Annotated in this window: 227 protein-coding genes and 1 tRNA gene (2 of these 228 only partly in view); 94 read left to right on the top strand and 134 right to left on the bottom strand. The window is 47.4% G+C overall.

All coding sequences use genetic code 11. From position 1 onward, the window contains the following. The 8 genes from DES40_RS01645 to DES40_RS01610 form a co-directional block, all read left to right on the top strand. Positions 1-82, top strand: the 3' portion of a protein-coding gene (locus tag DES40_RS01645) for a 23S rRNA (pseudouridine(1915)-N(3))-methyltransferase RlmH (RefSeq protein ID WP_121098834.1). 395 nt of this gene lie to the left of the window's left edge; the window shows 82 of its 477 coding nt (coding positions 396-477); its start codon lies beyond the left edge, outside the window; it ends in the stop codon at positions 80-82. Between the two features lie 73 nt (positions 83-155). Further along, positions 156-1,301 carry a murein hydrolase activator EnvC family protein gene (locus DES40_RS01640; RefSeq protein ID WP_147405825.1) on the top strand — a complete coding sequence of 382 codons (1,146 nt, stop codon included), beginning with the start codon at positions 156-158 and terminating at the stop codon, positions 1,299-1,301. A gap of 197 nt (positions 1,302-1,498) precedes the next feature. Continuing rightward, positions 1,499-2,809, top strand: coding sequence for a S41 family peptidase (locus DES40_RS01635; RefSeq protein ID WP_121098832.1), 1,311 nt, complete (start codon positions 1,499-1,501; stop codon positions 2,807-2,809). Positions 2,810-2,890: 81 nt separating this feature from the next. Continuing rightward, positions 2,891-4,195 (top strand): S41 family peptidase, encoded by a 1,305-nt coding sequence (locus tag DES40_RS01630; protein WP_170144835.1) that lies wholly within the window; start codon positions 2,891-2,893, stop codon positions 4,193-4,195. A 102-nt stretch (positions 4,196-4,297) separates the two neighbouring features. Next, positions 4,298-5,521 carry a divergent polysaccharide deacetylase family protein gene (locus tag DES40_RS01625; protein WP_121098830.1) on the top strand — a complete coding sequence of 408 codons (1,224 nt, stop codon included), beginning with the start codon at positions 4,298-4,300 and terminating at the stop codon, positions 5,519-5,521. A gap of 16 nt (positions 5,522-5,537) precedes the next feature. Beyond that, the gene (locus DES40_RS01620) at positions 5,538-6,044 is read left to right on the top strand and encodes an RNA pyrophosphohydrolase (RefSeq protein ID WP_121098829.1); all 507 of its coding nucleotides are present in this window, start codon (positions 5,538-5,540) and stop codon (positions 6,042-6,044) included. A 3-nt stretch (positions 6,045-6,047) separates the two neighbouring features. Then, the gene (locus tag DES40_RS01615; protein ID WP_121098828.1) at positions 6,048-7,391 is read left to right on the top strand and encodes a TCR/Tet family MFS transporter; all 1,344 of its coding nucleotides are present in this window, start codon (positions 6,048-6,050) and stop codon (positions 7,389-7,391) included. A gap of 108 nt (positions 7,392-7,499) precedes the next feature. Then, positions 7,500-8,033 (top strand): NUDIX domain-containing protein, encoded by a 534-nt coding sequence (locus DES40_RS01610; protein WP_121098827.1) that lies wholly within the window; start codon positions 7,500-7,502, stop codon positions 8,031-8,033. Here the strand turns inward: DES40_RS01610 and DES40_RS01605 are convergent. The 9 genes from DES40_RS01605 to DES40_RS01565 form a co-directional block, all read right to left on the bottom strand. Next, a complete protein-coding gene (locus DES40_RS01605) occupies positions 8,010-9,329 on the bottom strand; it encodes a hypothetical protein (protein WP_121098826.1) in 1,320 nt (439 codons plus the stop codon). The genes DES40_RS01610 and DES40_RS01605 overlap by 24 nt on opposite strands. A 160-nt stretch (positions 9,330-9,489) precedes the next feature. Beyond that, positions 9,490-10,317 carry a metallophosphoesterase gene (locus DES40_RS01600; RefSeq protein WP_121098825.1) on the bottom strand — a complete coding sequence of 276 codons (828 nt, stop codon included), beginning with the start codon at positions 10,315-10,317 and terminating at the stop codon, positions 9,490-9,492. A 39-nt stretch (positions 10,318-10,356) separates the two neighbouring features. Beyond that, positions 10,357-10,749, bottom strand: a complete 393-nt coding sequence (locus DES40_RS01595; RefSeq protein WP_121098824.1) for an ATP synthase F1 subunit epsilon — start codon at positions 10,747-10,749, stop codon at positions 10,357-10,359. A gap of 43 nt (positions 10,750-10,792) precedes the next feature. Continuing rightward, entirely contained in the window at positions 10,793-12,331 is a 1,539-nt protein-coding gene (gene atpD / locus DES40_RS01590; RefSeq protein ID WP_121098823.1) for a F0F1 ATP synthase subunit beta, read from the bottom strand. Between the two features lie 21 nt (positions 12,332-12,352). After that, a complete protein-coding gene (locus DES40_RS01585) occupies positions 12,353-13,273 on the bottom strand; it encodes a F0F1 ATP synthase subunit gamma (protein ID WP_121098822.1) in 921 nt (306 codons plus the stop codon). Between the two features lie 20 nt (positions 13,274-13,293). Then, complete coding sequence (gene atpA, locus DES40_RS01580; protein ID WP_121098821.1) at positions 13,294-14,826, bottom strand: F0F1 ATP synthase subunit alpha; 1,533 nt, start codon at positions 14,824-14,826, stop codon at positions 13,294-13,296. A gap of 10 nt (positions 14,827-14,836) precedes the next feature. Next, entirely contained in the window at positions 14,837-15,394 is a 558-nt protein-coding gene (locus DES40_RS01575; protein ID WP_121098820.1) for a F0F1 ATP synthase subunit delta, read from the bottom strand. Between the two features lie 237 nt (positions 15,395-15,631). Next, positions 15,632-18,598, bottom strand: coding sequence for a TonB-dependent receptor domain-containing protein (locus tag DES40_RS01570; protein ID WP_233345344.1), 2,967 nt, complete (start codon positions 18,596-18,598; stop codon positions 15,632-15,634). 311 nt (positions 18,599-18,909) lie between these two features. Further along, the gene (locus DES40_RS01565) at positions 18,910-21,063 is read right to left on the bottom strand and encodes a primosomal protein N' (protein ID WP_121098818.1); all 2,154 of its coding nucleotides are present in this window, start codon (positions 21,061-21,063) and stop codon (positions 18,910-18,912) included. Between the two features lie 74 nt (positions 21,064-21,137). Here DES40_RS01565 and fsa point away from each other — a divergent pair, with 74 nt between their 5' ends. From fsa to DES40_RS01550, 3 genes are all read left to right on the top strand, one after another. After that, complete coding sequence (fsa, locus tag DES40_RS01560; protein WP_121098817.1) at positions 21,138-21,791, top strand: fructose-6-phosphate aldolase; 654 nt, start codon at positions 21,138-21,140, stop codon at positions 21,789-21,791. 185 nt (positions 21,792-21,976) lie between these two features. Next, on the top strand, positions 21,977-22,951 hold the full coding sequence (locus tag DES40_RS01555) for a glycosyltransferase family 2 protein (protein ID WP_170144833.1): 975 nt from the start codon (positions 21,977-21,979) through the stop codon (positions 22,949-22,951). A 172-nt stretch (positions 22,952-23,123) separates the two neighbouring features. Beyond that, positions 23,124-24,974, top strand: a complete 1,851-nt coding sequence (locus DES40_RS01550) for a DUF885 domain-containing protein (protein ID WP_121098815.1) — start codon at positions 23,124-23,126, stop codon at positions 24,972-24,974. A gap of 7 nt (positions 24,975-24,981) precedes the next feature. On the opposite strand, the gene DES40_RS01545 is transcribed toward DES40_RS01550, so the two are convergent. Genes DES40_RS01545 through DES40_RS01525 form a run of 5 tightly spaced genes read right to left on the bottom strand, consistent with a single transcriptional unit; the run spans position 24,982 to position 31,765 of the window. After that, positions 24,982-25,695: a PepSY domain-containing protein gene (locus DES40_RS01545; protein ID WP_121098814.1), complete on the bottom strand. Its 714-nt coding sequence runs from the start codon at positions 25,693-25,695 to the stop codon at positions 24,982-24,984. Positions 25,696-25,737: 42 nt separating this feature from the next. Beyond that, positions 25,738-28,389, bottom strand: coding sequence for a pyruvate, phosphate dikinase (gene ppdK, locus DES40_RS01540; protein WP_121098813.1), 2,652 nt, complete (start codon positions 28,387-28,389; stop codon positions 25,738-25,740). A 56-nt stretch (positions 28,390-28,445) separates the two neighbouring features. Next, positions 28,446-30,569, bottom strand: coding sequence for a glycine--tRNA ligase subunit beta (gene glyS, locus DES40_RS01535; protein ID WP_121098812.1), 2,124 nt, complete (start codon positions 30,567-30,569; stop codon positions 28,446-28,448). Between the two features lie 2 nt (positions 30,570-30,571). Further along, positions 30,572-31,504, bottom strand: coding sequence for a glycine--tRNA ligase subunit alpha (locus DES40_RS01530; RefSeq protein ID WP_121100330.1), 933 nt, complete (start codon positions 31,502-31,504; stop codon positions 30,572-30,574). Positions 31,505-31,543: 39 nt separating this feature from the next. Further along, the gene (locus DES40_RS01525) at positions 31,544-31,765 is read right to left on the bottom strand and encodes a putative signal transducing protein (RefSeq protein WP_121098811.1); all 222 of its coding nucleotides are present in this window, start codon (positions 31,763-31,765) and stop codon (positions 31,544-31,546) included. 106 nt (positions 31,766-31,871) lie between these two features. Between DES40_RS01525 and DES40_RS01520 the strand changes: the two genes are divergently transcribed. Continuing rightward, complete coding sequence (locus DES40_RS01520; protein WP_233345343.1) at positions 31,872-32,888, top strand: polyprenyl synthetase family protein; 1,017 nt, start codon at positions 31,872-31,874, stop codon at positions 32,886-32,888. On the opposite strand, the gene DES40_RS01515 is transcribed toward DES40_RS01520, so the two are convergent. From DES40_RS01515 to DES40_RS01500, 4 genes are all read right to left on the bottom strand, one after another. Next, entirely contained in the window at positions 32,885-33,994 is a 1,110-nt protein-coding gene (locus tag DES40_RS01515; protein WP_121098810.1) for a glycosyltransferase family 4 protein, read from the bottom strand. The two genes, DES40_RS01520 and DES40_RS01515, sit on opposite strands and share 4 nt — an antisense overlap. Before the next feature lie 5 nt (positions 33,995-33,999). Next, positions 34,000-34,854, bottom strand: coding sequence for a 4-(cytidine 5'-diphospho)-2-C-methyl-D-erythritol kinase (locus tag DES40_RS01510; protein WP_121098809.1), 855 nt, complete (start codon positions 34,852-34,854; stop codon positions 34,000-34,002). A gap of 21 nt (positions 34,855-34,875) precedes the next feature. Next, positions 34,876-36,612: a tetratricopeptide repeat protein gene (locus tag DES40_RS01505; protein ID WP_121098808.1), complete on the bottom strand. Its 1,737-nt coding sequence runs from the start codon at positions 36,610-36,612 to the stop codon at positions 34,876-34,878. Positions 36,613-36,694: 82 nt separating this feature from the next. Further along, positions 36,695-38,350 carry an electron transfer flavoprotein-ubiquinone oxidoreductase gene (locus DES40_RS01500; protein ID WP_121098807.1) on the bottom strand — a complete coding sequence of 552 codons (1,656 nt, stop codon included), beginning with the start codon at positions 38,348-38,350 and terminating at the stop codon, positions 36,695-36,697. Between the two features lie 224 nt (positions 38,351-38,574). On the opposite strand from DES40_RS01500, the gene rimK reads away from it, so the two are divergent. From rimK to bla, 3 genes are read left to right on the top strand one after another with little or no spacing between them, the layout of a single operon-like run. Further along, positions 38,575-39,975 carry a 30S ribosomal protein S6--L-glutamate ligase gene (rimK, locus tag DES40_RS01495; RefSeq protein WP_121098806.1) on the top strand — a complete coding sequence of 467 codons (1,401 nt, stop codon included), beginning with the start codon at positions 38,575-38,577 and terminating at the stop codon, positions 39,973-39,975. A gap of 28 nt (positions 39,976-40,003) precedes the next feature. Continuing rightward, on the top strand, positions 40,004-40,768 hold the full coding sequence (locus tag DES40_RS01490; RefSeq protein ID WP_121098805.1) for a uracil-DNA glycosylase: 765 nt from the start codon (positions 40,004-40,006) through the stop codon (positions 40,766-40,768). A 30-nt stretch (positions 40,769-40,798) separates the two neighbouring features. Next, on the top strand, positions 40,799-41,617 hold the full coding sequence (gene bla / locus DES40_RS01485; protein WP_121098804.1) for a subclass B1 metallo-beta-lactamase: 819 nt from the start codon (positions 40,799-40,801) through the stop codon (positions 41,615-41,617). On the opposite strand, the gene DES40_RS01480 is transcribed toward bla, so the two are convergent. From DES40_RS01480 to DES40_RS01470, 3 genes are read right to left on the bottom strand one after another with little or no spacing between them, the layout of a single operon-like run. Then, complete coding sequence (locus DES40_RS01480; protein WP_121098803.1) at positions 41,595-42,185, bottom strand: TIGR04282 family arsenosugar biosynthesis glycosyltransferase; 591 nt, start codon at positions 42,183-42,185, stop codon at positions 41,595-41,597. The genes bla and DES40_RS01480 overlap by 23 nt on opposite strands. Then, positions 42,178-42,858: a glycosyltransferase gene (locus DES40_RS01475; RefSeq protein WP_121098802.1), complete on the bottom strand. Its 681-nt coding sequence runs from the start codon at positions 42,856-42,858 to the stop codon at positions 42,178-42,180. Before DES40_RS01475 ends, DES40_RS01480 begins: the two co-directional genes overlap by 8 nt. Before the next feature lie 27 nt (positions 42,859-42,885). Continuing rightward, entirely contained in the window at positions 42,886-43,989 is a 1,104-nt protein-coding gene (locus tag DES40_RS01470) for a site-specific DNA-methyltransferase (RefSeq protein ID WP_121100326.1), read from the bottom strand. A 326-nt stretch (positions 43,990-44,315) separates the two neighbouring features. Here DES40_RS01470 and bioB point away from each other — a divergent pair, with 326 nt between their 5' ends. After that, entirely contained in the window at positions 44,316-45,347 is a 1,032-nt protein-coding gene (gene bioB / locus DES40_RS01465) for a biotin synthase BioB (protein ID WP_121098801.1), read from the top strand. Positions 45,348-45,358: 11 nt separating this feature from the next. Here the strand turns inward: bioB and DES40_RS01460 are convergent, their stop codons facing one another. The 5 genes from DES40_RS01460 to DES40_RS01440 form a co-directional block, all read right to left on the bottom strand. After that, positions 45,359-45,997 (bottom strand): TetR/AcrR family transcriptional regulator, encoded by a 639-nt coding sequence (locus DES40_RS01460; protein ID WP_121098800.1) that lies wholly within the window; start codon positions 45,995-45,997, stop codon positions 45,359-45,361. Positions 45,998-46,005: 8 nt separating this feature from the next. After that, positions 46,006-46,488, bottom strand: coding sequence for a phasin family protein (locus tag DES40_RS01455; RefSeq protein WP_121098799.1), 483 nt, complete (start codon positions 46,486-46,488; stop codon positions 46,006-46,008). A 31-nt stretch (positions 46,489-46,519) separates the two neighbouring features. Then, entirely contained in the window at positions 46,520-47,467 is a 948-nt protein-coding gene (locus DES40_RS01450; RefSeq protein WP_121098798.1) for an alpha/beta fold hydrolase, read from the bottom strand. Positions 47,468-47,657: 190 nt separating this feature from the next. After that, on the bottom strand, positions 47,658-49,337 hold the full coding sequence (locus tag DES40_RS01445; protein WP_121098797.1) for an alpha/beta fold hydrolase: 1,680 nt from the start codon (positions 49,335-49,337) through the stop codon (positions 47,658-47,660). Positions 49,338-49,509: 172 nt separating this feature from the next. After that, a complete protein-coding gene (locus DES40_RS01440) occupies positions 49,510-50,007 on the bottom strand; it encodes a hypothetical protein (protein WP_121098796.1) in 498 nt (165 codons plus the stop codon). A gap of 422 nt (positions 50,008-50,429) precedes the next feature. Here DES40_RS01440 and DES40_RS01435 point away from each other — a divergent pair, with 422 nt between their 5' ends. Together DES40_RS01435 and DES40_RS01430 are read left to right on the top strand one after the other, a co-directional pair. Continuing rightward, the gene (locus DES40_RS01435) at positions 50,430-51,389 is read left to right on the top strand and encodes a S1C family serine protease (protein ID WP_147405821.1); all 960 of its coding nucleotides are present in this window, start codon (positions 50,430-50,432) and stop codon (positions 51,387-51,389) included. A gap of 94 nt (positions 51,390-51,483) precedes the next feature. Then, positions 51,484-51,954, top strand: a complete 471-nt coding sequence (locus DES40_RS01430; RefSeq protein WP_121098794.1) for a hypothetical protein — start codon at positions 51,484-51,486, stop codon at positions 51,952-51,954. A 33-nt stretch (positions 51,955-51,987) separates the two neighbouring features. Here the strand turns inward: DES40_RS01430 and rnhB are convergent, their stop codons facing one another. Continuing rightward, positions 51,988-52,608: a ribonuclease HII gene (gene rnhB, locus DES40_RS01425; RefSeq protein WP_121098793.1), complete on the bottom strand. Its 621-nt coding sequence runs from the start codon at positions 52,606-52,608 to the stop codon at positions 51,988-51,990. 126 nt (positions 52,609-52,734) lie between these two features. On the opposite strand from rnhB, the gene DES40_RS01420 reads away from it, so the two are divergent. Continuing rightward, positions 52,735-53,181 carry a hypothetical protein gene (locus DES40_RS01420; RefSeq protein WP_121098792.1) on the top strand — a complete coding sequence of 149 codons (447 nt, stop codon included), beginning with the start codon at positions 52,735-52,737 and terminating at the stop codon, positions 53,179-53,181. Positions 53,182-53,281: 100 nt separating this feature from the next. On the opposite strand, the gene mutY is transcribed toward DES40_RS01420, so the two are convergent. Beyond that, positions 53,282-54,370, bottom strand: coding sequence for an A/G-specific adenine glycosylase (gene mutY, locus DES40_RS01415; protein WP_170144832.1), 1,089 nt, complete (start codon positions 54,368-54,370; stop codon positions 53,282-53,284). A 51-nt stretch (positions 54,371-54,421) separates the two neighbouring features. On the opposite strand from mutY, the gene DES40_RS01410 reads away from it, so the two are divergent. From DES40_RS01410 to DES40_RS01355, 12 genes are all read left to right on the top strand, one after another. Then, positions 54,422-54,952 (top strand): DUF721 domain-containing protein, encoded by a 531-nt coding sequence (locus tag DES40_RS01410; RefSeq protein ID WP_121098791.1) that lies wholly within the window; start codon positions 54,422-54,424, stop codon positions 54,950-54,952. A gap of 31 nt (positions 54,953-54,983) precedes the next feature. Next, on the top strand, positions 54,984-55,775 hold the full coding sequence (locus tag DES40_RS01405) for a thioredoxin domain-containing protein (protein WP_121098790.1): 792 nt from the start codon (positions 54,984-54,986) through the stop codon (positions 55,773-55,775). A gap of 199 nt (positions 55,776-55,974) precedes the next feature. After that, positions 55,975-56,736: a DsbA family protein gene (locus DES40_RS01400; protein ID WP_121098789.1), complete on the top strand. Its 762-nt coding sequence runs from the start codon at positions 55,975-55,977 to the stop codon at positions 56,734-56,736. A 5-nt stretch (positions 56,737-56,741) separates the two neighbouring features. Continuing rightward, positions 56,742-60,194, top strand: a complete 3,453-nt coding sequence (gene smc, locus DES40_RS01395) for a chromosome segregation protein SMC (RefSeq protein ID WP_233345342.1) — start codon at positions 56,742-56,744, stop codon at positions 60,192-60,194. Between the two features lie 159 nt (positions 60,195-60,353). Continuing rightward, a complete protein-coding gene (locus DES40_RS01390) occupies positions 60,354-61,067 on the top strand; it encodes a plasmid mobilization protein (protein ID WP_121098788.1) in 714 nt (237 codons plus the stop codon). A 304-nt stretch (positions 61,068-61,371) separates the two neighbouring features. Next, complete coding sequence (locus DES40_RS01385) at positions 61,372-61,755, top strand: AtpZ/AtpI family protein (protein ID WP_121098787.1); 384 nt, start codon at positions 61,372-61,374, stop codon at positions 61,753-61,755. A gap of 25 nt (positions 61,756-61,780) precedes the next feature. Beyond that, positions 61,781-62,530, top strand: a complete 750-nt coding sequence (locus tag DES40_RS01380; RefSeq protein ID WP_170144831.1) for a F0F1 ATP synthase subunit A — start codon at positions 61,781-61,783, stop codon at positions 62,528-62,530. A gap of 32 nt (positions 62,531-62,562) precedes the next feature. Beyond that, the gene (locus tag DES40_RS01375; protein WP_121098785.1) at positions 62,563-62,790 is read left to right on the top strand and encodes a F0F1 ATP synthase subunit C; all 228 of its coding nucleotides are present in this window, start codon (positions 62,563-62,565) and stop codon (positions 62,788-62,790) included. A 77-nt stretch (positions 62,791-62,867) separates the two neighbouring features. Further along, positions 62,868-63,392: a F0F1 ATP synthase subunit B family protein gene (locus DES40_RS01370; protein WP_121098784.1), complete on the top strand. Its 525-nt coding sequence runs from the start codon at positions 62,868-62,870 to the stop codon at positions 63,390-63,392. A 15-nt stretch (positions 63,393-63,407) separates the two neighbouring features. Beyond that, entirely contained in the window at positions 63,408-63,923 is a 516-nt protein-coding gene (locus tag DES40_RS01365; protein ID WP_121098783.1) for a F0F1 ATP synthase subunit B family protein, read from the top strand. Positions 63,924-64,182: 259 nt separating this feature from the next. After that, complete coding sequence (locus DES40_RS01360) at positions 64,183-64,902, top strand: hypothetical protein (protein WP_147405820.1); 720 nt, start codon at positions 64,183-64,185, stop codon at positions 64,900-64,902. A gap of 62 nt (positions 64,903-64,964) precedes the next feature. Next, on the top strand, positions 64,965-66,233 hold the full coding sequence (locus tag DES40_RS01355; protein WP_233345340.1) for a M24 family metallopeptidase: 1,269 nt from the start codon (positions 64,965-64,967) through the stop codon (positions 66,231-66,233). Here the strand turns inward: DES40_RS01355 and DES40_RS01350 are convergent. Together DES40_RS01350 and DES40_RS01345 are read right to left on the bottom strand one after the other, a co-directional pair. Continuing rightward, positions 66,230-67,432: a potassium/proton antiporter gene (locus DES40_RS01350; protein WP_121098781.1), complete on the bottom strand. Its 1,203-nt coding sequence runs from the start codon at positions 67,430-67,432 to the stop codon at positions 66,230-66,232. The two genes, DES40_RS01355 and DES40_RS01350, sit on opposite strands and share 4 nt — an antisense overlap. A 106-nt stretch (positions 67,433-67,538) precedes the next feature. Next, entirely contained in the window at positions 67,539-68,081 is a 543-nt protein-coding gene (locus tag DES40_RS01345; protein ID WP_121098780.1) for a DUF4287 domain-containing protein, read from the bottom strand. A 61-nt stretch (positions 68,082-68,142) separates the two neighbouring features. On the opposite strand from DES40_RS01345, the gene DES40_RS01340 reads away from it, so the two are divergent. Together DES40_RS01340 and DES40_RS01335 are read left to right on the top strand one after the other, a co-directional pair. Continuing rightward, entirely contained in the window at positions 68,143-68,292 is a 150-nt protein-coding gene (locus DES40_RS01340) for a DUF2256 domain-containing protein (protein WP_121098779.1), read from the top strand. Between the two features lie 71 nt (positions 68,293-68,363). Beyond that, positions 68,364-69,104, top strand: a complete 741-nt coding sequence (locus tag DES40_RS01335) for an SDR family NAD(P)-dependent oxidoreductase (protein WP_233345338.1) — start codon at positions 68,364-68,366, stop codon at positions 69,102-69,104. Here the strand turns inward: DES40_RS01335 and DES40_RS01330 are convergent. Further along, a complete protein-coding gene (locus tag DES40_RS01330; protein ID WP_121098778.1) occupies positions 69,069-69,695 on the bottom strand; it encodes a P-loop NTPase family protein in 627 nt (208 codons plus the stop codon). The genes DES40_RS01335 and DES40_RS01330 overlap by 36 nt on opposite strands. A 14-nt stretch (positions 69,696-69,709) precedes the next feature. After that, positions 69,710-70,765, bottom strand: coding sequence for a carbohydrate kinase family protein (locus DES40_RS01325; RefSeq protein ID WP_121098777.1), 1,056 nt, complete (start codon positions 70,763-70,765; stop codon positions 69,710-69,712). 154 nt (positions 70,766-70,919) lie between these two features. On the opposite strand from DES40_RS01325, the gene purM reads away from it, so the two are divergent. The 3 genes from purM to DES40_RS01310 all read left to right on the top strand — a co-directional run bounded on the left by purM (position 70,920) and on the right by DES40_RS01310 (position 74,152). Then, entirely contained in the window at positions 70,920-71,948 is a 1,029-nt protein-coding gene (gene purM, locus DES40_RS01320; RefSeq protein WP_121098776.1) for a phosphoribosylformylglycinamidine cyclo-ligase, read from the top strand. Next, complete coding sequence (gene purN / locus DES40_RS01315; RefSeq protein WP_233345336.1) at positions 71,945-72,547, top strand: phosphoribosylglycinamide formyltransferase; 603 nt, start codon at positions 71,945-71,947, stop codon at positions 72,545-72,547. The genes purM and purN overlap by 4 nt, the downstream gene beginning before the upstream one ends. A 156-nt stretch (positions 72,548-72,703) precedes the next feature. Beyond that, positions 72,704-74,152, top strand: coding sequence for a vWA domain-containing protein (locus DES40_RS01310; protein WP_121098775.1), 1,449 nt, complete (start codon positions 72,704-72,706; stop codon positions 74,150-74,152). Between the two features lie 75 nt (positions 74,153-74,227). Here DES40_RS01310 and ndk read toward each other — a convergent pair whose 3' ends face one another. Further along, positions 74,228-74,650 carry a nucleoside-diphosphate kinase gene (gene ndk / locus DES40_RS01305; RefSeq protein WP_121098774.1) on the bottom strand — a complete coding sequence of 141 codons (423 nt, stop codon included), beginning with the start codon at positions 74,648-74,650 and terminating at the stop codon, positions 74,228-74,230. Between the two features lie 107 nt (positions 74,651-74,757). On the opposite strand from ndk, the gene DES40_RS01300 reads away from it, so the two are divergent. After that, the gene (locus DES40_RS01300; protein WP_121098773.1) at positions 74,758-76,650 is read left to right on the top strand and encodes an ABC-F family ATP-binding cassette domain-containing protein; all 1,893 of its coding nucleotides are present in this window, start codon (positions 74,758-74,760) and stop codon (positions 76,648-76,650) included. A 106-nt stretch (positions 76,651-76,756) separates the two neighbouring features. Further along, positions 76,757-77,620 carry a hypothetical protein gene (locus DES40_RS01295; protein ID WP_121098772.1) on the top strand — a complete coding sequence of 288 codons (864 nt, stop codon included), beginning with the start codon at positions 76,757-76,759 and terminating at the stop codon, positions 77,618-77,620. Between the two features lie 37 nt (positions 77,621-77,657). Here the strand turns inward: DES40_RS01295 and DES40_RS01290 are convergent, their stop codons facing one another. Beyond that, the gene (locus DES40_RS01290; RefSeq protein WP_121098771.1) at positions 77,658-78,170 is read right to left on the bottom strand and encodes a hypothetical protein; all 513 of its coding nucleotides are present in this window, start codon (positions 78,168-78,170) and stop codon (positions 77,658-77,660) included. A 104-nt stretch (positions 78,171-78,274) separates the two neighbouring features. Between DES40_RS01290 and trmD the strand changes: the two genes are divergently transcribed. From trmD to DES40_RS01260, 6 genes are all read left to right on the top strand, one after another. Next, positions 78,275-79,012 (top strand): tRNA (guanosine(37)-N1)-methyltransferase TrmD, encoded by a 738-nt coding sequence (gene trmD, locus DES40_RS01285; RefSeq protein WP_121098770.1) that lies wholly within the window; start codon positions 78,275-78,277, stop codon positions 79,010-79,012. Beyond that, positions 78,999-79,394, top strand: a complete 396-nt coding sequence (gene rplS / locus DES40_RS01280; protein ID WP_121098769.1) for a 50S ribosomal protein L19 — start codon at positions 78,999-79,001, stop codon at positions 79,392-79,394. Before trmD ends, rplS begins: the two co-directional genes overlap by 14 nt. Positions 79,395-79,507: 113 nt before the next feature. Beyond that, positions 79,508-80,527 (top strand): serine hydrolase domain-containing protein, encoded by a 1,020-nt coding sequence (locus DES40_RS01275; RefSeq protein WP_121098768.1) that lies wholly within the window; start codon positions 79,508-79,510, stop codon positions 80,525-80,527. Positions 80,528-80,603: 76 nt separating this feature from the next. Next, complete coding sequence (locus DES40_RS01270; RefSeq protein ID WP_233345334.1) at positions 80,604-81,278, top strand: DUF2959 family protein; 675 nt, start codon at positions 80,604-80,606, stop codon at positions 81,276-81,278. A gap of 72 nt (positions 81,279-81,350) precedes the next feature. Next, on the top strand, positions 81,351-81,749 hold the full coding sequence (locus tag DES40_RS01265) for a hypothetical protein (RefSeq protein WP_121098766.1): 399 nt from the start codon (positions 81,351-81,353) through the stop codon (positions 81,747-81,749). A gap of 85 nt (positions 81,750-81,834) precedes the next feature. Beyond that, complete coding sequence (locus DES40_RS01260; protein WP_121098765.1) at positions 81,835-82,923, top strand: transporter family protein; 1,089 nt, start codon at positions 81,835-81,837, stop codon at positions 82,921-82,923. 75 nt (positions 82,924-82,998) lie between these two features. On the opposite strand, the gene DES40_RS01255 is transcribed toward DES40_RS01260, so the two are convergent. The 7 genes from DES40_RS01255 to ruvA all read right to left on the bottom strand — a co-directional run bounded on the left by DES40_RS01255 (position 82,999) and on the right by ruvA (position 87,750). Next, on the bottom strand, positions 82,999-83,565 hold the full coding sequence (locus DES40_RS01255) for a type 1 glutamine amidotransferase domain-containing protein (protein ID WP_121098764.1): 567 nt from the start codon (positions 83,563-83,565) through the stop codon (positions 82,999-83,001). A gap of 217 nt (positions 83,566-83,782) precedes the next feature. Beyond that, positions 83,783-84,124: a DUF3088 family protein gene (locus tag DES40_RS01250; protein WP_170144830.1), complete on the bottom strand. Its 342-nt coding sequence runs from the start codon at positions 84,122-84,124 to the stop codon at positions 83,783-83,785. 32 nt (positions 84,125-84,156) lie between these two features. Then, positions 84,157-85,041: a hypothetical protein gene (locus tag DES40_RS01245; RefSeq protein WP_121098762.1), complete on the bottom strand. Its 885-nt coding sequence runs from the start codon at positions 85,039-85,041 to the stop codon at positions 84,157-84,159. Positions 85,042-85,123: 82 nt separating this feature from the next. Then, the gene (locus DES40_RS01240) at positions 85,124-85,642 is read right to left on the bottom strand and encodes a hypothetical protein (protein ID WP_121098761.1); all 519 of its coding nucleotides are present in this window, start codon (positions 85,640-85,642) and stop codon (positions 85,124-85,126) included. 2 nt (positions 85,643-85,644) lie between these two features. Then, entirely contained in the window at positions 85,645-86,091 is a 447-nt protein-coding gene (locus tag DES40_RS01235; RefSeq protein WP_170144829.1) for a YbgC/FadM family acyl-CoA thioesterase, read from the bottom strand. Next, positions 86,081-87,124, bottom strand: a complete 1,044-nt coding sequence (gene ruvB / locus DES40_RS01230; RefSeq protein ID WP_121098760.1) for a Holliday junction branch migration DNA helicase RuvB — start codon at positions 87,122-87,124, stop codon at positions 86,081-86,083. Before ruvB ends, DES40_RS01235 begins: the two co-directional genes overlap by 11 nt. Beyond that, entirely contained in the window at positions 87,121-87,750 is a 630-nt protein-coding gene (ruvA, locus tag DES40_RS01225) for a Holliday junction branch migration protein RuvA (protein WP_267896618.1), read from the bottom strand. The genes ruvB and ruvA overlap by 4 nt, the downstream gene beginning before the upstream one ends. A 212-nt stretch (positions 87,751-87,962) precedes the next feature. Here ruvA and DES40_RS01220 point away from each other — a divergent pair, with 212 nt between their 5' ends. Continuing rightward, entirely contained in the window at positions 87,963-90,242 is a 2,280-nt protein-coding gene (locus tag DES40_RS01220) for a hypothetical protein (RefSeq protein WP_121098758.1), read from the top strand. A gap of 35 nt (positions 90,243-90,277) precedes the next feature. Here the strand turns inward: DES40_RS01220 and ruvC are convergent, their stop codons facing one another. Continuing rightward, positions 90,278-90,763: a crossover junction endodeoxyribonuclease RuvC gene (ruvC, locus tag DES40_RS01215; RefSeq protein WP_121098757.1), complete on the bottom strand. Its 486-nt coding sequence runs from the start codon at positions 90,761-90,763 to the stop codon at positions 90,278-90,280. Between the two features lie 293 nt (positions 90,764-91,056). On the opposite strand from ruvC, the gene DES40_RS01210 reads away from it, so the two are divergent. The 8 genes from DES40_RS01210 to DES40_RS01175 all read left to right on the top strand — a co-directional run bounded on the left by DES40_RS01210 (position 91,057) and on the right by DES40_RS01175 (position 99,600). Beyond that, positions 91,057-91,689, top strand: coding sequence for a hypothetical protein (locus tag DES40_RS01210; protein WP_121098756.1), 633 nt, complete (start codon positions 91,057-91,059; stop codon positions 91,687-91,689). Between the two features lie 227 nt (positions 91,690-91,916). Continuing rightward, positions 91,917-94,721 carry a TonB-dependent receptor gene (locus tag DES40_RS01205; RefSeq protein WP_121098755.1) on the top strand — a complete coding sequence of 935 codons (2,805 nt, stop codon included), beginning with the start codon at positions 91,917-91,919 and terminating at the stop codon, positions 94,719-94,721. Between the two features lie 16 nt (positions 94,722-94,737). Continuing rightward, positions 94,738-95,793: a phytase gene (locus tag DES40_RS01200; RefSeq protein WP_170144828.1), complete on the top strand. Its 1,056-nt coding sequence runs from the start codon at positions 94,738-94,740 to the stop codon at positions 95,791-95,793. Between the two features lie 818 nt (positions 95,794-96,611). After that, complete coding sequence (rpsF, locus tag DES40_RS01195; protein WP_121098753.1) at positions 96,612-96,965, top strand: 30S ribosomal protein S6; 354 nt, start codon at positions 96,612-96,614, stop codon at positions 96,963-96,965. Positions 96,966-96,968: 3 nt separating this feature from the next. Further along, the gene (gene rpsR, locus DES40_RS01190) at positions 96,969-97,229 is read left to right on the top strand and encodes a 30S ribosomal protein S18 (protein WP_121098752.1); all 261 of its coding nucleotides are present in this window, start codon (positions 96,969-96,971) and stop codon (positions 97,227-97,229) included. Between the two features lie 11 nt (positions 97,230-97,240). Then, the gene (rplI, locus tag DES40_RS01185) at positions 97,241-97,873 is read left to right on the top strand and encodes a 50S ribosomal protein L9 (RefSeq protein ID WP_121098751.1); all 633 of its coding nucleotides are present in this window, start codon (positions 97,241-97,243) and stop codon (positions 97,871-97,873) included. Positions 97,874-98,071: 198 nt separating this feature from the next. Further along, positions 98,072-98,698: a hypothetical protein gene (locus DES40_RS01180; protein WP_121098750.1), complete on the top strand. Its 627-nt coding sequence runs from the start codon at positions 98,072-98,074 to the stop codon at positions 98,696-98,698. A gap of 176 nt (positions 98,699-98,874) precedes the next feature. After that, entirely contained in the window at positions 98,875-99,600 is a 726-nt protein-coding gene (locus tag DES40_RS01175; RefSeq protein WP_121098749.1) for a T6SS effector amidase Tae4 family protein, read from the top strand. Between the two features lie 16 nt (positions 99,601-99,616). Here DES40_RS01175 and DES40_RS01170 read toward each other — a convergent pair whose 3' ends face one another. Both DES40_RS01170 and DES40_RS01165 read right to left on the bottom strand, forming a co-directional pair. Then, positions 99,617-100,198 (bottom strand): DUF1287 domain-containing protein, encoded by a 582-nt coding sequence (locus DES40_RS01170; protein ID WP_121098748.1) that lies wholly within the window; start codon positions 100,196-100,198, stop codon positions 99,617-99,619. Positions 100,199-100,322: 124 nt separating this feature from the next. Beyond that, positions 100,323-100,568, bottom strand: coding sequence for a ParB N-terminal domain-containing protein (locus tag DES40_RS01165; RefSeq protein ID WP_121098747.1), 246 nt, complete (start codon positions 100,566-100,568; stop codon positions 100,323-100,325). Positions 100,569-100,654: 86 nt separating this feature from the next. On the opposite strand from DES40_RS01165, the gene DES40_RS01160 reads away from it, so the two are divergent. Continuing rightward, the gene (locus DES40_RS01160) at positions 100,655-101,338 is read left to right on the top strand and encodes a fumarylacetoacetate hydrolase family protein (protein ID WP_121098746.1); all 684 of its coding nucleotides are present in this window, start codon (positions 100,655-100,657) and stop codon (positions 101,336-101,338) included. A 13-nt stretch (positions 101,339-101,351) separates the two neighbouring features. Here DES40_RS01160 and DES40_RS01155 read toward each other — a convergent pair whose 3' ends face one another. Beyond that, complete coding sequence (locus DES40_RS01155; RefSeq protein WP_147405818.1) at positions 101,352-101,849, bottom strand: CC0125/CC1285 family lipoprotein; 498 nt, start codon at positions 101,847-101,849, stop codon at positions 101,352-101,354. A gap of 155 nt (positions 101,850-102,004) precedes the next feature. On the opposite strand from DES40_RS01155, the gene DES40_RS01150 reads away from it, so the two are divergent. Next, positions 102,005-102,406, top strand: coding sequence for a hypothetical protein (locus DES40_RS01150; protein ID WP_121098744.1), 402 nt, complete (start codon positions 102,005-102,007; stop codon positions 102,404-102,406). 170 nt (positions 102,407-102,576) lie between these two features. Here the strand turns inward: DES40_RS01150 and typA are convergent, their stop codons facing one another. Further along, positions 102,577-104,436 (bottom strand): translational GTPase TypA, encoded by a 1,860-nt coding sequence (gene typA, locus DES40_RS01145; RefSeq protein ID WP_121098743.1) that lies wholly within the window; start codon positions 104,434-104,436, stop codon positions 102,577-102,579. A gap of 494 nt (positions 104,437-104,930) precedes the next feature. On the opposite strand from typA, the gene pepN reads away from it, so the two are divergent. The 3 genes from pepN (at position 104,931) to DES40_RS01125 (ending at position 111,802) form a co-directional block, all read left to right on the top strand. After that, positions 104,931-107,558 (top strand): aminopeptidase N, encoded by a 2,628-nt coding sequence (gene pepN, locus DES40_RS01140; RefSeq protein WP_121098742.1) that lies wholly within the window; start codon positions 104,931-104,933, stop codon positions 107,556-107,558. Positions 107,559-107,680: 122 nt separating this feature from the next. Beyond that, complete coding sequence (locus DES40_RS01135) at positions 107,681-108,442, top strand: EAL domain-containing protein (RefSeq protein WP_121098741.1); 762 nt, start codon at positions 107,681-107,683, stop codon at positions 108,440-108,442. Positions 108,443-108,562: 120 nt separating this feature from the next. Beyond that, complete coding sequence (locus DES40_RS01125; protein WP_170144827.1) at positions 108,563-111,802, top strand: PAS domain-containing sensor histidine kinase; 3,240 nt, start codon at positions 108,563-108,565, stop codon at positions 111,800-111,802. Between the two features lie 105 nt (positions 111,803-111,907). On the opposite strand, the gene DES40_RS01120 is transcribed toward DES40_RS01125, so the two are convergent. From DES40_RS01120 to DES40_RS00925, 41 genes are all read right to left on the bottom strand, one after another. Beyond that, complete coding sequence (locus DES40_RS01120; protein ID WP_121098738.1) at positions 111,908-113,461, bottom strand: sensor histidine kinase; 1,554 nt, start codon at positions 113,459-113,461, stop codon at positions 111,908-111,910. Positions 113,462-113,512: 51 nt separating this feature from the next. Then, positions 113,513-114,184, bottom strand: a complete 672-nt coding sequence (locus DES40_RS01115) for a response regulator transcription factor (RefSeq protein ID WP_121100312.1) — start codon at positions 114,182-114,184, stop codon at positions 113,513-113,515. A 62-nt stretch (positions 114,185-114,246) separates the two neighbouring features. Then, positions 114,247-115,794: a trypsin-like peptidase domain-containing protein gene (locus DES40_RS01110; RefSeq protein ID WP_147405812.1), complete on the bottom strand. Its 1,548-nt coding sequence runs from the start codon at positions 115,792-115,794 to the stop codon at positions 114,247-114,249. A gap of 108 nt (positions 115,795-115,902) precedes the next feature. Continuing rightward, positions 115,903-116,541 (bottom strand): DUF938 domain-containing protein, encoded by a 639-nt coding sequence (locus DES40_RS01105; RefSeq protein ID WP_121098736.1) that lies wholly within the window; start codon positions 116,539-116,541, stop codon positions 115,903-115,905. Between the two features lie 33 nt (positions 116,542-116,574). Continuing rightward, positions 116,575-118,008, bottom strand: coding sequence for a sensor histidine kinase (locus tag DES40_RS01100; RefSeq protein WP_147405810.1), 1,434 nt, complete (start codon positions 118,006-118,008; stop codon positions 116,575-116,577). A 14-nt stretch (positions 118,009-118,022) separates the two neighbouring features. Beyond that, a complete protein-coding gene (locus tag DES40_RS01095; protein WP_121098734.1) occupies positions 118,023-118,706 on the bottom strand; it encodes a response regulator transcription factor in 684 nt (227 codons plus the stop codon). Between the two features lie 81 nt (positions 118,707-118,787). Continuing rightward, complete coding sequence (locus tag DES40_RS01090; protein ID WP_121098733.1) at positions 118,788-119,132, bottom strand: PepSY domain-containing protein; 345 nt, start codon at positions 119,130-119,132, stop codon at positions 118,788-118,790. Positions 119,133-119,194: 62 nt separating this feature from the next. Continuing rightward, the gene (locus DES40_RS01085; RefSeq protein ID WP_121098732.1) at positions 119,195-120,115 is read right to left on the bottom strand and encodes a DnaJ C-terminal domain-containing protein; all 921 of its coding nucleotides are present in this window, start codon (positions 120,113-120,115) and stop codon (positions 119,195-119,197) included. A 57-nt stretch (positions 120,116-120,172) separates the two neighbouring features. Beyond that, entirely contained in the window at positions 120,173-123,835 is a 3,663-nt protein-coding gene (locus DES40_RS01080; RefSeq protein ID WP_121098731.1) for a baseplate multidomain protein megatron, read from the bottom strand. After that, entirely contained in the window at positions 123,832-124,278 is a 447-nt protein-coding gene (locus DES40_RS01075) for an NlpC/P60 family protein (protein ID WP_121098730.1), read from the bottom strand. Before DES40_RS01075 ends, DES40_RS01080 begins: the two co-directional genes overlap by 4 nt. Continuing rightward, entirely contained in the window at positions 124,275-124,934 is a 660-nt protein-coding gene (locus DES40_RS01070) for a DUF2163 domain-containing protein (RefSeq protein WP_121098729.1), read from the bottom strand. The genes DES40_RS01075 and DES40_RS01070 overlap by 4 nt, the downstream gene beginning before the upstream one ends. Further along, positions 124,927-125,556 (bottom strand): DUF2460 domain-containing protein, encoded by a 630-nt coding sequence (locus tag DES40_RS01065; protein WP_121098728.1) that lies wholly within the window; start codon positions 125,554-125,556, stop codon positions 124,927-124,929. Before DES40_RS01065 ends, DES40_RS01070 begins: the two co-directional genes overlap by 8 nt. Before the next feature lie 19 nt (positions 125,557-125,575). Further along, entirely contained in the window at positions 125,576-125,986 is a 411-nt protein-coding gene (locus tag DES40_RS01060; protein ID WP_170144825.1) for a phage tail tape measure C-terminal domain-containing protein, read from the bottom strand. Further along, positions 125,979-126,164 carry a phage tail assembly chaperone gene (locus DES40_RS01055; protein ID WP_121098726.1) on the bottom strand — a complete coding sequence of 62 codons (186 nt, stop codon included), beginning with the start codon at positions 126,162-126,164 and terminating at the stop codon, positions 125,979-125,981. The genes DES40_RS01060 and DES40_RS01055 overlap by 8 nt, the downstream gene beginning before the upstream one ends. Beyond that, entirely contained in the window at positions 126,161-126,454 is a 294-nt protein-coding gene (locus DES40_RS01050) for a hypothetical protein (protein ID WP_121098725.1), read from the bottom strand. The genes DES40_RS01055 and DES40_RS01050 overlap by 4 nt, the downstream gene beginning before the upstream one ends. Continuing rightward, positions 126,451-126,861 (bottom strand): phage major tail protein, TP901-1 family, encoded by a 411-nt coding sequence (locus tag DES40_RS01045; RefSeq protein ID WP_121098724.1) that lies wholly within the window; start codon positions 126,859-126,861, stop codon positions 126,451-126,453. The genes DES40_RS01050 and DES40_RS01045 overlap by 4 nt, the downstream gene beginning before the upstream one ends. A 17-nt stretch (positions 126,862-126,878) precedes the next feature. After that, positions 126,879-127,289 (bottom strand): DUF3168 domain-containing protein, encoded by a 411-nt coding sequence (locus DES40_RS01040; protein ID WP_121098723.1) that lies wholly within the window; start codon positions 127,287-127,289, stop codon positions 126,879-126,881. Next, positions 127,286-127,603, bottom strand: a complete 318-nt coding sequence (locus DES40_RS01035; RefSeq protein WP_121098722.1) for a phage head closure protein — start codon at positions 127,601-127,603, stop codon at positions 127,286-127,288. Before DES40_RS01035 ends, DES40_RS01040 begins: the two co-directional genes overlap by 4 nt. Then, on the bottom strand, positions 127,600-128,163 hold the full coding sequence (locus DES40_RS01030) for a head-tail connector protein (RefSeq protein WP_121098721.1): 564 nt from the start codon (positions 128,161-128,163) through the stop codon (positions 127,600-127,602). Before DES40_RS01030 ends, DES40_RS01035 begins: the two co-directional genes overlap by 4 nt. Positions 128,164-128,247: 84 nt before the next feature. Further along, a complete protein-coding gene (locus DES40_RS01025) occupies positions 128,248-129,450 on the bottom strand; it encodes a phage major capsid protein (protein WP_121098720.1) in 1,203 nt (400 codons plus the stop codon). Next, the gene (locus DES40_RS01020; protein ID WP_121098719.1) at positions 129,443-129,925 is read right to left on the bottom strand and encodes an HK97 family phage prohead protease; all 483 of its coding nucleotides are present in this window, start codon (positions 129,923-129,925) and stop codon (positions 129,443-129,445) included. The genes DES40_RS01025 and DES40_RS01020 overlap by 8 nt, the downstream gene beginning before the upstream one ends. After that, complete coding sequence (locus DES40_RS01015) at positions 129,922-130,191, bottom strand: hypothetical protein (protein ID WP_121098718.1); 270 nt, start codon at positions 130,189-130,191, stop codon at positions 129,922-129,924. Before DES40_RS01015 ends, DES40_RS01020 begins: the two co-directional genes overlap by 4 nt. Beyond that, entirely contained in the window at positions 130,191-131,363 is a 1,173-nt protein-coding gene (locus DES40_RS01010; protein WP_121098717.1) for a phage portal protein, read from the bottom strand. The genes DES40_RS01015 and DES40_RS01010 overlap by 1 nt, the downstream gene beginning before the upstream one ends. Before the next feature lie 162 nt (positions 131,364-131,525). After that, entirely contained in the window at positions 131,526-131,963 is a 438-nt protein-coding gene (locus tag DES40_RS01005) for a hypothetical protein (protein ID WP_121098716.1), read from the bottom strand. 106 nt (positions 131,964-132,069) lie between these two features. Further along, positions 132,070-133,356: a DNA-packaging protein gene (locus DES40_RS01000; RefSeq protein ID WP_233345330.1), complete on the bottom strand. Its 1,287-nt coding sequence runs from the start codon at positions 133,354-133,356 to the stop codon at positions 132,070-132,072. Beyond that, positions 133,292-133,672 (bottom strand): hypothetical protein, encoded by a 381-nt coding sequence (locus DES40_RS13325; protein ID WP_233345328.1) that lies wholly within the window; start codon positions 133,670-133,672, stop codon positions 133,292-133,294. The genes DES40_RS01000 and DES40_RS13325 overlap by 65 nt, the downstream gene beginning before the upstream one ends. Positions 133,673-133,681: 9 nt before the next feature. Further along, on the bottom strand, positions 133,682-134,461 hold the full coding sequence (locus tag DES40_RS00995) for a DUF6456 domain-containing protein (protein WP_121098714.1): 780 nt from the start codon (positions 134,459-134,461) through the stop codon (positions 133,682-133,684). Beyond that, positions 134,462-134,887, bottom strand: coding sequence for a helix-turn-helix domain-containing protein (locus DES40_RS00990; protein WP_233345326.1), 426 nt, complete (start codon positions 134,885-134,887; stop codon positions 134,462-134,464). Between the two features lie 105 nt (positions 134,888-134,992). Continuing rightward, a complete protein-coding gene (locus tag DES40_RS00985) occupies positions 134,993-135,496 on the bottom strand; it encodes a PAS domain-containing protein (protein ID WP_170144824.1) in 504 nt (167 codons plus the stop codon). A 296-nt stretch (positions 135,497-135,792) separates the two neighbouring features. Beyond that, entirely contained in the window at positions 135,793-136,203 is a 411-nt protein-coding gene (locus DES40_RS00980) for a MucR family transcriptional regulator (RefSeq protein WP_121100308.1), read from the bottom strand. A gap of 27 nt (positions 136,204-136,230) precedes the next feature. Continuing rightward, a complete protein-coding gene (locus tag DES40_RS00975; RefSeq protein ID WP_121098712.1) occupies positions 136,231-137,982 on the bottom strand; it encodes a Na(+)/H(+) antiporter subunit D in 1,752 nt (583 codons plus the stop codon). Beyond that, positions 137,982-138,341: a hypothetical protein gene (locus DES40_RS00970; RefSeq protein WP_121098711.1), complete on the bottom strand. Its 360-nt coding sequence runs from the start codon at positions 138,339-138,341 to the stop codon at positions 137,982-137,984. Before DES40_RS00970 ends, DES40_RS00975 begins: the two co-directional genes overlap by 1 nt. After that, complete coding sequence (locus DES40_RS00965) at positions 138,338-139,825, bottom strand: proton-conducting transporter transmembrane domain-containing protein (RefSeq protein ID WP_121098710.1); 1,488 nt, start codon at positions 139,823-139,825, stop codon at positions 138,338-138,340. Before DES40_RS00965 ends, DES40_RS00970 begins: the two co-directional genes overlap by 4 nt. A 3-nt stretch (positions 139,826-139,828) precedes the next feature. Further along, positions 139,829-141,367 carry a monovalent cation/H+ antiporter subunit D family protein gene (locus DES40_RS00960; RefSeq protein ID WP_170144823.1) on the bottom strand — a complete coding sequence of 513 codons (1,539 nt, stop codon included), beginning with the start codon at positions 141,365-141,367 and terminating at the stop codon, positions 139,829-139,831. Next, positions 141,367-141,864: a cation:proton antiporter subunit C gene (locus tag DES40_RS00955; RefSeq protein ID WP_121098709.1), complete on the bottom strand. Its 498-nt coding sequence runs from the start codon at positions 141,862-141,864 to the stop codon at positions 141,367-141,369. Before DES40_RS00955 ends, DES40_RS00960 begins: the two co-directional genes overlap by 1 nt. After that, positions 141,864-142,349, bottom strand: a complete 486-nt coding sequence (locus DES40_RS00950; RefSeq protein WP_121098708.1) for a Na(+)/H(+) antiporter subunit B — start codon at positions 142,347-142,349, stop codon at positions 141,864-141,866. Before DES40_RS00950 ends, DES40_RS00955 begins: the two co-directional genes overlap by 1 nt. Next, a complete protein-coding gene (locus DES40_RS13320; protein WP_233345324.1) occupies positions 142,349-143,320 on the bottom strand; it encodes a DUF4040 domain-containing protein in 972 nt (323 codons plus the stop codon). Before DES40_RS13320 ends, DES40_RS00950 begins: the two co-directional genes overlap by 1 nt. Beyond that, complete coding sequence (mnhG, locus tag DES40_RS00940; protein WP_233345323.1) at positions 143,321-143,737, bottom strand: monovalent cation/H(+) antiporter subunit G; 417 nt, start codon at positions 143,735-143,737, stop codon at positions 143,321-143,323. It lies immediately after the preceding gene. Further along, positions 143,734-144,048 carry a monovalent cation/H+ antiporter complex subunit F gene (locus DES40_RS00935; RefSeq protein WP_121098707.1) on the bottom strand — a complete coding sequence of 105 codons (315 nt, stop codon included), beginning with the start codon at positions 144,046-144,048 and terminating at the stop codon, positions 143,734-143,736. The genes mnhG and DES40_RS00935 overlap by 4 nt, the downstream gene beginning before the upstream one ends. Next, entirely contained in the window at positions 144,045-144,569 is a 525-nt protein-coding gene (locus DES40_RS00930) for a Na+/H+ antiporter subunit E (RefSeq protein WP_170144822.1), read from the bottom strand. The genes DES40_RS00935 and DES40_RS00930 overlap by 4 nt, the downstream gene beginning before the upstream one ends. Positions 144,570-144,731: 162 nt before the next feature. Then, on the bottom strand, positions 144,732-145,991 hold the full coding sequence (locus tag DES40_RS00925; protein ID WP_121098705.1) for a DUF2336 domain-containing protein: 1,260 nt from the start codon (positions 145,989-145,991) through the stop codon (positions 144,732-144,734). A gap of 231 nt (positions 145,992-146,222) precedes the next feature. Between DES40_RS00925 and DES40_RS00920 the strand changes: the two genes are divergently transcribed. Further along, positions 146,223-148,364: a S9 family peptidase gene (locus tag DES40_RS00920; protein ID WP_121100302.1), complete on the top strand. Its 2,142-nt coding sequence runs from the start codon at positions 146,223-146,225 to the stop codon at positions 148,362-148,364. A 307-nt stretch (positions 148,365-148,671) separates the two neighbouring features. On the opposite strand, the gene DES40_RS00915 is transcribed toward DES40_RS00920, so the two are convergent. The 9 genes from DES40_RS00915 to DES40_RS00875 form a co-directional block, all read right to left on the bottom strand. After that, positions 148,672-150,156 (bottom strand): tetratricopeptide repeat protein, encoded by a 1,485-nt coding sequence (locus DES40_RS00915; protein ID WP_121098704.1) that lies wholly within the window; start codon positions 150,154-150,156, stop codon positions 148,672-148,674. A 125-nt stretch (positions 150,157-150,281) separates the two neighbouring features. Further along, positions 150,282-150,911, bottom strand: a complete 630-nt coding sequence (locus DES40_RS00910) for an energy transducer TonB (protein WP_121098703.1) — start codon at positions 150,909-150,911, stop codon at positions 150,282-150,284. Between the two features lie 17 nt (positions 150,912-150,928). Beyond that, on the bottom strand, positions 150,929-151,324 hold the full coding sequence (locus DES40_RS00905) for an ExbD/TolR family protein (protein ID WP_121098702.1): 396 nt from the start codon (positions 151,322-151,324) through the stop codon (positions 150,929-150,931). Between the two features lie 90 nt (positions 151,325-151,414). Next, the gene (locus tag DES40_RS00900; protein WP_121098701.1) at positions 151,415-151,834 is read right to left on the bottom strand and encodes an ExbD/TolR family protein; all 420 of its coding nucleotides are present in this window, start codon (positions 151,832-151,834) and stop codon (positions 151,415-151,417) included. A 24-nt stretch (positions 151,835-151,858) separates the two neighbouring features. Continuing rightward, complete coding sequence (locus tag DES40_RS00895; RefSeq protein ID WP_121098700.1) at positions 151,859-152,389, bottom strand: MotA/TolQ/ExbB proton channel family protein; 531 nt, start codon at positions 152,387-152,389, stop codon at positions 151,859-151,861. Positions 152,390-152,523: 134 nt separating this feature from the next. Then, positions 152,524-153,906 (bottom strand): MotA/TolQ/ExbB proton channel family protein, encoded by a 1,383-nt coding sequence (locus DES40_RS00890; RefSeq protein WP_233345322.1) that lies wholly within the window; start codon positions 153,904-153,906, stop codon positions 152,524-152,526. A 35-nt stretch (positions 153,907-153,941) separates the two neighbouring features. Further along, positions 153,942-154,700, bottom strand: coding sequence for a DUF3450 domain-containing protein (locus DES40_RS00885; protein ID WP_121098698.1), 759 nt, complete (start codon positions 154,698-154,700; stop codon positions 153,942-153,944). Between the two features lie 69 nt (positions 154,701-154,769). Then, entirely contained in the window at positions 154,770-155,525 is a 756-nt protein-coding gene (locus DES40_RS00880) for a DUF3450 family protein (protein WP_170144821.1), read from the bottom strand. 353 nt (positions 155,526-155,878) lie between these two features. Further along, a tRNA-Gln gene (locus tag DES40_RS00875) sits at positions 155,879-155,952 on the bottom strand. Positions 155,953-156,165: 213 nt separating this feature from the next. On the opposite strand from DES40_RS00875, the gene sppA reads away from it, so the two are divergent. Then, the gene (gene sppA / locus DES40_RS00870; protein ID WP_121098696.1) at positions 156,166-157,923 is read left to right on the top strand and encodes a signal peptide peptidase SppA; all 1,758 of its coding nucleotides are present in this window, start codon (positions 156,166-156,168) and stop codon (positions 157,921-157,923) included. Positions 157,924-158,025: 102 nt separating this feature from the next. On the opposite strand, the gene DES40_RS00865 is transcribed toward sppA, so the two are convergent. Further along, the gene (locus DES40_RS00865; RefSeq protein WP_121098695.1) at positions 158,026-159,981 is read right to left on the bottom strand and encodes an alpha/beta hydrolase family protein; all 1,956 of its coding nucleotides are present in this window, start codon (positions 159,979-159,981) and stop codon (positions 158,026-158,028) included. Positions 159,982-160,202: 221 nt separating this feature from the next. Further along, on the bottom strand, positions 160,203-163,562 hold the full coding sequence (locus DES40_RS00860) for a TonB-dependent receptor domain-containing protein (RefSeq protein ID WP_121098694.1): 3,360 nt from the start codon (positions 163,560-163,562) through the stop codon (positions 160,203-160,205). Positions 163,563-163,853: 291 nt separating this feature from the next. On the opposite strand from DES40_RS00860, the gene DES40_RS00855 reads away from it, so the two are divergent. Together DES40_RS00855 and DES40_RS00850 are read left to right on the top strand one after the other, a co-directional pair. Then, entirely contained in the window at positions 163,854-164,786 is a 933-nt protein-coding gene (locus DES40_RS00855) for a hypothetical protein (RefSeq protein WP_121098693.1), read from the top strand. Between the two features lie 3 nt (positions 164,787-164,789). Further along, complete coding sequence (locus tag DES40_RS00850) at positions 164,790-165,686, top strand: MBL fold metallo-hydrolase (protein ID WP_121098692.1); 897 nt, start codon at positions 164,790-164,792, stop codon at positions 165,684-165,686. Positions 165,687-165,713: 27 nt separating this feature from the next. Here DES40_RS00850 and DES40_RS00845 read toward each other — a convergent pair whose 3' ends face one another. The 6 genes from DES40_RS00845 to pdxH all read right to left on the bottom strand — a co-directional run bounded on the left by DES40_RS00845 (position 165,714) and on the right by pdxH (position 169,799). After that, a complete protein-coding gene (locus tag DES40_RS00845) occupies positions 165,714-166,229 on the bottom strand; it encodes a DUF421 domain-containing protein (protein WP_121098691.1) in 516 nt (171 codons plus the stop codon). A 4-nt stretch (positions 166,230-166,233) separates the two neighbouring features. Continuing rightward, on the bottom strand, positions 166,234-166,839 hold the full coding sequence (locus DES40_RS00840; RefSeq protein WP_121098690.1) for a DUF1989 domain-containing protein: 606 nt from the start codon (positions 166,837-166,839) through the stop codon (positions 166,234-166,236). Beyond that, a complete protein-coding gene (gene gntA / locus DES40_RS00835) occupies positions 166,814-167,506 on the bottom strand; it encodes a guanitoxin biosynthesis heme-dependent pre-guanitoxin N-hydroxylase GntA (protein ID WP_170144820.1) in 693 nt (230 codons plus the stop codon). Before gntA ends, DES40_RS00840 begins: the two co-directional genes overlap by 26 nt. 106 nt (positions 167,507-167,612) lie before the next feature. Continuing rightward, complete coding sequence (locus tag DES40_RS00830) at positions 167,613-168,482, bottom strand: DUF1499 domain-containing protein (protein ID WP_121098688.1); 870 nt, start codon at positions 168,480-168,482, stop codon at positions 167,613-167,615. Positions 168,483-168,523: 41 nt separating this feature from the next. Next, positions 168,524-168,967 carry a hypothetical protein gene (locus tag DES40_RS13315; RefSeq protein ID WP_233345321.1) on the bottom strand — a complete coding sequence of 148 codons (444 nt, stop codon included), beginning with the start codon at positions 168,965-168,967 and terminating at the stop codon, positions 168,524-168,526. A gap of 172 nt (positions 168,968-169,139) precedes the next feature. After that, positions 169,140-169,799 (bottom strand): pyridoxamine 5'-phosphate oxidase, encoded by a 660-nt coding sequence (gene pdxH, locus DES40_RS00820; RefSeq protein ID WP_121098686.1) that lies wholly within the window; start codon positions 169,797-169,799, stop codon positions 169,140-169,142. A 169-nt stretch (positions 169,800-169,968) separates the two neighbouring features. Between pdxH and DES40_RS00815 the strand changes: the two genes are divergently transcribed. Next, positions 169,969-170,184 (top strand): DnaJ domain-containing protein, encoded by a 216-nt coding sequence (locus DES40_RS00815; protein WP_121098685.1) that lies wholly within the window; start codon positions 169,969-169,971, stop codon positions 170,182-170,184. A gap of 59 nt (positions 170,185-170,243) precedes the next feature. Here DES40_RS00815 and DES40_RS00810 read toward each other — a convergent pair whose 3' ends face one another. Further along, on the bottom strand, positions 170,244-170,690 hold the full coding sequence (locus DES40_RS00810) for an OmpA family protein (protein ID WP_170144819.1): 447 nt from the start codon (positions 170,688-170,690) through the stop codon (positions 170,244-170,246). Positions 170,691-170,840: 150 nt separating this feature from the next. Here DES40_RS00810 and aroC point away from each other — a divergent pair, with 150 nt between their 5' ends. Next, positions 170,841-171,914, top strand: a complete 1,074-nt coding sequence (gene aroC / locus DES40_RS00805; protein WP_121098683.1) for a chorismate synthase — start codon at positions 170,841-170,843, stop codon at positions 171,912-171,914. Between the two features lie 34 nt (positions 171,915-171,948). Here the strand turns inward: aroC and nfsB are convergent, their stop codons facing one another. Next, entirely contained in the window at positions 171,949-172,641 is a 693-nt protein-coding gene (gene nfsB, locus DES40_RS00800) for an oxygen-insensitive NAD(P)H nitroreductase (RefSeq protein WP_121098682.1), read from the bottom strand. A 102-nt stretch (positions 172,642-172,743) separates the two neighbouring features. On the opposite strand from nfsB, the gene DES40_RS00795 reads away from it, so the two are divergent. Beyond that, the gene (locus tag DES40_RS00795) at positions 172,744-173,112 is read left to right on the top strand and encodes a winged helix-turn-helix transcriptional regulator (protein ID WP_121098681.1); all 369 of its coding nucleotides are present in this window, start codon (positions 172,744-172,746) and stop codon (positions 173,110-173,112) included. Between the two features lie 4 nt (positions 173,113-173,116). Here DES40_RS00795 and DES40_RS00790 read toward each other — a convergent pair whose 3' ends face one another. After that, positions 173,117-173,716, bottom strand: coding sequence for a cytochrome b (locus DES40_RS00790; RefSeq protein WP_121098680.1), 600 nt, complete (start codon positions 173,714-173,716; stop codon positions 173,117-173,119). Positions 173,717-173,905: 189 nt separating this feature from the next. Here DES40_RS00790 and DES40_RS00785 point away from each other — a divergent pair, with 189 nt between their 5' ends. The 4 genes from DES40_RS00785 (at position 173,906) to DES40_RS00770 (ending at position 178,495) form a co-directional block, all read left to right on the top strand. Then, a complete protein-coding gene (locus DES40_RS00785; protein ID WP_121098679.1) occupies positions 173,906-175,000 on the top strand; it encodes an alpha/beta hydrolase in 1,095 nt (364 codons plus the stop codon). A 157-nt stretch (positions 175,001-175,157) separates the two neighbouring features. Further along, positions 175,158-175,784 carry a glycine zipper 2TM domain-containing protein gene (locus tag DES40_RS00780; protein WP_121098678.1) on the top strand — a complete coding sequence of 209 codons (627 nt, stop codon included), beginning with the start codon at positions 175,158-175,160 and terminating at the stop codon, positions 175,782-175,784. Between the two features lie 273 nt (positions 175,785-176,057). Beyond that, positions 176,058-177,662, top strand: a complete 1,605-nt coding sequence (locus DES40_RS00775; RefSeq protein ID WP_121098677.1) for a hypothetical protein — start codon at positions 176,058-176,060, stop codon at positions 177,660-177,662. Between the two features lie 197 nt (positions 177,663-177,859). Then, positions 177,860-178,495, top strand: coding sequence for a glycine zipper 2TM domain-containing protein (locus DES40_RS00770; RefSeq protein WP_121098676.1), 636 nt, complete (start codon positions 177,860-177,862; stop codon positions 178,493-178,495). Positions 178,496-178,548: 53 nt separating this feature from the next. Here the strand turns inward: DES40_RS00770 and DES40_RS00765 are convergent, their stop codons facing one another. From DES40_RS00765 to lepB, 8 genes are all read right to left on the bottom strand, one after another. Further along, positions 178,549-178,926 (bottom strand): response regulator, encoded by a 378-nt coding sequence (locus DES40_RS00765; protein ID WP_121098675.1) that lies wholly within the window; start codon positions 178,924-178,926, stop codon positions 178,549-178,551. Between the two features lie 3 nt (positions 178,927-178,929). Beyond that, positions 178,930-180,396, bottom strand: coding sequence for a PAS domain S-box protein (locus DES40_RS00760; RefSeq protein WP_121098674.1), 1,467 nt, complete (start codon positions 180,394-180,396; stop codon positions 178,930-178,932). A 97-nt stretch (positions 180,397-180,493) separates the two neighbouring features. Next, positions 180,494-181,216 carry a TlyA family RNA methyltransferase gene (locus tag DES40_RS00755; protein WP_121098673.1) on the bottom strand — a complete coding sequence of 241 codons (723 nt, stop codon included), beginning with the start codon at positions 181,214-181,216 and terminating at the stop codon, positions 180,494-180,496. Positions 181,217-181,227: 11 nt separating this feature from the next. Beyond that, positions 181,228-183,138 (bottom strand): 1-deoxy-D-xylulose-5-phosphate synthase, encoded by a 1,911-nt coding sequence (gene dxs, locus DES40_RS00750; RefSeq protein ID WP_121098672.1) that lies wholly within the window; start codon positions 183,136-183,138, stop codon positions 181,228-181,230. A gap of 60 nt (positions 183,139-183,198) precedes the next feature. Next, the gene (locus DES40_RS00745; protein ID WP_121098671.1) at positions 183,199-184,086 is read right to left on the bottom strand and encodes a polyprenyl synthetase family protein; all 888 of its coding nucleotides are present in this window, start codon (positions 184,084-184,086) and stop codon (positions 183,199-183,201) included. Between the two features lie 14 nt (positions 184,087-184,100). Beyond that, on the bottom strand, positions 184,101-184,337 hold the full coding sequence (locus tag DES40_RS00740; RefSeq protein WP_121098670.1) for an exodeoxyribonuclease VII small subunit: 237 nt from the start codon (positions 184,335-184,337) through the stop codon (positions 184,101-184,103). Positions 184,338-184,373: 36 nt separating this feature from the next. Continuing rightward, positions 184,374-184,976: a histidine phosphatase family protein gene (locus DES40_RS00735; protein ID WP_121098669.1), complete on the bottom strand. Its 603-nt coding sequence runs from the start codon at positions 184,974-184,976 to the stop codon at positions 184,374-184,376. A gap of 23 nt (positions 184,977-184,999) precedes the next feature. Further along, positions 185,000-185,734, bottom strand: coding sequence for a signal peptidase I (lepB, locus tag DES40_RS00730; RefSeq protein ID WP_170144818.1), 735 nt, complete (start codon positions 185,732-185,734; stop codon positions 185,000-185,002). A gap of 202 nt (positions 185,735-185,936) precedes the next feature. Here lepB and DES40_RS00725 point away from each other — a divergent pair, with 202 nt between their 5' ends. The 6 genes from DES40_RS00725 to DES40_RS00700 all read left to right on the top strand — a co-directional run bounded on the left by DES40_RS00725 (position 185,937) and on the right by DES40_RS00700 (position 191,612). Next, entirely contained in the window at positions 185,937-186,560 is a 624-nt protein-coding gene (locus DES40_RS00725) for a YceI family protein (RefSeq protein WP_121098667.1), read from the top strand. Between the two features lie 20 nt (positions 186,561-186,580). After that, complete coding sequence (locus tag DES40_RS00720; RefSeq protein ID WP_121098666.1) at positions 186,581-187,210, top strand: L-threonylcarbamoyladenylate synthase; 630 nt, start codon at positions 186,581-186,583, stop codon at positions 187,208-187,210. Continuing rightward, positions 187,211-188,620, top strand: a complete 1,410-nt coding sequence (locus DES40_RS00715; RefSeq protein ID WP_233345318.1) for an FAD-binding oxidoreductase — start codon at positions 187,211-187,213, stop codon at positions 188,618-188,620. A 169-nt stretch (positions 188,621-188,789) separates the two neighbouring features. After that, the gene (gene yaaA / locus DES40_RS00710; protein WP_121098665.1) at positions 188,790-189,575 is read left to right on the top strand and encodes a peroxide stress protein YaaA; all 786 of its coding nucleotides are present in this window, start codon (positions 188,790-188,792) and stop codon (positions 189,573-189,575) included. A 3-nt stretch (positions 189,576-189,578) separates the two neighbouring features. Continuing rightward, a complete protein-coding gene (locus DES40_RS00705) occupies positions 189,579-190,595 on the top strand; it encodes a YihY/virulence factor BrkB family protein (protein WP_121098664.1) in 1,017 nt (338 codons plus the stop codon). Positions 190,596-190,619: 24 nt separating this feature from the next. Beyond that, the gene (locus DES40_RS00700; protein ID WP_121098663.1) at positions 190,620-191,612 is read left to right on the top strand and encodes a TIGR00341 family protein; all 993 of its coding nucleotides are present in this window, start codon (positions 190,620-190,622) and stop codon (positions 191,610-191,612) included. Positions 191,613-191,621: 9 nt separating this feature from the next. On the opposite strand, the gene DES40_RS00695 is transcribed toward DES40_RS00700, so the two are convergent. After that, complete coding sequence (locus tag DES40_RS00695; RefSeq protein ID WP_121098662.1) at positions 191,622-192,299, bottom strand: SOS response-associated peptidase; 678 nt, start codon at positions 192,297-192,299, stop codon at positions 191,622-191,624. 40 nt (positions 192,300-192,339) lie between these two features. On the opposite strand from DES40_RS00695, the gene DES40_RS00690 reads away from it, so the two are divergent. The 6 genes from DES40_RS00690 to DES40_RS00665 all read left to right on the top strand — a co-directional run bounded on the left by DES40_RS00690 (position 192,340) and on the right by DES40_RS00665 (position 197,167). Continuing rightward, complete coding sequence (locus tag DES40_RS00690; RefSeq protein WP_233345316.1) at positions 192,340-192,750, top strand: NUDIX hydrolase; 411 nt, start codon at positions 192,340-192,342, stop codon at positions 192,748-192,750. Between the two features lie 39 nt (positions 192,751-192,789). Beyond that, on the top strand, positions 192,790-193,257 hold the full coding sequence (locus tag DES40_RS00685; RefSeq protein WP_121098661.1) for a TIGR02301 family protein: 468 nt from the start codon (positions 192,790-192,792) through the stop codon (positions 193,255-193,257). A 27-nt stretch (positions 193,258-193,284) separates the two neighbouring features. Then, positions 193,285-193,737 carry an META domain-containing protein gene (locus tag DES40_RS00680; RefSeq protein WP_121098660.1) on the top strand — a complete coding sequence of 151 codons (453 nt, stop codon included), beginning with the start codon at positions 193,285-193,287 and terminating at the stop codon, positions 193,735-193,737. Between the two features lie 62 nt (positions 193,738-193,799). Further along, on the top strand, positions 193,800-194,840 hold the full coding sequence (gene pyrC, locus DES40_RS00675; protein ID WP_121098659.1) for a dihydroorotase: 1,041 nt from the start codon (positions 193,800-193,802) through the stop codon (positions 194,838-194,840). Between the two features lie 106 nt (positions 194,841-194,946). Next, positions 194,947-195,843 carry an acetyl-CoA carboxylase, carboxyltransferase subunit beta gene (gene accD / locus DES40_RS00670; RefSeq protein WP_121098658.1) on the top strand — a complete coding sequence of 299 codons (897 nt, stop codon included), beginning with the start codon at positions 194,947-194,949 and terminating at the stop codon, positions 195,841-195,843. A gap of 13 nt (positions 195,844-195,856) precedes the next feature. After that, positions 195,857-197,167 (top strand): bifunctional folylpolyglutamate synthase/dihydrofolate synthase, encoded by a 1,311-nt coding sequence (locus DES40_RS00665; protein ID WP_121098657.1) that lies wholly within the window; start codon positions 195,857-195,859, stop codon positions 197,165-197,167. Here the strand turns inward: DES40_RS00665 and DES40_RS00660 are convergent. From DES40_RS00660 to tsaE, 7 genes are all read right to left on the bottom strand, one after another. Continuing rightward, a complete protein-coding gene (locus DES40_RS00660) occupies positions 197,164-197,688 on the bottom strand; it encodes a redoxin domain-containing protein (RefSeq protein ID WP_121098656.1) in 525 nt (174 codons plus the stop codon). The genes DES40_RS00665 and DES40_RS00660 overlap by 4 nt on opposite strands. Positions 197,689-197,823: 135 nt before the next feature. Next, entirely contained in the window at positions 197,824-198,144 is a 321-nt protein-coding gene (gene trxA / locus DES40_RS00655) for a thioredoxin (RefSeq protein ID WP_121098655.1), read from the bottom strand. Between the two features lie 9 nt (positions 198,145-198,153). Continuing rightward, positions 198,154-201,630: a double-strand break repair helicase AddA gene (gene addA / locus DES40_RS00650; RefSeq protein WP_121098654.1), complete on the bottom strand. Its 3,477-nt coding sequence runs from the start codon at positions 201,628-201,630 to the stop codon at positions 198,154-198,156. Continuing rightward, the gene (locus DES40_RS00645) at positions 201,627-204,683 is read right to left on the bottom strand and encodes a PD-(D/E)XK nuclease family protein (RefSeq protein WP_121098653.1); all 3,057 of its coding nucleotides are present in this window, start codon (positions 204,681-204,683) and stop codon (positions 201,627-201,629) included. The genes addA and DES40_RS00645 overlap by 4 nt, the downstream gene beginning before the upstream one ends. Beyond that, positions 204,680-205,402, bottom strand: coding sequence for a nucleotidyltransferase family protein (locus DES40_RS00640; RefSeq protein ID WP_121098652.1), 723 nt, complete (start codon positions 205,400-205,402; stop codon positions 204,680-204,682). The genes DES40_RS00645 and DES40_RS00640 overlap by 4 nt, the downstream gene beginning before the upstream one ends. After that, a complete protein-coding gene (locus DES40_RS00635) occupies positions 205,399-206,481 on the bottom strand; it encodes an aminoglycoside phosphotransferase family protein (protein WP_121098651.1) in 1,083 nt (360 codons plus the stop codon). The genes DES40_RS00640 and DES40_RS00635 overlap by 4 nt, the downstream gene beginning before the upstream one ends. After that, the gene (tsaE, locus tag DES40_RS00630; protein ID WP_233345314.1) at positions 206,462-206,935 is read right to left on the bottom strand and encodes a tRNA (adenosine(37)-N6)-threonylcarbamoyltransferase complex ATPase subunit type 1 TsaE; all 474 of its coding nucleotides are present in this window, start codon (positions 206,933-206,935) and stop codon (positions 206,462-206,464) included. Before tsaE ends, DES40_RS00635 begins: the two co-directional genes overlap by 20 nt. Before the next feature lie 48 nt (positions 206,936-206,983). Here tsaE and DES40_RS00625 point away from each other — a divergent pair, with 48 nt between their 5' ends. Then, entirely contained in the window at positions 206,984-207,301 is a 318-nt protein-coding gene (locus DES40_RS00625) for a 2Fe-2S iron-sulfur cluster-binding protein (protein WP_121098650.1), read from the top strand. A gap of 22 nt (positions 207,302-207,323) precedes the next feature. Here DES40_RS00625 and DES40_RS00620 read toward each other — a convergent pair whose 3' ends face one another. The 8 genes from DES40_RS00620 to DES40_RS00585 all read right to left on the bottom strand — a co-directional run bounded on the left by DES40_RS00620 (position 207,324) and on the right by DES40_RS00585 (position 216,210). After that, positions 207,324-209,780 (bottom strand): PAS domain-containing sensor histidine kinase, encoded by a 2,457-nt coding sequence (locus tag DES40_RS00620; protein WP_121098649.1) that lies wholly within the window; start codon positions 209,778-209,780, stop codon positions 207,324-207,326. A gap of 105 nt (positions 209,781-209,885) precedes the next feature. Next, on the bottom strand, positions 209,886-211,280 hold the full coding sequence (gene glmM / locus DES40_RS00615; protein WP_121098648.1) for a phosphoglucosamine mutase: 1,395 nt from the start codon (positions 211,278-211,280) through the stop codon (positions 209,886-209,888). A 202-nt stretch (positions 211,281-211,482) separates the two neighbouring features. After that, positions 211,483-211,905, bottom strand: a complete 423-nt coding sequence (locus tag DES40_RS00610; RefSeq protein ID WP_121098647.1) for an energy transducer TonB — start codon at positions 211,903-211,905, stop codon at positions 211,483-211,485. Beyond that, entirely contained in the window at positions 211,905-212,195 is a 291-nt protein-coding gene (locus DES40_RS00605; RefSeq protein WP_121098646.1) for an HPr family phosphocarrier protein, read from the bottom strand. Before DES40_RS00605 ends, DES40_RS00610 begins: the two co-directional genes overlap by 1 nt. Positions 212,196-212,214: 19 nt before the next feature. After that, positions 212,215-212,619 (bottom strand): PTS sugar transporter subunit IIA, encoded by a 405-nt coding sequence (locus DES40_RS00600; RefSeq protein ID WP_121098645.1) that lies wholly within the window; start codon positions 212,617-212,619, stop codon positions 212,215-212,217. Positions 212,620-212,812: 193 nt separating this feature from the next. Next, a complete protein-coding gene (locus DES40_RS00595) occupies positions 212,813-214,516 on the bottom strand; it encodes a sensor histidine kinase (RefSeq protein ID WP_121098644.1) in 1,704 nt (567 codons plus the stop codon). Positions 214,517-214,639: 123 nt separating this feature from the next. After that, positions 214,640-215,416, bottom strand: coding sequence for a hypothetical protein (locus DES40_RS00590; RefSeq protein ID WP_121098643.1), 777 nt, complete (start codon positions 215,414-215,416; stop codon positions 214,640-214,642). Positions 215,417-215,505: 89 nt separating this feature from the next. Beyond that, positions 215,506-216,210, bottom strand: a complete 705-nt coding sequence (locus DES40_RS00585) for a response regulator transcription factor (RefSeq protein WP_121100294.1) — start codon at positions 216,208-216,210, stop codon at positions 215,506-215,508. 326 nt (positions 216,211-216,536) lie between these two features. Between DES40_RS00585 and DES40_RS00580 the strand changes: the two genes are divergently transcribed. After that, positions 216,537-216,932 (top strand): hypothetical protein, encoded by a 396-nt coding sequence (locus DES40_RS00580; RefSeq protein WP_121098642.1) that lies wholly within the window; start codon positions 216,537-216,539, stop codon positions 216,930-216,932. 16 nt (positions 216,933-216,948) lie between these two features. On the opposite strand, the gene rpoN is transcribed toward DES40_RS00580, so the two are convergent. Then, on the bottom strand, positions 216,949-218,433 hold the full coding sequence (rpoN, locus tag DES40_RS00575) for an RNA polymerase factor sigma-54 (protein WP_121098641.1): 1,485 nt from the start codon (positions 218,431-218,433) through the stop codon (positions 216,949-216,951). Between the two features lie 192 nt (positions 218,434-218,625). Between rpoN and DES40_RS00570 the strand changes: the two genes are divergently transcribed. The 6 genes from DES40_RS00570 (at position 218,626) to DES40_RS00545 (ending at position 222,344) form a co-directional block, all read left to right on the top strand. Next, positions 218,626-218,799 carry a DUF1328 domain-containing protein gene (locus DES40_RS00570; protein WP_121098640.1) on the top strand — a complete coding sequence of 58 codons (174 nt, stop codon included), beginning with the start codon at positions 218,626-218,628 and terminating at the stop codon, positions 218,797-218,799. A gap of 81 nt (positions 218,800-218,880) precedes the next feature. Next, entirely contained in the window at positions 218,881-219,525 is a 645-nt protein-coding gene (locus DES40_RS00565; protein ID WP_121098639.1) for a phosphoribosylanthranilate isomerase, read from the top strand. Beyond that, positions 219,518-220,744, top strand: a complete 1,227-nt coding sequence (gene trpB / locus DES40_RS00560) for a tryptophan synthase subunit beta (RefSeq protein WP_121098638.1) — start codon at positions 219,518-219,520, stop codon at positions 220,742-220,744. The genes DES40_RS00565 and trpB overlap by 8 nt, the downstream gene beginning before the upstream one ends. An 83-nt stretch (positions 220,745-220,827) precedes the next feature. Beyond that, a complete protein-coding gene (locus DES40_RS00555; RefSeq protein WP_147405807.1) occupies positions 220,828-221,226 on the top strand; it encodes a hypothetical protein in 399 nt (132 codons plus the stop codon). Between the two features lie 40 nt (positions 221,227-221,266). Further along, positions 221,267-222,067, top strand: coding sequence for a tryptophan synthase subunit alpha (gene trpA, locus DES40_RS00550; protein ID WP_121098636.1), 801 nt, complete (start codon positions 221,267-221,269; stop codon positions 222,065-222,067). Positions 222,068-222,071: 4 nt separating this feature from the next. Then, on the top strand, positions 222,072-222,344 hold the full coding sequence (locus tag DES40_RS00545; protein WP_121098635.1) for a hypothetical protein: 273 nt from the start codon (positions 222,072-222,074) through the stop codon (positions 222,342-222,344). Between the two features lie 6 nt (positions 222,345-222,350). On the opposite strand, the gene carB is transcribed toward DES40_RS00545, so the two are convergent. Beyond that, a complete protein-coding gene (carB, locus tag DES40_RS00540; RefSeq protein ID WP_121098634.1) occupies positions 222,351-225,632 on the bottom strand; it encodes a carbamoyl-phosphate synthase large subunit in 3,282 nt (1,093 codons plus the stop codon). Positions 225,633-225,878: 246 nt separating this feature from the next. Here carB and DES40_RS00535 point away from each other — a divergent pair, with 246 nt between their 5' ends. Together DES40_RS00535 and DES40_RS00530 are read left to right on the top strand one after the other, a co-directional pair. After that, a complete protein-coding gene (locus tag DES40_RS00535) occupies positions 225,879-226,733 on the top strand; it encodes a M48 family metallopeptidase (protein ID WP_121098633.1) in 855 nt (284 codons plus the stop codon). Between the two features lie 40 nt (positions 226,734-226,773). Beyond that, entirely contained in the window at positions 226,774-227,802 is a 1,029-nt protein-coding gene (locus DES40_RS00530; RefSeq protein WP_121098632.1) for an NAD-dependent epimerase/dehydratase family protein, read from the top strand. 12 nt (positions 227,803-227,814) lie between these two features. Here the strand turns inward: DES40_RS00530 and carA are convergent, their stop codons facing one another. Continuing rightward, complete coding sequence (carA, locus tag DES40_RS00525) at positions 227,815-228,969, bottom strand: glutamine-hydrolyzing carbamoyl-phosphate synthase small subunit (RefSeq protein WP_121098631.1); 1,155 nt, start codon at positions 228,967-228,969, stop codon at positions 227,815-227,817. Between the two features lie 263 nt (positions 228,970-229,232). On the opposite strand from carA, the gene DES40_RS00520 reads away from it, so the two are divergent. The 3 genes from DES40_RS00520 to DES40_RS00510 form a co-directional block, all read left to right on the top strand. After that, positions 229,233-229,724, top strand: coding sequence for a GatB/YqeY domain-containing protein (locus tag DES40_RS00520; RefSeq protein WP_233345313.1), 492 nt, complete (start codon positions 229,233-229,235; stop codon positions 229,722-229,724). An 87-nt stretch (positions 229,725-229,811) separates the two neighbouring features. After that, positions 229,812-230,114: a YggT family protein gene (locus DES40_RS00515; protein ID WP_121098629.1), complete on the top strand. Its 303-nt coding sequence runs from the start codon at positions 229,812-229,814 to the stop codon at positions 230,112-230,114. Positions 230,115-230,176: 62 nt separating this feature from the next. Next, a protein-coding gene (locus DES40_RS00510; protein ID WP_121098628.1) for a heme lyase CcmF/NrfE family subunit crosses the window boundary here: on the top strand, positions 230,177-230,686 show its 5' portion. It continues 1,416 nt past the right edge of the window; the window shows 510 of its 1,926 coding nt (coding positions 1-510); the start codon lies at positions 230,177-230,179; its stop codon lies beyond the right edge, outside the window.

The following is a 230,686-nucleotide window of genomic DNA, read 5'->3' as shown; positions in this document are numbered from 1 at the left end:
TAAATTGGTTCGTGTCATGATTGCCGAGCAAACCTATCGCGCACTGTCAATTTTGGCAGGGACGCCCTATCATAGAGATTAGGGCTCTATCTTAGAGCTAAGAGCTAGGCTAAAGCACTAAGGTGATCTTACGTCGTCTCATATATTCGTCTCTTATGGCTCTCGTTATAGCCAATTTCGCCTTGGCCCAAGATAGAGCACCGCAAGATCTGGACGCCCTTACTCAAGCCGAAAAAAATGCGCGAGCAGAAGCCGAAGCCTTGGAGAAAAAACGGGAGGCCGTCTCATCAGAAATAAACAACCTTGAGAAATCACTCCGCAACCTTTCCCGTGAAGTAAAAGTCTTTGAACGCGATTCAATTGCCTTAAATGACAAAAAACAAAAAATTGATGCGAATATTGCTAATCTGGAAAATGATATTCAGGCTGACGAAGCAGAACTCATGAAACTCTTGGCAGCGCTGCAACGACTTGAAGCCAATCCGCCGCCTGCAATTATTTTACGGCCAGACAATGCCATAGCCTCAGCGCAGGCAGCGCAGCTTATTGCTGCCCTCACGAAACAACTTGACCAACGCACTAAAATCCTCAGCGTACAGCTAGAAGCCTTGGCACAAGAAAAACTCTTGGCAGAAGAAACACAGGCCCAGATTGAGGCCAATAAAAAACAACTCGAAAATCGCCGCAATAAGACACAAAATCTTGTCAAAAATAAATCTGACCTTCGAGCCTCTATCGACACACAACGCGCAGAAAAACAGGCAACAGCCATGCGATTGGCTGAAGAGGCTGCAACGCTCAGAGAATTAGTCGAAAAGCTTGAGAACGAAGCGCTTAGAGTAAAACCTCGTATTAAACCCGGGCGGAACACAGGGGGGCGAGACACAGGCGAACGCGTTGCCTCTCTCCCTCTGCCAGACAATCTTGGGCCGTTCAATCAAGCCAAAGGTCGATTAAGCTTACCGGTCTCAGGGGCCCTATTGAAACGCTTTGGCCGTGGCGAGAAAGGCCTGACCTTTGCATCAACCTCTGAAGGGCAAGTTTTAGCACCCTATTCAGGACGCGTCGAATTCGCTGGTCCATTCAAAAATTATGATCAAGTCATTATCTTGGCCGTGGGTGACGGTTATTTTCTGCTAATGACGGGCCTAGGCAATGTGTTTGCCGAGACAGGTGAAATTGTCAAACAGGGCGCTCCGATTGGAGCGATGCCATTTGAACGCAGCGGAGCAAGCGAGTTATATCTTGAACTTCGTAAAAACGGTACAACTGTCGACCCGGCGCCTTGGCTAGCTCTATAAAAGCCCGAATTCTGACAATTATAGCTATTCACTGAAGAATTACGAATTTTTGACTTTGCACCTCACACTTCCCGACCTACAAAATACGTCAATGCTGATGCTATGAATTTAGCCTGACACTTTTTAAAATCTGGCAAATTTTAAAATAAGGCCCAAATATTGCATCATATTCGGCAAAAAGGATTAAAGGCTAAAACATGAAATATATTCTACCCGCTATTGGCTCTGTCGCTGCCATTGCACTTTTTGCTTTCTCATCGACGAACCAATCCGCTATCGCCTTTGAACCTTCATCCAATACAAATACATTTGAACAGCTTGATCTTTTTGCCGATGTTCTTGCTAGAGTCCGTACCGACTATGTTGTGGATGTAAATGATGTTGAGCTCATTGAGAACGCCTTAAACGGCATGTTACAGTCACTTGATCCTCATTCCAGCTATGTCACGCCTGAACAGTTTAAAGAATTACAAGTCACCACAAGCGGTGAATATGGCGGCTTGGGCATGGAAGTGACGATGGAAGCCGGTTTTGTAAAAGTCATTGCGCCCATTGATGAAACGCCCGCTAAGCGCGCTGGTATTAAAGCGGGTGATTACCTTACAGAAATTGACGGAAAATCCATTATGGGGCTGTCATTAACCGAAGCCGTAAAACAAATGCGCGGTAAACCGGGCGAAGACATTACCGTGACCGTTATTCGTGAGGACGAAGATCCGATGGAAATAACGATGACGAGAGAAGTCATCAAACGTATCGTCGCGAAATACGAAGTAAAAGACGGCCTTGGTTATATACGTCTGGCACAATTTAATGACAAAGCCGAAGAAGGCGTGGTCAAAGCCATTAAAGAATTAAGCAAAGAATTTGGTGGCAAAATACCAGGTCTCATATTGGACCTTCGTGGTAACCCCGGCGGTCTGTTGGATCAATCTGTGAAAGTCTCAAGTGTATTCTTGGATGGCGGAGAAGTCGTCTCTACACGAGGACGTGTGGCCTCTGATACGCAGCGTTATAATGGCGAAGCCGGTGAACTAGCCAAAGATGTACCTATTGTCGTTTTAATTGATGGGGCCTCTGCCTCTGCTTCGGAAATTGTTGCTGGCGCTCTACAGGATAGAGGCCGCGCAATTATTTTAGGAATGACGTCTTTTGGTAAAGGCTCTGTTCAATCCATTATTCCTCTTCGCGGCGGACGCGACGGAGGCTTGCGCATGACAACTCAGCGCTATTACACTCCCGCGGGGCGGTCTATTCAAGGCACAGGCATTGAGCCTGATATTGCCGTTTCCTTTGTGCCAGATGATGGCAAAAAGCGACTTCAACGCCGCGAAGCTGATTTGCCAAACGCTATCAAGAATGAAAATGAAGACACCGAGACAGAAGAGCTTGTCGTGGATTACCCGCCAGAAGATTATGACCCTGAAGGCGATTATCAGTTAGAAAAGGCTATTGAACTTCTAAAAGGTGGAAATTACGTGGCGAAATTAGCAGAATTTCAAGGATAGACCTGATAATTGATTTCTATGCCTCTATCAAAATTTCTATCTTGCTGTCTTCTTTCGTCGGTTTTTCTAACCTTTGCGCCCTTGGCCAAAGCACAAAATAGCGTCGAGACAAATAAAAAAGAACAGCCCTCGGATGCCGAGATACTAGCAAAAATGGAGTTATTTGCAGAAGTCCTTGCGCGGGTTCGTGATAATTACGTCACAGAGGTTTCAGAAAAACAACTTGTCGAACACGCCTTAAATGGGGCCTTAGCCTCACTCGATCCACATTCAAACTATAGCCCTCCAGCTGAGTTTACGGAACAAAGAGAAGCGGCCAAGCGCGAATATGGCGGACTTGGTATTGAGGTCAGCATGGAAGGCGGCCTTGTAAAGGTAAATTATGCCATTGAAGAAGGCCCAGCCTATGCAGCAGGCATTCGCTCTGGCGATTACATCACCGCTGTGGCGGGTGACTCGGTTCTGGGTAAAGATTTAAATGCTGCAGTGGAGAATATGCGCGGCCTTGCAGGCGAGCCTGTCACCGTAACTGTATTAACGGGACAAAGCGCCCCACGCGATATCATCGTAACCCGCGCTCAGGTAAGAGGCAGAGCTGTTCGCCACCGTATCGAACAAGGCTTGGGCTATGTATTCATCGAAACCTTTAACAATGACAGACTTACCGAAGATCTGGAAAAAGCCCTTAAAGAGCTTGAAGCTGAGTTAGGAGGGACAATTCCTGGCCTTATCATCGACGTTAGAGGTAATCGCGGCGGATTATTGACCCAATCAGTCAGCGTCTCGAGCCTATTCTTGGATGGCGGCGAAGTTTTATCCGCCCGTGGGCGCACTGATATTGATACGCAGCGCTATCATGCGGAAGCTGGTGAACTTTATCCAGAGATGCCGATAGTGGTTCTAGTAAATTCCGGTTCTGCTTCTGCCGCAGAAATTGTCGCGGGTGCCCTCCAAGATAGAGGACGAGCCGTCATTATCGGCCGGCGGTCTTTTGGCAAAGGTTCAGTCCAGTCTGTTATACCCCTACAAGAAAATGGCGGGGCTTTGCGTATCACCACTCAACGCTATTACACACCGTCGGGGAATTCCATACAAGGGCGAGGCATCATGCCAGACTTTCTCGTGGCCGCGCAGCCAGATAAAGGCGAACTTCGCAAACGCTTTCGCGAGGATAGCTTACCCAACTCTCTCATAAATCCAGATGATACTGATTACGAAGAGGACTATGACGCGATTCTATATCCATCAGAAGACGAAGCCGAAAGTGTCGACTTCCAACTTCGGAAAGCTATCGATGTCTTAAAAACGTCTCGCTATCAGGCCCTTCTTCAGGCCCAAAACCAATTTCCGGGTCAAAACTTGCCTAAGAGTGCATTTTTGCAATAATTTTGGAGTGAAGTGCGTTTCAAAAGTGAGGCTACTCTCCCCCTCCAGGAGAAAATGAGAAGGCTAGTAGACCTGAGACGCGAAACATTTTAACGCAGAGTTATGGGGTCTAACTCACATATATCAGTCACACGGCGACAGCGATTCACATTGCCAAAAAAACGCTGGCATGTTCTAGGCGCTATTCTTGTTCTAGCCTTTTTCACAGGCGCCATCGCCCGAGTAGCTTTATCACCAGCTATCCATGATGACCCCAATATCAGCGGGGAATTACCCCTAAGCGCGATACCACAACCCCTGCCCTCCACCCACTTAAATGCAGATAACGATGCCCTACCAGACCTTTTGGCCGGAGACGTTTTACAGGGGGAAAACCCGACAATCATAGCAGAGGTACAGCCAAAAACAGATGCTTTGGGCAATCCTGTCACCGTGACGTCGCCATCTTCTCAATCAGATAAAAAATCGGCTGAGAGTACGCCAGCCGCACCGCCAAAACCCAAAATGATTTTGATTGATGGAAAAACGCTCAATGGAGGCAGCACCAACTTATACACTGAACTGGTAAAAAATGGCCCCCTTGGCCCCCTCCCTGTTCGCGCACAAAATGGCAAAACCGCTTATAATACCTATCGAAAGGCAACCGAACTTCAGTCTGGCAAGCAGGCTGTCTCTTTGATTATTGGTGGGTTAGGCATAAATCGTCCTCTCACACAGCAAGCCATAGATATTCTACCTGCCGAGGTTACGCTATCCTTCGCCGCACAAAGTGAGGGTTTACAAGATTGGATAAATATAGCTCGTGCAGACGGGCATGAGGTTTTACTAGAAATCCCAATGGAGTCAGCTGACATAAACGCGTCAGAAGCTGGCGTCAGCCGTACCTTGAAAGCAGGGCAAGACCCTGTGAACCATCAGCATCTTGATTGGCTCCTCAGCCGTGCACAAGGATATTACGGCGTTACAAATTATAATGGCGATAAGTTTTTGTTACGGGCTGACGCGACTGTTTCAATTTTTGATCGTTTCGCCAAGTCTGGCCTCGCCTTTATCACAGATGGCGCCGTTAAAACGCCGACCCTAGACAGTATCGCCCGCTCGGTTGGTCTTCCTTTCAAGCAAGGCTTTGGCCTCATCGACCCTGAACCTCAGACAGCTTTGATAGATATTGAACTCTCGCGATTAGCCGCCGAGGCAAGCCAGGGTAACGCCCCAATTGGAGTCGGGTTTGCCTATCCAGAAACGCTCCAATCCGTCAATAGCTGGATAGCCACCCTACCTGCTCAGTCTTTGCAATTAGTGCCAGCCTCCACTCGCCTACAATAAGTTTGAATTGATACACATGAAAAGAGACCCGAAACTTTATCGCCCCAATGTCGGCGTTGCGATATTCAATGAAGCTGGCCAAATTTGGCTTGGCAAACGATTTGGCGAGGAAGGCCCTTATGCTTGGCAATGCCCACAAGGCGGAATTGATGCAGGCGAAAAACCGTCAAAAGCCGCACGTCGTGAGTTATTTGAGGAAACTGGCTTACAAGGTGATTGCCTCGAAAAATTAGGTAAAATTGAGCCTTGGCTCTATTATGATTTCACGCCTGAAGCTTTAAAATCCAAGCGTAAAAAATGGAATTTTATTGGCCAGAGGCAAAAGTGGTTCGCATTTCGATATTATGGAGATGGGTCTGATGTAGATTTAACGGCGCATGGCGAGCAAGAGTTCTCAGAATGGAAATGGGCCAATCTACAGTCTATCCCAGAAACTGTCGTGCCGTTTAAACGCGCTGTCTATGAAACTTTGGTCACCGAATTTGCGGCATTTGCAAAGCCCGTAAACGCGCCTAAGAGCTAAGTGATGATAAGCCTAAAAACGAAAACAAAGCAGAGTAAAAATGCTATGGTTTTCGTGCTGATTACCGTGATGATCAACTCGATTGGCTTTGGGATTCTTATTCCCGTTCTGCCAGATTTGTTAAAGACGCTGACGGACTTGCCAAATAATCAAGCCGCGCTTTATGGCATGTGGCTAACCTTTGTCTTTGCTCTATTCCAGTTCATATGCATGCCCATTATTGGCGGCTTGTCTGACCGATATGGTCGACGCCCTATTATGCTGCTCTCACTTTTTGGACTAGGCATTGATTATTTTATTATGGGGCTCGCCCCCACGGTGGCATTTTTATTTATAGGCCGCATAATCGCTGGCGCTATGGGCGCCACTTTCAGCACTGCAAATGCCTATATCGCCGATATAAGCCCGCCTGAGACACGGGCACAAAATTTTGGCTTAGTGGGAGCCTCTTTCGGTGTAGGCTTTATGCTGGGCCCTGTAATCGGCGGATTAATAGGGGAAAGTTTTGGCCCGCGCGCCCCATTTATAGCCGCTGGCGTGCTCTCACTTATGAATGTGGCTTATGGCTATATCTTTTTGCCCGAAACACTGCCAGCCGATAAACGGCGCGACTTTAGCTGGAAGCGTTCAAATCCATTTGGCTCTTTAAAGTCTCTGGGGCAAATTAAAGGCGTTAAAGGCCTTATCTTTATTCTCTTTCTATTGGCTATGGCCCATACAGTATATCCAACGACCTACGCATTCTCGACTATTGAAGGGCTGGGATGGAACAAGGCAGATGTTGGATTCTCTCTGGGCGTCTTTGGTATCGCCAGCATGGTTGTCCAAGGCGGCTTAATCCGCATCATTATTCCAAAAGTTGGCTTGTTTTGGGCCGGCGTGATTGGCATCATATCCGCCATTATCGCCTATACGATGATGGGAAGTGCTGATAGTGGATGGGTCATATATGCTGCAGGCCCCTTTGCCGCCCTAGCCGGTCTCTATGGTCCGGCTTTGACCAATATGATGAGCTCTCGCGTTTCCGCCTCGGAACAAGGAGAGCTTCAGGGCGCTATAGGGGCTGCCCAAGGCCTAGCCTTGATGATTGGGCCTTTCGCTATGTCAGGTATGTTTTGGTATTTTGGCGATACCGAGAATAAGCTTCCCTACGGTCTTGTAGGTTTTCCTGATAACCTCATCCATATGGCGCAACACGCCTTTGCACACGGCCCTGCGCCTTATGTGCCCGGCGCTCCATTCCTTACCGCAGCTGCTTTGTCTTTATTGGGTTTTGGGTTGTTTGTCTTGGTCACAACGAAAGCCGACCGACAGGCGCGCTATTACGATGTCGATGAAGCAAAATAAAAATAGTTCCTTTAGATACTCTCGGTATACATACTTCAACTAATGTAAACTGATAACAAGCTGAAAGACGACTTGGCTAAAACCTAAGCCTAGAATATGAGCTGATTTATGCTGAAAGCAATTAAGACGATAAAAGTCACTCCTGTATACGAAAATGATTTCGTCTCAGTCTATGATAATGATGTTCTTTTTCCATCTGGGAAAAAAGGCTCCTATTTTCGTACTCAGTGGAAAGCGCCTTATGGTGTAGCTATCCTACCCATTTATATGGGACAAGCACTTCTTATTAATACCTATAGATATGCAGAGTTAAGCCATTCACTTGAAGTCCCACAGGGTTTTGGAACAGAAGGCAGCACGCCCGTTGAAGATGCAAGGCGAGAACTAAGTGAAGAGATAGGCGCTAAGGGTGAAGACTTCTTGCCTATAGGTAAAACAGGAAAAGCATTCGAGACCTATCTATTTCAAACTACATTACCTGAAAAATTTTCCCCTGCCTTTAATAATGTTGAAGACACAGAGAGCATATCCGGAGTTAAATTATTTTCCTTAAATACTTTAAAAAATACAAGTTTTGAAGACTTAGGAATATTTGATGCGGTAACACAAATTTGCCTGTTAAAATTTATCAATCACGTGTGAAATTGTTTCTTGTTTGAAACTATTTGTATCATGTATAATTAACTCTGTATTCAAAGCAGAACTTTGATTACTTTGTTTAAGGTATCGTTCTATTTTATTTAATTCAGAACGATGAGATCCGATTACTTTCATGTTTTGTTCATCTGCAGTGCCAAACTTACGTTTCTCATAAACATCAAATAAAGCGCTAGTAATCGTACCTGCGAATGGCATAAAGAGTGCTAATCCCAGTATATCCAAAGCCACACCTATTGCTTTTTTATCCCTCGCATATTGTCGTTTCACATGTTGAATATTTGGGACTGTTGTGGAAGTTTTAAGCCCTTGAAATCGTTCGATAATTTTTCGTTCAATAGCAATGTTGGCTTCAAAAAACGCGTGCTGAAGCGATTCATGGTCATGAGCAGAGTTAATACCTTTGCCAGAGAGAGCGACATAATTTTTTATAAACTTGCTCGACTTTAGCGAGAAAATATCATCGATATCTAAACGGCAAAGACCTTCTACAAAATGCGAGTGATCCAACTCAGGTTCTATGATTATGGGATCCTCCATATCGACCATTTCATAGGATGAACCACGGAAAATTTGGAAAGATTTTTTATGATTAGGTAGATATATAGGATTTAAATTTAAAATACTCGGTAAATTCGATATATAAGGTGCAATGTAACTATCATGTAGCCCTTTTTTCAAAATCCGCATATCATACTTTGACTGTAGTCTGGGTTGCAATAAACTTAAAAACTCTTCCTGAAGAAAAAAGCGGTCCAGATTTCTAACGGATTCTCGTTCACGAATAATTTCACGGGCAGTAAGGCGGTCGCGGTCGTCCAACATACTACAAAAGTGCTCATATATAATTCGTTTTGCGTTGTTCGCATAATTATTACCAATTTCTGAAATAGACCATATTTTCTTAGGTGCATGTTTTTCTAAGAACTCAAGATCTTCTACACGCCTATCGCCCATGGTGTTATCAGGCCGAATTTTTCCAGTTTTGTGAAATTCAGTATCCAATGACATAAGGTCAGAGATGGGGCCATTACCTTTTTCTTTTGTCCGCATCGCCACGGAAAAGACACCACTCTTTATTAATTCTGAAACGCAAGCATCATCTCTAACTAAGTGACGGAAATTCCTACATGTAATAACTTGGCTATCTGACATGACTATCCGATCATTTAGAATAGCATTTAATATCAGATGCGCTTTAAACGATTTCCTCTGTTTAGGATCAATAGCTTCAGGCTGGCTATCATCAGCCCATAATGTAAATATCTCAGATTCTTTCATGACTTACCCATCCCAAGACTATCCAATATTGCTATTTCGTGGGAGTAATTTAGTCCAGTCAGCAAACTATAATGACGCCCTCGTGGAAATGGTAATTATATTAGGTAATGAATTCTGTCTGGCAACTGGATAATTCAAGCCCTAAATGATGAGGTAAGCATTATTGCAAGTTAATTATCACGATTTCTGGCGGTGCACGGAACCGTGCTGACAAGATGGAAGTGCCTATTCCGGCCGTTATGAAAACAGGTGTCTCATTCACTAGCTTCACCCCATAAGCCAAGGGCTTTCCGGCCTCTGTGGCTGTGACGCGGCGGCCTATAAGCGGCAAATTTATCTGCCCGCCATGAGTATGCCCCGCTAGAGCCAATGCCGTATCACTACGCAAATATCGGAAGGCATCTGGAGAATGTGTCAGAACGAGCGGGACTGCGTTTTCCATGCAACCATTAAAAGCTTCTGGCGAAGGTTGGGCCGTGTCGAAATCAGATAACCCAACTATACAGAGCGCGCCTAAGTTATAGGCTTGGTTTTCAAGCACATTAATGTTGAGTTGATTCAAATACTGTGCTGTCCATTCGGCATCATACCATCTGTCATGATTACCAATGACAGAATAAACGCCATATTTAGAGGTAAGGTTTTCAAGCTCTAAAAGACCTTTCTCGATCTCCGAATTAAATGCTGAAGTATGATGACGTCGCTCTGTATGACCGTTTATATAGTCCCCTCCTAGCATGATTATATCGGGTGACTGCGCGTTCACGCTCTCTACAATATGGTTGACCTTCTCAGAGAATATCGGAGCCCCGCCAATATGAATATCAGACACGAAGGCTATCTTTAGAGGCGTGCCCTTATAAGAAGCACTCTCGATGTCTACTGTTCGGAGAACAAGACGACGCGGTTCAATGTAAAACCCATAAATTAGACAAGCCGTAGCTAACAAAACCAATGAGCATATGACATAAAAAAACCGAGCTTTCATTGGCTCGGTTTAAAAGAAAAATCTAACAAATCAAAACTCTTAAAGTGTCCCCACCAAGGCATTTAGACCATCAAGGTTTTGCTGTGCGGCCAAAGCGGCATCGCCTTGCAAAGTAGAAAGAGAGGCTTTTGCCGCCTCGATGTCTGCTGACAAACTTTCGGCTGTTACATCAGATAAAGGCGCTGCGCGTTCAGCCAATACAGTTAAACCTTCTGGCGTAACATCAGCGAAACCACCTTGGACAAAAAACTGAGTTTCTTTGCCATCAGCAATCACAGTAATTGCGCCTGTCCGTATAGCCGCCATTAAGGGAGAGTGATTAGGTAATATCCCTAGATCCCCTTCGGAACCAGGTAGATTAACCTGATCAACATCACCCGAAAACAACTCGCGCTCAGGTGATACTAATGAAAATGTAAGTTTATCAGCCATAACTGCCTCTATTTTTCTCCCTTATTACTAAGGGAGAAAGAAACTATGCCGCGTCCGCTGCCATTTTGGCAGCTTTTTCGATAACGTCTTCAATACCGCCAACCATATAGAAGGCTTGCTCTGGGAGGTGATCATATTCACCTTCAACCAAACCTTTAAATGAACGAACAGTCTCTTCGAGTGGCACCTGAATACCAGGCGACCCTGTAAAGATTTCAGCTACGTCGAATGGCTGTGACAAGAATTTTTCAACTTTACGCGCACGCGCAACTGTCAGTTTATCTTCTTCTGAAAGTTCATCCATGCCCAAAATCGCGATGATGTCTTGCAAAGACTTATAACGCTGAAGGATTTCTTGAACTTGACGCGCAACGCCGTAATGCTCTTCACCAACTGTACGTGGTTCTAGGATACGTGACGTTGAATCAAGTGGATCCACCGCAGGGTAAATACCTTTTTCAGAAATCGCACGGTTCAAAACAGTCGTCGCATCCAAGTGAGCAAATGATGTGGCCGGCGCAGGGTCGGTCAAGTCATCGGCTGGCACGTAAATCGCTTGAACAGAGGTAATAGAACCTTTGTTTGTTGAAGTAATACGTTCCTGCATTTGACCCATTTCAGTGGCCAAAGTTGGCTGATAACCCACAGCAGAAGGAATTCGGCCAAGAAGGGCTGACACTTCTGAACCCGCTTGCGTAAAGCGGAAGATATTGTCCACGAAGAATAGAACGTCTTTACCTTCCTCATCGCGGAAATATTCAGCCTGAGATAGACCTGTCAAAGCAACACGTGCACGCGCTCCGGGAGGCTCATTCATTTGGCCATAAACGAGAGTCGCACGGCTTTCGCCATCAAGGTTAATCACGTTAGATTCAATCATCTCGTGGTAAAGGTCATTACCCTCACGTGTCCGCTCACCAACACCGGCGAAAACAGAGTAACCACCGAAAAGCTTAGCGATGTTGTTGATGAGCTCCATAATCAAAACGGTTTTACCTACACCGGCACCACCGAAGAGACCAATTTTACCACCTTTAGAGTAAGGGCAGAGCAAATCGATAACTTTAATACCTGTTGCAAGGACTTCTGTTTCTGTCGCTTGATCAACGAAAGCTGGCGCTTCTTTATGGATAGGCGCAGACACTTTAGTCTTGAGTGGGCCACGTTCATCAATCGGGTCACCGATAACGTTCATGATACGGCCAAGAGTCTCAGGACCAACTGGAACTGTAATAGGCGCGCCCAAATCTTTGACAGCTTGTCCACGTACCAGACCTTCAGTCGCGTCCATCGCGATTGTCCGTACTGTGTTTTGTCCCAAATGTTGCGCAACCTCTAGAACAAGGCGGTTACCTTGGTTATCAGTTTCAAGAGCGTTCAAGATTGATGGCAAAGGACCATCGAATTGAACGTCAACAACCGCACCAATAACCTGGCTGATTTTACCGCCAGATAACGCTTTAGCGACGACTTTTTTCGTCGTTGCGCGTCGTGTAGCAGGTTTCTTCGCCGCTGTTTTAGCGGGAGTTTTACGCGCGGCGGGTTTCTTCGCCGCTGTTTTTGTCGTTGCTGCTTTCGCCATGAGTTTTTTCCTCTAGCTCTTTTAAAGCGCTTCTGCGCCTGAAATAATTTCAATCAGTTCAGATGTAATCTGGGCCTGACGTGTTCTGTTAAATGTCAATGTCAACTTATCAATCATATCGCCCGCATTGCGTGTGGCGTTGTCCATAGCTGTCATCTTAGAGCCCATTTCGCCCGCTTGGTTTTCCAAGAGCGCAGTGAAGACTTGTGTATTGATATTACGAGGCAATAAAACGCGCAAAATTCCCGCTTCATCTGGCTCATATGTGTAAATCGCACCTTTAAGGTCAGGCGCAAATACATCATCAGCCGCATGTTTGCCTTCGGCTTCGTCTTCTGACCCCATACCCGCCATTGCTGGAATGAGTGTCTTTGACGTTGCGTCTTGTTGCATCACATTTACGAATTCAGAATAGATAAGTTTACAGACATCAAACTCACCCGCTTCAAACATAGACGTAATTTTCTCGCCAATATTACGAGCGATACCCGCATGTAATTTACGCTCTTCTTTAAGCGAAATATATTCAACGATATTATCGCCATAAAGTCGCTTCAGCTGATCATACCCTTTTTTACCAATAAGAAAGAGCTTAACAGTTTTCCCAGCCTTTTCTATGGCCACGATTTCTTCGCGCGCTTTACGAACAATATTCGTATTAAAGCCGCCACAAAGGCCGCGATCGGCCGTTGCTACGACTAGAAGAACCGTATCCTTTTTGCCGTTTCCGACCAAAAGCTCAGGCGCATCTCCAGCATTGCTCATAGAGTTAGCGAGGTTCAAAATGACCGCAGAAATACGATCAGAATATGGACGTGCGCTCTCTGCAGCTTCTTGCGCTTTACGCAATTTTGCCGCCGCCACCATTTGCATGGCTTTGGTGATCTTCTGCGTGTTTTTCACGCTTTTGATCCGATTTTGGAGGTCTTTAAGGCTGGCCATTGCTCAGTCCTTTCCCGTCCTTAAGCTGCGAAATTAGCAGTGAATGAATCCAGAGCCGATTTTAGACGGCCTTCAATATCGTCAGTCAGCTTCTTCTCTGATGCAATATCAGCCAAGATTGCTTTACCGTCAGATTTCAAATGCGCCAAAAGTTCACGCTCATACTTTTGAACAGACTTCACAGGAATTCCATCAAGATAACCCCGTGTACCCGCATAGATAACAGCAACTTGCTCTTCCACTTGAAGCGGAGAGAATTGCGGCTGTTTCAACAGCTCAGTCAAACGCTCACCACGTGCCAATAGGGCCTGTGTAGAGGCATCAAGATCAGAACCAAACTGCGCAAAAGCAGCCATTTCACGGTACTGGGCAAGCTCGCCTTTAATAGGACCTGCAACCTGTTTCATCGCTTTAATCTGAGCAGATGAACCCACACGAGACACAGACAGACCGACGTTAAGAGCAGGACGAATTCCCTGGAAGAACAAATCTGTTTCCAAGAAAATCTGACCATCTGTAATCGAAATTACGTTTGTCGGAATAAAGGCAGAAACATCGTTACCTTGCGTTTCAATAATAGGCAAAGCTGTCAATGAACCAGAACCATTATCTTCGTTCAGTTTCGCAGCACGTTCCAGCAAGCGGGAGTGAAGATAGAAAACGTCACCAGGATAAGCTTCGCGTCCTGGCGGGCGACGAAGAAGAAGTGACATTTGACGATAGGCTACAGCTTGCTTTGACAGATCATCATAAATGATGAGGCCGTGCATGCCGTTATCACGGAAGTACTCGCCCATCGCGCAACCTGCGAAAGGTGCAAGATACTGAAGCGGAGCTGGCTCTGAAGCAGAAGCCACAACGATGATAGAATATTCCATCGCGCCGTTCTCTTCGAGCGTTTTAACGAGTTGCGCTACCGTTGAGCGCTTCTGACCAATAACAACATAGATACAATATAGCTTGTCGTTTTCACGGTCTTCGTCGAAGGCCGCCTTTTGGTTCAAGATCGCATCAACAGCGACAGCTGTTTTACCAGTTTGACGGTCACCAATGATAAGCTCGCGCTGTCCACGACCGACAGGGATAAGCGCATCAATCGCTTTAATGCCTGTTTGTACGGGCTCATGCACACCTTTACGCGGCATAATACCAGGCGCTTTAACATCAACACGGCGACGCTCAGAGCTTTCAATTGGCCCCTTGCCATCAATTGGCTCACCCAGTGGGTTAACAACGCGGCCCAAAAGGCCTTTACCAACAGGTACGTCAACGATTTCGCCAAGACGTTTAACCGTGTCACCCTCTTTAATACCGCGGTCATCACCAAAGATAACAACACCGACATTGTCAGATTCGAGGTTAAGCGCCATGCCTTTAATTCCACCTGGGAATTCCACCATTTCGCCGGCGCGGACATTGTCCAAACCATAAATACGGGCGATACCATCGCCCACTGAGAGCACCTGACCCACATCAGAGACTTTGGCTTCTTTACCAAAATCTTTGATTTGCTTTTTCAGGATGCTGGAAATTTCCGCAGCACGAATATCCATTTTATAACCTCTATGCTTCTTTGAGGGTCAAACGTAAGTCCTCAAGTTTAGTCTTGAGGGAGCTATCATATAAACGCGAACCAACGCGCACGACGAAACCACCCAATAAATCAGGATCGACAGAAGTCTCTACCTGAACAGGGCGTCCCAGCGATTTTTTTAAATTCGTTTTGATTGATGTGACCTGAGCCGCCGTCAATTTCTTGGCGCTCGTCACCTTTGCAACTTCTGAACCACGGCGTCGCGCCACCATATCTTCAAAAGCCGCCAATATAGAAGGAAGCTGATCGGCACGGCGATTCTCTGCAACAGTGCCAATAAATTGTACCGTCAAAGGCTTTAATTTAGCCTTTTTAGCAATCGCCGTTAGCGCATTAACTTTGTCTTCTGTTGCAAATACAGGAGAGTTAATCACCGCGCTTAAAACATCACTATTGCCGAGTATCGCTTTCAAAGACTTCACGTCTTTTTCTACAGAATTCAATGACTTAGCGCCTTCTGCAAGCTCAAGCAGGGCTTGCGCATAACGAATGGGGGCTTCGCCGGTAATGACTTCAGTCTCTGACACGTATCAGGTCCGTCTCTTAGGAATGGAACCGCAATTGCTGTTCGCTTAACATAAATACAACAGAGACGACCAAATCGAAAACATAGGTTTTCACTGGGCATATCCGCCAAACTCGCGCCGCCTTTAGCATGGCCTTTTCCCCCTGCCAAGGGATGAATCATAGCTAAAATGCGTTGTTTTGACACAATAAAAAAGGCGACCCAATGGGCCGCCTTTCCAATCATATTAATCCGTGGATTAAAGCTTAACGTTCAAGCCAACAAAGACAAAACGTCCAGTGTCATATGTTACTGGGTAAGTGTTACCGTTACCTAGTGGTGGACCTGAAGAGATTGATACAGGCGGTTGCTCTAGGAACAAGTTGTTTACACCTGCACGGAACTTAACACCCTCAACGATTTCATAATTACCTGAAAGATCGAAGTAATTCTGAGCACTTAGAGTTTGATCAATTTCGGCTGGGTCTGCAGCAATATTGTCAACACCTGAGTAATGACGCCATGTAAGACGTGTCTCAACACCAAATGGTGAAGCCCATGTTGCCATAACACGATGACGGTACTTAGGGTTCACTGGCTGTGCACAATCGTTACCATACTTACCAGAACACTCGATAGCTTCGCCACCAGGGAATGGTGTATAAGCGAACTTATCAAGGATCGTAGCAGCGTACTGAAGCTTAAGATCACCAGCATTGTTTACGCCAATGTCAGCAAGATCGAAGCTGTAACCAGCCTGAAGATCAACACCAGCTGTAGCAAGCTCAGCAATGTTCAAGTTTGTAAGCGTAAAGCCAACACCTGCTGTACCAGAGTTCAGTGAGCCAGTTGAGTCACGCTGAATAAGGTCACAGAATGCAGCGTTACCAGTCGCCAAACACTCAGTAAGTGTTGTTTGGGCACCGATACCAGCCGCGATGAAGTCTTCAACAGTAATGTCAAAGTAATCAACAGAGAGTGACAATCCAGGCACAGAGCTTGGCGTAAAGATACCACCAAGTGTAAATGTGTCTGACTTCTCAGGAGTCAATCCTGGGTTACCACCTGTGATACCCTGAGTTTGACCAGAGATAACATCAAGAATGTTTCCGTACTGAGCCGCTGTAACACCAGTGAAAGCACAGGCCGCAGCAGAAGCTGTTGGAGCAGATGTTGCACATGGGTCATAGATAGTCTCACCAAGTGAGTTTTCGCCCGCGTTCAAGTTAGGAAGGCCAACATCTTGACCAGTGAAAAGTTCGATTACGTTCGGTGCACGCACTGAACGCTGGTACTGACCACGAAGAGAGAAATCTTCGACAGGAGCCCATGAGGCTGTGACACCATAAGCATCTGTGTTGAAGCTATTCTGAATGTCGTTTCCGTCAGTGTCGTACTTAGAGTGACGATAAGCACCACTTACAACCAATTCTTTTGCGAAAGGCATATCCGTTAATAATGGAACCTGTACCTCAGCAAAGAACTCTGAAGACTTCACTTCACCTTTAACAGGAAGCGTAGCACCGCCAACACCTGTAAAGCCGCCACCAGGAACCTGGCTGATTTCGTCAGGACGTGAATCTAGGCTATCTGTACGGTTTTCATAACCGATCAAAAGGCCGACGCCACTGTCGGAATATGGAGATTTGAAACCGTAATCACCGAGGTTAGCTTGTGCTGTACCACCGAATACGACCTGCTCAGTATCACCATTTACAATACCGATACCTTGAATGAAGTCAGTCTGGTCAGACGTGACCATTGATGATCCATCAGCACCACGTTGGAAGATGTTATAAGGCACACATCCAGCATTACCTGAACGACAAACAACATTACCTTCGCCATCATCAACGGCGAACAATGAATCCTGTAGATTTGCAATAACGAAGTCATTTGTTGAGATTGACTGATCTGTTGTTCTTGAGAACTGACCAAACAGCTCATAGTTCCAGATTTCAGCAACATTACCACGCAAACCACCTACTAAACGGAAAGCAGAGTTCTCAAGACGTGAATTACGAGGTCCACCCTCAACGTTACGGTGAGATAATGTGACACCAGAAACATCATTACCTGCAGCAACGTCTGCATCAGTACAACCAAATACGTCTAGGAAAGAGTTACCAGGGTTGTTTTGAATAAACGGGTTATCACAGTTAATTGAGTAAGCCCCAATACCGAATGAAGCTGATGGAGCAACTTGCGCATCAGAGAAGTTATTTGTGTATGAAGCACTACCAAACACTTCATGACCGTCAAAAATCTCATACTGACCCTTTGTGAATATCTGAACACGTTCAGCAGGGCGCTGGAAGAAGTTGAAAGGACCAAAGTTAAATGTTTGATCAGATCCACCTGCATATGGAACCAAAGTTCCGTCTTCTTCTTGGAAGTTAAACCCACCAGGGCCGCCAAACAAACGGAAGTTTGCAGAACCAACACAACCAAAACCATTCGTGTCACCACTGCCTAATGTACAAGCAGAGAATGAGCGGTTGTCTTGAGTGATTTGCTCGCGATTCTGATATGAAGCGAACATTGTGACGTTACCTTTGCCATCAGCAGTATTTGCACCAAGCGTGATAGACGCATTAAATTCTTCGCCATCTGTTGAGCTACCAGGAACATCAACACCATTAGCAACAAGAACTTCATCATAAAGATCAATGCCATTGCTGTTTTGAGCAAAACCATACTGAAGGTCGAGTTCAGCGCCTTCGAAATCGTCTTTAAGAATAAAGTTAGCAACACCACCAACCGCGTCAGAACCATAAACAGCAGAAGCACCACCAGTTAGGATTTCAACACGCTCAACAAGGTTTGTTGGAACCAAGTCCAAGTTAACAGCAGAAGAAGTTGATGAACCATAAGGAAGACGACGACCATCAATCATTGTCAATGTGCGGACCGCACCTAAACCCCGTAGGTTCAAGTTAGCAGTACCAGACGCACCGTTTGAAACTTCACCAGCTTGGCCAGCGAAAACTTGAGGAAGGTTGTTTGTTAAGTCTTCGATATTAACAGCACCTTGCGCGCTAATTTCTTCATCACCCACAGTCAGAACGGGACTAGCCGAGATTAAGTTCGGATTAACGTTCAAACGTGAACCAGTTACGATGACTTCGTCATCACTGGCATCTTGAGCGAATGAAGGAGCAGCTGAAACAAGCATCGCGCTTGAAAGCAGTGTCCCTATCAACAGATTTCTTTTTACTGATTTCACAATAAGTTCCCTTTTATATTGTTTAATTAAACATCAAACCCCACCTAGGCGAAGTTCTTGGCGAGCAGGGATATTGACAATAATTAATGAGAGCAATGACCAAATGGACAAAAATTAAGCAAACAGTCCAATTTCCTTTAAACTGTTGCAAAAACAGCACGCCGTGCCTTTTTAGTAACAAGATTTGAACACTTTTTGGTCGATTTCAGGCATTTTATACCCTTGGTTGTGAAAGAGTTAATGAAATATGGCCTTAGAAACCCCTTAGTTTCCTCATTTTGGCCCTCTTATTTGAGCTCAAGACCGAAAATTTACATAAAACTCTGCGGATCTATGTCGATTTGAACCTTATATTTCGCTGGCGGACGGATTTTTTGGCGCCAAACGGCCATATAACGGGAGAGATTCACCGTTGATTCCGCTTGTATAAATAGACGTCGTCTATATTGGCCACGTAGGCGCCCAACGGGCGGCTCAGACGGCCCTAAAATCTCAACCCCATCAGTGCGCGGGGCAAGACTAACCATTTTTTTTGCGAGCGCTTCCGTTTTCGCACGATCTGGCCCCCAAATAATAATGGCCGCTAATTTGCCAAATGGTGGCAGACCAAGCATTTCGCGCATCGCAAGCTCCACACCGATAAATAACTCTCTATCCCCTGCCGCCAGAGCCAATAATGCCTCATGTTCAGGTTGATGCGTTTGGATAAGAGCATGACCCGCCTTTTTTGCGCGGCCCGCCCGGCCCGCAACTTGGACAAGGGTTTGATAGGTGCGCTCACCTGCGCGAGGATCACCGCCCGCCAAGGCCAGATCACCATCAACAACTCCCACGAAAGTAAGATTGAGAAAATTATGTCCCTTAACAACCATTTGCGTGCCGACTAAAATATCAATCTCTCCGCGCGCCATTCTGTCCATACGGTCTTTAATAGCCGCGGGGTTCCCTGCCGTATCGGAACTAAAAATTTCAATCTTTGCCTCTGGAAAGTGCCGAGCAGCCTCTTCGGCGACGCGCTCAACACCAGGACCTACAGCCGTAAGGCTATCGTCCGCTTTACATTTTGGACATTGCGTTGGCATACGCATAGAAAAGCCCGTTAAATGACACATGGCTCGACCACTTGCGCGGTGTTCTACAAGCCAGCTATCTGTATCAGGGCTTTTCAGCTTTTCCCCGCAAGATCGGCAAATAATCAACGGCGCATAACCCCGTCGGTTCAAATACAGCATTGACTGTTCGCCGCGTGAGAGACCCTCACGAATGGCATCAATCAGGGGCGCGGAAAGAAAGTCACCTTTCTCGGCGGGTGTTTCTTTCAGATCAACAAGCCCAATTTCGGGCAATACCGCCGCTCCTGGACGCTCTGGTAAAACGATATGAGCAAATCGGCCCGAACGCGCATTATGCAGACTTTCGAGTGACGGCGTAGCCGAAGCCAGCACCACCGCGTGACCAGATAGCTTGGCCCGTACAACAGACATATCTCTGGCATTATATATAACGCCCTCTTCTTGCTTATAAGACGTGTCATGCTCCTCATCGACAACGATAAGCTTTAAATCAGCGAAAGGTAGGTATAGCGCGGATCTAGCGCCGACGACTAATTTGGCGCGGCCTTGTGCCACTTCGCGCCACACGCGGCGTCTTGGTGCGTCCCCAATGGCGGAATGCCACGCAGCAGGCTCGGCTCCAAACCGTTTTGCAAACCGCTCTAGCCCTGCTTGGGTGAGCGCAATTTCGGGTACAAGCACCAAGACCTGTCCACCTTGACGAAGAGCTTCTGCCACGGCCTCAAAATAGACCTCAGTTTTACCCGACCCCGTAACGCCATCGAGCAGGCTAACGGAAAACCCGCCCATTTTAACTTGCGCGGCTAATTCCTTTGCGGCGTCTTCCTGCCCTTGTGTCAAAGCCATGCCGGGGTGTTCAGGATCAGGCACTGGAAAAGGTGCATCAACGGGCATGGCCAATTCCTGCATTGCCCCTATTTTAACGAGGCCTTTAACCACCCCTGCACTCACCCCTGCTCGCGACGCGATTTCGCTCGCGCGGGCGGGAAAAGGCCCACCCTCACGTAAGACAGCGCGCCGAGAGGAAGTCAGCTGCCTTAGCGTCTCTCCAGTGGGAAGATAGTGATTAACAATCGGACTAGGGTCGAGGGCCTTATACGATCGTATGACCATACGTAATACTTGCCCGGGGGAGGCCACATTATACTTTGCCGTCCAAAGGACAAATTTCACCATATCAGGAGATAAAGGCCGTGTCGCTTTTCGCTCTGCAATGGCTTTCAGCTCTCGGCCTACCTCTGCGGTACCTAAGCCAATGACAACGCCCAGCTTCATTTGCTTGCCAATGGGGGCGTAGACGAAATCCCCAACACTTAACTCCATGCCTATGGGAACGGCGTAATCGAACGCGCCGGGCACATTTACAGGAAAGAGAATCTGGGCATTTTGCATTTGAGCGTTTTGTATAAAGGTGATTCGTGATAACAGCCCACTGAACCTATCACCCTTAAAGCGGACATAAAGTCATGAAATTTTTTGTAGACAGCGCAGACCTGAATGCGATTGCGGCCCTCAATGATATCGGGCTTGTGGATGGTGTAACAACCAACCCATCAATTATCGCGAAATCAGGTAGGGACTTTAAAGACGTCATCGCAGAAATCTGCAAAATAACTGAAGGTCATGTGAGTGCAGAAGTCGTCGCAACCGACGCAGAAGGTATGATAGCCGAAGGTCGTCATTTACGTAAAATCGCGGATAATGTCTGCGTGAAGCTACCTTTGACTATGGAGGGCTTAAAGGCTTGCAATACTCTTTCGCGCGAAGGCACGCCAACAAATGTCACGCTTTGCTTCTCACCGAACCAAGCTTTATTAGCAGCAAAATGCGGCGCAACCTATATCTCCCCTTTCATTGGCCGCTTGGATGACATCACCTTGGATGGTTTAGAGTTGATAGAAGATATTCGCACTATTTATGATAATTATGGCTTTGAGACTGAAATTCTCGCCGCCTCTATTCGGAATGTAAACCATGTTAAAGACTGCGCACTTATAGGTGCGGATGTCATTACAGCGCCACCCGCAGTTATTGAAAACCTGTCTAAACATGTCCTCACAGATAAAGGCCTCGAGGCCTTCATGAAGGATTGGGCTGCGACTGGGCAATCAATCTTATAGCCTTCCTTCCAGCCTAAAGCATAAAACAACCTTCAAAAACCCAGATTTAACTGGGTTTTTTTATGTCACGTCACTTTAATCATAAAATAAGAATATTTTTGCGAAGGATTCTCTCATTTGGGCCGTTTAGGATAGAGAATTGCATACTCAGAATGACTGAGTGAGAATACGTGAAGGCCCTTATAGTGAAATCCACACTAACACCTGTCGACATTTCGATAGTCGTACCGACATTTAACAGGCCTGAAGGGCTTAAAAATGCCTTAGAAAGCCTCTCTATACAGAGTGTTGAGGGCCGAACACTTGAAATTATCGTTGCTGATAACGCGCCTGATGGAAATGCACGCGCCTATGTTGAAACTTTTGCTGAACAATGCCCAATTGATCTACATTACATTCACGTCCCTGACCCTGGTGTCGCCAATGCCAGAAACGAAGCCTTGGAAAAGGCCCAGGGCGACTATTTGGCGTTTTTAGATGACGATCAAATCGCGACTCCAAACTGGCTTGCAACACTTTTTGAAAAAGCCCAGCACTTTAATGCTACTCTGGTCTTTTGCCCGACCTACGCACAAAGTCAGCTTGATATACGTTATAAGGCTGAGTTTTTAGAATTTTTCACACGCGATATTCACAAACAAGGGTCAACACTGGTTGACGAATTTTTTGGCTGTGGAAACTCTCTCTTGGACAGACGCAAAATTGCACTTCCATCGCCTCCTTTCTGCCCATCAACGAATGAAACGGGTGGGGAAGATGATCTTTTGTTTTCATATTTACAAAATCAAGGTGGCCGCATTGTTTGGACGAATGATACCAACGCTCTTGAGGATGTTGACGACAGAAGGATGACCAAACGATATATAAAGCAGCGTAGTTTTGCTTATGGTCAAGGGCCTAGCCGCCTTTGCGCAGCGCCTGAGAACTTCAACTTATTAGGGCTTTTCAAATGGTCAATCATTGGCGCACTGCAATTTGCTGTTTATTGGCCATTGTCCGTCCTTACTCACCTTTTCCGTTCACATCGCTCTATTTGGTTTATGCGAAAAGCCGCTGAAGGTGCGGGAAAAGTCCTTTGGTTTGAGAGCTTCCGCCCCAAATTATATGGCAAAGCTTGGCTGAAATTTTCTGGCATAACAAAATCTACGCCCATTCAATAAGCGCCGAAACATAGCGCGCTTTATGAAAGCTAAGCGCATGGGGCTTGGCCAGTTCATCCTGTGTAACGACCTCATTTATTGAGTGTCTTGTTAGGCCTTGAGGGATTCTATCCCCAATTGCCACGGGCGCTCTCACATGGCAGTAATTCTTTAATCCAAAGAAGGACTCACTATGACCGTTTCTCGTCGCCGCTTACTCCAAACCTCATCCGCTGCAATGGCTGTATCAGCCTTGCCAGCTTTATCGGCTTGCACATCTGATGCGCCAAGCACGGCCTCTCCGGCAGATGCAAGCGCGATATTGGACAAAGCCAAACATATGATGCTCACAGCCTATCCTGAGACAGCGTCAAGTTATGGCATAGATGTCGGCGAATATGCGAACTTGAAAGCCAAGTTGACGGATCGTTCCCCAGAAGGTCAAGCGGCCATTGAATCCGATGTTCGGGCCATCACCAAAGACTTACAGGCCATAGAGACGTCGACTTTATCCGATGACGAAGCCTTGAATGTTCAAGTCGTGACAACAGTCTTTGAACGCACTGTCGAAGGGTTTGATTTACCTTATGGGGATGTCGCTCTCTTAAACTCCAATTGGTCTTATCGAAACAGCCCTTATGCTGTCGCTCAAAATACTGGGGCCTTTGTTGAAATACCTAGCTTTTTAGACTCATCTCATTCCATTGGCTCCGCTCAAGACGCCGAGGATTATCTTTCTCGTATAGAGGCTTATGCTGAACAGCTAGACGGAGAAACTGAACGCACGCGTATATCCGGAGAACAAGGCGTCATTCTCCCGGACTTTTTAATGGCTAAAACTCTGGGTCAATTTACCGATACTTTGGCCAGACCAACGGAAAATTGGGGGCTAGTCACGTCAGTTGGTACACGCGGCGCAGCTTATGGCGAAAACTATAGTAAACGGGCAGCCGAAATCGTGAACGCGAAAGTCCGCCCCGCAATGGAACGACAAGTCGCAGCACTTGAAGCGCTTGCGCCCCGCGCCACATCTGATGCAGGAATTTGGGCCAAACCAGAAGGTAGTGCCTATTATGACTGGACCATAGCGGCCAGCACCACAACGAAAATGACGCCAGATGAAGTCCATCAAATGGGGCTTGACGAACTTGCCGATTTGCAAGGTCAGATGGAACCTATCCTGCAATCACTTGGCTATACACAGGGCACAGTTGGCGAACGCATGACGGCGCTGGGAAAAGACCCGCGCTATGCCTTTGCCAAGGGTGATAAAGGGCGGGCTGAAATCATGAGTTTTATTGATGATGCTCTAACCGACATTCGTGCCCGTATGCCACAAGCCTTTGAAACATTGGTACCTGGCTTCCTTGAGGTCACACGTATTTCACCAGAAATCGAAGCGGGTGCGCCCGGAGCGTATGGCGGCGCGGGGTCCATAGATGGCACGCAACCGGGGCATTTTTGGATAAATCTACGCGCCACAGATCTACACAATAAACTCGGCCTAGCAGATTTAACATATCACGAAGCGATTCCAGGACATGTCTGGCAAGGAGAATACGCATTCAAACAACCTGTTATTCGGTCCCTCCTTGCCTTTAACGCTTATTCCGAAGGCTGGGCGCTTTATGCACAGCAAATCGCAGACGAACTCGGAGTCTATGATGACTTCCCAGAGGGCCGCTTAGGTTACTTACAATCCCTTGCCTTCCGCGCCTGCCGCCTTGTGGTCGATAGCGGTTTACATGCAAAACGCTGGACGCGCGAAGAAGCGATTGATTGGTTTGTGCGCAGTAATGGCTCTCACCCCGAAGAAGTGCGCGGTGAAGTCGACCGGTATTGCGCTTGGCCCGGGCAAGCTTTGGGCTACAAAGTGGGTCACACAAAAATAAATCAGCTGCGCCAAAAGGCCAAAGCCGCATTGGGCGATAAATTTAACTACAAGCGCTTTAACGACTCTGTGGTGTTGGGCGGAAGCGTTCCGATGACCGTCTTAGAAGGCGTGATTGACACCTATATTGCGCGGGAAAAAAGCCGCGCCTAAAGGCAAATTAAGCTCTGTTTATACGCTTTGGGCGCGGCCTTAAAACAAGGCGGTGCCAAAGCAATGCAACGCCGCTAAGGGCAAAGAGAAATCCGCAGAAAGCGGCCAAGCGTAGCCACCAAGCATTAAAGTTATCCTCGCCTGTTACGTCCATTATGTGGAGCTTCCACATGAAATCAAAAACCCGCCAAAGCCGAGTTCGCGTTGCGCGAATCTCCGCGGTTTGCGGGTCAAGATAAAGGCGTGTTTTGGCCTTATCATCAAATTTTACCTGCCAGACAGGCAAGCCGCCGCGGTAGTCTTTGGGCAAGCTATCTAGTCGAGACAGAGCGGCAATCTTGCCCTCTCCTTTATAGCTCGCTTCGGCAATACGGCGGATATCCCCCTCCCCCAAAGCCGCCCACGCCGACCCCGTTCTGGCATCAATTAGCTGACTGCCCGAATCCCCTAAAAGTACATAAGCAGGGCGTCCTGCCACACTAATCAGCTTAGCCCCTGTCAATTGCCCATCATATGTTGTCATGGCAATTTCAATAGGCAGAAGGCTTTGATCAGAGAGCGTATAAGACGGCGAATCCGTCAAGTGTCGCCCTCGTACTTCATCAATGGGGAAGAGCGTAAAAAACAACCCTGAACTAAACCAGAACAGGATTTGAACAGAAAGTATAAGCCCGGCCCATTTATGGGCTCGGGTTAAATATTTAAAGAAATTACGGCTCATGTCACGCGCCAATAAATTACATAAACCAATAGGCTAGAGAACCTATTTCGTCTCTTTTATGGCCGCTTGCGCGGCAGCCAGTCGAGCGATTGGCACGCGATAAGGCGAGCAAGACACATAGTTCAGACCAACACGGTGGCAGAACTCAACTGAAGCTGGGTCACCGCCATGTTCACCGCAAATTCCAAGCTTGAGGCTTTCTTTTGTTTTACGGCCACGCTCTGTCGCGATTTGAATAAGATCACCCACACCGTCTTGATCCAACGTCATAAAGGGGTCTTTTTCCATAATCCCTTGGCTGACGTAATCTGGCAAGAAACGCCCCGCATCATCACGTGAAAGGCCAAATGTAGTTTGGGTCAAATCATTCGTCCCGAAAGAGAAGAACTCAGCATGTTCTGCAATATCACCCGCCCGTAGTGCCGCACGCGGCAATTCAATCATTGTACCCACAATGTAATCAAGCGCGCCGACATCTTTGGCAATGGCGTCAATTTTACCTTTCAGTATCTCAAGCTCTTTCGCTGAACTGACGAGAGGCACCATGATTTCAGCAACTGGCGTTACGCCTGTTTCTTCGGCCACAGCTTTTTGCGCTTCGAATATAGCGCGCGCCTGCATCTCATAAATTTCAGGATAAGAAATACCTAATCGGCAACCCCGATGACCAAGCATTGGATTCGATTCTGCCAAATCCGTTGCACGGGCCATTAATTCTTTCGCAGGCACACCGATTGACTGCGCCACTGTCTCAATGTCCGCTTCGGTATGTGGAAGGAATTCATGCAAGGGAGGGTCAAGCAAACGAATTGTGCAAGGTAAGTCCCCCATAATGCGGAATATTGCAGCGAAATCTTCGCGTTGAACTGGTAAGATTTTAGACAACGCTGCCTCGCGGCCTTCTTTATCTTCGGCCAGAATCATTTCGCGGAAATAACCCAAGCGATCGGCTTCAAAGAACATATGTTCTGTGCGGCAAAGGCCAATACCTTCTGCGCCGAAATCCTTGGCCGTCTGTACGTCCAGAGGTGTTTCCGCATTCGTCCGTATGCCCAATCGGCGCGCAGCGTCCGCCCATTTCATAACCTTAGCAAAGTCTCCAGAAAGCTCTGGCTGCTGCATCTCTACAGCGCCGAAAAAGACCTGCCCTGTCGCCCCGTCTACGGTGACGATTTCGCCTTTTTTAATTGTACGGCCTGCGACAGAAAATTGCTGCGCGTCATAGTCGATACGAATATCTCCTGCACCAGAAACGCAAGGTGTTCCCATTCCGCGAGCCACCACAGCGGCGTGAGAGGTCATGCCCCCACGTGCCGTAACGATAGCTTCAGCAGCATGCATGCCGTGAATATCTTCTGGTGAGGTTTCAACCCGCACCAAGATGACTTTATGCCCAGCTTTTGAAAGCGTTTCAGCCTCGTCAGACGTAAAGACCACTTCGCCAATAGCCGCGCCCGGTGAAGCCGGTAGACCCATGGCGACCAAATCACGCGGAGCATCAGGATTAAGCGTCGGGTGAAGCAGTTGATCAAGGCTCATCGGGTCCACACGAAGAAGGGCTTCTTCTTGGGATATTTGTCCAGCCTCTGCCATATCAACAGCGATTTTAAGCGCAGCACGGGCTGTCCGTTTACCCGTTCGTGTTTGGAGCATCCATAACTTGCCCTCTTCCACGGTGAATTCAATGTCTTGCATATCGCGGTAATGCGCTTCGAGCGTCACGAAAGTTTCTGCCAGTTGTGTATATACTTCTGGAAGCGCTTCTTCCATGCTGGGCGCATCATCACCCATTTCTTCGCGAGCGACTTTCGTCAGGGTTTGCGGCGTACGAATACCAGCCACCACATCCTCGCCCTGAGCGTTAATGAGGAATTCCCCATAATAACGATTATCCCCAGTCGAAGGATCGCGCGTAAAGGCAACGCCCGTTGCCGAGGTATCGCCCATATTACCAAAGACCATCGCTTGAACATTAACAGCGGTGCCCCATGCGGCAGGAATGTCATTAAGCCGGCGATAAACAATCGCGCGTTCATTCATCCAAGAACCAAACACAGCATCCACAGCGCCTTGGAGCTGTTCCATAGGGTCTTGCGGGAAATCACGGCCCAAAGCACGCTTTGTAGCGGATTTAAAGTCTTTTATGACAACATCCCAATCATCAGCCGTCATTTCAGTGTCGAGCATATAGCCCTGATCGTCTTTGTGACGCTCAAGGATGTCTTCATAAGTATGGTGATGCACACCCATAACCACGTCAGAATACATGGTAATGAAACGGCGATAACTGTCCAAAGCAAACCGTCTATCGCCCGAAAGCTTCGCCAAGCCTTCGACTGTTTCGTCATTCAAACCAAGGTTAAGCACTGTGTCCATCATGCCAGGCATAGACGCCCGAGCGCCAGACCGAACAGAGACAAGTAATGGATTGGCAGGATCGCCAAATTTTTTGCCTGTCAGCTCTTCAATATGCGACAGACCTTTTTCAATCTGGTCGTTCATATCATCAGGATATTGTTCGCCATTATCGTAATAATAGGTACAGACATCTGTCGTGAGTGTGAAACCCGGTGGTACCGGTAAACCCAAAGAGGCCATTTCGGCGAGGTTAGCGCCTTTTCCCCCTAAAAGGTTTTTCATGGATGTGTTGCCTTCGGCTGAGCCCCCGCCGAAATTATAAACCCATTGTGTCATCGAATTACGCCTATTCTGCACTTTTTTCTCTTTTTAACAAAGAGAGTAGAAATAATTTACCCATTAATCGCTTCAAAATCCGCAATCTGCCGCGACGTATCACGAATTAAACGTAAAAGTCGAAGGTTGTTTTCTCTGACAGCGATGTCATCGGAAATAACTTGGACATTGGTGAAGAAATCATCAATTGGCGCTCGGAGTTCTGCGAGAGCGAACATGGCTTTGTCAAAATCTTCGGTTTCGAGCGCCGCTGTGATGGATTTCGAAGATGATTGTAAAGCGTCATAAAGCGCCGCCCCATAGGCGTCATCGGGACGATTCGGCGCGCCCTCTGGCAAATCGCCCTTCTTGGCTTCAGCCTTCAAAATATTCGCCGCCCGCTTATATCCCGCGAGCAGGTTTTCACCCTCGTCCGTAGACAAGAATTTTTGGAGCGCCGTGACTCGGTTGACGATAGCGACGAGGTCATCTTCGCGTTCCCCATTTTCCTTGGGCGCGAAGACTGCGTCGATAAGGTCATGACGAATACCTTTGTCTTTGAGGTAAACTTTGAGGCGGTCGGCGATGAATGAAAAGAGATCGGGAGATACGGAATCTATTAACAGTAAATCAATTGTTGAAGGATCGCCAGTAAATCCCTCGTCCCACCGAAGCGCCCCTTCATACTTTTTCACATCTGCCCGCAGAATCGCGTTTGAAATCTTTACTCGAACATCATTCTCTAAAATAATCCGCACTACCCCTAAGGCCGCACGTCGTAGTGCAAAGGGATCTTTACTCCCCGTCGGCTTCTCATCAATCGCCCAAAAGCCAACGAGCGTGTCGAGTTTGTCGGCAAGCGCAACAGCCACAGCGACAGGGTTTGTTGGCACATCGTCACTTGGCCCTTTGGGTTTATAGTGATCTTCGATAGCCATCGCGATGTCTTTATCGCCGCCTTCGCGTTCATACATCAAGCGACCAATTTGCCCTTCGAGCGAGGTAAACTCGACAACCATATTCGTGACCAAATCGCACTTGGCGAGCTTGGCCGCTTTTTCGGCTTTCTCAGCATCGGCTCCAACAATCGGCGCGAGTTCACGCGCGAGCGCCGCGACCCGTTCAGCCTTATCTTTGATAGAACCGAGCTTCTTATGAAACACAACCGTGTCGAGTTTTTCGTAATAGTCTTCGAGGTTTTTCTTAGCGTCTTCGGATTGGAAGAATTGCGCATCGGCCAGACGCGCTGACAAGACGCGTGAGTTACCGGCCGCTATGGCTTTCCCGCCATCAGGGGCCGCTTGATTTGCGACCACGATAAAGTGCGGCGCGAGTTCGCCCATCTTGGGATTACGGACAGCAAAATACTTTTGATGCGTCCGCATAGACAGACGAATAACTTCGCTAGGCAATTCCAAAAAGCTCGGATCCATATCGCCCAAAATCACCACAGGCCATTCTGCCAGACCCGCAACTTCGTTCAATAAACCCTCATCTTCAACCAGTTCCAAACCTTTATCATCACAAGCTTTGCGCGCCGCAGTCAAAATTATATCTTTGCGTTTTTCCGCAGAAAGAACAACATGACCTTCATTTTCGAGCAAGTTAACAAAAGAGTCTAAGCCACTGATTTTAAATGGCCCCTTGCCATGCTTTCTATGGCCTTCAGTCACATCGCCAGAATTAATTCCGCCAACCTCGAAAGGCACAACCTCTCCATTTAATAGGCACAACAAGCTTTGTAATGGCCGCACCCATCGGAAAGTTGAGGCCCCCGATTTCATACTCTTTGGCCAAGGGAAATTTTGCATCACATCAGGAATAAGCTCGGCCAATATATCTTTTGTATCGCGCCCTTCACTGTTCAAGATAGCGACATAAAACTCACCCTTTTTAGGGTCTATACGGATTTCCGCTTCGGATATATCCGAAAGCCCAGCCCCCCGCAGGAAGCCCGCCAAAGCTTTTTCAGGTGAGCCAACACGTGGCCCTTTACGTTCTTCAGAAACATCCGGCGAGCGCAGCGGCACGTCCGCGGCAAACACTAAACGGCGCGGCCCCGTCATGACCTGTACGGCCTCAACAGACAGCCCTGCTTTTTTCATTCCGTCTGTCAGCGCCTTGGATAAATCTTCACCGGCGCGAACCTGCATACGGGCTGGAATTTCTTCACAGAAGATTTCAAATAATAATTCAGCCATGATTATGCTCCTGCCTTTTCAGACCAAGCTTTGTCTTTCACTGTGGCTTCTACGGCGACATGTGCCTCGGCGCAGCCTTTGGCGAGGTCGCGCACGCGTTTAATATATTCTTGTCTCTGGGTCGGCGAGACGACGCCGCGCGCATCAAGTAAGTTGAACAGATGCGACGCCTTGAGCGCATGCTCATAAGCGGGGAGCGGAAGCGGTTTTGGCAAGTTCAAGAGGTATTTACATTCGGCCTCAGCGAATTTGAATTTCTCCAACACTTTCTCAGTATCAGAATATTCAAAATTATATGTCGATTGCTGTACTTCGTTCTGATGGAACACATCGCCATAAAGCACTTCAGGCGTTCCGTTTTTCTCATTCGCTTCGGTAAAGACAAGGTCGTAAACATTTTCGACGCCTTGCACATACATGGCAAGACGTTCTAGCCCATAGGTCAACTCACCAGACACAAGGTCCAGATCAAGGCCGCCAACCTGTTGGAAATAGGTATATTGACTAACCTCCATACCATCACACCAAACTTCCCACCCAAGACCCCAGGCGCCCACAGTTGGGTTTTCCCAATCATCCTCCACAAAACGGATATCATGCAGATCGCGGTCAATGCCAATAGCATCAAGAGAGCCAAGATATAGCTCTTGTAAATTGGCTGGGTTCGGCTTCATGATGACTTGGAATTGATAGTAATGCTGAAGGCGGTTTGGGTTGTCACCATAGCGGCCATCGGCGGGGCGACGTGAAGGCTGTACATAAGCCACATTCCAAGGCTTTGGCCCCAATGAACGCAGTACAGTCGCGGGGTGTAACGTCCCGGCTCCGACCTCTGTGTCAAATGGCTGTAATATCACACAGCCCTGCTCGGCCCAGTAATTTTGAAGGGTAAGGATCAGGCCCTGAAAAGAGAGCGGTTTTGTCGAGTTCGTCATGGGAAGGGTGTTTAGCGCAAAGCGCATTTGATTCAAGGTTTAAGGCTGCACGAGTTCCTTTTCTAATCCCGCTAGCATTAGCGCCCGTCTAGCTGCCGCTTCGTCATCCTTTATCACCATTAAGCGTTTGGGAATCATAATCCCGGGCTCTAGGACAGACATATTCTGATCCATAATATAACAATCTATGCTAGCCTCTTTTAAAATTGCTTCTGCAAAGCTGATAGTCGCAGGGTTCGGGGTCTTGATAATCGCAATCATAACGCTCTCTTTTCATCACTTAGCTGTTATCTGTGACATCAAAACGCTTGTTACAGAGGCTTGTGCAGACTACATATAAGGCTAATTCAGAGAAGGCCAATACCGCGTGAACGCAACTGCCACAATTCAAAAGACAGTCCCCGCGAAAAGTCCCGCAGAGATTTTGTGGAATTTAGCGCGCAAAGATATGGCCGCTGTCGATGCCATTATCCTTGAAAAAATGCAGAGCCCCGTCGGCCTTATTCCAAATCTTGCCCAACATTTAGTGGGCGCGGGCGGAAAACGTCTAAGGCCCCTCTTGACCGTATCGACAGCCGCACTTTGCGGATATGAGGGTGTAAACCACCACAAGCTTGCCGCCGCTGTGGAATTCATACACTCGGCCACATTACTGCATGACGATGTAGTCGATGAAAGCGCTCTGCGCCGAGGGAAGAAACCCGCCAACTTAATTTGGGGAAATTCTGCCTCGATTTTGGTCGGAGACTTTCTCTTTGCACGTGCTTTTAATTTGATGGTCGAAACGGGCTCTATGGAAGCCTTGGGGATATTATCTAATGCTTCCTCCGTCATTGCAGAAGGCGAAGTGCAACAGCTCGCCGCCCTTAGAGACCTACAAATGTCTGAAGACGCCTATATGGCCGTTATTCAGGCCAAAACCGCTGCCTTATTTGCGGCTTCAACCGAAGTCGCCCCTGTCATTGCCGAACGGCCCACCGAAGAACGAGACGCGTTGCGCGATTACGGATTGAAACTTGGCCTTGCCTTTCAATTGGTGGATGACGCCCTTGATTATGGCGGGCTTGAAAGCGCGCTTGGCAAGTCTGTCGGTGATGATTTCCGTGAGGGTAAAATGACACTCCCCGTCATCAGGGCCCTACAAACAGCTTCTGAAGAAGAAACAGCCTTTTGGCGACGCGTCATCGTGGATCACAATCAAGAACCCGTCGATCTGGAAATTGCCGTTTCATATTTACGCAAAGCCGGCGCATTGCAAAGCACTATGGATTTAGCGCGTCAAAAATCTCGCGAAGCCAGAGAAGCCTTAGCTATCTTTAAACCGAGCCCGTGGCGCGATACGCTTGCTGAACTGGCTGATTTTGTTGTTGATCGTATTAGTTAATCTGAACTCGCTTTATCTGCGCTATGCGTAGGTGCAGGTATTTCGCTTCCCGCATCAGCCTTTTCGATAAGACGGCCTACGATAAAATAGGCCGCCGCCATGACCACAACAAAAAAGCCGATATAAAAAGGCGACCGGATATAACCGGACTGCACACCAAAAACGGCAATATTGGCAAAGAGCAGCGTCAAAAATCCATAGACCCAAGTAATCTGCATATGCCCCACGCCCATTGAAAGAATACGGGCAAAGAGGTGCTCTTTATGCGGTGCTAAGAGGTTCTTTCGGCGTTTTGCCCGCCATAATAAAGTCAGTAAAACATCAGCCAATATCGGCAAAATCAAGAGTGGTACAAAATAGACGAGGTTCGCCCCGTCCTCGGCATGGATAACGGCTAAGCCGGCTAAGGCGAAAACATACCCTGCTAATAAAGCGCCTGTATCTCCGCAAAATATGGCGGCTTTACTCCGCATATTATAAGGTAAAAAGCCGAGTAAGCCGACGAACAGCGCCCCACAGAGAAAGGCCGCTACTACGGAACCAGAACTAAGGCCAATAAAGCCGAGCGCCAGACACGGTATTATCAATGTATTGGCCATCAAACCATTTGCTCCGTCAATAAAATTGACAGCATTTATGACAACAAACACCCATAAGACCGCACCCCAAAACCCAATAAATGGCGGCAGTGGTATGACACTGTCTCCTAGAGGCAAGGCCGATGGATAGCCTACACAGCTCACCCCAAGTGCTGAGAGTAAAATCATCAAGGCAAATTTAAACCGTGCTGAGAACTCAAATAAATCATCGCACAAACCCAGCGCAGCTACAGCAAAAACTAGACTGAGAATTTTAGCAAAGGTGAGCGGCATAGCGCCCAAAAGCTGGGGATGAATCAAAACTAAAGCTAGACTACACACGCCAAAAGCCGCCACCAGACCCACGCCGCCGCAACTGGGCGTGACATGCTTATGATTGCTTCGAGCGTTGGGTGTGTCACCAAGCCCCGCAAAAACCATAAACCCCGTCACCCCAAGGCTTGTGAAAAAACCAAGTCCAGCTAAGTTAATCACAGGCCAAAGATGTATCCAAAGTGCTTCCGTCATAAGTTTTAAGGGTTTGTATCGTCATCACCCAAAAGGCAAGACCGCACCCACCAATTTGTATGCAGCCCTTTCAGTACCTTAGCTCCATTTTCAGCGGACTCTTCATCAGGGTATAAACCAAAACAAGTCGCGCCGCTCCCGCTCATACGGGCAAGTTCACAGCCAGATGTTTGCGCCAAAGCGGATAAAACCTCTGAGATGACAGGCGCAAGTTTTATGGCAATCGGCTCAAGGTCATTTCGGCCTGCTCTCGCGCACTCCAATAGCGTCCCTGTCGTGAGGCTTGGTAAGGGCTGCGGCTGATGCGAAACAGAATCGAAAGCCTTGAAAATTTCAGAGGTAGATACAGCCACCCCCGGATTAACGAGAACGGCATGAACCTGACCTTTTCCTGCTATTGGTGTGACCCGCTCTCCAATACCCTGCATGAGCGCTGTTTCAGAAAGGCGGCAAACAGGCACATCCGCCCCCAACTGTATGGCTGAGGCCTCTCCCTTGGGATCGAAAAAACGCAATATGGCGGCGGCATTCGCGCTGCCTCCCCCTAACCCCGCTGAGACAGGTATGTTTTTTTCTAAGGTAATGATTTGAGAACCTGCCTTTGTGTTGCCTAGAGCGCGGCTGACAAGGTTATCCCGTTCGGCCTGTAACCCCGCAGCAAAAGGCCCCGTAATATGTATCGCTTCGGGCTCTCCTGCATTAAAATGTAATAAATCGCCAAAATCAGCAAAAACTACAAGGCTATCGACAGGATGGTAGCCTTGGTAATCCCCCTCAGAGAAAGCCTGCCCGACATGAAGGGTCAAGTTTATCTTGGCCCTCGCCAGAACTGATGCATCAAACTGTGATTGACGGGCCATTATCGCCAACAGATATGTATGTTATTGCGCGGATGAAACAGAAGGCAATCCTGTTTCTAATTTCTGCTGGATACGCGTTCTTTCCTCATCTGTCGGATCATATATCAAGGCCCGCTCCCACTGATACCCTGCTTCGCGATATCGGCCTAACTTCCAATAAACGTCGCCCAAATGATCAATAATCGTGGCCGAGGATGGCGACAGCTCAACCGCTTTTTCAAGCTGAACTTTGGCTTCTTTATATTCTCCGAGCTTAAAGTGAGCCCAACCTAAGCTATCAATGATGGCGCCACTATCTGGCTCCAAAGCCACGGCCTTACGGATCATATCAAAGGCTTCCGTCAAGTTTTCACCGCGGTCCACCCATGTATAACCCAAATAATTCAAAGCGTCTGAATTGTCGGGTTCAATTTCTAACACCCGTAGAAAGTCGTCCTCTGCTTTTTTCCATTGCTCTGTTCGTTCATACCCAATTCCGCGTAAATATAGCGGTTGTGTATTTTTGGCCAATTCCTCATCGCTCATGCTCTCGATGATTGCGGTGTAAATAGGCAAAGCCTCAGCAAACTTCTCGCGTATAAATCGCGCGCGGCCCAAAGCTTCACGCGTTACAAAGGTTTCGTGTTTCGCATTTACATCTTCCAAGACTTTCAACGCTTTATCGTCTTCATCTCTGTCAAAATAAATATTCGCTTCTGATAATCTGGCCGAAATAATATAAGGTGAGCTATCTGCAAAGCTTTGATAAATTGCCATTGCATTATCAGCTCTATCAGTTTCCTCCAAGAGACGCGCCAGCCATAATTGCGCTTTTTCATTTTTTGAATCTACCTGAAGAGCGAACCGCAGATAGACTTCGGCAGCATCAGCGGCGCGATTGCGTAAGAAAAACTCATAAGCAGGGTCCGTCAAAGACAAAGAAAGTTGCTGATTTGGTTTTAACGGTTTGTCTATGCTTCGCCCCGCCTTCAAGGCTTTTGCATAAGTCGTTATAGGGCCGCTTTCGATATTCGCATCATCAACATAGGCGTTGGCAATTTCAGCCGCTTTCTCAATCTGGCCAGACGCCGCGTAAAACCGGATAGACGAAAGAGTGGATTCCATTATCGCCTGTGTCGGTTCACGCAAAGCTTCGAATAACGGGGCTGCTGTCTCATAATCTTCGGATAACGCTGCCATTTTTGCAATTTGCAAAGCACCTAAATCGCCAAAATAGGCGCGAGCCTTTTGACCCTCAAAGATTTCTTTTGCTTTATCTTCATTGCCCAGGGCCACTTCGTTCCAGCCCTGAGTGAACGCCATCACTATGCCCATGGAGATATCAGCCGTGTCAGGCTTTAGGTATTTTCTCGCCTGTTTGTGTCGCCCCCGAGCGAACGCATCAATCGCTAATACCGTGAGCGCCATGCTTTCATTTTTCTCGGTTTTGTAAAGCTCCTTAGAAAGCTTTGTCGCCAAATCAAAGTCTCCGGCCGTAACCGCAGCTGTTATCGCTCGTCGACCTAGCCGAACATCTGATGGCGAGGCCTTATATGCTTTTGTGAAATATTCTGAACGGGCCTGCGCATCTTCTAAAAGGTTAGCATACGTCCCCGCAAGGTAGTCCCCTAAAAGCTCCGCATCGGCTGGTGTATCCAAGACACTTTCAGAGGGCCGCCCCTCTGCCATCGAATTAAAGCTTAAACCTGAATAACTCACTGCTGTAAGGGCAATAACGGCAACAGATTTTAACAAAATAGCAGAAAAACGATATGTCATAAAACTCACTTTGGCGGGCCTAATTGAACGGCTTAATGATTAAGCCGTTCTGATACTCATACTGCATGCTTTCAATGCCGAATTACATGTTCGGATAATTCGGTCCGCCCCCGCCCTCTGGCACAGTCCAAACAATGTTCTTGCTTGGGTCTTTTAAATCACATGTTTTACAATGGATGCAGTTCTGCGCGTTAATCTGGAATTTTGGGTTTGAGCCGTCATCTTCGCGAATGACTTCATAAACCCCAGCCGGGCAATAACGCTGCGCTGGCTCATCATAGAGAGGAAGATTTTCATTTATCGGTATAGAATCATCAATAAGTTTCAAATGGCTAGGCTGCTCTTCACCGTGATTTGTTGCTGTAAAGCTCACATTTGTGAGGCGGTCAAATGTCAACACACCATCAGGTTTAGGGTATTCAATGACCTTATGCTTGTCAGCTTTTTCAGTTGAGTCAGCATCATCCTTTTTATGCCCTAGTGTTCCAAAGAGATTGAACTTCAACAAGGTTGCCGCCCACATATCCATGCCGCCAAGCAACATTCCGCCTAGGAAAGGACCAAAGCGAGAATTCAAAGGCGCAACATTGCGCACAGGACGCAAGTCATCCCCAATGGCGCCGTCATGCAATTCATCATCATAGGCCACTAGTTCGTCGCCAGAACGACCCATTTGCAAGGCGTTAAAGGCCGCATCTGCGGCTGCAATACCAGAGAGCATCGCATTATGGTTACCCTTAATACGCGGGAGGTTCACAAGACCAGCCGTACAGCCCAATAATGCGCCGCCGGGGAAACAGACTTTAGGAATAGATTGAATACCCCCTTTGGTTACTACGCGGCCACCATAAGCCACCCGTTTTCCGCCCTTTAACAACTCTGCGATTTCCGGATGTGTCTTCCACTTTTGGAATTCCGCATAAGGATAAAGGTGTGGGTTTTTATAATTCAAATCTACGATCAAGCCGAGGAAGACTTGGTTGTTTTCAGCATGATAAAGGAAAGACCCTCCGCCTTGCTTCATGCCTAACGGCCAACCTGCGCTATGGATAACCGTCCCTTCGGAATGTTTCGCAGGATCAATATCCCAAATCTCTTTCATACCGAGACCAAATTTAGGCGGCTCAGAATCTTTGTTCAGATCAAACTTTTCAATAATACGTTTGGATAGCGACCCTCTGGCCCCCTCAGACAAGAAAACATATTTCCCGTGTAATTCCATACCGGGTTCATATCCCGGCCCCTTTGTTCCGTCTTTTTGGTAGCCAAACTCGCCGGCAACAACGCCTTTCAGAGAGCCGTCTTCACGATATACAAGGTCTGAACACGCCATACCCGGGAAGACTTCAACACCAAGACCTTCGGCTTTTTCAGCTAACCAGCGACAAACATTACCCATAGAAACAATGTAATTCCCATGATTATGCATCAAAGGCGGCATCATCAAAGTCGGAAGGCGCAGTGAACCAGCGGGGCCAAATACAAAGAGCTTATCTTCTTTAACTTTAGTTTTGACTGGGCAGTCTGACATCGTTGCAAAATCAGGAAATAGTTTCTTCAGTCCGATTGGGTCTAATACGGCACCAGACAAAATATGTGCCCCAACTTCGGACCCTTTTTCCAAGACGACGACAGAAATATCAGAATTTAACTGCTTCAAGCGAATCGCGGCTGAAAGACCAGCAGGTCCAGCCCCAACGATAACAACATCATATTCCATGCTTTCGCGTTCACTCATGGATTTACCTTCTCTTCTAGCGCTTGTGTCATATTAAGCATGGTCTATAACCCTGCTTGTGACACTTGTTTTGTGACACGCTTTACCTGTCACTACATATAATCGTGCTTATGCACATTTGCATCAATTCCCCAAGGGATTAAACACTATTGTAGCGCGGGACAAGTAGAGGTCACGTGAGATTTACATTATTTTACTGCGTATAACGCATTGGAGAGTTTCTGATTTCTACTGACAAAGATAATAAGCAAAACATTCAACTTGGATGGGAAGAATGGGTTGGTCTGCCAGATCTATCACTACCGGCGATTAAAGCCAAAGTCGACACGGGCGCACGAACGTCTGCGCTTCATGCTGTAGCGATTGAACCTTTCGGCACTGAGAGAAACCCGCAAGTACGGTTTATAATGCATCCAGACCCGTCTGACCCCAGCGTAGAGGTCGTGTGCTCGTCTAAGGTTATCGACCGACGCAATATCACCAGCTCAAATGGCTCTACTGAATTACGCTATGTTATTCGCTGTAATGTGCATATTGGCGGGAAAAAATGGCCTATCGATATCTCGCTGACGAATCGTGAAACTATGGGATATCGCATGTTATTGGGTCGTTCGGCCCTGACCGAAGAAGTTTCGGTGACGCCGAGTCAGAGCTTCCAACAACCCGAATTGAGCTATTCTGTTTATAAGAAACGCCAAGGGAAAAATGCTATCCCGCGCCGCCCTCTTCGCATTGGTATTCTCACACAAGAGCCCAATAACTACTCCAACAAGCGGATGATTGAGGCCGCCGAATCGCGAGGGCACGTTATTGACTGTATTGAGACATCACGTTGCTACATGGCCATTAACGCCCATAAGCCCGAAGTGCACTATGACGGCGCGCCTCTGCCGCGTTACGATGCAATTATCCCGCGCATAGGCTCCCGTATGACATTTTACGGCATGGCCGTTGTTCGGCAATTTGAAAGCATGGGCGTGTACTGCCTTAATAAGAGCAGCTCTATCGGGAATTCACGCGATAAATTGCTAGCCCACCAAGTCTTGGCGCAACATGGCCTCGGCATGCCCACAACAGCTTTTGCAAGGAGCTCTCGCGACACAAAAGGCATTATAGATCTGGTCGGCGGCTCGCCCGTCGTTGTTAAACTGCTAGAATCTACGCAAGGAAAAGGTGTGGTTTTGGCCGAAACGCGCAAAGCCGCCAATGCCTTGGTCGATGCCTTTCGCGGCCTGAATGCGCATTTTCTGGTGCAAGAATTTGTAAAAGAAGCCAATGGCTCTGATCTACGCTGTTTTGTCGTTGATGGAAAAGTCATGGGCGCAATGATGCGCACAGCTCAACCCGGAGAATTTCGCTCTAACGTCCATCAAGGCGGCACAGTGAAAAAAGTCCGACTAACAAGAGAAGAGCGCCGTGTCGCCGTCAAGGCCGCGAAAATTCTTAAGCTCAATGTGGCTGGCGTAGATATATTACGGTCTGACAGTGGCCCAAAAATATTAGAGGTCAACTCTTCACCGGGCTTAGAAGGTATTGAGAAAGCTACAGAGAGCGACATTGCGGGTACAATCATTGCCTGTATCGAAAATAATGTCCCCACAGTCTTTCGTTCTAAAGGGAAATAAGTCTTTATGAGGGGTACAAGGCAAGTTTATGGATAGGGCGCTCCGATCATTAATGGATTGGTATGAGCGGGTCGGCGTCGACGTCCCCGAACTCGCGCCTGCACCCCCTACTCGCCGCCGCCCGCCGCCTGTCAAAAAGCCTACTCGCCCTTCAGCTAAGCCTGCCGTTAAAGTACCTCCTGTTAAAGATATTGACTTTAACAGGCCTCTTGCGCGTGATGTGGCGGCAAGAGCCAAAACCTTAGATGAGCTTCGCTCAGCCTTACATAATTTTGACGCCGGAGTTCTCTCAGATGGCGCGCGGCAAGCTGTCTTTTCACGCGGCAACCCTGCGGCGGATTTAATGATTATTGGCGAGGCTCCAGGACGTGAAGAAGATGTGCAGGGCAAACCTTTAATTGGGCCATCGGGACAATTGCTTGATAAAATGATGGCGGCCATTGGTTTGAATGAAGAGAATTTTTATATCACCAATGTCGTGAATTGGCGCTTGCCCAATAACCGCAATCCAAAAACCGAAGAAATTGAACTCTGCCGCCCATTTTTAGAGCGGCATATCCAACTCGCTAACCCAAAGGTTTTGCTCCTTATTGGCGGAGTTTCCATGACAGCTATAACGGGTTTGACGGGCATAATGCAAAACCATGGTCAATGGCAGGATGTGGATATTGGCGGCAAAGTTCGCCCCGTTTTACCTATCTACCACCCTGCCTTTTTACTGCGACAACCCGCACTGAAGAAAGACGCTTGGCGAGACCTACTAAACTTGCGAGCCAAGCTAGAGGCGCTATAAAGCCCTAAATTTATTTGAGGGTTATAAATAATGCGTTTTTCTCATTTTGTCTTAATCGGATTATCTGCAAGTTTGGCCGCATGCGGGGCAGAAAGTAACACATCAAAACCCAGCGCAGGGCCCGATAATTTCCTAGCCAAAGTCCAAGCGGATTATCCTGTTACATTGTCTAATATTGCTGAGAATGTGTGGGTCCACACCTCTAATTACCGCATTCCAGGACAACAACCTATTCCCGTAAATGGCCTTGTCGTAGTAGACGGGGATGACGTCATTCTGGTGGATGCGGCTTGGGGCGAATTGGCAACAGTGTCTCTTCTTGAAAAAGTGAAACAAGAAATAGGTAAACCTGTCACAAAGCTTATTATCACGCATCACCATGCGGATCGCGTTATGGGCGTCGACGCGGCTGAACGGGAAGGAATCCAAGTCTTCACGCACCCAGACACACCGGCTTTAGCCGCAAGTAATGGCTGGCCTGTGCCAAACACCTCTGTTTCAGCGCTTAAGGAGAAACATTCCCGCACCAAAGTAGGCGCCGTAGAAATTGCTTATCCGGGTCATGGACATGCCAGCGATAACCTCGTGGTCTACATCCCTGCTGCACACGTCCTTTATGGCGGCTGCGCCGTCCGAGGTGCAGAGACTAACACTCTGGGCAATACGAATGATGCGGACTTGAAAGAATGGGCTGCAAGCCTGTCTTGGGTCAAAGCCACCTACCCAGAAGCTGTGTTGGTTGTACCGGGGCACGGCAAAGGCGCCGATTTAAGCTTGATCGACAAAACGCTTGGGATGATTGCGAACGCTGTGAATTCGCAGAAGGCTAATTCCCAAACCGCTGATTAGATCGTCTATACGCCTTCAACGCCGTGATATCATCAATGTCATCCAGCGTATGAAGGCGTTTCACCGCGCCATTTATATTCCGCGTGACATCACTTAATGTACGTTCCGAAGACCATTTAACATTGTCAAACACTTGCGGATGTAAGGGGCCATGGGCCCCGATAAGCCAAAACCCTCCATCGAGCGCAGGGCCAAATACGACGTCATTTGACCGCATGTTTTTGAATGCTTGTGCTATATCTCTTGACCGAATTTGGGGACTATCCGTACCGATGACAATGGTCGGGCCTCTGCGTGAAAAACAAGCCGCGAGCTTTGGGCTGAGAGAGCCGGATATCTGAGCCACTTGCGGAAAGCCCTCCCAATCGATAACGCGCCCTACGGCTTGCGGCGGCGTAACGGCCAGAACTGTTTCCCAACGCGGGTCTTGAACACGGCGCAAAACACGCGCCACCATCATTCTGTAAAGACGTTTCGCATGCACTTGGCCTGTATCAGCGGCCAGTCGCGTCTTGGCTCGTCCCAATACAGGGGCTTTGGCAAACACAAATAGAACAGGTTTATTCACGGTAATATGTCGCCATTAATTCTTCGACGGACTTTCCAGACTGAAACCCTCTCAGAAGGTTAAAATTCCGCCATCCCCGTTTCCACCACCCTTGGGCTTCATAGGCCGAAATATCGGTTCTAACAAAGGCGGGTAAAGGGCGTATATTTCGACGTCCATGAGTCAGTTTAAGGCGGTTCATTATGTCAACATCTTCAAAAAGAGGGAGGTTTGAAAAGCCCCCTACTCGCTCATAGGACTCACGGCTAATCAACAATCCTTGATCTCCATATGGGAGCTTCCAAGCCCAGCACCGCAATGAGACGAGAACAGATTGTAACCACGGCCAAAAGCCCTTGGCTTGTTTAGCATATCGAAAATAACCCACTTTCTCAGGAAAATTTTGCATATGGTCAGTAATCGCAGACCGCCAATTCCCGGAAAGCCTTGCATCACTGTGTAAAAACAACATCCATTCAGCATCAGTCAACAACGCAAATTTCGCCCCTCGTGCCAATTGGGGACCACGCCCAGCAGAACCTAGGCAGAGTTGTGCACCTGCGAGATACGCCGTTTCTAGCGTGGCATCCCGAGAACCGCTATCACTAATGATAAGGCGCTCTCCCGCATACTGCCCCAAATTCTGGGACAGTGCGGCTTCGGCGTTTCGTGTGGGAATGATAATACTCAGCATGAGCCGAGCTTTATAGGCAGAGGCAAATTACGCAACAGGCGCAGGACGAAGTTTACCTTCCATTGTCGCGCGAATTTCGTCGCGAATAGCATCAATAGGCGTAAGCCCTTCCGTTGAATGATAATGCCAATAGGTCCAGCCATTACAGCTCGGTGCATTTTGAACCCGTGCCCCGACTTGGTGAATTGAGCCTGAGAAATCACCAACAAGCAAAGAGCCATCTGGACGAACTTTGGCGCTGACGTGACCTGTTTTGTTGAACAAAAAAGATCCAGGGCTTAGGAAACCTTGCTCAATAACGCGGCCAAATGGAACGCGCGGCGCAGAGCGGCGGGACGCGGTCACTTCAATATTTTCGCCAGTCCCCTTTTTAATTTTATCAATACGTTTTTGGGCATGAAGGATATAGTCTTCTTCCATTTCAAAACCGATGAAATGCCGACCCAGTTTTTTAGCAACGGCGCCAGTCGTACCCGTTCCAAAAAATGGGTCCAACACGACATCACCCGGATTAGAGGTAGACAGGATAACACGGTGCAAAAGGCTCTCTGGCTTTTGCGTCGGGTGGGCCTTTGTTCCATCTGATTTCTTCAGACGCTCTTTGCCTGTACAAATGGGCAACACCCAATCATTACGCATTTGAACGCCATCATTCATCATTTTCATAGCGTCATAATTAAAGGTCGGCTTGGCATCTTCTGTCTTGGTCGCCCAAATTAGAGTCTCGGTTGCATTGCAAAAACGTGTGCCCCGAAAATTCGGCATAGGATTAGATTTACGCCAGATAATATCGTTTTGAATCCAAAACTGCTGATCTTGCAAAACAGTGCCGACACGGAAAATATTATGATAACTCCCAACCACCCATATTGAACCGTTCGGCTTCAAGACTCGGCGCGCGGCCTGTAGCCAGTTGTGACTGAACAGGTCATAAGCATCCATAGTGTCAAATTGATCCCAATCTTCTGTCACGCCGTTAACAACAGAATTATCTGGTCGAGACAAATCACCACCCAGTTGCAGGTTATAGGGCGGATCAGCAAAGATGAGATCGACGGATTCCTCTGGCAGAGCATTCATGCCTTCTATGCAATCGCCTTGCATAATACGGCCCAGCGGTAAGGGCGGCATATCAATCGAATCCAAATCCGAAACCAAACGCAAATGGGGATGCGGATTATCTGCAGTGGGGGCATTTGCCATAGTCAGTCTATTCTCTTTTTTTGGACAACGGATGAGGCTGTTTCATTGATTGGGAAGAGACATTTTCACTGATTCGGTAAACAGTGCGTAAACGATTGATTCATATAGTTATTTAAGATTTTGTTAGGAGCCATTACCAAGCAGTTAATATCCACAGGGTGAAGGCCCCACTTTTTCTATAAAACTATCGGATTTTGCGCCATTTTCGCTATAAAGAGCGTTTAAAGTAACATTCACAGCAAGCGACCCACGTCATGACATTAATAATCGACAAAAGGCCCATTAAAAATAAATCAGAAAATCCACCTAGCTTGCCAGAAAATTATACCCCGCACCCTTCATCGCAGAAATGGACGCGTGATGCGGTAGAAACCCTGTTTGCCCTCCCTTTTATGGATCTTATTTTAAAGGCGCAAAATATTCACCGAGAGCATCACGCGCCTAATGCGGTTCAGATGTCTCAATTACTCTCTATAAAAACCGGGGGCTGCGCAGAGGATTGCGGTTATTGCAATCAATCCGCACATTTCGACACAGGTTTGAAAGCAGAAAAACTCATCGGCATGAATCGTGTATTAGACGCCGCGCAAAAAGCCGCCGACGGAGGCGCAGGCCGCTTCTGTATGGGGGCCGCATGGCGAGAGCCAAAAGAACGCGACATGGACGCCCTTTGCGACATGGTCAGCCGCGTCAAATCTATGGGCCTAGAAACCTGTATGACCCTTGGCATGTTAAGCGGCGATCAAGCCAAACGCTTATCAGATGCGGGACTGGATTATTATAATCATAATATTGATACCTCTCCTGATGATTATGCTCGGGTTATCTCTACACGAACCTTCGAAGATCGCCTTCACACATTAAACATCGTCAGAGAGAGCGGCATGAAGGTTTGCTGCGGCGGCATTGTTGGCATGGGCGAAACCGCTGAAGATCATATTGGCCTTCTGATGGCACTGGCCAATTTGAACCCAGCACCGGAATCTGTACCGATTAATGCCCTTGTCCCCGTACCGGGCACGCCTCTGGGGGATAGTGACCCCGTTCACCCGATTGATTTCGCCCGTATCATCGCTGTCGCACGTATCATGATGCCTCAGAGCTATGTTCGCCTTTCCGCAGGTCGAGAGAAAATGACAGACGAAGCACAGGCGCTTTGTTTTCTCGCCGGCGCGAACTCTATTTTTGTGGGCGATACTTTGCTGACGACAGACAATCCTTCAGAAACGGATGACAGAGTGTTATTCAATCGCCTTGGCATTATCCCTGAGGGCACGACGCCATAGAGGCGACTCGATTAGACTTTATCTTCGGCGAACTCTTGCAATAAAGCCGCATAGCCTTTTTCATCTTTCCAATATGGCGTGATTTGTACCAAGGTCATGAACACGCCTTGATCGATTAAGGATTTAGGCGGCGACGTCCCATATCGTAAGTCATGATATTGTAGCCAAAACGTAAAGTGCTGTGCGATACGCCCGGCGAGAGCTTGCTTTTCCCCTTCGTCAAAATGCAAATGTCCGTCGCTGTGCAATTTGCTCAGCAAAGATAAAGCTGTGCGTTCTTTCAAGGCCAGAATATTCGCAAATTTTGTCCGTAATGTCGGTATACGCCCGACGAGTTCTGCCTGATTGCGATAGAAAAATCGGAAATCGAAAATCTCTTCAAAAATGATATAAAGGTAAACCCAATTATCCGCCATATTTAGGGGGGCATTTATTGGCGCGCTGAGGACTTGTCTAATTTCTTCTTCAAAGTCTTCAAATAGGGCAAGAATAATCTCATCCTTGCCTTTGTAATGATAATATAAATTGCCGGGGCTGATGCCTATAACAGAGGCGATATCAACAGAAGAAATATTACTTTCGCCCTCATTGTTAAAGAGCGCCAAAGAGGTGGCGAGTATTTTAGATTTCGTCGCGCTGCGCTCTGGCATAATCCGCCTTAAGCTTTTGGTTTCGGCGGGGCTTTAGGCTTTGGCGATGTCTTTTCCGTCGTCATCTTTTTAACTGGCTTTTTATTAGGGGCGGCCTTCTTTACAGCGGGTTTCGCGGTCTGGGTCTTTTGCAAAGCTTCAAGCTTTGCCTTTAAGGCCTCAACTTCTGATTCCAGCTCTGCAACACGGTTTCCTTTACCGACAACCCCGCCAGAGAGGCGTTCCCGCATAGATTTAATTCTGTCATTAATGTCAAAATCTTTTATGCCAGATTTATTGAGCATTTCCTTGCCCTTATACTCCACGACTTTTTCGAGCATTTCGCCCTTTTGGACAAGATCCTCAAAAACTTCGGATGACTTTCCGGTGATGTCATCCACAGCCCCCTTGGCTTCGGTCAGAGCGCGTCCATAGGCCCCAATACCCGCCAGCCAAATACGGCGCGCCGTATCATGGTTCTTTTTGTCACCTTTATCGTCTTTATTGGACATGGACAGTTTTCCTTAATGTATCAAAAGTGGCCTAAGGGGTCGCAAGCGGACTTCTCTCACCTTTGTGATTAAAGGATGCCGCAACAGACGGCAAGAGAATGGGGTCTCTGTGCGGCAGGGGCACTTCGGGCTCTCCAAAAAAGTCTCGAATTAATTCCACGGTTTCATCGCGGCGCGTCAGCAAGAACAAATGCCCTGCCCCTTCCATGATTTTCAATCGCGCATCCTTAAGTGCGTATTTCAATATATGGCCATTCCCAACAGGCACGATATGGTCATTATCCCCCATAATAATCAGTGTGCGCGCTTTAATTCTGCGTATAAAAGGCAAAGAGCTCCAACCCACCATGGCTGTCAGTTGATACACATATCCTTTTACAGAAGGTGGCACCATATTGATTGAAAAGTCTCTAACGCTATCATCGCCAGCGTCGCCATACAGAGTTTCAAAATTCTTCTTCAAGAAATCTTTATCCATATAACGCTTTGGCGACATCATTTTTGACAAAGCTTTTGGGTGACCGGGTATCATCGTGACACCTGTTGTCGTTGCACATAAAATAAGGTTTCGAACCATTTTCGAATATTGCCACGCAAATTGCTGTGCGGGGCCGCCGCCCCAACTGACGCCCAAGACGTCGACCTTTGTATAACGGTTTTCAAGCAAGATTTTTTTGGCGGCCGCAGCCACCCACCATGGGCGATAGGGAAATGTCGGGTCCGGAGAGCCCCCGACGCCAGGCATATCAAAGGTAATAATATCGCGTCCAGTAAACGTATCGGCAAAAGCTTGAGCAATCTCAAGATTTGCGCCTATCCCATTGAAAAACAATAAAGGTGTGCGTTTACCGCGTCCTTTATCTGATCCTTTCCAGATAGCCGTTCGTAATTTCTGATTTCCGATTTGCGAGAAAAATATCCGTGGTAGATTTGGATGGTAATCCGTCCCCACAGTATTTGGTCCTGATGTATTCGGCATATTTATCTTCCCGTAGCGCGCTAGGCGAAATCCCTCGCGAACGCTACACTCAATTCAATTGGAACCAGCAAAACGCTGTTTGTTCCTTTATGTTATATCTTTAAAAATATGGGTATTTCCCTCTATATTTAAAGGTACTCACAGCTAAAAAACTCAGTCTAAAGCCCCGTTTTTACTACAGTTTTCACCTTTAGGTAAATACATATTCACCAGGGGCTTGGCTTAAGGGCGGGTAAGCTTTGTTCCCTAAACTCTTGGGCGCGGCCTTCATTTCGCCTGAACGCACAGAAAGCCATTCGTTCCAACGAAGCCACCAACTTTCATTGACCGGCTTTGCTCCCTCTAGCCAACGGTCCGCACGCGGGGGGTGTTCGGCATTTGTGTAATACAATGCCTTGGGATTTCCGGGCGGATTTAATAGCGACTGCAAATGACCTGAATTAGACAGGATAAACTCTACCTCACCTCCGAATAAGCGAATATTTCGGTAACATGCTTTCCACGGCGTGATATGATCCGTAATGCCTGCAACCATGAAACAGTCCTGAGTGACCGCATTCAAGTCAATATTATTACCCATGAACTCGACCGTTTTATCAGGCCTGAAACGGCGGTCTTGGAAAATATCTAAATAATCAGAATGAAGCTGAGCCGGCAAATTCGTCCCGTCATTATTCCAATACAAAACATCAAATGGCGGCGGGCTTTCGCCTAATAAATAATTATTGACGACATAATTCCAAATTAAATCATTCGGACGCATCCAAGCAAAACTTCGTCCTAGCTCTCCGCCAGTCAAAATGCCTTTTTTTCGTGAGTGGCGGCGCGCGCCCTCAATTGCGGCATCCGTTACAAATAAACCAATTTCAGAATCTGATTTTTTACCATCTAACACACTTACCATCACGGTAGAGGCGTTAACGCGGTTATCACCTCGCGCGGCAAGCTCGCTAAGGAATAGCGCCATTGTGATACCGCCCGAGCAAGCCCCAGTTACATTCAATCGTGGACTTCGCGAAATTTTCAGAACAGCATCAGAGGCTTCGATTAACGCCGTGACATATTCTTCGAGGCCCCAATGCGCATGTTGACGTGTCGGGTTACGCCAAGAAATCGCAAAGACTTGATATCCTTGACTCGTCAAAAACCGCACCATGGATTTATCTGGTGTCAAATCTGTCGCGTAGAATTTGTTAATCTGAGGCGGGATAACCATTAGAGGCGTCTTGTAAACTTGCTCAGTTTTCGGCTGATACTGAATTATTTCAAGCATCTCTGTTTTGAACACCACGGCGCCTTTTGAATTGGCAAGATTTTCTCCGACCTTAAACGGGCGTCCATCCACTTGGCTGGGCATTCCTCCGTTGTTACGCAGATCATCGTAAGCATTTTGCAAGCCTTTGAATAAGGACGCGCCGCCCGTTTCAAAAAGCCGTTTCATGGCTGTCGGATTGCCTAGCAGCGTGTTTGTCGGGGCCAATGCATCGGTAATTAATCCGGTAACGAAACGCGCGCGCGTTTGATCAGCAGGATGCATACGGCTGTCTTCAATCCAACCATCGAGTTCACGCTTCATGGCTAACCAGCTTTGAAGCCCGCGCTTATACAGACCATTAGTAGCCCATGTTGTATCTTGGAAACGACGGTCACGCGGATGCGGCGCGAGTTCAGAACTACCTTTCACGATATCAAGCAGTTCGCCAGCATAATTCTTTATGTGCTTTGCCAGCGGCTTCGGTTGCTTCGCCGCATATCCCGCCATCATCCCAAGTGATTTTACAATTTCCGAGCGCCTAAACCCGACCAGAGAATTTACAGCCGTTGTTGATTGCGCGGCTTGCTTGCCAATTTTAGTTGGTTTTGTTGCCATGATAGTCCCCGTTCCTTATTTTTTTGATACCTTAAACCTGAAATCAGGGGCGTGACAATCAAACAATGGGATGAAGCGCTTGAAAATTCAATTACTCATAAAAAAAACGGTACGTCCAAAAGGGGGAAGACGCACCGTTTCATAAAGTCGATAAGTAAGAGAGAGAGAGAGCTTATGCGACCTTAGTATCTTCTGTTTTTTCAGTTGTCATTTTCACGGGTTTCGCCGCTGGTTTCTTTTTAGACAAAGCGGCGATTTTTTTATTCAACGCCGTAACTTCTGCTTCTAGCTCAGAAACACGATCATTTGCGCTTAAAGGCAAGATGTTTGAAGGGACGAAAGATTTAACTTTTTCAGATGTTTCTTCAAAAGTCTCTGTCGCTGTTTTTTGAGCTTCTTTTGCAATCTTAGTCGCTTTAACTTCGATCTCTTCGCCTTTTACAACAAGCGTTCCAAAAAATTCTTCGCCTTGTGTGCGGGCTTTATTCGCCGCTGTACGGACTTGTTCTGCACGGAATTTCGCCCGTTCAAATGCTGCGCCGTGAAGACCAATATAAGCCAAAGCCCCCTTACGAAGAAGAGCTGTTGCTTTTTCCACGCGAGTATCAACCGTAGCTTCTACTTTTTTCGCTGTCGTTTTCTTTGATGTTACTTTCTTAGTCGCCATCATTTTATTCCTTATTGAGCCTCAAACAAAGGAGGCGTTGTTTCCATAATCAGAAAATAAGAAATAAAATTAGAAAGCGCATCCTAATTTACTTTCGGGTGATTTACGGCTCTGCAAAGCCTCTTTGAAGCCGTTTTGTTAGGTAGATACAAAGACGGAGTTTAGGCGGTTCAATATTAAATCTCATCCATAGAGCCTCTCTCGCCCTTGCCAAATTTTTCGAACGCGTCTTATGTGATGATATAACCTCTGGCTGAATTCAAAGAACAACATAATATAAGGAGACACGATTGCTCTGTAAGACCGCCCTGACTCTGACCACCATTTTATTCACTTCAGTTCTATGGACTGGCCCCAGTCTCGCGCAAAGCTCACTTAGTCAATCAAGCCTTTTACATTTAGATAAATCTCGGAATGTCATTACTATGGCACCGCTTCTAAAAGACGTTATGGCCAGCGTCGTATCAATAAACACAATTGATAGCCAAGCCTCTGACGGAATTACCTCTTATGGCGGCATAGGCTCAGGCGTAATTATTGATGCAGATAAAGGCCTCATCATTACCAATGATCATGTGATTGCAGAGGCTCAAGACATCACCGTTATATTGAGTGACCGCCGTCAATATAATGGCGTGGTTTTGGGACAAGACCCCGAAACAGATCTCGCACTCTTACAAATTACGGCGGATGATTTATCGGCGCTTCCCTTCTCAAAAGACGATGATGTGCAAGTCGGCGATTATGTTATCGCGGTTGGCAACCCATTTGGCCTCTCATCAACCGTAACATCTGGGATTGTTTCCGCCATTGGGCGAGAGGGTGACAGCCGCACAAGCTATACAGACTTCATCCAAACCGACGCGTCTATCAACCCAGGAAATTCAGGCGGTGCATTAGTCAATTCCAATGGAGAGCTCATCGGCATAAACGCCGCCATTGTTTCGCGCACGGGTTCGGGCAGCGGCATCGGATTTGCGGTTCCATTATATATTGTACGCCACGTCGTGAAACAGCTTGAGACTTATGGCATTGTCGATCGCGGGACATTAGGCGTGATGATTACGGCCATACCTCATGATAGAACCGAAGACTTACAACTGACATCTCTCGAAGGTGCCTTGATTGCGGATATTATATCGGGCGGCGCCGCCGAAGCTATCGGCCTGCAAGTCAATGACGTTATCACTCATTTTGCAGGGCGCCCCATTAGAGATAGTTCTGATTTGCGCTACGCAGTTGGCCTTGTCCCACCTGGCGAGGAAACAAATATCCGTTATATAAGAGAGGGAAAATCCAGCGACCAAACCCTGACCGTAAAGCCTGTCCTCATTACTCAACCCGTCTCTTTGCCTCTTGTCACACGTGACACGCCCAGAGTTTAAATGACAATAATTGACGGATAAGAGTTAATCCCCATTCGGCCTATATTCATCTTGACTGTGCTAGTTTGAAACACGCTTAGAACAAGGACAGCTTATGATGATGCGTTCATTATTAATATCCAGCGGATTTCTTTTGATAGGTCTCGCTGTACCCGCGAGCGTATGGGCCCAACCCAAGACAGACACGGAAACCCCGCAAACCGCATCACAATTTGCAAAACCTGAACTGCCTAGCAAAGCTGATATTGAGGATATGCTCGAGTCTCTCCCTGATATGAATGCGATAATGAGCGACATGTTCGTAATTTTGAAAGACGAAGATTTACGCGAGGAAGTACAAAAATCCGCTGAAACATTTGCTGCGAAAATGAAAGAATCTGACGCCTTTGAAACAGGCCCTGACGGACTTCCTGACTTCAACAAAGCCTTGGCAGAACTCATGGGCAGTTTCGCTGATGAAGAGGGCCTCGGAGGCATGCTAGAGATAATGACTGAAGTCGCAGAAGAATTAAGCGAATCTACCGAGAAACATCTTACCAAGAAGAATTCGGAATCTGCCCCGTAAATTCTTGGGTAAATTCTTGGGTAAATTCCTGGCTTACAGTTTAAGCCCCATCACCTCTGCGACAGGCCGAAAGCTTCTACGATGAATTGGGCTGGCACCAATCTGTAGAAGCGCGGCTTTATGTGCTTTTGTTGGATATCCTTTATGCCCAGCCAAACCATATCCGGGAAAGCGGATATCGGCTTCTTTCATGATCTTATCCCGAGTCACTTTGGCCACGATAGACGCGGCGGCAATAGAGAGACTCCGTGCATCACCTTTAATAATCGCTTCAGCGTCACAAGGCATATCAGGCGGCAATCGATTCCCGTCGATTAAAGCCATATGCGGCGCAACAGGCAAATTTAATACGGCACGACGCATCGCTATCATACTGGCATGCAAAATATTTAATCGGTCTATCTCTTCAGGTTCAGCAACGCCAATTCCGATAAAAATAGTTTTGTCCTTAATGAGGTTATTCAGCAAGAGTTCACGTCGGATTTCGGATAAAGCCTTACTGTCATTCAGACCGTCCGGAATCGTTTTGGGGTTCAATATGACGGCAGCCGCAACCACGGGTCCTGCTAATGGCCCGCGTCCTGCCTCATCGACACCACAAACAGGGCCATTATATTGGCGCTCGAAACTAAAGTCCGGGGTGTTTGTCGGCATAGATGGCTCGCGATATGGCCCAATTCCTGCATGAATATGCAAGAAGCTGTGTTTTTCGTATAACGGGCCTTTTTAGGATGAAAAAGGTCTGATAAGGACTATTAAAGAATTGTTTAGGAGCAAACCATGACTAAATTACGTTTTGGCGCCGCCATATTGGGTCTCTCATTTGCCGTTGCGTCTTCTCTTTCAGCCTCAGCACAAATGTCTCAAGCTGAGATTGATGCCGAGTTAATGAACTCCCCATCAGAAGCGGGTGTTGTAAATTCAGAAGCAAGCTGTACGGCCGAAGGCGGTGACGTCATGGATTTGGCTGCGGGTAAAGTCTGTCTTATCGGTATTCGGGACGCCGCATCTCAGTCAAAATTTTATGACGGGAAAAATCTCGGTGTATTAAAGTGTTCAGGTAATGGCGCCTATGCCAATGAATTATTACAACCTTCAGGTGGATATTGCCGAATCTTCCTTGAGCAGAAAAAAGTTATGCCGTCACGCGAAGAAGTCGAAGCAGCGACACGCGCTTCTATGAAAGCTGAAGACCTAGAAGTCCCAGCGGCAGAAACAACAAATTAAGGCTATCAAGCTCTAAGTTCAAAACCTCATCTTCGGGTGAGGTTTTTTTATACCTAATCGACGACTTAACTATTAATTCTACAAGGTTAGCGACGCGGCGCTAAATCGCCTTCAGCGCCTTCTTGAAAACCGTCGGCAACCCCTTTCTTTGACTTGAGTCGGCCCAAAGGCCATTATGCCCAATCGAGATATCTTTCTCGTCAAATACGGCTCTATAAACAGCTAACCGCAAGTCAAAATGCGTAAAAACGTGCCTGACCTCGCCATTAACGGCCTGCCAATCCCCCTTAAATGGTGCATGGTTCATAGGGTCTGTTGGAAAACCTCCCTCTGCCCAATCCGTCCCCGGCAGGCCAAGCATTCCGCCCAACAAACCATTATCAGGGCGCGTTTCAAGCAATACTGCTTCTCCGCGTATCGCTATAAAAACAACACCGTAACGTATTGGCAAAGATTTTTTCGGGGCTTTTTTGGGATATTCTAGCTGTGTCTTTGCGGCGAAGGCGGAGCAATAGTCTTGCCACACACATTTACTACAATTGGGCGATCGAGGCGTGCAAATCATAGCCCCCAAATCCATTAGAGCCTGCCCATAATCCCCTGTTCTCTGAGGAGACGCTAATGCGCCTGCCATTTTCCGTATGTCTTTTCGACCTTTAGGGAGCGGCTCTTCAATTGTGAAAATGCGGCTGATAACCCGTTCAACATTCCCGTCGACAATATTAGTGGCTTCATCAAAACAAATCGCGGCCATCGTCGCCGCTGTATACGCGCCTATTCCAGGAAGCTTCAGAAGCTCTGCTTCTGAGTTTGGGAACTGCCCGTTATAGTCATCGCGGATAATCACCGCGCATTTATGTAAATTTCTTGCGCGCGCATAATAACCCAACCCCGCCCAAAGGCTCAGAACTGTTTCCCGTTCAGCATTTGCAAGATCTGTGACGGTTGGAAATTCATTCAAAAACTTATGCCAATAAGGCGTTCCATGCGCGACAGTCGTTTGCTGCAACATAATTTCAGACAACCAAATCGCATAAGGGTCTGCATTTTTGCCTGCCGCACGGTCTTCGGGTCGAATACGCCATGGCAAAGTGCGTCCCTCTGAATCATACCAGTGCAGTAATCTGGCCCGCATTTCATCGTAGTTAGACTCAAGATTTGGCTTCGTATCTTTCTTCGAATTAATCATTTGTGTGATGTGTCCACTTTACGAGCGCAGTGCAATAGGGGAAAAGACCGAATGCCGCTCTCTCGCAATGATACACTTAAAATTACGCATTGGCTGGAACACCAACGCGCCAAGCCGCAATATCGAACAGCGCCATCAGCCGGCTATGCAGTGTCAAAAGTTCTGCGTCCGCTTTCAAAAAAACATGGGGGTGGTTCGTCTGCCCTCGCATTGGGCCGTATCTGGCCCGAAATTGTTGGAGAACGATGGAGTAAAATCTCTACCCCAGTGCGTTTCACTTATGGTCGGCACGGCCGTACACTGGTCATTTCAGCGCCCGGCGCCGCCGCAGCTTTGATTATGGCCGCTAGCGGCCCCATCATTGACCGCTTAAACACACATTTGGGCCCAGATCACGTTAAGGCAATAAAGATGGTTCAAACCAAGATGCGAACAGATGGCGCTAAAATACAACAACAGCGTGGTTTAAGACCGACTGAAGCCGCCGCGCTTAAAGATGGACTCGATAAAATTGAAAGTCAGGCTTTAAAGACAGCCCTAGAGAAACTCGGGCGCGGCGTTCTTGGCCAAAATAAAAATTGAATTCTATTCTTACCAACGCAAAGATTGAAAAATGACACACATGACCCCGACATTCCCGCGGATATTACGTAATTTAACCCTCTCCACGGCTTTCTTGGCCTTCGGTCAAGTCGCCTGCGCCCAACAATCTCCCTTACCCGAAGATAAAGGGACATCAAACTCCGCAGAAACCGCTAGCACGGACGCCTCAGAAGTGTTGCAAACGCCAATGGTAGAATTCGCCATGACCGAAGCGCCTGACGACCATGTAATAGGATCGAACCTCGCCCCGATTACGGTCATTATGTATGCGTCTGTAACCTGTTCACATTGCGGTTCATGGTTTGAATCTGAATGGGATGCCGTCAAAAAAGACCTGATTGAAAGCGATAAAATTCGTTTCATCTTGCGCCCTATCCCAACTCAACCCCAAGAAATGTCAGTTCTAGGCTTTCTCCTGGCTGAATGCGCGCCTGAATCTGCCTATTTTGATACAATTGAATATCAGATGAAAAATCAAAAGAAGATGATTGACCTGGCAAGCCAAGGCAAAGGTAAAGACGCTTATGCCCCCGTTGCAGCTCTTGCAGGGTTAGAAGATGAAAACGCGATACGTGCCTGCCTACAAGACCCGAAAATGATGGAGCACCTCCAATTATCAGGTCAGCGCGGAACAGCGGCCCAAATCAAAGGCGTCCCCGCTTTTTACGTTAACGGCTCACCCTATAATGGCAAACAAGACGCCCATAGCCTGACAGAGCTTTTCAATGGAATGATTGAAAGCGGTGTCAGCCAATTGCCTGAAGTCGAACCGTATAATCCTCATGCTGGTCACGGTCACTAAAGTAAACCCAGACCTCGCTTACACCGCGCACGCCCAGCCTGTGGATATCTCGCCTTCGAAACGATTTTTGTAACGGCTTCGTGATAAAATGACGATTTCAGGACAGTCTTCCACAGTTTACTGCTGTTTTTACGCCTAACAACGCTTACTAACGGGGCGGCTATATTGCCACGCCCTCTAAAATTGCGAGACTTGCTCCATGACTTATTATCCTATGACTGATTCGTTTAAATCATCTGCCTTGCGCAAAACGCTGTTGAAAGGGCTTGTGACTACCGTCGCAGCATTTGGCCTTGTAGCCTGTGGTGGTGGCGAAACTGCCAGCACAACCGCAAACGGTGATACCTCTAAATATGAGCTGCCAAATGATCGCGGCATTGGTTCAAAGACAGCGCCGATTGTCCTCGTTGAATATGCGTCGGTTACCTGCCCGCATTGTTCCAATTGGACGAAATCCGTATATCCAGAGCTCAAAGAGAAATACATCGACACGGGCAAAGTGCGTTACGTCTTCCGCCCCTTCCCGACCCCACCTATCGCTTTTGCTGATGCGGGCCATATGATTGCCATGTGCGCAGGCGATGACAAGTTCATGAGCAACATCAAATACCAATTTGATAGACAAACTCAGATCCTTGGCATGGCACAACAAGGAAAAGGGCGTGATGCCTATTTGAATATTGCTAAGAACTCTGGGCTTGATGAGGAAGCTTTCGAAGCCTGCCTTGTCAATGAAGATATTCGCGCTGAATATGATGAATATATCCAAGGTGGTGTAGATCTTGGCATCAATAGTACACCAAGCTTCCTCATTAATGGTGAATTCACGAAACGCTCTCCCAGTGGCGCGCCGCTCTATACCTTAGAGTCCATGGAAGAAATCTTTTTGCCCCTTCTTGGCGAAGAACTTCCAGAGGCAGAATCTGAGGGCGAAAATTCAGCAGAAGAAACGACTGAGTAATACTCATGGGGTCTTTGGTCTTTAATCAGATTAAGCTGGCGGGATTTAAATCCTTTGTCGAGCCGACTGATTTCCACATAGAGCCGGGATTGACCGGCATTGTGGGGCCAAATGGCTGTGGCAAATCTAACCTTCTCGAAGCCATTCGTTGGGTTATGGGCGCCAATTCAGCCAAAGCAATGCGCGCGGCAGGGATGGATGACGTTATCTTTAACGGCACGAAAACCCGTCCCGGCCGCAACCAAGCCCATGTAACACTCACAATAGACAATAGCGCTCGTATTGCGCCGCCAGCCTTTAACGATGACGATATATTAGAAGTCATGCGCATTATTAAAAAAGGCGGGGGCTCAAAATATAAAATTAACGGCAAAACCGTTCGCGCCAAAGATGTGCAATTACTTTTCGCCGATGCGTCAACCGGGGCCAACTCCCCTGCGCTTGTCCGACAGGGCCAAATCTCAGAGCTAATCGCCGCAAAACCTTCAAACCGCCGCCGCATTCTCGAAGAAGCAGCGGGCATTTCAGGCTTGCACACACGCCGTCACGAGGCCGAGCTTCGTCTACGTGCGGCAGAAACAAATCTGAATCGATTGGACGATATTATCGGCCAAATAGAAGGACAGCTTTTATCCCTTCGTCGTCAATCCCGCCAAGCCACGCGCTATAAACGTCTGGCCGGAGAGATTAATGAATATAAAGCTCTGCTTTGGTTAAAACGCTGGATAAGCGCTATTGATACACTGGCCGCTGCGACAGAAAATTCAACAGAATGTGAAAACCGCGTTGCAGATACGGCGACCAAAGCCTCTGAGCTAACGCGCCGCGCCGCTGAGTTATCAGCCCTCTTAGAGCCTAAACGCGAAGAACAAATTATCGCCGCCGCTGTCTTGGGCCGTCTCAACGCCGCCAAAGAAGCCTTGGAATCTGACGAGGAAGCGGCAGGCGCAGAAATTAAAAAACTTGAATCTCAAATCAAAGACTTAGCCGCAGATCTTGAACGTGAAACAGGTATTGTGAATGACGCGAATGATGCCGAAGCTTTGTTAAAACTCGAGTTCCAGAAATTGTCGGCCGTTGCCGATACATCTGCTGCGCTCGACGCTGCGGCCGATGCGGCATCTGAAGCCATCAAGGCGCGGACATCGCTTGAGACCGATTATAATGAGCTTACCCGCCAAGCTGCAGACCAAAATGCACGGCGAGAATCAGCGGGCCGAGAGCTATCCCAAGCCCAAGACCGCCTTGACCGGGTTCTCCGAGAACGCGAAAATACACAAGACCGCCTCGCTGGAATGAGCCAAGACGGCGGTTCGTCTGGCAATCTATTTGCCGCCGGCGCAAGAGATGCATTGAATGCGCTCGAAGCAGCCCGTGATGAAGAGCAAAAACTTGCAAAAGCCCTCAGCGAAACCGAAGAGGCTGATCAAGTTGCGCGTGAAGACCTTGCAAAATCAAGACAAGTGCTTTCAGGGCTGAGCGGCGAAAAAACAGCGCTTGAACGCATGTTAGCTCGTGCCCAAGCGGGTACATTTGAACCCGCCTTGAACCAATGCAAAGCTGAACCTGGCTATGAACAGGCTCTCGCTGCAGCGCTTGGCGAAGATCTTGACGCTGCCATTGGCGGAACGGCAAATTTACGATGGGGCGGCGCCAAGCCGTCTGACCAAGCGCTGCCCGCACAGGCGAAACCGCTAAGCGATTATGTAAAAGCCCCGACGGAACTCACAGCGCGGCTCTCTCAGATTGGCGTTGTAGACGCGGGTGATATAGACTCGCTTCGGGCTGAACTTAAACCTGGCCAAAGGCTCGTCACTCTCGAAGGTCAAGTCAGCCGCTGGGATGGCTTTGAAATGGCCGCTGGCGCAGAGACATCTGCCGCTGTCAAATTGAAACAACAAAATCGCCTAGCGGAAATCACGCGCGAAATCACGTCTGCAGAAAATAAGGTTGAATCTAATCAAACTTTATTCGATGCGGCCCGAGAAAAACGAAATGCCGCGCAAGAGGCCGTTCGACTGGCTCGCCGCGCTTTACCCGATTTAGAACGCGCCGAACGCGCTGCGGGGGCCGCCCTCTCTCAATATGAAACAGATATTGCTCGCGCCACCGCAGAAAGAAAGTCTCTCGAAGATAGACTAGAGCGGCTTGATAGTGAAATCAAAGAACTCACAGCACAGCGCGATAGCGCAAAAACAAATTTTGATGGCTTGAATGAAGTCGAGGACTTTTCTGGTCAACAAGCGGCCCTTTCTGAGAAACTCACAGAGGCCCGAAATATTGCGGATGAAGCAAGCGCCGCCTATCGCAGCCTAAAGAACGAAACAGAAGCGCGTGCCTCTCGCCTTAAAGCCGTTGAAAAAGAACGTGCAGATTGGGCCAGACGTTCAGAAACCGCGAAAAAACGAGTCGAGCAATTACAGACCCGCGAAACGGCTGCAAAAACGACATTAAGCGCCGCGACGGATGGCCCCGATAAGTTTGCAGACAGACGAACCAAGTTGTTTTCAGAATTAAAAGCCGCCGAGGATCGCCGAACAGCAGCCTCTGATTCCCTTGCCATAGCGGAAACGGAATTGCGCGAGGCTGAAAATGCGGCCCGCGACGCTGAACAAGCGCATTCTGCGGCCCGCGAAGCACGCGCGGGGGCCGAGGCCCGCAAAGTTGCGGCGCAAGAACGCATTGCTGAAACCAAGGCTCGAATTAATGAAACGCTCTCTTGCGAACCTTCAGAACTCAATGAACACCTAGGTGACCTTTCACCTGAATCTAATCTGTCTGAAAACGATATTGAAAAGAAACTTGATCGCCTTTCAGTGGAGCGCGAAAAAATGGGCGGCGTAAATCTGCGCGCCGACGAAGAAGCCGTTGAACAAGAAGAACGCCTCACCGCGATGAATGATGAGCGCCAAGACCTCATTGCGGCTATTGCCCGTCTTCGCGAAGGCATAGACGAGCTGAACCAAGAAGGTCGCGAGCGTCTTTTGAAAGCCTTTGACGTGGTAAATAGTCACTTTGGTCGTCTCTTTACGACGCTGTTCGGCGGCGGCGAAGCCTCTCTCGCTCTCACAGAATCTGATGATCCACTCGAAGCTGGCCTCGAAGTCATGGCGCGTCCTCCGGGGAAATCGCTTAAAGCTATGTCACTTCTCTCTGGCGGGGAACAAGCTCTAACGGCAACAGCTCTAATTTTCGCGGTTTTCTTGTCCAACCCTGCGCCTGTTTGCGTGTTGGACGAAGTCGACGCTCCGCTCGATGACGCTAATGTGGCCCGCTATTGCGATTTGCTGGATGATATGAAACAGCACACGAATACGAAGTTTATTGCGATTACCCATAACCCCGTCACGATGAGCCGTATGGACCGCCTCTTTGGTGTCACAATGGCCGAACAAGGCGTCTCACAACTTCTGTCTATTCAGCTGAATGACGCCGAAAAATTGGTTGCGGCGGAGTAGCTTATAGCGTGCTCAATTTGGGCAGGGTTAACGTGTATGGACACGATTCAACTTAATCACCCCCGTGTCCCGACAGGAATATATTAGGAAACACCTCGCTTGATACTCATAATATGATGGCGAGGTCTTGTACCTAAGCCAATATAATCAAGGATAATCATGCCTTCAACTAAACCCGCTAAAAAGTCTGAAATGCTAGAAGTCCGCTTGTCTTATAAAGATAAGCAGGACTTGCAGAATAAGGCTAAAGCCGAGGGTTTATCCGTCAGTGAAGTTGTAAGACACCTGATCTCAGATTATTTAGCTCAGCCCAAATCTCGCGCTCTTTCTCAACGCATTATGGAGATAATTATGCGCGGCCACACAAAAACAAAATCAGCCATTGCTACAACCGGACTAATCATATTAGGGGCCTTAACCTTATCGCCCCTATCAAATGCAGAAGACATTAGCTTGAACCTTCAAGGCACCGCCATTCAGCCTGTGATGGAGAATGGAGAAAACGGGTTACGAACACGGCGCTTTGAAACTGAAATATTATTAGATAGCGGAAAAACTGTAAGCCTCGGTTTCGATGGTTCACACCTTCAAACCGAAAACATTTCCGATTTAACAAACGAAAATGTACCCGAAACACCCCATTCTGATGACTTGATAATCACTGTGTCGGCCAAAAACATTGATGACAAGGTTCAGATTGATATGAAAATCCTCATGATTACGCCAAACTCAGAAGGCCAAGCCACCAAGTTAGTCGCGAATCCAAAATTAACAGCAAATTTTGATGAAAAATCGACAATCGAATTAGAGCTCGAAGGCAATCAAGTCTTCAACCTTGTCGTCACACCGACAAAACTCTCAAAGTCAGAATAGTAATCACTTTTCCAATCAATTTTTAGCACAAGCTATGGCAATCACCCCTCTTTATAACAAAAGTTGGGGTGCAGCGCCTTTATTGCGCCTCCATGATTGCTAGGCTTTCTTGTTTACCAAGTCCCTTCACGTAGAGAATCGGCACTGCGTCATTTCGCCCTTAAAAATCTGGTATGAAAATATCGATTTTGTAGTTTTTTCAAGGGTTTAACTATGTACTAAGTGCTGTTGACTTCCACACCTTGCTTCGTTAGGTTCCGCGCGCTTTTGAGGGGTAGTTTTACACTGTATTTCAAAGGCAGATTTGACAATTAAGTCTGACCCGAACGGAATTGATATCGCTACTGAACGCCCTTCAGATCTTGATGCCTTAAATGCAAAGCTACAAGCTGCAAAAGCTCGTCGCCCTCAAGACAAAGCGCCTTCATCAAACGGTAACGCCCTCGGGATGGCTTGGCGGTTAAGTACAGAATTGATTGTGTCTGTTTTGGTTGGAACAGGTCTGGGCTATGGCCTTGATAAGTTCTTCGAAACGTCACCTTGGATTTTGTTAGTTGGGATGGGATTTGGTTTCGCCGCGGGTATAAAGGCCGTATTGCGGACAGCAGACAGAATGGATGCTGCCGACGCTAATATACCGCTTGGAACTGACCTTCCTGATGCGTTAGAGAATGAAGACGACCTATAACGGTCACTGAAATAAGGAGCGGTTCGTGGCAAACGACCCAATGCAACAGTTTGAGATCAAAAAGATCTTTGATTTGCCCGATATTGCCGGGCAAGACCTTGCGTTTACCAATGCCTCTTTGTGGATGGTTGTTGGTGGCCTTGCTATTATCGGTTTCTTTTTCCTAACACTTAAAGGCAAGCTTATACCAGGGCGTATGCAATCCCTTGGTGAACTCAGCTATGAATTTATTGCCAATATGGTGAAAGATACAACAGGCCCAGAAGCCATGAAGTTCTTCCCCTTTGTGTTCTGCCTATTCTTCTTTATTTTATTCGCCAATATTATTGGCATGAACCCTTACGCCTTTACGACTACGTCGCATTTGGCCGTAACAGTATTCCTCGCCTTTTTCACAATCGCTCTGGTTATCATTGCGGGTATTTGGAAAAATGGCTTTAAATGGTTCAAAATCTTTGCTCCAGCCGGACTTCCGCTCTTGATGTACCCAATCATTATTTTGATTGAGATTATCTCATTCCTCGCACGTCCGATTACGCTATCCGTTCGTTTGTTCGCCAATATGGTGGCAGGACACGTTATTTTGAAACTCTTCGCTATTTTCATCGCCTTCCTCATTGGCAAAGGCGGCATCTTAGCTGGTGCTGCTATCTTCCCAATCATTGGGACCATGGCGATTGTCGCGCTAGAGTTCTTGGTCGCTGGTTTGCAAGCCTTTGTGTTTGCCATCCTGACTTGTGTTTACTTAAACGACGTTTACCACGTCGATCATTAATCCCCGCATTCCATCATTCAAGGAGAACCATCATGGAAGCAGAAGCAGCAAAATACATCGGCGCAGGTCTTGCCGGTACAGCTCTAATCGGTGCCGGCGTCGGTATTGGTTCAATCTTCTCTAACTACCTAGCCGGTGCATTACGCAACCCATCAGCTGCCGCTGGCCAACGCACAAACCTTCTTCTTGGTTTTGCGCTTTGCGAAGCGACTGGCCTTTTCGGCTTCGTTCTTGCGATGATCATCTTGTTCGCTGCGTAATTTTACGCTTCGACTTATTTTTTACGGATTAGAGCTGCTCTCAGTGACTCTAATCCGATATTGACCGGAGACGACCCATGGCGGCCGAAACACACCACTCTGATGTTGCAGAACACGCTGCGTCTGGCGGATTGCCGCAATTCGATTTCTCGACTTGGGGAAACCAGATTTTCTGGCTTATTATCGTCTTTGGCATCCTTTATTTCGTTCTATCTAAGTTCATTTTGCCAAAATTGGCAGATGGAATTGTTGAACGTAAAGACCGAATCTCTGATGATTTGGATTCTGCATCGCGTATGCAAGCAGAAGCCGAGGAAGCTGAAAAAGCTTATCATCAAAAATTGAATGATGCGCGCGCCAAAGCCCATAATGTGGCCGAGGCGACGCGCCAGTCAATCAATGACGAACTCTCTTCAGAAATTGCTGCCGCTGATTTACAAGCCGCAAAAGAGGCTGAAGCGGCTGAAACGCGTATTGCGGGTCTTCGCGAAAAAGCTTTGGCAAATGTTGAAACAATTGCCTCTGAAACCGCTATTGAGATCGTCAAAGCTCTTACCAATAAAACAACAACCGCTGCGCAATTACGCGCTGCGATGAAATAGAAAGGCGCCCTCGTCATGTTGATTAACGCTGCTGTCGGAACGCCTTGGTATCTTGATTCCAAATTATGGGTCTTGGTTCCCCTCGTTCTATTTTTAGCCTTTGTCCTTCAAAAAGGGGCTCTAAAAGGCATCAATGAATCGCTCGATAAACGCGCTGAAGATATCAAAAACGAACTCGACGAAGCCCGTCGCCTTCGCGAAGAAGCACAAACGCTTCTTGCATCTTATATGCGCAAGCAAAAAGAAGCCGAAGAGCTCGCCGACTCTATTGTTAAACAAGCAAAACACGACGCTGAAGCCATGGCGACACAGGCGCGTAAAGACTTGTCAGAGCGTCTTGAACGCCGCGCGGCTCAAGCCGAAGCTAAAATTGCAACAGCCGAAGCTCAAGCCATGGCCGAAGTAAAAGCTAAAGCTGCTGACCTTGCATTAGAGGCGGCTGAAAGTGTTTTGAAAACGAGCTTAAAGCCTGCTGACCATGCCAGCCTCATCAAAGATGGCATTGCGCAAATGGGTAAAGTTTTAAACTAAAGCGATCTCATAACATCGAATTAAAAACCGCTCTGTTTAGGGCGGTTTTTTTATGTTCTTTTCTCACTCTTTGTTATCTGCGCCGGCTCTTTTCTACCGTATAATCCCTCCAAACGCCGAATATATGCCGCCTAATATAGGGTGTCCAAAGGACAGGCTTTGGCCTCGAAATTAAAAATCTCTGGTGCAGAGCCCTCTATAGACCTATTCATAAAGCCGCCTATTGCGAACCAATCAGGGAGGGGCTTAATCCGTACTTATGCTAACCAGACCTCAAGCCCCCCTCCACGCCCCATCAACTCAGCCCAACAGACTATTGCAATTGGTTGAAACAGCGCCATTTCGATATGCAGTAGCTTTCATTTTTGGGGCCTTTATCACCCTGCTAATATTCTTAATCATGACAGCATTAATCCGCACGCACTACATAGAGCGTTCAGAGGCGCGGCTAGACGTGATAAAGCCATCAATTGAAAAGGCCACCCAATTGGAAATAGAGCCAACAGTTCTTGAAAAAATGATGGATGAAACGCAAAAATTAAAAAACCCCATTGTGCCGCCACCCGCCATAGCCACAAAACTTTCAATCGATAGCCAAGAGCCTCCACGTCGATTAGATGTCGAAACCCAATTCAATCACCACTTTAACCCTCCTCAACGCCCTGAAATTGACATCACTATTCCAGACCTATCCGCGAAACCCGGGGCGAGGAAAGCCTATGCGACGGGGCCCAACGGCGCCTCTGGTCAAGGAAAGGATAGAGGCGACAGAGATGGTACCCGCAAATGCACAATTATTTTCACTGTCGGGGCAACCCCTGACAAAATTGCGGATCTGAAATGGATAGAATGTATGACAGGGTCTATTGCCAACTCCGCTGAAACCGCGCTTTATCAATGGGTTACAAGCGGCGCTGCAGACTATCACAATCTTAAACCTGAAATGGGTGATGAAATCGAGTTCACATATAAACTCTAGCGCGCTCTAGACCTTTGCTGGATAAATAGACAACAGGTTAAAAAGAGAATGGGGAGAATGACATGTCATTAATGACGAAAAGAACAGTGCTAACAGGGTTAGCGAGCCTAGGAGGATTATCACTGGCTGGCTGCAAGCCTACGCCCCCATCAGTCACAACCTCTTCCCTTTCACTACCCAATCTTGCGAAACATGCGGTACCTATCTCAGTGGCGGAGCGCAAAGCCCGTATTGAGAAAGCACAAAAACTTATGCAAGAGCGCGGTATAGGCGCGCTCATAGTCGAGGCCGGCTCTTCACTTGTTTACTTTACGGGCGTGCGCTGGTGGCGTTCCGAACGCTTTACCGGCGCCGTAATCACCGCTGATGGTGGGTTTTCTATTATCACGCCTTTTTTCGAAGAGCCTTCTATCCGTGAAAGCATGACATTTGGCGACGATGTTCGCACATGGCACGAAGACGAAAGCCCATTCAAACGCATTATTGATTACTTAAAAGAGAATAAGGCCCTCGACAAACCTGTCGCTATCGAAGAGACAACTCGAAATTTCATTACCACAGGTCTGAAAACCGAAAACGCTAGTGTGAAGCTAGTGTCTGGGCAGCCGATAACGCGTGGTTGTCGCATGTATAAATCCGCGGCTGAATTGTCGCTGATGCAAACGGCAAACGATATTACCCTAGCCGCCTATCGTCATATTTACCCCAAAGTCGAGGTCGGAATGACCCGCCATGATATTTCCAAGATGATGAGCGAAGCAACAGTGGCTCTTGGCGGCACCGTACAGTTTTCAATGGCGCTTATCGGCCCGTCCAGTGCCTATCCACATGGCAGCGGCGTAGAATATACCGTCAAAGAAGGCGAAATCATCCTAATGGATTGCGGCGCCAGTGTGCATGATTATGAATCTGATATTTCACGAACATGGGTGATGGGCGACCCCACCAAAGAACAAAGACATGTTTGGGACACCGTCAAACGCGGACAAGAACTAGCCCTTGAAACCGCTGTGCTGGGTACAGAGGCGGGCCGTGTCGATAGCGCTGTGCGGGATTATTACACGGCTCAAGGATTTGGCCCTGATTATGCGGCGCCGGGACTGACGCACCGCTTAGGTCACGGTATTGGCATGGATGGGCATGAACCCGTTAATTTCGTACGCGGCGAGACGACTCCCCTCGCCCCTGGCATGTGCTTTTCAAATGAGCCCGGCTTATACCTCCCAGAAAAATTCGGAGTTCGCCTCGAGGACTGTCTTTACATGAGCGCCAAAGGCCCAGTCCTCTTCTCTCCTTTATCCAAATCTATCGATGATCCATTTGGTGTCTAAAGAGGCGGCGTTTTCAAGCCCTCATCGAGATTTAAGACTCTGCCTAGGGCCCCTGCCGTAAAGCCTTGTAAAATAAGCGAGGCCACAACGATGACGAAGACAATATTGAAAAAGAGAGGCGTAACAGGCCCGGGCGTTATCACAGGGTAAATTGCGAGCAATATTGGCACTGCGCCACGCAAGCCCACCCAGCTTAGGAAGGTCAGCTCTCTTATATTGAATTTCATTGCGCCAAGACTGGTAAATACAGCAATGGGCCGCGCCACAAATGTTAAAATCAGCGCGCAGATTATAGCTGGCATTATGGCGCTTGGTAACTCGCTTGGCGTAACAAGCAGACCCAATATCAAGAACAACATGATTTGACTGACCCATTGCATACCTTCACTGAAATTCGCAATGCGCTCAAGTGGGACTTTCAATCCATTTCGGACGGCAATGCCCGCCATATAGATAGCGAGAAAGCCCGACCCCCCGACCATGCCTGTGACAGAAAAGATAAATAGCGCCCCAAATATGGCCAGAACAGGATAGGTGCCCACAGGCATGGGTAATCGGTTTAACAACTCGACGAGCCATCGTCCCCCGACAATGCCACCGATGATGCCAAAACCAAATTGCGAGGCAATCAATTTCCCATACCCCAACCATTCATGCGGATTAGATTGCAAGGTAGTCCCGACTATGACGGTCAAGATAATCGTTAAACAAATTCCAGCAGGGTCATTGAAACCCGATTCCAGCAAAAGCGTATTTTTAACTCTGTCAGGTATGTTTAAACCGCCTTGCTGTATCAACATAAAGGTCGCGGCCGCATCTGTGGGCGCCACAACCGCGCCTAATAGAAGCGCGATCATCAATGGCATATCAAGGACTAAATAAGCGCCGACACCCACTACAGCGGCGGTAATGATGACGCCGGGGAAAGCCAGTATTAACGCCGGCACTCCAGAGGATTTGAAGACGCCCTTATCGGTTTCGACCCCGCCTGCGAATAGAATAAAGGCAAGAGCTACGCTGCCAAGATCAAAAGCAAGTTGAAAATTATCAAATTGGATTCCGCCAAACCCATCTTCACCGGCCATCATGCCAACTGCCAAGATAACGAGTAAAAGGGGCGTGCCAGATTTTCGCGCCAATGGAAAAAGCGCAAGGCTGATTAAAATAGCCAAACTAATTAATGCGATTAGAGGGTACATAGTAACTTCATTTCATACATCCTCCCCAAGCACCAAGGTCTATTTTGTTATTCTGCGCAAATAATCAAGCCTCATCCAATATCCACCGCAAGTGACACAAAAACAACTAGCCACAGCGCGAATAAGATTCCGTCAACCAGGCGCGAACCTGATCATCAAATTGCTCGACTGTCTCTAAACGGATTCGATGGCTACACATGGCGTTATAGCCTTCGAGGCGCCCTTCTATGGGTTCCCCTGTCAAGGCGAGGCCCAGGTCAATTCGAGATTTGGTCGCGGGCGTAATCAAAGCAAATTGCTTTTTTCTGCGTAAGCTGACGCCTGCTTTCTTGGGCGAAACTTCGACATCCTCACCCAGCGTTTCCGCGAAAGCCATGATTGTGTCATAGATAGGTTTCAATCCCGCCTTTACGCCCGAATATTGCACAGCCACAAGGTCAATAGGTTCCCCTTTATCACGGGCTTTCGTCGAAATCAGATTCGCATAACCATGTGTTAAACCATGTTCTTTCTTTAGAAAGTTCATGATTTTCACGTGTTTCTTCAGGCCCTCTTTCTCCACTAGCGCCAACCAGTCTGCCAAAGTTTTCCCTGTTTTTTCAGGAATATTAGAGAGCATAGTCTCTAAATGTTGTTCGGGTGATGCCATGCTAGTCTCCTGATTTTTCTTTTTATAGAGTGAAACCCCAATAAGTTATATATGTGATTTTATGGCGCATGCGAAATCTCACCTTCCCACAAAAATTTGTAAAACATGCGAACGGCCCTTCACATGGCGCAAGAAGTGGGAACGAAACTGGGATGAAGTGCGTTATTGTTCCGTGCGATGTAAAACACAGAGCAAAAGACTCACCGACTAGCCTTCATGGACTAGTCTTCATGCAATCTCCCCATGAAACCTAAACCTTAACCCTCTCTTGCGGAGTAAAATATGATTATACCAACGATGGGTGAGGAACTTCGCGTTATTATTATCGGGGCAAATGGTGGCATCGGTACAGCCTTAATAGATCACCTATCTGCCTCTGACCAAGTCGCTCAGATTTATGCTCTGTCACGTCAGGGCAAACCGCACAAATCTCATAAGGTCGTTAATATGGTATTCGATTTTACCAAGGAAGATGACTTAGAGAAAACATCAGCCGCGTTAAAAGCGCATGGGGACTTTGACCTTATTATTCTCGCGACTGGCTTTCTGCATAACCCGTCTATCACCCCAGAGAAGACCTACCGTTCACTGACTTTTGAAGGTCTCGAAATGAACTTTAGGGTCAACACGATTGGGCCAGCCATGACCGCGAAATATTTTCTTCCGCTGCTTCGGCGCGATAGAAAAACAATATTTGCAGCCCTATCGGCACGCGTCGGCAGCATATCAGACAACGGCATTGGTGGGTGGTATGCTTATCGAGCTTCAAAAGCCGCGCTTAATATGGTGATTAAAACACTCGCCATCGAACAGAGACGACGCAGCAAAGACACCATTATTCTTGGATTGCATCCAGGCACCGTCGATACAAATTTATCCAAGCCTTTTCAGGCCAATGTGGCAGAAGGTAAATTATTTACCCCCGAATATGCGAGCTTAAAACTACTCAACGTGATTGATAAAGCCGATCAGAGTGATTCAGGTCATTTAATCGATTGGGCCGGAAAACAAATCCCGTTCTAGGCGGCCCGCTAAGAAGTGTGCAGCGAAATATTTAGTCAAATCTGCATTTTCAGCCAAGGCGGCTTCGTCTAGAGTACGAACCAAGGCCCGCAATGACCCGACTTCGCGGTCTTGATAACGAAGGATATAATCAACCAAGTCTTTGGTGATAATGCGGCCCCTATCTTCGAATAATTTTCGCAGTATGGGCTCTAACACGTCGTCGTCATAATCATCCATGACCATAACAGGTGTGCTATTAAGACGTGAGCGCAAATCGGGTATTTGTGTGCCCCACTCTGTGATTGGTTTATCAGAGGTCAGCAGCATGCCAGACACTTCGCCGTTCAAAGCTTGGTTCATTTGTGCAAACAAGGCAGTCTCTTCCATTTCATCCGCCGCATCAGCCAGCAATCCGTGGCTCAGATCTTTCCACGCTTTGCCTAAATGTGTTTTGCCTGTTCCAGACGGGCCAAGGAGGAGCATGATCGGCGCAGGCCAATCTGGCCAAGCACGCAGAGCCGTAACCGCGATACGGTTTGTGTCTGTGATGATGAAACTATCGAAACCTGTTGCCGCAATAGGCGCGAGGTCGAGCGGTATTTGGGCCATAATCGGGCCTTGAATTAACGGCGACCAGAGCGGGTCAGAATCATACCGAGCTTGGGATCTTGGCGAATATCAACACCTTTGAAAGCCAGTTCCCGCTTAAGGCGATCCATATTCCCGGCATAAGTTACACTCATCAAAGCGCCGTCTTTGGACATCGCATCAAGACGCGCATCTTGGATTTGTGCTGCGCTATCTATCGCGGCTTTCAAAGTCTGCCATTCGGCTTGTGAACGATAAAGCACGGATACCGCGATAGTGACCGCGTCAGAGGCCAAAGTCACCGTATTGCGTTTCCATTCTTCTTCCATGTTCTGCACAATTGCGTCTGCATATGTCAGCCCGCCCAAGGCAAATTTGTCAACGCGGATATCGCGGCGATCGCCCGTGTCCAAAGCAATATCAACGGTTGCAGCATCAAAGCCTGCAAAGCCATCAATACCATCCGTTACGAGGATTTGTTCCACCCCCAGCGTACGGCCCAAATCGGCGAGCTCCCCCGGCGTCATAGACATAAGGGTCTGCGCATTACGTGGGACTAGGTTAAATTTATCCTGTGGAATAATTTCTATAGGCGTCAGCGCATGAGCATATTTTGATGACGTCCAATCCCGGAACCAACCACTTTGTGGGTCTAACTCTCCGCGGTAATAAGGCAAGACAACGCGCTTTCTGGATTGCGAGGTCACCATATTCAGGCCCAAGCCTTGCAGATATGCCTGTACTTCGCGTGGGTTAAAGGCGACTGTGATGTCGCCCAAATAACGATTGGCCGAGCGTTTCTCATTAGCAATTTCTAGCGCCCGTATCATACGCGCGACAGTATCTTGGTTTAAGGCTGGCAAAGACTTGGCTTCGCGCTCACTAGAAAGTGTCAGGCGTTCAAGAACCGCTTGTGCCGCGCGCATTTGACCGTCTTGAATAGCTTTTGTTTGCGCTTCAATCGCGCTACGCCCCGTCGCATCAACGGAAACGCCAACAACCGTAAAGGGGTCGGCTGCCTGAGCACTCAAGCCCCAAAACAAAACCAAGAAAAACGGCGCCAACGCCAATCGTGTCACAAATTTTATCATGCAAAAGCGATACAGCGCTTTGCGAGAATTTAAAAGCCATCTTCTGCATTGTCTTTGGCTGTCTTTGGGTGTCTTTTCCCATTCGAATAGGTTAAACGCCTTGTATCGCGGGTGCGAATCCGTTTTATGCGCTTAAATTGCAAAAGGCTTCATCATGTCAGATAAATCTTCCGGTCTCAGCTATGCCGATGCGGGTGTGAATATTGATGAAGGCGACCGCCTTGTCGATGCAATTAAGCCATTAGTAAAATCCACACGGCGCGCAGGGGCGGATGGCTCTATTGGGGGCTTCGGCGGAGCCTTTGATTTAAAGGCCGCTGGATTCAAAGACCCTGTCCTAATTTCGGGCACAGATGGCGTTGGTACGAAGTTACGCATTGCCATAGATACGGGCGTCTTGGACACAGTCGGCATTGACCTCGTGGCGATGTGCGCCAATGACGTCTTGGCAAACGGTGCAGAACCGCTCTTCTTCCTAGACTATTTCGCAACGGGGCGACTGGATGTTGACGCCGCCAAAGCCGTGATTAGCGGTATTGCAGAAGGTTGCCGCCAAGCGGGCGCCGCGCTTATTGGCGGCGAAACCGCGGAAATGCCCGGCATGTATGAAGGGGATGATTTTGATCTTGCAGGATTCGTTGTTGGCGCCGCCGAACGCGACCAGATGCTCCCTCGTCATGCTGACATGGCCGAAGGTGATGTTCTTATTGGCGTCGCGTCATCAGGGCCGCATTCCAATGGCTATTCGCTTATTCGCAAAGTCGTAGAGCGCTCTGGTTTGGCGTGGGATGCCCCCTCACCTTTCGCAGAAGGTCAAACTTTGGGTGCGTCATTAATGGCACCGACAAAACTTTACATTAAATCCGCTCTGCCTCTTATACGTGACGGCCTAGTGAGTGGATTAGCCCATATCACCGGCGGCGGTTTAACGGATAATACGCCGCGAATGTTACCCAAAACCCTAGCAGCAGAATTTGATTTCAAGGCTTGGCCCCGCCCCGCCGTGTTTAACTGGTTGCAGGAAACAGGCGGCATTGCCGAAGATGAAATGCGCCGCGCCTTTAATTGCGGCATCGGCCTTGTTTACTGCGTCAAACCCTCTGATGCAGAGACTGTATTGGCACGGCTTGAAGCATCAGGCGAAACGGCTTGGGCGATTGGAACGCTTAAACCCGCCTCATGATGCGATCTCCTAAAGTCAGAACAGCTATCCTGATTTCTGGTCGCGGCTCAAATATGGTCGCGATTGCACAGGCCGCACAAGCCACGGATTACCCTGCAGAAATCGTTGGTGTCATTTCCAACCGACCCGATGCCAAAGGGCTAGAGCGCGCAAAGGCCCTAGGATTAAACACAGACATTGTTGACCATAAGCTTTACGACAACCGCAAAGCCTTCGAGCAAGCCTTACACGCTCAACTCCTTGCCCTTGATCCCGAAATCATTTGCTGTGCAGGGTTTATGCGGATCTTAACGCCTTGGTTTGTTAGTCAATGGCACGGCCGTCTTATCAATATCCACCCTTCGCTCTTGCCAAAATATAAAGGCCTGAACACACATCAACGCGCCATAGAGGCCGGTGATACACATGCGGGCGTTTCGGTGCATTGGGTTACGGCCGAACTTGATGGCGGAGAGGTCATTGACCAACGATCCATTGAAATTTTGCCCCATGACACAGCCGACACCTTAGCCGAAAGACTTTTACCCGTTGAATTGGCGCTGTACCCAGATGCATTAGAGGCTGTGGCTTTGCAATTTCAAAAGCAACCACGGCAATAATGTTGTCTTAACCCTAAAGCCAAATGCTTGGCTTAAGGTCTAATTAACCCTTTTCTCTAACATCATATAAAGGTGCGTCGCCTAATATACTTGCACAAATGTGTCTCTTTTAAAGTTGGCAGGTGGGCCAATGGATAGAAGGTAAGGGCAAAGTATATGAAGTTTATAGATAAAATAAAAAAAACAACACTGAACTACCGTAAAGACGAAGACGGTCAAATCGCCATTGCTGTAGCGGTAAGTATGACTGTTATGATCGCTGTTGTAGGTTCCGCATTGGATTATTCTGTCGTGTCAAATGCTGACATGAAGTCTCAATCCATCGCAGATGCCAGCGCTTTAGCGGCCGCTATTTATGTGAAAAACCATGACGGGGAAATTCCTAAAGATAAATCAGAAGGCCTCATTGGCACCTATACGGCCAGTGAACTCGGCTATGAATTCCCCAATTGGGTCACAGGCGGCGCTGCGGGTGTTACTGTCAAAGTTGAATATGACAATGTAAATCGCCAGTCAGTGGCGACTGTCTCAGGGGCAACAAAACCGTCATTCTCTCAGGTGATGGGTAAAACCAGCCTTCCCTTTGTCTCAAAAGCCACAGTAAAATATGATGAGACCAAATTTACCGACCCAGCCAGCGTTGCATTGGTGTTGGATGGTTCAGGGTCAATGGCATGGGATGACACACTCGATACGAACCCTAACAATGATCACAATGAATGGCGCTCAACCACGCCAGGGGCCATGGCGCGAAATGATTCTTTGAAAGACGCCGCTAAAGGTTTCATGGATGACCTGAAGGCTATCCAAGACAAAGATACGAGCGTGCGATATCTTCGTACGGGTCTCTATGTTTACAATAGTGACTACCTGTCTTTGGAGTCAGAGCCTTTAACATGGGGCGCGCTTTCAACGTCAAATCTTAGCAAGTTAATGCAGCTTAGAAAATTGGGCGGAACAAATTCATACGCTGCGATGAAAGAAGCCAGAAAAGACATGGAAGATGAAGGCCCCATCCATGAAGCTGAGAATGGAGCTGATGATCCATTAAAATTCGTAATCTTGATGACGGATGGCGTTAATGACACCACAGATCAAGAATGTGTGACGGTAGATGTACCAGCACATAATCACTGGCAAAGACGTTATTTTGATTATTGGAGCTGGAGCTACAAAACTGAAGTTAGCCACTCTTACTATCGTCCGGGACGTAGCTGGAGCCTCGTAAGCGTTGCAGCGGGTGAAGAAACTGAACAGGAATGCACACCTATCTCTTCATATGATGACAAGACCCTACAAGAATGTACAAAATTCGCCAATATGGGTGCAAAAGTGTATACAATTGGATATGGTCTAGAGGCTGGACGTTATCACAGACGCGATGGAATCTATGAAAATTGGTTTGATAATACGACAGCTATTTATGATGGCTATCATGTCGATATTCCTCAGGAAACGACAGACCGTGCTTATCAATTGCTAGAGGCCTGCGCCACAAGTACAGGCGGAGAATTCATTCCGGCGGAAAATGCGCAGGAATTGACCTCTGCGTTTGATAATATCGGGCAAAAAATTATTGCTGAGACTATTCGGATCTCAGATTAAAGAGTACAGCCTGAAAACCGCATAAAAAAAGCCGGGTCATTTGACCCGGCTTTTTATTTGTCAAAATTTGTCGAATTAACCAACAATCTCGTCTTCAGAGAAGAAGAATGGAATTTCTTCTGCCGCAGTTTCAGGGGCATCAGAACCGTGAACTGTGTTCGCATCAATGCTTTCAGCAAATTCAGCGCGGATAGTACCCGCCGCCGCTTCGCTTGGGTTCGTCGCACCCATTACTTCGCGGTATTTTGCGATTGCGTTTTCGCCTTCAAGGACTTGAACAACAACAGGGCCAGACATCATGAATGACACAAGGTCGTTATAGAAAGGACGCTCTTTATGCACGGCGTAAAAACCGCCAGCTTGCTCTTTCGTTAACTGAATACGCTTTTGCGCAATAATGCGTAGACCCGCTTCTTCGATCTTCGCGTTTACTTTACCTGTAATGTTACGTTTTGTAGCATCAGGCTTGATGATTGAAAATGTACGTTGGATAGCCATGTCGGGCTCCTCTTAAAACAAAAAGAATTTGGCGCACCCGTTAATGCGCGTTGGCCTGTAAGTAAAGCCGTGTTAGCTGTAAGCGACGAAAAACTCTTATACTGATTATGCTTCATATAAACGATCTCACTTACCGCATCGAAGGCCGCCCGCTCTTCCAACAAGCTACCCTTGCCATCAATGAAGGTTCTAAGGTTGGTTTAGTCGGCCGAAACGGGACAGGTAAATCAACACTTTTTCGCTTGATTAAAGGCGAAATTAGCCTTGATGACGGCTCTATTTCTTTGCGTAAGAACATGAAGCTAGGCGTTGTCGATCAAGAAGTGCCAAGTGGCCCTCAAAGCTTGATAGAAACGGTGCTATCCGCTGATAAAGAACGTAAAGCATTACTTTCTGAGGCTGAAACAGCAACGGATCCCAACCGCATCGCCGCCATTCATACACGCTTGTCGGATATAGAGGCCTATTCCGCCGAGGCCCGCGCAGGGGCCATTTTATCAGGGTTGGGGTTTGATGGCGCGGATCAATTACGGCCTTGTTCAGATTTTTCTGGAGGATGGAGAATGCGGGTTGCCCTCGCCGCTATGCTGTTCGCAAAACCCGATATGCTGCTTTTGGACGAACCGACAAACTATCTGGATGTCGAAGGGGCAGTCTGGCTGGAGTCTCATGTACGGAGCTATCCAGGAACCGCCTTTATCATCTCCCATGACCGAGATTTTTTAAATCGAGCTGTAACCCATATTGCGCATTTGCGGGGTGGAAAACTTTTTTCCTATACTGGCGGTTATGATCAATTTGAGGCCCAGTTGGCCGAACAAAATCGTCTCAACATGTCTCTTATGGCCAAGCAAGAAGACGAACGCCGCGCCTTAGAGAATTTTGTCACGCGCTACAAAGCTCAAGCCTCAAAGGCTAAACAAGCCCAAAGCCGTATGAAGCGTCTGGAAAAAATGAAGCCCGTCGCCACTATTATAAGCGACCCAATCGCGCCTATTCATCTGCCCGGCCCCGAACGGAGCCTCTCTCCGCCGATTATACGCTTTGACGATGTCAGCCTCGGTTATGGTGACACCACTATATTACGGCAACTCAACCAAAGAATAGATCCTGATGACCGCATTGGTTTATTGGGAAAAAACGGCCAAGGGAAATCAACCTTTGCCAAAGCGATTATGGGCCAATTAGACGCTCAACAAGGCTTTATTAAACGGCATAAAAAGCTCGAAATTGGCTATTTCGCGCAACATCAAGTCGACGCCCTCAATCCCAATAAATCCGCCTATGATCACGTCGTAGAGCTAATGCCCGAGGCCACAGAAGCGCAAAGGCGGGCCAGACTGGCCTCTTTTGGCCTTGGGTTTGAGAAATCAGAGACCAAAGCAGGAGATTTATCTGGTGGAGAAAAAGCGAGGCTGCTCTTTTCTTTGATTGGCTTTCACAATCCGCATTTATTGGTATTGGACGAACCGACGAACAATCTGGATATTGATAGCCGAGCAGAACTCATGCGCTCGCTCAATAATTACTCAGGGGCGGTATTGCTAATCTCTCATGACCGTTCATTACTAGAGATGGTCGTGGACCGTTTGTGGCTTGTCGATAAAGGTCGCGTCACCACCTATGAAGGCTCTTTAGAGGATTACCGCGCCCTACAATTAGAAAAAGAAAAGAAAACCTCTAAGTCTTCGGACGGTGATGGCGATATTAAAAAATTGGACAGAAAGCGCCGCGCAGAGGCCCGTGCTGAGATTGCTCCCTTGAAGAAAAAGGCCCAAGCCCTTGAAAATCAAATAGATAAAATTCAACGTAAAATTGTCGCCACAGATAAAGCGTTATCTATTGAAGATTTGTTTACCACGGACCCAGAAATGGCTATTCGACTCGCGCAAGATAGAGCATCTCTATCAAAGGATGTGGAACTCCTTGAGGGCAAATGGCTAACCGCGCTCGAAGCGTATGAGATAGCCAAAACGGAAATCGGGTTAGAAGATTCGTGAAATTCGCGGTCTTTAATCGGGCTATTTCCGCTTGTCCTAGAGTCGTTCCCCCATCCTAGACGCTGATCTTAGCGAAGTTTGTGAGACGATTTTAAAGGGATATTGAATGTTAAGTGAGGGACTTGGCAAAAAGCGTTTACTGAAAGAGGTCGAAGCTACCGATCTTATATCAGTCTTGAGCAAAGTTACGCAGCATTACGGAGCGCCGATAACGCCGCCCGTCCCCTCACCTCTTCGCCCTTATGCGCTTTTAAATACCAGCCTATATGAAGACAGCCTGCCACATTCACTCAGCTATTGGGCGACAGATCAATTCACGCGCTTAAAACAAGAATGCGGCATGGAAAATTGGTCCATTCAAATCCGCCCAATTCAAAGCCAAAACCAAAACTCCAACCTGCATAAAACCAGTTTCACACCCGTCAACAGGGCCACCGACAAAGCCACAGCCCTGCATAGTTTCTGGGTGGATAAATTCGGCCGGCCGGTCATACCCTATTCAGAAGCAGATTGCCGAAAGCCCGGCGCTTTTGCCGCCCATATGTTAATGCGCCTATCCGAAATTCGATTGATGGCGTTAAATTTGCCAGTCCAAATTGACCCTGCCAAAAAAGCCGCCCGTATATTAGCTACCGCCGCTTTTAGTGGTCAGGGCTTCACTCTGTTATCAGTGGCGGAACAATTGCCAAATATTTTAACAGAAGGCACAAAAAAACCGCTTTTATCTGTGAAAAAGTCTCAGGATATTTTGATATTCAGCACGTGCCTCGGATTATTGTGCCAAAGCCGTTCCCCTGAATATATCATTGCGAGTTATGGCTGTATTCTGCCTACTAGGCTGCGCAAACGTATCCGTCGGGCCTGTGCCCATTTGAAAGACTTCGAAGCCGAAATTTCGATCTTAAAATTATATCTGAATGAATCGCGGCGACGGTCGCACAGATTATCTGTTCATAAAAAAGCGGTCTAAGATTTTTGGCCTTCACACCAAAGTTTTCACCCAGCTCTTAGCCGCAGCTTATTTGCTGAACATAACCCTCTTCATCAAGCTCGATCGTCAACCGCGTGTCATCGTCAGGGCCAAGCTGCAAGCGGTCATCAACTGTTCGAATTGACGGCGCATAGAGAACTTGTTGCGGGAGATAGTCCCTGACTTCGATAAAGGGGGGCTCGGCATCCAGACCTTCGATTCGCGTGCCGTCAAAGTCCTCTAGAAAACCGGGCTTCAGAACCCGTTTGCGCCCGGGCAAACCGGCAATATATATCGCGCCTTCATTTTGCCCGACTAAGCCTTGATAAAGCTGGGACTGACAAAGATCCGTTCTTGGAATACGCGGCGTGGGTGTAGGGTTTAAATAGGCCGGACGAACATACTGTCCTTGCCCGGGTTGAGGCGTATATTGATAGGGATAGGCGTTATATCCTTGCCCAATATTGGGGCCGCCACGGCCCGCACAGGCGGATAAGGCTAAAATAGCACCGAAAGCTAGAAAGCCAGAATAAAAACAAGGTCGAATCATAATGACAATGTCGGCGCAAAGACTTTACACTGTATTAACCATAGTCCTGCGGAACTGTAGGTTTCGCGCTGTTCTTCTTGGCAAAGACTGTGTAAACGCCCTCCATGACGCCGAAATTTGAAAATTCAGGCCCGAAACCGTGGCAAGCCACGGCATTGACCTTGTTTCCTGACGCTTTTCCGGGCGTTTTAGGCGCTTCTATCATTGGAAGTGCTGAAAAAAGCTCGATTTGGCAGTTAGAGACTGTGGACATTCGAAAATTTTCCACTAATAGACACCGCACTGTCGATGACACCCCTGCGGGTGGCGGCCCCGGCATGGTTTTAAAACCAGATGTGGCGGATGCAGCAATCAACAGTGTGGCCCGAAATGGCCGACCGCTTATATATTTGACCCCCCGGGGCAAGCCATTGACGCAAGAGCGCGTTAGGGAGCTTTCCTCTGGCCCGGGTCTTATTGTGTTTTGCGGACGGTTTGAAGGGCTCGACCAACGGGTAATCGAAGCCCACCAAATGGAAGAGATTTCCATCGGTGACTTTGTTTTGGCTGGTGGTGAGGTTGCGGCGCAAGCCATGATCGAAGCGTGTGTTCGATTGCTTCCCGGTGTTCTGGGCAAGCTGGAAAGCACAGAAGATGAGAGTTTTGAAACGGGTTTGCTAGAGTACCCTCTCTATACCAAACCTCGTGAGTGGAATGACCGGGCAATCCCGGAGGTGTTGTTAAGCGGCGATCACGGTAAGATCGCAGAATGGCGGCATCAAAAACAGATAGAGATTACAAAGGCACGTCGACCCGATTTATGGGAAGCGTACCAAAAAGGAGACGATCATGAACGTGATTGAAAAACTAAATAAAGCCGAAACAGAACGCCTTTTGGCTGACGGCAAAGTTATCCCTGATTTTTCTGCCGGTGATACATTGGTTGTTCAGGTTCGTATTACCGAAGGTACGCGCACACGTTTGCAAGCCTTTGAAGGTGTTTGTATTGCCCGTTCTGGCGCTGGTATTGACGAGAGCTTCACAGTTCGCAAAATCAGCTATGGTGAAGGCGTAGAGCGCGTATTCCCACTTTATTCTCCGCTTGTCGAAGAAATCGAAGTCAAACGTCGTGGCCGCGTGCGTCGCGCCAAGCTTTACTTCCTACGTGAGCGTCGTGGTAAATCAGCCCGTATTAAAGAGCGGACGACAGGTCGCGGCATGTCAAAAGGCCGCGCTGTTAAATAAGCGTTTCGCAAAATTGAATTTCAAAACCGCCCTTACCCAAGGGCGGTTTTTTTATAGCCGAATATTGTTATTTTCCTATCGCCCTTTAAAGTTCTTCTTAAAATCGGGGCGTTATGAAAAAGAAAGTCACATTCATATTAAGACTAACCGCCGCTATCGTAACGATAAGCGCCATTTTGATATTCTCCCCGTGGCAAGAGGCCCTGTATTCTCTCTCCCCTCTTCCCGCAACGGTTCAAGAACAAGTAGACGATGCCGTTGACCAAGGCATAGACGGTATCATCGTTTATATTCAAAAAGCCGAAAATGCCCCAGAGCTTTATGCCAGTGGCTGGCATGATAGAGAGGCTCTGCGCCCCGCATCTCCCAATGCTTTGTTTAAAATCGCCAGTATTGGTAAATTATATAAAGCCTCGGCCACGGCGAAACTCGTCGCAAGCGGTGAGTTAGCACTTGATGAGACCCTCGCCCATTACTTACCTGATTTAGCGGCGCGTATTGCCTATGCCGATGAAATCACCTTGCGCATGCTTGTGCAGCACCGTAGCGGCATTCCCAATTTTACCGATCACAAAGATTTTGATTGGGCTACGCAGTCTCTTGATGCCTTAGACATGGTCTTGGATTCCCCCGCGGATTTCAAACCTGATAGTGACTATCGCTATTCCAATACGAACTATCTTTTATTGGGCAAGATAATGGACAGCGTTTTGGGCTATGACCACACGCAGTATATTCAAGCTCAAATATTAGACCCGCTAAACCTCACTCAGACATTTTTCTCAGTCAATGATGTGGATTTAGACCGCCTCATGAGTGGATACCACATTGGGCATGAGACAGATTTCAAAACGCTTGAACAAGGCTATGTAGCAACAGCGCAAGATGTCGGTATTTTCCTTAGGGCGCTGAATGATGGCACTCTTTTCACGGATACAGAACAGGCCCTTTATTCATCTTTATATGAATATGAACATACGGGTTGGGTACTGGGCCATTCCAGCCGCGCTCACTATTTTAAAGACATCGACACTGTCGTCATCCAATTCGTAAATACAACAGGCGATGACACGATAATTCTGACCAAAATCATCTATGACAGAATCATCAAAATATTGAAAAAGCGCAGCTAATATTTCCCACTAGTCTGCCGTGATTATTCCTGTAAATTACCTCTGACTTTAGACTCAAACGCGATATGCAGAGACGATGATGACCCACACTTTCAAAACTATAAGCCGAACTCTTATGGGCTGCGTTGCTTTATGCATACTGCCTACAATGACCACTGGCTGCGCAACGGCGGCCTATAACATCCAAGAACGCTTTGGGATTGAAAAACGTGACATTCTGGTCGACCGCGTTGCCTCTGCCGCAGAATCACAAGCCGATGCCAAAGAAGAATTTGTCGATGCTCTGACAGCCTTTCGCGCTATCGTCGCTGTTGATGGCGGCGCGTTGGAAGACGCCTATGATGATATGAGCAAAGCCTATGACCGCGCGGATTCACAAGCGGATAAAGCCCGCTCCCGCGTCGAAGCCGTTAAAAAGGTGGCCCGCGACCTCTTCAAAGAATGGGAAAGTGAGCTTGGCCAATATAGCGACGCTGGATTACGGCGAGCGTCAGAGCAGCAATTGCGTGATACACAAGACCGCTATGAAATCCTTGCAGATAAAATGGATGCCGCCACCGCTTCGATGGACCCTGTTCTGTCTGTCTTCAAGGATCGTGTCTTATATTTAAAACATAATTTAAACGCCCGCGCGATATCCGCTATTGATACAGAAACGGCAACCCTAGAATCTGATGTCGCCCGCCTTATTGCGGATATGGAACAATCTATTTCAGCGGCTGATGCCTTTATCCAAGAGATGAATGGTTAAAGACTGCATCGCGACGACAGTGCGACATAATGGGGCTAGCCAAAACGGCTGAACATCCCTAAATCCGCAGGCGTGTTTGCAGCCCGTTTACATATGTTTTTCAGAGCCTTTATTGCCCTGTTGACCTTAGTGCCTATGGCCATGCCATGGGCTGCGGCGGCAAGCGAGGAAGACCTCTCTCGATTTTTATGCAACCCATCAGGCCAAACACAAACCGTTAAAGCTGATGAAAAACTAGTCGAGTTCCTGACGGCAATTGGTGAAATCGATAAGGATAAAACCGACCGTCAAATTGAACATTGTTCCAATTGTATTCTGCTAAATTCAGGACTGCCAAACGGCCCTTCATATTATAGCGAGACCACACGGTTTCCAGACACAGTTCGCCATTGGCCCATCAATAATGTGGGACTTATTTATGACGCCACAGGCCCGCCCCTTGGTGGACGTGCCCCGCCTATTTTTCTCTAATTCATATTCTCGCCTCACGGCCCAATTTGCCTTGGTCTCATATCTCTGAGCTTTGGCTCCTTTTGAATTACTGAAAGTCTTTAAAATGAAAAAATTATCCCTTCTCTTGGGCGCAGCTTGTCTGTTGTCTACACCCTTTGCTGTTTCTGCCCATGAAATGGACAGCACAGCCCCCCACGCAATGGATCACGCGCCGATTGGTGTGATGGCCGATCATCGCCATAAAAAAGGCGAGTTCATGGTGTCTTATCGATATATGACCATGGATATGGACGGCAATCGAGACGGCACAAATAGCCTCTCGTCAGAAACAATTGCGACCACTATCGCCAACCCATTCTTTGGACAACCCATGCAGCCACCAACGCTGCGCGTTGTACCGGAAAACATGAAGATGGACATGCATATGGTAGGCGCCATGTATGGCCTGTCTGACCGTATCACTTTGATGGGCATGACGTCATATCTAAAAAATGATATGGACCACACCACATTCCAAGGGGGTATGGGCACCAATGTTCTGGGCGAGTTTACAACCAAATCAAAAGGTTTTGGTGACAGCACGATTGGCGCAATAATCGGTCTGGATGATGGCTCAAAAACGTCACGTCAAATAAACCTTAATCTGGGTCTTAGCCTTCCAACAGGGTCAATTGAGGAAACAGATGATATTTTGACACCGATGGGCATGACGCCAACTGTACGCCTGCCTTATCCAATGCAGTTGGGGACAGGCACTTATGACCTTAAATCCAATGTCACCTATTTTGACCGTTCTGGTAAAGTTGGTTGGGGCGGACAGACCTCGCTACGCTTACCGCTTGGCAAAAATGACGAAGGTTACCGTAAAGGCAATCAATTACAGGGTACGGCCTGGGTCTCTTATGAACCGGCATATTGGTTATCCTTTTCTGGCCGTATCAAAGCGACGGCGCAGCGCGCTATCTCGGGGCAAGACTCGGCGATTGTCGCACCCGTGCAAACAGCCGACCCATTTAATCATGGCGGGGAACAGGTAGAGGCTCTCTTCGGCGTTAATCTGGCTGGGCAGACTGGAGCGCTTCGCGGACATCGTCTTGCCCTCGAAGTCGGCCTACCCGTTTACCGCAATCTCAATGGCCCGCAATTAGAGACAGATAGCACGGTCACTTTGGGATGGCAGAAAGCGTTTTAAGCTTGGCGATTTCAATAAAAAACCCGGCCTGTTAAGGCCGGGTTTCGGAGGAAAGTGGTTTTTCAAAGACCGCGTTTATGCGGCTTTATGAGAAATATGACGGTCATGGCGACCCTCTTTGATTTCCTCAATGATTTTGGCGTTAAAGGCCTTCAAATCATTTGGCGAACGGCTGGTAATAATACCATTATCGACCGCGACTTCTTTATCGACGTAATTTGCACCTGCATTGACTAAGTCATCTTTGATCGTTGGATAGCTCGTCATTTCACGGCCTTTCACAAGGTCTGAACTGATAAGCACCCAAGGGCCATGACAAATTGAGGCAATAATTTTACCGTCTTCGGCGAATTCTCGAACCAGAGATTTCACTTCATTATTCACACGTAGCGTATCTGGGTTGGCAAGACCGCCCGGAATGACAAGCGCATTATAATCTTTGGCGCTCACATCTTTTACCAACATATCTGGCTTGATTTTGCGGCTATCGCTTTCACCAGCTGAAATCTCATCAAGCTCTAGGGAAGCAAGCTCTACCGTTGCTCCGGCCTCCATAAGCGCTTCTCTAGGTGAAAAGAGTTCATCCTCTTGAAATCCATTGGTCGCAAGAAACAGGACTTTTGATTTATTTAACTCAGTCATAATTGTCTCCAAAATAGTCTGGAAACCGCGGACATATCCGAATGATATATCTATTCACTTCGCGATGCTGCATCATTGCAGCGTCTTACCCCATCAATGGCTGGGCGCGCGCATCGTTCCTCGCCTTACAACAACTTAATGCGAAAATATCCGTCACGAGTATGTATCTGAGGTTTACGCTCGAGAGCCGAGCTTGCCCTATTGCTAACTTCTTGGACTAACCTCTGGGATAAGGCGTCCCAAAGCGAGCAGCGTAATATTTGCCAATATCACGGGCATTATTGATAAAGCGCTGTCCGCTCTTATGCATAATGCCGCAGTTATCAAAGCTCGGACTGTCTTCGTGTAAAACCAAGGTCGGACAGTTCTGGTTTTTATCGCCCAACAAAGCCACAAGATCAGCGCGTGGTTTCTCAATGGGTTGATAGTCGATAGACAGGCTTTCTTTGATAGCGGGGAAGTAACTCAGCAATCCCCAAACTTCCGCACATTCAGGGCAATATTCGCGGCGGTTATTATCCAAAAATCCTGGTGGCAAGAGAAAGAGAGTGTCGTGCATGGAATATCCTAAACAGGCAAAGAATAAGCCCATCAGTTACGAGGCTCTTTGCGTGCTGGCAAGAGCCCCCCGCAATCTTTGACGGTTTGACGCCCCTGTTCACTGTCAATTTTTGTCGTAATTTGGCAGCCCTTATTCACACCATGCAGGGAGTCCCAAAGCCCGCCGTCCATACCAATATTCGTAAAAGGGATGTAGATACCGTTTTCCCCCGCAATCGGAATACTAAGTTTCTCCCTTATCTCCCGCTCACTCATCCCATAAAAATCCGCCGAGAGACCTGTATGAGCAAATTTTGGTGTCCAGACCTTTTCCGTTTCCGTTAATCGATACGCCGCAAATACCTCTTTGCGCATATTTCGACAGGCTTCGGAGAGCGACCGAATACAGCCTATATCGGCTTCTATCCCTTTTTCTTCGCTCCAGCGCTTTACATTCTGCTCAGACAAAGGCGGTTGAAGCGCCCACCGCGAAGGTGGGGCGGTGGTTTCAGAAGGGGAAACAAGAACATTACGAGAGGGGGTTGCCCCTTCATTTAATCGCGTATCAGAACGCGCCTCTGTTTCTGGTGAAATTTCAGAAGCTCTATTTTGTAAGGGTCTATTCTGAGGTTCACTATTTAAAGGAACGTCAATGGCTTCATCTTCGTCCCTCTGTTCAGTTCGGCGGTCACGCGGTGGTTCTGCGCGAGGCAGAGAGGTTGGGTTTGCAATTTCCAAGTCAATGGATTTGTCCGTTTTTTCAGGCTGGGGCGATAAGGTGACGAGATCGACAGTGAGAAATGATAACTCTGGAACGCGCTGTAATTGCCTTGAGGACAAAAATAAAATCAGAGCCAAAGTCCCATGCAAAAGAAGCGATATTGCCAATGACAGATATTGCGTCTTTTCAATTCTGGTTTTCAGCCATCCTGCCATGCAGTATTTGCAAACTTTAAGGCATGTTTATCAAATGACAATTTTGATAGCTGTCGGCTTTGTAATGCCCCGTTAAATAAGTCTAAAAATAAACCTCTAAAACTTTATTTAGTCTCCGCTTCACCAGAGCCGTCAGTTTCTGCAATTCGTAATGCGCGAGAACGGCGCGGTAAATATCTTCACGGCCCATAAACTCGTCTTTGGTTCTAAGCTCAAGGACAAGAGCGGCCAGTTCGCGCATAGGAATTTCTGCAAAGCCGCGACTTCCCAGCGTGCGAAGCCGCACCGGCTCTTGGTCTGGCAATCGTACGATCCAGCAGACGCTATCCTCTGGCCCGTCGACTTCGCTATCATCCTCGCGTTCGATAATAACTTGCCCCGCTTTCTCGCCTTCCAGCAAGGCCCGTTCAAATTTCTTACGCACAGGCGCGGCTATCTTCAAAAGGCCGCTCGCCTTGGCATAGGTTTGGAACAGCGCCAAAGCCTGTATCGGGGCCTCATAATGCAGGATTTCCGTTAGGCCATGCATATATTGCACTTGGCTCGCCGAACGCGGATCCGCTGTTTTCCGCGTTGGCCAAGGGGTGAAGTCTTCAGTCATTTTTACTCTTTAAGATAAGGGGATAGTTTTTCTATCATAAATTTAGGCGCCCGTTTGGGGCGGCCGTCTGGCGTGATACAGGCGGCTTCGGACACTGCCGTCACCAAGAGTTCGTCTCCGCGATAACAGGATTGACTCACCCAAAGGCGCGCGCCTTTCATTTTATCATAGGTCGTAACCAATGTTAGGTGGTCATCAACACGCGCAGGTTTTTTATAATCGAGCTCTATTTTGCGAATGGCAAAAGCGAGCGGGTCTTCGGCGTCCCATAAATCAGCATGGTTAAACCCGACGAGGCGGAAATAACTGCTCCGCGCCCGTTCAAAGAACCGTAAATAATTGGCGTAGTAAACAATGCCCGTGAAATCCGTGTCTTCATAAAACACACGAAGCGGGTAATGATGTTCCCGCCCCTCAAACCATCCCATTGTCGGTGTCTTATCGCTCATCTTCACCCCCTTCAAACAATGTCGGCGCGAGGGGTTGGGCGGGCGCGTTGAGGCCCAAATGCGCAAAGGCCCTTGGCGTGGCGACGCGGCCTCTGGGCGTGCGCTGTAAAAACCCTTGCTGAATAAGGTAGGGCTCAATCACATCTTCAAGGGCATCTCTTGCCTCTGACAAGGCGGCCGCCAATGTATCCGCGCCTACTGGGCCGCCGCCAAACATTTCCGTCAGTGCATGGAGATAGCGCATATCTTGCTTATCCAACCCAATATCATCCACGCCCAAACGGCGCAGGGCTTGGTCAGCGGCAGGCGCATCGATTATAGCGTGGCCTTCATGTTCGGCCAAATCACGTACACGCCTTAAGAGGCGCCCCGCAACGCGCGGCGTTCCTCTGGCGCGTCCCGCAATCTCGCGGGCCCCTTCGGGCGTCATCTCTAGGCCGAGCTTTCGCGCTGCGCGGGACACAATAGACGTCAAATCATCCGTGTCGTAAAATTCAAGCCGAACGGGAATACCAAAACGATCGCGAAGTGGCGTCGCCAATAATCCTGCCCGCGTCGTCGCCCCGATTAAGGTAAAAGGCGCAAGATCAATTTTTATGCTCCGCGCGGCGGGGCCATCGCCAATTATCAAATCCAGTTCAAAATCCTCCATCGCAGGATAAAGGACTTCTTCGACGACGGGGTTTAAGCGATGAATTTCGTCAATAAATAACACATCCCGCGGCTCTAAATTCGTCAGCAGCGCCGCCAAATCCCCAGCCTTTGAAATTACAGGGCCAGAGGTCGCACGAAAGTTCACGCCAAGTTCCCTTGCTACAATTTGCGATAGCGTGGTTTTACCCAAACCCGGCGGGCCAGAGAGCAAAAGATGATCGAGGGGTTCCTCACGCCGACGTGCCGCTTCGACATAGACCTGCAAATTCGCAATGGCAGATTTCTGCCCGACAAAATCGCTAAAGGATAAAGGTCGCAGGGCACGGTCACGCCCATCACCCACTTGGCCTTCGGCGCTTATGATGCGCTCTTCACTCACTTACTCAGTTCCTTAAGCGCGGTCTTAATCAATAAATCTAAATCAGGGTCGTCGGCAAATGTTTGATAGGCTTGCGCGACGGCTTTCAGGGCTTCGCTCTGCCCAATGCCCAAATTGACCAAAGCGCTGACCGCATCATTACGCAGACGCATATCGGATAAGCCTTCATTGCGGCTGGCCTCTGACGTGATATCGCTGCTCGGCGCCGTAAAGGCAGGCTGAAACCCGCGTCCCACGGGCGGAGCTTTACCAGAAAGCTCTGTCGCGATACGCGTGGCCAATTTTGGCCCAACACCTGACGCTCGCGCAAAAGCGGTTTTATCTTCAAGAGAGGCCGCCGATAAAACCTCTCCGGGCGAGAGAATATCCAAAATAGCCAGCGCAGCCTTCGGGCCAACGCCTTGCACTGATTGCAAACGCACAAACCAGGCGCGCTCTTCCTCTGAATGAAAACCATATAAAGTGATTGATTGCTCGCGCACATGTGTTTCTACATGAAGGCGTATAGGCTCGCCTTCGGCCATATTCGCCAAAGTGCGTGACCCGCATTGCAGTAAATATCCAACGCCGCCGCAATCCACGATGGCTTCGCCCGTCCCTGCCATAAGGCAGACCCCTGAGACCATCCCAATCATCCGCTTATGTCCAATTCATGATTCTGATTATTCTTCATCAATACAGCTTTAGAGCTTGAAGCCATAAAGGCAAATACAGCTTTATCCACATTCTTAAACCTTGCCTTATTTTGGCCATATGCATTGTAATAATCTCGCAAGATTTTAATATTTAGGAAAAAGAAATCACGCGCTTGACGCTTTACTCTAAAGGGGAAATCTAAATGACGACACCAAACCGCCTATCTAGCCTCTCAAAAATATTGGCTTCTGGTTCCATTTTGGCGCTCTCAACCGTTCTTACAGCCTGTGGTGGAGGCGGAAGTTCCTCTTCACCAAGCTCTCCGCCGCCGCCCCCGCCGCCTGTAAACTCTGCCCCCCGCTTAACGGGCAATATATCCCCAAACTTTGCTGAAAATACGACCGTTTCTTTTACCCTGAATGTGGAAGATGATGATGGTGATGATGTCACCGTAACAATTGGAAATTCAAATGACGGTCAGTTTTTCACCCTCAACACAGAAACGGGCGAGATTCGCAGCACACAAACCTTTAATTTTGAAATTCCAGAAGATGTCGATGGAAATAATGTCTATGAGCAAACCGTCACTTTAAATGACGGCACCGTTTCGGTCACGCGCACCGTAAGGGTCACAATCACCGATGTCGATGAAGCCCCTACATGTAATCAGGTGATGGCCGCCAATATCGATGAGAATCAAACAGGCGTTCTAGGGACAATTTCAGGGACAGACCCTGATGCTGGCGATGATGATGACGCTGTTGTCGAAAACTTTATGGTCAGTGACGACCGCCTAAATGGATTGGTTTCTGTTTCTAGCACAACAGGCCAAGTCACTTTGGACACAGCGCTTGATGCAGAGGCCTATGAAGCAGACTTTACCTTTACTATTTCGGCAGATTACCGAACAAGCTCTCTTTTCGACACCTGTTCTTTTGACGTTTCCCTAAACGATCTGCCCACACGTGTGACCTCTGGCCTGAAATTTGATGAAAATTTACGCAATGCTCAAAAGCTTAATGATTTAAACGCGGGCGGCACAGGTGAATTTTGGGTTGCAGACGCAACTGATAATACAGGCACGACGCCGGCCTCTGGCACTCTTGTTTTTGGCGAAACTCTCCTTGGCGCTTTGGCCGCTACGGGCGCAGGTGAATTTGATTATGACACGCTAACCACAGCAGATCGTATCGAGATAACAGCGCCTTTCCAAACAGGGGCACAAAACGCGACCACGCTGACCGTGAAATCCATGTCTGACATTGATGGCGACGGTATTGGTGATTTACTTATTGCGGGCAATCAATTGCCAAATGATGGGCTGGCCGCCACTCGCCGCCCTTGGGCCTATATCGTATTTGCAAAGACAATTGCGGATAATGTATCTGGCGCGATTGATCTTTCGACACTTTCAAATGCCGAAGCTCTGTCCTTGACGGGCCCTGTTGATATGAATGGCAGTTTAGGTGATTTCGAAGTCGCAAATCTTGACGGCGTCGCTGGGGATGAACTTATCATCTCTGCACCGGGCACGATGACAGGATTCGCGGGTGCAGAGGGGCGCCTCTATATCGTTGACGGCGCTGAAATCATCGCGGCCAATGGTAATCTAGACTTTGACCTCGCGGCCTCCACAAAACAATTTGATAGTCCCTTCACATTAGACCCTGAATATGCGGTTTCAAATATTGATGTCATTGGTGATTTATCAGGCGATGGAAATCCAGAGCTTTTGGGCTTTGGAACTCAAACCGCTGTTCTCTACCCAAGCGAAAATATTCTTGCGAATAATTCCGGCACAGTCGAAGATTTAAATCCGCTACTCTTGGAATTAGAGGGCGAACGTCCACAGAGCTACGCTCAGGCCGATGTTGACGGAGACGCTGTCGCCGACTTGTTGCTGACGCGCGGTACAGGCGCCGCAGGTCGCCAAGCGTCTGTTGTTTTCGCGGATGCGCTTTCCCCTATTATCAATAGTGATAGTCAATTAACGCTCAGCGCAGCCAATTTTAACACAGGTGACTATCTCGACCTTTCTTCAAGCGGGACGGGTGAAAATCCAGACCCCATTCGCATTGGCGGTGTGGGCGATCTTGACGGCGACGGCAAAGAAGAAGTGGCCTTCAGCGTCAGGCTTGATACCGATCAAGCTGAACAAGGTACAATTTATATCTTGCGAGGTTCAGCCCTAAGCGATCAGTCCATCTTTAATGTGGCCGTAGATGATTTTACGGCGGCCAAAGGGACGCGCCTACGTGCTGTGCCTTTCCTTTTCCAATCTGTGTCGACCAAGCTCACTCTCACACCTGACATAGATGGCGATGGCTTGGATGATTTTTATCTGACGTCGAATAAGTATCTTCAGAAGGACCCCGAAGGGCTTGGCCTTTTGTTAAAGTCGAGCGATGTGTCTGCCGCCCTTAATGGCAATGAAACGGATGTTGACCTCGAAGCTTTGTTCTTTAACGAAACGCCAGAATAAGGTGCGGCGGCGCAATGCGCCGACGTCGTGATGCCCTAACGTAATGGCCGGCGCATATTTGCATGCGTAACGGCAATAGCGAGGGCATCGGCGGCATCGCCCACCTTTACTTTTGCACCCGGCAAAAGGATATTCATCATATGCGCGACTTGGGCCTTATCCGCGGCCCCTGTCCCGACGACGGATTTTTTCACAAGACGCGCCGCATATTCACCTATAATCAAGCCATGCGTACTGGCCGCCAAAATACAGGCGGCCCGAGCTTGGCCGAGCTTTAGAGCGCTCATGGCGTTATCTTTCATAAAGGCTTCCTCTACGCCGGCCTCTATTGGTGAATGTGTTATAATTACATCAACAATGTCGTTAAAAAGATAGGTCAGCCGACTCGCGAGAGGCTCTTTCGTGGGCGGCTTTATCACGCCATGCGCGACATGCTGCATCTTATTGCCCGTCACATCAATCACGCCCCAACCACAAGCCACAAGAGACGGATCTAATCCTAATATTCGGCGCGTTTGCATTATCGGGCAATAGAATCAAACAACGGGCGTGCCAAGACTACAAATATTATGACTACAAATATTATGACTACAACTATTATACCTACAAATAAGTCGTGTTTAGGAGCTAGCGTGCCCCTTCGTAACGTGACTTGATTTAAAACGGCAAAATAAAGGGCAAAATTACAACGACTGGTCCGCTTTCCGCCACATTACGAAAACATTGCCTTGAAATTTCCTTATCACTGGCAAACCCGCGCCGCACTGTCTGTCTATGCCTACATCATCGACAACAGCATGGCTTGGAGGGCCTTATGAGAACATTTTTAAAAACCGCCGCTATCACAGCGTTTATCACGGGCTTTGCCAATACGGCCTTTGCCCTCACCACAACAGAGGCGCTTGAGACAACGGGCGTGCGTTTTGAGACCTTAGAAAAAGAGGCGGCTCTGGCCTCAGAGCATTACCTGCCTCGGACTTCAAAAATAGGTATCGCACGTTTGGATGGCGGGCGGCTTATCCCCACGCCTTTCGGCGAAGAGTTTGATTGGGAATTGTTAAGCCGTCGAACCACGGCCAATATATCAATCCTCAGCGCGGGGGACTATCTTAAATATATTCCAGAAATTCCATTTAACGGCGTGGATACAGATAATAAGATTGACGAGGTCAGACTAACCGCGGCCAATGAAGGCTATAGCCATGTCTTAATCTATGGGGTCGGATCTGACGCGCATCTCTCTAGCTTTGGCGGCAAAGCTTTGATTGAAACGGGACTTATAGTGGATGAGGACTGTCAAAGCTGGACCCAGGCGAAGGCCAAAGCGCTGTTAGTCAACGCGCATACCGGCGAAGTGCTCGGCGCAGCTAAGGCAGATAACATCACCTATAATATTGGTGAATTGGCCGATGATGTAGAGCGCCTCTTAAAAGAGCTTAGCCAATAGAAACCTCCTGCCCCTCCCCGCTTCTCTCCAACTTCTCCAAGGTCGGGGCGTGGGCGCAGCCGGCATCGTTCGCGATGCCGGTTTTAATCTATAGATTGAAACCTTAAAATTACACCGCTTTGCTGTCATAAAAAAGTCTTCAACATGACAACAAACCTTCAACACGAAGACACACAGTTGTAACAATTCTGCGCGAGAGGCGCTCCAATTATTAATTGGAGTCCATAATGTCCCTCTCTAAAACCTTTCTAACCCGCATTTCTGCGACCACATCCCTTGCCGCATTAACAATTGCACTGGCTTCGCCGGCATCAGCTCAGTTCGTCTCAGGCACGGTCACTGACGTCACAGGCCAAGCCCCATTGCAAGGCGTGACCATCACGGTTGATGATTTAAATCGCTCTGTTGCGACGGACCGCTATGGTAACTACCGCATCAACAACTTGCCAGAAGGTGACTACACAATCTCTGCCTCTTATCTCGGAACGGATACAGTGCGGAACACCATCACTGTCCCAGCGGCAGGCGCAACGCTCGATATTACGCTGGGTGACAATGTAGCGTATCAAGACAATATCATCGTTGTCGGTACGCGCGCGGCACAGGCCAGTGCCTTGAACCAACAACGCAATGCTGACTCTATTAAAACGATCATCGACTCGGATGGTCTGGGTGATTTCTCTGACACAACAGTGGCCGACTCACTCTCTCGCGCGGTTGGCTTATCAGTCGCAACTGACCAAGGCGAAGGCCGTTACGTGTCTATTCGCGGTATTAATTCAGACTTGATTTCATCTTCTATCAATGGTGTCCGCACACCGTCTCCCGAAGATCGCCGCGGCGTTTTATTAGACGGCGTCCCCTCTGACCTCTTGGACGGCATCGAAATTCAAAAATCATTGACCCCTGACGTTGACGCAGACAGCCTAGGCGGCGTTATCAACCTCAAAACAATTTCTGCCTTTGATCGCTCTGGCCAATTCATCCGTGCCAAAGTCGAAGGCCAATATAACGAGATAACAGAAAAGGTTTCTCCAAAAGGGACAATCACTTATTCTAACACTTTCAACGATACATTTGGCGTTGCGCTTTCTGCGAACTATCAAGACCTTGCCATTGAATCGCATAACAATGAAATTGGCGAATGGGGTCTGAATGAAGACTTTAACGTCATTGTTCCAAATGATGATTACGAACAGCGTTTTTATGACCTAACACGCGAACGTATTGGCCTTGTCGCAAACTTTGACTGGCGCGTTAGCGATAATACTGACCTCTATGTCCGCACACTTTTCAACCAATATACGGATGATGAAATTCGTAACAAATTTGAATTCCGAGAATTTGACGAAGAAGTTATCGCAGCAGACGCCAATAGCGTCACTATTCGCCGCGGAGAAGTCGATGCCGAAGCGCGTAAACGTAAAGAAGTACGTGAAATTCAAACGTATTCTGTCGGCGGTGAAACGCAGCTAGACTTATGGAATTTTGATTACCAAGCCTCATATGCCTATGCCCAAGAAGATGATTCAGACAATCATGATGTCGCTTTCCGTTCAACACCAGAGCAACGTGATGATGTCGTCGGGTCTATCACTCTTGATTTTTCAAACCCTGAACAACCTGTTGTTTCGGGCCAAGCTCTGAGTTTCCTTCAAACAGCCTCTAATTATGAAATGGACGCCTTCGAAGTTGAAAACACTATTAATGAAGATACAGAATATGCGTTCCAGTTTAATGTCGCACGTGACAGCCTAGTTGGTAATACACCAATCGTCTTTAAAGCCGGTGCAAAATATCGTGACCGTGAAAAAGTCAGAGATCAAAACCTCGACTTTTATGAGCGTGATGATGTGAACTTAGCTGATTTTATTTCTAGCGATTCTGAAATCACAAACTGGCGCCTTGGAAACCGTATGTTCTCTTGGCCAGATCCAAATCTGACCGAAGCGCTACGCGGTTCATTTTCGGCCGATGAACGTGATGATGATGAGAGCCTATTAGAATCAACTATAGGTGACTTCACCATCGATGAGAGCATTCTTGCTGGTTACGGTATGGGTACCGTTGACCTTGGCGACACAACAATCATCGCGGGTGTCCGGGTCGAGCAAACCAAAGTAGACCTGCAGGGCTTTTTCTTTGAGGAAGACAGCGGAAACATCACAGAACGTAACATTGAAAATGATTACACAGATGTTCTGCCAAGTGTGAACATCAAGCATAGCTTCTCTGAAAACCTCATTGGCCGTGCGGCTTATTATGCCGCCATTGTTCGCCCTGGATTTGGCGAAATGGCCCCAAGCGCAGCTTTGAATGATGACCGCGACGAAATTCAACTCGGCAACACAAACCTAAAGCCATATAGTGCAAATAACTTCGACTTGGCCTTAGAATTCTACCCCACTAGCCTTTCAGTTATTTCTGTTGGCGCGTTCTATAAAGAAATCTCAGACGGCATCTTCGACGCTACATTTGATATTGATGACGTGCCAGACAGTGTTGACCTCAGCTTCCTTCCTGCGGCCACCCTCGCTAACCTGGAAGAAGTCAACACATTCATCAATGTAGACAAGAGTGAAATTTTAGGTGTTGAGTTTAATTACGTACAAAACCTTGGCGACATTTCCGAAGCGTTAGATGGTTTCCTTTTCTCTGGAAATTTAACTTTGACGGATAGTGAAGCGACATTGCCAGATGGCCGCGAAGTTCCATTCCTGAAGCAATCAAATTCTGTGTGGAACCTCGCCCTAGCCTATGAAAAAGGCCCAATTGATTTGCGCATTTCTGCCAACCATCGTGGTGACAATCTTGATGAGTTAACAGACGAGGATTTAGATCGTACGGTTGATGGCCGCACGACTATCGAAGCCTCTGCCAAATATAAAATCAATGACAACTTCCAGCTCTATCTCGAAGGTAAAAACCTGACAGACGCACCTGAATATTATTACTTTGGTGACGAGTCACGTTTGTCACAATATGATGAATTTGGCCGCTCCTTCATTTTTGGCGCGCGCTTCACATATTAAGAAAAGGATCAGAGATATGAAAAATCTTCTTCTCTTATCGGTCAGCGCAGGACTGCTTTCAGCCTGCGCCGTCACGCCGGCATATGTCGGGATTGCAACAGATTTGGCGCCATTTGAAGTTCAAGCCAAGTTTGAAACCCCCGTCATGGCCAGCGAAGGCGATTCCGCCGATGACCCTGCAATCTATATTGGTGATAATGGCAATGGCTTTATCGCTGCAACGGACAAGCAAGCGGGGTTATATATCTATAACCTCGATGGTACGCAGCGCGATTACATGCCTATTGGCACGATTAACAATGTCGATTTACGCAAAGGCTTTATGTATAAGGGCGCGCCGCATGTTTTGCTCGTCACCAGTAATGATGAAATCAATGCGATTCAGGTTGTTCTTTACAACCCAGCAACAGATAGATTCACTGAACCAAAAGACGGAAAACTCTCAACGGGGACGTTATCGCCTTATGGAATTTGCCTTGGAAAATCTGTGAATGATACGTTCCATATCGGATTGACGACCAAAGCTGGCATCTATGAACAGCATATCCTCTCGGCCACCAATGGCGAACTCAGCACGCGTAAAGTGCGCGAGTTTTCAACAGGCACCAAGACCGAAGGCTGCGCTTTTGATGATCGGACAAATTTGCTTTACATAGCCGAAGAAGCGGGCGGGCTTTACCGTTATCCTGCGTCTCCATCTGGTAAAGACGAAAAATTCGTCATGGCCCGCGCAGGTGATTACGGGACAATGGCTGACCTCGAAGGCGTCACAGTTTACCAAGACGGCGCAGATGGCGGCTATGTCGTTATGTCTTCACAAGGCAATAACAGCTACGCCCTGTTCAGCCTACCGGATCATGAATTCGCAGGTCGTTTTTCTGTCACAGACGGCGCCGTTGATGGCACATCGACCACCGATGGCATCGACGTGACCTCGACTCCAACAGCGCAATTCCCCAAAGGTTTTCTGGTTGTCCAAGATGACATGGACGAAACGTCTCCATCTGAAGCGCGTAAAAAGCAAAACCTCAAAGTCATCGACTGGCGCGATATTGAGGCCGGTTTAAAATAAATCGGTTGCTTTCAACACAATCAAAAGCCGTCCTTCGGGGCGGCTTTTTTCATTGTCGTATAGTGATAGTCATTGTTGCCCTACCCTCAATGACGACGTACGGCTTAGGTAGTTGAGGTGAATGCATCTTATGGATTCCTCGGTTAAACCAAGGCATGACGAGGCAAGAAATGACGGGCGGAAGGAAGTGTTTCCGCGTGTTTATCTTTGTATACCCCCGTTAAACCTCGCTTTTCAAAAATCGCATCCCCGTTTCTCTATATCCTCTTAGTTTCAAACTTGTTCTTTTGCTCATGGACAGGAAGACGTCACCTTCTGGAGTATGAGACAGCGGGATTGAGCATCGCTTTTGACAGGGCGACTGTGCCGGGTCTTTTGGAGCGTGTGCATTACCACCGTTGCCTAGGTCGTTGTTTAGATTTCTAAACAACTAATTCGCAGGTGACGTACTGTGGGGTCGATACCACGGCCGCTTCATCAAAAACTGCTGCCGTGGGGTATGGCCTTACGAAACACTTATACATACGGTCTCCGGTAAGGAAACCGCCCCGCGGGCATGTCCACTTTATTGGATTTCTCTCATTGGCTCGGCCCCCGATGGCGAGTTGGAGAAAACGCTTGGGGCCTCATGATGATTTAACATCTTGATGATTTAACCGCTTGCACTTTACGTCGTCGAGACTATAAGGCGCGCTTCACCGGGTGCGGTCTGTTTGTTTACTGTTTGGCATGGGGTCAAACACGCAATCAGAGCCATCGTTAAGGGTCCGCCTTCACGGAATTGCTTAGCGCCGCGTCCAAAACATTGAAGGACTATTATGTCTCTGTACGAGCACGTGGTTATCTCACGTCCGGACATCTCTTCGGGTCAAGTCGAAGAATTTGTTCAAAACCTCGCCAAAAAAATCGAAAATGCCGGCGGCACTGTTGAAGGTGCTGAATATTGGGGTCTTCGCAATTTGGCTTACCGCATGAATAAAAACCGTAAGGCACATTATTCACTGCTTAAAGTAAACGCACATTCTGATGTTGTTCACGAAATTGAACGTCAACACCGCATCAACGAAGATGTTTTGCGTTATATGTCTATCCGTGTCGAAGAATTCTCTGATGAGCCTTCTCCGATCATGAAAAAACGCGAAGAGCGCAAGCGCCGCTCACGGGAGGACTAGATCATGGCGAAAGACCAAATCAAAATCGAAAACCTACCGAGCCGCACGAGCTTCCGCCGTCGCCGCAAAGTATGTCCATTTTCTGGCGATAACGGCCTGACAATCGATTATAAAGACCCAAAATTACTACAGCGCTATATGTCTGAAAAAGGCAAAATCGCGCCGTCACGCATCACTGCGGTTTCGGGTAAAAAGCAACGCGAATTGGCTCGCGCCATCAAGCGTGCACGTTTCTTGGGCCTATTGCCCTATGAAGTTAAGTAAGGAGAATACTCATGGAAGTCATTCTACTTGAACGTATTGAAAAGCTCGGCGCTATGGGTGACGTTGTCACTGTAAAGCCTGGTTATGGCCGTAACTTCTTATTGCCACAAGAAAAAGCTCTTCGCGCGACGAAAGCCAATTTGGCCCGTTTCGAAGCCGAGCGTGAATATCTTGAGCAACGCAATGAGGAAACAAAGCAGAAAGCCGCTGACGAAGGCAAAAGCCTTGAAGGTCAGAAAGTTGTCCTTATCCGCAAAGCGGGTGATACAGGCAATCTTTATGGTTCTGTTTCTGCACGCGACATCGCAGAAGAGCTTGCTGATAAAGGTGTAAAGCGCAACATGGTTGTCCTTGAAACACCTATCAAAACTCTCGGCGTGCATGACGTTACGCTTCGCCTTCACCCTGAAGTCTCTGTTGGCATCACTGTCAATGTGGCCCGTTCAGAAGACGAAGCTGAGCGCCAAGAAAAAGGCGAAGACGTTATTGCTCTTGAGCAAGAAGAAGCCAAAGCTGATGCGGCTGAAAGTGCTGCTGAACGCGCTGCAACTGCGGTTAACATGTTCGAAGGCGATGCGCCGGATGAATTTGTTGCCCCAGAAACAGACGCTGAACCTGCGACGGAAGATACGACTGAAGCGTAAAACGCCTCTTCTTAATTAAATTCGAACCCCGCCTTTAAGCGGGGTTTTTTTTATGGAAAATCCGTCCACGCCCGCGATTAACCTTTTATAAACATTATAACTTTGTAAATCTTTCAGTCTAAAGCTTAGAAGCCCAGTAAAGACTCTTTGTTACACATGCCTTGCCTAGGATAGGACTATAACAAAGGATACGAAATAATGAGTTTCATCTCAGCAATATTTGGTGGGGGTTCAACGCCGCCGCCATCGCCGCCTCCTCCCCCGCCGCCGCCGGCAAATGAGGAAACCGAACAAACCCAAAATGGTTCAGGCACAAATACGTCCTCTGAAACGGGGGAGAGTTCTCAAACGACTGAGACGGGTCAGACGACAGAAACCACCCAGACAGCCCCTGCACAAGAGACACAATCAGGCACAGAAACCCACTCCGGCCAAGCCTCTGCAGAGGACAGCGCGAATTCGGCCCCTGCTTCTGAAAGTTCGGAGCCCGTCTCAGAATCCGTTGTGCGTTTTGCGGCCTCGGATACGACACAAGCCTTTTCCGGAGAACTCGCTTTGGCCGCTGCAGAGCCGTCAACGACATCCGTACAGCTCGATATATCAGAAGCAGAGCTGCGTCAGAACGCTTCGTCTCCCACTGGGAGTTTGTTCAGCCCGTCATCAAACATTCTGTCTCTGTTCGAACCCATAGACTCAACCAGCCTTGTGCAAGCCATACCACAAGAAAGCGAAGTCTCCTCCGAATATACAGACATTGTGAAATCCTATTACTCGATTTCCAATCCAGATAACGAAATAGAGGCTATTCTAGAAGAATATTACTAAAGCCTCACAATAATATTGCTCCCAGCCAATATAACTTGCCCGCCTTATGGCGGGCCTTTTTTTTGAAACACCCATATCTCATGCCGAGTGATATTTAAATTTTTCATTGGATTTTATTACCAGCCGCCCTAATTGTCCTTAACATCATCGAGACATCGCATGATTTGGGGGAATTTATGAAACATGTAACGATAGCCATCGCCTTAACCGCCGCGACGCTTAGCGCCTGTGCCACGACCAAAACTACGCCTCCTGTGACCGTTACAGAGCCATCGGCTCCAGAAACTCCAAAATATGAAAAGCTCGTCTACGGCACACCCAAGCCCCTTGTTTGCGGTCATAGCCAGCCCGCAGAAGGTGACTTGAAAGATAGGCCCAATGCGCAGGTCATGTGGGAAAATTACCTCTATGACCGCCCAGAAGGCATTTGGGGCGAAATTGGTGGATATGTTGAAATCAATGGCAACCTTCCCTTCGATCAAGGACGCTGGACAAATGCTTGTACCGTGCGGCTTTCGCATATGCTCAATAAAGCAGGGCACAAAATCCCTCGTGAGCGTAAGAAAACAGTCAGTGGTGGCAATAAAGACCAATATTACTACCGCGTCACAGATATAGAGGCCTATCTAAAGAAGACTTATGGCGAGCCAGAAATTGCCATCACAGACGGCAGCGCGAATAGTTTTGATTTACCTGATAAAGCCGGCATTGTTTTGATGGATTTCCCGAACGGGTCTTACACGGGACATATCACAATTTGGAACGGCGCGGGGACTGTCGACGGCGCTGAAATTGGTGGTTACCGCGTTCTATTTTGGGAGCTACCTTGCTTCATCCCCGCTGAACGCAATGAGACGCCTATCGCTGCTTTAGAGCCTAATAATTCGGGTCTTATGCCTTAGCCCTTATTTTTCACCCTTATTCTTGGGGTAAGAAACGAAAGTGCCCATTAATATCTGTATTGAAAAGAAGGTCATCTTCGACGGGGCCCGCGCCGACATTATGAATAATAAGGGGCGTACCCCAGGCGGATTTTTTATCGGAAACAATCCCGATATGCGGTAATCGACCCCCTAAACGCCAACTCACAATATCTCCAGGCAAATAATCATCTGGATTTTTTGTGATAGGTACCGCCGCGCCTTGCCGTTTTAAGAAGACCTCTAAATTTGGTACACGGCGATGATCTATATTCTTATCCGCCCGCTTTAGTCCCCAACTTTGCGGGTAAGCACTGAAATTTGCTCGCATATCTTCATGTACGGCCTTTTGAAAGTCAAAGCCAAAAGCGTTTCGATATGTGCGGATAATCACATCTGTGCAAACGCCTGTATCTGCCGGAACATCTCCGAAGGGGTAGCTGAGTTTAACATAGGCCGGATCATATCTCACAGACGCCCGCGTGCGTTCACGTGCTGCATCCACCACAGCTTCTGATGTAAAAGCCACGGCAGACGGGGCCCAAAGGGTTGCCATTACCAAAATTAACAAAAAACGCATAACGCCCCTTATTTAATCGATTTTTGTTAACCAACCCATAAATACAGAAGAACTACATGTGCAATCCTTTTCATCAGCCCTTTTTCAACGGCCGATGGAAGAAACGTCTATTTCTTTTCGTTTTTCAATGACGCTGTGCCTGCACAATATGCCCCTCTATAAGGGTTTCTCCTAGCAATTTCATGGCTTCAACACGGTGAAGGCCTTCTTGTAAGACATATCTATCTTTGCCTAATCTTACATAAATCGGCCGTTGCAATCCATTTTCGAGAATATCTTCAGCTAGTGTTTCGACTTTTTCTAAATCCAAAGTCTTTTTCTTTGCGGCTGGAACATAAATCTTGTCCAGAGGTATATCTACAATGCGCATACAGGCCTTTTCCTTAGAAATTTGTCCCGAAGTTTGATAGTAAGTCACAACACTATAGACCGCCCAAGCGGAATGAGAACAAAATTATGACTGACTACGCTTTTCCGCCTGCCAAACCAGTGAGCCTCCCCATTTTAGGGCAAACGGAGCGTTTCCCTGTTCGACGTATATATTGCGTCGGTAAAAACTATTTAGATCATGTTTCTGAAATGGGCGGTGATGTAGAGGCCGCTAAATCAGGACGTAGCGAACCTGTTTTCTTTACGAAAGCCGCTGAAACTTTGGTCGAAAGCGGCGTGGACATCCCCTACCCGCCCAATACTGAAAACTTGCATCATGAAGTAGAACTTGTCGTGGCAATGGGACCTTCAGATGATGGGGATGTAGAAATTTTTGCCTATGGCGTAGGTATTGATATGACCCGCAGAGACTTACAGGCTTCGGCAAAGACGAAAGGCGGCCCATGGGATCGGGCTAAGAACTTCAGCCATTCGGCCCCCTGCTCTGAGCTAACCTTGGCAAAGGATGTCGACCTGACCAAGGCTCATATCGTATTACGCAAAAATGGGGATATCGTTCAACAAGCAGCTTTGTCCGACATGATTTGGAACATAGACGAGATTATTGCGCATTTGAAATCCGATATGGATCTAAAGGCGGGTGATTTAATCTATACTGGCACGCCTTCAGGCGTAGGGCCTGTCACACGCGGGGATGAGCTATCCGGCGGAGCTGAAGGGCTTGAGCGGATTACCGTTCGTTTCTTTTAACGCCCTTAGGCACTTATTTAAACAGCTCTGGTTTGATGTTATTTATCACACCCGACGCGCTATATACATTCGCATCATTGGACCCTGATTTTAGCAAGCGTATTTCAATATTATGCTCAACTTTGTTGCCGCTCAGGCTACGCCCTAAATCATTCAAACTAATACCGACCCCAACAGAAGTTCCGCGACCATAATACCCACGACCACTACTGACGCCTACGCTTGAGGAAACACCTGAACCTCTTCGTGTCATATCTGATGTATGCCCACCAAGTACTCGAAAATGAGAGTAACCCTCAGCCTGAGTAATTTCTGCGGCTCGCAATAACGCATAATCCTGTGCTTCTACATCGGATCGGCCAATATAATTAATCCGAAAGCGATCATTCTCAATTTTAGTTGTCTCAAACCCTAACTCTCCAGAGGCTGAAGCTGGTCCATATGCAGAAGGCCCCGTCGCACAAGCGGCAAGCGAAAGGGCCATTAGGCCAGATATAAAAAGTTTCTTCATTTCAATCTCCGAAGCCAATCTTTTGACAATAAATTTGCGCATCTTTGCAGATAGTTTAAAAAGCATAGCAAATCTAAGCTGACTGTGACATTAATGTTTACAGATGGAGAATGAAGACGTGTATTGGGCAGAATACGCGTAAAAGAGACATGAAAATGCCTAAGTTAACATTAGACGATATTCTGACCCCATTGGCGATTACCGTTATCATCGATGAGAAAGTTCCAGACCCTGAAATGTGGTCTTTTATTGAGCAGGGCTTGGGGTTAGCAGAGCTATTTGGCATTAAAGGGCTAAAGCCTAAAGACTTGAAAAATTGGTATTTTGAGCATGCCGACGAGATGAAAAAGAAGTTATCAAGCTCTCGCAAAAACACCTATATCTTACGCGTATTAACCCGTTTCAAAGAAGACATTGAAATTGAAAATGTTTTTGACGCGATGGTGGCTATCTCGGTCAGTGACAAAGAATTTCATATTGATGAGAGTGAATTAATTCGCTCCGCCGCGAACATTTGGGGCTTTCAACGCCCCCCTATCAAAGTAACAAAGAAATAAATTCACACGTCGCAAGCTAGAGATTAGCTATCGAGTGACATAAGCTCCGCTATCAAACATACATTGCATGGCGTCAGAAACCGCAAAAGGCGCTCAATTTGACATGGCGCTAAATTCTACGCTTTTTCAAAAATTAAAGGCAGAGTAATTTCTTACCCTGCCCTCTTATTTTACGAATTCGCTTCCATCGCGTCGCGGCGGCGACTTTCTTTCTTGCGCTCATGTTCTAGCAAATAGCGCTTTCGGATACGGATATTCTCTGGCGTTACTTCGACCAATTCATCATCATTGATAAATTCAAGAGCATATTCAAGCGTCACAGGAATCGGCGGCGTAAGAACAACGGCTTCGTCAGTTCCTGAGGCCCGAACATTGGTTAGCTGTTTTCCCTTCAAGACGTTTACAACCAAATCATTATCGCGGGCATTAATACCGATAATCATTCCTTCATAAACTTCGACAGCGTGACCGATGAACATTGTACCGCGGGCCTGTAGGTTCCAAAGGGCAAAGCCAGCAGCCTTACCGGCGCCGTTAGAGACCAAAACGCCCTTCGGACGACCGCCAATCGTTGACTTGGTACGTGGCTTATAGGCGTCAAAGTTATGATAAAGCAGTCCTGTACCCGATGTGAGAGTTAGGAATTCAGAACGGAAGCCGATTAAACCGCGCGTCGGGATTTGATAATCTAAACGCACACGACCCTGCCCATCGGGGACCATGTCTTGCAAATTACCTTTACGCTCACCAAGCTTTTCCATAATGGATCCTTGGTGATCAGATTCCACATCAACCGTAAGATTTTCCCACGGTTCGCACATGACGCCATCAATTTCCTTATTTATAACTTGAGGGCGCGAAATCGCGAGTTCATATCCCTCTCTGCGCATGTTTTCGATAAGAATAGAGAGATGCAATTCACCACGGCCAGAAACACGGAATTTATCAGCTTCTTCTAATTGCTCCACGCGAAGCGCCACATTGTGAATGAGCTCTTTCTGGAGACGGTCATTAATATTACGCGAGGTTACATATTTACCTTCACGGCCTGCAAAAGGCGAGTCGTTCACTTGGAACGTCATCGAAATTGTCGGTTCATCTACGGTGAGAGCTGGTAACAATTCGACCTTATCAGGGTCACAAATCATGTCTGAAATGCCAAGATTATCAATCCCGGTAAAACAACAAATATCCCCAGCTGAAACAGCATCCGTCTCAACGCGATCAAGCCCCATAAACCCATAAAGCAATAAGACTTTGGCTTTTCGTTCTTTTCCATCGGGTGTCGCCACAATGACCTGTTGGTTCTTTTTAATTGTACCCCGAACAACACGGCCAATGCCGATAACACCAACATAGCTATTGTAATCAAGTGCAGAAACTTGGAGCTGTAGCGGACCATCAGGGTCCACATCAGGAACAGGTACATTTTTGACGATGGCTTCGAATAATGGCGTCATATCTTCGCCAACAGTATCGACTGTGTCAGACGCCCAGCCATTTAACGCTGAGGCATATACAACAGGGAAATCCATTTGCTCATCCGTTGCGCCGAGGCGGTCGAATAAATCAAATGTTTGATCAACAGCCCAATCAGGGCGTGCACCAGTCCGGTCAACTTTGTTGACCACGACGATTGGTTTTAACCCATGTCCGAGTGCTTTTTTCGTAACAAAGGATGTTTGCGGCATTGGACCTTCTGCCGCATCAACAAGCAATACAACGGAATCAACCATAGACAAAACACGTTCGACCTCTCCACCAAAGTCCGCATGTCCCGGTGTGTCGACAATGTTAATGCGCCATTCTTGTCCAGAAGGGTCCGTCCAGCGGATGGCCGTGTTCTTTGCCAAAATTGTGATACCGCGTTCTTTTTCGATATCGTTTGAGTCCATGACCCGTTCTGCGGCTTCGCCGCGCTCTTCCAATGTCCCTGATTGACGAAGAAGTTTATCAACCAAGGTCGTTTTTCCGTGGTCAACGTGAGCCACAATCGCGACGTTGCGCAGGTGTTTAATCGAGTCAGACATATATAGAGCCACTTATTCAATATTTGGGCGCTCCATACCCGAATAAGGGTCAAAGTCTAGTAGGGATTTCAGGGGATAGCTTTTAGAATGACCGCAGGGGTAAAAATTAGGCCTTTTGGCAGTCTAATTATACACCATTGCTTAAATGATGCCCCCCAATCGCTTGTCTCAATCACATTTGATATAGCTGTCAGACTAAAGTTTAGCGGGAATGGTCACATATCCTATCCCACTACTTGTCCAATGCCGCTACTTGCCCCCGTAATGATGGCCACTTTTCCTTTTATTTCTATGAGATGCTCCGTTTCAAAGAGAATTCAAACGAAATTTATCAAGAGCAAATCAACGCACAGCCAAATTTCGGCCATGGCATATGTAATTTACAGAGCGTGCCACATCCCCACTAACAAAAACACCTGCGCACGCTTGCATCTCCTCCCTTCACTTGCCACATCAACAGAAACACTAATGTGATGGCTTGATGAAAGACTTCGATGAAAACTGATACAGCCCCAAAGCAAAAACAGACCCCAACCCGCCTTGCCGACTACACTCCGCCGAATTTCAATATTGAGGCTGTCTCACTAGATTTCGATCTAAACCCCAAAGAGACGACAATACGTAGTCAACTGACCGTAACGCGGCTCGCACCGGGCCCGCTCGTGCTTGATGGCGAAGACATCACTCTGAAATCCGTTAGCCTTGATGGCAAAACTTTAAAACGAAGTGATTACTCACTTACTCAAACACAATTGATATTAAAGGATTTGCCAGAACGCTCTTTAATCGAAATCGAAACGGTCTGTAACCCATCCGAAAATTCAACACTTATGGGTCTATACGTTTCTGGCGGACGGTTTTGTACACAATGTGAAGCGGAAGGTTTCCGCCGCATAACCTATTACCCGGATCGGCCCGATGTCTTGTCTGTGTTCCGTGTTCGCCTGCAGGCCGATTTGAAAGACTATCCTTATTTATTGGCCAATGGGAATATGGTCGAATCTGGTGCCCTAGACGGAGGTCAGCGCCATTACGCTATTTGGGAAGACCCCTTCCCTAAACCTGCCTATCTTTTCGCCCTTGTCGCGGGTGAGTTTGACATTCTAGAAGATAGTTTCACAACAATGACGGGCCGTGACATCCCGCTGACAATTTATGTCGACCCGGGTGACGCCTCTCGCGCAGAATATGCCATGGATAGCCTAAAGCGGTCTATGAAGTGGGATGAAGAGGTTTTTGGCCGAGAATATGACTTAGACCGCTTCATGATTGTCGCTGTTCGCGATTTCAATTTCGGAGCAATGGAAAATAAAGGTCTAAATATTTTCAATTCCTCCCTTCTTTTGGCGGATGCCGCCACAGCGACAGATATGAATTTTGAGCGCATTGAATCTGTGGTCGCACATGAGTATTTCCACAATTGGACTGGCAACCGCATTACTTGCCGTGATTGGTTCCAACTCTGCCTCAAAGAAGGTTTTACAGTCTTCCGAGATCAAGAATTTTCAGCCGACCAGCGTGACCGCGCTGTGCAGCGAATTAAAGATGTTAAGGCGCTCCGAATGCGTCAATTCGCCGAAGATGCAGGCCCTCTATCACACCCTGTTCGGCCTTCTGAATATATGAAAATTGACAATTTTTATACAGCGACAATTTACGAAAAAGGCGCTGAGCTTATTCGCATGCTCAAAACCATGCTTGGCGAAGACGATTTCCGAAAAGGCAGTGACGTTTATTTCGAACGTCTTGACGGCACGGCAGCAACGGTTGAGCAATTCCTTGAGAGCTTTGAAATTGCAACGGGTAGAGACCTCTCGCAATTTATGCGGTGGTATGAGCAAGCGGGTACGCCAGAACTCTCGGTTGAGGTAGAAAGTCCGGTTAACATGCCGGTATCATTGACAAAGATAACCTTTACTCAGAAATTCTCACCCGCTTCAGGGCAAGCCGATAAACAACCGGTCATCATCCCTATTCGTTGGCAAGCTATTGGGGATACCGGCCCGATTACAGAGCCTCAGCTTACCCTATTGAAATCAAAGGAAAATGCTGTGTCTTTGCCAGATATGGGCGAAGACTTCTCGCTCTCGATTTTGCAAGACTTTAGTGCGCCTGTCATATTGAAAACGCGGCAAACATCCAAAGACCATTTGCGCCTTATGGGACAAGACCCAAATGCTTTTAAGCGATGGGAAGCGGGGCAAACACTGGCTCGTGAGCTTATTGGCACGCAAGCAAAAGCGATTGAAAGCGGCCAAATGCCTAAGGTCAACAAGGCTCTTCGTGGTTATTGTCAGGCCCTAGGGAAGACACTCGACGACGTCAATTTCAACAGTAGTTTCAAAGCCCTAGCGCTTACTCCGCCCGCCGCAACAGAAATCATTCAAGCCTCTGAAACATCTGACCCTATTGCGGTATCACTTGCAGGCGAATGGTTATCTCGCGCAATCGGAGATACACTGCATGAAGACTTATTAAATCTCTATCACGCCCTTTCAGATGAAGGGACGTTCAGTCCTGATGCGCATTCTGCTGGACGCCGAGCTTTGCGCAATCGCTGCCTCTCTCTACTGGCTTCGCGGCAAGACCCTGTCGTTGCAGGATTGGCCATAGAGCAACTTGGCACCGCCACGAATATGACCGACGAACTCGCGGCCCTGATGACCCTCACTAAGCTGGGCGGGAAAAGAGTCGAAACATCAATGACAGAATTTTTCGAGAAATGGAAAAACAACCCACTTGTCATCGATAAATGGTTTTCCGTCCAAGGCATGCGTAAACATGATTCAGGCATTGAAGCCATTGAAGCGCTCGTCAATCATTCTGCCTATGATCCGCGCAACCCTAACCGCGTACGTTCTCTTATTGGATCTTTTGCCATGGCCAATCCACATATGTTCCATGCTGTAGATGGTAGTGGATATGCGTTTTTCACTCAGCAAGTCCTCGATATGGATAGCCGTAACCCGCAAGTGGCTGCACGCCTATTAGGAGCCTATGAAGTTTGGCGGAAACTCGACGCCAAACGGCAAGGTTTGATTAAAGCGCAATTGCGACATGTCATAGGCGCTGCCCCTTCAAAGAATGTTATGGAAATCGCGAACAAGACTCTCGGAGAATAAAACACTCAGAGAGTACAAATGTAAGGAAACAGGCATTTATGATGAAAATATAGCCAAACTCTCAAGACGATTATTTTGTATTTTAGTAAGACTGTCTTAGGGGCTTTGAGTTAGATTGCGGCGTGACTAATATTTCAAGCATATCCGATGGTTCAAAGATTTCAGAGCTTCGTACCATTCAAGGCTTTCGGGAGCATGTCTCTGAACAGCGTTTCAAAGTCATGCGCCAACCTATCGTAGATTTGGCCAGCGGACGAATTCATCATCATGAATGGCTGGTGCGTTTTGATCATGACAAACATCTTGAAGGCATCATTCGTTCTTCTGAAATAAGCGGCGTTATCCGGGATTTAGATTTGTCTATGCTGGCGCAAGCGATTTTAGTTCTTAACGACAACCCCCAAGATACTGGCATTGCTATCAATTTGTCAGGGGCCTCTGTCGACAAAGCCAATTTCAGAAAATCAGTTATGGCCTGCCTCACGGCTTTGGAGGCCTCTCCAACTAAGCTCGTTATGGAGCTTACTGAAAGTTGGGACATGGAGAATTTGGCCTTTGCCGAAACTTTACTGACAGAGTTAAAGGCCAAAGGGCATCCAGTCTGCCTTGATGATGTTGGAGCCGGCGCCGCTTCTATTCGGTATTTACGCGCCCTGCCGGCAAATTGGTTAAAGATTGACGGCGGCTTTGTGGCGGCAAGCCTGAATTCCATGCGCGACCGTGCCATTTTGAAAGCTCTTTTATCTCTACGTGAGTCTCTGGATGTGCGATTTATCGCTGAAGGCGTTGAAACCGATGAGATCAAAGATTTCGTATTAAAACTCGGATTTGACGCCGCCCAAGGCTATGCGATTGGACGACCAGAAATCGAAACACGAATATAACCAGATAAATCCGCGTAATTTCATGGGTTTTTAAGCAAAATAAATGATTTATTAACGACGTTTTGTTCGACTTGAATCAATCATGTCTCTAACCTTTTGGAGATGATTCGGGGGATTGACGTGCCGTCACAACAGGGAAGACATCCAGAAACCTACCCTACCTCTGACCAAGGGGGATATAATCACGCGCCTCAAATGCAGGGACAGGGACAGGCCCAATCGCAAGCGCAAACCTATGCTCAGAGCCAGCATCACGTTCAGCAACAACCCCGCCCACATTTTCAAGGGCAACCCCATCCATATACCCAAGCGCAAAACGTGCCGCAAAATAGTGCATCACAACTTCATCAGGCTCAGCCTCAAGCTCAGGCTCAGGCTCAGGCTCAGGCTCAGGCTCAGGCTCAGGCTCAGGCTGCCCAGGGTCAAATTCGCCCCCCCTATGCGCAAGCGCAAAACCAATTTCAGCGCCCTCAGCAAAATAGCGCAACGACTTCGCAAGAAACAATTTCTCGACCCGGTCAATTTGGAAACAAAGCGACACCTTCAACCGAGCCAATTACACCCATAAAAAAAAGCCGTAGAGTTTCGCGTTTTGATAAAATTTCTGACACAGTCGGCGGAAGCTCAGGCCTAAAGAAACTAGCTTATTCTGTTTCAGCGTTTTTTATCTTATTTACAATTTTGGCAGCGACCAAATTTTATAATGATAACCGGAAATACAAAGCGGAAACACAGCTCCATTTCAGCCAAACCTTGCAATCCATGGCAGATGATGCCTCTCATCACATAGATGACCAAATCGCGATTATTGATCGCTATTTATTTAGCGCCCAATCGCCACAAGTCATCACAGAATCAATCGCCCAAACCGAAAACATTCAGGGTGTGGCGTTGCTTAACAAAGACGGCAGAGTTTTAAGTCAATCAGGCGCCTTAGGCGATATGATTACAAAAATTGACCCCCAAAACTTTCCCAAAGGGGATGTGCAAATCAATTCTGCTGTCGCCGAAGATGGCCGTGTTTTCCCTCTTATCATAAGGCGCCGTGAACAGTTCTTCCTCGTGGCCGCTTTATCACGCGGCAGCTTGCTAGGGTCAGAGTCGAATAATGCTGCGCTTATCATGGATGGAGGCCGCGTTATCGATAGCGGCGCGAATATTCAATCTCCAGACGCTTTAACGGCTTATAATTTATCGCCGCAAAAGCTTGTCACTCTTACAAAATCCGACACACCTGTTATCGAAGCCGCATCCATTGCCAATGACAAATTTTGGCTTGGAACTGCGCGCGTACCGAAATCCTATTTATCCGTCATTAGTTTAAATGAGCGCGGCATGGCTCCGGCCTTGAAAGAGAGCCTTACCTTATTTGGTTTATTACTCTTAGGCATGAGCTGGTTAATCTGGATGTTATTCAGCCAGTTAATGAAGCAGTTCTCAACCCTGAAAGCCCAACAAACTCATGACGAAATTTCCCGTCAGCGCTATGAGGCGGCCGTGGACGGGTCTCGCGGTGGTATATGGGAAATAGACCTCGCAAAGAACACAGCTTATTTAAGCCCTTCTCTAGCGAAAATATTCAACTTGCCAGAAGTGCACACCGAATTACCTATGGCTCAATTTTTGGGTCTGTTTTCTCCAGTTGACCGAGAGAAGCTTTTTGCAGCCATTCGCAGAAGTCACATCAGCGGTGAATTTGATATTGAACTCGGTGTTGCCCACTTACCGATTTACTTAGCCTGTCGCGGACGCCCCTCAGTTCGAGGCGGCGATAATGCTAAAATCATTATCGGCATGGCCTTGAACGTGACTGAAATGCGCGGCGCGCAAGCGCGGTTACAAGCGGCCGAGGCGCGCTTATTTGATGCACTGAAATCCATGACAGATAGTTTTGTTATCTGGGACCAAATGGATCGTCTTGTTCTATGGAACCAGAGGTTCGAAGACTTTTTTGGCTTCAAAGCCGGAGATTTAAAGGTCGGAATAGATCGCGCTACGGTGGACTTCCATGGCGGAAAATCCATCGCTAATGTCAATAACCAACCTGAAGGCGACGAGATTCAACTCAATGATGGCCGCTGGATTCGGTATTCGGAGTCACGAACAGCCGATGGCGGCTGTGTAAGTATTGGCACCGAGGTCACGGCTATTCGGATGCGCGAAAACGAGTTACAAGTGAACCAAGACGCATTGGAAAAAACAATCAGCGTTTTACGTGAATCCCAAGTGCGCATTGTAGAGCTTGCTGAAAATTACGAACAAGAAAAAATTCGCGCTGAGGAAGCCAGTCAGTCTAAGTCAGAATTCCTCGCAAATATGAGTCACGAATTACGGACGCCATTGAATGCGATCAATGGCTTCTCTGACATCATGAAAAAAGAGCTGTTTGGCCCGCTCGGAGATCCCCGCTACAAAGAATATGTCAGCGATATATTATTCTCTGGTCAGCATCTACTAAGCCTTATCAATGATATTTTGGACATGTCTAAAATTGAAGCTGGTAAGATGACGCTCAATACAGAAATGCTGCAAATCAATGATATGATTGCGCAAGTCGTCCGTATCGTAAGAGGCCGCGCAGAAGATAATCGCCTTAAGCTTATCTTTGACGAAGTTGAAACCAATGAAGTCGAAGCGGACCCACGCGCTGTAAAGCAAGTCTTGCTGAACCTTATAACTAACGCAATCAAATTCACGCCAGAGGGCGGCACTGTTACCGTATCTGTAGAACCTAAATCCGCAGGTCTGATTGTCCGTGTCACTGATACGGGCATTGGGATTTCCAAAGAAGATATTGAACGCTTGGCGCAACCCTTCGAACAAATTGATAGCCAACACTCGCGTAACTATGAAGGGACTGGATTGGGGCTCGCTCTATCAAAATCTCTTGTTGAGCTTCATGGCGGTAACTTCACGATGGAAAGCGAAGTCGGCGAAGGCACAACTGTAATCTTTACCTTGCCGTCTAAACCGCCTGTTATTGTTGAAGAACCAACCGAAAATGAAGTTGGCAATGAAATCAGCCGTCTAGCGCAAGATATCGCTGATGTTTTGGTCGTTGGTGAAGCCCGTGTTGGACAAAACCGTCATCAAGCCACGCCGCAAACGACCAACTCGTCAGCCGCACAGCACGTCGCAGTGGAGGCAATGCCGTCATCTGCCGCTGCTATCTCTGGGCCGCCTCCAGTTCAAGCTTCAGCCCCTCAGGCTCCTTCACCTCAAGCGCCCTCACCTCACACTATGACGCCGCAACCTCATGCAATTCAGCCTAATCCAGCCCCGCCGCCTATGACGCAGCAAGCTTTGACGTCAAAGCCCCCGCAATATGCGGCTAACCCATATAATAAACCTGCGGCTTAATTAGGCTATTTGGCGTTAAACCCTGCCCAGATAACGGATTGTATACTCCTACGGCGTAGTCGATTTCGGCCCCGTAACCCCCAAACAAAACGTGCTGTATTGGCTTTATTTTTTCTCGTCTGGTTTCACACCCGGACGGCGACGAGGCAGAATGATATTTGCCTTTAATCCCAATGTATCACGGTCATTAAAACCATCTTCCATTGTAAATTCAGCTCGGTGTAAATCAGCCACAGCGTCTACAAGTGCCAGACCCAAACCGCTACCGGGTAAGGTGCGGCTCTTATCTAAACGGACGAAGCGCTCTTTTACGCGGTCTCTATCCTCGGCAGGAATGCCTGGGCCATTATCTGTTACCGAAATCAGCACCCGACCATTTCTCGTTTTACGAAGCTCTAGGTGAATACGGCCGCCTTTGGGCGTATATTTAATCGCATTTTCCACAAGGTTAGAGACAGCCTGAGAGAGCAGCCCTCTATCTGCTAAAATGTCCGTGCCTTTGCTAATATCAGCTGTAAAGGCTAAGCCTGCATCTTCGCAAGCAGGCTCATATAGTTCAGCCAAATCATCCAGTAATGGTTTTGGATCCGTCGGCTGTAACAGCTCGCGCCGCTCTCCAGCCTCTAGCCGCGCAATTCGTAAGACACCATCAAAAGTGGTCAGAAGCTCACTTGCATCTTCAGCTGCAGAAAACAAAACATCAGCCTCAGGCGTATCCCCCAATTCTACGGCGGCACTCTCAAGGCGGGTTCTAAGCCGTGTTAAAGGCGAGCGTAAGTCATGCGCAATAGAATCCCCTGCATACCGCATGGCCTGCATGAGCCTATCAATATGATCAAGCATGTCGTTCAAATGCTCGGCCAGTAAATCCATCTCATCTTCAGAATGGTTTCTAGGCGCGCGCCGATCCAAATTCCCTGCCCGGACATCAGTGGCCAAACGGTTAAAGGCCTCTACTCGAGCCGCAAAACTACGAGACACAAACCAAGAAGAGATAAGACCCAAAATGGCCGCCAATGCCAAAGCCGGCGGTAAGGTCGAACGTATCCGATCACCCGTTCGAGAAATCGCCTCGACATCGCGTCCGACAATAATCGCGGCGACACGGTCTTCGCCGAGCCTTAGATTACCGACAATCCCTCTGGCGCGCCTGTCGATAAAATCTTCGGAGTCAGAATTCGGATCAGAATAGAGAAAGTTTATTTTAGAATATCCCTTTCCTCCATCTTCGCTTTGGTCAATATTTTCACTGGTTATCAGGTCACCCTGCCCCAAAATATTTCCGCGAACGACACGACGTGTTTGAAGAAAATATAACGCCTCATAACTCGCACCGCGCACCGTTACGGCACGTTCTACAGCGGCAATTCCGCCCGCATCAAAAAGTTGTTTATACTCAGGGGCTTCACTAGAGAGCGTGGGCGGAACAAGCCCCGCATCCATAGCGGCCTTTACGCGGGCTAATCCCGCTTCATCATACAGATTTTGTAACTCTGCAATTTCGTTGATATTGGCCTGTTCAACACGGCCAAGCTCAGTTTCAATCATTGAATAATAAACAAGACCGAGAGCCGCTGCGACACTGACCATCGTCAACATCGCACCCAGCAATGAGAGGCGGAACATTGTGTTCCGCATCAATTTTTTAATAGCATCCATCACGGTTTATTATACCTCGCCCCATTTAAATGAGGCTTTAGGGAGAGCCTCTTAGAGCTGCAAGCGATATCCCGCACCCCGAACAGTGTGAAGGAGTGGCTCATCGAACTCTTTGTCAATTTTGCCGCGTAAACGAGAAATATGGACATCAATGACATTGGTTTGGGGGTCAAAGTGGTAATCCCAAACTTTTTCGAGCAACATGGTGCGTGTCACCACGCGGCCAGCATTGCGCATGAGACATTCAAGCAATCTGAATTCACGCGGTTGAAGCAGGATTTTTAGTCCTGCACGGCGAACCGTACGGGCTAAAAGATCCATTTCGAGATCCCCTACCTTTAACTTTGTGACCGCGGCATTCGGGTCGGATCGCCGCCCAATCGCTTCGACGCGGGCTAAAAGCTCTGTAAAGGAATAAGGTTTCGCAAGGTAATCATCTCCGCCTGCACGCAGCCCTTCAACCTTGTGATCGACTTCACCTAGGGCAGAGAGGATAAGAACGGGCGTAGCATCGCCATCTTCACGAAGATTAGATAACAACTCAAGTCCATCTAGCTTAGGCAGCATTCTGTCCAATATCAGCGCGTCATAATCTGCAGCGCGGGCCATTTCTAACCCCAAATCTCCGTCAGGCGCGAGGTCAACCACATGCCCAGCTTCCATTAAGCCTTTTCGGACATATTCCGCAGCGACTTCATCGTCTTCTACTACTAGTAATCTCATTTTTTTCTCCAACTGTCCCCCCAGACATTTCACTTTCGTTTAGTTTACAATTAAATGTGGCATTAAAGCGGCAAACGCATCTGGGTCTCGCGCCCATTTTGCAATCTGACTTTAATTTGAATACTGGATTTCTCTTTTAGTTTAGCATTAAGAACTACGGTTCGCAGAACATCTGTTTCGGCTAGCGGGGTTCCGTCGGCTTCGAGAAGAACCATCCCTGATTTAAATCCACCCCGAGCGGCTTCACTGCCTGGCGTGACAGATTCAACATAAATTCCGACCTGATCTGAGCGCATTTTAATGGCGGAACGGAACTCAGATGAAATATCTAACACCTGTAAACCCGTATCAATATTTATCGGAGGGCGGGCAGGCTCTTTGGGTGGTGGGGGCGGCAAACCTTGGCTCGTTGCCCGCGCTGTATCAACACCATGCTTATCCGGACGCTCCCCAATAGACACGTTAATCGCATAGGGTTCTTCTTCGCGTTCATAAACCAAACGCGCGACATCCCCAGGGCGAAGCTTACCAATTAATCGGGTCGCATCTACCGAATTGGCAACCTTTTCATCATTCACTTGCAAAATGATATCATCTACTTGCAGGCCATAACGGGCAGCAGGGCTATTCGGAACGATAGCATTGACCAAGGCCCCAACTTTAAAGGCCGTACTTTCGCCCTCAAGTGAATATTCTGCATCGCGCAAACCAGCGCCAAGAAATCCGCGTCTTACGCGGCCATAAGCGCGCAATGATGACACAACATCCTCGGCTGTATGATGAGGAATAACAAATGCAATACCGACACTGGCGCCCGTGGGTGAATAAATCGCAGAGTTCACCCCAACCACTTCACCATCAAGATTAAACAAAGGCCCACCAGAGTTTCCGCGGTTAATCGTGGCGTCAGTTTGGATGTAATCCACATAAGACCCGCTCTCGACCCTTTCGCGGCCAATCGCAGATATCACGCCAAGGCTTGTTGATTGGCCAATACCAAATGGATTACCAATCGCCACAACCCAATCTCCAATGCGGAGGTCGTTTTGCGCCTGAAAAGAAACGTGGGGAATGACTTCAAGCGTTTTGATTTGCAATAACGCCAGATCGGTTTCCTCATCTGTTCCCAATATGCGCGCCGGATAACGGCGCCCATCGTTAAATTCAATTTCAATGTTCGTCCCGCCGTCAATCACGTGGTAATTCGTGACAACTTCATTCTTGTTCGAGATTACAAAGCCCGATCCTTGCCCTTCGGATGTTGTTTCACCGGTTTCTGTTGTCACAACAATATTGACCACAGAGGGGCTTACCCGCTCAACTAAATCCGCGATAGAGGGCAGCGCCGAAACCGGCATATCCATCAGATTAGACTTACGACTACTGACTTTCCCGACAGCGTTCTCTATGGCTTTGGCGGCTTGTTCACGCAAAGGTGTTGAAGTGGCCTGATCATTGATCGCCGGAATAATTGTATCTGGCTCTGAATTTTGAACCTGAGTTTGGGCCTGCGCTACAAAAGGCACTGCCCCTAATGTCAGGCTGGAAACCAGACATGCAGAGAGGCAAAATAAAGCCTTCTTAGAAATGTAACTTGAGTGCAATGGCACGTGGCGACTCCTTAACTTGGCTGTCACAATGACGGCACTTGGCTATCAGGAACCTGTCCAAAACATGACAAGAGAGTCATGTTTGGAAATTAATGCCTTCTGCCCAGCCTAATCGCGTGAAAAAACAAAAATATGATTGTTTTTAGGCATCGCAATCAGGGTTGCGTTATTAAACCCTGCCTTTGCAAATATATGCTTAACAATCTCTTGCTCTCTGACGCCCCAAGCTGGATTTCTGGACTTTAAGCTCTTATCAAACTCTAAATTGGAAGGGGCAGAGGCTGCGCCCTCTAAAAACGGGCCATATAGGATAACTTTTCCGCCGTCGCCTAATAGATGTGCGGCGCCAATCGCTATCCCTTCACACGCCTCAATTGGAGCAATGTGAATCATATTCGCCGAAAAAATAGCCGAATAATTTGGCAATCCACCCCACCATTCAAAGGCCGTCATATCCAAGGGTAAAGGCGGGCGAAGCTGCATAGGGTTATCCTGACGCCAATCAGCTTGGCTTAGGCGCGACTCTGCATCGGGGTCTGAATATTGCCATGAAATATCATATCTAAGCTTGCAGATTTCAACGCCATGTTCACCTGTCCCAGAGGCTATTTCCAATACATGCGCATCGCGAGGTAAGAGCGATTTTAATTGCGCCGCTATGTCCGCTTTATTCCGTCCAGATGAAGGAGAAAATCGGCGTAAACCTTCGATTTTTCGTTCTTCCAATGCAATTGGCTGAGACGTCATATGCTATCTTTCTTGTGTGAGGTTTTTTGATACTTAGGTGCTTGGGCCTTGTTTAGGGAGTTTTAACATGGCCTGCAATCCACCCAGCGGAGAGCGAGCCAGCTTAAATTCTCCCTTATAAGCCCGCGCCAAATCATCAACGATAGCAAGGCCTAGCCCACTGCCTGGCGTGGCTTCGTCTAGTCTGGCGCCGCGTTTGACAGCTTCTTTATATTCATCAGGCGTCAATCCAGCGCCATTATCTTCGATAGTCACACGCATAAATTCAGATTGGTCATTATCTGTTTTGGCCGTCAACCGTATCTCACTTTGCGTCCATTTAGCGGCATTATCCATAAGGTTACCAACCATGTCTTCGAGGTCACGCTTTGCGCCGCGAAAGACAAGACCCGCCTCCAAATCCGTATCAATAAACAAGTCTTTATCTCGATAAATACGGGGGAGCGTTCGAACAAGCGGCTCGACGACCTCGGCTAAATCCGTCGAAACACCTATAGATTGTCCCCGCGCAGCGGCCCGAGCGCGGCGCAAGTGATGGTCAACCTGTTGAGCCATAATCTCGGTCTGTTTTGCGACCAGCTCAGACGCCGTTTTTTCGCCAAGCTCAGCTTCGTTTTTCAAAACCGCAATGGGGGTTTTCAAGGCGTGAGCCAAATTACCGACATGAGTTCGGGCGCGTTCTACGATATCTTTATTATGACTAATGAGACTGTTCAGTTCATTAGCCAAGGGCGCAATTTCGGGCGGATAATGGCCTTCCACTTGGGGAGCCTTACCTTCTCTCACTTCTACCACGCGATCACGTAATGAAAATAAAGGCCGTAACCCCAATCGAACCTGCATAAACATAGCCAGAACCAAGCCCAGACAGAGTAAACCCATCAACCCAAATGCTGTCATCGCGAAACGCTGAATATCTCGCGTCGCTGGACGTATATCCGCCCCAGCCAAGACAATAACGCGATTTTCAGAGCCCGGTAAAATCACCTGCCGCGCAACAACGCGTAAGGTCTCATCTTCATCAGGTCCAGCGGTCGAACCGCTTACTTTCTCTCCCATATTGGCGTTTAAATTTGAGAGCATATCCTGACTGAGAACAAGACTCCCCCCATATAGAGAGCGAGAAGATGCCAGTATTTTTAGCGGGTAATTCGCTTCAATTTTTTCCTGCCCTACGAGCCAATACCGACCAGAAAGTGCTTGTTGATAACGCGGGTCAAGCGGTTCGCGCGACAAGACCAAATCCCCATGTTCATCAATATTGACCGAAGCCATTAAAGACGTCACCGCGCTTTCCAGCGGATCGTCAAAAATCCTATATGTCGTGTTACGATAGAGCCATGTCAGCACAATCGCCGAAATGATAAGTAGGGGTAAAGTCCAAAGAGCCGCACTGCGTACCAAAGAAACGACAAGAGACCGCGTTTGATGTGCGGTCTTTGCTGGGGGAGCCGTAAGTGGTGACACGTCGGTCTTCTCGATTATTTTTCGCCAGGTTCATCCGCATCTGGGTCAATCAAACGATAGCCCAGACCGCGCACCGTCTCGATACGGTTTGTGCCGATTTTTCGGCGCAGACGTCCCACAAAAACTTCAATCGTATTGGAGTCTCGATCATAATCTTGTTCATAAATATGCTCGACCAATTCAGTCCGCGAAATTACGCGGCCTTGATGGGCAGCCATATACGACAAGAGACGAAATTCATGGCTGGTCAATTTAATCGCCATGCCGTTCACAAAGGCTCGTGCTGAACGATTATCTACGGATAACTCCCCCAGATCGATTGTGTCTGTCGTATGGCCAGAGGCGCGACGCAGAAGTGCGCGCAATCTTGCCAATAATTCCTCGGTATGGAAGGGTTTCGTCAGGTAATCATCAGCGCCAGCATCAAAACCTGCAACTTTTTCACTCCATTGGTCACGTGCCGTCAAAATCATGACAGGGAATTTCTTACCGTCAGAGCGCCATTTTTGCAAAACGGATACACCATCAATCAATGGCAGACCCAGATCCAAGATAACAGCATCATAAGGCTCTGTATCGCCAAGGAAGTGCCCTTCTTCGCCATCTTCGGCTACATCGACTGCATAACCGATATCTTTTAGTGCCGCGCGTAACTGGCGGGATAGATCAGGATCATCTTCTACAATCAAAATACGCATGAAAATCCTTCATTTTGGTGGATGTATCGGTTTCGTTATCGTTTAAGGCGTGAGCGTGATTCACACGTGAATTTACTTGTCTTACTTCACACGTCCAGTCGTCGCGTCAATCTTAATATCAACGATACGTCCGTCCCGTGTACGAACACGCACAATGTAAAAATTACCTGTTTTGCGCAGGTCCACATATTCACCGCCGCGTACACGTGACAGAGCAATCGATTTTGCCTTGGCTGGTGAAATTTGCTTTTGTGCAAATTTTTGCGTGGGTGTCAGTGCATAACTGTCTGTTTTATATGGCATTTCAATAGAGATACTCTTTGGAGAAATATCAATATGTGTTGCGGCCATAGCCGAGCCTGCACTCAGAAAGAGTGAGAAAAACAGAGCCATTACGCCCGTTCGTATAGAGATTATTCTCATCATCTGCCCCGTCTAACAAAGTAACCCTGAATAGTCCCTGAATAGAGAGTTCAGATTGGGTGTGGTTACAGTAGTCCTCGGCGTATATCATGCTCTCCCATGTCTGGCCAGTTTTTCGCCAAACTCGGCAGAGCTGACAGCTCTGTATCCGAAAGTTTTATTTGAATAGTGACGTATAAATCACCGCCATTGACGCCTTTCCCTGTCAAACGGAACCGTTTCCCTGAATTTGTACCTTCAGGGATGTTCAGTTTTACTGTCCCCGCCGGCATCGGAATGTCAACTTTGGCACCTTTGGCCGCCTCAGATAACGTAATAGGCAGGTTCAAAAAGAGGTCGTCCTCCTCTCGCCGCAGATATTTATGCGGCTTAATCGTAATTTCTATTTTTGCATCGCCAGCTGGGCCGCCATTGACACCTGGGCGCCCTTTGCCGCGAAGGCGTAAAGTCTGACCATCCTTCACACCCGCAGGTAATTTGACATTCAGCCCGCCTTGCAAAGACTTAGTCCCGCCTTTCAGAGCCGTCACCAAGGGTAGCTGCATTTTATATCGCACATCTGCGCCTTTTTGCGCGTTCATCGGCGGACGATCCATACCGCCGCGCATACCGCCCATATTCATACCGAAAAGCGAGGAAAACAAATCGGCCATATCGTCCTGCCCACCCGCAGAGCCGCGATTAAATCCACCAAAGCCGCCAAAACCTGTTTGCGGGCCACGCCCACCATAGGGGTTCCCCCCTGCAAAAGGGTTTTGTTGCTGCCCAGATGCATCGACTTGCCCGCTGTCATATTGAGCGCGCATTTTATCATCCGAAAGCAAACTATAGGCCGCCGTGACTTCTTTGAAGCGTTCCGCCACTTTGGGGTCGTTTTTATTGACGTCGGGGTGAAGTTTCTTGGCAAGCGTACGATAAGCTTTTTTAATTTCGTCCTTCGTCGCGCCAGCCTTCACGCCCAGTAATGTATAAGGGTTCTTTGCCATGATAGGAATGTAAGTGGAATAACCGCGGTTTCAATGGGTTAAGAACAAGAAACCGCTTTAAAACTCGATTGTCGTGATTTCCCCCCATCCATAAGCATCAGAACCTTGAGCCACATCGATTTTGGTCAAGCCTTGTACTGTCGTGAAGTAATTTGGCGCGGTCGTTTCTGTAGTTTGAACTAAATTATTATGACTCCACAGACGGAGGCGATAGCGTTCCTCCGCCTCGCCAAGCGGTATTTCGCCGACCCAGCTGTCAGCATCCTCGCGCGAACGGCGTATCCAGCTTATATTTAGCCCCGTATCATTCGGCACAGCGCGTAAATGCACTGGGCTTAACGGGCGAAGGTGGCTGGCTTTGAATATATGATTAGTTGGTAGGCTCTGCCGCCCTGCCACTTCGGCGGTCAGGGCTATGGTCTCACCCAAAAGTTCGGGAGACACATCCAAAACTTGAACACCTGCATTCAACCAGACGAGCCGCGCTCCCGCCGCCACGCCGTCTCTAGAATAGCCTTCGCTACCTACACCCCTTAATAGAATGGAGGCGCGATAACGGTTTACGCCAATAAGCGTAACAGAGGCGGCCTGCATAATGTCCCATCCCATAGGGGTTTCTATGGCAAAGCGATTTGCCCCATTCAGAACAGCGGCCTCGTCATGGCGACTAAGTGTGAGCCCGCGCAATTCAAACTCGAATGTTGCCTGTCTATCAAAATAGGCTGTTGGCCCCGCAGGAATATCGCTTAGCACAGCACCTACATGTAGGGCCTGAGATGTGCTGACCTCTGAATCACCTGAAACTATACGAGACGGTGCAAATGGGTGCATCACCACGCCAACCCCAAGACCTGAATAAGGTGCAGGGAGGTCTAGGGCCAAGGGTACAGGACGGCTCGGCCAAACAATATTTGTGGAAGTCTCTGGTATGGCGCCATTTACGAGACTCAAAGGCGCAGCCCCATCGGGTACCGCAATGATTTTCCTAACATCTGACTCTTCAATTGTTTCTATCCGCCAAATCCCTACTATATCGGGCAAGGTCACACGATCCCCGACTTCGATTTCCAAAGCCCGAGGCGAAAGTGAAAGGTGAAGTTCTTCATTCTGTTTTTCCAACCTCTCAAACAGGTTGTCGCAAAGATAGCCCGCAAAATATCTATCCAGAACCAAAGGCGCCGCTATATCTAGGATATTTTCTGTCTCTGACGCTCGGTCTTGGCTAGAGGCAAGGCCATTTTGATAATCCGCGCCCGCATCGATAAAATGCAAACGCACATCTCGAAGCGCCTCTGCGGGGTCAGAGTGAATATGGCGCACAACCCCCTTTATGTTTTCGGTTATGGCCGAGAGGGGGATAGCAGAGACATCACCTTGACCGAGTGAAAAGAATGACACCACACCTCCTTGTTCCGCCAAACTAAAACTATAGATTTGACTTAAGGTGGAAAGAGCCGCCCGTGCGCTCATCGGGCGGTCAATTTTAAAGCCTTGCACGACGCCGTTGAGTTGTGACGTATCAATTGACATCAACCCAGACTGTGCCGCAAGTTCACGGACTATGTCGGCAATCGGGACAAGCCCTATACGCCCCGATATCCAATGCCCAGATTGCCAAGCCTCGCCATCAGCCCAAACGCTCTCTCGCGCTGGAAAATCAGGAAAAGGCCGCGCATCCCACGCCCAGACGCTCATTTGGTCTGTCTGAATCATACGGCCAGAATAATCAGAGGATAGCAGGTTGTTTTCAGGGTTATCCCAATAAGAGATGAAGGCCTCTATGTAGCGGCGCTGCATCAAATCATCCCGAGACCCATCCGAGAAATGAGGACGGGCGCTCTCCCCGCTTTTTGAATCATAAAAGAGATTGGGTTGGTTCGCTCCAAACCGAACCGCTGGACAGCCAATTTCCAGAAAGCAAATTGGCTTTGACTGTGGCTGCCACCTTGTTGGGGCGCCTGTTTCAACCCCATTTACTCTGTTATAATGTGTATTTGACCACCAGTTTCTAAGGTCCTTATAGCGAAACACCCACGGCTTATTCGCCGTTCCATCTGTGACTTCTGTACGGTTTTGTGCCTGTCTATCAGCATCTGAATCATAAAAATAATCATAGCCCTCACCGCCTTCGATTTGCGATTGCAGATAGGCTTTGTCATAAATATCGGGTGCCAAATCTGTATCTAGGTGCGGGCCGTCCCGCCAATCCGATAAAGGAAAGTAACCATCGATTCCAATGACATCAATCGCGCTAGAGGCCCAAAGCGGATCAAGATGAAAGTTGACATCTCCGCTACCATCTTGGGGATGGTGGCCAAAATACTCACTCCAATCAGCGGCATAGGTTACGGCGCAACTCGGCCCTAAAACAGCCTTCACATCTTGCGCCAATGCCACAAAATGCGGCACAGCAGGATAAGTTGAGACACCGTTAATTCTTGGCCCGCGCAAAGTTGTCAGCCCGCGCATTTCAGACCCAATAACAAACGCGTCCACCCCGCCTACGTTTTGCGCTAATTGGGCGTAATGCAGGATATAATTCTTGAAGCCTTTGTCGCGATTAAAAAACGTTGCCACTTGGGACACAGCACTTGCCCCTTCATCACCACTTATCCGCCCTCGCCACGGGAAAGGATTGGTGCCTGATGGAATATCCATTAAGAGAAAGGGGTATAGAGTGACTTTATACCCTCGCCTTTTCAGTTCAATTATCGTTTGTTTTATACTCTCATCCGACGGCGTTCCGCCGAAATTGGGGCGTCCTTCGGCATCCATTGACACCAAATAAGCTGTCCCGCGCGTCTCACCGGCAACCGTCCAACTGTGATAGGGTAGAATTCTGTCTCTACGTTCAACACCTGGATGGATTTCACAATCCTTACAAGCTAATGCTGTACCAAACCATGCCGTAATAATTGATACGTGCTGACAATTGGGCAGTTGATCTTCGAGCTGATCTAACGCCAGCATTATATCGGCTTGACCAGAAAGGTTGTTCATGTTGATTGGCCGCGAAACGCCTGGTTCTGGGGTTTCCTCTACGATATCAGTAGCATAGGCGAACTCTCCCGTCGCGGGCAAAAGGTTCACAGATTTGATGAGCTGTTCCATTTTATCGGGTGCCTTGGCATCTATGGAAGGCGGAATCCGTATAACCTCAGCATTAATCTGCGGCAAACGCGCTCCGAAACCCTCTAATGGGAAATCTTCAAAAACAATATATGCCGTATTACGAAAGGCAGGAACGGCGTTACCTTCGACGGCCTGAATAATAGGGTCAGGCAATTGCCCCTCCGTGCCTTTATAGACTCGCATCGTAAGGCCCTGTTCCTGTAATGGGCTTCCATTGGCCCATAGCCTATCGATGCCTAAAATTTCGCCTTCGCAAAGGCCTATGGCAAAGCTGATATAGTATCGATATTGCGTCTGCGTTGGCCCGCCGCCTTTGCCTGTGCTCACGTCCTCCTCTGTCTGTATTTCTCGCAATCGCGAGGCCCAAATCACCTGACCAGCCAACCGCATGCGGCCATAGACTTTTGGCATAGGTGCGCCATCTTGGGATGTTTGTAGTTCAAAGCTCTCTAGTCTCGGCCCTTCGTACGTCCGATTGTCGAATATATTAGAAATGGCTGAATTTGCTGCGGAAAGCGCAAATTGAGTCGCTGTTTGCGTGACAGTAGACGCCGCGAAATTCGCCGCACTGATAGCCAGTGTTGTCATAGGGTTTTCTTTTCTATTTCAGGAAAGGCAAAACTGCTCACCCAGCGTCGATTCCAATAGGGCACGAAATAGCTATCCACGACAGCGCGCCCCCAATAGGCATGGGTAATCATGTTCGGCGAAGTCAGTATCGCCATGTGTTTACATAAAGCGCCCGGATGCATTCGGAAAATTAAAACATCCCCTGGCTGTGTGCGATGTAAGGGAATTTCCTTTAGGTAAATTTTCGCCGCCTCAAGCAAGGTTTCCTTCCCAGATCTTTCTGCCCAATCAGGAGTGTAAGGCGGAACAGCTATTGGCTCTGAGCCGTAAAGCGATCGATAGACACCGCGGATTAAGCCGAGACAGTCACTGCCTGCGCCGCGCTCACTGGCTTGATGTTGATAGGGCGTATCAAGCCAAAGACGCGTTTCCGAAATTACGCGCGCGCGAAGAGCTGTCATCGGTAACGTGAACCACCATCTTTAAGCTCGCCCAATTGAGGGGCAGCCAGCAGAGCATCGGCGCCTAATAGATATGGAAAACCACGGAAATTTTCAGCGTTATGAAATTGGTCACGACAAGCCGTAAATGTCTTGGGGCATATCACATCAGAGCCATAATTTGACGCAAGTAATCCGCACCGCTCATCGCCAAATTTCGCGTCACATTTTTTAGAAAAAACCCGTCCCGTAGAACGATTTAATTTCGCCGAAAAGCCAAGCCACTCCACCTCGAAATATTCGCCTTGGGTTGTGACCTGTCCGACCTCCCCAACTGAGAGAACCACATATTGCGAAGGGGCCGTCCAGTTGATTTTTAAGTGTGATAATTTCGCGCCTCTCAGAACCCCATCGTCAATATCGGCAGACGAAATTACGAGGCTTTCTAATACGCCTTGGATACTGCCATTATCTGCGGAGAAGCCTAGTCGGCTTTCTGTCTCTGATTGTGTCTGGCTCGACCGGGCCGAATATAAAACCCCGTCAACTTCCAAATTTTCATCATGTTCAGTAAATCCAAATACACGGCCATCAGATAACTCAAGTTTCCACGCAGTACATAAAGTCGTTACAGGCTCGGAAAGGTGCGATTGAAGCGGCGCTTGTATTTCACGCATGAAGCACCTCCACCAAAGGTATGGATTGCAGAACGCCGGCGCCGTAATCTTCCAGCGTCATGTCGAGGCTATCCGTATCAAAGCGCACGACGATATCAAAAATATACCCCGCCGTAATTTCGGCCCCAAGCGCGGGCGCCGTCGTAAACATCACAACACCGGCCATCAGATCAACAGAGAATTCCGGTTGTTCAACCTCAGCGCCACCAATGGCTATCAGGACAGAACCCTCTTGCGGCTTCTTAATTAACCGAGGAGAAGTTTGGTCATCATAGGTTTTGATGAGTTGAAAAGACCTCTCAACTCCATCGCCATACCCAATGATTTGATCCAAAGCAGATGGCGATTTATTTAAATCACAAGATAGACAATCAAAAGGGTCTTTGAACCGAAAACTATGCAAACGACCTTTTCTTGATATAAAAAATTCATTTAATTCAGATATTTGCTGACTAGTCTTAATCCCTGCGTTTATCTCAAAACGTCTCCTCGGATGCGCATATGGCGTGTTTCTATACTCGTGTCCATTCGCAAGGGTAGTCACCTCAGTCTTAAACTCGGGACCGCCAAATGTTCCAAATGCCAACCCAGACGGGAAACGAACATTATGAAATTCTATCATTTAATTCTCTTTGTTTTGATTAAGTAAGCTTTCGCCCACGCGATAAAGCTCGCGCTATATTCGCCGCAATCTGTGTGTCAGATTTTGTCTTGCCAGCGCCTGCGGCTTGCCCAGACAAATTCAGCGTCAGGTTTAGCGGGGCTGTTTTAGCTGTACTGGACTGTCCCGCGACAGAAGATAAGAGGGATTGGAAAACGCTTTCAAGCGGATCTGCAATCAGCTCTTGAACGGCTATTCTTGCCATATCCTGAGAGATAGATTCCGCCATTTGTGAGAAGGATACTTCCCCTGAACTCGCGGCTCGTTGTAGCGCGCCTGCGATACGCTCACTCGCCTGTTCAAAGGCTTGGGCCATGGCCTCTGCTGATTGTTCAGCCTCTTCAATATTAAAACGCTCAAGCTGATGGGCCGCATTCTGAGTTTCATTCATCTGGAAAGGCCTCAAATAAGGGGGTAAAATCATGCGCTGTCAGAGGGGCTTCATCACGGTTTTGACAGAGCCATAACCAGTCACGGACTGGCATATCCCAAAAGGCGTCAGGAGAGAGTTTCATGTGTAATACAGCCAGACGGAACCAAGCCTGAAAGGGCCATTTATGTGGGTTCATGCAAAGCCCTCCTCAATTAATTTGGACATAATCGGCAAAGCTCTGAGCAAGGTTTTGCGGCCGGGTTCAGGCTGTGGTTTTAAACACAAAGACTGGAACAACACCCTTAGGATTTCCTCTTGGGTTTTAGAGTCATTGGCGCGAAGTTTTTGCGCTAATTCCAATGGGGTATCGACCTGTAAATCCCGGCTCATTTTGGCCAAAGCTTTCATTGAAAATCGCAAGGTTATCACAGGGTGCGGCGATGCCTCATCAACGCATATAATGCGGTCTAAAGGATGGCGTTTCATATCGGCAAAAAGACCGGTTGGCCCGCACTAAAAAGCGTTACTTCAAAGCGTGCTTCGCCTTGAAAACTTCCGCTATAGGTTAGTGAACCTATCAAAAAGGGGCCCTCTATTTGCCCGAAACTTGGCAATATCAAACGTAGATTTAACAGGGTTTGATCAAAGAAAGCTTGCCGCACCAAAGCGGCGCTCTCTTCGGTTTTAAATATCCCTACGCCTGACACTTCCGCCGATTTTATCCCAGCATGGGGCAATAGCTCTTTCCATCCCTGTGCGGAATCTGCATGCGTTATGTCTATCGGGCGGGCATTAAACCGTATGGTTTTACTGCGAAGCCCCGCCAATGTCTGATAGCTCTCATCCGGTTTTTTCATTTTAACGAGCAAGTCGCGGCCGCTTTGTGCGCTCATATTCTCCCCTATTCTGCTTATGTGGTTTCTGTCAGCACGGAGAGGCGCAGCAATCCATGATGTGTGCGGCCATCAGCCGCCCGTAATATATCGGTGAATAACACGGCGCTGCTGATGACAGAGCCAGTCTCTAACGCCACAGCCAGTCCTGTTTTATCAGCCAAAACCTGTTTTAGGACGGTTATGAGGGTCAAAATTTCTGACCGCCCCGAATAGCGAGACCAAAGATGCAAAGTCATTTGATGAGACGTTAAGTGTGTCTCATCGCCTCCAATATCTTCGCTCCTTAAGTTACCATAACTTAGATAAGGGAAAACTGGATCTTCTGGCGCGGCATCATATAACCGAGGCGGCGTGCCAAGATTGTCTTGGATAAGGCTATTCGTCGCCAAAAGCTGGTGCACCGCTTTTGCAATAGACGCGTTCATTGCTGTTCCTCCTCGCAAATTAGATGAAGCCGTTCGCGCCGATTATCGGGGTCCGACGATGTTATGACGCGTAATATCCGCTCTCCCCACAGTATCCGTGCCCTCTCAGGGAAATTCGGTTGGTAATGCAGGGTGACGCGGTAACTTTGCGTGACGGCTAGGCGGCCATTTTCTTGACGTTCCGTCACGGTTTTAGGCGTAACAGCGCCCCAAAAGGCGCTGTGGAAATTCCATTGTGTCTTTGTACCGCCAAATTCATCGGCTTGTACTATGGGGATATAGAGCCCTAGACGGCTTCTCAGATCGCCAATCATATTTTCAAGCTCCGATAGGGCATTATCAGCGCGTCAACGAGCATAGGAACGGATGGCACTTCGCGGCCAGAACGGTTTTCATAACCCTGACCAACCAAAAGCATCATCGCTTGGCGTAAGGGCATGGGAATGTCATTGATGGCCTCGCCATATCCCGCAACAACATCTACCGTTAGCGCGGATACGTCTTGGCGGTTATGCCATCCCCAAAGACCAAGCTTAGTTGGCTCTATCGTTGCGGGCGTCGAGCGTAGATTAATACAGAGCGTTTTTATATCGACGCTCTCCTCTCCGCCCTCTTGCAAATGCAACGTCACCCCTGTGACGGATTGGATGGGATGGATAGATAAGGCTAGCTTACGATGAAAGGGCGGCAATAGTGTCAAGCGCTGCGCCCGCATAATTAATGTTGTACGGCAAAGGCTCTCAAGCCTTTCACGCGCGCTTTGTATAAGCTCTGTAATCAGGGCATCTTCATCATCATGATCGATACGCAAGAAAAGCTTAGCCGCGTCTAAGGTAACAGGCTCTATGCCTGGCAGGTTTATATCTGTGAGCACAGAGGCCTCCTTTGAGTTTACTGCATAAAAAAAGCCGCGAAACTCGCGGCTTGGTTGTTTATTGAGGGGGAAATGAGGGTTTGTTTACGCCGCCTTTAGCAGCTTAATCGCGTCGAAATCTTGTACGCCCCCACCCACGCGTTTGGTTGTATAAAACAAGACATAAGGCTTGGCTGAATAAGGGTCGCGCAAGACGCGTACGCCTTGACGATCAACAATAAGATAGCCGCGACGGAAATCACCAAACGCTGTAAACGCATTGCCTGAACTCACATCCGGCATGTCTTCGACTTCAATTAAAGGATAGCCCAGTAAAGTACTCGGCTGCCCTGCCTCATTAGAAGGTTGCCAAATATAATGCCCATCGGCGTCCTTAAATTTACGAATGTCGTTGATTGTGCGGCGGTTCATGACAAAGCTGGAGCCCGCGCGGTAACGACTCTTGCCCGCATAAATAAGATCCAATAGCGCATCCGTCGGCGCCGCGCTGTCAAATGCTCCTGCCGTACCCGTAGAAACGACACCTAGTTCGCCAAAGCTCTGCGTTCCGTTCTCGGCTTGGATGTAATCTAATAGACCGCGCGGTTTATTCACCCCGTCACCCCCAACAAAGGCCGCCGTTTCCTGCGCCGCGAAAATATCATGAACCTCATCGGCTAGCCATTGGTCAACATCGGCGACCCCATCATCCAATAAGGCCTGTGTCGCGGCGGGCATGGCATAAAGCTCCCCCGCTGGAAAATCGAGAAGTTCAAGCTGCGGCGCTTGCGTTTCAATTCTGGCCTCTGTTTCACCGGCCCAACCCGACGCCGCGCCGGAAGCGCTGACAGGTTTTTTGAACAATCCTGACCCAATACGGCGTATCGTGGCCAAAGAACGAAAGGGTGAGCTTTCTGATAAGGCCTTATCAATACGGCTCTCAGTCTCTATTGGCGCCACATAACCGCCCTCTGCATCTACGCTCGAAAGAGATTTGCCTTCTAAGTCTGCCAAAGCATTTGCATCGCCTGTCCTGATGAAACTCGACCACGCGGATTTGGCCTCTGTATTAACGCGCCTCTCCAGATTTGGGCGAGATAAGCTCAGGGATAGGTTCTCAATTTGCTTGGATTGCGTGTCGAGCGCGGCATTCAATCTTGCAACCTTATCATCGAGAAGAACATCCGTAGACTTTTGCTCAAGCGCCGCTAAACGATCATCATTTGCGGCTTTGAAAGCGGCAAAGGTTTGCGCAAAATCAGCCTGAGCTTCTTTCATATTCAGATGCTTTGTTTCAATATTAGCCATAGGCTTTTAGTCCTTTTTGTGTGTTTAAACGATTTGAAAGTGTCGGGTCGTCAATCTGCGTAATCCGTGCAGAACGGAGCATGGGGAAGGCCACGACCGAGACCTCCCAAAGGTCGAGTTCAGTCAAAAGTCGGCCCGATTGCGTTTTCATGCTGCGGCGCACGCGGTATCCAATGGATAAGCCTGAAATGGCCCCCTCTTTAATCAATCGCGCCGCCCGTTCAGATTTTTTTGCCCCTAGCAAAAGTCTACCTGAGAGAAACAACCCCGTTTTATCTTCAAGAATTCTATCCCAAACACCAATAGGCTCGGATGCATCATGCCCAATCAACATCGGTAAACGTCCGTTTCGCAAACTCAATATAGACGCAGAAAAAGCGCCCTTTACGACTTGATCGCCTGATAAATCTACTTGTCCAAATCGGCTCGCATAGCCTGAAATTCTGAGGAGAGCGTCTGCCGCTTTTTCACTCATGGTCGTCTTTCCGCTTCGAGCGCATTGGCCATGACTTGCCGCTCTATCCTGTCCAGACTCAGTAAAATCATCGTCATTTGCCCTTCCATAACGGCAAGACGTTCAAGGGCGGGGGCCCGTTCAGAAAGCTGAATTTCAGCGGCCTTTAACCGCGCTTCAGCAGCCCCCGCCCAGATTAATCCGCTGGCCGTTTGCACGGATAATGTCAGCAACAATCCAAAACCAATGGTTCGGTTGAATGTGAAAACTTTATCTTGAGACCGCATCAGCCCTCGCTTTCTGGCGTTAAGCCTGCCAACGCTCTTTTCTCGGCGTTTGATAGGAAATCTGCCCCTGATAAGCGCTGCCAAAGACGATTTCTGTCTTCTGCTAACGCTGGGACTTGTTCAAAATCGGGCCTTATCCTGAGCGCATCGTCAAACCATGGACGGAGCCAATTTTGTAAACCCGCTGCCGTCTTTTGCACGAGCGGTAAAACCGTCTGCCGCCAAAAGGCTTGGTTCGCTTCGCGATAATTTGCATAAGTATTATCGCCCGGCAGACCCAAAAGCATTGGCGGCACGCCAAAGGCCAAAGCAATTTCACGAGCGGCTTCGCGGCGGGCTTCGATGAAATCCATATCCGCGGGGGAAAGGCTCATTGACTTCCAATCAAGGCCGCCCTCTAGCACCAAAGGCCGTCCCGCATGGCGCGCCCCAGTGTGGCCCGTTTCGAACTCTCTTTTCAAGCGTTCGAACTGCTCATCTGTTAAATGCTCTGCCCCATTGACCCCTTTGTAAATCAGTGCCCCGCTCGGACGCGCTGAGTTTTCCAAGAGCGCCTTTGCCCAGTGCCCACCCTCATTATGAAGGTCAACGGCTTGAGCGCAGGCATTTAATGGTGAGACTGTGCCTTTTGGACTGAACAAACTCATGTGAAATATAGGGGAACGGCCCGAAGCTATATGCATCTGTAATTGCCGAGGAGCATTTTGCGGTGCGACTATTTCCCACCCCGTTATTCCCCCTGACCTGGCTGCGAGAGGCGTAACAGTATCGGGGCAGATTACACCGAGCGTATAAGGTAAGGCATTAACAGATATGGCTTCTAAATAAGCCTCGCCTGACAGTTGAAGATAGCCGTAAAAGGCCTCTAGAGTTTGCGTCAAAGTTTGAGATAGAGAGGCGCGATTTAAAAAAGCATCTGCATCTGGACTCTCTAATATCGTCAAAGGTACGCTTGCCGCGGCTTCTGAAATCAATCTTACACAGCGATAAACAATAGGGTTTCGCCCATAACCTTCGCGGCAAAGCGCATTAAAACTTTGCGGGGTCCAATGGGCGCTTTGTCCTAGTTGCAGGGCGATTAGCGGAGCCGCAGATTTAATGTCTTCTGGGCCAGCATTAGGCAAAGAAAGAGCCGCGCTGCGAGAGGCAGGCGGCTTTAAAAATTCAAACATATAAGGCTTATCCTTTTGACACGGATGGCCGAAGCGCCGTCCAATGAATTAAGCCTCATAATTTTCGGCCCAATTTCGTCGATAAGCTGTTTATAGGCTGACCTAGGTCAGGTGCGGAATATTCTCTATGATTTCGTTTTAACCTACTGATTTAATGTGTTTTTACGCCACCTTAAACAAGGATGGAGTTTCTTGATGCTGCCCTAAAAATGTTAGCGCCAGTTTATAATTAATTTTCAGATCCTGTCGGCGATCTTCATCGCCAATCAATGACGCCATTGTAATGGCATTGCGATAGGCTTTCACAGAATTTTCCAAGGCTTCGCGGTCTTTATTTTCGCGGCCCAAAAGCAGCAATGTGTCCGCCAAGGCTTCATGTACATCCAGCGTTTCTTTGGGCGCCGTTTCAACGCTGTAATATTTTTTGGCTTTATGAAGAGCGTCTACCGCTTGGATTAAGGGCGCAGTATCCCCTGTCTGTTCGGCCAGACGTGTCATCTTGTCAGCTAGTGATTTGTTCAGCTCAGCCAATTCTGCGTCTGTTTCAGCAAGTTTTTGTTCAAGTTCATTCTTTAACTTATTCTGTCCAAATTTAAGCATTCCACATCTCCGAAACCTGATCCTAAGGTGTATATTCGTGGGACACCCTTGCGATATTGAGGTTAATTCTGCTTTAAAACTTAGGGTTAACAGAGCCTTAAAGAGACTATATTGACCGAATTTTGGGCGGTAGCCCGCCTTGCGTTAACAGATGTGTCACGGCCCAAACCAAGGCGTCTGCACGGTCGGGACTGCCCTTCTGCGCCGATGTTCCAAGGGTTAAAAGCTCGCTCTCCAGCGCCTCTAATCGCGCGGCATGGACAACGCGGCCCTGTTCATAAAACGCCGCTACGGGTTCCGCTCTGGCCTTTTTACTTTTCGTAGCGAATACAGTTTTGACCGGGATGTTAGGGTCAATCGAGCCAATGACCGTTTTCACCAAATCTCCACCCTGATTCACTTCGACCAAGAGCTCATCCGCCTCCCACGCCTTAAACAGATCAATGGCGGTACGAGCCCATCGTTCTGGCGAAACGCCTTGTATGCTTGCATCTTGCAAAACGAAAGCCTTGGCCGTTCGGCCCTGCCCTTGTCTTCCTGCCACGATGATACCGCAATGATCTGACTTCTCTCCAGAGGTGACCGGCGGGTCGAGGCTAATGACAATACGGTCCAATGCGGGTATATCTTCTCGGTACTGGCAAGCCTCTATCATAGCATATGACCAGAGTGCATGCGCCTGATCTAATAGAATTTCACCCGATAACTCTTGACGCCCTAGGCGTGTGCCCCCGTAAGTATCCTCCATCATCGACAAGAAAGCCGGAGAGAGGTTGGTATAATTATCTTGGGTTTTCGCCCGATAGACGATTGTGGATTTTGCCTGCATGAGCTTTATCAAAGCGGGTATTGGACGGGGCGTGGTTGTCATAACCAATTGGGGTTTATCCCCTAACCTTAACCCTAGTCGTAAATTTGCCAGAGCCGCCTCTGGGTACGCCCACGCGCAAAACTCATCTGCCCATGCGGCGTTAAATTGCGGGCCGCGCAGGCTATCTGGATCTTCTGCAGAAAATAAATACCCCAAAGCGCCATTCGGCCATTCGAGCCGTCGTCGAGAGGCAATGTATCGTGGGCGCTTACGCGGGAAGCCTATATTCAGCAGTCCGCTCTCCCCCTCTAACATCACCTCTCTGGCATCATTTAGGTTCGGTGCGATTAAAGCAATACGGCCGACCGTTTCGGCGCGCCTTGATATCCACTCGGCCCCTGTACGCGTTTTTCCGCAGCCGCGCCCCCCGAGCAAAATCCAAACAAGCCAGTCTATACTGGGAGGCTTCTGGTCTGGACGCGCTGTAAAATCCCAATAGTCGCCAATGGCCGCATAATCATTTGAACTCAGGTTCTGGATAAAATTCGCCCAAGCCGGCCCCAATCGACGTTGCGTTTGCAAGATGAGTGAATCGCCGCCGCAATGCGAGGAGATCTTCGGCGTTAAGGGGTGGGAGGTCTTCATATCGGATTTCAGCCTTTTCAGCATTCGCCGCCATATGTTTTTCATTCTGTGTGGTCAAAGCCTCGATAAATTTCAGCAGGTTCATTCCGCAACGAATAAATTTCTCAACGCTCGCGATTTCGCTTGTTATGCTGCTTATGTTTTCATTGGTGAAAGGGGCCGTTTCATGCCCTTCCATCGCGTCAATAAGATTGTGGAGTAAGATTTCGACTGAGTGAATATTATAAAGTTTGGCGGTCGTGTTCATCTTCATAGAAGAAAATTAAGCCGACTTTGCTTGCCGTGGATGTATCTTTACAGATTGGTTTTTTTCTCCCGCAATCGTGCCGTAATGCTCGCTAAGCCGCGTCAGTCCCAGAGTCAGAACCGTTAATCCACTTCCTGCCGCCCAGCGTTCGGCAGACTCTACAGCGTCCAAAGATTGGTCTAAACAGCATATTGCGATAACAGCTGTATCGAGCCCGGCCCCCATTGCTTCGCGCGCTGATTGGAGTCTGGCTTTAGCATCTGCTCTATGAATGAAACGATCTTCGACACTATTGGTATCAGACGAAACACCCGCCCCATCATAACGCTGTGTGGTCGCCAACCCATGACCAGAGGCATGATAATCCTGAGCAATGCGTTTTCCGGCTTCAATCAAACTACTCTCAAGCAAGGGCCGACCTTCAGAGTCGGTCTGATGCGCCAATCGGTCAAGCGCCGAGAGCCGTGTGTTAACGCGCGCTTTGCGTTGTACGCCGCCCGTTACATAGACATCTCGCTCCCGCAGGTCATAATGTTGATTTAAGGCACTTGCCTCTTTGCCATTTTGTAGTCGCCGTTTGACGCTGGGCACAACACGATATCCTGATGCCCCCATTTCCAAAGCCCCCTCTGCCTTTAATGCCTGCATATCTTTTACCGGAACCCAAAAAGCAGGGCGCCTTCGCCTGTCCCCATGAGGATGAGCGGGAAAGGCATCACAGCCGCTAGCAACGCTGATAACGGCTTTATGATGAATGAGACGTCGTAAAATTTGCTGTTGTTCAAATGTAATCATCTAAGTCGCCATCCCTCCATTCAGGGACACAAGCGCGGGCGTGACGGGTTTGGGAGCTTGGCGCAGGAAATTCTCTAACCGAATGAGTTTCAGGTCAAACACACCATCATCGCGGCTTTCTTCCACCACTTTGCAGGCATGGCTTATGGTCGAACGATCTTTGGCAAAAATTCGCCCTAAATGCGTATGGTTCAACTCATACACCACATGCGCTAAATACATGGCAACCTGACGGGCAAAACGGAGCTGACGGTTTTGACGTTCTGGGTTTTTCATATCGAGCTCAGTCAAACCGAACTCTAGTGAAACGGCGGCTATGGCCAAATTTGCTTGATGAGACTGCACAGCGAATGCTTGTGTATCGCGGCAATAAATTAAGGGCTGTTTGTGCGGCATCATTAATCCTCCGATAATATCTGAAGGCATGATAGCGCCGCACAGAGTGGTGAGGATTATATTCCTATAAAAGAGAACAAAAAGTCAACATGCATCCGATGACTATATGGGCAGAAGATGGCTAAAGCTATGAATTTAGGCGTAAAGTTTATCAGAAACCGAGCTATCTGATGATTGAGCTTCCATTTTCACAAAATGGTCATAGCCGAGGATCATTGTGACGTTCTTGCCGATATCCGCCAATGGTAGGCGAATCCAGAATTGCGCTAAATGCGAACCATTAGGTGTGCCAGGTCGCGTGACACCCGCATAAGGGCGGCGGTGCTTCACCACATTATCAAGGACATTTTTCCAATAGTCATTTCGACAGCCCATAGGCAGTTCATCAATATGGCGACCTTGAATTTCGCTATCAAATAAATTCCAAAACCCTGTACCAGCAAGGCGGATACGATAGCGACCTGTTTCAGCAACAACTTCTGTCAATGTGGTTGTCGGAAGCTGCTTACCAATATCTTCAGGGAAAATTTCGTGACGTGAAGGAAACTTATCTGCGCTACATTTTGAACGCCAATAATCATAAATCTTTTGCTGCTGCGGTAGCACCATCTGATGCCGCAATGCGTTCCCCTCAATCATTTTAACCCCCCCATTACGCGCTGTCCCAATCAGCGTGTAACCTTGATGCCTCATTGGGGCGCATATTCGAAATGATTTGTTAACCATAAATTATCATTTCATTCGAAAAGGTACGATTATTTGAATCGCTTCCGATTCATTCTCTTGTGGAACGGCAATCTCTTGGTCTGAAACGGGGCTTTTCAATGAGGTTTCAAGGCAGTTTGGTTATGAAATTTCTGGAATGGCTCAAAACCACCATCGATTCGTTCTAATTCTTAAGAGAATCTGAATCAGCAAAAGATTCAGGACAACAATTAATCAGTACGATGTTTCCCTAGCCCTGTACGTTTTGCGAGCTCTGAACGGCGTTTGGCATAGTTTGGGGCGACCATGGGGTAATCTAAAGGCAGGCCCCATTTTTTCCGATAAGCTTCTGGCGTCATATCATATTTTACGCGCAAATGTCGCTTTAAGGATTGAAAAGACAATCCGTCTTCTAGGCATATAATCGCATCATCACTCAACGAGTCTTCTATCGGAACAGCGGGTACTAATTCATTTTCATCAGCCGTGTCTTTACGATCAGATACTGCCAACACAAGCCCATCATAGATTGTGGTCAAAAGCTCAGGGATTGATTCCGCGGGTACTTTGTTTCGCGATAAATAGGCCGATGCAATCTGAGTCACATGCGCCAAAAGCGCCTCAGACTCCTTAGACGGTATCGGCGTATTATCACTCACACGCGAAAGTTACGCGCCCAAAACATATATGACCAACAGCGTCAGCAAGAGCATACCGCCCGTAAGGCCTGCTGCTAGTCCTGAGGGCGCCGCTTTGCTCATTGAACCTGCGGGGCTGAAGGCCTGATAAAGGCGACTACCAACACGGTCAAAAACGCGTGTGCGGTAGCGTGAGACGTGAATATTGGCGCGATCCCACATCGCTGAAATCCATTTCACAGCGCCAAAGCCAACGCGGCGGTAGAGCCAATCAGAGTCAACAATCTCGGCCCGTCTTTCGGCAGGGTAGAGTTTATAGCGCTTGAGAAGCGTGAAAGCGAAAATCGCGGCGAATAAAAGCTGTAATTGGAAGACAACATGATCCCAAGTATAAGGCTTATACGCATATTCCATTTCAAACGGCATCAATGAATAAAGCAGATGATACCCACCCCCAGGAATTGGCAAGGCCAAATAGATGCAGAGAATAGCTGCAAGGCTCATGGCGAGGAGCATATTCCAAGGCGCTTCTTTAACTCGTCTTCCGCTATCATGCGCAAAGAAAGTAAAATGCGGCACCTTAATGCCTGAATGTTCCATCACACCAGCAGATGCAAAGAGCATCATAGCAAAAGGCACCCAGAGATGATTTTCAAGCGCTGCCGCTAAAATCATGGCCTTAGTCACAAAGGCGGCGAGTAATGGGAAGGCCGCGATAGACCCAGCCCCAATCAGGCAAAGTACGGTTGTATAAGGCATGGAGCGGAATAGTCCGCCTAGCTCTGAGGCTTTCGCCGTGCCCGTGCGATACATCACCGCGCCGATGGACATAAAGAGAAGGCCCTTAAAGATAACATGAACAAAGACTTGCCCGACAACGCCGTTCATAGCGAGGGCTGATCCAATACCTATACCGCAAACCATGAAACCTAATTGGTTGTTCAGAGAATAAGCCAAGACTCGGCGCAAGTCGTTTTCGACAACCGCAAAGAAAACAGGGAAACAGGTCATCACGGCGCCAATCCAGATAAGAATATCCGTGCCGGGGAATGCACGCGCTAAGGCGTAAATCGCAAATTTCGTTGTGAAAGATGCCAATATGACTGTGCCTGTTATAGAAGCTTTTGGATAGGCATCTTGCATCCAGTTATGAAGCAATGGAAAGCCGCATTTAATCCCCATCGCAATGAGCATGAGCCAACCCCCGGGCGTATCGAGGCCGACATAGTTGAACATGAAGTCTCCACCGCGGCTCTCAGCCACCATGACCGCCCCGCCCAAAAGCATAACGCCAGAAAGCACTTGCACAGCCAAATAACGCATACCCGCCGCATAAGCGCGGTCTCCGCCTTTCCACACAAGGAAGACAGATGAAATCGCCGTGATTTCCCACATGATAAAGAGCGTAATCATATCGCCGGCCAGAACACCCGCAATAGCTGAACCCGTATAGATTAAGGCAGCGCTATCCGTAATGCGGCATTTTTCATGAAGACCGTAAATTCCATTAATCAGACCTGCGAGACAGAATAAATAACCCCAAACAACTGAGAGGTTATCAATTCGCATAGTAGTCAGTTCAACAGGTCCAACCGTTAGAAAACCTCCCAAAACTGAGGGCTCAGTTTTGATCGTAAAGATTAGCCAAGCTGAAAAAATAGGGGCGGCAATTAAAATCAACTTCCGCACATAATATGTGGCCTCTGATTTTGGTATAAGCGCGCAGACGAAGCCCGCCAAAATCACCCAAAGCCCAGGGTTAATATTCATGAGATCAAACATTAGTGCTCTCCCTCATGTGTATGTTCCGTCGAGTAGAAAGGATCAGGCAAACCGCCCTCCCCATAATAAGTTTCGTCTCGTGCCAAGAGTTTGAATAGGGGTTTGGCCGCGAAAACAATCAGAGAATAAGCAATAAACCCAAAGACAGCCCAAGACCCTGGGAATACTTCCCATGGTGCAGGATGCTTTAACGGATAAATCATGCCTAAAATTATGGTGATTATCATGCCGACAAAGGGGAGCACTATAAATCCGCGTTTAACTTTTTCCTCGCCTAAGAACAGGAAAGGTTTCGCCGCGGGGTGAATATCTTCAGCTTTATGCGCGTCTATTTCGGCGACTTTATCAATCTCGCTCATGACAACCCTCCCGGAAGAATAGGTTTCAGGAAGTCAATAATACCGCCTGCATAGAAGAAGAGAACAAGCGTTCCCGCCGCCGTAAAGACAGGCGGGACGATAACCCAAATATGTTTCTTACGTTCAATAGCAATAGCTGCATCTGCCGCCGCATCTGCAGGAGGTTTCATAAAGCCTCTAATGGCTACCGGAATAAGATAAATAATATTCAAAATAGAAGAGGCAATAAGCGCCGCAATTAATATGCCCTTACCGCTTTCTAGCGCCCCAGCCATTAGGAAGAATTTAGGCCAAGAGCCGCCAAATGGCGGAATACCAATAATTGAAATTGAGCCAATAAGAAACGCGCCAAACACCCATGGCATCGTGCGGCCAAGCCCATCAAGTTTGCTAATTTCAGCACGATGCGCCACCGTATAAATTGCACCGGCACACATAAAGAGCGTGATTTTACCCCAAGCATGCATAACGATTTGGAGGCCACCGCCAATAATTGCCGCTGGCGCTGCGAGCATAGCCCCCAGCGTAATATAAGACAGTTGAGACACAGTTGAATATGCAAGACGGGCTTTCAAATTATCTTGGCGCAGAGCAATAACTGAAGCCAAGACGATCGAAATGGCCGCAATCCAAGATATCGTTGTAGAGGCAGGTGTTTCAGCCGTCAGCGCTGGGCCGAATGTAAAAACGACAACTTTTAACATTGTGAAAACACCAGCCTTCACCACAGCCACAGCATGTAACAAAGCTGAAACAGGTGTTGGGGCGACCATGGCATTGGGCAGCCAAGGGTGGGTTGGCATCAAAGCCGCCTTAGCAATACCAAAAGCAAAGAGGAATAATAAGATTGAGGTTGCCAGAAGCGACGTCCCTGGCGGGAAAACACCGCCGACTTGGAATTCTGTTGTGCCTGCAATGACATGAGTACCAATGATAGCCGGCAATAAGAGCGCCAATGACGTCCCCATGAGCACTAAGGCATAGATAGTTAAACCGCGGCGGGCTTTGGCATCACCTTTATGAGACACAAGCGGAAAGGTCGAAATCGTCAGAGCTTCATAGAAAATAAACAGAGTAATAAGATTAGCCGACGCCGCAATCCCCATGGCGGATGCAATAGCTATGGCTACAAAGGTATAAAACCGGGTTTGGTTTTTTTCCTTATTTCCGCGCATATAGCCAAGCGTGAAGACAGAGTTTACAATCCAGAGCGAGCTCGCAATAGCGGCGAAAGTCGCCCCCAAAGGCTCCAGTTTGAACTTAACTTCAAAATTCCCAGCAAAAGTACCGAGCAGTAATTCAGGGCGGCCACCGGCGGCTACTTCTTTGCAAAGATAGATAACAGTCGCCAATAAGGCACCGCCAGCCGCAAGCGTAATGGTTTCACGTATATTGGGCTGTTTTCCAGCGAGCGGAATAAGAATGGCCGCAACCATCGGAATAATAAGTAAGAGTGCAAGCGCAAGCTCAGGCGTGAATGACATGTCCTATCCCCCCGCCGATAATAAGACTTCGGCCGCCCGTTCTGACGCGCCCACAATTATATCTGACGCGCCAAATATATTCATACCAATAGCAATAGATGTCAGCGCCAATATCCACATAGGGATAAGCATCATCAAAGGCGCTTCATTTTTGGCAACCGTCTTACCGTCAACAATGGGTGGGTCTTGGAAATATGCAATCATTAAGACACGCCCAACATAGAAAATAGCCAAGATGGAGCTGAGCATAATAAATCCAACCGCCCACCAATACCCTTGCTCCGCCGCAGCATCCGCAAGGGCTACTTTAGATACAAAGCCTGCTGTGAACGGTACGCCAATCAATGAGAAACCGCAAAGCGTAAACGCCCCCATCGTCCAAGGCATTGTTTTCGAGAGCCCTCTAAAATCTACGGATCGCGTAATGCCATAGCGATACCAGATTGCCCCCACAGCAAGGAATAACCCGCCCTTAATCACGGCATGGTTGATGAGATGTAGATAACCAGCAGCGACACTGGCTGTCGTCGCGATACCGAGGCCAAGGAGCATATAGCCTACTTGCGCCACCGAAGAAAAAGCCATTGCACGACGTATATCCGTTTGGAAAATAGCCTGTGCCGAAGCAAATATCATGCCCACGACGCCCAGCCCAACAATAAGATAAGTCAGAGTCGCCGCAACGTAATCAAATTCAGGATTAAAGACAAAAAAGGTAAAGCGGAACAACAGGTAAAGCGCAGCCTTTGTAGCCGTTGAAGCTAAAAAGGCTGTAACCTGTGTTGGCGCATAAGCATAAGCCCCTGGCAGCCAAGTATGTAAGGGGAACATAGCTAGCTTCAACCCTAGGCCAACAATGATAAAGGCAAAAGCAACCATAGAGACGCGGGATCCGCCATCCATTTCAGTCAAAATACGCGCCATATCGGCCATGTTGAGCGTGCCTGTTTCCATATAAAGGAAACCAATCCCAATGACGAAGAAAGTCGCGCCGATAGACCCAAGGATTAGATAATTATAGGCCGCGACCAATGCGCGTCGATCTCGGCTCGCACCCATAGCGACCAAGACATAGGTTGAGATAGAACTGACCTCGAGGAACACGAAAACATTAAACGCATCGCCCGTAATGACCATGCCCATAAGGCCCGCCATGCAGAGCAAAAAGGCCGCATAATATGGCGCTCTTTTCTTTGGCTCGACCTCTGCCACTGTGGCTGGCATGGCATATAGCATCGTCATCACAGCCATTCCTGCAATCAGAACAAGAATTGGCGCTGAGAGCGCATCTACTACAAGCGAAATTCCGTAAGGCGGATTCCACCCCCCCATCCGGTAAATATCGAGTCCATTTATTTGCTCATATTGCGCCAAGGCCACAGCCACGATGACTAAGATCACAGTCATAGCCGTTGTGGACCACCAAGCGAGTTTCCTATTAGGTAGAATGGCGGTAATCGCTGCCAAAATTAAGGGCACAGCAATTAAGAAGCCTGCACCATGTTCAAACAGCCAAGCGGGCATATAAGGGGTGATATCCATTACGCTTTCGCTCCGGCCTTTTTGGGCGTATCTGTGCCTTCGAGGTTGAACGCATAATCTAAGGCGTCAATTCTATCTTCTTCGATAGTTTGATAAACTTCGCGAATACGCACAACCAAAGACAAGCCAATCGCAAGCGTTGCCACACCAACAACAATCGCAGTCAAAATTAAAACATGCGGCAAGGGGTTTGAATACGGAATATCCGTAAGGAAGTCCCCGCCTCCCGCGGCCGCAACCTGGACGGTCTCAATAACTTTTGTTGTATAGGCATGGTCTTCACCATGACCGCCGCCTGGCGCTTGTTCAAGGATTGGCGGCTGACCATTCGCAACTTTACCAATTGTGATATAAAGCAAGAAAACAGAGGTCTGAAAAATCGACAAACCGACAAGTTTCTTAATTAAATTTCGTGATGAAAACACGGTATAAAGCCCTGTCATCATCAAGATAATAACAATAGCATAATTATATTGCTGGAAAATATCGGCGAGCATTACCAATCATCCTCCGATGTTTCAGGTTGTCTGGAGCCAAAAGCATAGAAGATAGCAATCATAACCGTCGTCACAGTTACCAGAACGCCCAATTCAATCACCAAAATTCCGTAATGTTGACCATGACTTGGGTCATGCGCCAATACGCTGTAATTTAAAAATTCACCGCCCAAGAACCAAGCCACAACGCCTGTCCCGCCATAAAGCAGCACACCTAAGGTCATGCCAATGCGAATCCATGAAGGCGGGAAAGCCGCTTTTGCTGCATCTAATCCAAAAATAAGCGCATATAAAATGACAGAGGCCGCTAAAATGACACCTGCTTGAAAGCCCCCCCCGGGCCCATAATCCCCATGAAACTGAACATATAGAGCAAATAGCGCGATAAGTGGTATCAAGAATTTAGAGACAACTCGTAAAACCACGTGGGGATCACCAACCCGGCTTAAATGTTGCGGCTCTGGTTTCGATTTTAAATCAGGCATTAGGCTTTCCCTCCTGATTCTGGTTTAGCTTTCGGCGGACGCCCCCGCTTTTTAGCGGGTGCCGTTGTCGCTTTCTTAGCGACCGTTTTTTTCACAGCCGCTTTTTGGGCAGGTGCCTTTTTAGCAGGAGCCTTAGATTTAGCAGGAGCCTTAGATACAGCCGCCTTTTTCGCCGTAGCTTTCTTTGCACTTGGCTTGGCCGCGGGCTTCTTAACAGCCACTTTTTTTACCGGCGCAGATGAGGCGACAGATACGGGTACATCTTTGATTAAACGTCCCGGCTGAGGTGTTGGCGTTTTCTGTACAGTGGCTTCGGGAGCGCCAGCTTCGACAGTGGTTTTTTCTGCTACTTGCGCCGCAGGGGCAGACGTATCTGAAATTTTCTGACCATTAGGGGTCGCGACCCAACGGCCTGCATTGCCGTTCAAGCCCAAGAGCAAAAGCACACCTAGCCCCGCAGAGAAAATCACGACAGCCTCGCCAAATGTATCATAACCACGAAAGCTTGCTAAAACAGCTGTTACGACATTTGGGATCTTAATATCTTCCGCCGTCTTGGCCATGTAATCAATCCCAACATAGCTATTCGCCGCTGAATAGGCATCGCCATAAGCTGGCATATCACCAATGGCATAAAACATGGCGGCGCCTGCAAATATACAAACAAGTAAAGGGCCCCATTGCCGGGAAATCGGAACAGGAGCAGATTTTCTATCCGCGAGTAACATGGCAGACAGCATAAGTACCGTCGACACGCCAGCGCCAACCGCCGCTTCGGTAAAGGCCACATCAACCGCATCGAGATTAACAAACCACGCAGCACAGACGAGACTATAAACACCTTGTAGCATCACGATGCCAAAGAGGCTTCGCATGCGAACAATCGCAAACGCCACAATCACAAGAATTGCCATCAGGGCAATATCAATCAAAATTGTAGGGGGCATAAAGGAAGCAGACGCGGCGAACATTTAGACCTCCTCGTCCAAATCAGGGGCTTTAAACTTGCCTAAAAATGGCTCTAGCCCACTTTTATAGGCCGCATGAGCAATTGCATGTGTCGCGGTTGGACTAGTCACTAACAAGAAGAATGCCACGAGTAATAACTTCAGCGACATTTGTGAAAATCCGCTTTGAATAATTAAGCCCAGAAGAATTAATTCAGCCCCTAATGTATCGGTCATACCTGCGGCATGTAAGCGTGTATAAAAATCGGGTAAGCGAATAACGCCAATCGTGCCCGCCATAACAAAGAACAAACCTCCCGCAAGCGAAAGAACCGTTCCAACAAAGCGCAAAAGTGCCAACCAATCAATTGTTGGACCCGAAGCAACATAATGCTCTGCAGCAGCTGGGGCCGCTGCCATGATAGTTACAAAGAGGCTCATTTCTCAACCTCCGCACTCTCTTTACGCATCAATCCGACATTCAAAGCTTTGTAATTAAAGAATTTCAGCACCGCGATTGTGGCGATAAAATTCATCAAAGCATAAAGTATCGCAATATCTACTCCGTCAGGACGATCAATGATGAAGCAGAACACACATAAAAACAAAACAGTTTTTGTACCAAAGGCATTCACCGCCAATAGACGGTCATATAATGTTGGACCGCCAATTAACCGCACAAGCATAAACACCATAGACAAGATTATTAAGAGGGCAGTTCCTAGATAAACATATCCCAAGGCCACGCTCATGACGTCGCTCCATCACTTGAGTTAGGGGCGCTCAACGGAGGCAGATTTTCGCCCGCGGCCCAAGCCGCCCTCTCGCTCATTTCAGAAAAATCTTCAGGAGCACTCATTTCATTCAGCAAAGCATGAACTAAAATATGATCGTCATCCATCATCACACTCACTGTCCCCGGCGTCAGCGTAATGGAGTTAGCAAAAACAACGCGGCTGAGATCATTTTTTTGTGGTAATGGAATTTTTGTTAATGTCGGTGACACTTCCATATCTGGGCGCAAGACAGCTTTCACCACCTGAACATTCGCTTTAACGATTTCCACGAAAAGCCAGACAAAATAGGCTAAAGTTTGAGGGATCATCAGATAGGGGGCCGTTTCATTATCGGTGAGACGCATACGCGCAGACATCGCCGAAACAAAGACGATGGAAATAACACCCAAGGTCAATAGCATTCCAGTGAAGTACCCAGAAAGGGTCAACCACGTCGCTGCTAATGCCAAAGCTAATACGAGACTAAATCGTAACACGCGATTGACGCTCCTACCCAATTCTCGAATCCTTCGTCTTACGCGAAGAGATTGCTGTTTGCAGAAGTCATAACGGGCTTAACCCTGTATTAAAAGGTAAAAGCCCCAAATCTTGGCGAAATGTTTTGTGGATTATTGCAGAATAACCCTTGGGTGATAGGTTTATCGACGATGCCCAAAGACAAGCGCTGCTGTGATAGCCGCTGCGCCGTGTTCTTCCTCGCGAGGAATCACGCCATCGCGAATATAACGGAGCACATCTTTGTTTAAAGATGACGTCAATGACCAGTTCCAATATCTTAAAACCGTCTGGGCTTTATCCGTCGAAATTGAGTCATAGGCTTCAATAACTCGGCGTAATGAAGGGTGCACCTCGCCAGCCTCATCCATAGCAGGGCGACGTAGGGCCGCCCATAATTTCTCAACCATTTCACGTTTTAAACCCGTAGACTTACACAAAACGGCAATACCTTCTCCGCCCTCATCCGTCAGAATTTGCGCGCCGGTGGCAGGCTTAACACCCGACATATAGGAAATTTCTTCGGTTAGATGTGGGTCAAGGCCATTCTCGGCTGCGGCTTCGATTACCTGTTCTAACCCGCCATGTTCATTCCGCGCAATCGCGGCGCGGTTGCGTTGGCGTCGTTCGACGAATTGCAAGGCTTTTCGTACCCCTGCATCTTGCCACCCATCAGCCGCGGCGCGAGGGAATAAATCTGCGCAGCTCTCCTGCAGTACTGAACGAGACACGCCAAAGCGGGCTAATATTTTCTTTCGTGTCGGGCCATCAGCCCACCAAAACATCGTTAAGCCATGTGAAGGCCGCAATTCTTCGCGGCGGTTCAACAACGGAATGAAATGTGTTTCATTGCGCGAAATCGTCAAAATTCTCTGCAAGGCTGTTTCACTGAAAGACGCCCCCATATTTTTGAGTAGAACCGTCACTACGTCGTCTTCTAAGAACTGAACGAGCGAATCGACAACCGAGTCAGAGAGCTTTCGTCTATGTGCGATAACTTTTCGATGCTCGCTCGAAACTGTCTTGGAAATCTGTATCAAATCAGAATCCGTCAAAGACAGAGAGTTTTCAAGAATGTGTTTTGCGACACGAATATCATCTTTTGCCAAAATAACCAAAATTGTGCGCGGGGCCTCATTTAGCATGACAATGCGTTTGGCAACGCCTTCACGTAACTCTATATCTGCATCACGTAACAGCTCGACCAGAACATCTCCCGCCATATGGCGCTCTTGGGGGGTAAGTTGGCTTGATGGAATACAAATCACATCCGCCAAACGCTTTACCAATTGCCGGCGCGTAGCCACGCTACTGTCGACAGTGTCATCCTCTAGGATAGGGTCAAGAGCGGGAAGCGGGTCTTCGCCCCGCATTTTTCTTGATTGTGCTGGCATTGCGACCATAAAGGCGTGCTCCTTCGCTCCGTCAAATGGGGCCGTTTCCAGCAATATCTAAACAAAGAGCGTTAACCAAGCGTGACTTTTACTGGCAATATTTCAATTCCGCGCAATCTCGTCCACAAAGGCCAGATTGATGAAAACAAAATGACAGCCAGACACTTGTTTGTCAGTTGAAGGCCCCCACCCTATTGTTTAGGCCGTTCAGTAGCCCTAGCCCAAAGTAAGTTGATATTCATGGCGTCTATATTTCAAACTAATACCCAGCCCCCTTTTGCCGAAAAGAAACCCTTAAGGACTGAACAATTATCACGTGTCAGGCATGATGATTATGCGTGGATGAAAGATGAGAATTGGCAAGCGGTCATGCAAGACCCGTCAAAATTGGACAACGCCATTCGCGCCCATTTAGAGGCAGAAAACGCCTATACAGAAGCCGTTCTTTCACCTTTAGACACCCTAAAAGAGACTCTTTTTGACGAAATGAAAGCCCGAATAGAGCCTGAAGCCGCCAGCACCCCATTACCCGATGGAGGTTGGGCCTATTTCCACTATTATCGGACTGGGGATCAGCATGGCGTTTATGCGCGCGTTCCAAAAAATCAGTCAGAGAAAGCCCTACGCCTAACGGAAGCTTTGTTAGCCGAAAGCGAGACCGTATTAGATGCCGAAGATCTCTCCCAAAACTACCCTGCCTATTTCGACCTCGGCGCAGTTTCTCACAGCCCCGATCACAAATGGGTAGCCTATGGCGTTGATGGTCAGGGATCAGAGAATTATCAAGTTAGCGTACGCGCTCTAAACGGCACAAACGAGGTAATTAAAACTAAGATAGATAGCGCCGCAGGCGCTTTGGTTTGGGCGGCGAATTCAAGAACATTATTTTGGGTGGAAAGAGATGAAAATCAACGCCCACACGCTGTAATGCGTCAGGACATTTTTGATGACAAATCCCAAGCCGTCTGTGTGTACAAAGAAGACAATCCTGGGTTCTTCGTCAGCGTCGGTACATCAGACGATATGCGTTATATTGAAATCAGCGCCCATAACCACACGACATCTGAAACATGGAGAATAGACGCCGCAGCCCCAGAAAAACCGGCTATTTGCTTCGCTAAACGCACACCAAATTTAGAGTATAGCCTACAGGATCAAGGCGGGCGTAGCTATGTTCTGACCAACGCCCATGGTGCGGTTGATTTTCAAATTATGGTCGCCGACGGGCCTTCCTCGGCCTCAGAATGGAAACCTTTCATTCCGCATAAACCCGGCACATTGATAATTGGCGTTGAAAGCTTTCGTCATTTTCTTGTCAGATTGGAACGCGAAAATGCTCTACCTCGCTTGGTTATTCGTGATATGCGAGATGGCGAAGAACATGTGATTGAAATGACAGAGCCTGCCTATTCTCTCGGACTTGTGTCTGGTTATGAATATGACACTACCCAGCTTTATTTTTCTTACGCATCGCCAACCACACCCGCGCAGATATTTGCCTACGATATGGAAACACGAGAGCGCGTTTTAGTTAAAACTCAAGAAGTCCCTAGCGGTCATGACGTCACCCATTATAAAACAGAACGACTTTCCATCACAGCTCGTGATGGCGCTGACGTTCCGGTGACAGTTTTACGGCGCGAGAACACCCCTATCGACGGGAGTGCGCCGGTCTTGCTTTATGGATATGGCTCTTATGGCATAACCATTCCTGCAGCCTTTCGAACAACGATATTATCCTTGATTGACCGGGGTTTCATCTTTGCCATTGCACACATCCGAGGCGGTATGGCCAAAGGGTATCAATGGTATTTAGATGGAAAATTAGAGAAGAAAACAAATACATTTAACGATTTTATAGATACCGGCCGCGCCCTTTGCGACCTAGGCTATACGCGAAAAGGTCATATCGTCTGCCATGGCGGCTCCGCTGGAGGATTGCTTGTCGGCGCGGCTATCAACCAAGCACCAGACTTGTTTGCGGGGGCTATCGCCGCTGTACCATTCGTCGATGTTCTCAACACAATGTCGGATACATCCTTGCCCCTCACCCCGCCAGAATGGCCAGAATGGGGTAATCCATTAGAGGATGAGGCGGCTTATGACCAAATTCTCAGCTATTCTCCTTATGACCAAGTGATAGAACAGGCTTATCCCGCGACCTTAATTACGGCGGGCTTAACGGATCCCCGTGTGACTTATTGGGAGCCCGCCAAATGGGCCGCTAAGCTCCGTGACAATCAAACTGGGAACGCCCCTATATTGCTGAAAACAAATATGGAAGCGGGGCATCAGGGCGAGTCGGGCCGTTACGACTCCTTGAAAGAAACAGCATTAGAATATGCGTTTGCCTTATCAGCTGTCGGATTAGCCTCAATCTAATATAGGTTGTGACTGTACTTCCATAGATATGCGCATGGTCGTTCTATTAAGCCGTCATATCTAAAACTCATAAGAATGAAGGTCTATAAAGTAGGATTGTATTCTTATAGGCCGTAGCACTCTAGGTTATAATCCATAGCGTGCTACGGACGATACATAACAAGCGCCCTGATCAGCGCGCTATATCCAACCCCATTATTGGCCCCTATTATTGACATAGAACAGTCCGAAAATAAGGCCACAGCAAAATTTAGGCATAAAAAAACCCGGCATAGAGCCGGGTTTTAAACCTAAGATCAAAATCGACTTAACCTGTTGTCTTCACAATATAGGCTGCATCGTAATCGGCTTTAAATCTCTGACAGTTCTCGTCTTCAAGCTTAAACTCGCCTTCGAAGATTTCATTGTCATAAGCGCCTTTGATCATCTGATAGCAAAGTTCACGTTCAATATTCTTCTCAAATTCACAACGACGGTCAAACGCATCTCGTTCAGCGCGAATGAAAGAAATCCATTTTTTAGCGTTCCGGTTTTCACGTGATGTTGAGGGCACTTGAGAAAAAGCCTCAACCGCAGAAGCGCGTGTTTTTGTAATTGGCGCATTCGCCATCTGATCTGGTGACATCTCACAAGAAAGGCTTTCTTGGTTTTGCGTCGCCTCATATCGACATGTCGCAATTAACATCCAAGATTTACCCGCATCATAACCGCGATCAATCGCCCCTTTAAAGGCCGCTTCTGCACGTTGACATTCGCCTTCATTGTAAAGGGCTTCGCCTAAATCAGCATAAAGCTTTGCTTGGTTCGAGCTCGACGCCGCTTGCTCTAGGATTGGAATAGCGCGCTTATATTCACGTGCCTGACGGAATAAATTAGACAACTGTACCATCTTTTCAGAATCACGTGGAATACGTCCATTAGACATTTCACGCTCCAAAATTTCAGCGGCTTGGAAAGGCATATCGTAAAAGCTGTAATACTGAACGACTTTCATCAAGTCCTGCTCAGTTGTCAAAGCGCCGCCAATATAAAGCATCTTAGTAACTTCAAACGCTTCTTGTTCACGGCCACCATTCGCAAGCATCGAAGCCCAAGCTTCCCATAGCTGCTTCTCTTCAGGCCAGCGATTAATCATCTGCTTTACAATATCTGCCTGTTTCCCAGGCATGCCCAAATTATTGTAAAGAAAGTTCAATAGGTCAAAATGCTTACGCTCTTTGGGACTTGCGGCATTAAACCATTTTTCAGCCCATGGCAGAGCTCGATTATAGTTTTCAGCCTGAACCCAAGCTTGTGTAATATATTCAACATATTTCGGTTTTTCTTGGCCGCCACGAGCAAGATAGTTTTCAAGCATTTGCGCGCCTTCAGCGAACTGACCATTACCGATTAATAGCTGAGCAATATTGACGCGAAGGCTAGACGCCTCATTCGGCAATAAACCGCCAGCACTAATGGCATTTTCAAAGGCCGTGATAGCGGAACCATAATTATTTAATTCATAATAGGCTGTACCTTGAACTTGATAAATGATGGAGCGCTCATAGGCGTTCAAATCAGGAAGGGCTAAGGCTTCGTTCAATTTTGAGACCGCAGCCTGAAATTGATTGGCTGTCATCATTTCATTAGCAGCACTCACCATCTCACCAGATTTTGCAGAGAATTGACGGCCTTCAGTTTGAGCATCATCTTGGGCATAGGCCGTCACTGGCACACTAACAAAGGCAGCGCTCATCAGAACGAATGCACTTGCGCTTAAACCGTTGCGGATCATTTTGGTCAGTGAAGTCATCACAGGCTCCTAGAATTCATCAAATTCGAAATCAGCGATTTCGACATAAACTTTGCCCAGAATGTTACAGGCAAAGGGAAGGTTTGGGACAAGAAACCCTGCCCCGGGAATAATCAGCGAACTGATTATTCAGGAATAATACGTCCACGCTCGTCAGATAGACGGAATGAAATTTTACTTTCAACGCCAGAACGCGCTACTGAACGGCCATCAACGATTTTCGGGTTATATTTCCACTTTTGAACAGACTTAACGGATGCTCGCTCAAACAGGCTTTGCGTACAATAAGTCGCAACCACATTAAAAGGTGCACCCTCTGGGCTCACGTCAAAGCGAACTGTACAGTGGCCAGATTTCTCAGCACGTGTTGGCATAATAGGCGGAATACGAACTAATGGTTGTGCGTCACGATCAGACACCGCAATTTTGAAGGATTGACGGTCAATTTTTGGCGTCTCAAAATCTGGGATAGCGCCCTCAAGTGAAGCAATGGCTTCTGTCGGCTTATCAGCTTTCGCCCGCTCAATCATAGGCGGTGGCGGTGGAGTGACAACTTTTTGAACTTTATCAACCTTAGTTTCACGTTCGATAACCTTGATGTCTTCAACCTTTGGGTTGATTTCAAAGCTAGCTGTTTTCACTTTATCCTGCGGTTCGAATTCAGCTGAAATAAGGACTGTCATCAAGACAAATAACGCTACGGTTACAAAAGCCGCGACAGGGATACCGATTAACCAACGAATTGCTGTACTCATGATAAAATCCTTTATCTTTATTCTGTACCAACGCGGGCATCAATGCTGAGTTCCTGCATTAATTCCTGAACGGCCATAACTGTTCCTACCTCTGCATCACGATCGGCTTTAATAATTGCCACCGCTTTCGGGCTTTCATCACGAATACCTGTGATAACAGGACGAATTTCTTCGAGAGAATATGGTCGTTTGTCGATCCAAACTTCATTTGTTGCATTGATGGCAACCAGAATAGTCGGTTTCCACTCAACATCCGTATTCGCAACAGGCTCAACAGGGTCAATACCTGGAGTTTTAACAAAGACAGATGTCACGATGAAAAAGATCAACAAGATAAACACAACATCCAACATGGGTGTCATATTGAGTTCTGTATCCTCTTCGGGAAGTTTTACTCTACTACGCCGTGCCATAATGTTACCTTATCACATTTTATCTGAATTAGCAAGGTGCGACAGATTTGCATCACACATTACCCTAAGAACCTTTGGGGATGGAGAGACTTATGCCTCTCCCGCTTTGATGATTTCGATCTTGGTAGAACGACCACCTGCATCAAGACCATCTTTAAGCTCAACAAGAATTTTATGTTGCGCGCGTTCATCCAACCGTAAAATAACACTGGCGCCAGGCTTGTCCGCTAATAAGCGCTCTACAGCAAGAGTAACACGGTCACAGTTTGTACGACGTTCATCAACAGAGCACTGATTGCGCGCGTCAACAAAGACAGTAATAGCACGCGGGGCATCCGGAGGATTAGGCGTATCTGGTGGTGGTGGTGGCTGCGTCAAGTCAATCGCAGTTTCATCCAAGAAAGTGGCAGTAACGATGAAGAAGATCAACATGATAAACACGATGTCTAGCATCGGTGTCATATCGACATCGGCTTCATCAGCCTGAGTATTTTTACGTCCGCGTCTCATAAGGTCCTCTTATTTTCCAGTGCCTTAACCGATTTGAAGTTCATCAGCGAAGGTCGCTGTTTCGCGTGCACTCCATCGCGGCATGACCGTCGAGAAGTAAAGCCCAGAAAGTGCGGCAGTCATACCCGCCATAGTTGGAATGGTCGCTTTAAAGACACCCCCCGCCATCAAGCGTGCATTTGATGAGCCTGACAGAGCCATTGTATCAAACACTTGGATCATCCCTGTCACGGTTCCCAAAAGGCCGAGTAGAGGCAGAAGTGCAACAAAGGTCTTAATCAAACCAACATTAGCATCTGTACGCTCTTTGATTTGGCTGACCATCTCATCACGGATAGCCATAGCTTTCCACGAGCGCTTATCAGAACGGGCATCCCATTCATTTTTCAAACGCACTTTCATTGGCTTATGAGCAAAAAGGTAATACGCGAAGCGTTCCAATATGAATGTCCAGAGAACGAGCGTTACAATACCAATGACGAGCAATACGCTACCGCCAGTATTTAAGAAGTTCACCAATCCGTTCACAATATTGACGGGGTTTAACCATTCCATCTTTGTCGTCCTTACAAATCTATTTAGGCTTCAAATTATTTAGGCGTTTCAATCTAAATTTGGCTGTTTAAGGGGCGTACCAAGACTGACACGCCCGCCAAATATCCTCTGAGGCTTTGCCTCAGAGATTTAAATTAGACACCTGTGCGAGATTCTACGTGGCGTGCCACGATACCTGCACTTTGCTCTTCGAGCGTACCCTGAACAGAGCGAGCCAATGAAGAACAGAAGCTGTGGAGAATAAGAAGCGGGATAGCCGCAATCAGACCCAACATAGTCGTAACAAGCGCTTCAGAAATACCACCAGCCATCAATTGTGGATCACCAGTTCCGTAGATCATCATAGCTTGGAAGGTTTTAATCATACCTGTAACCGTACCCAATAGACCCAAGAGCGGTGCGATACCGGCAAAGAGCTTCAAGAGGTTCAAACCAACTTCTAGCTTTGGTGACTCTTTCAAAATAGCTTCGTCAAGTTTCAACTCAACCGTGTCAGCATCTTTGGACTTAGCCCCTTCATAAGCCAACATGACGCGACCAAGAGGGTTAGATTTAGACCCTTGAGCCTTACGCTTCTGACCAGAAACGGCTGTTTTGATAAGGAACAAACGAACGATATTCAAAAGACCGAACAATCCACCAATCAAAAGAAGAAGCAAGATAATGTAACCAATGGTTCCACCATAAGAAATACGCTCTTTAACATCTGGAACACGCTCAAATGATTCAAGAAGCGCACCACGCGTCGGATCAATCGGAGCATAAACCAAATCACCAGAACCGGCTTTTGTTACATCGCTAGCCGCAGCAGAAATTTGACCGCCAGGCTGCTTCGGCAACTGCTTAAGTAAAGGCGCTGAAGCACTTTCACCTGTTGGAGCAGAGTAACCCAAGAAGTTTGCACTGCCTGATGTAAAGACAGCAAATGGGCCAACGCGTGTTACGCTCTGAACGGCGCCATCATCAACGTTTGCAACAGGAGCTTGGAATTCCTTCACAAGACGCTGCTCACGGATTTCCTGAAGCATACGCTCATAAATTGCGTTCAAATCTTCGCTGCTTGGAAGCGCTTCAGATTCTGCGACGCGGCCAAGAACCTCAGTACGGTTAGGATATTCCGCCGTAATCAAAGAGCTATCCAATAGAGCTTTGAATTCGCCAGCTTTACTACGAGCCAAACCAAACACTTCACCAAAATCACCTTGAGCGGCACGAAGTTCACCCTTCAAGCCATCAATAGTATTACGGTTTGCCGCAAAAGTACGCTCAACACTTGCCGCTTGACGCTCAAGTGCGCCTAAATCTGCACGCGCTTTCGCTAATAGAGCTTGCTGTTGATCTCTACGCTGACGGAATTCCGCTTCACGTTGACGATTCTCCTGCTCAACCTTAGCGGCGTCCTGACGAACCTTGCTAAGCAACTCGTTAACAGAACTGATTTGACCAGACGCCGGAAGCGCTGACAGCATAACAGCAGAGCCGATGACGGCCGCCGTGGCTTTTGTTAAAAATTTCATCTTCATTCTCATGATCTTCTAATGTCCTCGGCTAATTAATTGGTAATGACGGGCGCGTAAACGATGGCAGGCGCCGCTTCGCCCTTGGCGATACGAATGGCCTGACGCATAGCAAGCGCATCAGCGCCGCCCAGAACGTCCCAAGATTTTGTAGCTAAATTATATTTGGCAACTTCTGTCTCATCCTTAGTCACATAGACAAGAGATGTGCGACCAAAACGAATAAAGTTGACGACGTTACCCGGGCGTGTCGGATGCACACCTTCGTAACTATCAATACCCTGCCCGTAAGAAACCTCAATCTTATACGCATTCAGTACGCGGCGATATTGCTCTGCCGGGGACACATCCGGATCAGACAATACAGCCTTTACGTCTGCAAGACGCGCCTGACGCTCTGCCATATTGAAAGGCAAGTCACTATTGATTGAATCTTCTAAAGCCACAGCCATACGCAACATCATCGGGCTCATACCCTGCTTGATTTGCTCAACCGTCCCCAATTGACGGTTCAATGACTGAATTTCAGACTTTTGAGACTGAAGGTAGATGTCTTGCTGAGCCACGAACAAAGCAATGTTGTCTGTTTGCTGAAGAACGGCGCGATATTCGCGAGCTGCAGTATCCGCCGCATCATCTGCATCTTCGACCTGCCGCTGAGACGCAGCACTAGCCTGTGTTGAGGATTTAGCGACAGCAAGCGCACTTTCCAATTGCGCATGGGCAGGAGCGGCAAATAAAAGCCCCGCCGCGCCGGCAAGCATCAAGGGCTTGACTATTTTTGATTTTAACATGGTGTCCTTCCAAGTCTGCTTTTAAATATTATTCCATCATCACAGAATGATTGAATGCGTAAGTATTGGTTATCCGCCAACGCGAATGGGGGCGAGTACAACATTAGGCGCACTTTCACCGCGAGCAATGCGAACAGCACGCCGCGAATCCAGAACATCAGAACGGCTCATCTCGACCCAATCTTTTGCCTCTTGATCCCACTTCCAAGCTTCAGAACTATCGAACTGAAGATAGATAAGCGACATGCGGCCAAAATGGAGATAATATCCATCCGTCACGCTCTCACGAAGATAATCGCCTTCTATTTTTGTAGCCCCGACAGGCAACGCATCTTTAACCGATTTTGGCAAATCACAAGCTGTGCTCGTGATGTCGGCATCACATGCCGCTAAACGCGTCCCTGGGTTCTTTGGGTTATTACCATTATAAGACGCCACAGATACCCCTGCGACAACTTCGGTATCAAATATATTCATTGATTGACGGAATAAGGAGGCGATAGGCGCATCCGGCTTATCTAAATCTTCTTTCAAGCGATCAAGGCGAGCGAATCGCTCAGAAGCCTGAAAAGGCACATCCTTAATCATTTCCTTTTCAATCTCGGCTGTCATCTCGACAACCAAAGGACGAATGGAAGCTTTTAATTCACCAGCAGAATCAATTTGGCTCTGCAATGAAGCAATCTGCTCCTCTTGCTTTTTCAAATATAAACGCTTTTGATCTGTGGCGGCCTGAACATCAGCGATTTGCTGAAGTACACTTGCATAAGTGGCTTCAAGATCACTCTCTTGGCTAACCGCGTTAAAAGCAAAGGAACCAGCCATTACAGCTGCCAAAGCACTAACACACATAAATTTACGAGTGGCTTTAATCGTCACTAGGAACGTCCTCCAATCCTCTTTATCCGGCCCTCTTTATGGGGCTTAGGATACTCTCAAGGTTTTCGCTTACACGGGCATTAATCCTTAATCAATGATTACATTGGGAGAAAATTCGATTTTTTTTTGAATTTTTTTTAACGGAGCCTGTGTATATTAACCATAATTTGCTTGTAATATTATTTCGTTAAATGACAACGCTAACACAAGCAAGTCCGCGTCACATATCAACTACATAACCCGCAGACAGAACATTACGTTCCAAATTACATTTAACTTATAAGGTACATTATAATCGGTGGTTGGGGCGGCTGGATTCGAACCAACGATCACGGGATCAAAACCCGATGCCTTACCGCTTGGCTACGCCCCATTGTGGACCTACCGATTTGAAGGCGCCTTCTAAGAGGGTCGCAAACAGAATGCAACGGGATTTTGATGCTTTCTTCATCCAATTTCACCTGAATGCTCTTCTGTCGGTCATAACTGCATTAATTTATCGAAAAACAGCAAATATCGTGACATTTTAATCCATCCCATACTATATTGAAGGAGAATTCCTACTTTATTTACAAGGCCACATCTTATGCGTCAGTTTTTAATTACGGTTTTTGGGGTCGTTGTCGGCATCATTGCTTTCTTTTTTCTCATTTTTGTCTTTGTTTTTGGGCTGGGAATTATTGGAAGCCTCTCTGCCTCCATGAAACCTAAGCCCAATCAAGTCCTCAGCTTTGATATGCGCGCCGCCCTGCCCGATCAGGGTATGGGGGATACACTCTTTGCCGAAAGTACTGGGGTTGTGGATATTGTAAGAGCCCTTAATGCGGCAAAAACTGATGACCGGGTCAAAGGTCTTTTTATTCGCGCAGACCGATATGGAATCACCCCAGCCAGTGCTGAAGAGTTGAGACTCGCGATTTTGGACTTCAAAACAAGCGGGAAGTTCGTTGTAGCCCATGCACAAGGTTTCGAATCTCCGAGTGTATTTCCATATATGACAATCGCTGCAGCCGACGAGATCTGGATGCAAGACACAACTGGTTTCGCGGTAGCGGGCATTCACTCCGAAACAGAGTTTTTTGGCGGCGTAATGGAAAAATTTGATGTGCAACCACAGTTCGAACAGTTTTACGAATATAAAAACGCCGTAAACACCTACACTGAAAAAGGATTTACCGAGGCCCATAAAGAATCAACCACGAGCTTCCTGACCAGTCTGTACGATTCGGCCATCGCACATATCGCCACTGACAGAGAAATGACTGTCAGCGGCGTGAAACAATTCCTCAACGCCTCCCCTCATAGTGCTGAAGAGGCTATGACAGCAGGTTTCGTCGACAAAATGGGCTTCATCGAAATTGCAAAAGATTATGTAAAAGAGAAAGCTGGCGGCGAAGACACGGAATTGCTTGCCATAAGTGACTACACCATTGATTCGCACTATGGCGCGCCTGTCATTGCTTATATCGGCGGAGAAGGCGCTGTCGTTACAGGCGATTCTTCCCATGGTGGGCCATTCGGAGGCGACCTAGCAATGGGGAGTGATACCCTAGCCAAAGCCTTTGATGACGCGGCCAAAGACAAAGCCGTAAAGGCTATTGTTTTCCGTGTTAGCTCGCCGGGTGGATCACCATCGGCGTCGGATCAAATCTTAGCCGCCGCAGAAAGAGCGCAAGAAGCCGGTAAACCCGTCATTATATCGATGGGCAAATACGCGGCTTCAGGCGGCTATTATGTTTCTGCCACCGCAGATAAAATTGTAGCCATGCCAACCAGTATCACTGGCTCGATTGGCGTTTATGGCGGCAAAATCGCCTTTGAAGATACATTTGCCAAGGTTGGGTATAACATTGAAGCCATTACTATCGGTGGAGACTATGCTGGTGCCTTATCTGCGGACACACCCTTTACCGAAAGCCAGCGAGAAGGCTTCCGAGGACAGCTCACCGATATTTATGAAGACTTTATCAATCGCGTCTCAACTGGCCGGGACCTTCCAATAGAGACAGTCAAAGACATTGCTAAAGGCCGTGTTTGGACAGGGGAACAAGCCAAAGAACGCGGCCTCGTGGACGAACTTGGCGGCTTTCTTAAAGCTGTCGACGTCGCTAAAGAGCTTGCCGAAATTGATGCGGATAAAGAGGTTCGCCTAAAACGCTTCCCACGCATTCCAACCGCTGGTGAACAATTGCAAAATCTGTTCAGCGGCGCAGAACAAGCAAAAGCTGATATAGAGGCGCTCAAAGCCATTACGGCCCTTCCAGAAGTACAAGCTGCGCTACGCGCCCACCGCGCGGCGCAAAAGCGAGAAGCCCTACACGCAAATATTCCATCAGTTGAATAATCTTCGCCTGAAATGAAGCCCTGTAACGGGCCCATATAACGCTATAAAAAAGCCTCTCATTTGAGAGGCTTTTTCATTTAATTTATCTAAGAAGCCTCACGCTTACAGCCCGCCAGGACCACAATCTTTCTTGAGGAAACTCATCATACGCGGATAGGCTTTCATCTTATGGTCATAATCCAAAGTATTAGAGAAATGGTCTGCATTCTCGAGCGCTATATACTCATAAGACTTCCCTGACTTATCGAGGGCCTTTGAATATTTATCACTGTGTGTGATAGGCACACGTTGATCAACAGAACCATGAATAATCAGCATGGGGACATTGACCTTATCTGTTTCCTCAATAGGACTAATTGAGCCATCCCAGAAATTGACTTGCTCTACCTCTTGGGCACCATCAAGACGGTCACGGTAATAATTTACCTGTTGCAAATTATCGGCCACAGCGGCGCCAGCGATAACACATTGATAAATATTGGGCTCACGTGCAGCCGCAATCAGCGCGGCATAGCCGCCATAGGACCAGCCAAACATGGCTACACGGTCTGGGTCCACATCACCCTTAGAAATGAGGTATTTAACCCCATCATCTTTATCATCTTGCATCTTTTTGCCGCCTTCGCCGCCATTAATGAATGCAGACTGATAATATTCTAGACCATAATTTTGTGACCCACGGTATTGTGGTTGAAGAACCATATATCCATTATTGGCAAGCATCTGCCCCCAATCGTCCCATCCAACAACTTCAGACACAAAGGGACCACCGTGCGGCATAACAATAAGCGGGAAAGGCCCCTTCCCTTGCGGCCGCGTTACATAGGCTGGTATTTTTTTACCATCGCGGGACGTATAAGTGATATATTCAACATCGGCGAGATCTTTACCCTTTAGAAGACCATTCACGCTGCCGACTAAAGAAAGCTTACCTTTATTAAAGAGATAATAGCTCCCCGGATCCCGAGGCCCTGAGTTACGCATGACTAATACGTCACCGTCACGAGATCGACTCGACACACTCAATAAATGTGCATTCGGAATCGCCTGCTCAAATTGCTTCATCATGGCTTCTTCGGATTTATCGAAATACTTAACATGATATTTGTCTTTGCCGTATCGCACGCCCGTCACAACCCCTGGATTACTCCATGAATTCGTATGACGTACGGTGCCAGCAAGGTCGACATCATTACGGCGGTAAACCAACTCACCGAAAGATTTGGTCTTTAAATTATACTTCCAAAGGCCTTCTTTATCATTGCCGTTATGGGCGATGACGTAAATTTCGTCAGACGTTCCGTCTACGATTCCACCATATTGGAAAGTCTCAAAGCTATCTTGACTTTGACGGTAATATTCATTCCAACCACTGCCCCCTATATCACGATAGAGAAAGACAGTTTCTTTAGAACCTTCATCAAATTCATTCGCAAATCGGGGGTTTCCGTCCTCGTCAAAACGGTAACCGAACATGTCATCATTGCCCTTAAGAACAAGTTGTTTAGAGCCCGTCTTCAAATTATATCTGTAATAGCTTGGAGCACGGAAGCTCTTTGAACGGTCGAAAAAAGAATATCTTACAAGAACATGATTTGGTTCATTTACAAGCCCGTTCACTAGAGAAAGGTTGAAATCATCCGCATTTAGTTCATTAAATTTGTTCGTTCTAAGCGAGTATAATGCAAGCTTGCTCTTAAATGCACCGCGATTAAACCCTTTAATTTTCTTACTGACTTGCTTGTTAAAAGAGACAACCATTTCTTCGTCTCCGACCCAGCTAAACCCACGAATTCTCATTGATTTCGCGCCGAGACGTTTTGGTTTTTTAGCCATATTGTCAGCTTCATAGACTTCAATTATGTGATCGCCCTTTTGACTATCAGCCTTACGAAACGCCAAAAATTTTCCATTTGGGGAGAGCGACACATTATCCATAAAATTAGGCGCCGCCCAATAATCCATAGGATAAGGTTTTACTGAAGTCGCAGCTTCGCTAATTGGTGCCACGGCAAGAATGCCTAAAGCTGCTACACATGTAAGAAGAATTTTTTTCATAAATGAGCTCCGTTCTATTTAATAATAGACCAAATAAAAATGCATGTGGCAATTCCTGATAGAGGGAATTTGCAGTTTTAAATGGATTAAGAGCATAAATTTAGAGACAGAGTTCTGATAAACGCCCACTGAATACTGAGCGTAAATTCATAACCGCCTTATTAAACGAGAAAAGCCCCGACCAAGGTCAGGGCTTTCATCAAATTTATTTAATCCAAAAACTAGAAACGTTTTGAAGCTGATAAGAAGAACTCACGTCCGTCTAGATCATAACCATTTCCGATTGGTGTGTTGGAGATAGCAAGAACTTCATCACCATCGACTAGTGGCGGCTCTTTATCAAAGATATTTGAAACACCAGCCCGTACTGTCCATGTATCAGCCGAATAACGTACTGAGGCAGTATGTGTCATATAGTCATCAGCAAAGCCAACGTCACGACAGAAAACGCCATCTGAACATGTGTGACCAACAAACCCAGTATCACGAGTGTCAAAAACATCACTGAATGGATCAATACCATCTTCATCTTGCTCTACCGCATCAATGTAACGCGTCTGCCATGTGAAACGGAATTTATCCCAATCTAAATATGCAGTGGCAGTACCTGTCCACTCAGGGTAACCAAATTCACCAGCATCGTCATCAAACAATTCGTTGCCTTCATCATCGATGAATAGCTCGCTACGCTCTAAGAGTTTGTTTGCACGTACATTCAAACCAAATTCCATTGGCTGTTCAAACGCTGTGAACTCTTTTGCGAAACGGCTGTTAATATCAAGACCACGAACAATCTCTTCGTCTTGGTTGATAAACCCAGCAAATACATCGCTGACAAGACCCCGTGTAGTCGCTGGATCTCCCGTTGTGATGCGATCACAGAAGGTAGAACGAACACCGTCATCACGTGTGTAACAATCGTTGATGATAAATGCAGCTGAAGGCTCAATCACAGCATCAGTAACTTTAATGTCGTAATAGTTAACACCAATGTCGAAATCAAAGCTGTCATAGAATGGTTGCGTAAAGGCAAAACCAGCTGTGAATGATGTCGATGTTTCTGGTTCAAGGTCCAAAGATCCACCGGCTGAAATCTCAACACTGGCTGACTGGATCGCATCCAACCCTTGTGTAGGTTCGATACCGACAGTTGTTGGGTCACGGCCTTCACGAATACAGTTAGCAAGCGTTGTTTGCTCACGTGTATCAAGGTTAGCATCATATGCACCATTTACGAACGCATCATCAGGAACCGCACACGGGTCACCAAGTGTATTAAAGCCTGACTGCGAGCGTAAGAAGTTTTCACGCAAGTTTGGCGCACGGAAAGATGTACCATAGCTCGCCTTCAAGAGAAGTGAATCAACTGGGCGCCAGCCACTTTTGATAGAGTAAGTTCCAGCAGAACCATAGAACTCTTCATCAGTATAACGACCAGAGATGTTGACTTCCAAGCTCTTGAAGAGTGGGTAATCAGCGATCAACGGAATATCGACTTCTGCGAAAAGTTCTTTGATAGTTTTATCACCAACAGCACCGCCATCAGAGAAGAAACCAAAGAAGAGACCGTTAGACGCTACGACTGATGGAGCAGAATTGATTTTATCATTTCTAATTTCAAAACCAAGCGCAGCACCAATTGGTCCCGCTGCAGTTTTACCAACACGGCCGCTTAAGATACCAGAGATGATGGTTTGCTCATACACTGTTTTGAATGTGCGCTCACCAAAGACATAATCTCTTTCAGCCGCTGTTGCGAAATCACCCACAGCTTCGAAAAGGCTAGGAGCGAAAGCGTTTACAGGCACACAGCCCTCTGCAACGTCAGGCAGCAAAGCACCAGGGTTAGCAAGTGCAGACACGTCACAAGGTGCAATTACACCGGGCGCTGTGTTGACACCAAGCACGGGAACACCAAAAATTGGTCCAAAATCTACGTTTTGGTCGTAATCATCAGCAAATCCATCGCCATTATTATCAAAGATACCATCGCCATCAAAATCTGCTGAAGGGTCAATACCTAAAGCAAACGCCAACTTATCTTCACGGATACCACGACGTGTAGAATTACCCTCAGAACGAGAATAAGTACCTGAGAGATCAAATTCCCAATCGCTTAAAACACCGTGGTTTAACCATGTAACGTCACCCTTAACACCAGCAACAAATCTTGTTTGCTCTTGAGTTACGTCAAAATTATCACGGTCGCCTTGCACAGCGAAAATTGGCAAAACAGGCAAGCTAAAGCCAGTGCTCAGCGGCGTTGGGAACAACCCACCCGCGTTTTGACCCGCACGACAATCTACACCAGTACCGATATTACAAGGGTTAAACTCGTTAGCAGCCGATACATACGGGAACACTTGCGCATTGCCTGTATTTTCAGAAGAAATATCAACTCTGGAATAAAGCGCTTCAAAATAAGGCGTAATATTGGCTTCACCTTCTAAGGTGTACTCACCATAGCCCATAAGGCTGTAACGCTTTTGCTCAGGAATGAATGTACGCTCAGGGTTAAGACCATTTGTATTAACGAGATTGAAGTCAACATCACGAATTCCGTCGCCATCAGCGTCAACGTCACCGAAACCACCAGTTGATTCGTCATATCCAGGAATACCTGAGTTACCCGCACCATCTGTGAAGTAGACTGAACCTAAATTTGTGAATGGGATAAAAATTCGGCCCGTAATGCCGCCTACCTTACACTCACTTGCAGAAGTCGTAACCCCTGGAGTTCTGTCTTCAACAGTAAGTTGGTCAGCAATACCAAGCGTACGAATTTCGCCAGATTCAGTAATTTCGTAATGCCTATCACAACCCGCTAAGAAATCACGGTCTTCAATTCTGATTTCGTCACGAAGGTCATATTCTGCACCAACGCCAAAGAAACCCCGGTCAGTATTTTTACCCCAAGCCGCACTAACAGTATAGTCATTACCGCCACCACGTGGATTATAGTTACCTGAACCGAAGACTTCGAGACCTTCAAAGTCTTTTTTCAAGATTACGTTACCTACACCCGCAACGGCATCAGAACCGTAAATTGATGAGGCACCGTCAAGCAGCAAGTCATAGCGCTCAATCAATGAACCAGGAAGAAGGTTGATAGACGGGCTCGTTGGAGCGCCTTCAACACCCGCTGGAGCGATACGACGGCCATTCATAAGAAGAAGCGTACGATCTGCACCCAAACCACGAATATTCAAAGTTTGTGAACCTGGACCATTGTCAAGAACGAACCCTTGGAATGTTCCGTCAATTTGTTGACCCGAAGCCGCTTCTGAACGCTGTAGGATAGCGGCAGGATCAAACAGACCAACATCTTGTGATAATTCAGTCGTAATAACCTGAAGTGGGGAGATGCTAGAGAAAGTATCACGTTTAACGCGTGAACCCGTAACAACAACTGTGTCGCCGCTCTCTTCTACTTCATCTTCTTCCTCAGCAATTTGTTCAACAACAAAAGACTCATCTGATGTGGTGTCAGTGACTTGCGCATAGGCAGGTATAGCTAAACTCACAAATAATGTGGAGAGCACTGACGTCTGTAGAAGCCGTGCCTTATCGGTTATGTTCATTATGAACCCCTTCGAACTGGTTATTATTTTTTGCGGAGGTATTTCCGCACGTATTCATTGTTAAAATCTATTAATGCGCCGCGCTCAAGTAGTTAGATGAACAAAAAGACATAAAACTGCATCTTTTTCCGTGTTGTGTTGCAATTTTGTCACCTTACGCCTCTATAAGAGGCAGATTTGACATCAAGGGTAATTTTACTCTTCTCTGTCTATGACTGGCACGTAAATGATAGAAGAAATTGAGAATCAAAATTCTTGGACACGCATAAACAAGGCCTTCTTTAGAACCTTATGAAAATTTCTGATTTTGAATGGACCCTTAGAGGTGTGACATCCCGTGAAACAGGGGCCTATATACCCTTCAGCCGTGCGCTGATTAAAGACATTCTTATATGGCGCCAATATTACCGCAAAGAAATTCAACAAGAGACTGCCTTTCAGGGCCCATCACGTAAAGTCATTGTTCACCCCAAACCTGTCGAGAACATCTACTTATTATGGGGCGCGATGCGCCACGCCAATTTGACTAGTCTCACTCCCACTGAAGCGGCCGAATTACACTTTTACTTCAGAGATCAAACGTTTGTGCACGACAATGACGGGCACCCTCCCGGATTAAACAGAGATTGTACCAATATCAGTAAATCCCATGTCGCCAAAGTCTTTGAAGAGGTTTTCGGCTATAGCTTACAGGTCGATCCAAGGACAGCGACAACGCCATTTATATGTAAATCAGAGTTCAACGGCAAACATGATGGTTATATTGTTTACGAAAATTGCGAGCCCCAAGAAGGTTGGGTTTATCAAAAAATGATAATGTCTGAAACCAATGACGGCACTGTGCTCGACTTACGTTGCCCTACCGTTTTTGGTGAGGTTCCTCTGATATACTTAAAAGAACGCCCGATAAAACAAAGGTTTAAGAATCTGAACTCTCGTTGCCGACTCAGTGAAACAGAAAATCACCTCAATAAAAAAGAACGCTCTTTGATTTCACAATTTTGTCAAAAAATGAGACTGGACTGGGGCGGCCTCGATATTTTACGAGACGCAATCAATGGCAAAATATATATTGTGGATGTAAACAAAACAGATATGGGTCCCCCTCTCGCACTCCCTGTAGAAGATAAACTACGCTCGACCAAAATCTTGGGCCTTGCATTGCGTCGCGCAGTTGATTTTCACTTTCCGCCTACAGTATCAACGATTGGGGATGAGGATTAAAGCGTGGCGATTCCATACATAAGAGACCTTGAATTTGAATATGGACGGTGCGACCAACTCAGTCCACTTGTTCAGCGTGTCATTGCCGACAACCCTGGCCCTTTTACCTATACAGGGACAGGCGTATTTATTATTGGCGACAAAAATGTATGCGTCATTGATCCTGGACCAACAACACTGAAACATGAAGACGCGTTAAATAAGGCCCTTGAAGGCAGAACTGTAACGCATGTTTTGGTCACACATCATCACATTGACCACTCCCCTATGGCAAAGCCATTAGCACGTCTCCACAACTGCCAAGTTTATGGCTTTGGTCTGCAACCTAAACCCCCTCAAGGAGGTGAAATTCGTCTGGAGGCTGGTGATGATTTATCCTTTAAACCGGATGTAGAAATACGAGATGGGGAAGTCATAAAAGGGGATGGCTGGACTATCGAAGCCTTACACACCCCTGGGCACACGTCTAATCACCTATGCTATGCGTTACATGAAGAGAACACCCTCTTCTCCGGAGATCATATAATGGGCTGGTCAACTAGCGTCGTCAGCCCTCCCGATGGAGACATGGGCGACTACCTTCGCTCCCTAGAAACTGTTTACCACAAGCATTTCGACATTTTACGGCCAACCCATGGCGCAGCCATCACTGATGTTGATATATTTGTGAAAGCTTATATTGAACATCGCCTTACCCGAGAAGCTCAGATTGAAGAAGCCTTAGGGCGTGGGCTCACAAACATTCTTGATATAGTCAAAGACTTATATGCCGACATCGACAAACGTCTCCACCCCGCTGCCGCACATAGCGTCCTATCTCATTTGATTCACATGCGGAAAGATGGGCGAGTGAAAGCTACGGGATCAGACGGGCTTAAACAAAATTACTATTTAGCCTAGCGGCAGAGCATTGTCCTACAATACGGCTCAATCAGAAACACCCGTTAATATTTCTTCGGACAACTTTTCCCCATGCAAGACAGAAATATCCCCCGTCGTTTCTAAAATTACGGCTCTTACGTCGTTCAGGTCCAGAACATTTGCCTCTCGCATTTTACCCCAAATGTCTGATTTTGTCGTGCGGCTTTGCTGTAAAGCTTCCTCCCTCCAAACGCCCTCCCTAAAAAGAATACGAGGCTCATTTTCCAAAATAATAGGCGCAATATTCGTTCTTTGACGCCAAAGGGCCAAAAACGCTTGACTGATAAGAATAAGAACCATCCCACCGACGCTTTGCCAATAAGCTGGCCATGAACTTGCTGTTGCGGCATTCGCTAAAAGAGACCCTACAGCTACTGTAGCCACAAAATCAAAAGCTGTCATTTTTGAGAAAGTACGCAGCCCAATTACTCTGACAAGGAAAATGACCCACAGCAATCCAGTTGGAGCTAGAATCAAAATTCTTAGTGTTATCTCTGCTTCTATTGAGGCTGTTGGAAACATAAATCTAATTCTCCACCGTAAGAGTATTGAGCACTTCGTAATCGATAGGTTTATAAGTGAAGTTATTTGATTGCCCCGCAGAACAGGCTGTCAGTGCAACAATCAAATCCATTTCCGCACGAAATGTTACCGATTGACCTGCCTCACTGAGAGGCGGAAGAACTTTGATTTCGCCTGTTCTGCCGTTTACATCGACATTCATGAAAATGTTGAAAGCACAGGGTATATTATCCGGCTCAATTTCATGTCGCGCGAGCGCCCGCTCTAGGTTTCCTTGGCACCCATGATGAGGCTGTTTGTCCCCATAAATTATTCTAAAGGTATCCTTAGAGCAAGGCGTTAAAGTGAAGTCATGCCTACCGACTTCATCATTGACAATCGTCATCAATTGGCGACTACGATTACTGTAAAGAACGTCTCCAGTTGTCAAAAAAATGCGGCTTGCATAATCAAAACTACGCCCCGATGATATATACTCTCTTTTGTCAGCCGCATTATAGGCCAGCATGTCAGACACTTGTTGGCCTTCTGGATCTGTAACCTTTAAATACTGACCTTTTTTTATTATGAAACTCGTTCCTGTTCTAGGTTTTATACGGCAGCGGGACATTGACAGGCTCCTTAGGTTTAAAGGGCGCTTCCCAATTCTCTGGTACTTTACGGCCACTGTATTGCCGAGCCTCTGACTTTTCACCAAAGTCATTAAGCATAGGGTTGAGGTCACCAGCTAAAGCTTTATCCCTAATACGAATGATCTCTTGCATTTTAGCGAACCGTCCATCTTGTCGTAATTTCTCAAATTGCGCTGTAGAGTTAAAAATAAATGTTGGGTATTTGAAACGCCTAGCGGGGCGGGATGCATTAGGGTGCAATCCAATGATGAAGAATGAAGTCTTGCCAATGCTCATGGAAAATTTAGGAGAATGAGGGTCGGGTTCTGCGTCTTCACTCCACTCGACGCCCATAAATGTATCAATCCTGTGCAATGCGCGAAGACGAGCCCATAACATCTTCTCGAATTCAACTTCATCGCCTGTATTAGTCTCTGAGAAAATAGCAGCAAAAGACTGTATGATTGGGCTGTCCAAATCCAAAGACTCTCCGAAATTAATAAGCGCTAAATATAAGGCTAAATCTTCACTTGTGTCGGAAAACTCACTCATCTCAAGAGTTTTTATAGCCCTCTGTGCAAGTGCCGACTTTGCGCCCACACATGGGAAACTCGCCTCTTTGATAAAGTCGAAAAACTCTTGTTCAATCGATTTAACTTCTGTCATGTTAATACATACCATGCAAACACAACACCCAGTTTCGATTAAGGTTCCTTGCTTAAAAGACTATTCTCACGCCTATACATTCTAATAAATGTAAGCTTTGATTCGCTTAATCCCCGGCTTTCATTTTCTCTAAAAACTTACGGATACGGTCCGCATTTTTACCTAAATCTGAACGTCCCACACGAGAGACAGAGCGTACATCAATGAGCGTCCCGCCGCCTTCTGAGTCACGCAAGCGTATAATCACATCATCCTTGAACCCATACCAAAATGTCGTATCTGTTGCTTCGATACGGCCTTCTGAAAGGTCAGAAACTTTAACATCCCACCCCATTTGCTCGGCTACGGCCTTTGCTTTGCCAAAAGCCACCTCTTTGTCGTCGCCGATGACGATAGAGCGAATATCAGGATAAGCTTTGGTTTGTAAGACAGAGACTAATTTCTGCCCTCTGTTACCTTCTGCATCTCGAGTTGCAGCCATTTTACCGATATAGTCAACCGTATTCACGCCCTCAACTTCAGCGCGTTCAGCGAGTATTAATGCACCAAATTTTGGTACATCTTGTGTGTCAGTTGTAATATCGTGAATGGCTGGTAATTTTTGAGCTGTGCTCTGAACTGATTTTAAATGTGCAAAACCTAAAACCGGAAGAATGACAGCCACAGCGCCAATAAAGAACCCTTTTCGTGGGCGTACAAAATAAGCCAACAAAAGAGAGATTAATCCTAATGCCAGTGATGCCATAAGGACTTTTGGGCCGACCTGTCTGGTTAATGTCCCTAAACCAAATTGCCATCCCCAAAGGCCGAGTTTTGCCCCAATTGCCCCTACAATAAAAACAAGTGGAGAAAGGATAGCAAAGCCTAAAGTGATACGAAGAACCCATTTCCGAATATTTCGGCGTTTTAGGCCACTCTCTTTTTGCGGAGGAACCGTAACATCAGTACGTAAAGCGGGGTTTTTATTTTCACTCATTTATGGACTCTATAGCTATGTTAAATTCGCGTTTGGTTCGGTCAATACATTATAAAAAACACGGCAATAAATACCGCGGTTACGACCGCTGCGATAAAAGGGCCAACAGCCGTCTTTCCTGCGCCGCGGTGGCCCCAATCATCTCGTCGATTAAAATTCTTATCTATTGGCACCCCATCGCCTGAACGCGCCAAATTTTTGGTTTGTTCTATGTTCCTGTCTTCAGAATCTTCTAACTGTTTCTGACGAGACTTTGAACCGAAGGATTCTTTAGTCATTTTCTGGGCAGAGCGCAGTGCAGAATTGGCCGCACTTTCTCCTAAAGACCAGACATCGACCTTCTTTCCTTGTAAGCGCACTAGGTTAGAGGGCTGATTATTTTGGGGTCTTTGAGCCGCTGACGAATCCTGATGGCGAAGATAAGTCTTTTGATCCTCCGCTCGCCATTTATTTTGTAGCGATTGCGGTACACCCAGATTGTCCATGGGTGTATTTGCTTTCCCAACAGCCCCCGAGTTTTTTTTGGAAAAAATGAAGGACAGGAGAATAATGAACCCAATGAATATGAAACCTTCCATAAAGACACGGTATCAGAGCTTTAACGAAATGCCTAGGGGCTCTAGGGGTTAACCCCCATTAAATATGCCACAGCTTCGATTATGGAAACAAACGTGTTTTCTTCCACCCTTTGGTTGAAGGGGTAAATGAAAGCCGATCATGCAAACGGAAAGCGCCGTCTTGCCAAAATTCAATCGAATTAGGTTTTACTCGCCACCCTATCCAATGTGGAGGACGCGGCACGTCCTGCCCTTCATATATTGCTTCAATTTCTTTAACCTTATCAACCATGGCTTGCCGGCTCTCTACGGGTCGAGACTGATCAGACGCCCAAGCGCCTATTTGGGACCCACGGGCTCGTTTTGAAAAATACGAGTCTGACTCGGCCTCTGAAACAGTTTCAATTTCACCGCGTATCCTCACTTGGCGTCGTTGGGATTTCCAATGAAAACAAAGCGCAGCCTTACCTTGTTGTAATTGCTGTCCTTTTGCGCTTAGAGCATTTGAGTAAAATACAAAACCGCGTGCATCGACATCTTTTAATAATACGATGCGAACATCAGGCATGCCACTTTCGTCTAGAGTTGCCAAAGACATGGCATTTGCATCGTTAAGCTCTGTATCCACCGCTTGGGACAACCAAGTCTCGAACAAGGTATAGGGATTATCGGCGGCGGCTTTGTGCAAAGGCGGGCGTGCATTTCGCGCATAGCTCGCTGCCGATGGCGTCGCTGGAATAAGGTCATCGGAAGGCTTCATCAGGCACTCCATTTGTTCGACAAAAATCGACGTTGAAAATCAAAATAAGCAAAAATTAACCATGCTTTTTGAGGCGATATTAACGACTCTGCACCATATATAAACCCTCTGTTAGGGATAATAAAAAATCTTCCGTTAAGGAATGTAAACAAGAAAAGGGTCTCCACATATGACACGGCAACAAGCTATGATGACACTGGGTCTCCACATGGGCGCCCGCGAAGCTGACATCCGTGCCGCATGGCGAAAAAAGGCAAAATTCTTTCATCCAGATAGCCCATACGCCAATATGAAAGCCTTTTTACAGGCCAAATCTGCCTATGAAACGCTTATTCCCCCAGCCCCACAATCGATACGCGTTAGGGCGGGTGCGCGCGCTTTTTAATATTCAGTCAAAAAAAACGGGCCGCTAAGCCCGTTTTTCTTTTTCTGCTATCTGAGAGTTTATCCCGCATACGGCGTTAATGTAATGACTACTCGCCGCTCCCACGCATCTGAAGTATCTGTATTCATCGCCGTACGGTCGCCCATAGGCACAATACTGATACGGTTCGCCGTTACGCCGCGCTGCATCAGCGCAGACACAGTGTTTTCTGCACGCTTATCCGACAATTCAAGATTATAGTCACTATCCCCTATCGAGTCCGCATAACCAGCAACTTCAATTCGGTAAATTTCACAACCGTCATAAGCAGAGGCCACAGCATTTAATTCAGTCTGTGCAGCTTGATCAAAATCAGCGCTATCATTGTCAAAAAACACTGCCATTGTTCGAGCTTCACAAGCTTCATTCATGACATTTTTATTGTCACTCTCATTGTACATAGAAGAACAGGCGGCCAAACCCACAATCGCTGTAGACGCTATTGTCGTTACTAAAATATTACGCATAATCTTATCCTTTAAATTCTTATTCCCCACACCTTTCAGCATGGGCTGTTGAAATAAGAACGGGCTAAGCTCGTCATGGTTCCAAATGATTATCCAATAAAGGGTCAGTTTTACCTAGCGAGGTTCCGCCGCTATCGTTAAGAGACCCCCATGTCATATAATAGTTTTGGTCAGTTATTTCGATTCACCACATGGGGCGAAAGCCATGGTCCAGCCATAGGATGTGTCGTAGATGGATGTCCGCCCCGCATCCCTCTAACCGCACTTGATATTCAAGCCTTCCTAGACTTACGCAAACCTGGAACGTCGCGTTTTGTTACGCAGCGCCGTGAACCAGATGCCGTGAAAATCTTATCAGGTGTCTTTGAAGGCCAAACAACGGGAACACCAATCTCTTTATTGATTGATAACACCGATCAGCGATCACGTGATTATTCCGATATCAAAGATAGATATCGTCCGGGGCACGCTGACATGACTTATGATGCCAAATATGGCATTCGGGACTATCGTGGCGGCGGACGTAGCTCTGCTCGGGAAACCGCTAATCGTGTGGCGGCTGGGGCCATTGCACGCAAAGTATTGGGCGACGAAGTCACTATTCGTGGTGCCGTGGTTCAAATTGGTGAGATGAAAATCAACCCAGAAAATTGGGATTGGGATACAACGAAAAAAAATCCCTTTTGGTGTCCAGATGCTACCGCGGCAAAAGAATGGGAAGGCTATCTCGATTCCATTCGTAAGGATGGGAATTCTGTTGGCGCGCTTCTTGAAATTAGAGCCAGTGGCGTTCCCGCAGGATGGGGCGCGCCCGTATACGGCAAACTTGATTCTGACCTTGCCATGGGCATGATGAGTATAAATGCGGCAAAAGGCGTTGAAATCGGCGCAGGGTTTGAAACAGCGGGTATGACAGGCGTTGATAATGCTGATGAAATGCGCGCCGGGCTCAATGGCCCTCAATTTTTGTCTAACAAATCTGGCGGCATTTTAGGGGGGATCAGCAATGGCGATGAAATTGTCTGCCGTGTGGCTATTAAACCAACCTCCTCTATGATGCAAAAGACACGCTCTGTTACATCAAAAGGTGAAGAGATAGATGTACAAACCAAAGGCCGTCATGACCCTTGCGTTGGTATAAGGGGTGTCCCCGTTGCCGAAGCTATGATGGCGATTGTACTCGCCGACCATAAACTTAGACACCGGGGACAAGTGGGGTTGTGAGACTTGGGATAGTCACCCCACTTTCGGGGGGACACTAGATCTCGGTTAGAATAGCCTCCAAAGGCAAACGTGATTTCGGTAGCGCTGCATTATAATCATTTTCGGGATCAGAATAGCCAAGCGTCACAACAACCAGACTTGAAAACCCTTTGGCCTTTAAATCAAATTCCGCATCCAAGGCTTCGGCGTCGATACCTTCCATCGGCGTAGCATCAATGCCCAAAGCTGCAGCGCCAAGCAAAAAGTGCCCGACATTGAGATACACTTGTTTATCCATCCAATGCTGAACATCTTTGAAATTTTGTTTGTGTAAATTCGTAAATAAGTTGCGGCCTCCCGCCATGCCGGCTTTCCGCTCTGCCTTCATTTCAGTTGTATCCGCATCGAAACGGCCATCTTTATCTTCCTGTTCAAGTAGAGCCTGCATATGAGCTTCTGTAGCCTCTAATCGGCTCGCAAAAACGACGACATGAGACGCGGCAAGTATAGAAGGACTATTAAAAGCATATTTCTCATCCGTGCCTTTGGTAATACGTTTTTTACCTTCAGGCGTTGACGCCATAATAAAATGCCAAGGCTGTAGATTGACGCTCGAGGGGCTAAAGCGCAGAAGTTCTTTCAGTTTTTCAACAACATCATCTGGTATAGTTTTGCTGGCATCATAAGCTTTCACCGTATGACGGTGCTTTGCATAATGCAGAATATCGTGTTCCAATTTTATCTCCATAGGGTTGACTATGAGTAGATAGCCAGTGATACTTTTATCACAAGTACGCACTATTTTGTTCTATACCCACAAAAAGCATACTGTAGATTTTGAGGTCATATTATGAAGAAACATATTCATTATGAGTGTTCACAAGGATGCCCTGTGGAGGCGGCCCTCGAAGTCATTGGTGGTAAATGGAAAGGCGTAACTTTATTTCACCTGATGCAGGGTACAAAACGATTTAACGAACTACAGCGTGAGATTGGCAGTGTAACACAACGTATGCTCACTAAACAGCTTCGTGAGCTAGAAGAGTCAGGCATCGTCAACCGCAAAATTTATGCCGTCGTTCCTCCCAAGGTAGAATACAGCCTGACTGAAAAAGGACGAACTTTAGAACCTATATTATTGGCTTTGCGCGCTTGGGGTGATGAGCACGTTCTGGCGCCTTCCCCCACAGATAAGGTGGACAATATAGGGGTAGTCTAAACCATCAAGATTCATGATCTTTGGCAGGAACGATCATACGCTTGAGAACTCTGTCTTTATAAACGAAATGGTGATAAATCGCCGCGCCCGCATGAAGTACAAAAAGAAACAGCACCGCATAAGTACCTATTTTCTTGTGAATGAAATCCATTGGCTTTTCAAAAGTCTCAAAATTCATCCCCATCCAGCCTTCGACAACCGTTGCAAAAATCGCGGTATTTTTAAAAGCAGGTACCTCAATGAGGAAAAAGAGTTTCGATGGCCCTCCCGTTCCAAGATAGCCGGTAAGCGGCATGATAATCATGAAAGCATAGAGCAAAAAATGTACGCTATGTGCTGCTAAATGTTGATACTTAGGGGCAGGCACATCATCGGGCTGTTTTTCAAACAATCGCCAAAAAATCCGCAATCCAACAAAAACCAGAACAGTGATACCTATTGCAAAATGTGTCGAAATAAAAGTTCGGGCTAAGTCTGATTTGTTATCTAAAAACCATTCACGAGAAAATATAAGGATATAATTCGCAATAAAGGCTGCCGCGACAATCCAGTGTAAAGATATTGCAATAAGACCATATCCAGATTGCGTATTTCTAAATTTCATAACTCGCCCAACTTAATTTGCCATCAATTCATAGCCTCTATGCGATGTAAAATCCTAGCAAAAAAGTTGAGAATTTGTTGTGGGTAGTACCAATTCAATTACCTATGGCTATCTCGACCACCTTATATTGCATGAATTAAAGTCAAAACTACGGCTTTTTCCCTTTTGAAACTCTGTTAAGCTCTGTTTATGTTTCATCTTGCCATACTCGGAAGTCTCACAACTATTGGTGCAGGTTTATTTATTGCCTATAGAGGCACGATGCGAGCCTTGGGTGGCCCGTCGCTTAAACGCTATGACCGAAAACATGAGCCTGACTATATTGTCGATGAAAACTCTAGACCTCTAGAAATTATTGACGCCTATCTAGAAGAAAACTTTGTTAAGCCTGCACAATACGCCACCGCCACATCAGGATGGGATGCTAAAAGAGCACGCTTTGATAATGCAGGATTAAACCGTAAAGATTTAAAAGCAGAGTATCGCGACGATGTCGTGGTAATGGATGGCTTACACGTTCCAGGAAGATGGACACTCGTTGACGGGTATAACCCCAACAAACGTATTCTTTACTATCACGGCGGCGCATTTACAGCGGGTAGCGATATCAGCCATCGCGCCATTACGGTTAACTTGGCCAAGCGTACAAAAGCCGCAATCTTTGTTCCAAATTACCGATTAATGCCCGAGAACCCTCGCAGCGCCCCCATTCATGACGCGCAAGCCAGCTATAAATGGATTCTCGAAAATGGCCCTGAAGGGCCAGCCCCCCTTCAAAGCCTTGCCATTTCTGGTGATAGCGCAGGCGGGAATCTGACCCATATGATTGCGAATTGGTCTCGTGATAATAATCTTCGACAAGCTGATGCAATCTATACATTGTCACCAAGTACAGATTCTACGGCCTCGGGCGCGAGCTTTCACGAAAATATCGGGAAAGATAAAATGTTAAGCCCGCTCATTGGGCCATTATTAAAAATTCCGCGCCCATTTTTATTATTAGGTATGAAGAAACAATTAGGCTTTTCTCCTGCCAACCCGATAGTCTCTCCTGTTTTTGCGGATCTTTCGAACCTTCCCCCAACACTCGTACAGGCTAGCTCAGACGAACTCTTGCGGGACGATTGCATACGCTATGTCACCAAAATGAAGGAATCAGGCTCTCCGGCGACATTACAATTATGGAACGCCGTACCTCACGTTTTCCAAATATTTGATGATGTTCTACCTGCCTCTACAGAAGCATTTGATCTTGCGGCTGAGTTTTTAAACACTTATTTATAATTAAATAACTCCTTAAGTCTCTGAAATATATACACTACTGCCTTCCCTGAACAGAAAATGAATTTTGAGGTCAGGGTCAGTTCAGAGGTAAAGGTCTATCTGTCTAATCAACGGAGCGGGGATAATCCCGAACCGCAACAAAGACAGGAGACTGAAAATGGCCTTATTTACGAAAGCCAAAACACTTACTGCAGTCGCCCTTACCGCGACTGCCTTTGCCGCCCTTCCGGCGACAGCGTCAGCGAGTGACTATCGTTGCGAACAAAAGAATGATGAAGCACAAGTCATTGGCGGTGTATTAGGCGCTGTCCTTGGCGGCGTCATCGGATCTGAAGTTGCAGGACGCGGTGATGGCACAGAAGGCGCGTTAATTGGCGCAGCAATTGGAGCTGCCGCAGGGGCTGGTTTAGGCGATGAAAGCGTCAAATGTTACGGGAAGAACGACCGGGTTGTCCGGACAACATATCAGACACGGACAAACACTTATGAACCAGCTGTCGTTACGGTCGCGCATAGTAATCGCAATCGAAACTACAATAATCGGCACTATAATTATGACCGCGGATATAACAGATTAGACCGTATTGACCACCGTATTCATACCTTAGAGCGTGAAATTCGCGACCTAAGACGGACAAACCGATATAATGATCGCCGTTGGGTAGATCGTCGATTGGCTGCCGCTAGACAGGAACTTCGCGATTTAAAACAGCGCCGCAAAGTGGTGAAACGCAATCTGAACAACCGTAATAATAACTATTATTATAACGGACGTCGCGGTTAAACCATAGCTGTGAAATCTAAGAAACAATTAATCGGCCTTCCCCCAACTGCCTTTTAATGAAACCTCGGCCTAAAGGCCGGGGTTTTTTATTTTCCACCTCTCCTCTTGGAAGTTTTGGAAATTTTAAGACTCGCGCCCTAGGAGAGACCTTTTGATAGATAGAGTTTGAATAGAGTAAGTTCAGCTCGATTTTAATTTTGCCTCTTTAAGGCATCAGGGAGGGGGTCGCGAATTCGATCAAATACGAAATCGCACAAAGACTTTGAACGCTATATGATACTTATCCGTAAACAGTATTTTCTTGCTACAGCTGCTCTCGTTAGCGCCCTAGCGTTTTCGCCTGTAGCCGCCCACGCGCAATTTTTAGGAAATCTTGACAATAACACAGTTCTCGGCGGCGCCATCGGTGCTGGGCTTGGTGGAGTTATTGGGTCAAACCTTGCGCCGAATGGAATGGGCGACGAATATACGGCCATAGGCGCGGTTGCAGGGGGTTTAGCGGGGGCGGCTTATGGAAACTCGCAATCTCATTATGCTGGAAATCCCTATGCAGGTCAGTTTAACCCTGGATTTAATGGACAAAGCCTCGCTGGCACGGCCATTGGCGCAGGCATTGGCGGCGCGATTGGTTCAAACCTTGCAGGTTCAGGACAGCGCCAAGAAGGCACGGCGCTTGGGGCCGTTATTGGCGGTGCAATCGGTTACGGCGTAAGTCGCCAAAATGCTCCATCACGCTATGGGCCTTCACGCCCAATTTATCATGCTGGAAACCCTGGCGCTCCTGTTGTCGTTGGTGGAGGTTACATAGGCGGAGGCTATACATCTGGTGGGTACACATCAGGTGGATATACTTCAGGCACAGATGTCGTACTCGGCGGCGGAGGCTATACAGGTGGTTTACCGGCTGGCTATGTAAGCGGCGGACATGTGGGCGGCCCTTCTGTCGGCTCCCCTGCCCCGGGGCCATTTTACGGCCCATTAATCGGCCAAAACTCAGGCCCTGTTTTACCGACTTATGGCAATGTCCAACATCGAGGAGAATATATTGCGGGCCCCGTTATTCCTGTCTCTCGGCCCGTGCCTGCCCCTCAAGTTCGCGTCCAACGCGAAATCGTGAAGAAAGAACGCATCGTTGTTGATGCTGATTGCCCAGCTGGCACAACCTTACAAAATAATGGAACCTGCCTGTCCGCACCGAAACGTATTGTTGAGCCAGCTCCAGTCGTAATCCCTGCACAATGCCCTGCAGGCACAACGGATCAGGGTAATGGCACCTGCCTAGAACCGGCCAAGACAGTTGTCGGACAAGCCCCGATTGTCATTCCAGCACAGTGTCCATCAGGGACTACGGACCAAGGTAATGGCACATGTCTAGAACCAGCCAAGACAGTTGTCGGACAAGCCCCGATTGTTATTCCAGCGCAGTGTCCATCAGGGACTACGGACCAAGGTAATGGCACATGCTTAGAGCCAGCTAAGATTGTCATTGGGCAAGATCCTATCGTGATCCCGGCACAATGCCCATCGGGTACAACAGACCAAGGCAATGGTACATGCTTAGAACCGGCCAAGACAGTTGTCGGACAAGCTCCGATTGTCATCCCCGCACAATGCCCATCGGGTACAACTGACCAAGGTGACGGTACGTGTCTAGAAGCACCTAAAACCGTTCTCCAAAACCCAAATGTCATTCATTATAAGTGCTCCGGTGGAATGGTGAAACTTAGCAATGGGCAATGCGGCGGAAATGGATATGGGCTCGTACCTGTCTCGCCTCCAAGCAATTATTGTTACTCGGACAGTCATAAACGCTATGATAGAAACGGGCGTCTTATAAAAGCTCCAAATGGCGGAAACTATTGCAATCGCAATCATTAAGGCCGTCACAAGTAACTTAGTAACTCTAAACCACCTTTCCTAAGGTGGTTTTTTTATGACTCAAATGTAATGTAAATGACCCGTTTGTTCCGCAACCATTCATCTTGGTTAAAGTAGTATAAACTTAGATTGTCGGGATTTAGGGACGAATATCGACAGTATACGACTATTATACGACCTAATCGAAGGAGTCTTCCATGCGTTATAAGATCGGCTTCACCCTTGCCGCTATTGCATCCGTTTCACTTACCCCTATCGCTGCTTCGGCACATAATACGGGTTATCATCATTCACATCAGCGCTCTAATGGCGACCAACAACTCGTGGGCGGCGCAATTGGCGCTGTCGCTGGTGCCGTGATCGGCAGCCAAGTGGCAGGTAACGGAGCTCGGACCGAAGGCTCTGTTTTAGGGGCTGTTATTGGAGGTGTCGCTGGCGCTGCTATTGCGGGCGATGGAAACAACAACAGACATTACAGCCATGGTGGCTATTATAATCAAAATACTGGTTATTACGGTGGTTATAATACACGGCCAACGACAACTTATCGGACGACATCACCCCATTATCGTACGCGCACACATTATTCGAATGGCCACTACTATCAGCCTAACCATACAACGACTTATACGACAACCTATAGCCAGCCTCACTATACTCACTATACAACAACGCGGCCTTATTACAGCCCCTATGTCTATTCACAGCCAAGGACATCAATCAATATTAACTTGAGCAACAGAAATAGACATTATCGCGCGCCGCGCCATTACAACTCAGGCCGTCGCCATTATAATAACCGCCGCCACCATAATGGCCGCCGGCATCGCTAGGCAGATGTGAATATTTACCAGAATCTCACCCTGCTTAGGCAGGGTTTTTTAATTTAATGAATATGCGATAAGATATCTTTCGCGAGTTCTTCATAACCAGACAATGAAGAGGGCTTTGTGAAGAACCGATTCGCGCCGCATTCTACGGCCAGTTCACGGTCAGAAGGTTCAGATGAGCCAGAAACCATAAAGACAGGATGGGACCGCAATCCTTTTGTCTCTCGCATAGATTTAAGCAAAGCTATGCCATCTACCTCTGGCATACGCATATCAAGCAGCGTCGCGATAGGCTGTTCTTCTTTGATGCTGGCAATTGCACCTTTGGCCCCATCGAGCTCAATAACAACATAATCTTCGTTTAACTTCTCAATCGCAAGCTTCATAAGCATGCGGTCCAATGGATCATCATCAATGATAAAAAGTTTGGTCATCCGCTACCCGTTATCAGCATTCAAAGAAAATGCAAAGTCGCTTCCACCACGTGCGTTATCCTTAACGCTGATATTACCGCCATGTAGAGCTACTAACCGCCTACTTAAGGCCAAACCAATTCCTGTTCCTTCGCGGTGGCTATGGCGTTTAGAGCGGCTAAATAGGTTGAAGATATTAGGTTTATCATGGTCTGGAATGCCTACACCATTATCAGAAATACTGATTTCCCAAATCGCTTGATGTCTTTTTACTGTTATATTGATTATAGGCGCTCTGGAGTGGTGCCGATATTTTATCGCATTTGAAATCAGGTTACGTAAAACCTGGCTTAATAGCTCTGTATTTCCTCTTACATATATGGGTGTAGTGGGCAGATTTATTTCACCATTAAGCGCCTCAATTTCTTTAGTATATTCTGCAGAAACATCTTTTAGAAGAGACAGAACCTCTACGCGCTCTAGATCAACGCTTTCAGGAGAGGACCGCATAAATTTCAGGAAAGTAGAAATTAGATTACGCATATTGTTGGCGCTTTTTCGAATCTCAGCAACGTGTTTTTTAAGAGTCGGATCCGCGTCTTCGCCCAACCCGCGCTCGACCATTTCTGAAAACAGAGCAATATGGCGGAGCGGCGCTTGTAAATCATGCGAGGTTAATGATGCAAAATCATTCAAGTTGCGATTAATAGTTTCAAGGAGCGCCTCCTTCTCCTTTAGCTCTGTCACATCTAGGGCCACAGCCAGTATTCTATCTTCATTCGTGTTAGGGTCTTTAAAGGGAATTTTATCCGTACGAACCCAGCCTGGCTTACCTTCATTCGGGACATATCGTTCTATATATCCCAATAATGGCTTTCCTGTATTAATGACCTTTAAATCATCCTTGTGATATTTATCAGCAATCTCTCCGAACAAATCTCTCGTATTTTGCCCTTCAATATCCTCAACCCTCATCCCCAAAGTATCAGCCGCTAATTTGTTAGTTCTCAAAATATTATTCTTTGCGTCTTTGTACCAAATGGTCACTGGCATAGCGTCCATTACAATGCGGAGCTCTTTCTGCAAATTTTCAAGTTTAGTGTTTCTACGCTCTAAAGCTTCATTCAATTGAGCTGCGAGTGAAATATCACGACCAACAGATTGATATTCAACTATCTTACCATTTTCGTCATATATACCTGTATTAATCCAGCTGATGGAAACCTCACCGCCATCAGGTAAGTCTCGTGTACTTTGAACAACCTCCACAGGGTTATCAAATGTAATTGTTTGAAAGAGCTTCAAGACTCTTTCTCTGTTATCCCAACGCAAAACATCAGAAAGGTTTTTCCCAATCAGTTGCTCTCTTGGACGACCTGCGAACTTGATAGCGGCCAGATTAACAAAGGTAATATTTAAATCGACATCATACCGACAAATAATGTCAGGGTGATTATCCACTATCGATTTATATTGAATATCCTCGGCCACGGTGAACTTACGCCCTAATAATACAGGCTTTTCCCTCTATTTGTATCTTATGACTTAAAGCGTATTTAAGGTGTAAAGGCGGGCTGTTTATATTTTACTAACGTAAAGAAGCCTTAAGTAGATACTCAACGTTACCAGAACCGCCTTTTATAGGTGACAAGCCTTCCCCCTCTATGGCCCAGCCAATAGAGTCCAACCACGCCTTAACCTGCGCGACAGAGGCCAAAGCCAAACTATTATCTTTGACTAAACCACCTCGCCCGATCCCATCACGCCCCACTTCAAATTGTGGCTTCACAAGGCTAATTAGGCTTGCCCCTTTTGCAGCGAGCGATAAAGGCACGGCCAAGACTTTGGATAAAGCAATAAAACTTGCATCACAGACAATTAAATCTGGAGAAAACCCTATTAATTCAGATGTTAGTCCCCTCGCATCTTGGCTTTCTAACAAAGTAATTTTGGGGTGTCCTCTCAGCTCATTATGAAACTGCTCTCGACCGACATCAACCGCACAAACATGCGCAGCACCATTCGCCAAAAGCACTTGCGTAAACCCGCCTGTCGAGGACCCAACATCCAAACAATTCAAACCCGTTGGGTCAAAATTAAAAGTGTCTAAGGCATAGGCGAGCTTTATCCCACCGCGCGACACCCATGGATGTTCTGGTTCAGCATTAACGACAGCAGCTATTGGAATGGTTTGAGAGGCTTTACGCACCACGGCGCCATCAACGGTTACTTTGCCAGCCTTTATCGCTGATTGTGCGCGCGCGCGTGATTCATAATGCCCATGAGTGACGAGATATTGGTCGGCTCGCACGCACCAAAGCCTTAGGCCAAATTCATCTGTGCATTAAATTCTTGGCCGAGGGCTTTGAACACAGTTTCAACAATGGCATCAGCATGAAGTCCTGCCTCTTCATACATTTTTTCAGGCGTGTCTTGATCAATAAATGTATCAGGCAAGGTCATTGTACGCACCTTTAAGCCTTTATCCAAGCGTCCTGAATCGGCCAGTTCATGTAAAACAAAGGCTCCAAAGCCGCCAACGGAACCCTCTTCGATTGTGATAAATACTTCATGCTCATCCGCAAGACGGCGCACCAAGTCTTTATCTAGAGGTTTCGCAAATCGTGCATCAGCGACCGTGGCTGATAGACCTAATACGTCCAGCTGTTCAGCGGCTTTCATGGCTTCGCCAAGGCGTGTTCCATAAGACAATATTGCAACACGAGACCCCTGCTTCATAATACGGCCTTTACCAATTTCTAAGGGCTCTGGATTTTCAGGAATTTCAATACCCGTTGCCTCTCCACGTGCATATCGGAAGCCAATTGGTCCGCTATCGTGAATAACGGCTGTTGCTACCATTCGCGCAAGATCTGCCTCATCCGCCGCTGCCATTAATGTAAAGTTCGGAAGGCATCCAAGATAAGCTATATCGAAGGCACCAGCGTGTGTTGGACCGTCGGCTCCGACTAAACCCGCCCGGTCCATCGCAAAACGAACAGGTAAGTTTTGTATCGCGACATCGTGCACAACTTGGTCATATCCACGCTGGAGAAACGTTGAATAAATAGCGCAAAATGGTCTAAATCCTTCGGCCGCTAAACCTGCCGCAAATGTCACAGCATGTTGCTCTGCAATTCCCACATCAAACATACGATCGGGGAAAGCTTTACCAAAAATATTCATTCCGGTTCCGCCCGGCATGGCCGCTGTAATACCGACAATTTTATCATCTTTTTCTGCGTGTTTGGCCAATTGGCCACCAAATACAGAAGTATAGCTAGGTGCATTCGGGATGGATTTACTTTGTTCCCCGGTAACCACGTTAAATTTGCTTACGCCGTGATATTTATCAGCAGAATTCTCGGCAGGGGCATACCCCTTCCCCTTCTGCGTCACGACATGAATTAATGTCGGCCCTCGTTTCATGTTTTTGACGTTTTCTAACACGGACAGCAAAGCATCCATATCGTGTCCGTCTACGGGGCCAACATAGTAAAAACCCAATTCTTCGAACCAAGTGCCGCCCATAAACATGCCGCGCGTATATTCCTCGGCTTTGCGAACTGTACCTTTAATAGGGCGCGGGGCATCCTTGACAATAGCACGGCCAGCGCCGCGCATTTTTTGGTATCCGCCAGAACTAATCATTTTTGCTAGCATATGGCTCATCGCGCCCACAGGCGGAGCAATCGACATGTCATTGTCATTCAGTATAACAATCTGACGAGAATCCGTAGCGCCAGCGTTATTCATGGCTTCATACGCCATGCCTGCCGTAATTGAACCATCACCAATCACAGAAATCACGTGACCATCTTTTCCAGATAAATCTCGTGCCGTTGCAAACCCCATTCCCGCGGAAATAGACGTCGAGCTGTGAGCGGCCCCAAATGGGTCATATTCGCTTTCAGCTCGTTTCGTAAAACCTGACAATCCGCCGCCTTTGCGCAGCGTGCGGATACGGTCTCTACGGCCTGTAAGGACTTTATGCGGATAACACTGATGACCCACATCCCAAATTAATTTGTCATTTGGTGTATCGAATACGGCATGAATGGCGACGGTCAGCTCGACAACACCAAGGCCTGCCCCTAAATGCCCTCCTGTCACCGAAACGGCATCAATAACCTCAGCTCGGACTTCATCGGCGAGTTGCTTAAGGTCTTCACGGGAGAATCCGCGCATATCGGCGGGGTATTTCACCTTGTCCAGTAAGGGCGTTTTCACCATTCCCATGCTTCCTTTTCGTTCGATTGCGCCTTTGTCCGCGACGGAATTCTGACTTTCGTCTTAATGTTGCCGTTGCAATACAAAATCGACAGTGTCTTTTAAGGTCTGCGCGCGCGTTCCGAAAGGGGCAAGATGGTCTTTTGCACAGTCTCCCAATGATTTAGCCTTATCTCGCGCCGCTTCGAGGCCTAACAGAGACACAAATGTGGCTTTACCGAGATTTTCGTCTTTTTGAACGGCCTTTCCCATCAATTCAGCGTCGCCTTCTACATCCAAGATATCGTCTTGAATCTGAAAGGCGAGTCCTACATCGCGCGCATAACGGGATACGCTCATGATTTCCGAATCATTTGCGCCGCTTATGATAGCGCCAGCCCGGACGGCAAACTTAATCAGCGCGCCTGTCTTCATCGCTTGTAAGCGCGTAATAAGCGTTTCATCGCGATCAGTTTCAGCAACGGTCATGTCGATAACTTGCCCGCCAATCATCCCTGCCACGCCGCCCTTTTCTGCAAGCTCACAAACAAGTTTCGCGCGTATAGAAGGGTTCTCATGCGCTGCGGCACTACCAAGTAATGCAAAGGCATGTGTTAGCAATCCATCGCCCGCCAAGACAGCTATGGCTTCGTCATAAGCCTTATGCACGGTTGGCCGACCGCGCCGTAAATCATCATCATCCATGCAAGGTAAGTCATCATGAACAAGGCTATACACATGCAAACATTCTAACGCGCAACCCACAGTAAGGGCGTTTTCTAAATCACCACCGAATAAGCGCGCCGTTTCGATAACCAGAAATGGACGCAGGCGCTTGCCCCCACCGAGGCAAGCATAGCGCATAGCCTCTGCGACGATACCGTGTTGCCCTTGCGGCACAGGTAATAATTTATCGAGCCCTTGCTCAACATCAGCGGCGACAGAGGCCAGTTGGGATTTAAAACCAGACATAAGAGCGCGTATCTTTATGCATCAAAAGGTTCAGTTCCCGCTGAGCCTTTACCGTCCAAGACAATTTTTTCGACCTTCATTTGGGCATCTTTTAACTTGGCATCGCAATGTGCTTTCAGGGCGGCGCCGCGTTGATAAATCGTGATGCTCTCTTCGAGAGGAGCATCACCGCGCTCAAGCCTCGCGACAATATCTTCCAATTCCTTTAACGCGTCTTCGAAAGACAAATCTTTAAGGGGCTTATCGGCCATAGGTCATCCTTGGGATTATAGGGGCATACCCCTATATTATTTATTATAATTTGTGGGTCTTTCATAACGCCTAAACGACCAATGCAAATCGCCATTTTGCGATTTCATTTTCCATCCGCGTTTTAATAATGACCCTTTGAGCATACGATTAATCCATCCATGCGCTGAGACATAGACAATTTTTCCGCCTGCCGCATGTTCAGCGAGCGCATCGCACATTTCGTTCGTGCGTTGTCGCGCCTCTTGATGGCTTTCCATCCCATCGCTCCAGCCTAGAAACCAAGCAATACGCGCAAAAGTACCCCATACTTTCGGACGGAATTTCAAACCATCAAAATGCGGCGGCGGCAAGGCCGCTTCAATTAAACGTATATCTGTAAAATCTACAGCTCGACCCGCCGCAAATTCAGCACTCTCAACAGCACGGCGTAAGGGGCTGGATATTATTAAGTCGGCCTGCTCAACCCACCTCAAAAGCTTAGGCGGCACTTTCTGATTAGGCACAATGCCTCCAGCATCATATCGTCCCCACCATTCCCGGTAGCCTCTCCAGGTCATAAAGACTTTTCGCGACAAAGCTGGTTTCCCATGACGTGCGATTATCAAAGTATCAACAGATTTTTGCTTCCTCACCTGCACGTTCAAACCCCCTCATTCATTTGTCAGAGTCCCTTTGCAAAACGAGGGGTCTCAGGGCACCGCATATCGGCTTCTTCTTTGCAGCGCTTGAATGAGAACATAAGCAAATCTGCCCTTCCAATAAGGTGATCTTGTGGCACCATACCTGGGCCTTCAACAGCGCGACTATCCGTTGAATTATCGCGATTGTCACCCATGAAAAAGAAATGGCCTTCGGGAATGTCGAAAAGCTCTGTGTTATCCAGATATTTTTGGTCATTCTGCTCATAGATAAGATGGTTCTTTTCTTCACCCGGAAGGGTTTCCGAATAAACATCCACGCCCACAGCCCGGCCTCTATGTTCGCGGTAAATATAATTTGTAACGGGTGTCCGCTGGATGACAGCTCCATTCAAATGTAATTTTCCGCCAATCACCTGAACTTGATCTCCGGGTAAACCCACAACCCTTTTAATCATAATAATCCCATTTTTAGGATTTCTGAAAACTACAACATCCCCTCGCTTTGGCGAACGAGAGAATATCTGACCGTCTGGCAAAGGTAGTTTATGCAACATAAAAGGCAATGAATGGCGAGAATAACCATAAGCAAATTTTGAAACGTATAAATGGTCACCGACTTCTAAGGTAGGCAACATGCTTTCGCTAGGAATTTTAAAATGCCCCCAAACCAGAGTCATCATGGCCAATAGGAATGAAAACAACCCCAAGAAAAACCGGACCTCAGAGAAAAATTTCTGTTTTAACGTTTGACTCACTTCACCGTCCTTTTTGGACAACTCCCCAGAGCGGGAGGATAGCTTTTTGGGTTTTTGACTCATCCAAAGTGGAATGCCGCGCCGCGCATAGCTTATCAAGAAAGAAATGCGCTTTCACTGAATCCAATTCTCTCGCTTTAATTATTTTACGTCATGAAATGTAAAACATTCACATCCGCTTCGTTTTGACCTAGACAGAGATATGAAAATTCGTTTTTTTCTTCTCTTCGCCTTATCCGCAATCGGGGCTAGCATAATCGGGTCATGCGCGGCGGCGCCCAATCCGTCGCCAACATCTGCACCGCAAGGGGCCTATATTCTCGACCCCAACCATACAAGTGTAACATGGTCCTTATCGCATTCAGGGCTTTCCAATTACACGGCGCGTTTTAATGGCATCACAGGCGCTTTAGACTTCTATCCTCAATCCCCAGAAAAAAGCCGTGTAGATATAATCATAGATCCGATGAGCCTCTCTACAGGCCTTCCTGAATTTGATAAAACGCTAATCACCGATAAAAAATATTTTGATGCTGAAAATCACCCTGAAATTCGTTTCACATCAACAGACATCACCCCCACTGGAGAGACTACTGCTGTTATTACGGGTGATATAACATTTCGCGGGGTAACGCGCCCTGTTGACCTTATTACAAAGTTCAACGGAGCAGGCAAAAGCTTTGGGCACCCCGGCGAAACTCTTGGGTTTTCCGCGACCGCGGAAATATATCGTTCGAAATGGGGGATGGATTATTTGATTACTCTCGCCAATATAGGCGATAAGGTTACGCTTCGCATTGAAGCTGAATTTAATGAGAAACAATAGAGCCGTAAAGCAACGCAATCATGGGCACACCTCGCGAAGTTTTGAAAGTTTTGCATTATGATGGTATCGTCATTTTGCCTACTGAGACCGTTTACGGCCTTGCTGCGAGAGCCGATAGACCCAATGCTGTTAGACGAATTTATGATATTAAAGGTCGTGACTTTGACAAGCCTTTGGCCCTTTGTGTCAGCAGCCTAGACATTGCCAAACAATATGGTGACTTTTCGCGTATTGCGCAAAATATGGCTAAAAAGTTCTGGCCCGGTCCTTTAACCTTAGTCGTTCCCGCCGCAACACCCACTTTTTTCAATCAGCTTGCCCCGCAAATGTACGCGAAAAATTCAAAGGGTGAACCCACCATTGCTATTCGGTGTCCAGATGTCGAATGGCGCACCCGTATACAAAATCGAGGCCTTGAGTATCCTGTCGCACTGACCAGCGCGAATCGTTCAGGCGGCCCAGACCCTATATCAGCGAAACAAGCGTCAGAAGCTATTGGGGTTGATGTGGATGATATTTGGTATGGACCAGATTGCGATGCGGCACTGCCATCGACAATTGTTACTCTTGCCGAAGGCAGTCCAAAAGTCTTACGCGAAGGCGCCTTGCCACTTAAAGCTTTAAAACAATGGAAAGTCACCTCAATCTAAATGACTCAACCGATAGATATACCCGTTTCCAAAATTGAAATATTAAAATCTGAATTGCCCAAAAATTGCTGGACACAGGATATTGATATTATCGCTCCGCATTTGACCGAGTGGCGCGATAAATATTTTGGGAAGACACCGCTTATGCTCACACCGCGTTGCACCCAAGATGTTTCAGATGCAGTAAAACTCTGCGCCGAACATAGAATTTCTATTATGCCCCAAGGCGGAAATACGGGATTAGTTGGTGGTAATACCCCAATGGGGGAAGTCCTCATAACCTTAAAACATATGACAAGAATTCGCGAAATTAACACGACAGCCAACAGCCTGATTGTTGAGGCAGGCGCGGTTTTGCAGAATGTCTTAGACGCCGCTGATGCAGAAAACCGTAAATTCCCGATGACGTTATCAAGCCAAGGCAGTTGTACAGTAGGCGGTGTTCTCTCAACCAATGCAGGCGGAAATCACGTCCTAAAATATGGAACTACCAAAGAATTAGTTTTTGGCGTCGAAGCCGTTTTACCTAACGGAGATATTTTCAACGGACTAACCAACCTGCGCAAAGATAATACTGGCTATGACTTGAACCGTCTCTTTCTAGGGGCAGAAGGCACGTTAGGCATTATTACAGCCGCATCACTGAAATTATTTCCAAAACCCAAATATGTTCAGAGGGCACTTATTGGGCTGGACAGTGTAGAAGCTGCGATATCTTTACTAGAGGATTTTCGCGCTGGTGGGCGACTGGCAATGTTCGAAGTCATGCCTGCCATAGGCTATCATGCCGTTATCGATGGCTTTGATTCTATTCGCGATCCATTTGACACCAGCTATGCGTGGTATCTTCTGTGTGATTGGGAAGTTGAGAGTGAAGCAGAAGGTATGACCCTAGCCGAAAATATATTAGGCAAAGCGTTTGAGGCTAAAAAAGTTCTCGATGCTGTCATCGCCCAAAACGAGACCCAAGCCGCCGACATTCTTTCCATCCGTGAACATATGAGCGCGGGTCAAAAATTCCTTGGAGGCTCTGTCAAACATGACATCACAGTACCCATTGATAAAATTCCCGAATTCTTTCGCCTTGCCGATGCCAAGATGCAAGAAGTCGTGCCAGGTTGTCGCCCTGTAGGGTTCGGCCACTTTGGTGATGGCAATATTCATTACAACATAGCCCAGCCTGAAGGGGCCGATAAAAAAGAATTTCTAGCCAATTGGGACGCTCTCTCCCAACCTATTTTTGATATATGTGATGCGTTAGGCGGCTCGATATCCGCTGAACACGGCATAGGCACGATGAAGTTTGACGACCTTGCTCAACGCGCAAGTCCTACCAAATATGCACTCTTAAAAGCGATCAAACGTGCCATAGACCCCGAGAGAATTATGAATCCACGTGTCATGGTATAAGCGCCAAAGTGAGGGTGCGAGCATTGATAGTGATGAAACATAAAGAGGCAAATTACGCGGCACCCACCCCTTGAACCTCGTCAAAGGCTCCACTATTTAATTATTATCACAAACCCACGCGGACATGTTTGGATTCCCTGAACAGGCGTTATGAGGAAAGGATAGACCTATGATTACCCTACTCTCCCCTGCAAAAAAGTTAAATATGGATCCGGCGGAAACGCCATTGGGCATGACTGCCCCGCGTTTTCCATCAGATACAAAAGAGCTGGCAGAAGTCGCAAAAAAGCAATCCGTGGATGACCTAAAAAAGCTCATGCATTTATCGGATAACCTTGCGACATTAAATGTTGAAAGATTCAAAGCGTTTAATCTTGAGGGACAAAGCAATAGCGCGAAACCAGCTGGCCTTGCCTTTGATGGCGATGTCTATTGGGGGTTAGAAGCTAAGAGCCTCTCAGATAAGGATTTGGCCTATGCGCAAAATCACTTGCGCATTCTCTCAGGACTTTACGGCATTTTGCGCCCAATGGATGCGATACAGCCTTATCGCCTAGAGATGGGTACACGACTTGGTACGGAGCGTGGCAAGAACCTCTATGAATTTTGGGGAACACAAATTGCCGATACCCTTCGCGAAGATTTAAAGGGGCACGAAGATGAAACCATCGTCAATCTTGCTTCAAATGAATACTTTAAAGCCGTAGACCAAAAAGCGTTAGAGAAACCGATTATCCAAGCTAAATTTTTAAACATTAAGGACGGCGAGACACGCCACTTAATGTATTATGCAAAATTTGGCCGCGGGCTTATGGCGCGTTGGATTATACAAAACCAAATTAAATCTGCAAAAGACCTCAAAGGTTTTAACTTAGAAAATTATAGCTTTGACAAAAGTCTTTCTTCTGACGCAGAATTGGTTTTCACACGTCCCCAACCGCCAAAGAAGAAATAGGTCATAATCAAAGCACTCTCAAAATTTGAGCAAAACCATCATGACAGCCCCTATAAATTCGGCCTCGCCGATTGGTGGGCTGTCATCAAACGCACCTATATTTCTGCCCAACGCGATAATGTAAGCGTCGTTGCAGCTGGCGTCGCCTTTTTTTCACTCATCGCTGTATTTCCGCTTATTTCAGCCGCGATTTCTATTTTCGGATATTTCGCGAATCCCCAAGATGCTGATGAAGCCACACAAATCATTAGTGCCCTTATGCCGGGCCAAGCCTTTGACGTCATACAAAATCAAATTGTTACAGTCGTTGACGCGCCCAATCAGGCGATGGGCTGGGGCATAGCAATTTCGCTTTCAGTCGCAATATTCTCAGCTGGCGCAGGTATCCGCGCCATGATGCGAGCGATGAACATTGCTTATCAGGAAATCGAAAAACGAAACTTCTTTGTCTTTTATGCCTATGCCATTCTTATGACCTTAGGGAGCTTTCTTGTTATTTGGCTTTCTCTTTTGCTTATAGTCGGTATTCCTGCGGCTCTCATTTTCATTAATCTTGAAAGTTCCGCAGAATTTGCAGCGCGTAGCTTGCCTTGGCTATTGCTCTTTGCCGTCTTTGCCTTTGCCACTGGGGTGATGTACCGCTTCGGCCCTTCACGACGCCCCGCGAAAAAACGCTGGTTATCACCAGGCATTATCTTGGCAACAACCTCTTGGCTATTAATCTCCTACGGTTTTTCAAAATTTGTTTCAGAGTTTGGTAATTACAATGCAACATATGGCAGCCTCTCGGCTGTTGTTATACTCCTAGTCTGGCTTTGGTTGACAGCGACAGTTATTATTTTTGGCGCAGAGCTTAACTCAGAATTAGAAAGACAAACCATTGCTGACACCACTCGGGGCCCGGCAAGGCCTCTAGGGAGACGGGGAGCTTCGGTTGCAGACTTCAAAGCTACAGAAACTAAACTCGAAGAAGCCACCGCTGAAATTTTAAATCCCCAAGAAGCGACTGAAATCATTTAACCCTTTCGTTATAAGCCTAAATTTATGCGTTTTATTAAAGCTAATTTTCCAGCCGCCAAAATGGATGCTGTTATTGAAATCCTCAATAATTCTTCAAACATAGATTGGTCTATTGATTCAGGTTATGGCCGTTATGAAAAAGCCGTCGAGATCGTCGTCGCAAAAGGCCAAGGGCAAGGCCTTATAGATTCGCTGCAGAGCCTCCTCAGCGGGTCAACGGATTGGCGTGTCGTTGTCATGCCCGTCGAAGCCACCTTGCCGCGCCCAGAAGAGGATATGCCGCCGAAAGAAGAAAAAGCCAGTACGATTTCTATGCGCGAAGTCTTGTATCAACAAGTCTCTGAAGGCTGTAAATTGAATTGGGACTTTATCATTCTCACGGTTTTATCTTCTATTGTCGCCGCCATTGGCCTTAACGGTGATAGTGTTGCTATCGTTATCGCTGCCATGGTTATTGCGCCTCTACTCGGCCCTATATTGGCCTTTGCCTTGGCCACGGCCTTGGGCGACTTGTCACTGATGTGGAAGGCAACGAAAACAGCTATCACAGGCCTGGTCGTTGGGTTTGTCTTTGCTTTTGCCCTTACATTTTTCATAGACATAAATTTATCTAGCACAGAGATGATAAGCCGAACCGTTATTGGCCCTGAGATTATCGCTCTGGCTTTAGCCTCTGGCGCAGCCGCGGCTTTATCGCTTTCAACAGGTATATCTTCAGCCTTGGTAGGCGTCATGGTAGCTGTAGCGCTACTGCCGCCCTCCGTCGCTTCCGCATTGTTTTTAGGGGCAGGAAAATATGAAGCCGCAATGGGGGCAGCACTTCTCTTAGCTCTCAACGTCGTTTGTGCGGTTCTGTCGGCACAGCTCGTCTTTGTTTACAAGGGCGTACGGCCCCGCACGTGGCCTAATCAAGTAAAAGCGTCTAGGGCTGTAAAAATTAATGCTACTGTCTGGATTGCTCTCTTGGGCGCTTTGGCATTTTTGGCTTACCGGCTTAATCTTACAGCGGCGCTATAATCATATTTCTCAAGCGTGATTTGCAGGTTTGATTAAATCATCCCCAGTAGCACGGCCAGAATTGACAGCTGTATCAACCTCCCAGAACACTAAATCTTTACCACCCTGTACTTCCTCTAAAACCCTGTGCGGGTCTGTGTCAGGATCTAACCAAGCGTCCCATAAATCCATAGGCAGCCTTACAGGCATACGGTGATGGATTGACTTAAAACGGTCCGTCGCAGCAGTTGTCAAAATTGCGCAAGACAGTAGCTCAATCCCTTCAGAAACAAACCATTTGTCCCACAACCCAATAAACGCAAACACATCATCATGATCTTCTTTTATGAAATAAGGTGTCTTAGGCTTTTCTACGCCCTCCCATTCATACCAACCATTTGTCGGAATAAGCGCACGCCGCCGACGAAACGGCGTTCGGAAACTCGCTTTTTCAGCGGCCGTTTCTACGCGAGCATTGAATAAAGGACGTCCTTCTGGTGGTTCTTTGCGCCAATGCGGATGAAGCCCCCAACGCATCGGGACAACCTTGCGTCTCTTTTGACCATTCAAAGCAATGACGGGTACGACGCTTCCAGGCGATATATTATAATTTGGGGTCCATGACCAATCTTCGGTTAGGCTTTCTTCCGCCTTAAAGTCAGACCGAATCTGTTCCAATGTCCCAGCCAATGTATAACGTCCGCACATACAGCTTTGTAAGATGCTTCGACAGAAAATGGAACGCTCAATGACCGAAGACTACCCTATAGATTGCGTAGGTATTATTTGTTTCCGCGGTGAAGAAGTGTTGCTCATAAAACGAGGCACCCCGCCCCGCAAGGGAGAGTGGTCAATACCTGGAGGCCGGATAGAAGCAGGCGAAAGCGAAGCGAGCGCGGCGCTACGCGAACTCTACGAAGAAACAAGCGTGACGGCGACTATTCATTCTAAAATCGCCACCATTCCCGCTAAATTTGAAGGCTTTAATTATATACTGCATGACTATGTCGCGATTTGGCAGGACGGCACCCCCAAGGCTGGTGACGATGCTTCAGAAGCTATTTTCGTTACTATGGAAGACATCTCTATGAAAGAAATGTGGTCCAAGACAAAAGAAGTCATTCACCTTGCACATGAAAGCGTGTCAAAAGCTGAATAAACAATTGGGCAGAACAGATAAAGCAAGCTATCAAGACCTATGTTAGCGCGTTTCGTCATATCGCTCTTTTTCATTGGCCTTTGCGCAGTGCCAGCCATTGCGCAAGACGCTGAACCGACACGCGTTCTGACAGAAGCCCAAAAACGTGAAGCCGCCCTAAAGGCTCGTGAAGACGCAGAAATTCGTATTGAATCTGAAATGATGAAGATGACGTCTTTAGTAGAAGCTCTTTCAAAAAATCTTGGGCAATTACATTATTTACGAACTCTGTGCTTTGGTGATGGTGACCAAAAATGGCGGGAATACGCACAAAGTATGATGACGATTGAGAGCGAAAACAATAAAGACAGCAAAAGTCGTCTCGTCCGAGCATTCAATGCTGGGTATTATCAAGAAAAGAAACGACATACAGAATGTAACCAAGACGTAAGCGTCGATGTTGCAGCCCTATCCGAGAACGGGCGACATATTGCATCTATGCTTGCGGACCCTTACCGCGATTTCTAAATCAAATACACCAGAAAGGTTTTGACGATGGCCATACCTTATAAAGCCGCTTTTACGGCTCTGCGTCTTGCAAGAACGCTCCCCGCAATTCCACTCGCTATTGGCGCATTAGCTATTATGGGCTGCGCTAAAGTCGTAAATGACATCGGTAAAAACCAACCTCTAACTTCGCTCGCTGGGTCTGAGTGGGGATTGGCGGATACAGAGCAGTTTATCGCCTTTAAAAGTAAAGGGGAAGTCATAGGTCATGGTGGTTGCAACCGGTTTTTCGGAACTTACACTCAAGACGGGACAACATTGAAATTTGGCCCTCTTGCCTCGACCAAAATGGCCTGCATGGGCGGGAAAATGCAGGCAGAAGCCGAGTTTATGAAATCCATACAATCTGCTCGGCGGTTTGAGGCCACACATTTCGCCCTCGCCTTTATTGATGACAAGGGCGAAACCCTCATGCGCCTTCAACGCCGTGATTGGGATTAAAGCCTGACTTGCTTCGGCTATCACGTCAATGTTAAGCCTTGCCGAGTTTGAAAGGGATTCTCATGACTGATCGCCTTGTTATTCGCCGTCCTGACGACTGGCACGTGCATTTGCGCGACGGACAAATGTTAGCTGATGTCGTGAATTTTACCGCCAGACAATTTGGCCGAGCGATTATCATGCCAAATCTCACCCCACCAGTAACCACTGTTCAAATGGGCAAAGATTATCGAGACCGTATTCTCGCTGCAGTAGATAAATCTCTAAACTTCCAACCACTGATGGTTGGATACCTCACCGACAATATGAACCCCGACATTGTGTCCGAAGGGAAAGATCAAGGCATTTTTACTGCCTTTAAGCTCTACCCTGCTAATGCCACAACAAATTCTTCGGCTGGGGTCACAGATATTAAGAAGATTTATCCCGTCCTAGAACGCATGGCGCAATGTCAGATACCACTTTTGGTTCACGGCGAAGTTACGCATAGTGATGTTGATATTTTTGACCGTGAAGCTCGCTTTATCGAAGATGTCTTAGGAAAAGTTGTTCAAGATTTTCCAAATTTGAAAATCGTTTTTGAACACATTACGACTAAAGAGGCCGTCGAATTTGTACTTAGCACGGGTTCAAATATCGCTGCCACCATTACACCGCATCACCTTGAAATAAACAGAAATGCTATATTCCAAGGGGGTATTCGCCCACATAATTACTGCCTACCAATTGCAAAAAGAGAAGTACACAGACTGGCTTTGCGAAAAGCCGCAACATCTGGATCAGATAAATTCTTCCTCGGCACAGACACAGCCCCACACGCTATAGAGGCCAAAGAAAGTGCCTGCGGATGTGCTGGCATCTTTAATGCGCCACACGCGATAGAAAGCTATGCTAAGACATTTGACGAAGAAAACTCACTCGACAAATTAGAAGGATTTGCTTCTGAATATGGCCCGCGTTTTTACGGCCTACCCTTAAATGAGGATAAAATAATATTAGAACGCAAAGAGACCCAAGTACCAGACAGCTTGTCTCTTGCAGACACTCATATTATTCCTTTTCATGCAGGCAAAACATTACAATGGACAGTTAGCAACGCCTAAACTTTAGCTCTAATATAATTTTACCCTAGGCAAGCCTGCAAAGTTCAATCAAAAGGCTGTCCGCACCGACTTGCCTCATCCAATAAATCAAGGCACAGACTGACTTATGAATTGGCTTACTAAAATCACTCCCCCCGGCGTTAAATCCATCTTTTCAAAAAAGGATACGCCCGATAACCTTTGGACAAAATGTCCAAAATCCAACGAAATGGTTTTTACCGCTGATTTACCAGGCTTACTGCACGTAACGCCGGCAGGGCACCACATGCGCATCGGCCCAAAATTACGTATGGAGTATACATTCGACGAAGGTAATTTCGAAACTGTCGCTATTCCTGATGTTGCAAAAGACCCTTTGAAGTTCAAAGATGATCAAAAATATGTTGATCGTCTAAAAAAAGCCCGCACCAAAACTGGCGATGATGATGCTATGAGCATTGGTGTTGGTAATATTCATGGCATCAGAACAGTTGTGCTTGTCCAAAACTTTTCTTTCATGGGTGGCTCTCTTGGTATGGCGGCGGGGGAAGGCCTTATTACCGCGGCGCAATATGCGGTAGCGAATAAACTGCCAATGGTTGTCTTTACCGCGGCGGGCGGCGCTCGAATGCAAGAAGGCGCGCTTTCCCTCATGCAAATGCCTCGTACAACCATTGCCGTTCAAGAATTAAGAGAAAATGGTTTGCCTTATATCGTGGTTCTTTGCGACCCGACCACTGGAGGCGTCACAGCCAGCTATGCCATGTTAGGCGATATTCATTTGGCAGAACCCGGCGCTTTGATTTGTTTCGCAGGGCCACGCGTGATCGAAGATACCATTCGCGAAAAACTCCCTGAAGGCTTTCAGCGCGCTGAATATTTAGAAGAAAAAGGCATGATAGACCGTGTTGTCGCTCGTAAGGATATGCCCAAAACTCTAGCCAATCTTTTATCCGTCTTGATGCAGACACCTGCCAAGGCACCAAAGTCAGATAATTCTGACGCGGCCATTGAAACGGTTTAGGAACGTATCTGAAATGACAGAAACGGTTGAGCAAGCCCTTGCAACCTTGCGAGCGCTTCACCCTAAAAAAATCGACCTTGGATTAGAACGCATCCAGTCTGTTCTTGATAAGCTCGGCAATCCAGAAACTAAATTACCGCCCATCATTCATGTTGCTGGCACCAATGGCAAAGGCTCTACTCTTGCCTTTATCCGCGCGATAGCAGAAGCATCTGGTTTAAAAGCCCATGTGTATACCTCCCCCCACTTGGTTCGGTTTCACGAACGTATTGTACTTGCCGGTAATGAAATCACGGATGATAAACTCGTTGATGTATTAGCGCGTGTCAGAAAAGCAAATGCTGGCGCGCCTTTATCTTTCTTTGAAGCCACCACCGCCGCTGCCTATTTGGCTTTCTCTGAATCCTCCGCCGACGTGGCGTTAATTGAAGTTGGGCTAGGCGGGCGATATGATGCCACCAATGTGATAACACCTGATTGTTGTGCCATTACCCCTGTTGATTTTGACCATGCTGAATTTTTAGGGAGAGATTTAGCCGGTATCGCTAAAGAAAAGGCTGGCATAATAAAACCTCACGCCCCAGTTTTTTGCGGTCCGCAGCTTGCTACTTCCAGGGACGTATTAGAATCAGAAGCACAAAAATCACGGGCTGTGATTAAGTTTTGGAATGAAGATTTCCGGGCCTATCGCCAACATGGACGCTTAGTTTATGAAAGTCAGGATACGCTCTCTGATTTCCCACTCCCTGCCCTACGCGGAGAGCATCAAATTTCCAATGCCGGCCTCGCAATTGCCGTCGCCAAACATATGAAATGGACGGATGTTGATATTGCCACCGGCCTTAAACATGCCTTTTGGCCAGCAAGAATGCAAAATTTAACCCAAGGCATTTATGCGGAAATGGCAAGACAGGCAGGCGCAGAATTATGGCTCGATGGTGGACATAACCCACACGCGGCCCGCGCTGTTGCCAACACAATGGCAGAATTGGAACAAGTAACAGAGAGGCCTTTAATTCTCATTACAGGGATATTGGCGAATAAAGATATTGGCGGTTTTTTAGATGCTTTTGAGGGCCTCGCCAGCGCTGTCATCGGCGTCAGCATTCCCGATCATGAATCACTGGCACCAGAAACGCTCCGAGAATTAGCTTTGTCGCGAAACATGGATGGATTTGTAGCCTCTGACATTTCATCGGCCATAAACAAAGCGATTGAGTTTGGCGGGACAGTTTCATCAGACCTGTCAGGCCTCACGCCGATCCCGCCAAGGATTCTTATTTGCGGCTCCTTATATCTAGCCGGTGAAGTGCTGAAAGGTTAGACGACCGAGGTTCCGCGTTCTGGGTAATCATTTTCTTTGGCAAAATTTAAACCTGCCACGAGCCCTTTAATATCAGGGCGACCAAACGGTGTGTTCTGAATGATTTCCGCATAGAGCGTACCATCTGTATTAATCACAAAAATGCCTGGCTCAGAGAAAAACTTTGGTTCTTTGTCTGATATAGCATCTGAGATAAAGAGGCCCAGAGCCTTTGCTTCTAATAGAGATAAGTCATATCCAACGGACACATTTTCTAACGCCCATTCGTCTTTTGCTTTCTTCGCGCGCTCTTCTCCGTCCATTGAGACAGCAACAAGATCTAACCCATCGGCCTGTATATCTGGCATTAAGTCATTGATTTCTTGCAATTGCTTTTTGCATTTTGGGCAATGATACCCGCGATAGACCACAAGAATCAGAAATTTTTCAGGCAGAGAATCTCTCACATTAAAACGACCGCCTTCGGTGAGAGGAAAGTCAATTTCAGGAAGCTTACTCTTAGGCATTATAAGTTGGGGCATAATATTCTCCTTTTCATACTAACGGTCAGCGCTTATTTGCGTTCCCTGCTTCTGTTCATTTTATACAAAGAAATAAAAAAACCCTCAGCAAAGCTGAGGGCTATGAACTTTAGCAAGAGCTATAGAAAATTCATTCTAGGCGTGCTCTTCCACCCACTCTTGTAATTTTGTTTTCGTCATCGCGCCAACCTTAGTCGCTACAACTTGTCCGTCCTTGAAAATCATGAGCGTCGGGATTCCACGCACATGGAATTTAGCAGGCGTTTCTGGATCATCATCAATATTGACCTTAGCGATTGTTATTTTATCGCCCAATTCGTCAGAAATTTGCTCCAAAGCGGGACCAATTTGCTTACATGGGCCACACCATTCTGCCCAAAAATCAACAAGAACAGGCTTGCTTGAATCTATTACATCGGTTTTGAAACTTGAATCGGATACTTTGACTGTGGCCATTTTGGGCTCCTATGCGAGTCGTAAATCTGTGTCTTGACCATAGTTAGGAAGGCTCTCTATCTTCGTCAAGGCGTCCTCAAGTTTCTGTGAACTCAGCCACATTAATTTGGATTGAGCCGTCCATAGCAATCCACACTTTACAATTTTATCTTTATATATCTGTTGAACTAAGGCGTGATAGGCCGCCATTTGGCCAAGATAGACATCATCTACGCTATCTTCTGTATTCGGAACATTTTGGTTTGATTTAAAGTCAACAATAAGAACTTCATCAGCCCCCACAACGAGTCGGTCAATCTTGGCACTAAACTCTATATCCGCGGAAATATGTGGCACACGACCAGCAAGGCTAACTTCTGCCTGACTACCCTCCCCCCAAAGGAAATCTAAGCTAGGGTCATCTAACACCATGAACACTTCAGAGAGGATTGTTTCCATATCCGCCTGTGTCACTTCGCCATATCCAAGACATATTGCTTTGGCCTTATCCAAACGGTCCTCAGGCGGGTAATCTGGCAATATTTCTAGAAGCTGATGAATGGCTATGCCTTTTTGACGCGGCGTAAGCCCGTCCCTTGGCAGGCTCTCTATCGGATGGTCCTCTCCACTGGCAAGCAAGTGAGATGGGCTTAGACGCTTGGATGTTTGCTGCTCTTCAGCAGCGGGCGATCTTACCCAAGACGGTAACTTTATAAGAGGTTTTGTCTCAGATGTTTCCGTGGGAGCAAGACGAATGCCTTGGTGACCAAAACACATACCGTCTCCAAAAGGTGTCTCAATTGTTTCCGTCTCTAATCCAGCAAATGTTCGGTACATCCAATCATACCATGAGTTTTCTTTATACGGGTTTTTATCGCTTCCGCTCTGATAGCCGCATATAATCAGGCGGCTTTCCGCCCGAGTAAGCGCCACATATAGCAAGCGAAGCTGTTCTTGATCTTGGCGCATTTGGCCAGCTTCAGTAAAAGGTTCAAGGCTTAATGGTGTATCCCCTTTAGAAGGTTTCAAGAAGAACCCATCCTTTATGGGCACTAATGTTTCTTTATACACTGGAGTCTGGGTTGTGTCGGGCATTATGACGACAGGCGCTTCAAGGCCCTTCGCACCATGCACCGTCATGACACGAACTTGCCCCATGGCCGCGTCCATGTCACGCTTGACCTCAGCATCATCATTTTCAAAACCACGAATAAAATGCTGTAGGCTTGGCACACCATTTTGTTGGTGGTCCATAGCACGATCTAGGAAAACATCTAGCGCCTCTCGCGTTTCCAAGCCTAACCTTTTGAAAAATTTACGGCGTATACTCTCGCCGTCATTATCAACACTGTCTAACACTGAAGCGTAAAATTCATAAGGCGTTGAACTGCGAGATAAATGAATAAAATACTCAAGACGTTTAGCAATATTTGGATCACGCTCTCTAACCGCCGACCATAAACTTTTCTTTCCGCGTCCCGTTGCTAGCGACAATAAAGCCATATCGTCTAGACCAAAAACTGGACTTTTTAAGATTTCGGCTAGTGACAAATCATCCCGCGGTAACAGTACAAAACGAGACAAAGCCAAAAGGTCACGAACAATCATAGCGTCAGATAGTTTAATTCTATCTGCACCCGCTATGGGAATCGATTCCCGTTTGAGATGACGAATAATTGCGTCATAGAGCGAATTATTCTTACCTCCGCGCGTGCGCACCAAAATAAGAATATCTCCCGCCTCCATGGGGCGTGTTTTCTTACAATCTCGATCATAGATAGCTTCTCCATTATCGAGCCACTCTTTGATTTTTCGGGCCAAACTCTGAGCCAAAACTTCGCGCTCGTCCCCTTCTCCAATAGCGTCTACTGGCGTTGTGTCCCATGGGGCACTATCTTCACCTTTTTCAGGTTTGGGCGACAAAGGCCATAATTCAACCAGGCCTTTATCTTTTCTAAAAGCAGCATGAGGTTCAGCGTCTGAAGAGGGCGGAAACTCAGCCGCATCAAACATGGCTAAACGCCCCCCTTGCGCCTGTAAAAACGCATCCACTACATCTAATATAGTTTGAGATGACCTGAACGACATAGCCATACGTACTTGCTTAGCTTCGCCAACTAATCGTGATTTAATTTCGCTGAGGAATTGTTCAGGCTTCGCCCCTTGGAACCCATAAATGGATTGCTTCTCGTCTCCTACAGCAAAGAGCGTGCGTGGGTTTTTTGAATCTCTATCTGGGTTATCTTGAATAAAGGCTTCGGACAGGCTGTTAATGATGGACCATTGTTCGGGTGATGTATCTTGCGCTTCATCAAGCAATATATGTTCAATACCGCCATCTAGCTTATATAGAACCCAATCTGAAACCGCTTTTTTACTCAGTAAGTCTTTCACCAATAGAATTTGATCATTGAAATCGAGTGCTCGTCTATCCCGCTTGGCTTTAGCAAAAATCTCAGCATAAGGTGCAGCCAAAGTAAAAACAGCCTGCGTTAAGCTGAGCACCTCAATAGACTTTAGCGTATCATAAAAATTTACCACGCGGGCTGCCTCTTTACCTTCTGCGGAAAAATAAAATTGCGTCGCTAACATGGTTTTCTTGGTGACAGGATTTTTTCTCAAGCCACCAGATTGTGTCAAAAACACCAAAGCATAATGATGGAAAGCTTTCAAAGTGCTTCCCATTGCAAGAGTTTCTCTTATTCGCGCTGCTACGCCTTGATCCGTTTTCAGGCCGCTCTCAAGTATAGGAATGGCGGCCTCTAAGACTTCCTCATCTGTTGCAGCCCAAAAATCTGCAAGCAGTGAGTCAACTGTATCCGTAGCCTTTAATCCAAGCAGGTGCCTAAGGGTTTCTGTCCCACCAGATTCTTTCCACTCTACAATGCGCTCTCCCGCTGTGGACATCCAAGCAAACAAGCCTTCCAAGGTTTGGTCTGCCATTTTTAATGTCAGCATTTGAAGGGCGCGATTAATATCCCCTTCGGGGTCCTCCATAGCCTTTTTCAATATTTGTTGCCGAACGTCTTGCGCTAGTTTTGTTTTTTCTCCGTCCTCAATCGGTTCAAATCCAGGCAATATGCCTGCCTCGATAGGGAAACGTGACAAGACCCGTTCGCAAAAAGCATGAATTGTTTGTACTTTAAGGCCTTCCGGTGTCTCCAACGCTTTAGCGAACAAGCTTCTAGCGAGAGCAATGTCATGAAAGTCTTCTCCCAAAACTTGACGTAAATTTTCATGCAACGCCTTTTCATCAAGGATAGACCACTTACCAAGTGTCTCATAAAGCCGGTCTTGCATCTCTGTCGCGGCAGCTTTGGTGTATGTAAGGCAAAGTATTTTCTCGGGCGCCACACGTTGCAACAAAATTCGCGACACACGGTCTACTAAAACCCGCGTTTTACCTGACCCTGCATTCGCCGACACCATGCGGGTTTGTTGCGGATTAGCGGCCTCAGACTGAGCCGCAACCGCTTTCTTATATGCGATATCAATGGGAATTATCATGCGCCAAAATCTCGCCCAAGCGAAGCCCACTCTGGGCGTCGCGCCAAATCATCATAATCTCCGTAATCATGGGTATATTGAATACGTGGCTGTGAGTAATAGGCCGTATTTGGGTCATCATAGGCCAGAATTAATTCCCGCAAACTATTGAAGGCTTCACTGGCGTAATCTTCAGCCGAAAGACCATCCTTTACAAAAGGTACGGTTAACTGAGTATGGGAGAAATCATCATTAGACCCTTTAACCCGTACATATCCCATCTCAATTGTCTCGCCTTTGGCCAACCCTTTGAATCCACCTTGCGCCAATAGCCACGCAGTTAAGGGGAGCTGTGGATCGAACCCTGCCATAACAACCTTAGCAGAAGACGGCGTTCCAGTTTTATAATCGATGACGCCGTAACCAGCAGGGCTGCGCTCAATTAAATCGGCTTTTCCAGTCAAAGTAAAATTCAGACCTGTAATCTCAAAGTGCGCTTCTTCTTCGATACCATACACATCAAATCCTGCGGCCCTGCGAGTCTTTAGCCAATCCAAGAAACTTTTGGCGATGGCATGAAAGCGCGATTGTTCTTTTGATATTTCTTCTGACGAATAACCAGACTCTTTGAAGGACGCATTTAGTTGCTCAACTAATACCTCAGGGACTTGGTCAGCCGCGCTACCTATGTCATTCGCGGCTGCGTTTGCATTATCAACACGCTGCTGAGTCCGTAAAAAACCTTCAAGGCCATTATGTATCGCTGTCCCAAAATCCCCTGCCCCGTGATTGGCATCTAATGGGTCAAGAGATTTCAACCCCAACGCATGTTTAGCAAAAATAGAGTAAGGATCACGAATCCAGGTTTTCACTTGGGTAATAGAAACTGAACGCCCGCGACTAAACTGCCATCGCTCATCTTTAGCGGGCCGTGGTTCAGGCGGGGCCGCTGGCTTTACTTGTTCTGGCAAAACAGTATCCAAAGCATCTACCCATTCGAGATAGTGAGCTTTATCCCCCAATACCGCTTCGGCTTCTTCTTTACCTAATGCGCCAGTAAGCAAAGTGTTCAGACGCCACAGCCACCGCGAAGCGACCATTGGGCTACCACCACTTCGTCGAGAGCGTGTTAAAATAACATTTGGATTAGAAGCAAGTTCAGCAAAATCATGCGCTGAAAGTCCAAAGCGTTTTTCAGGCAAGGATAATCCGACAGCTTTTCTCATGCCACGTGACAAAAATGGCTCAACCTTGGGCGTAGCAGGCCAAACCCCCTCATTTAGCCCCCCCAATATAATCGTATCTGCGCTTAGCATACGGGCTTCTAAGGGGCCCAAAATTGTCAGGCGTGGATGGGTGCCAAATGGTGGCCGAACGACCTTTCCTCGCATAAGCACAGCCAAAAGACGGGCTAAACCTTTTGCCCCTATATTTGGTAGATTATGTCCATAATCTACCAGTGATTGTAATACGGATTGCGCCTCTCTCCCGCCAAGGCTTGTCCATATTGTTTCCGCTTTTTCCTCATTGGTTTGAGAGAGGTTTATGGCTGATTGCCACAGAGCCGTCGCCCAAGTTTCAACAGACGCGTTATCTTCCACCCCTAAGAGTGGGGCCAATGCAAGGTTTAACCGTTCAATTAATTGGGTCTTGTCTCTCTTTTGTATTTCATGTGCCGAGGGCCTTACGCCTCGGAAAACAGATTTTTCAAGAGCTTGCCACTCTCTTCTCGCAGAGCCGAAATCTCCTTCCAATTGCGTCAGGGGATGATTGAATAAAACCGCCATAGATACAGGGCTTTGCGGGTCGGCTAGCCAATCTACAATAGCGCTTAAGAACCCACCAATTGGTGTTTCTTCCAAGGGTTCACCCTGAGACAAATCGACATCCACAGACCAACGACGCAGGCGCGCTTTTACTCGCCGTGCCAAAGCCTGATCAGGCGTTACTAAGGCCGCCGTTCGCTCTTTAGACTCAAGCGTCTCCCTCATTATAAGCGCGATAACTAACGCCTCTTCCTCGTCATTAGAGGCCTCTAAGACTGATAAGCCCTGCATGCCGGTAATAAATGGGTCGCCCGATAACCCGTCCGTCTTTGCGTTCTGTCTAAGAGTCTGAATCCGCTTCAACCAGTCACTCGTATTATCAACGGGAACCAAAGATTCAGCGATAAGATTCCGCCGTGATTTCAAATCTCGTTCTTTGGCGGCATTTGTTTTATCAAGAAACGGCCAGTTTTTAACGCTCCCTCTTTCAACACCCATTGTGTTCAACAAATTTTTCAGTGCGTTTTGTGGGTGTTGCTCATCTATCGCCTCCCACACCTCAGTCGTGCTATTTGTAAGCCCAGGCAAAACGACGACACCTTTCGGAAGCTCTGAAACACAGGCCATCAGCCGAGCCGTAGCCCCTAGGGTCCCTGTCGAACCTGCAATGACGATAGGGTAATCAGGTGGATTATCTCTCCATTGCGCCGTTAACGTATCCAGCACACGCACCTGCCGTGTTTTGGGCTCAAGTGCATTTATTTCTTTCAACCTTTGCGGCCAGTAGGTTTGAATGATTTTATAAAGCTCAGCTTGATGCTGGAAATGTTCTGCTGCAAAGGCTTGTATATCCGCTAAAGCCGCAAGGTCAGAAATTTTAGTTTCTTCTGCCGCCGCATCATCCAAAATCGCCAAAAGTGGATCAGCCAGCGATAGAGCCGCAGCCGCATCAAGTGGCAGATCAGAGGCACGGCGATAAAACTGTTCTATCACACGCGCCATTTCAAAGCGTCTCTGAACGCTATCTATTGCAGGGGGAACAAGACCCGCTACATCACTGGGTTCAAAGGGAGGCTCATTCGGGTCAATATCGGCAAGAGTGTTAAGACGCGGTAAGAGCGCAACACCCGTCTTACCGTCTCTGGCAATTTGTACAAAAACATCCGTAAGCCCCCTAACGGCGCGGCGCGTGGGCAGTAAAATCAAGGCGCGCGAAAGTTCATCACCATATTCTGCGTGAAGGCCTTTCGCCAAAGCCTCAAGGAATGGTAATCCCGAAGGCATATTATAAACGCCGCGCAAGCTCATACTCGTTTAGCCTGTTCCAAGACCGCTTCTGCAGCAATTCTCGCCTTTGGATCCCCAACATGCATCCAGAAACCAGGCATAACCGTACCAAACAAGCCTTTTCTCTCAAGGCTTTCATTCCAAATCAGGTTTCTCGAAAATTTTTCTACGGGATGGTGTTTTGCCAAATATGGCTTAAATATCTGAACTCCTGAATAGTAATATGGCGATGTATCATTCTTGCGGCGCGTTAGATGGCCCGTTTCAGAGAGGTCAAAATCCCCTGCCCCATCATGCCCCAAAGACATATCCTTCCGCGCCAGAAGCAAAAGCTCATCCATTTCTTCTGGGTTCCAATTTGATTGAAGCCAACTGAGGACTGGTGCAAACTCCACCCAAATCGCATCAATATTGCAAATATAAATCGGATCCATTCCCAATAGCGGTAAGGCCTTCACCACCCCTCCACCGGTCTCTAATAGGGTATCTCGTTCATCTGAAATAATGATTTCAAGACTGCTTTGATGTCTCTTCAAATGCGATTCCAAATGATCTGCATGCGCATGAACATTGATAATTGCTCGCTGCACACCTGCGGCTGCCAATCTATCAAGCATATGATCAATTAGTGGCCTACCTCCTACTTCGACCATGGCTTTCGACTTGTCATTTGTAAGAGGGCGCATACGCGTGCCGTAGCCTGCAGCCATGACCATTGCCGTTTGTATTGGCGCCGTCATATCAAAGCCTCTGGCATGTTGTTCTCGAACCATACGCGAATGTCGGCTACGGCAGGGTGTAATAAGTCATCATTTAAATGACGTTTCACACGCGGCAAGAGTGCCCTATATTGAGGTTTTCCGAATTTCAAATCCGCTCGGACAGGAAAGCCTAATAATTTAGTTCCGCGCTGCACGCTCATGACAGAATAAGCAGCCCTGAAATCCTCGTCGTCCTTTAACCCTGCCTTTTCGCAAAAACGGCTAATTAATCTGTCTTTCAATTCTGGCGTAACATCCCGCCGAATATCCGTTATAAGCGACATCAGATCATATGAAGGATGTACAAACAATCCATCCTGAAAGTCTATCAATCCGACATTAGCGACCCCTTGTCTCTCAGGTAGCCAAAAAAGATTCTCTGCATGAAAGTCTCTCAGTGCCAGGCCAGAAGCATGGGCCTTGAGCAAACGAAAACTCTTCGCATAGAGCTTATAAAATGCCTCCCGGGCTTCACCTTCAAAACTTTTCTTATAGTCTTTGGCATACCAATCCAAAAACAAGTCCGTTTCAGCCAATAGGGCGGCTTCATCATAGTCTCTTACAGTCCATTTTATATCATTATGCGACAGAACAGTTGGAAAGGAACATCGATAAATGGCTGCCAAACTATCAACGGCCGCTTCATATAGCGGCCGTTCCAAATCGGCGTCCTGCGCCACTACTTTTGCAAAAACGGTAGAACCAAAATCTTCTAATAGGATAAACCCCCGTTCTAGGTCTGCATCTATAATCTTAGGGGCGGATAGTCCGCGCCGAGACAGCTCTGAAGCAATAGCCACAAAACTCTCCATATTGGGGCCTGCCAGACGGGCTAACGCATTATAACCCAAAGCTTTCCTTTCAGCGACGCTCGTCCCATCAGGTTCGGATGGCAATTCCGCGCCTTTAGGTGCATTCATTAAGACAGCTTTTTCAGCCCCCCTGGTCAAACGCTCATAACTTCGCGTCGAAGCATCGCCTTGTATCGGCTCTCGAATCGCATCTCCCCAACCACAGGAAGATAGAAAACTAGCTATTTCATCTAATCTGTTCGTCACTTCTTCCCGCCCATTCTGGCCCAAACGTAATTTCACGCCCTTGTTCTGTGAAGCCTACATTCAAGGTCAGAGCGGTTTCAGGTAAATGCGGGCCCATTTTATCCGGCCACTCAATTACGCAAACACATTCTTCCATCGCATCTATCAACCCTAATTCAAAGACTTCATCAGGATGTTTCAGCCGATATAAATCACAATGCCAAAGCTCATAATCAGGAAGGTCATAGGTTTGAACTAAAGTATATGTGGGAGAAGGCACTTCTTCATTGGGTTGAAATGATTGGATCAAACCTCGAATTAAAGTTGTTTTCCCGGCGCCCAATTCGCCTGTTAAGGCAATCACATCCCCCACATTCAATTGCGCACCTATCCGGCCCCCGAGAGCCTTCATTTCCGCTTCATCTTTACAAGAAACCTTTGTCACCTTGGTATTGATAGCGCCTTGAAAATTCATAGCAAGTCCTTAGATAGAGTTCTGATATTAAGACAATTAGGGCATAAAATGGCTAAGATTATTTTCACTGACTCTGCGGGTACACAGCGCGAAGTCGAGGCGAAAGCAGGCACATCCATTATGGAGGCAGCTGTACAGAACATGGTTCCTGAAATTGATGCTGATTGCGGCGGAGCCTGTGCTTGCGCAACCTGCCATGTCTATATTGGCCAAGAATGGCTCGGCAAATTAAAAACAATGGATGATATGGAGGAATCCATGTTAGATTTTGCTGAGGGTGTCCAAGATAATTCGCGCCTTAGCTGCCAAATTCTAATGAGCGACGAGCTAGACGGTATCACTGTAAAGACTCCGGAAAGCCAGTAAAACACCGCCTTAGCATCTACGATCAAACGCCTTCTGAAAAAAGCTCAGGATGCGCGCTCTCACTTGGCGCTTCTTTTGGTAAATAACACGTCACATGCGTGCCTTCATGTTCAATTGATTCCAACTCAACCCACCCTCCATGGCGGTCTACAAACCTCTGAACGAGAGCTAACCCAAGCCCAGCTCCACCGCGCGAACTCTCAAAGCTTTGAAAGACTTGGGGTTGACGCTCTGTTGGGATGCCAACGCCATCATCCTTGACCCAAATCATGACGCCCCCGCCAGCGGCTTGCTTTCCGCCCAATTCGATTGTGCCTCCAGGCTTAGTGAACCGCAAAGCATTAGACAATAAGTTATGGACGACTTGTTTAAGCCTTGTTTCGTCTGCCCTAATGATGCCGATGTTCTCGTCGCACTTAAGCGTAAGTGAAATCTTGGTGTCATCGGCTTTGACGGCGACATAATCCAAGGCCGTGTCGAGCATGTCAAAAACATTGACGTCACCAAGGTCCAGATCCAAAACATTGGCTTCAATCGCTGCGATATCCAAAATATCATCAATAATTTTGGCAAGGTCCTCAGATGCACTTTGTATTGCAAAAACATATTCGCTTTGCTTGTCAGACATTTCTCCGGCGCCGCCATTTTGAAGAAAATCAGCATAGCCAGAGATTGTCGTTAGAGGAGTCCGCAATTGATAGCTAACATGCCCAACAAATTCTGATTTCATGCGATCAGCTTCTTCAAGGGCTTGAGCGCGTTCGATTAGCGCCGCTTCGGCGCGGCGGGCATTTGTAACATCCTCCCAAGCCAAAAGAGTCGCCCCATCTGGCAGAGGCTTTGACAACCATGTAAACATTTTATCATCAGAGCGTTTAATTTCGCCCTCAACATGTCGCCTAACCTCTGGATCGGGATCAGTAATACGACCCAAGAGTTCAGACCAAAAGGCTTTGATATGATAGAGGGGTAAAAACAACTGTATCATATTTGAAAAACGCGGCCCGTCTTTCAAATCCTCTTCATCCAAGCTCCACATTTTTGCAAATGCAGAATTATGGATCTTCAGCCGTCCATCTGTACCAAAAACAGCGATACCTTCTGACAGCTTGTCCAAAGTCGCGCTTTGCACATTAATGAGTGTCCCAAGCTGGCTCTTCAGCGTGATAGAATCTGTCATGTCCGAAAATAAGAAAGAGATTCCATCATGGGGGTCACGCATGCGTACGAGCCGCAGAGTTCTGCCATCAGGTAAAGACCAAAGTGCATCGGGCATTTCATCTGGCCATTCAGTATACAAAGATAGCTCAGCAGCCTTCCACGCTTTATAATCGGAAGTCGCGGGAATAAGGTGCCGTTCTCGCAAATAATCCAGCCAATCACTATGGCTAGGGCTACCTTTGAACCAAGAGGCATCTATCCCAAATAGATTATCAAAGGCTCGGTTGTGGAAGTTAATTTTTTGATCTTCGCCAAAAATGATAATCGCTTCATCCATAGCGTTTAGAAGCTCGTCATGCGCTCTGACATGACGAACCAGATCTTGGCGCAAATCATCCGCCTCTGAAGCATCGACAGCCATCCCGGCTATTCCCCCTGACACGGGAAATAAACTCACCATCGTTGCTTGCCTTTTTCCGTCCAAAATGATGTGTCGAATATCCTCTTGAACTGAACCCGTTTGCAGAACCGTCTCCACTTGGTTCTTTGACATATCATCTAGGTGAATTTGATTGTCGATGACGTCAGACACGCCTTCAGCCCCAACAGCCTTAACATATGCCGTATTGACCCAAGAAATTTGGCCTCCACTGGATAATCTCCAGATTGGAAACGGTGCCCGGGTCATCATTTCAATATATGTTTTAGAGCCTTCTTCTTTAGAAAGCTTTGCTGTTTCGAAGCGAGAAATTGCCGCTTTCTCATCTTCGGCTTTATTAGAAACATCTTCGAGCCAAAGCACAACTTGTCGCCCCGCAACCCGACCATCAGCCTCAATCACATCTCCATCAGGCAAACCAATCAAAATGGAGAATGACTGTCCTTCTCGGCGGAGTTTTCCTAAATGCAGTCGCAATGTGTTCTTGGTGTCTGTTTTACCCTCTCGCTTTGTGGGGTGGTCTGCAAGACTGTTTAAAACACGCCGCGGTAAATCCTTTGCTTTACCAGCATCCGCAAATCTAAGAATTGATGCAAGGGCTGCCGGTGAACCATATACTTTAGGATTACCCCAGTCTTTCTGAGGTAAATCGGTCATATTAGGATTTGAATCATCCCATACAAGCACTAAGCCTGGATAAGCCCCAAAAATAGAATCATATTGCCCGACCTTACGGTCTAGCTCAGAAGCTTTCTCTTTCCATTTTTTTTGAACCGAATTTTTAAACGCCATAGCGCGTAGAGCATAGAGGGAGGTTAAGAGGGCTAATGTAACAGCCCCAACTGTAACGACCAAATATGGATCAATATCCTGAACCATTAACTGCCAATCTTCCCACGCGCCCCAGTCAAATAATAACGTATGCCTTAGGAGATATGAGGAATCTTGAAAAGAGCTAATCCAAGCCTAGCTCAGCATAAGCCGTTATGAAGCATAGTTATTTATCACGGCGACGAGATGGTCTGTGATTTTATCGACTTTGCCTTCGTCATCCCCTTCGGCCATTACACGAATTAACGGCTCTGTGCCAGATGCTCTGACTAATACACGCCCTGTATCACCAAAACTAGCCTGGGCTTCATCAATGGCTTTTTTGACTTCTTTTTGCATTAAGGGCGAAGTCCCCGAATAAGTCACATTTTTAAGCATCTGCGGGACAGGGTCAAATACGTTTAAAACTTCACTCGCCGGCTTATCTTGGCGGATGAGTTCCGCTAACACTTGTAAGGCAGAGATTGTACCGTCACCTGTTGGCGCGAAATCTGGCATGAGTATATGTCCTGATTGCTCGCCGCCCAGATTATATCCATCTTGTCGCATCCGGGCTGCAACATGTCTGTCCCCCACAGCCGTGCGAATAAAGTCCATCTTGTGCCCTTGGATAAAGCGCTCAAGTCCTAAATTACTCATGACCGTCGCAACAAGGCCCGGCTTTGCAAGGGTTTTATTGACGTACCAACTATAACAAATCAAACCTAGCAATTGGTCTCCATCGATAACCTTACCTTTTTCATCACACATGATTAAACGATCGGCATCCCCATCGAGCGCAATACCAATATCGGCGCCTGTCTTGACGACGGTCTCTGACAACAAATCAGTATGCGTAGAACCACATCCTGAATTAATATTTTTTCCATTTGGTGAAACGCCCAGAGGAATAACTTCATCTGCTCCCAATTCCCACATCGTATCAGGCGCAGTGTGATAAGCCGCGCCATTGGCGCAATCGAGAACAATCTTCAAACCAGACAATCTCATTCGGCGCGGGAAAGTCGCTTTCGCGATTTCAATATAGCGCGCCTGCATGTCTTCATATCGTTTAACACGACCAAGGTTTTCAGGCTTTGCGAGACGAATTTGTTCATTGTCGAGCAAAGCTTCAATGGCAATTTCCGCTTTATCCGAAAGCTTTCGTCCGCTCGGCCCAAAAAATTTAATGCCATTATCATGATATTTATTATGAGAAGCCGTAATCATAACACCCATATCCGCCCGCAATGTACGAGTTAAGATTGATACTGCGGATGTGGGGATAGGCCCCGACAATGTAACATCCATACCGACAGACGTGAAACCCGCGACCAAAGCGGGCTCAATCATGTAGCCTGACAAACGCGTGTCTTTACCGATAAACACAGTAGGTCTGTGATGATCTCCCTTTTCTTTGTTGCGGAAATAGCGACCAGCCGCTTGACCCAAGCGCATAACACTCTCTGGTGTCATTTTATCAACATTTGAAAGCCCGCGAATACCATCTGTTCCGAAAAATTTACGGGGAGTGTTCGTTTCTTCTTTCGATGATTTATTTTCGCTCATAGTCTTATCTTATCTTTAGGTTCAACATTCCGCTAAGGTATCGCTACCTCACTCACATAGGCGAGAAAACCCAATACATTAATATCGTGAAAATCGTGCGCCGACGCACCTTCTAAGGTGTAACTCTGTGAAAAAAAAGGGGAAATTTAAGACCTTTTTTAGAAGAAAATTTAAAAGCAATCACTACAGGAATAGCCTGCCTTTAACCTCCTAATGTCACGCTTCCCGCTCGATACCTTAATAGTACACGGCAATTTTGTAGCCCGCCATTTGCAGGAGGCTGGAACGTCCAAGCCTTTACCGCTTTCTTAGCACTCCCGTCGAATAGACCGTCTGGAACAGACCTCTCGACCGCCACATTAGTGGTTTGACCTGTTGCGTCGACATCTAACCGCATAATAACCCAACCCTGACGTCCTGTACGATAGGATTGAGAGGGATAGTTAGGCATTTCAAATTCAATAGCCGCTAACTTTTCTCCTCCTAAACAATCATCAGGGTTAGAATAGCCTTTGACCCATGGATCTGGCGGATATTGACTTTGCGGCATAAAGGGTTTTGAGGTGGAGCAGCCAACGCCCCCCATGACGATGAAGGCAAATACGGCATTATATTGGTTACGCATTAGTCTTCTTCTCCAAAACGGTCTTTTACTAAATCCGCAATGGCTTGAATAGTTTCCGGGGCATCTTTGCCTTGCGCCGTAACAGTTATATCTTCGTTGCAGGCCGCCCCCAATAATAACAACTCCATAACAGAATCGGCCTCTACGCGCTCGGCACAAACATCATTATGACTACGCACCCAAACTTGTGACTGAAACTGCATGACAGTTTCCATAAACTTGTTTGACGCTCGCGCATGGAGCCCCCGTTTATTGGTCAAAGTCAACGTGATTTGTGCCGTCTGGCTCATAGACTAAAGACCTGTCGGCCTATGTTTCTCCGGCCAGAATTTTGGATGCAATTGCGATATAGCGTTGACCTGCATCTTTGGCTTTGACTGAGGCTTCTTCTAATGTCGCTGTCTTACGTGCCTCTGCAAGTTTAATAAGCATTGGCAAATTCACGCCAGCGAGAACTTCGACCTGCCCTTCGCGCATCATGGAAATCGCCAAATTTGACGGTGTACCACCAAACATATCCGTCAAAATAACAACCCCAGACTTATGGCTCACTCTGTTGACGGCTGCGGCAATATCATCACGACGATGTTCCATGTCATCATCAGGGCCAATACAAACGGTCTCTAAAGCCTCTTGCGGACCTACAACATGTTCAGTAGCGCGGCGTAGCTCTACAGCGAGCTGTCCATGGGTAACAATGACCAAACCAATCAAGGCGAAACTCCAAAAATCGAAATTTCACCTAATCAAATTCCATTCGTGCTGTGAAGCCAAAAAATGCGGCATTTATGTTGAATTCTTTAACCGTTGCACAAGAGACACAGTGTTTTCTGCAGTTTGCGCATTATTTGTACGAAAACTACAACCTCCATTGGAAACTTAAGGAAAAACGAAAACAGTGTTATGACTAAGATGATTTCATGGATTGCCTTGGTATCTTCACCACAAAACGCGCGCCACTTACGTTACCATCCATATCCGTTTTGTTTTCTGCAAAAATAATTCCATTATGGGCACTGATGATTTGGCGGCAAATCGCCAGACCTAACCCTGAGTGGTTCCCAAATTCGGCACCTTTTGGTCTTTGCGTATAAAATCTCTCAAAAACCGTTTCCAAACTATCTGGCGGAATACCGGGCCCTTCATCTTCAACGGACAAAACCACGAATTCTTTATTTTGCTCAACTTCGGTTTTGGCAGTAAGGCGTACAACGCCATTTTCAGGAGAAAAGGTCAAAGCATTATCAATCAAATTCCTGAGGACCTGGGCAAACGGCGTCTCAAACGCCCGGATAAATACCGGCGATTCCCCTAAATCCGATACAGAGTTTTCTACACGCGGCCCACTCTCGGCGCCTGTTTGTTGATAAAACTCTGTTATATTATGTATGATTTCAGAAACATCCAAAGACTGCGCTGTGTCTCGTGCCAAATTTGCATCGACTTTAGAAGCTTTTGAAATGTCTGTAATCAAGCGATCCATGCGGGACACATCTTTTTGTATGATATCAATCAGCTGCCCTCTTTGTTCATCTGTTTTGGCAACACGCAAAGTATCAGAGGCTGAACGTAAACTCGTAAGTGGGTTTTTAATTTCATGCGCGACATCTGCGGCAAAGTTCGCGATATCATCGATGCGGGAATATAACCCTAAGGTCATCTCTCGCATCATTGACGATAAATCCCCAATTTCATCCCGACGTTTTGACAAGTCTGGAATGGCATCTCTTTTATCTGAGCTCCTCGAAACGACCTCTGCAGCAATAGACAATTTGCGCATCGGTAAAGTAATGAATAAAGTCAAAGCGAGCGAGCTTAGCAATGCGGCTAAGACAGCAAGACCAATTATGGGGGCCAAGGCTTTTCGTTCCGCGCTAACAATATTGCCAACATCATTACTTTCTACAGTGACAACACCTAAGACCTGTTGCACTCTTTGTACGGGCACCGAAACGCTGACGATAAGATTGTCTTTATCATCATAACGCGGCCCCATAGATTTTTCTCCGCTTAACGCTGAACGCACATCTGCTCTTAGGTCTCGCCTGAAATGATTACGCTTTGCTTTTCTCCACGGAAGATTTTGAATATGGTTTTGGGTCCACTCCTGGAGTTCCTCTTTCCAAACTTCGTAGTTTTTCTGAGGCTCTTGCTCTGGAATAATCGGGTCCAATGGGCTTATTGTAATTGTGTCATCAAGACGCTCTGTATCAGCCACGACCCCACCTGAACGGTCATGCAATCTGACACGCCAGCCAGAAGGAACATTCACCCCTCGCAGGACTTGTTTTGCGCCATCAATATCTAATTTGGCCGCAGAGCCAAAGCCAGTCGCTTGCTCTCCAATGACAGTCGTAATTGTGGCGGCTAATGAATGAAGGTTATCAACCTTTGCCTCTATCAAGCTTGATTCAAATCGGTTCATAGCCAAAGAACCTGAGACTAAAATTAGCAGGCCAATAAGGTTCGAAAAGAAGATGACCTGTGTCAAACGAGAAGAGAATAGCCGGCGACGCGCCCCCTTTCGGCGGCTACGCAAACGCACCCGCTTTGCCTCAACCGAGCGTCCAGCGTTATTTTCTGTTATCTTATCAACCTTTGGGTCAGCCATACCGTCCTGTTATCATTCCCAAAAGCTCACGTCTTGTCCAAGTTTAAGGCAAGTTTGCGGCAAAGATGTTATTATGTCAGCTTACGTATTAGTCACACCTGAAACCAGAGTGTTTCAAGAGCCTCAATACTGCAATAGATCAATCGGTGGCAACTTACCTCGTTCCACTGGGTACAAATAAGGCTCTTCACAGACAGAACGATGTTGCCCGTAACGTGTAACATCATTCATACAGTCATGTTTTATAATAAACCGGTCTCGCTCATACGCTGTCATTGGGCGATATGTTTGGCTATCAATCAGAGTTTGGATATAAGGTTTACCTAATCCAAGCCCTTGTAAAATACCCAGCTGAGTGCTTTTGGACTCGTGATTTCTTTGCGTTATAATATTTTCCTCAAGCCAAACACATCCTGGCAAGCCATGCGCAATCCATCGACCTTTTTCTAAATGACTCCAAGACACTTCAGAAGGGTGCAAAGCCACATTCAAGATACCATCTGGAGGATTGATATGTTTTTCAGGTACAAGAGCGCGTGTAAAAACAGCTATCATAAGGATGGATAGCAAGAGTGTCAGAAACCAAATTATTTGATGCCAAGACCTCTTACCCTCTAAGAACCTCGCGAGTCCTACAACTCCCCAAAAAACCATCATAAGCAAGGCAATGTAATGGGTCAGTTTAAATATGGATGGCAAGCCATCATCAGACCCGATGGTTGCCAAATATTCGACGCAGGGAGCCTGCACAACTTCAAAGATAAAAAACAGCCTTAAGGCCACAAAACTCATCAAAAAAACGAGTGTCAGTATAAGGTAATCAAAACTATCAAGGTCAAGATTTCTGACCTTAGACTTTAAACGTTTACGCCGTTCCCATCTGAATAAAGAATTCCCCATTACTATAGATATAGGAGCGGCTGTACAACTTTCAACTGCAAATAACGACCTTTACCCCATCATTCGTTTTATTCACGATTCAAGAAACCCTAGGCTTCCTTATATTTATAGCCCACACCATAAAGTGTTTCGATACCGTCAAAAGTTTTATCGGTCTTTCTGAATTTTTTACGCAATCGCTTGATATGCGAATCAATAGTCCGGTCATCGACGTAAACTTGATCATCATAGGCTGCATCCATCAACTGATCTCTGGATTTCACGTAACCCGGGCGGCGCGCCAGACTTTCTAAAATCAAAAATTCAGTGACCGTCAACCGAACGGGTGTTCCGTCCCATGAACAAGCATGGCGGTTCGGGTCAAGAACCATTTTGCCACGACGAATAACTTTGTCGTCTCCTTCTTGTGGGACAGGCATTTCAATAGAGGTCATCGACGCACGGCGCAAAACGGCCTTTATACGTTCACCTAGCAGACGTTGAGAGAAAGGCTTTGTGATATAATCATCAGCGCCCATATTAAACCCAATGGCTTCATCAAATTCATCGTCTTTAGACGTTAAGAAAATAACGGGAAGGTTTGACGTTTGACGCAAGCGACGCAATAGCTCTAAACCATCCATTCGCGGCATTTTCACATCAAAGACAGCCAAATCCGGAGGCGATGTTTTCAGGGCCTCTAATGCCGTTACGCCATCATGGAATTTACGGACTTCATACCCCTCACTTTCAAGAAACATTGAGACAGAAGTAAGAATATTTTCGTCATCATCGACCAAATAAATCTTGGACATGCGTTTTCCTTGTTTCAGCCCGCCAGAAGCCGTTTCAACGCGGCGCGGCGAATATCCATTTTGTCTTACTAAACTTATCGTTTGCATTGTCCAACCCTCCATTATTGTCGATAGAGAAGATATGAACCACTACTATGGCGGGGGTATGACGAAAACCTGCCTTATTTTCGGCAAAATTTGAGATAGGTTGCCCACAACAAAGGTGGCTATGGTCTGCAACCATCCCTGCTCTCTCACGTTATAAGAATAGAATAAAAACCTAGATTAGAATTATTCCTAGATTGGAATTATTAAATCCTAGATTGGAATTATTAAAGGAGACAATTATGAGATTTATTAATCCGATTATTACTGGGGCAACAGTGCTCTTGCTCACAGCCTGTTCTGATACAAGCACATCAACGGCCATCCCAGAAGAATCAACCACCTCAACTTCGACACACCAATACGCAGGATGGGAAGGCAAATGGGTCGGGGTAGAAGGTATGTTTGTCGAGATTACTTCGGATGCACCAGGTCAATATAAACTAGAAATGCAATCCGATCTGGATAGCTATGGCACCTATGAGGGAACTGATACTCCACAAGGGATAGAATTCACACGCGACGGGCAAGTTTTCACACTCCAAACAGGAACAGGTGACGAGACAGGGCTGAAATATCTCACGGGTAAATCAGAGTGTTTGATTGTTAAGTCAGGCGAAGGCTATTGCAGAGATTAAACTCGGTTTAAGTCATTTAAATTGCATGTTTGAATATCCGGCGGCGTTCAACACTGCTGGGTATTCCCATGCTCTCTCGGTATTTAGCCACAGTCCGACGAGCGATATCAATACCCTGCGCCCGTAAGAGCTTCACTAGTTTATCATCAGATTTCACAGATTTGATTGTTTCCTCTGAAATCAAAATTTTGATTTTATTGCGTACGGACTCCGCTGAGTGCCCCTCTCCGCCATCTAAACTGGGAATAGCCGCTGTGAAGAAATATTTCAGTTCGAATAACCCACGTGTTGTGTGCATGAACTTGTTAGAAGTCACACGGCTGACGGTGCTTTCATGCATTTCTATGGCATCGGCGACATCTTTTAATTTCAAAGGCCGCATATGGTCGACGCCATAAGCAAAAAAGGCATCCTGTTGTTTGACAATCTCTGAAGCTACTTTCAAAATTGTCCGCGCCCGCTGATCCAAAGATTTAACCAACCAATTGGCATTTTGATGACATTCAGAAATAAACTCTCTGGCGAGCTCATCATCGCCGCCGGCGCATTTAATTTCATTATAATACCGCATATTTACTAATACACGGGGCAAAGTGTCAGCGTTGAGTTCAACAGCCCAGCCACCCTGAGGCGTTTCCCGAATAAACACATCGGGCTCTACAACAGCGGCAACACGGCCCCCAAATATAGCCCCAGGCTTTGGTGAACAGTCTCTTACACGCGCAATCATTGCCGCCATTTGGTCTCGGCCAACGTCACAAAGCGTCATAAGTTTAGATAAATCATGTTTGGCAAGTAATTCAAGGTTGGCCAAGAGCGTTTGCATGGCCTCGTCTAAATACCCTGCCTCACGCAGCTGTAGTCCCAAACACTCTGATAAATCACGAGCAAACAATCCTGTGGGTTCACATGTTTGCAGCTGCACCAAAACAGAGGACACACGCGATTTGTTCACGCTTAGATTTTCTGACACTTCATCAAGACTCATTCGTAAGTATCCAGCCTCGTCTAATTGCCCTATCATATAATCAGCAATCAAGATGTCTTTCTGATCAAGTCGTAGCATAGCACGCTGTGCCTGAACATGTTCGGCCAATGTAATATCCGCCGCCGTATTCGCAGCAGCATCGTAATCATTGCTACCTGAAAAACTACCCGAACTATCATTTCGCGACCAGTCCACAGAGCCACCAACATCTGCCGCTGTGGCTTCAGAATCAATCGCATGGTCAGGGGCATCCAACTCTGATTGAGCCGCAGCAGGCGTTTCTTTATCAAGCATAGCTTTCAAAGTTTCATTCAGCGTTGCAGCAACGTCTTCACCCCGGCGATTTTCATCCCCCGTTCCGCGCTCTAATAAAGGGTTAGACTCTAGCTGTTCTTCAACAAATTCAGAGAGTTCAATATTAGAATATTGCAAAAGTTTGATGGCTTGCCGCAATTGCGGCGTCATTGCTAATTGTTGACCCTGCCGAGCCTGTAATTTTGGTGCGAGCGCCACGTATTACCCCAAACAATGCTGTTGTTTCATTTTTAGGGCCTGTTTTTACAAAGCCCCCACTTTGAAACGGTGTTTAAGGCAGAAGGCTTAATTTGCCGTGTGGCGACAGGGTTAACAAATCATTTGGGAATAAATTTGGAACTGTTTTACGCGCCAACACGTTAATTTGGTAATCTTGAAAGGATATTTATTATGTTACGTTGGTCTATTATATTTTTCGTTTTTGCCCTTATCGCGGCCTTTCTAGGCTTCTCTGGACTTGCAGGCGCAGCGAGCGGTATCGCGCAAATTCTTTTCGTCGTTTTCTTGGTGTTATTGGTTATTTCATTCGTGATGAAAGCCTTAAGAGGACGGGATGTAGTCTAGGACTAGCCTAAAGCATCCAATATGTTAAAGGGCGCTTATGCGCCCTTTTTCTTTGCTCCATAGACGATTGCGTGATGTCATATGACGTCTCAAGTGAAAATATGTGGCCTCACTCGCACCGTAGACATTGAACAGTCTATAGAATCGGGTGCGGAATTTTTAGGGTTCATTATCGAAGCCCCCAGTAAGAGGCGTCTAAGCCTGTCCCAAGCCAGACATCTATTTAATTCCAGTATCGGGCGGGCCAAACGCGTTGCTGTTACGGTTAATGCTGATGATGCACTTCTTGACGAAATCCAAAACAGTTTAAAACCGGATTACGTACAGTTTCACGGCGATGAGACTGTCGAACAGATTGCCAATATTGGGCGACGCTATAACTTTAAAACCATAAAAGCCTGCGCAATCGCCACCGATAAAGACATGCTCTCGGCAAATGAATATGCGGGTGTCGCTGACCTCATATTATATGATGCCAAACCGCCTAAAGGATCAAACATTCGAGGAGGGCACGGTCTCTCTATCGATTGGAATATTATCAAACGAGCCCCCACACCAAAGGTTTTTGCGCTCGCAGGCGGATTAACACCAGAGACCGTAAAAGACGCGCTAAATGTCACGCATGCCCCCATCCTTGATGTTAGCTCTGGCGTCGAAGCCAGCGCAGGGGTAAAGGACAGCGCAAAGATTAAAGCCTTTATGAAAGCCGTAAAAGACAATGGGTAAACCAGAAAACATTTCCTTCCCTGATGAAAATGGCCGGTTTGGTGATTTTGGCGGACGCTATGTCGCTGAAACTTTGATGCCGCCTATCTTAGAGCTCGAGAAAGCTTATGAAGAAGCGAAAGCGGACCCTGAGTTTCAAAAAGAATTAGATTATTTTTTAAAATATTATGTCGGTCGCCCGAGCCCTCTTTATTTTGCTGAACGCCTCACAGAAGAAATAGGCGGTGCCAAAATCTATTTCAAGCGAGATGAATTAAACCACACAGGCGCTCACAAAATTAATAACTGCATGGGACAACTTTTACTCGCCAAACGTATGGGTAAAAAACGTATCATTGCTGAAACCGGTGCAGGTCAACATGGCGTCGCCACAGCCACCGTGGCAGCTCGTCTCGGTATGGACTGTATTGTGTATATGGGGGCGGTCGATATTGTTCGTCAAAAACCAAATGTCTTTCGCATGCGTCTTCTTGGTGCCGAAGTCAGAGCGGTCCATAGCGGAACAGCCACACTCAAGGATGCAATGAATGAAGCCCTGCGGGATTGGGTTACCAATGTAGAAGAAACTTTTTATTGCATCGGCACAGTCGCAGGCCCGCATCCCTACCCCGCAATGGTTCGAGACTTTCAAGCAATTATTGGCCGAGAAGCAAAGGTTCAAATTATTGAAGCGGAAGGTCGTTTACCCGATGCCGTTGTCGCTTGCATTGGCGGGGGCTCCAACGCAATGGGATTATTTCATGATTTTGTAGATGATAAAGATGTACGCCTCATCGGCGTGGAAGCTGCGGGTAAAGGCGTGAACTCAGGATTACACGCCGCATCTCTAACGGGAGGCTCTCCTGGTATTTTACATGGAAACCGCACCTATCTGCTCCAAGACGAACACGGTCAAATTGACGATGCCCATTCAATTAGTGCAGGTCTCGACTACCCTGGGATTGGGCCAGAACATGCCTTCTTACATGATATTGGCCGCGCCGAATATGTCAGTGCAACAGATGATGAAGCCCTTCATTGGTTCCAAGAATGCGCGCGCCTTGAGGGTATTCTTCCAGCTTTGGAGCCGAGCCACGCAATTCCTCGCACAGTCGAACTTGCCAAAGATTTAGGTAAAGACGGGCTTATTATTATGAATATGTGCGGACGCGGCGATAAAGATGTCTTCACGATTGCCGATGCCCTTGGCGAACATATTTCTGAGGGAACGCAGGGGTGACAACAAGGCATTTTCAAAAGAGTTTCAGCGCTTTCGCACTGTCCATATCGTTCACTTGCTCTTTCACCGCTTTTGCTGAAAATTTGAGCACGCCTATTGATACGGCGACGGCTATAGAAAACTCACAAAAATCCCAAAATGGTTGTGTTTACGCTCTGGTAGAGATGGATGTGCGGGGCTCTGCTTCGGTGAAAGGCAGAGACTTTTTAAATTCAATCGAAGATTATAGAGACCCTAGGTCTCTGAATGTGCGCGTTGAAAAAAATGTTGTAAAAGCCGTAAAATCAGAAACAGGGCTTTCTCCAAAAGATCATTTCTTGGGGTCCTGTATCCTTGTAAAAGGAAATGTTTGTCAGACGAAAATTCGAGTCAGAGACACTGAAATCAATGGAAAAATGATTAAGAGAGGATATTACTTTCAAACACAACTTTCTCTTCGGTCGACAAAAAACATCCAGTTTTGTGAACTTTCAACAAGTTGAAATTATAACAATCTAAAAGCTTTAAACCAGAAACAAGTAAATGACCCAACGCATTGATCAAACATTCGCCAATCGCAAAGCCAAAGGCCAAGCGGCCTTCGTTGCCTATATAATGGGCGGTGATCCAGACCGAGAGACGTCTCAGCGCATACTTAATGCTTTACCCGAAAACGGTGTTGATATTATCGAGTTAGGCATTCCGTTTACAGACCCGATGGCTGACGGCCCCGTTATTGAAGAGGCTGGCATACGCGCGCGCGAGGCAGGAACGACCCTGACATCCGTTTTAGAAATGGCTACAGAATTCAGAAAAACAAATACATCAACACCTATTATTGTCATGGGCTATGCCAACCCAATACATCATATGGGTTTTGAAAAATTCTCTAGCGCTGCGAAAGAGGCGGGGGTAGATGGCGCAATCATTGTCGATCTACCGCCTGAAGAAGACACTGACTTACGAAAAGCCTTTGAAAAACATGACCTCGCTCTCATTCGCCTTGCTACCCCAACAACGGATAGTGCGCGCTTGCCAAAAGTCGTAAGTGGCACCAAAGGCTTTGTATATTATGTGTCTATGAATGGCGTGACAGGAGCCACGCTTGCCCAAGGCGGAACAATTACTGATCAAGTTGCCCGCGTTAAACAAGCTGCCAACCTACCCGTTGTTGTGGGTTTTGGGGTAAAAACCCCTGAACGCGCAAAAGAAATTGCCAAAGATGCAGATGGTGTGGTCGTGGGCACCGCTATTGTAAAAGCCATAGAAGAAAATGGCCCTGATGAAGCATTGAAACTGGTAAAGTCTCTCGCTGACGCAACGCATAGTGTAACAAAGGGGTAGAGATATGGCTTGGGAAAGACGCCGACATCCAGAATTACAAGCGGATTTAGACATCTTGCTTTCAGATATGTGTACAGAATGGAATATGTGCGCAGGCGTGACGGCCCATGATCTTTTAAAAGACGGGAAGCCCCTCACCTCCAAACGCTTTACCGAAGCGCTAATCATCGCAGAAGGCTTAAAGCCTGAGGATGAAACCAATATGGTGCGACGGATTAAACGAAAATTCGTCCAACGCTATGGGCATAGTGTGACCAAAAAAGAGTATCAGGGCTAAACGCCCCTAACCCGCCGCAATACTTTGTAGGCTTTCGACTTGGTAATCACCATTTGCTAAATCTTTAATAGCTTCCACACTGGCACGCGCTGCCGCAGCCGTCGTGAAGTATGGGATTTTCTGTGTCAAAGCCGTTCGGCGAAGCGAGAAGCTATCTTTCAGAGACTGCTTGCCACTGGTCGTATTAAAGACAAGTTGCACATCTTCACTTTTCATTGCGTCAACAATGTGCGGCGAGCCTTCGTGAACCTTGTTGACAGTCTCAACAGCCACACCTTGGTTTTTAAGAAATGTTGCTGTTCCGCCTGTCGCCAGAATTGTAAAGCCTAGGCCAATAAGCTCTTTAGCCAAAACCGACATAAGCGGCTTATGTTCATCACGCACTGAAATAAATACCTTACCCGAGCGTGGCAAAGTCACACCACCGCCCAATTGGCTCTTGGCAAAGGCCATTCCAAATGTCTCAGAAAGCCCCATGACCTCTCCTGTTGAGCGCATCTCAGGGCCAAGAACAGTATCAACGCCAGGGAAACGCGCAAAGGGGAATACCGCTTCCTTTACAGCAATATATTTTTGCGGGCGTGTCGATAAATCAAAACTAGAGAGTTTCTCTCCTGCCATGACTTTTGCCGCGATATTCGCCACGGGGAGACCAATAGCTTTAGCTACAAAAGGGACAGTCCGTGAGGCACGAGGATTGACTTCAATCAGGTAAACAACTTCGTCTTTGACGGCAAATTGCGTGTTCATCAATCCAACAACGCCCAGTTCTAAAGCCAGTGCTTTTGCTTGCCGGCCTAGTTCAGTAATGATGGCGGGTGACAATGTGTAAGGCGGTAATGAACAGGCAGAGTCACCAGAGTGAACGCCTGCTTCCTCGATATGCTCCATGATGCCTGCAACAAAAACGTCTTCGCCATCGCAGATAACGTCTACGTCCACTTCAATTGCATCTCTCAAATATTGATCGATTAAGAGTGGTGATTTTCCAGAAACCTTCACTGCTTCATTAATGTAGCGGTTTAATTCTGCATCGCTATCAACGATTTCCATACCCCGTCCGCCAAGGACATTAGAAGGACGCAGGACAAGCGGATAACCGACATATTCCGCAGCGGATTGCGCTTCTTTTACAGTCCGCGCAATTGCATTATTGGGCTGTTTAAGACCTAACATCTCAACAAGATCTTTAAACCGTTCACGGTCTTCAGCGCGGTCGAGTGCATCACGTTTTGTGCCCAAAAGAGGGATACCATTACTTTCAAGCGCTTCGGCTAGTTTCAGCGGTGTCTGACCACCAAACTGCACAATCACGCCAAGAAGCTCACCCTTTTCTTTTTCCGTAGTGATAAGCTCAAGCACATCTTCTTCGGTCAAGGGTTCAAAATACAAACGGTCGGATGTATCGTAATCCGTTGAAACAGTTTCAGGGTTACAATTAACCATGATGGATTCTATGCCAATATCCGCCAATGCATAGGCCGCATGGCAACAGCAATAATCAAATTCAATGCCTTGACCAATACGGTTAGGCCCGCCGCCTAAAATGATAACTTTCTTTTTGTCTGAAACACGCGCTTCATCTTCGACAACACCGCCAAAGCTTGGGTTTTCATAGGTGGAATACATATAAGGAGTTTTCGCCTGAAACTCGGCGGCGCATGTATCAACGCGTTTGAAGACGGGGCGAACTTTTGCGGCATGTCGAGCAGTTCGAACGTTGGATTCTGTTGTATGTGTAAGCTCTGCAATGCGGGCGTCTGAGAAACCTTCAGCCTTTATCGCACGCCATGTTTCTGCATCACTAGGCAACCCTGTTTCTGTCAACCAGCTCTCTGCTTTTATGAGCGTTTCGATTTGGCGCAAGAACCACTTATCAATCATCGTGATATTGTAAATTTCTTCTATATCGAAACCTTGTCGCATGGCTTGTGCAATTACGAGCAAACGATCGGGCGCTAGGATTTTTAACCGCTCAATAATGGCGTCGCGTAGCATTTCCCCTTTGAGTTCGCCATCCGGATCGAAATTAATTTCGTTTAAACCGGTTAGATCCGTTTCAAGTGAACGCAGAGCTTTTTGGAAGCTCTCTGTGAAGGTTCGGCCAATCGCCATCGCCTCGCCGACTGACTTCATTGCCGTGGTTAAAACGGGTTCAGAACCTGGAAATTTCTCAAAGGCAAAACGAGGGATTTTTGTCACGACATAATCAATGGTCGGCTCAAAGGCCGCTGGCGTTGCGCCCGTTATATCATTATCCAATTCATCAAGCGTGTATCCTACAGCCAGCTTTGCCGCAATTTTCGCAATTGGAAAGCCCGTGGCTTTTGACGCTAAGGCAGAAGACCGTGAAACGCGGGGATTCATTTCAATCACAACCATGCGGCCATCCGCTGGATTTACGCCAAATTGAACATTCGACCCCCCTGTTTCAACGCCAATTTCGCGCAGAACCGCTATAGAGGCATCGCGCATGCGCTGATATTCTTTATCGGTTAATGTCAGCGCAGGGGCTACAGTGATGGAATCCCCAGTATGCACACCCATAGGGTCAATATTTTCAATCGAGCAAATGATAATACAATTATCAGCTTTGTCTCGAACGACTTCCATTTCGTACTCTTTCCAGCCAAGCAAGCTCTCATCCACAAGAACTTGATTGGTTGGAGAGGCCTTGAGGCCAGAACGGATAATGTCTTTATAAGCCTCAATATCATAGGCGACGCCGCCGCCCGTACCGCCCATTGTAAAGGCCGGTCGAATAATCGCTGGCAAGCCTGTATAGTCGAGGGCCTCAATCGCTTTTTCAACGCCCGCTTCGATATCTCCATCAGGAGCAGTCACAATAGTAGCCCGTGGGTTTTCCAAGCCAATTTTCGTCATGGCTTGGGCAAAACGTTCGCGGTTTTCAGCTTTGTCGATTACATCGGCTTTCGCCCCAATCATTTCCACATCATATTTTTCAAGCACGCCCATTTCTTCGAGGGCCAAGGCGGTGTTCAAAGCCGTTTGCCCTCCCATCGTTGGCAGAAGGGCATCTGGCTTTTCGATGGCGATAATTTTCTCAACGATTTCTGGGGTGATGGGTTCGATATAAGTGGCATCAGCCATGCCCGGGTCAGTCATGATTGTTGCGGGATTGGAGTTCACCAAAATGACTCGATACCCCTCGTCCTTCAGCGCTTTACAGGCCTGTACCCCTGAATAGTCAAACTCACAGGCTTGGCCAATAATAATTGGTCCCGCCCCGATTATAAGGATGGAAGAGATGTCGGTACGTTTAGGCATGAACGAGACCCATATGATACATTAAAACTTCAAGAATCTGGCCCCAAAAGCCAAATTGTCTTCCCATAGAGAAATGCGAGTGAAGGTGCAAGTATTCTGCCCAAGAAAAGCTAGGGTAATCCATTTATTCTTAACAGAATTTGTAAAGGTCAACCGCAAGCTCTTTGTCGTCCACCATTGGCCGCTATTGCCTACTAGATTTCAGATAAAAATTTAGTAGTGTGAATGAATTCGGAGGGATACAGAATGGTCTATCGAACACAATTAGGGGGCGCCCGGCGTCGCGGCGGCGGCTTTCGTTGGCAAATCATGGTCCTCTTTGCGATTGGCGCGGCAATTTATTATTTTGCCAATCAAGAGACAGTGCCTTTTACAGGACGCAAACAGCTCCGCACGATGGAACCTGAGCAAGAAATACAGCTCGGCCTTCAATCCTATCAACAAATACTTGCCGATAATCGTGAGAATTTGATTACATCAGGCCCTATCGTAGACGCGACACGTGAAATAGGCGTTCGTCTTGCCCGTGCCGCAAGCAATGAAGACCCTGGCTTTGATTGGGCTTTTAACGTAATTGACAGCCCCCAAGCCAACGCCTTTGCTCTGCCGGGCGGCTACACGGCTGTTTATACGGGACTGATACCGATTGCCGAAAACGAAAATGGTCTAGCCGTTGTCATGGGCCATGAAATTGGTCATGCGCTGGCGCATCACGGCGCAGAACGTATGGCACAGCAAAACATGCAGCGCATTGTCGGCGCAGGTGTCTCGCTCGGTGCCGGCGGCATGGATTATAGCGCACAAAGGGCTGTTATGGGCGTCTTTGGCGGGATTAGCCAATATGGATATGCTTTACCTTTTTCACGCTCACACGAATCCGAAGCCGATTATATTGGACTTATCCTGATGTCCCGGGCCTGTTATGACCCCCGAGAAGCGCCGCGTCTTTGGGAGCGCATGGGCGCAGAGGCTGGTGCAACACCGCCAGAATTTCAAAGTACACACCCAAGCCCTGAAACACGTGTACATGATTTTAACGAATGGATGCCAGAAGCTATAGAAGTCTATAATCAAAGCTGTCCCAACAAGATATCTCTATAGGCCTGCTTGTCTTTAATTCCTTTAGTCGAAAGCTCCCCCAATGACAGACACCGTACTTGTTACCGGCATTTCCGGCTATATCGGCTCCCATGTCGCAGCTAAACTTTTAGAAAAAGGTTACGCCGTACGTGGGTCAGTACGCAACAAGGTCAAAGGTCAACGTATTGTAGATGCTTTAGAAGAGGCGGGGTCTGATATTTCAAAGCTTAGCCTCGTTGAAGCCGACCTTGAACAAGATAAAGGCTGGGCCGAAGCAACGAAAGGCTGCCGCTTCATACAGCACATTGCCTCTCCTTTTCCGCTTGAAGCTCCAAGCGACAGAGAAGCTCTTGTCCCTGCCGCCCGCGCAGGGGCGCAGCGCGTCTTAGAACATGGTTTCTCAGCCGGTGTAGAGCGCATCGTTATGACCTCTTCTCTCGTGTCCATGATGGGACAGCCCGGACGGTCAAAAAAAATGATTGTCACTGAAAGTGATTGGTCTGATCCAGAATGGAAACCTTTAACGGCTTATCCTGTTTCGAAAACCAGAGCAGAACTTTCAGCTTGGGCCTACACAAAAGCTCAAGACCTCACCGACCAATTAACAACCGTCTGCCCGGGCATTGTTTTGGGGCCCGACCCCTATCAGAATGGCGGCGCATCAATGGGATTGATCAAAGCCATGTTTGAGGGTGATTTCCCCCGCGCGCCCAAAATCGCTTACCCAATCATAGATATACGGGATTGTGCATCCATACATGTTGCGGCGATGACCGCAGACAAAGCCGGCGGACGACGTTTAATGGCGGCAGGACAAACCTACTGGCTAGCGGGAATCGCAAATGTTCTCAAAGAGGCTTATCCAACGGCCGAGAAACTTCCCAAGGGGGAATTCCCGAATATCCTAGTGCGTATCATCTCCCTATTTGATGATCGCGTGAAAGGCATCTTACCTGATTTAGGGATTTTTCACGAAGCTGATTACGCTTACGTTACTTCAATGACGGGTGTCATACCACGCCCATCAAAGGATGCGATTTTGGCCGCCGCGGCGAGCCTAATCGAAAACGGCGAAGTGAATTTGCAATAGCGCTATATTGGCTTAGCCCAGCGCGTCAGCAAATCTTTCGAATAAATAGAAACTATCCTGCGGGCCCGGGCTGGCTTCAGGGTGGTGTTGTACAGAAAACACTGGTTTTCCTTTCAACCGAATACCGCAATTTGAACCATCAAACAGGCTGACATGCGTTTCTTCGAGAGAATCCGGTAAGCTCTTACTGTCGACAGCAAAACCGTGATTCATGGACACAATTTCTACTTTTCCTGTTGTATGATCTTTCACAGGATGATTTGCTCCATGATGCCCTTGTTCCATTTTGATGGTTTTTCCGCCGAGCGCTTCGGCTAGCATTTGATGTCCAAGGCAAATACCCAGCATTGGCATGTCTGCCTCAACAAGCGCTTTAATTATCGGCACAGCGTATTTTCCGGTTGCCGCAGGGTCTCCCGGGCCATTGGATAACACAACCCCGTCTGGTTTCATCGCAAGAATATCCTTTGCTGGCGTTTTTCCTGGCACTACTGTTACGCTAAGACCGACACTGACGAGATTTCTTAGAATGTTTCGTTTCACGCCGTAATCAATAAGAACAACCTTTTTGACGCCTTCTTTATCCTCATGCCCCTTGGGCCAAACCCAACGGGCCTCACGCCAATCAAAGGGTGTGTCTTGATCCATGTCTTGCGCAAGGTCAGCTCCGACAAGCCCTGCCCAATCTTTGGCCTGACTTACGAGCGCTGGAATATCGAACTTTCCGTCGACATTGTGGGCAATTACGCCCTTGGGCATGCCTTTATCACGAATAAAGCTTGTGATCGCGCGTGTATCAACACCAGAAATACCGATTATGTTACGGGCCTCAAGCCACTCGCCGAGTTCACCTTCAGAACGCCAATTAGAGGCTGGCGTAACCGCGGCCTTAAATATTGCGCCGCGTGCAGCCACTTTAGCGGCTTCAGTAGTCGCTTCTTCATCCTCATTTGTCGTACCAGTATTTCCGATGTGGGGAAATGTGAAGCATACAATTTGAGACGCATAAGACGGGTCTGTCAGAATTTCTTGATAGCCTGTTATTGCAGTGTTGAAACAAACCTCACCGACTGCTGCGCCCTGTGCACCAATACCTTGGCCATAAAATGTATCACCCGTTTCAAAGACTAAAACCGCCGTTACTTTGGAGGTGAATTTCTCAGCCATGACGCGATTTCCTTGCCTCTGTTCAAAACGGGCCTGCGAACAAGCCAAACTTTGCAGGCTTTTAAGGATAGTAGTCTATTTTTCAAGCGAGAATTACTTATTTCAACCTAACACTGCATTTCGGTGAGTAGAGCTGTGCGCAACTGTCATTCGGCTCTGTTTCACACCTTGGCAGAACGCAGGAAGCCTATATACTAGCCTGCGTTAGGATATACTGCCTAACAGTGTTTGAGCTTTAAAGGGCCTGCCATGCGGGTCGCTACGTGAAAATTTTTATGCCTGTGCCAGCCACCCCTTTACGGGATACATTATCAGAAAACACCAAAGACGCGATGCGCGCGAAAGATTCGGTCAGAGTCTCAACGCTGCGTTTAGTCAATGCAGCTGTAAAAGACCGGGATATTGCCGCGCGCGCTGAAGATCGTTGCGAAGGCATCTCAGATGCTGAAATATTGTCTATTCTAGCAAAAATGGTCAAGCAGCGCCAAGAAAGCGCGAAAACATATGATGATAATGGCCGCCCTGAACTTGCTGAACGTGAACGCACCGAAATTGAAATCGTACGTGAGTTCATGCCGCAACCTTTATCAGAAGCAGAACTTAAAGACGCCATAGCGAAGATAGTCGAAGACAGCGGCGCAACCTGCTTGAAAGATATGGGTAAAATTATGGCCCAACTAAAGACGGATTTTGCGGGACGTGTTGATATGGGCAAGGCTGGAGCCGTCGTAAAAAGCCACCTTTGTAGTTCTTAAGCACACGGCAATTCTAAGGTCATTCTCCACACATATCGATATCAGGTGAGACGCACACCCTAAACCCAGCGACTAGAAGAGATTATCATGAGTCCATTACAATCCATTATTGCCTATTTTTTAAGTCCTGCCGTCGGAATCCTCCAGTTTATCTTAATTGTTTACATGATTTTCAGCTGGTTGATTGCCTTTAATGTCGTGAATTTACGCAATCCTGTTATGGGTCAGATTTTCCAGCTTTGCCGATCTATTGTTGAACCCTTACTCAATCCTCTCCGCCGTCTCATCCCGTCAATGGGCGGATTTGATATCGCCTTTCTTCTTTTATTCCTCATTTTAATGTGGGTGAAAGGGTATGTAATTCCCCTGCTTTATAACGCCGCAGGTTAACCCACCCTTTAATGCCGAAAGTGTCGCAATAGCTTTCGGCGACGAAAGGGTTATAAACCCGCATGATTGCAGAAATCGGTCATTTTTGTCTTATTGCCGCGTTGTTCACAGCTATCGCGCAATGTATGATTCCGCTTTACGGTGCAGCAAACAATAAATCTGACTTTATGTCATTCGGCGATTACGCCGCGCGGGTTCAGTTCTATTTGCTTATCGCCTGTTTTACGGCTCTGACCTATTCATTTCTCTCATCAGATTTCTCCGTTAAACTCGCAGCATCACATTCCCACAGTTTAAAACCGTTAATTTATAAAATTTCAGGCGTATGGGGAAATCATGAAGGGTCAATATTGCTTTGGATGGTCATGCTAGGCCTCTATGGGTTTTTGTTTTCTGTCTTTTCTAAACGCTTACCGCCTGTTTTGCGGGCCCGTACCCTAGCCATACAAGGTCTATTAGGCGTGGGCTTTATCAGCTTTATTCTTTTTACGTCTAATCCGTTCGAGCGAATCTTTCCGGCGCCCATAGATGGCAATGGTCTAAACCCTCTCCTCCAGGACCCTGGCCTCGCC

The sequence above is a fragment of the Litorimonas taeanensis genome (assembly GCF_003634015.1).
Lineage (GTDB): Bacteria > Pseudomonadota > Alphaproteobacteria > Caulobacterales > Maricaulaceae > Litorimonas > Litorimonas taeanensis.
This window is presented reverse-complemented; position numbering and strand designations above follow the sequence as displayed.

Bases quoted from the DNA above. Each gene is read 5' to 3' on its own strand.
- DES40_RS01640 (WP_147405825.1), top strand. From the start codon at position 156: ATGGCTCTCGTTATAGCCAATTTCGCCTTGGCCCAAGATAGAGCACCG.
- DES40_RS01635 (WP_121098832.1), top strand. From the start codon at position 1,499: ATGAAATATATTCTACCCGCTATTGGCTCTGTCGCTGCCATTGCACTT.
- DES40_RS01625 (WP_121098830.1), top strand. From the start codon at position 4,298: ATGGGGTCTAACTCACATATATCAGTCACACGGCGACAGCGATTCACA.
- DES40_RS01620 (WP_121098829.1), top strand. From the start codon at position 5,538: ATGAAAAGAGACCCGAAACTTTATCGCCCCAATGTCGGCGTTGCGATA.
- DES40_RS01615 (WP_121098828.1), top strand. From the start codon at position 6,048: ATGATAAGCCTAAAAACGAAAACAAAGCAGAGTAAAAATGCTATGGTT.
- DES40_RS01610 (WP_121098827.1), top strand. From the start codon at position 7,500: ATGCTGAAAGCAATTAAGACGATAAAAGTCACTCCTGTATACGAAAAT.
- DES40_RS01605 (WP_121098826.1), bottom strand. From the start codon at position 9,329: ATGAAAGAATCTGAGATATTTACATTATGGGCTGATGATAGCCAGCCT.
- DES40_RS01600 (WP_121098825.1), bottom strand. From the start codon at position 10,317: ATGAAAGCTCGGTTTTTTTATGTCATATGCTCATTGGTTTTGTTAGCT.
- DES40_RS01595 (WP_121098824.1), bottom strand. From the start codon at position 10,749: ATGGCTGATAAACTTACATTTTCATTAGTATCACCTGAGCGCGAGTTG.
- atpD (WP_121098823.1), bottom strand. From the start codon at position 12,331: ATGGCGAAAGCAGCAACGACAAAAACAGCGGCGAAGAAACCCGCCGCG.
- DES40_RS01585 (WP_121098822.1), bottom strand. From the start codon at position 13,273: ATGGCCAGCCTTAAAGACCTCCAAAATCGGATCAAAAGCGTGAAAAAC.
- atpA (WP_121098821.1), bottom strand. From the start codon at position 14,826: ATGGATATTCGTGCTGCGGAAATTTCCAGCATCCTGAAAAAGCAAATC.
- DES40_RS01565 (WP_121098818.1), bottom strand. From the start codon at position 21,063: ATGCAAAATGCCCAGATTCTCTTTCCTGTAAATGTGCCCGGCGCGTTC.
- fsa (WP_121098817.1), top strand. From the start codon at position 21,138: ATGAAATTTTTTGTAGACAGCGCAGACCTGAATGCGATTGCGGCCCTC.
- DES40_RS01550 (WP_121098815.1), top strand. From the start codon at position 23,124: ATGACCGTTTCTCGTCGCCGCTTACTCCAAACCTCATCCGCTGCAATG.
- DES40_RS01545 (WP_121098814.1), bottom strand. From the start codon at position 25,695: ATGAGCCGTAATTTCTTTAAATATTTAACCCGAGCCCATAAATGGGCC.
- ppdK (WP_121098813.1), bottom strand. From the start codon at position 28,389: ATGACACAATGGGTTTATAATTTCGGCGGGGGCTCAGCCGAAGGCAAC.
- glyS (WP_121098812.1), bottom strand. From the start codon at position 30,569: ATGGCTGAATTATTATTTGAAATCTTCTGTGAAGAAATTCCAGCCCGT.
- DES40_RS01530 (WP_121100330.1), bottom strand. From the start codon at position 31,504: ATGACGAACTCGACAAAACCGCTCTCTTTTCAGGGCCTGATCCTTACC.
- DES40_RS01525 (WP_121098811.1), bottom strand. From the start codon at position 31,765: ATGATTGCGATTATCAAGACCCCGAACCCTGCGACTATCAGCTTTGCA.
- DES40_RS01515 (WP_121098810.1), bottom strand. From the start codon at position 33,994: ATGACGGAAGCACTTTGGATACATCTTTGGCCTGTGATTAACTTAGCT.
- DES40_RS01510 (WP_121098809.1), bottom strand. From the start codon at position 34,854: ATGGCCCGTCAATCACAGTTTGATGCATCAGTTCTGGCGAGGGCCAAG.
- DES40_RS01505 (WP_121098808.1), bottom strand. From the start codon at position 36,612: ATGACATATCGTTTTTCTGCTATTTTGTTAAAATCTGTTGCCGTTATT.
- DES40_RS01500 (WP_121098807.1), bottom strand. From the start codon at position 38,350: ATGAGTGAACGCGAAAGCATGGAATATGATGTTGTTATCGTTGGGGCT.
- DES40_RS01490 (WP_121098805.1), top strand. From the start codon at position 40,004: ATGGATAGGGCGCTCCGATCATTAATGGATTGGTATGAGCGGGTCGGC.
- bla (WP_121098804.1), top strand. From the start codon at position 40,799: ATGCGTTTTTCTCATTTTGTCTTAATCGGATTATCTGCAAGTTTGGCC.
- DES40_RS01475 (WP_121098802.1), bottom strand. From the start codon at position 42,858: ATGCTGAGTATTATCATTCCCACACGAAACGCCGAAGCCGCACTGTCC.
- DES40_RS01470 (WP_121100326.1), bottom strand. From the start codon at position 43,989: ATGCCGCCCTTACCGCTGGGCCGTATTATGCAAGGCGATTGCATAGAA.
- bioB (WP_121098801.1), top strand. From the start codon at position 44,316: ATGACATTAATAATCGACAAAAGGCCCATTAAAAATAAATCAGAAAAT.
- DES40_RS01460 (WP_121098800.1), bottom strand. From the start codon at position 45,997: ATGCCAGAGCGCAGCGCGACGAAATCTAAAATACTCGCCACCTCTTTG.
- DES40_RS01455 (WP_121098799.1), bottom strand. From the start codon at position 46,488: ATGTCCAATAAAGACGATAAAGGTGACAAAAAGAACCATGATACGGCG.
- DES40_RS01450 (WP_121098798.1), bottom strand. From the start codon at position 47,467: ATGCCGAATACATCAGGACCAAATACTGTGGGGACGGATTACCATCCA.
- DES40_RS01445 (WP_121098797.1), bottom strand. From the start codon at position 49,337: ATGGCAACAAAACCAACTAAAATTGGCAAGCAAGCCGCGCAATCAACA.
- DES40_RS01440 (WP_121098796.1), bottom strand. From the start codon at position 50,007: ATGATGGCGACTAAGAAAGTAACATCAAAGAAAACGACAGCGAAAAAA.
- DES40_RS01435 (WP_147405821.1), top strand. From the start codon at position 50,430: ATGGCACCGCTTCTAAAAGACGTTATGGCCAGCGTCGTATCAATAAAC.
- DES40_RS01430 (WP_121098794.1), top strand. From the start codon at position 51,484: ATGATGATGCGTTCATTATTAATATCCAGCGGATTTCTTTTGATAGGT.
- rnhB (WP_121098793.1), bottom strand. From the start codon at position 52,608: ATGCCGACAAACACCCCGGACTTTAGTTTCGAGCGCCAATATAATGGC.
- DES40_RS01420 (WP_121098792.1), top strand. From the start codon at position 52,735: ATGACTAAATTACGTTTTGGCGCCGCCATATTGGGTCTCTCATTTGCC.
- mutY (WP_170144832.1), bottom strand. From the start codon at position 54,370: ATGATTAATTCGAAGAAAGATACGAAGCCAAATCTTGAGTCTAACTAC.
- DES40_RS01410 (WP_121098791.1), top strand. From the start codon at position 54,422: ATGCCGCTCTCTCGCAATGATACACTTAAAATTACGCATTGGCTGGAA.
- DES40_RS01405 (WP_121098790.1), top strand. From the start codon at position 54,984: ATGACACACATGACCCCGACATTCCCGCGGATATTACGTAATTTAACC.
- DES40_RS01400 (WP_121098789.1), top strand. From the start codon at position 55,975: ATGACTTATTATCCTATGACTGATTCGTTTAAATCATCTGCCTTGCGC.
- smc (WP_233345342.1), top strand. From the start codon at position 56,742: ATGGGGTCTTTGGTCTTTAATCAGATTAAGCTGGCGGGATTTAAATCC.
- DES40_RS01390 (WP_121098788.1), top strand. From the start codon at position 60,354: ATGCCTTCAACTAAACCCGCTAAAAAGTCTGAAATGCTAGAAGTCCGC.
- DES40_RS01375 (WP_121098785.1), top strand. From the start codon at position 62,563: ATGGAAGCAGAAGCAGCAAAATACATCGGCGCAGGTCTTGCCGGTACA.
- DES40_RS01370 (WP_121098784.1), top strand. From the start codon at position 62,868: ATGGCGGCCGAAACACACCACTCTGATGTTGCAGAACACGCTGCGTCT.
- DES40_RS01365 (WP_121098783.1), top strand. From the start codon at position 63,408: ATGTTGATTAACGCTGCTGTCGGAACGCCTTGGTATCTTGATTCCAAA.
- DES40_RS01360 (WP_147405820.1), top strand. From the start codon at position 64,183: ATGCTAACCAGACCTCAAGCCCCCCTCCACGCCCCATCAACTCAGCCC.
- DES40_RS01355 (WP_233345340.1), top strand. From the start codon at position 64,965: ATGTCATTAATGACGAAAAGAACAGTGCTAACAGGGTTAGCGAGCCTA.
- DES40_RS01350 (WP_121098781.1), bottom strand. From the start codon at position 67,432: ATGTACCCTCTAATCGCATTAATTAGTTTGGCTATTTTAATCAGCCTT.
- DES40_RS01345 (WP_121098780.1), bottom strand. From the start codon at position 68,081: ATGGCATCACCCGAACAACATTTAGAGACTATGCTCTCTAATATTCCT.
- DES40_RS01340 (WP_121098779.1), top strand. From the start codon at position 68,143: ATGGCGCATGCGAAATCTCACCTTCCCACAAAAATTTGTAAAACATGC.
- DES40_RS01335 (WP_233345338.1), top strand. From the start codon at position 68,364: ATGATTATACCAACGATGGGTGAGGAACTTCGCGTTATTATTATCGGG.
- DES40_RS01330 (WP_121098778.1), bottom strand. From the start codon at position 69,695: ATGGCCCAAATACCGCTCGACCTCGCGCCTATTGCGGCAACAGGTTTC.
- DES40_RS01325 (WP_121098777.1), bottom strand. From the start codon at position 70,765: ATGATAAAATTTGTGACACGATTGGCGTTGGCGCCGTTTTTCTTGGTT.
- purM (WP_121098776.1), top strand. From the start codon at position 70,920: ATGTCAGATAAATCTTCCGGTCTCAGCTATGCCGATGCGGGTGTGAAT.
- purN (WP_233345336.1), top strand. From the start codon at position 71,945: ATGATGCGATCTCCTAAAGTCAGAACAGCTATCCTGATTTCTGGTCGC.
- DES40_RS01310 (WP_121098775.1), top strand. From the start codon at position 72,704: ATGAAGTTTATAGATAAAATAAAAAAAACAACACTGAACTACCGTAAA.
- ndk (WP_121098774.1), bottom strand. From the start codon at position 74,650: ATGGCTATCCAACGTACATTTTCAATCATCAAGCCTGATGCTACAAAA.
- DES40_RS01300 (WP_121098773.1), top strand. From the start codon at position 74,758: ATGCTTCATATAAACGATCTCACTTACCGCATCGAAGGCCGCCCGCTC.
- DES40_RS01295 (WP_121098772.1), top strand. From the start codon at position 76,757: ATGTTAAGTGAGGGACTTGGCAAAAAGCGTTTACTGAAAGAGGTCGAA.
- DES40_RS01290 (WP_121098771.1), bottom strand. From the start codon at position 78,170: ATGATTCGACCTTGTTTTTATTCTGGCTTTCTAGCTTTCGGTGCTATT.
- trmD (WP_121098770.1), top strand. From the start codon at position 78,275: ATGACGCCGAAATTTGAAAATTCAGGCCCGAAACCGTGGCAAGCCACG.
- rplS (WP_121098769.1), top strand. From the start codon at position 78,999: ATGAACGTGATTGAAAAACTAAATAAAGCCGAAACAGAACGCCTTTTG.
- DES40_RS01275 (WP_121098768.1), top strand. From the start codon at position 79,508: ATGAAAAAGAAAGTCACATTCATATTAAGACTAACCGCCGCTATCGTA.
- DES40_RS01270 (WP_233345334.1), top strand. From the start codon at position 80,604: ATGATGACCCACACTTTCAAAACTATAAGCCGAACTCTTATGGGCTGC.
- DES40_RS01260 (WP_121098765.1), top strand. From the start codon at position 81,835: ATGAAAAAATTATCCCTTCTCTTGGGCGCAGCTTGTCTGTTGTCTACA.
- DES40_RS01255 (WP_121098764.1), bottom strand. From the start codon at position 83,565: ATGACTGAGTTAAATAAATCAAAAGTCCTGTTTCTTGCGACCAATGGA.
- DES40_RS01250 (WP_170144830.1), bottom strand. From the start codon at position 84,124: ATGCACGACACTCTCTTTCTCTTGCCACCAGGATTTTTGGATAATAAC.
- DES40_RS01245 (WP_121098762.1), bottom strand. From the start codon at position 85,041: ATGGCAGGATGGCTGAAAACCAGAATTGAAAAGACGCAATATCTGTCA.
- DES40_RS01240 (WP_121098761.1), bottom strand. From the start codon at position 85,642: ATGACTGAAGACTTCACCCCTTGGCCAACGCGGAAAACAGCGGATCCG.
- DES40_RS01235 (WP_170144829.1), bottom strand. From the start codon at position 86,091: ATGAGCGATAAGACACCGACAATGGGATGGTTTGAGGGGCGGGAACAT.
- ruvA (WP_267896618.1), bottom strand. From the start codon at position 87,750: ATGGTCTCAGGGGTCTGCCTTATGGCAGGGACGGGCGAAGCCATCGTG.
- DES40_RS01220 (WP_121098758.1), top strand. From the start codon at position 87,963: ATGACGACACCAAACCGCCTATCTAGCCTCTCAAAAATATTGGCTTCT.
- ruvC (WP_121098757.1), bottom strand. From the start codon at position 90,763: ATGCAAACGCGCCGAATATTAGGATTAGATCCGTCTCTTGTGGCTTGT.
- DES40_RS01210 (WP_121098756.1), top strand. From the start codon at position 91,057: ATGAGAACATTTTTAAAAACCGCCGCTATCACAGCGTTTATCACGGGC.
- DES40_RS01205 (WP_121098755.1), top strand. From the start codon at position 91,917: ATGTCCCTCTCTAAAACCTTTCTAACCCGCATTTCTGCGACCACATCC.
- DES40_RS01200 (WP_170144828.1), top strand. From the start codon at position 94,738: ATGAAAAATCTTCTTCTCTTATCGGTCAGCGCAGGACTGCTTTCAGCC.
- rpsF (WP_121098753.1), top strand. From the start codon at position 96,612: ATGTCTCTGTACGAGCACGTGGTTATCTCACGTCCGGACATCTCTTCG.
- rpsR (WP_121098752.1), top strand. From the start codon at position 96,969: ATGGCGAAAGACCAAATCAAAATCGAAAACCTACCGAGCCGCACGAGC.
- rplI (WP_121098751.1), top strand. From the start codon at position 97,241: ATGGAAGTCATTCTACTTGAACGTATTGAAAAGCTCGGCGCTATGGGT.
- DES40_RS01180 (WP_121098750.1), top strand. From the start codon at position 98,072: ATGAGTTTCATCTCAGCAATATTTGGTGGGGGTTCAACGCCGCCGCCA.
- DES40_RS01175 (WP_121098749.1), top strand. From the start codon at position 98,875: ATGAAACATGTAACGATAGCCATCGCCTTAACCGCCGCGACGCTTAGC.
- DES40_RS01170 (WP_121098748.1), bottom strand. From the start codon at position 100,198: ATGCGTTTTTTGTTAATTTTGGTAATGGCAACCCTTTGGGCCCCGTCT.
- DES40_RS01165 (WP_121098747.1), bottom strand. From the start codon at position 100,568: ATGCGCATTGTAGATATACCTCTGGACAAGATTTATGTTCCAGCCGCA.
- DES40_RS01160 (WP_121098746.1), top strand. From the start codon at position 100,655: ATGACTGACTACGCTTTTCCGCCTGCCAAACCAGTGAGCCTCCCCATT.
- DES40_RS01155 (WP_147405818.1), bottom strand. From the start codon at position 101,849: ATGAAGAAACTTTTTATATCTGGCCTAATGGCCCTTTCGCTTGCCGCT.
- DES40_RS01150 (WP_121098744.1), top strand. From the start codon at position 102,005: ATGCCTAAGTTAACATTAGACGATATTCTGACCCCATTGGCGATTACC.
- typA (WP_121098743.1), bottom strand. From the start codon at position 104,436: ATGTCTGACTCGATTAAACACCTGCGCAACGTCGCGATTGTGGCTCAC.
- pepN (WP_121098742.1), top strand. From the start codon at position 104,931: ATGAAAACTGATACAGCCCCAAAGCAAAAACAGACCCCAACCCGCCTT.
- DES40_RS01120 (WP_121098738.1), bottom strand. From the start codon at position 113,461: ATGGATGCTATTAAAAAATTGATGCGGAACACAATGTTCCGCCTCTCA.
- DES40_RS01115 (WP_121100312.1), bottom strand. From the start codon at position 114,184: ATGAGATTACTAGTAGTAGAAGACGATGAAGTCGCTGCGGAATATGTC.
- DES40_RS01105 (WP_121098736.1), bottom strand. From the start codon at position 116,541: ATGACGTCTCAGCCAATTGCATTGGAAGAACGAAAAATCGAAGGTTTA.
- DES40_RS01095 (WP_121098734.1), bottom strand. From the start codon at position 118,706: ATGCGTATTTTGATTGTAGAAGATGATCCTGATCTATCCCGCCAGTTA.
- DES40_RS01090 (WP_121098733.1), bottom strand. From the start codon at position 119,132: ATGATGAGAATAATCTCTATACGAACGGGCGTAATGGCTCTGTTTTTC.
- DES40_RS01085 (WP_121098732.1), bottom strand. From the start codon at position 120,115: ATGGCAAAGAACCCTTATACATTACTGGGCGTGAAGGCTGGCGCGACG.
- DES40_RS01080 (WP_121098731.1), bottom strand. From the start codon at position 123,835: ATGACAACACTGGCTATCAGTGCGGCGAATTTCGCGGCGTCTACTGTC.
- DES40_RS01075 (WP_121098730.1), bottom strand. From the start codon at position 124,278: ATGACAGCTCTTCGCGCGCGCGTAATTTCGGAAACGCGTCTTTGGCTT.
- DES40_RS01070 (WP_121098729.1), bottom strand. From the start codon at position 124,934: ATGCGTGAAATACAAGCGCCGCTTCAATCGCACCTTTCCGAGCCTGTA.
- DES40_RS01065 (WP_121098728.1), bottom strand. From the start codon at position 125,556: ATGATAGAATTTCATAATGTTCGTTTCCCGTCTGGGTTGGCATTTGGA.
- DES40_RS01060 (WP_170144825.1), bottom strand. From the start codon at position 125,986: ATGAATGAAACTCAGAATGCGGCCCATCAGCTTGAGCGTTTTAATATT.
- DES40_RS01055 (WP_121098726.1), bottom strand. From the start codon at position 126,164: ATGAACCCACATAAATGGCCCTTTCAGGCTTGGTTCCGTCTGGCTGTA.
- DES40_RS01050 (WP_121098725.1), bottom strand. From the start codon at position 126,454: ATGAAACGCCATCCTTTAGACCGCATTATATGCGTTGATGAGGCATCG.
- DES40_RS01045 (WP_121098724.1), bottom strand. From the start codon at position 126,861: ATGAGCGCACAAAGCGGCCGCGACTTGCTCGTTAAAATGAAAAAACCG.
- DES40_RS01040 (WP_121098723.1), bottom strand. From the start codon at position 127,289: ATGAACGCGTCTATTGCAAAAGCGGTGCACCAGCTTTTGGCGACGAAT.
- DES40_RS01035 (WP_121098722.1), bottom strand. From the start codon at position 127,603: ATGATTGGCGATCTGAGAAGCCGTCTAGGGCTCTATATCCCCATAGTA.
- DES40_RS01025 (WP_121098720.1), bottom strand. From the start codon at position 129,450: ATGGCTAATATTGAAACAAAGCATCTGAATATGAAAGAAGCTCAGGCT.
- DES40_RS01020 (WP_121098719.1), bottom strand. From the start codon at position 129,925: ATGAGTGAAAAAGCGGCAGACGCTCTCCTCAGAATTTCAGGCTATGCG.
- DES40_RS01015 (WP_121098718.1), bottom strand. From the start codon at position 130,191: ATGCGGTCTCAAGATAAAGTTTTCACATTCAACCGAACCATTGGTTTT.
- DES40_RS01010 (WP_121098717.1), bottom strand. From the start codon at position 131,363: ATGTTTGAATTTTTAAAGCCGCCTGCCTCTCGCAGCGCGGCTCTTTCT.
- DES40_RS01005 (WP_121098716.1), bottom strand. From the start codon at position 131,963: ATGCTTAAATTTGGACAGAATAAGTTAAAGAATGAACTTGAACAAAAA.
- DES40_RS13325 (WP_233345328.1), bottom strand. From the start codon at position 133,672: ATGAAGATGAACACGACCGCCAAACTTTATAATATTCACTCAGTCGAA.
- DES40_RS00995 (WP_121098714.1), bottom strand. From the start codon at position 134,461: ATGATTACATTTGAACAACAGCAAATTTTACGACGTCTCATTCATCAT.
- DES40_RS00990 (WP_233345326.1), bottom strand. From the start codon at position 134,887: ATGCCTTCAGATATTATCGGAGGATTAATGATGCCGCACAAACAGCCC.
- DES40_RS00985 (WP_170144824.1), bottom strand. From the start codon at position 135,496: ATGATTGAGGGGAACGCATTGCGGCATCAGATGGTGCTACCGCAGCAG.
- DES40_RS00975 (WP_121098712.1), bottom strand. From the start codon at position 137,982: ATGTTTGATCTCATGAATATTAACCCTGGGCTTTGGGTGATTTTGGCG.
- DES40_RS00970 (WP_121098711.1), bottom strand. From the start codon at position 138,341: ATGAGCGAGATTGATAAAGTCGCCGAAATAGACGCGCATAAAGCTGAA.
- DES40_RS00965 (WP_121098710.1), bottom strand. From the start codon at position 139,825: ATGTCATTCACGCCTGAGCTTGCGCTTGCACTCTTACTTATTATTCCG.
- DES40_RS00960 (WP_170144823.1), bottom strand. From the start codon at position 141,367: ATGGATATCACCCCTTATATGCCCGCTTGGCTGTTTGAACATGGTGCA.
- DES40_RS00955 (WP_121098709.1), bottom strand. From the start codon at position 141,864: ATGCTCGCCGATATTTTCCAGCAATATAATTATGCTATTGTTATTATC.
- DES40_RS00950 (WP_121098708.1), bottom strand. From the start codon at position 142,349: ATGCCTGATTTAAAATCGAAACCAGAGCCGCAACATTTAAGCCGGGTT.
- DES40_RS13320 (WP_233345324.1), bottom strand. From the start codon at position 143,320: ATGTTCGCCGCGTCTGCTTCCTTTATGCCCCCTACAATTTTGATTGAT.
- mnhG (WP_233345323.1), bottom strand. From the start codon at position 143,737: ATGAGCCTCTTTGTAACTATCATGGCAGCGGCCCCAGCTGCTGCAGAG.
- DES40_RS00935 (WP_121098707.1), bottom strand. From the start codon at position 144,048: ATGAGCGTGGCCTTGGGATATGTTTATCTAGGAACTGCCCTCTTAATA.
- DES40_RS00925 (WP_121098705.1), bottom strand. From the start codon at position 145,991: ATGGTCGCAATGCCAGCACAATCAAGAAAAATGCGGGGCGAAGACCCG.
- DES40_RS00920 (WP_121100302.1), top strand. From the start codon at position 146,223: ATGGCGTCTATATTTCAAACTAATACCCAGCCCCCTTTTGCCGAAAAG.
- DES40_RS00915 (WP_121098704.1), bottom strand. From the start codon at position 150,156: ATGACTTCACTGACCAAAATGATCCGCAACGGTTTAAGCGCAAGTGCA.
- DES40_RS00910 (WP_121098703.1), bottom strand. From the start codon at position 150,911: ATGAGTACAGCAATTCGTTGGTTAATCGGTATCCCTGTCGCGGCTTTT.
- DES40_RS00905 (WP_121098702.1), bottom strand. From the start codon at position 151,324: ATGGCACGGCGTAGTAGAGTAAAACTTCCCGAAGAGGATACAGAACTC.
- DES40_RS00900 (WP_121098701.1), bottom strand. From the start codon at position 151,834: ATGAGACGCGGACGTAAAAATACTCAGGCTGATGAAGCCGATGTCGAT.
- DES40_RS00895 (WP_121098700.1), bottom strand. From the start codon at position 152,389: ATGGAATGGTTAAACCCCGTCAATATTGTGAACGGATTGGTGAACTTC.
- DES40_RS00890 (WP_233345322.1), bottom strand. From the start codon at position 153,906: ATGAAATTTTTAACAAAAGCCACGGCGGCCGTCATCGGCTCTGCTGTT.
- DES40_RS00885 (WP_121098698.1), bottom strand. From the start codon at position 154,700: ATGTTAAAATCAAAAATAGTCAAGCCCTTGATGCTTGCCGGCGCGGCG.
- DES40_RS00880 (WP_170144821.1), bottom strand. From the start codon at position 155,525: ATGGCTGGTTCCTTTGCTTTTAACGCGGTTAGCCAAGAGAGTGATCTT.
- sppA (WP_121098696.1), top strand. From the start codon at position 156,166: ATGCGTCAGTTTTTAATTACGGTTTTTGGGGTCGTTGTCGGCATCATT.
- DES40_RS00865 (WP_121098695.1), bottom strand. From the start codon at position 159,981: ATGAAAAAAATTCTTCTTACATGTGTAGCAGCTTTAGGCATTCTTGCC.
- DES40_RS00860 (WP_121098694.1), bottom strand. From the start codon at position 163,562: ATGAACATAACCGATAAGGCACGGCTTCTACAGACGTCAGTGCTCTCC.
- DES40_RS00855 (WP_121098693.1), top strand. From the start codon at position 163,854: ATGAAAATTTCTGATTTTGAATGGACCCTTAGAGGTGTGACATCCCGT.
- DES40_RS00845 (WP_121098691.1), bottom strand. From the start codon at position 166,229: ATGTTTCCAACAGCCTCAATAGAAGCAGAGATAACACTAAGAATTTTG.
- DES40_RS00840 (WP_121098690.1), bottom strand. From the start codon at position 166,839: ATGTCCCGCTGCCGTATAAAACCTAGAACAGGAACGAGTTTCATAATA.
- gntA (WP_170144820.1), bottom strand. From the start codon at position 167,506: ATGACAGAAGTTAAATCGATTGAACAAGAGTTTTTCGACTTTATCAAA.
- DES40_RS00830 (WP_121098688.1), bottom strand. From the start codon at position 168,482: ATGAGTGAAAATAAAAACCCCGCTTTACGTACTGATGTTACGGTTCCT.
- DES40_RS13315 (WP_233345321.1), bottom strand. From the start codon at position 168,967: ATGGACAATCTGGGTGTACCGCAATCGCTACAAAATAAATGGCGAGCG.
- pdxH (WP_121098686.1), bottom strand. From the start codon at position 169,799: ATGAAGCCTTCCGATGACCTTATTCCAGCGACGCCATCGGCAGCGAGC.
- DES40_RS00815 (WP_121098685.1), top strand. From the start codon at position 169,969: ATGACACGGCAACAAGCTATGATGACACTGGGTCTCCACATGGGCGCC.
- DES40_RS00810 (WP_170144819.1), bottom strand. From the start codon at position 170,690: ATGCGTAATATTTTAGTAACGACAATAGCGTCTACAGCGATTGTGGGT.
- aroC (WP_121098683.1), top strand. From the start codon at position 170,841: ATGTCATATAATAGTTTTGGTCAGTTATTTCGATTCACCACATGGGGC.
- nfsB (WP_121098682.1), bottom strand. From the start codon at position 172,641: ATGGAGATAAAATTGGAACACGATATTCTGCATTATGCAAAGCACCGT.
- DES40_RS00795 (WP_121098681.1), top strand. From the start codon at position 172,744: ATGAAGAAACATATTCATTATGAGTGTTCACAAGGATGCCCTGTGGAG.
- DES40_RS00790 (WP_121098680.1), bottom strand. From the start codon at position 173,716: ATGAAATTTAGAAATACGCAATCTGGATATGGTCTTATTGCAATATCT.
- DES40_RS00785 (WP_121098679.1), top strand. From the start codon at position 173,906: ATGTTTCATCTTGCCATACTCGGAAGTCTCACAACTATTGGTGCAGGT.
- DES40_RS00780 (WP_121098678.1), top strand. From the start codon at position 175,158: ATGGCCTTATTTACGAAAGCCAAAACACTTACTGCAGTCGCCCTTACC.
- DES40_RS00775 (WP_121098677.1), top strand. From the start codon at position 176,058: ATGATACTTATCCGTAAACAGTATTTTCTTGCTACAGCTGCTCTCGTT.
- DES40_RS00770 (WP_121098676.1), top strand. From the start codon at position 177,860: ATGCGTTATAAGATCGGCTTCACCCTTGCCGCTATTGCATCCGTTTCA.
- DES40_RS00765 (WP_121098675.1), bottom strand. From the start codon at position 178,926: ATGACCAAACTTTTTATCATTGATGATGATCCATTGGACCGCATGCTT.
- dxs (WP_121098672.1), bottom strand. From the start codon at position 183,138: ATGGTGAAAACGCCCTTACTGGACAAGGTGAAATACCCCGCCGATATG.
- DES40_RS00745 (WP_121098671.1), bottom strand. From the start codon at position 184,086: ATGTCTGGTTTTAAATCCCAACTGGCCTCTGTCGCCGCTGATGTTGAG.
- DES40_RS00740 (WP_121098670.1), bottom strand. From the start codon at position 184,337: ATGGCCGATAAGCCCCTTAAAGATTTGTCTTTCGAAGACGCGTTAAAG.
- DES40_RS00725 (WP_121098667.1), top strand. From the start codon at position 185,937: ATGAAAATTCGTTTTTTTCTTCTCTTCGCCTTATCCGCAATCGGGGCT.
- DES40_RS00720 (WP_121098666.1), top strand. From the start codon at position 186,581: ATGGGCACACCTCGCGAAGTTTTGAAAGTTTTGCATTATGATGGTATC.
- DES40_RS00715 (WP_233345318.1), top strand. From the start codon at position 187,211: ATGACTCAACCGATAGATATACCCGTTTCCAAAATTGAAATATTAAAA.
- yaaA (WP_121098665.1), top strand. From the start codon at position 188,790: ATGATTACCCTACTCTCCCCTGCAAAAAAGTTAAATATGGATCCGGCG.
- DES40_RS00700 (WP_121098663.1), top strand. From the start codon at position 190,620: ATGCGTTTTATTAAAGCTAATTTTCCAGCCGCCAAAATGGATGCTGTT.
- DES40_RS00695 (WP_121098662.1), bottom strand. From the start codon at position 192,299: ATGTGCGGACGTTATACATTGGCTGGGACATTGGAACAGATTCGGTCT.
- DES40_RS00690 (WP_233345316.1), top strand. From the start codon at position 192,340: ATGACCGAAGACTACCCTATAGATTGCGTAGGTATTATTTGTTTCCGC.
- DES40_RS00685 (WP_121098661.1), top strand. From the start codon at position 192,790: ATGTTAGCGCGTTTCGTCATATCGCTCTTTTTCATTGGCCTTTGCGCA.
- DES40_RS00680 (WP_121098660.1), top strand. From the start codon at position 193,285: ATGGCCATACCTTATAAAGCCGCTTTTACGGCTCTGCGTCTTGCAAGA.
- pyrC (WP_121098659.1), top strand. From the start codon at position 193,800: ATGACTGATCGCCTTGTTATTCGCCGTCCTGACGACTGGCACGTGCAT.
- accD (WP_121098658.1), top strand. From the start codon at position 194,947: ATGAATTGGCTTACTAAAATCACTCCCCCCGGCGTTAAATCCATCTTT.
- DES40_RS00665 (WP_121098657.1), top strand. From the start codon at position 195,857: ATGACAGAAACGGTTGAGCAAGCCCTTGCAACCTTGCGAGCGCTTCAC.
- DES40_RS00660 (WP_121098656.1), bottom strand. From the start codon at position 197,688: ATGCCCCAACTTATAATGCCTAAGAGTAAGCTTCCTGAAATTGACTTT.
- trxA (WP_121098655.1), bottom strand. From the start codon at position 198,144: ATGGCCACAGTCAAAGTATCCGATTCAAGTTTCAAAACCGATGTAATA.
- addA (WP_121098654.1), bottom strand. From the start codon at position 201,630: ATGATAATTCCCATTGATATCGCATATAAGAAAGCGGTTGCGGCTCAG.
- DES40_RS00645 (WP_121098653.1), bottom strand. From the start codon at position 204,683: ATGAGCTTGCGCGGCGTTTATAATATGCCTTCGGGATTACCATTCCTT.
- DES40_RS00640 (WP_121098652.1), bottom strand. From the start codon at position 205,402: ATGACGGCGCCAATACAAACGGCAATGGTCATGGCTGCAGGCTACGGC.
- tsaE (WP_233345314.1), bottom strand. From the start codon at position 206,935: ATGAATTTTCAAGGCGCTATCAATACCAAGGTGACAAAGGTTTCTTGT.
- DES40_RS00625 (WP_121098650.1), top strand. From the start codon at position 206,984: ATGGCTAAGATTATTTTCACTGACTCTGCGGGTACACAGCGCGAAGTC.
- DES40_RS00620 (WP_121098649.1), bottom strand. From the start codon at position 209,780: ATGGTTCAGGATATTGATCCATATTTGGTCGTTACAGTTGGGGCTGTT.
- glmM (WP_121098648.1), bottom strand. From the start codon at position 211,280: ATGAGCGAAAATAAATCATCGAAAGAAGAAACGAACACTCCCCGTAAA.
- DES40_RS00610 (WP_121098647.1), bottom strand. From the start codon at position 211,905: ATGCGTAACCAATATAATGCCGTATTTGCCTTCATCGTCATGGGGGGC.
- DES40_RS00605 (WP_121098646.1), bottom strand. From the start codon at position 212,195: ATGAGCCAGACGGCACAAATCACGTTGACTTTGACCAATAAACGGGGG.
- DES40_RS00595 (WP_121098644.1), bottom strand. From the start codon at position 214,516: ATGGCTGACCCAAAGGTTGATAAGATAACAGAAAATAACGCTGGACGC.
- DES40_RS00590 (WP_121098643.1), bottom strand. From the start codon at position 215,416: ATGGGGAATTCTTTATTCAGATGGGAACGGCGTAAACGTTTAAAGTCT.
- DES40_RS00585 (WP_121100294.1), bottom strand. From the start codon at position 216,210: ATGTCCAAGATTTATTTGGTCGATGATGACGAAAATATTCTTACTTCT.
- DES40_RS00580 (WP_121098642.1), top strand. From the start codon at position 216,537: ATGAGATTTATTAATCCGATTATTACTGGGGCAACAGTGCTCTTGCTC.
- DES40_RS00570 (WP_121098640.1), top strand. From the start codon at position 218,626: ATGTTACGTTGGTCTATTATATTTTTCGTTTTTGCCCTTATCGCGGCC.
- DES40_RS00565 (WP_121098639.1), top strand. From the start codon at position 218,881: ATGACGTCTCAAGTGAAAATATGTGGCCTCACTCGCACCGTAGACATT.
- trpB (WP_121098638.1), top strand. From the start codon at position 219,518: ATGGGTAAACCAGAAAACATTTCCTTCCCTGATGAAAATGGCCGGTTT.
- trpA (WP_121098636.1), top strand. From the start codon at position 221,267: ATGACCCAACGCATTGATCAAACATTCGCCAATCGCAAAGCCAAAGGC.
- DES40_RS00545 (WP_121098635.1), top strand. From the start codon at position 222,072: ATGGCTTGGGAAAGACGCCGACATCCAGAATTACAAGCGGATTTAGAC.
- carB (WP_121098634.1), bottom strand. From the start codon at position 225,632: ATGCCTAAACGTACCGACATCTCTTCCATCCTTATAATCGGGGCGGGA.
- DES40_RS00535 (WP_121098633.1), top strand. From the start codon at position 225,879: ATGGTCTATCGAACACAATTAGGGGGCGCCCGGCGTCGCGGCGGCGGC.
- DES40_RS00530 (WP_121098632.1), top strand. From the start codon at position 226,774: ATGACAGACACCGTACTTGTTACCGGCATTTCCGGCTATATCGGCTCC.
- carA (WP_121098631.1), bottom strand. From the start codon at position 228,969: ATGGCTGAGAAATTCACCTCCAAAGTAACGGCGGTTTTAGTCTTTGAA.
- DES40_RS00515 (WP_121098629.1), top strand. From the start codon at position 229,812: ATGAGTCCATTACAATCCATTATTGCCTATTTTTTAAGTCCTGCCGTC.